Origin of the sequence: Stenotrophomonas sp. Nf1 (genome assembly GCF_003028475.1) — a bacterium.
GTDB lineage: Bacteria > Pseudomonadota > Gammaproteobacteria > Xanthomonadales > Xanthomonadaceae > Stenotrophomonas.
Genome location: NZ_PYTV01000003.1, coordinates 55,785 through 282,739 on the forward strand (window position 1 = coordinate 55,785; position 226,955 = coordinate 282,739).

The following is a 226,955-nucleotide window of genomic DNA, read 5'->3' on the forward strand; positions in this document are numbered from 1 at the left end:
ACAAGGAAGAGCGTGGCAACAAGGGCGCTGCCCTGACCACGTTCATCTCGCTGGCCGGCCGCTACATGGTGCTGATGCCGAACTCGCCCAGCGCCGGCGGTGTATCCCGTCGCATCGAGGGCGAAGACCGTGCCGCCCTGAAGGACGCGCTGGACAAGCTGAACATCCCCGACGACATGGGCGTGATCATCCGCACCGCCGGCGTCGGCCGCGATGCCGAAGAGCTGCAGTGGGATCTGGACTACCTGCTCAACGTCTGGCGCGCCATCGCCGACGCCGCGCTGAGCAAGCCGGCCCCGTTCCTGATCTACCAGGAATCGCGCCTGATCGTGCGCGCCCTGCGTGACTACCTGCGCGCCGACATCGGCGAAATCCTGGTGGACACCGAGGAGATGTACGAGCACGCCCGCGAGTTCATGCAGCAGGTGATGCCGCAGACTCTGCGCAAGCTCAAGCATTACAAGGACGACATCCCGCTGTTCAACCGCTTCCAGATCGAATCGCAGATCGAAGGCGCCTACGAGCGCAACGTGCGCCTGCCGTCGGGCGGCTCGATCGTGGTGGACCAGACCGAAGCGCTGACCGCCGTCGACGTGAACTCCTCGCGCGCCACCAAGGGCAGCGACATCGAGGACACCGCGTTCCAGACCAACCTGGAAGCGGCCGAAGAAGTGGCCCGCCAGCTGCGCCTGCGTGACCTGGGCGGCCTGGTGGTGATCGACTTCATCGACATGGCCTCCAACAAGCACCAGCGCGAGGTCGAGAACCGCCTGGCCAACGCGCTGAAGTACGACCGTGCACGCGTGCAGGTCGGCCGCATCTCGCGCTTCGGCCTGCTGGAAATGAGCCGCCAGCGCCTGCGCCCGAGCCTGGGCGAATCCAGCCAGATCGTCTGCCCGCGCTGCGACGGCCACGGCCGCATGCGCAGCGTCGAGTCGCTGTCGCTGTCGATCATCCGCGTTGCCGAAGAGCACGCGATGAAGGAAAACACCGGGCAGGTGCTGGTGCAGGCCCCGGTGGAGATCGCCAACTACCTGTTGAACGAGAAGCGCAGTGCGCTGCGCGAGATCGAGCGCCGTCACGAAGCGCCGATCGTGATCGTTGCCGACGAGCAGCTGCACACCCCGCATTACACCGTGACCCGCCTGCGCGAGAACGAGCTGGGTGAAGAGAGCAACAAGCCCAGCTACCAGCGCGGCACCCCGCGCAAGCTGCCGGTGCATGCCCTGACCAAGGGCCAGCTGAACATCCCGCCGCCGGCGGTGACCCAGGTCAAGCACACCTCGCCCGCCCCGGTGCGTGAGGAAGCAGAACCGGCCAAGGCGGCGCCGGCCCCGGTCGCCGCAGCACCGGTGGCAGCGGCCCCGAGCGGTGGCGTGATCGGCTGGCTCAAGCGCGTGTTCGGTGGCGAAGCGGCGCCTGCTCCGGCGGCGGCTGCGCCAGCAGCGCGCCAGCAGCAGGAGGGCGGCCGCAAGGACCGCAACAAGGATCGCAACAAGGACCGCAAGGACCGCCGCGACGACAATCGTGGCAACGGTGGCAATGGCAACGCGCAGCAGCAGAAGGACGGCGGCAACCGCAAGGACCGCGGCGAGCAGCGCAAGGACGGCCGCAACGGCAACAACGGCAATGCCCAGCAGCAACCGCAGCAGGGCAAGCAGAAGGAGCCGCAGCAGAAGGATGGCCAGCAGCAGCCGCAGCAGAACAAGCCGCGCAACGAGCAGCAGGGCCAGGGCCAGAACCAGCAGCAGCCGAAGCTGAAGCAGCCCAAGCAGCCGCGTCCGCAGCAGCAGGACGGCGACAAGCCGGCCGACAAGCCGCAGCGCAACGCCGCCGAGGCGCCGGTCGATGCAGTGGCCGCCGCCGCCGCAGTGGCCGCGACCGCCGTCGCCGCCAACGTGGTGACCGCGCAGGAAGGTACGGCTCCGGCCGCACCGGTGGCCGAAGTGAGCCTGGCTGACGCAGCACCGGTGGCCGACACCGCGGTCAACGCTGATGCCGACGCCGTTGCCGTGTCCGGCGACGATGCGGCAATCGACACCGCAGGCGAGCAGGCTGGCGAAGGCGCGACCCGCCGCCGTCGCGGCCGTCGCGGTGGCCGTCGTCGCCGTCGTGGTGGCGCTGAGAACGCTGCCGGCAGCGATGCCCTGGGCGATGACCAGGATGACGCTGACGACGGTGATGACAGCGACAGCACCGACCTGGTTGCCGACAGCAGCGCCGAGGCCACTCCGGTTGCCGTGGCGCAGCCGACCCGCTCGCAGCCGGAATTCGATTTCGATGACGAAGCCGAGCCGGCGACCGTTGAAGCCGAGAAGCCGGCCCGTGCTGCCGCCGCCGTGGTTGCCGCGCCGGTTGCGGTGGTGAGCAGCACCGTGGTCGACGCCGCAGCGCCGGTCGTGACCGAAGCACCGGCACCGGTCATCAAGGCCGAGCCGGCGCCGCAGCCGGTGCAGACCAGCATGCTGGACCAGATCGACGCCGCAACCCCGGCCCAGCCGGCGGCACCGATCGCTCCGGTGGCTGAAGCCAAGCCGGTTGTCGAGGAGGCCGCCGTGGTGGCCGCGCCGGCACCGGTGGTGGTCGACGCTGCGCCGGTGGTGGAAGCGGCTCCGGTCGTTGAAGCCAAGCCGGTGGTTGCCGAAGCCGCACCGATCGTGGCCGACGTCATTCCGGTGGCGGAAACCGCTCCGGTGGTGGAAGCAAAGCCGGTGGTCGACGCCGTCCCGGTGGTCGAGACCGCACCGGTCGTAGAACAGCCGGCAGCACCGGTGGCCGTCGAAGCCGCGCCGGTCGAAGCCGCCGCACCGGTGGCCGAAGCCGTGGTGACGCCGTCGATCAACCCGGCGGCCGATGGCCATGCCGATTCGGCCAGCCAGGCCGCTGATGCCCAGGCATCGGACGAAGACGAAGAAGCCGCCAAGCGCACGCCGCCGGCGAACTGATCGCTCTTTGATCGCGTAGTACGAAACGGCGGGGATCGATGATCCCCGCCGTTTCTGTTTGTGCCGCACCGTGGTGTGGTGGCCGACCTGGGTCGGCGCCGTTATTCGTGCCAACCAAGGTTGGCACCTACCAGAGCGGGGACACAGGCACCGCCGTGGTAAATGCGGACCTTGGTCGGCACCGTTGTTCGTGCCAACCCAGATTGGCACCTACCGAAGCGGGTGTTGCTCAGGGCTTGGGGGCGAACTGCAACCGGGTCCAGACGCCGTAGTGGTCCGACGCCCAGCGGCCGCTGTCGTCGGGCTGATCGAACAGGATCTTCGCTTCGCGCGCAACCATCGCGTCCTGCTGGAAGAAGATGTGGTCAATGCGCGAGGGCGCCTGGTAATAGTGCCGGTTCAAGGTGCTGACGCCGGCCAGATCGGTGTTGACGTGCACGCTGCCGTAGCTGTCGCCGTAATGGCTGCGCAGCTCACTCAGATCCCCGGCATCGACCAGCGCGTTGAAATCGCCAGCGATCACCACCGGCGCGCCGGCCGAGGTTTCGGTGATGAAACGCAGCAGGTCCTCCACCTGGGTGCGGCGGATGCGCTGGCCGTTCTCGTCGCTGCGCTCGTTCAGATGCGTGGCATAGACGTTCACCGGCGCGCCATCGACGTCGATGCGCAGGTGCGCCACCGTGCGGTAGTCGTCCAGCGGCTTCAGCAGGTGATCGCCGCGCGCCAGGATCGGGCGCCGGGTCAGCAACGCATTGCCGTAGCGCTTGGGTGCACCGACCGGATCGGTCGACACGAACACATACTGGTAGCCCAGCTGGCTGGCCAGCCATTGGGCCTGGTTGCGCACGTTGCGGCGCTGGATCACCTCCTGCAGGGCCACCGCATCGGGTTGCAGGCGCTTGAGCTCGGCCAGGATGGTGCGGCGGCGACTCGGCCAGTCTTCGCGGTCATGGTGCAGGTTGAACGTGACCATGCCCATGCCTGCTGCGCTGGCAACCTCGGTTGCCGCGGTCGTGGCGTCTGGCTCACCCGCCATCACAACGCCCGGCAATGCCAACGCAATCGCCAGCCCCAGGGCGCACACCGATGCGCGCGCCCTCGCCCCCTGCTCCCTCATGGTTACTGCCCCTTGCGTTCGGCGCGGCGCACCGCGCTCGGTACATCGATCTCGACCCGCGCCGGCAGCTGGTGCACGTGCAGCTCCCTGTTGATCCACTCGGCCGCTTCGCCGTTGATGGTCGCCTCGCCCGGATCACCGGCGTACGGCCACGGCAGCACCACGCCGCCGACCGGTGGCAGCAGGCCCGGCTGCACCTCCAGCACCAGCTGCTTGTCGCTGCGCTGCAGGCGGTAGTTGAGCTGGCCCTGCGGCGTGCGCAGGCCCTGCACGGCGATGCCCTCGCCCTGCAGCCACGACGTCGGCACGCCGGCAGCCAGCACCAGTGCATCATCCATGTCGCGGTTGTAGGCGAACATGTCCAGCGCCGAACGCACGAAGTCCGACGCCACCCAGGCATGCGGGAGGTCACCGACGAAGAACGGCTTGCGCGGCGTGCGCGAGACCACTTCTGCCCACTGGTTCCAGGCCTGCGGCGCGCGATCCCTGAAGAAGAACTCGGTGGCCTGCCAGGCACGATCGCGCCAGCCCAGGCGCACGAACGCGGCCACATTGCGCCACTCGTACGGGGTGTAGTCCTTCCATTCGCGCTTGCCGTCGCGGCGGGCCACGAACTCCTTCCAGTAACGCTCGAAGGTCGCCTCCAGCGCCTGCTGCGGCAGGCGGCCCTGCTCGCCACCCGGCGCCAGCGCGATGGTGGTGGAGGTGGCATCGAAATCGCCCAGCTCGGCCGAACCCGGCAGGTAATCGATGTGGTGCTGCTGCATCGCCGACAGCAGCGATGCCTGCAGGTCATCTCGGAACTGGTCGCGCGATTCGGCCATCTGCATCGCCTCGACCTTGCCCAGCTGGGCCGCCAGCAGCGCCGCGTCCTTGTAGCCGCGCAACGCCCAGAAGTTGTCCCAGTACGAATGCATCGGCTTGGCCGAATAACCTTCGTGGCTGATCGAGGCCGGCATCATGCCGTAGAAGGCCGGGTTGCGCGCCCGATTCTCGTCCGTGCGCTCGCTGGCGCGCAGCTGCTCCATGTAGGTGTAGGCGCCCTGCACATGCGGCCACATCAGTTCGGCGAACGTGCTGTCACCGGTATAGCGCCCATATTCGGCAATGCTGTAGATCAGCTCGCCATGGCTGTCGTTCTCCGGCACCGGATCGCTGCCACGTGCATCGACACAGCACGGCACCTTGCCATTCTCGAACTGATAGGGCGCATACCAGTTGATATAGTCACGCACCGCGTCGCTGCGGCCCATGCGCAGCAGGCCTTCGGAAATCATCGCGCCATCGCGGATCCAGCTGCGCGCATACGAACGCGTGCCCGGCTGCAGACGCGGGCCAACGCGCGAGATCAGCATGTGCGCGACGGCGGTGCGCAGGGTATCGACCAGCGCCTGGCCGGCGGCGGGCACCTGCAGCGAGACCACGCCCAGCTTCTGCCGCCACTGCTCGGCCACCTGTGCCTGCGCCTTGGCCACGTCCAGCGCCTTCGGCGCCCAGCCACCGGTCTGCGGCAGCACCACCGCCACCTCCCGGCTCTGCCCCGGCTCCAGCTTGATGGTGTACAGCAACGCACCCGACGCCATGCCGGTGCTGTCCTTCACTGCGGTGGTGGCCGGGTACTTGCCGTCGGCCAGGTGCATCGCATCGAGCTTGCCATCGAAGGTGCTGGCAAAGCGTGCGTCGGGCACCTGCAGGGGATACACGCGCGGCTCGCCGTTGATCCGCACCAGCTGATCGCCGACATCCAGCGCATCGATGCGGCTGAAGCCACCGACGGTGTTGAGGAACTGCGTGGGCGGATTGACCTGCCACGGGCGGATCGCCAGTGCCAGCGTGTATTCGTGCGCCACCTTGTCCGGGTTGCTCAACCGGTAGCGGCCGATCAGCTGCGCACGCTCCGGAGTGCCCTGCACGAAGCTGGTCACCGCCAGCCCGGCCTTTTCATGCACCCAATCGACATTGGCGATGGGCAGGTAATGGTCCTGCAGCGACTGGGTGATGGCGACCTTGGACCAGTCCAGCAGCTTGCCATCGAGGCGGATGAACGGCTCGATGCTGAAGCTGCCCTTGGCCGGCTCCAGCGCGCCGTCCTCGCTGATCAGTGCCTGTTCCTGGCCGCCGTCGAGGCCGAGCAGGGTCCAGTAGGGTTGTTCGCCCACATAGGCGCGCGGCAATGATCCGCGTGGCAGATCTGCCGCCACCGAGGACAGGAAGGCATTCGGCGTTGCGGCAAAGGCCAGCGGCTTCAGTGCGATGTCACGGATGCCGTAGCGCCAGTTCGGGCCGTCCTGCAGATCGAAGCGCACGTAGCGCGCATCGGTATCCGGCAGCGCCAGCCAGTCACGGCCGCCGGCACCGCTGGTCACCTCGCGCACGGTGCGCCAGTCGCGGCCATCTTCGGAGGTACGCACGGTGTAGCGGCGCGCTTCCAGGTTCGGCAGCCAGTCGATCACCGCACCGCCGATCTCGCGGCTCTTGTGCAGGTCCAGGCTGATGGTCTGCTGCTTGACCCCGCCGCTGATCCAGAACGTATCGCTCTTGCCGTCGATCATGCGGTCCTGCAGCGCGGTGGCGGTATCGGCAATCACCGAGGGCACCAGCGCCGAATCGTCCTGCGGCGGCAGGCCCTGCAGTGTCAGCCTGTCGAAGCACACCGTGCCACGGCCGCCGACCTTGCTGTAGATCGTGAACTCGACCGCGGCGCTGCGCGCCATCTCCCTCTCCGGCGACGGGCCCCACGCCTTGTCGATCTGGCGACGCCGGTACTCGACCGGCGTCCACGCCTTGGGGAAGCTGTAGCCGGGGCGGTTGACCCACCAGACGTTGTCGCCACTGGCATCGATCAGCTTGAACTGCAGGTCGTTGGCCGGCGAATCGCCGCGCAGCTGGAAGCCGAAACGGTAGTTGGCCGGGTATTGGATGTTCAGCGCGCGGCGGATGCCGACGTAACCGGAGACCTCATGGAAGTCGTAGTCCAGGCACAGCGCGCGGCCACCGCCGGCGCCACTGACCGGGCGCAGCGAACCGCTGACCTGGTCGGACAGCACCAGCTTCCAGGCGCCGATATCGTCGAAGTCGTCCAGCACTTTCGGTGCCGGCAGCGCCGGGGGTGCGGCGATCGCCAGGGAAGTCCACAACAGGCCCAGTCCAACGGCGATCACTCGCTTCATCCCTTGACGCTCCCCAGCAACAGACCTTGGATGTAGTACCGCTGCAGCACCAGGAACAGTGCCAGCACCGGGACCACGGTGACCACCGCGCCGGCCATCATCATTTCCACGTCCATGATGTGCTCGCGCGAGAGGGTGGCCAGCGCCACCGGCAAAGTGTAGTGCTCCTGGTCGGTCAGTACGATCAAGGGCCACATGAAATCGTTCCATGCGCCCATGAAGGTGAAGATCGCCAGGGTCACCAGCACCGGCTTGAGCATCGGCAGCACGATCTGGAAGAAGATGCGCAGCTCCCCCGCCCCGTCGATGCGCGCCGCTTCCAGCAGCTCGTCCGGAATCGAGCGCGCGTACTGGCGCACCAGGAAGATGCCGAACACGCTGGCCAGCGCCGGCACGATCACGCCGCCGAAGCTGTTGACCAGACCCAGCTGCTTCATCAGCAGGAACAGCGGCAGCATCGCCACCTGCGCCGGAATCACCAGCGCCGCCATCAACACCTGGAACAGGCGCTCGCGGCCGACGAAGTTCAGCTTGGCGAAGGCGTAGCCGGCCATGGTGTTGAGCAGCAGCGAGCCGAAGGTGATCGCCAGCGAGACCAGCAGGCTGTTGGCGAAGTTGCCGCCCATGCCGGTACGCGCGAACAGCTCATGGTAGTTGTGCGTGGTGATGCTCGAAGGCAGCAGCGGCGGCGGGAAATGGCTGGCCTCGCCCTGCGGCATGAACGAGACCGAGACCATCCACAACAGCGGCGCCAGGCTGACCAGGGCCAGCACCAGCAACGCGCCATTGATCATCCACGGGTACCAGCGAGACTGGCCGATTTCACGACTCATACCAACTGCCTCTTGCGGCCAAAGCGGAGCATCACGGTGGTCACCGCCAGGATGATCAGGAACAGCAGGAACGCCACCGCCGAGGCGCGTCCCAGGTTCCACCACTTGAAGCCTTCCTCGAACATGAAATACAGCACGCTGACGGTGCTCTGCAGTGGGTCGCCGCGGGTCATCACGTAGGGCTCGGCGAACAGCTGGAAGTAGCCGGACACGGTAATGACACCGACCACCAGCAGCACCGGCCCGAGCATCGGCAGGGTGATGTGCAGGAACTGCTTCCAGCGCGAGGCGCCGTCGATGCGCGCGGCCTCGTACAGGTCATGCGGGATCGCCTGCAGGCCGGCCAGGAAGATCACCATGTTGTAGCCGAAGTTCTTCCATACCGCGAACAGCATGATGGTCGGCATCGCCCAGTTCGGGTCACCCAGCCAGTCGATCGGGCTGATGCCCAGATGGCCCAGCCCGTAGTTCACCAGGCCGTAGCTGGTATGGAACAGGTAGCGCCAGATCACCGCCACCGCCACCAGCGTGGTCACCACCGGGGCGAACAGTGCGGTGCGGAACAGCGCCTTGAAGCGCGCCGCCGGGGCGTTGAGCAACATCGCCGCGCCCAGCGACACGCCGATCGACAACGGCACGCCGATCAACACGAAGTAGGTAGTGTTCCACAGCGACTTCCAGAACATCGGCGTCTGCAGCAGGTCGATGTAGTTGCCCAGGCCGACGAAGCGCAGGTTGCTGCTGTCGGCCAGCGCATACAGGTCGAAGTCGGTCACGCTCAGCGCCAGCGCCGAGGCCACCGGCAGGCCGAAGAACACGCCCAGCACGATCAGCGAGGGGCCGGCGAAGATCCAGCCGGCAAGCGAAGTACGTTTCATTGCGCGCTCCCGGCGGCCACGGCACTGCTGGACTGCGACGACGGTGCGCGCTGCTGCAGGCGTTGTTGTTCATGCATCCAGCGGCGCTTGGCCAGCACCTTGTCCACGCGCTGGTCGAGCTCTTCCACCGCCTTGTCCTGCGCCAGGCCACCGCGCACCACCTTCTCGGTGACGATGCGCATTTCCTGCACGATGCGCTCCCATTCGAGCACCTTCGGCGTCGGCTTGACCCGCTCCAGCTGGTCACGGAACGCCGCAGCCAGCGGATCATTGGCCAGCGACGGCGCGCTCCAGGTGCTGCGGCGCGGCGGCAGGTCGCCGATGATCGAATGGAAACGCGCCTGGATCGCCGGCCGCGACAGGAACTCGATCAGCTTCCACGACGCTTCCTTCTGCTGCGACTTGCGGAAGATCACCAGGCTGGTGCCACCGGCGATGCCGGCACCGGGGCCATCCGGGCCGGGAAGGGCCGCGGTACCCCACTGCCCTTCCAGTTCCTTCGGCTGCAGTTTCTTGAACTCACGGATGTTCCAGGGGCCGGAAATGTAGAACACGTTGAATCCGCGGAAGAACTCGTCCCAGACGTTGGAGATCTGTGTCTCGGACATCTTCGGCGCCCAACCCTGCTCGAACATGTTGGCGTAGAAGGCCAGCGTACGCCGGAAGCCCGGGCTGGCGAAGTTGCCACGGGTATCGTCGTCGCGCAGCAGCGGGTCGGGCTGCTGCAGCGCCAGCGACAGCTGCTGCTCGAACTCGTTGATCGGCATCAGCACCGCATAGCGGTTCGGGCCCTGCATGCGCTTGATCGCCGCCATCTGCTGGCCCCACTCGGCCCAGGTACGCGGCGGGTGATCGTAGCCGGCCTTGGCCAGCAGGTCCTTGCGGTAGTAGATCAGGCGCGTATCGACGTACCACGGCACGCCCACCAGCTCACCGTGAATCACGTTGGTATCCCAGATGCCCTGGAAATAGTCCTTTTCATCAACCACCGCCGAGTGATCGACAAACGGCTGCAACGGGGTCAGCGCATCGAGCTCGGCGAACTCAGGCACCCAGGTGTTGCCGAGCTGGCAGACATCGGGCAGGCCGTCGGCGGCGAACGCGGTCAGCAGTTTCTCGTGCGCTGCCGTCCACGGGATGTTCTGCACGTCCACCTTGATGCCGGGGTTCTCGGCCTCGAACTCGTGGATCAGCTCGCTGACCACCTCCGCTTCGCGGCCCATCGCCCAGAAACGCACGGTGGTGGTACCCGGCTCGGTGCGTGCGCAGCCGGCCACGGCCAGGGCGGCCAGGGCAGGCAGCGCCCAGCGGCGCAGGCGGTCGATCCAGTTCGGCACCGGGTTACTTCCCCTGCCCTGTGTTGCGGTTGGCATTGTTCTTCTGTTCCTGCGCGGCTGCCGCGCGTGATTCGGCGATACCCACCGCGCGTGCCGCCGCGGCCTTTTCGTCTTTCTGCAGTTCCAGCGGCTGGAACGAGCCTTCCGGCGCCAGCCAGCCGCCACTGAACCCGGCCCGCTCCAGACCCTTGCGGATATACGGGTTCTTCTTCATCACTTCCCAGACGAAGTCGTTGCGGTAGTTGGCGATCATGGTCAGGATCGGGCCCTGGTCGATGGCGATGTAATCGCTGGCGACCCAGCCGCGATCCGGCACCACGCGGCCGGTCTTGATCGGGATGTCGTAGTTGAAGCTGGGATTGAACGAATCCAGGAAACCGTAGCTGGAATAGATGTAGTCGCCGTAGCGCTTGTGCATCTCCAGCGTGGCCGGAATCACCTGCTCCGGTGCGAACACCACCGAGGCGATCGCGGCGGTCGGCGCGATCGTGCCGTCATCGAAGTTCTCGCGCAGGCCGGCGCCGCGCGAAGAGTAATGGCGGAACTGCCGCTGCTCGCCGCGATACTCCTGCGTGGTGTTCTGCGGGCCGTCGCTGGCGGTCAGGCCCCAGACGTTCTCGCCATAGTCCTTCCACTGCATCGGGTTGGCGATGGCGTACTCGCGCTGGGCCAGCGCGGCCGAACGGCTGTTGAGGAAATAGGTGCTGCCGCGTTCGCGCATGTACGCGTCCTGGATATCGCGGAAGTCGATCCAGACATGGCTGTACTGGTGGCCGAACAACGGGCCGAAGGACAGGTATTCCTGGCCCTGGTACACGCCCCAGTCGTTGTCGTAGGTGCGCGTCCACACCGTCCATGCGTCCGGGCTGACCGGGTGCGTGGGCGAGCCGAGGGCGAGGATGTAGACCATCATCGCCTCGTTGTAGCCCATCCAGTCATGGTCGATGAAGCCGCTTTCCGGGAACCAGCCCATCGAGATCAGCGGCGCGCGCTGCTGCAGCCACGGCCAGTCGACCTTCTTGTACAGGGTGTCGGCGATCTGCCGGATTTCCTTCTCGCGCGGGTCGTCACCGTCGTAGTAGGACTGCGCGAACAGAACGCCCATCATCAGCAGCGCGGTATCCACCGAGGACAGCTCGACCCAGCTGTCGTAGCGACGGCCCTGCTGCATGTCCAGGAAGTGGTAGTAGAAGCCCTTGTAGCCGGCCTTGCCGGTACGCTGCGGGCCCATCGGCACATCGCGGAAGAACTTCAGCGTGGTCAGGGTGCGGTCGATCGCCTGGTTGCGGCTGACCCAGCCGTTCTCGATGCCGATCGGATAGGCGGTCAGCGCGAAGCCGACCGAGGCGATGCTGGCGAACGGCCGCGACGGATAGCGGTCCGGGGTCAGGCCGTTCACTTCGTTGGTGGTGTCCCAGAAGAACTGGAAGGTGCGCCGCTCGATGTCATCAAACAGCGGCGGCAGCTCCGGCTTCATCGGCCGCGGCGGTGCATCGGCCTCGATCAGGATCACCGGTGGGCGCGGCTTGGCAGGCTCCTGCTGGGCCGGCTGGCAGGCGGCCACGCCCAGGCTCAGCGCGGCGGCGGACAACAGATGGCGTGCCTGCATGGCGCGGTTCCTCCGGTGGTCTGATCGATGGGAAAGCATACCGTCCAATGATCTGAAATCGTTTACAAGATGCGTTCTTAAAAAACCACGAAAAACGTGGTTTGACACCGCGATCATTGCCCACGCCGCTGCCCCCTGCCCGGCAGCGGCGTGGGCAATGGACCGGCACCAGGCCGGCCATTGCCGTTTTCACCGATGCCGCCAGCTAGCCGGCGGCATCGAGTCATGCATCAACGCCCGGGCTTAGAAGCGGAAGCCCACTTCGGCCTTGACCTGACGCGGCGTACCGATGATCTCGCCGGTCTCGTTGTAGCTGGCCTGCAGCTTGCCGTTGGTCTTGACGTAGTTGTAGGTGGAGAAGTTGTCGAAGTTGAACACGTTGATGATGTCAATACGCGCGTACAGCTCGGTATCGCCCGGCATCTTGAACGTCTTCGTCGCCTGCAGGTCGACCGAACGGTAGCCGAAGATCTTGCCACCCACCAGGAACTTACCGGTGGCATTGGGCACGGCCGCCTGCGGGGTCGGCAGGGTGTAGCCGCTGGCCTGCATCACCGGGTACCAGTCATTGACCGCGGTCGGCGTAGCCAGGGTGATCTTGCCACCGAAGGTGATGCCCCAGAAGCCCGCGTACGAACCGGTCACCACCAGGCGGTGGCGCGGCGCGCCGTTGGAACGGATGGTCGGGTAGTCACCAATCAGGCCGCGGTCGAAGGCGTACTTCTCGTTGATGTCGCGGTTGTGGCGCGCGGTCGTCCAGGTATAGGCGATCGAGGTGCCCCAGCCGCTTTCCTTGGTGAACGGCTTCTGCGCCGACAGCAGCACCTGGGTCGCGCGGGTCTTGATGCCCTGCTGGCCGATGATCAGGCTGCCGAAGCCCGGCACGTTGCAGCTCCAGGCCTGGCTCAGGCCCGGGTCGGTGCCGCCGCACAGGCGCGGGTCATCGAAGAACTGGCCGGTCGGGTAACGGTTGCCCAGGGTGAAGGCGAAGCCGTCGTAGCTCAGGGTGCGGGCGATGGTGGCGTCGGTCAGCCAGTCACCGATCTGGTTGCTCATGCCCAGGCTGAACTGATCCGAGTACGGGGCCTTCAGCTTGTTGTTCAGCAGGTCCACTTCCAGGCCGGCATTGCTGGTCGCGCCAACCAGCGACTGCAGGTTGCCGATGCCGTTGAGCAGGTTCGGGTTCCAGTCGTAGCAGGCGGCCTGGCCGTTGATGCAGGTGCCGGTGGCCGGGTTGCGGAAGTAGATGGTCGGCTGCGGCAGGGCCAGCTTGGTGGTTTCCAGCTGCAGGTTGTCAAACAGGTCGCGGTCGTAGGAACGGCCGGCACCACCGTGGATCACGTGCTGCTCGTCGGCGTTGATGTCATACGAGAAGCCCAGGCGCGGCTGCCAGGCATCCTTGAACGCCTTGCGGTTGTGGCCGTTGCTGATGTAGTCGCTGATGTCCAGACCGCCCAGTGCCAGCGAATCGGCGTAGGTCTGGCCGGCAGGCGCGCGCGGATCCTGCGAGTAGATGGCGTCGACCACCTGCTGCGGGGTCACGAAGTCCAGGTAGGACGGGGTCTTTTCGTAGTCCCAGCGCAGGCCGAGGTTGATCTGCAGGTGGTCATTGACCTGCCAGTCGTCCTGGATGAACACGCCGTACTGCTTGGATTTCGAACGCACTTCACCCGACACGCCCGACACGCCGGTCACCGGCTTGACGAACTGCGCCTTGTACGGAATGGAATCCGGGAAGTCCGGATCGCCCAGGCTGTAGGTGAAGGTCGGGTTGATCTGCGCCGCATCGGAGGCGTACAGGTCGATCTGCTTGTACTTCACGCCCATCTTGATGGTGTGGTCACCGGCCCACTGGATGCCATCCAGGGTCAGGTTGTCTTCGATCGACCAGCCCTTCTGGCCCTTCACCTGCGAATCCAGTGCCGAGGCGCCACCGATCTTCACCACGGTGCGGTCTTCCGGACCGTCCGGCGCGGTGTAGGTGATGCCATTGGCCAGGGTCAGCGGGGTCGGGTTGTTGAACGAATCTTCGTGGGTGACCATCAACTCGTTGTAGTAACGCTCACCGCTGTGGTTCCAGCGCAGCGCGTAACGACGGTCGGTGTTGACCACTTCACGGCCGGCTTCCGGCGAGGTCTGGCCACTGAACTGCGACTGGGTTTCGTCGCGGTCCTGGAAGGTCAGTTCGATGCGATCGTTGTCGGTCGGCTCGAAGTCGATCTTGCCGAAGATCAGGTCCTGCTGGAACGGCTGGCTGGCCGGGCCGAGGCCGGCGGCACCGGCCGGCGGCAGCAGGCCGGCAGCGCCGGTGACCGCGCCGTCCGGCGCGATGGTGACCGGCAGGTCGAAGCGCTTGGCTTCGTAGGTCACGAAGAAGTGGGCCTTGTCCTTGACGATCGGGCCGCCCAGCGCGAAGCCGTATTCCTTCTCGGCCGAGACCATCTTGTCCTTGCCGCCCTGGCGCTCGGCCGGGGTCTTGGCGCGCATGTCTTCATCGGTGTAGCGGTAGAACGCCTCACCCTTGAACTCGTTGGTACCGGACTTGGTCGCGGCGGTCACCGCGGCGCTCGACACCTGGCCGTACTCGGCCTTGTAGTTGCCGCTGATGACCTTGTATTCGCCGATGGCCAGCTGCGGGAACGGGTTGCCGGCACTGCCGGACTGGCCGGCCACGCCGCCGCCCTTGACGTAGCTCTTCTGGCCCACGCCGTCGATGTACACGTTGGTGCCGTCGGCATTGGTGGCACCGCCGCGCAGCGAGGTGTTGCCCTTGGCGTCGCGGGTGAAGATCATGCCCGGCACCGCGTCGGCGAACTCCAGGAAGTTGCGCGACACCTGCGGGGTGGTCTGGATCTGCTGCAGGCTGACGGTCTTGCCGACTTCAGAGGTGCGCACTTCCTGCAGCAGGGTCGGTGCGACGACGTTGACGGTGTCCAGGTTGGTGGCCGCGGTCGAACCCGGCGTGCTGCTGGCAGCGCCGGCGAAGTTCAGCGTGGCGGTGGAGGCCACGGTGACGGTGACCTTCTGGGTCTGGCCGTTGGCGACCACGTCGTAGGTGCCCGGATCCAGGCCCATCAGCGAGTAGCTGCCATCGGCACGCACGGTGCCGCGACGGACGGTACCGGTGGCCACGTTGGTGGCGGTGACTTCAGAACCGGCCTGGGCGCCGGCAACCTGGCCGCGCAGGCTGGCGTTGGCCGACTGCGCCATGGCGTTGGGGGCCGCAGCCAGCATCAGACAGCTGACCAGTGCGGTGCTCAGCAGCCGGCGCGCCGGCGTGCGGAAGGTGGTATGCATCATCAACTCAATCTCCGGGTGGCGGTGACCGCTCGCGCGGTCCCTGCGATCAATCAAAAAAGAAGGAACGCCTCTGGCTTCATTGGCCCGATGGCGGAGTGGTGGAATCGCGAACTATCAAGCGGGGAACCAGGGTCTGCTTGTCCCCTGTCCCATCCGTGGAGGTGCCGTCCATCAACTGCATCAGGCGCGTCATGGCCCGATCGCCGAGCTCGGCGATGCTGACCTGCATGGTGGTCAGCGACGGGTGGACGAAACGTGCCAGTGGAATGTCATCGAAACCGGCCAGGGCGACATCGGTCGGCACATGGACCCCTGCCTGCGTGAACGCATACAGGCAACCCAGGGCCATCATGTCGTTGGCGGCGAACACGGCATCGGGCAGCGCTCCGGCTGCCAGCAACTCCTGACCGGCGCGGTGGCCGGAAGCTTCGTCGAAATCACCGGGCAGCTCGATGCCTTCGGCGCCACTGCCGAATGCCGCCAGCGCGTCACGGAAGCCGCGCAGGCGCTCGCGCGCGTCGAAGTTGAGGTCCGGGCCAGAAATGAAAGCGATGCGGCGGTGACCGGCCTCCAGCAGGTGGTCGGTCATGGCCATCGCACCGGCATGGTCGTCGATGCTCAACACCGGATGTTCCTGCGTGGGCAGGTAGGTGTTGATCAACACCGTCGGCAGCGACTGCGGCAGGTTGTCGGTCAGGAAGCCCGGGCTCTCGGCATAGGGCGAGAGCACCAGCAGCCCGTCGACCCGGCCGCGCATGGCACGCAGGGCCGCGCCCTGCTGCTCCTGGTCGCCGTGGTAGCTGGACACCAACAGGTGCTGGCGGCGGTTGCGGGCGACGTTGTCGATGCCGCGCATCAGCTCGGAGAAGAATTCGCCATACAGGTCGGGCAGCACCACGCCCACCGTATTGGTGCGGCGGCTGCTCAGGCTGCGGGCGGCGGCGTGCGGGGTGTAACGCAGCCGGGCGGCCACCTCCAGCACAAGCTGGCGGACCGGTTCGGCGACATTTTCATGCCCGTTGAGCGCACGCGATACCGTGGCCACGGAGACCCGGGCTTCGCGAGCGACGTCTTTGATTGTGATAGCTGCCTTGTTCACGAAGCCGCCCTCCACGGCTTGGACCTACCAGCATTGGCGCGGAATGTAAGCGTTTCCATCTGGGCTTGTAAACAGTCCGTTAGGCGAATGTCCTGAAATGGACATGAAAACCTGTCCATCACAGGCCTTTGCGAAGACCTGCGATGACAGCGAGGGACAAGGGCTCAGCCCTGTTCTGACGGGGTGGATGCGCGGATGGACAGGGCATGGATGTCGGTGTCCATCATCGCCCCCAGTGCGGCATAGACCGCGCGGTGGCGCGCCAGCGGGCCCAGCCCGGCGAAGCGCTCGCTGACCACCCGTACGTTGAAATGGCCGCGCCCATCGCGGGCTCCGGCATGACCGGCATGGCGATGACTGTCGTCCTCGATGTCCAGCCGGGTCGGGGCCAGCGCCTGCTGCAGCGCATCACGGATCCGTTCGATCCGTCCGGCGTTCACGGCAGGACCTTGCGGAACGGCCGCACCTGCACGCGGGTGTAGACGCCCGCGGCGACGTAAGGGTCGGCATCGGCCCAGGCCTGGGCCTGTGGGAGCGACTCGAACTGGGCAATCACCACCGAGCCACTGAAGCCGGCCGGACCGGGGTCTTCGCTATCCACCGCCGGACACGGGCCGGCCAGCAGCAGGCGGCCTTCGTCGCGCAGCGCGTGCAGGCGCGCCAGGTGTTCCGGCCGGGCCTGCAGCCGCTGTGCCAGCACATCCTGGCCGTCATACCCCTCGATCACATACCACACCGGCGTTACCTCGCTTGCGTTTTCGGGTCCGCAGATTCTAGCCAATGGCCCCTGCCACCGCCCTCGGCTGGACACCTGCGCCACAAAGGCTTACCCTAGAGTCCATTGCACGTGGCTGGATGCAGCAGCTCGTCGGTTCCTGCGGCCAATGCGGCCCCGACGACCGACCTGCCGCTTCAAAACCGGATCGCCTGACCGGGCCACGTAGACGACCTCCCCGTAGTTTCGTCGCTGCCGTTCGCTGCGGCGCGTCCTGCTGTTTGATATGTGTGGAATCGCGCCGATCCCGGCGTGTCTGGTGCCCTGGGGCTCCGTGGCGTTGGCCCGGCGAACCCGGTGCCGCGACTGGTCCGTTGCAATCCTGATGTCCATTAGATGACTTCCGAACTCGCGCTCGACGCGAACCCGCCAACCCGGCCGCCCGCCCCCCAGCAGCAGGAAATGCCGCTGGCCGTGGTGCATGGGCAACCGGTCCTGCAGATCCCGCAGGACCTGTACATCCCGCCGGACGCGCTGGAAGTCATCCTGGATGCCTTTGAAGGCCCGCTGGACCTGCTGCTGTACCTGATCCGCCGGCAGAACCTGGACGTGCTGGACATTCCGGTAGCCGAGATCACCCGGCAGTACGTGGAATACATCACCGTGATGCGCGAGCTGCGTTTCGAGCTGGCGGCCGAGTACCTGGTGATGGCCGCGATCCTGGCCGAGGTGAAGTCGCGCATGCTGCTGCCGCGGCCGGTCAGCGAGGAAGGCGACGAGGCCGACCCGCGCGCCGAGCTGGTGCGCCGGCTGCAGGAGTACGAACGCTTCAAGCAGGCGGCCGAGGACATCGACGCCCTGCCCCGCCAGGACCGCGACACCACGGTGGCGCACGCCTTCATGCCCGAGCGCGCGGCGGTGAAGCTGCCGCCGCCGGTGGACCTGAAGGAAATGCTGCTGGCCCTGCACGACGTGCTCAAGCGCGCCGAGCTGTTCAGCGGCCACGCCATCAAGCGCGAGGCCCTGAGTGTCCGCCAGCGCATGGGCGAAGTGCTCGGCCGCATGGAAGATGGCAGGTTCTATCGTTTCGAGAGCCTGTTCACCGCCGAAGAAGGCAAGCTGGGCGTGCTGGTCACGTTCCTGGCGGTGCTGGAACTGGCCAAGGAACAGTTGCTGGACATCGTGCAGGAAGAGCCGCTGGCGCCGATCTACGTGAAGTCGCTGGCCGCCGGCAACACCAACGCCCCGCTGCAGTTCAGCAGCGAGTTCGACGACAACGACGCCGCCAACGAGAACGAGTGAGCGCTGCCTGCCGATGGATCAATCGCTGATCAACCGCATAGTCGAAGGTGCCCTGCTGGCCTCCAGCCAGCCGCTGACCCTGGCCCAGCTGAAGGACCTGTTCCCGGAAGAGGAACCGGCACCGCCGGGCAGCATCGAACGTGCGCTGGAGCGCCTGCGCGAAGCCTGCGCGGAGCGCGGCGTGGAACTGGTCGAGGTCGCCTCCGGCTTCCGCTACCAGGTGACCGGCGAAGTGCACAGCTGGATCAGCCGGCTGTGGACAGAACGCAAGACCCGCTACACCCGTGCCACGCTGGAAACCCTGGCGCTGATCGCCTACCGGCAACCGATCACCCGCGGCGAGATCGAACAGGTGCGCGGCGTGGCGGTCAGCAGCAACATCATCCAGGCCCTGGAAGAACGCGAATGGATCCGCGTGGTCGGCCACCGCGACGTGCCCGGCAAGCCGGCGCTGTTCGGCACCACCAAGGGCTTCCTGGACTATTTCGGCCTCAAGCGCCTGGACGAACTGCCGCCCCTGTCCGAACTGAAGGACCTGGGCGAGCTGGAACCGCAGCTGGCACTGGACCGCGATGGCCCGGCCGTTGCCGGTGCGGACGGCCCGGATGTTTCGGCCGGCGCCGACGGCGCTGCCGCCAACGATGACGCCGGCCTGGCCGGCAGTGACACCCCAGATTCCGCCGATGCAGACGCTGCCTCGGCTTCCGATGAGCAAGCACCTTCGCCCCTCGATGATGGGCACCCCGATTCCGCGCCGGGCGAGCGCGCGGTGCCAGTGAACGAACGCGAAGACAACGCCGTCGCGACGACGACCGTGGCTGTTGACCAAGCCGATTCCGAACCAGAGGCCGACCTCGAAACCGTCGGCCGGAGCAAAACTGATGAGTGACACCCCCCGTAACAAGCTCTCGCTCAAGCGCGAAGCCACCTCCGAACAGTTCAAGCTGGAAGAGCGCCTGCACAAGGTGCTGGCCCAGGCCGGCCTCGGCTCGCGCCGCGCGCTGGAACAACGCATTGCCGAGGGCCTGGTCAAGGTCAACGGCGAAGTCGCGCAGACCGGCATGTCGGTCAAGAGCGGCGACAAGATCGAGCTGGATGGCCGTGGCTTCGTCGCCACCGCGCTGGCCGAACCGTCGCGCGTGCTGGTCTACAACAAGCCGGAAGGCGAAGTGACCACCCGCGAAGATCCCGAAGGCCGCCCGACCGTATTCGAATCGCTGCCGCCGCTGAAGGGCGCGCGCTGGATCGCCATCGGCCGCCTGGACATCAACACCACCGGCCTGCTGCTGGCCACCACCGACGGTGAGCTGGCCAACGCCATGATGCACCCGTCGTTCGAGGTCGAGCGCGAGTACGTGGTGCGCGTGCGCGCCCCGGAAGGCGAGGAAAAGGTCTCCGACGCCATCGTCGACCGCCTCGCCCGTGGCGTCGCGCTGGAAGACGGCCCGGCCAAGTTCGACGAGATCGAACGCATCGGCGGCACCGATTCGCACGACTGGTTCCGCGTCGTGGTGAAGGAAGGCCGCAACCGCGAAGTGCGCCGCCTGTGGGAATCGCAGGGCTGCCAGGTCAGCCGCCTCAAGCGCACCCGCTACGGCAAGGTCAGCCTGCCGCGCGAACTGGCCCGCGGCCATTCGGTGGAACTGGGTACCGCCCAGGTCGAAGCCCTGCGTGCGCAGCTGAAGCTGGAAGAAGGCGCGCCGTCGGCACTGACCCTGCAGCCGGTGATCGGCCAGCGCCGCGCCGCCAAGACCACCGTGCGCGTGCGCGAAGGTGGCCGTGGCAATGCGTACGTCAACGGTCACAACACGGCCGACGAAGGCCGCGAACTGCGCCGCTTCGACAACGTGCGCGAAGATCGCGGCCGTGGTCGCGGTGGCAAGGGTGGCGGCTTCAAGGGCGGCCTGACGGTCAGCGGTGAAGCGGCGGCCAAGCAGTCGCAGAAGCCGTTCAAGCAGCGCGCGCCGAAGAATGATCGCTCGCTGCCGGAAGGCAACCCGGCCGCGTTCCGCACCTGGTACGTGCCGGACGGTGTCAGCACCGGCCCGAGCGGCCATCGCAATGCCGGTCCGGGCGCACGTGGCCCGGGTGCCCGTGGTCCGGGCGCGGGTGGCCAGGGCCGTCCGTACGGCAAGCCGAAGGGCCTGGGCGCAGGTGCCGGTGGCGGCCAGGGCCGTGGCGGTTTCGGCGGTGAAGGCCGTGGCGGCGCAGGCGGCCAGGGTCGTCCGGCCGGTGGCGGCAACCGCTCGCAGGGCCAGGGCAACAAGCACCCGTACGGTCATCCGGGCAACGCCCCGAGCTTCCCGTCCGACCACGCCACCCCGGGCTTCAACCCGTATGGCAGCCCGAAGCCGGCACACGGCGCCCGTCCGGGCGGTCGCGGTCCGGGTGGCGGCAACAACCGTGGCCCGGGCGGTAATCGCGGCCCCGGCGGTCCGGGTGGCAACCGTGGCCCGGGTGGCCCCGGCGGCAACCGCGGTCCGGGCGGCCCGCGCCGCAGCGGCCCGCGCGGCGGCTGATCGCTACGGCGACTGAAACGAAAAACCCCGGCGCAGGCCGGGGTTTTTCTTTGTCTGGTGCATTGATCTGCGGATAGATCCACGCCGCGCGTGGATGAAAAGCGTGCATTAGGAATTCTTTGAAAACGTGCTGTTTGTGCCATGTGTCGCCGCATGAGATCCAGCGACTTCCTATCGTGCTTGCTCCATCCATGACACACAGGAGCCACGATGGCTTGGTACACGTCCAATTCCGTATTGCAACGGGTCAACGGCAGCAATACCTGGTGGAACACCATCTACGGTCCCGCCGACAAAGTGGCAGTCTCGGGCATCTATCGTTGCCTGGGCTGCAAGTGTGAAGTCACCTGCAACAAGAACGATCCATTCCCGCCGCAGCCCAAACATGTGCACACCCCCGCACAGGGTGCCATCCGTTGGAAGCTCAGCGTGCGCACCAATACCGAAGGCACCTGACGGAAAGAAAAAGGGGACGGAGGGGATTAAGTCGTTCTTGCCACATTGCGAGTGGTCAAGGCGATAACGACTTAATCCCCTCCGTCCCCTTTTTTGGGGTCAGCGGCGGCTGATGGTGAAGGCGGTGCCATCCACGCCCAGATCCCACCCTTCGCCGGTCCCGGACAGGGCCAGCGAAATATCGCCCTTGGTCATCACCTGCGCATTGCTGGATTTCACCGCACCGGCATGCGCGCCGACCGACGCGTAAGTGCCCAGCAGCTCGTTGACGCTCACGGCGCCGGTGAAACTGCCGCGGCCATTGGTGATCTTCGACTTGCCCACCGTCAGGCCGCCACCCTTCATCTGGATGCGCACCGGCAGGCTGGCGCCGTTGCTGCAGGTGACCGTGCCGTTGCCGGAGGCAGTCTTGTAGATCAGCGACCAGCCGGACAGGTTGTAGCGCAGCTGGCAGTCGAGGTTGCCGGCGGCGTGCGCGGCCGGGGCCAGCGACGCGGCGGACAGGGCCAGCAGCAGGGCGAAGGGCTTGTTCATGGCGGGACTTCCAGATCGTTCGGACTGCTGGCGAATCTAGCAGCGCGCGCGTGCACGATGGATGCACGCGCGCGTACAGGTGCGGCCAATATTCAGCCGCCGTCCGGCTGGCTCAGGCCTGCTCGTCCAGATGGAAGGCATCGGCATCGAGCATCGCCGGGAAGCGTGCGCGGTGCGCGGCCAGCGCCTCGGCCGAAATGGTGGTGGTCACCACCTGCTCGCGCTCGCGGATCTCCACCTGCGGCTGGCCGAGGAAATCGATCACCGCGCTGTCACCGGCGTAGTGCAGCTGGTTGCCATCCACGCCCACGCGATTCACCGCCGCCACGAAGCACAGGTTCTCGATCGCACGCGCGCGCAGCAGGGTCTTCCACGCATAGGCACGCGCCGAAGGCCAGTTGGCCACGAAGATCTGCAGGTCGAAGTCCAATTGCTCGGGACGCTCGACGTTGTAGCGGTTGCGGCAGAACACCGGGAAGCGCAGGTCGTAGCAGACCTGCGGATTGATCCGCCAGCCCTTCCATTCCACGCTCAGGCGCTCGCGCCCGGCGGCATAACGCTCGTGCTCGCCGCCGTAGCGGAACAGGTGACGCTTGTCGTAGTACTGCAGCCCGCCATCGGGTGTGGCAAACAGCAGGCGGTTGTACACGCCCTCGCCATCGCGCAGCTGCACGCTGCCGATCACCGCCGCATTCAACGCCCGGGCCTGCTCGCGCACCCAGGCCACGGTCGGGCCGTCCATGCCTTCGGCCTGCGCGATGGCGTCGTTGGAGAAGCCACTGGTGAAAGTCTCCGGCAGGATCACCAGATCGGTGTTGCCGGCCAACGGCGCCAGCAGCGCGCCGTAGTAATCACGGTTGCCCGCCGGGTCGTGCCAGCGGGTGTCGCCCTGGACGAGGGAAATGCGCAGGTCCTGCATCATCACTGCTCCGCTCAAAGAAGGCGCAGGCGTTCGATCGCCGCGTCCATGGTCGCTTCATTCTTGGCAAAGCACAGGCGCACCAGGCGCTGGCCAGCCGGCGGATTCTCGTAGAACGGCGACAGCGGAATGGCGGTGACGCCCTTCTCGATGGTCAGCCACTTCACGAACTCATGGTCGGGCAGATCGCTGATGGCCGAGTAGTCGACCAGCTGGAAGTAACCTCCCGGCACCGGCAGCGGCTTCAGGCGCGTGCCGGCCAGCTGCTCGCGGAAACGATCACGCTTGGCCTGGTAGAACGCGCCCAGCTCCAGGTGGTGTTCGGGCTCGTCGCGGATCATCGCGGCGAAACCGTGCTGGGCCGGGCCGAAGCTGGTGAAGGTGTTGTACTGGTGCACCTTGCGGAACTCGGCAGTCAACGCCGGCGGCGCGATCGCGTAGCCGATCTTCCAGCCGGTGCAGTGGTAGGTCTTGCCGAAGCTGGAGATGACGAACGCGCGCTCGCGCAGTTCCGGGTAGCGCAGCGCCGATTCATGACGGCGGCCGTCATAGATGATGTGCTCGTACACCTCATCGGAGATCAGGTAGATCTGCGTGCCACGCAGCAGCTCGGTCAGCGCCTGCATGTCCTGCGCCGACAGCATCGCGCCGGACGGATTGTGCGGGGTGTTGACGATCAGCATGCGGGTGCGCGGGGTGATTGCCGCACGCACGCGATCCCAATCGACCGCGAAGGTCTGCAGATCGAGCGACACATGCACCGCCCTGGCGCCAGCCAGGTCGATCGCCGGCTCATAGCAGTCATACGCCGGGTCGAGCACGATCACTTCCTCGCCGGCACGCACCACGGCGTGGATGGCATTGAAGATGGCCTCGGTGCCGCCGCTGGTGACGGTGATCTCGCTGTCCGCGTCCACCTGTGCGCCATAGCAGTCCAGCGCCTTCTGCGCGATCGCCTGGCGCAGCGGCGCCACGCCGGTCATCGGCGGGTACTGGTTCAGACCGGCGGCCATCGCCCTGGCGGTCTCGTCGATCAGGCGCTGCGGTGCGGAAAAATCCGGGAAACCCTGGCCCAGGTTGACCGCGCCGTGTTCGGCGGCGAGCTGGGACATCACGGTGAAGATCGTGGTACCGACCTTGGGCAGCTTGGTGTTGGGTTGCATCGGCCTGGGGAGTATGGGGAGACGGATCCCTGAGTTTACGCAATCCCTGCTTCGGTAGTGCCGGCCGCTGGCCGGCAACCTCAACTGGCAGATGGCGAAATTGCCGGCCAGCGGCCGGCACTACCATCTGAATTCACCGCTACAATTGCCGCCGCACTCCGGCATGAAGACCCCTGCCCCTTGAACACCCCTGCATTGCTGGCCGCCAGTGGCCTGAGCTTCTCCCGCAATGACGAGCCGGTGTTCGGCCCGCTGGACTTCCACGTGGACGCCGGCGAAGCCCTGCTGGTGCAGGGTGGCAACGGTGCCGGCAAGACCACGCTGCTGCGCGTGCTGGCCGGCCTGGCCCGGCCCGGTGCCGGCCAGGTACGGATCGACGGCAAGCTGGCCAGCAATGCCGAGCGGGCGCGCTATGTCGCCTATCTCAGCCATCTGCCTGCGCTGAAGCCGGACCTGGATACGCTGGAGAACCTGCACTTCCTGTGCGGCCTGCATGGCCGCCGTGCGCGGCAGATGCCGGGCAACGCGCTGGCCATCGTCGGCCTGGCCGGCTACGAAGACACCCTGGTGCGTCACCTGTCCGCCGGGCAGAAGCGGCGCCTGGCGCTGGCGCGCATCTGGCTGTCGCCGGCGCCGCTGTGGCTGCTCGACGAACCCTATGCCAACCTCGACCTGGAGGGCATCACCCTGGTCAACCGGATGATCTCGGCGCACCTGCGCGCCGGTGGCGCAGCGCTGGTCACCACCCATGGCGCGTATGCCGCACCGCCGGTGCGCACCCGCCAGCTCGACCTCGGCGGTGCCGCATGATCGCGCCGGGTACCGAACCGGGCCTGTGGCAGACCGCCGGCGCCCTGCTCAAGCGCGACCTGCGCCTGCTCTGGCGCCGGCGCGGCGATGCGCTGCAGCCGCTGCTGTTCGCAGTGCTGGTGGTGGTGCTGTTCGCGCTGGCCCAGGGCCGCGAACCGAAACTGCTGAGCGCCACCGCCGGCGCCGTGCTGTGGCTGGCGGTGCTGCTGGCCGGGCAGCTGTCGCTGGATTCGCTGTTCCGTTCCGACGCCGAGGATGGCTCGCTGGAGCAATGGCTGCTGGCACCGGTGCCGCTGGCCTGGCTGGTCCTGGTGCGCGTGCTGCTGCACTGGGCCACCACCGCGCTGCCGTTGATCGTGGTGAGCCCGTTGCTGGCCGAAATGCTGCATCTGCCGCATGACCAGCTGCCGCTGTTGCTGGCATCGTTGCTGCTGGGAACGCCGTTGCTGAGCCTGATCGGTGGCGTGGTCGCCGCGCTGACCGTAGGCATCCGGCGCTCTGGTATTCTCGTGGCGTTGCTGTCGTTGCCGCTGTACGTGCCGGTGCTGGTGTTCGGCGCAGGCAGCCTGGCGGCGGCCGGACGCGGACAGGATCCGGTCGGTGCACTGCTGATGCTGGGTGCCGGCCTGCTGGTCGCGCTGGTGCTGGCACCGCTGGCCACTGCTGCTGCAATACGCATTTCTCTGAGTTGACCGAGCTGAGAGCCAATCCACCCCTGCTGGATAGCCGCCACGCATGAATCCGATTGTCCGCTGGTTCCACCAACTCGGTTCACCGCCCACGTTCGACCGTTTCGCTGCCCGCTGGTCGCGGGTGTTCTACCTCGCCGCGGTGCCGGTGCTGCTGGTCGGCATCTGGCAGGCGCTGCTGGTGGTGCCGCCGGAGGCCCGGCAGCTGGACAGCTTCCGCATCCTCTACATCCACGTGCCCAGCGCCTGGATGAGCCTGTTCGTGTTCGCGCTGATGGCGCTGTATGCCGCCATCGCACTGATCTGGCGGATCAAGGTCTGCGAGATCCTGGCCATGGCCTGCGCGCCGATGGGCGCCGGCTTCACCCTGATCACCCTGCTCACCGGCAGCATCTGGGGCAAGGGCACCTGGGGCACCTGGTGGGACTGGGACCCGCGCATGACCAGCGAGCTGGTGCTGCTGTTCCTGTACCTGGGCGTGATCGGCCTGTACCACGCCATCGAAGACCGCCGCAGCGCCGCGCGCGCAGCCGGGCTGCTGGCCATCGTCGGTGTCAGCCTGCTGCCGGTGATCCGCTACTCGGTGGACTGGTGGGGTGGCCTGCACCAGCGCCAGTCGATCAATGTATTTGGTGACTCGGCGATCAGCAGCGCGATGATCGCGCCGCTGTGGTGGATGGTGATCGGCACCAAGTTCTGGTTCGCCGGCTCGGTGCTGGCCAAGGCGCGCGCCGACAACCTCGACCGCGAGGCCGGCAAGGCCTGGGTCGGTGGCCGCGTCGATGCAGAGCGCCCGGCCCGGGAGGCCCAGCCATGACCCACCTGCCCTATGTGATCGGTGCCTACGCCGTGTTCGTGCTGGTGCTCAGCGCTGATGCCCTCGGCTCGTGGTTGCGCCTGCGCGTGGCGCGCCGCCTGGCACTGGCCCGGCAGCAACGGCAGCAGACCCGCGCCGGCAAGCAGGACGCAGCGGCCTCGCTGCCGACGGAGCTGGAACGATGACCCCGGTGCAGCGTCGCCGCCTGGTCTGGGTACTGCTGGCCCTGCTTGCCTCCGGCCTGGCCACCGCACTGGTGGCGATGGCGTTGGAGCGCAACATCGCCTATCTGTACACGCCCGCCGAAGTGCTGCGCGGCGATGTCGATGCACAGACGCGCTTCCGCTTGGGCGGCATGGTGGTGAAGGGATCCTTCAACCGCCCGGTCGGCTCGCTGGAGGCACGCTTCGAGGTGACCGACGGCGATGCACAGCTGCCCGTGACCACCTCGCGGATCCTGCCGGACATGTTCGCCGAAGGCACTGCGGTGGTCGCCAGTGGCCGCCTGCAGGACGGCGTGTTCGTCGCCGACGAAGTGCTGGCCAAACACGATGAAAAATATGTGCCGAAGGAAGTGGCCGACAAGATGGGCGACGCCCATCGCAAGCATGACGTGCCGGTAACGGCACCCGAGGTGCGTTGAGTGCTGCCCGAACTGGGTCAGATCCTGCTGTTGTGCGCGCTGCTGGCCTCGCTGCTGCAGACCGCCCTGCCGCTGGCCGGTGCACATCGCAACCATGCCGCATGGATGGCGGTGGCACGACCGGCCGCCTTCGCGCAGTTGCTGCTGCTGGCCGGTGCGTTCGCGGTGCTCACCGCCGCATTCGTGCAGCAGGACTTCTCGGTGCGCTATGTCGCCGAGAATTCCAACTCGCTGCTGCCGATGATCTACCGCTACTCGGCGGTGTGGGGGGCGCACGAAGGCTCGCTGCTGATGTGGGCGCTGGTGCTGGCACTGTGGACCGGTGCGGTGGCGCTGTTCTCGCGGCACCTGCCGGCCCCGGTGCAGGCGCGCGTGCTGGCGGTGATGGGCATCGTCAGCGTCGGCTTCCTCGCATTCCTGATCTTCACCTCCAACCCGTTCCTGCGCCTGAACCCGGCGCCGCTGGAAGGCCGCGACCTCAATCCACTGTTGCAGGACCCGGGCCTGATCATTCACCCGCCGATGCTGTACCTGGGCTACGTCGGCTTCGCGGTGCCCTTCGCCTTCGCCGTGGCCGCACTGCTGGAAGGCCGCATCGATGCGCGCTGGCTGCGCTGGACGCGGCCGTGGACCAACGTGGCCTGGGGCTTTCTGACCCTCGGCATCGCGCTGGGCAGCTGGTGGGCCTACTACGAGCTGGGCTGGGGCGGCTGGTGGTTCTGGGACCCGGTGGAGAACGCCAGCTTCATGCCCTGGCTGGTGGGTGCGGCGCTGATCCACTCGCAGGCCGTCACTGAAAAGCGCGGCACCTTCGGCAGCTGGACTCTGCTGCTGGCGATCGCCGCCTTCGCGCTGTCGCTGCTGGGTACGTTCCTGGTGCGCTCGGGCGTGCTGACCAGCGTGCATTCGTTCGCCGCCGATCCCTCGCGCGGCCTGTTCATCCTGGTCTTCCTGTCGCTGCTGGTCGGCGGCAGCCTGCTGCTGTACGCGCTGCGCGCCAGCCAGTTGAGCGTGAACGCCGACGATCCGCGCCGCGGCTTCACCGCCACCTCGCGCGATACCCTGCTGCTGGCCAACAATCTGCTGCTGGCCACGGCCTGCGCGATGGTGCTGCTGGGCACGTTGTACCCGCTGCTGGCCGATGCGCTGTCGCTGGGCAAGATCTCGGTCGGGCCGCCCTACTTCGGCAGCCTGTTCCTGCTGCTGATGGCACCGATGGTGCTGCTGCTGCCGTTCGGCCCGCTGGTGAAATGGCAGCGTGACCAGCCCTCGCGCGCCTTCGCGCTGCTGGCGCCGTGGCTGGGCCTGGCGGTGGTGCTCGGTGCATTGGCCTGGTGGCAGGCGCCGCAGAACGGCTGGAAGGCCGGCATCGGTGTGGCCGCCGCCGCCTGGGTCGGGCTCGGTACCGCGCGCTTTGTCTGGCAGCGGCTGCGCGGCAATGGCCGCTTCACCGCCGAGATGCTCGGCATGATTGTTGCCCACACCGGCATTGCGGTGTTCCTGGCCGGCGCACTGCTGGTGGAAGCCCTGAACGTGCAGCGCGAAGTGGCGCTGGCACCGGGCCAGCAGCTGGTGGTCGGCCGCTACGAGGTGCGCTTCGAGGGCGTGGACCACCGCGAAGGCCCGAACTTCATCGCCGACCGCGGTCATCTGCGGGTGTTCCGCAACGGCCATGAACAGGCCCTGCTGCATCCGGAGAAGCGCCAGTACGCCAGCGGCGGCCAGGTGATGACCGAAGCCGGCATCGATGCAGGCTTCGATGGCGATGTCTACGTGGCATTGGGCGAGCCGCTGGGCAACAATGCATGGGCGGTGCGGGTGCATATCAAGCCGTTCGTGCGCTGGATCTGGCTGGGCGCGCTGCTGATGGCCCTGGGCGGATTCATCACCGCCGCTGACCGCCGTTTCCGTCGTCCGTAGGAGTTTCCATGTCCGAGTCCCCCGCCCCGCGCCCCTCCCGCCCGCTGCCGCCGGTAGCCATCGTGATCGGCGTGCTGTTCTTCTTCGGCCTGCTCGGGCTGATGATCTACGGGGTGATGAAATCGGGCGACCCGCAGCGTGACGTGCTGCCTTCGGCACTGATCGACAAGCCCGCGCCGGCGTTCGCGCTGCCGGTGCTGCACGACCCGGACATGATCGTGCGCAGCGATGAGCTGCGCGGCGCCCCCTACCTGCTGAACGTGTGGGGCAGCTGGTGCGCGGCCTGCCGCGAGGAACACCCGGTGCTGACCCGCTTCGCCGAGAGCAAGCGCGTGCGCGTGATCGGCTACAACTGGAAGGACGACCCGACCGACGCGCTGCACTGGCTGGAACAGCTGGGCAATCCGTTCATGGTGGTGCTCAGCGATGTCGAGGGGCGTACCGCGATCGACTGGGGCGTGACCGCTGCGCCGGAGACCTTCCTGGTCGACGGCAGTGGCGTGGTGCGCTGGAAGTACAGCGGTGCGATGACCCAGCAGGTGGTCGACGAGAAGCTGATCCCGGCGCTGGAAAAGATCGAGAAGGCGCAGGGCAATGCCGGCACCACCCTGCATACGGCACCGTAAGCCGATGCGCTGGCTGCTGGTGCTGGTGCTGATGCTGATGCTGCCACTGGCCACGCTGGCCCAGCAGCCGCTGCACGACCCGCAGCCGCTGCAGTTCCGCGATGGCGCCGAAGAGCGTCGCTTCCATGACCTGGCCGCGCAGCTGCGCTGCGTGCAGTGCCAGAACCAGTCGCTGGCCGATTCCAATGCCCAGATTGCCCAGGACCTGCGCCGCGAGGTGCTGCAGCTGATGCAGCAGGGCCACGACGATGCGCAGATCAAGCAGTTCCTGGTGGCCCGCTATGGCGAGTTCGTGCTCTACCAGCCGCCGCTGCAGCCGGGCACCTGGCTGCTGTGGGGCGGCCCGTTGCTGGTACTCGGCGCTGGTGCGCTGGTGGTGCTGGGCATCGTCCGCCGCCGCGGGCGCACGGTGGCTGCCGCACCGGCCGGCAAGGGCGATGAAGGAGACGGCTGGTGAACGTGTGGCTGCCGACAATGGCCGGAGCCGTGGCAGCACTGATGGCGGTGCTGGTGCTGTGGCCGCTGCGCCGCCACGGCCGCAAAGGGTTTGTCGTGGGTGTGCTCGCGCTCGGCGTGGCCGGTGCCTGCCTGTATGTGCTGGTGGGTGATCCCCGTGCTGCGCAGCTGAAACCGGCAGCCACGGTGGCGACCTTGCACGATGGGGTGCAGGCCCTGCAGGACGCGCTGAAGCGCGATCCACAGCGTGCCGATGGCTGGGCCCTGCTGGGCCGTTCACAGGCCGAACTGGGCGATGCTCCCGCTGCGGCCGCCGCGTTCGCCCGCGCCGCAGCGCTCGCCCCCGATGATCCGGGAGTGCTGGTGGAAGCGGCGCAGGCGCGTGCCCAGGCCGACCCGGGCAAGCAGTTCGATGACACCGCTGTGGGCTGGTTGCAGCAGGCTCGATCACTGGCCCCGGACGCGGAGCGGGCCAGCTGGTTGCTGGGCATCGCCCTGCGCCAGCGTGGCCGCAATGCCGAGGCCGCCGATGTGTGGAGCAGCCTGCTGCCACGGCTGGAACCCGGTGCCGCGCAGGCGTTGCAGGCGCAGATTGCCATCGCCCGTGAGGCGGCCGGCCCGTCCGCCGAAACAACGGTTGCAGCGGCGCCGGCCTTGCTGCAGGTACGTGTGCAGTTGCCGGCCATGAAGGCGGCCGAGTGGCCGGCCAGCACCCAGGTGTTCGTGCTGGCGCGTGCCGTCGGCGGGCCGCCGATGCCGGTGGCCGCACGCAAGCTGCCACTGGCCGGCTTCCCGGCCACGGTCGGGCTGGGCGACGCCGACAGCCCGATGCCCACCGCACCGCTGTCGGCGCACCGCGAAGTGGAAGTGCTGGCGCGCATCTCGCGCAGCGGCAGCGCCAACCGCAGCGAAGATGACCTGCAGAGCGTCCCGGTGAGGGTGAGCCTGCCGCATGAAGGCGTCGTGGAGCTGCGGTTTCCGTAGCGCACCGCACGGTAGTGCCGGCCGCCGGCCGGCAACCACGCAGGCGCATCAAGGTTCATGAGGTTGCCGGCCAGCGGCCGGCACAGCCGTGTCGATCGCCAATGGAAACCAGCGTGTCGCCAGCTGCACATGCCGCCCCGCTAGAATGCCCTCATGACCGAATTCATCCCGCCCGGCACGCGTTTCCACGACCTGCCCTCGCCGTTCCCGTTCAAGCGCGGTGGCGCCCTGCACGGCGCACGTGTGGCCTTCGAAACCTGGGGAACGCTGGCCACCGATGGCAGCAACGCGATCCTGATCGTCACCGGCCTGTCGCCGGACGCGCATGCCGCCACCAATGAGGCCAACCCGGCACCGGGCTGGTGGGAAGCGATGGTCGGCCCGGGCAAGCCGATCGATACCGACCGCTGGTTTGTGGTGTGCGTCAATTCGCTGGGCAGCTGCAAAGGTTCGACCGGCCCGGCCTCGCTCAACCCCGCCACTGGCCAGCCCTACCGCCTCGATTTCCCCGAGCTGTCGATCGAAGACGGTGCCCGTGCCGCCATCGAGGTCGTGCGTGCGCTGGGCATCACCCAGCTGGCCTGCGTGGTCGGCAATTCGATGGGCGGCATGACCGCATTGGCCGTGCTGATGCTGCACCCGGGCATCGCACGCAGTCATATCAACATCTCCGGCAGTGCGCAGGCGCTGCCGTTCTCGATCGCGATCCGCTCGCTGCAACGCGAGGCGATCCGCCTCGACCCGCGCTGGAATGGCGGCCATTACGACGACGCCGAGTACCCCGAGTCCGGCATGCGCATGGCGCGCAAGCTGGGCGTGATCACCTATCGCTCCGCACTGGAATGGGACGGCCGTTTCGGTCGCGTGCGGCTGGATTCGGACCAGGCCGACGACGATCCGTTCGGCCTGGAATTCCAGGTGGAAAGCTACCTGGAAGGCCACGCGCGTCGCTTCGTGCGCTTCTTCGATCCGAACTGTTACCTGTACCTGAGCCGTTCGATGGACTGGTTCGACCTGGCCGAGTATGCCGACAGTGACGTGCTGGCCGGGCTGGCGAAGATCCGGGTGGAGAAGGCGCTGGCCATCGGCGCCAACACCGACATCCTGTTCCCGGTGCAGCAGCAGCAACAGGTCGCCGATGGCCTGCGTGCCGGTGGTGCCGAGGCGCGCTTCATCGGCCTGGAATCGCCGCAGGGCCATGATGCGTTCCTGGTCGATTTCGAGCGGTTCGGCCCGGCCGTTCGCGGCTTCCTCGACGCGCTGTAAGTGGACTGGCGGCGCAACCTGGCGCTGGCCGCGTTCGGCGCCTTGATCGCGTTGATGATCAGCGGCGTGCTGCCGCTGTGGCTGGGCGGCGGGTGCCTGCTGGTCAGTGCGGTGTCGTTCGGGCTGTACGGCCACGACAAACGCGCGGCCCAGCGAAAGCAATGGCGGATTCCCGAACGCACGCTGCAGCTGCTGGCGTTCGCCGGCGGCTGGCCTGGCGCGCTGCTCGGCCAGGCCGTATTCCGCCACAAGCACCGCAAGGCCGCATTCCAATGGGTGTTCTGGCTGTGCGTGCTGGCCAACGTGGCCTCGATCGCGGTGCTGCTGCGCGAGTTTTCGCGATAACCCTCGCGACCGGTAGTGCCGGCCGCTGGCCGGCAATTCCATATCAAGCGCCATGAGGTTGCCGGCCAGCGGCCGGCACTACCATTTACGCTTCGCGCACCAGAACGCCATCACGCATCCGGTACTGCGCATCCACCACGCCTTCGGGCAGATCATCGTGGGTGATCATCAGCAGGCTGCGGCCGTCCAGCAGCGCGGAAAGATCCTGCAACAGCGCGCGCGCCGTATCCACGTCCAGGCCTTCGGTCGGTTCGTCCAGCAGCAGGATCGGCGCATTGCGCAGCAACGCCCGCGCCAGTGCCAGGCGCCGCGCCTGGCCGGCCGACAGCGTCGCGCCGTTCTCGCCCACCCAGGTCTGCAGGCCACCGTTGTGCTCGGCCCACTCGCCCAGGCGTACCCGACGCAGCACCGCCCACAGCGCCGCGTCGCTGGCATCAGGATCGCCCAGCCGCAGATTCTCGGCCACCGTTCCGGCAAACACCGGTGCGTTCTGCGGCAGCCAGGCCAGCTGCCGATGCCATTCGGCCTGGGCGAAATCGCGCAGATCACGGCCGCCATAGGTCAACCGTCCCTGCTGCGGATCCCACAGGCGCAGCAGCAGGCTGGACAGCGTGGTCTTGCCGCAACCGCTGTCACCGCGCAGGGCAATGCGTTCGCCCGGCGCCAGGGTCAGCTGCACACCGGCCAGTACCGGCCGCGCGGCACCCGGCCACTGGAAATGCACGTCATCCCAGTGCACACGCGCCGCCTGCGGCACCGGCTTCGGCGCCTGCGGGTCCTCCACCGTCGGCGGCTGCTCGACGATGGCCTGCAGGCGATCGGCGGCGATGCGCCCGGATTGCAGCGACTGCCAGGCCAGGCCCATGCCCGCCCATAGCTCGATCAGCGCGACGGTGAGGAAGACCAGGCCGGCCGCCATTTCCGGCGCGATGCGCTGCGGTTCGGCAGCATGCAGGGCCAGTGCCAGCATGGCCACCAGCCCAAGCCCGGCGACCAGGCCGTGCAGCGTGGAACCGGAAATCAATCGCCAGCGCCGACGCCGGTCGCGCGAGGCCAGCTGCTTGGCGGCGACCCGCACCTTCAGCTGCCACGCTGCATCGGCATGCAGCGCGGCCAGATCGCCCGCGCCTTCCAGCCCCTCGAAGGCGGCGGTGCGCAGCGCGGCGCGATGTGCGGCGCGGTCGGCCTCTTCATCATCCCGGCCGCGCACGCCCAGCCACGGCACACCGAAGGCGATCAGCACCGCCAGTACCGCCAGCAGCAGCGCCGCCGATGGCAGGATCATCGCCGCCGAAACAATCGCCACCAGCGACAATCCGCCCAGCGCCAGCAGCGGACCAATGGCGCGCACCAGCAGGCCATCGACCTCACCGATGTCACCGAGCAGGCGTGCCAGCAGGTCGCCGGTACGGGTGGCGCCCAGCCGGGCCGGCGCCAGCGGCAGCGCGCGGCGGAAGAACCACACGCGCAGATCGCGGGCGATGCGCAGGGTGGCGTCGTGGCCAACCAGCTTCTCGAAGTAGCGCGACACGATCCGCGCCATGGTCAGGCCACGGATGCCCGCAGACGGAGAGAAGAAGTTGAAGCCCTGGCCGAGCCCGGCCGCACCGGCCAGCGCTGCCGCGGTGAGGAAACCACCGGACAGGCCCAGCAGTGCGGTACCGGCCAGCATCGTGGTCCACAGCAGCAGCACGGTCAGCAGCAAACGCGGCCGATGGCGCAGGAACACCGCGCGCAGCGAATCGGGCGAACGGTTCATGCGCGCACCGCCTGCGCCGGTTCGACCAGGCGACCTTCCGGCAGCAGCAGGCAGCGGTCGGCCCAGGCGATCACGGTCGGGCTGTGGGTGGCCACCACCACGCTGCGCCCGCGCGCATACGCGGCCAGGCTGCGCAGCAGTGCCGCTTCGGTATCGGCATCAAGGAAGGCGGTGGGTTCGTCCAGCAGCAGCACCTGCGGGTCGCGCAGCAGCAAGCGGGCCAGGGCGATGCGTCGTGCTTCGCCACCGGACAGGCCGAAGCCGCGCTCGCCGATCACCGTGTCCAGCCCCTGCGGCAGGCGCTGTGCGAACTGCAGCACCTGCGCAGCCTCGGCGACCGCACGCAGGCGCGCGTCGGTGGCCCCGGGATCGGCCAGCCGCAGGTTGTCGGCGATGCTGCCGTGGAACAGGTACGGGCGCTGGCTGGCATAGGCCACCTGCACCCCGGGGCGCACCTGCACCTTGCCGGCGCGCGGCGGCAACCAGCCGGCCAGCGCTTCCAGCAGCGTGCTCTTGCCACTGCCACTGGGGCCGACCAGGGCCAGCCGCTGGCCCGGCTCCAGCAGCACGTCCAGATTCCGCAGTACATCCTGCGGCGCACCCAGCGGGCGCAGCGCCAGGCCGCGCGCCTGCAGTGGCGGCAATGCGGCCTCGGCCGGCTCCACCGCCAGCGGTGCGGTCTCGTTCTCGACCAGGCTCTGCTCATCGGGCAACGACTGCAGCAGACGCTCTACTTCGGCGGCGGCGGCCAGGGCATTGGCGCGGTCATGGTAGTGCGCGGCCAGGCGCCGCAGCGGGGCGTAGAACTCTGGGGCCAGCAGCAGGCAGAACAGGCCGGCGCCGAGGCTCGGCACGCTGGCGTGCAGCGACATCATGCCCAGGTAGCTCAGGCCCAGGTACAAGGCCACCATCGCCACGCTCACCGAGGCGAAGAACTCCAGCACCGTGGAGGACAGGAAGGCAATGCGCAGCACCTTCAGGGTTCGCAGGCGCACACCCTCGGCGGCGGCTTCCACACCGGCCAGCTCCGCCTCACCACGGCCATACAGGCGCAGCAGGCCCAGTCCCTTGATGCGGTCGGCGAAATGGCCACTCATCCGCGCCAGCTCTCCCAGCTGCGCACGGCCGGCGGCCTCGGCGCCCCACCCCACCAGCATCATGAAGAACGGCACCAGTGGCGCGGTGAACAGCAGGATCAACGCCACCACCCAGTCGACCCAGGCCACTGCGGCCAGGATCAACAGCGGGACCACCACCACTTCGGTGCGTACCGGCAGGAAACCGCTGTAATAATTCTCAATCGCATCGCCATGATGCAGCATCAGTTCGCCCAGCTCGCCGGTGCGGCGCTGGCGCAGCCACAGCGGGCCATGGCCCAGCAGGCGGGCGAACACACGCTCGCGCAATGCCAGCCGTGCGGCATCGGCCACATCGCCGGCCGCCGCCTGGGTGGCGCTGCCCAACAGCGTGCGCAGCACCAGAATCAGCGCCAGCGCGCCCAGTACCGGCAGCCCCGATGCCAGCGCAGCGTGCTCCACCAGCACCTGCTGCACCAGCCAGGCGATGCTGGCGGCCTGCCCGATCAGCAACGCGCCCGACACGCTGATGCTCAACGCGGCCAGGCGCTGACGACCGCGTGCGGGCCGCGCCAGATCGGCCAGCCAGGCCGTGCGCGCGCGCCGCTGACGGGTGGTTTCAGCGTCCGGGGACAGGCTGGCGGAAGTCGTTTCGGCAGCGCTCAAGGGGTCTTCACGGTCAACGGGGGAGACACGGCATTGTAGGCGCAGGCAACAGCCCGCCCCTGCGGCCGGCGGTCGCAGTCTTCATCGGGTTCGCATACGATCCCTTCGCAGACCTGTTCATACATTGATCTGGATCAAGGCTTTCTGAAGTAGTCGGTCACATCATTCACGTCGTAGACCACCCTTCCCGCCACCTGCAACGGCACTATCCAACGAGGTAGCCAGGCCATGATTGATCAGACAGTCGTAGAACTGTCGCGGCTGCAATTCGCGCTGACCGCGATGTACCACTTCCTATTCGTACCGCTCACCCTCGGCCTGTCCTTCATGGTGGCCATCATGGAGAGCGTGTACGTGATGACCGGCAAGGAGATCTGGCGCAGGATGACCCTGTTCTGGGGCGTCCTGTTCGGCATCAACTTCGCCATGGGCGTCGCTACCGGCATCGTCATGGAATTCCAGTTCGGCATGAACTGGTCCTACTACAGCCACTACGTGGGTGACATCTTCGGTGCGCCGCTGGCCATCGAAGGCCTGATGGCCTTCTTCCTGGAAGCCACCTTCGTCGGCCTGTTCTTCTTCGGCTGGAACCGCCTGAGCAAGGTCAAGCACCTGATGGTGACCTGGCTGATGGCGCTGGGCACCAACCTGTCGGCAATCTGGATCCTGATCGCCAACGGCTGGATGCAGAACCCGACCGGTGCGGTGTTCAACCCGGAAACCATGCGCATGGAAGTGGTCGACTTCATGGCGGTGGTGTTCAACCCGGTGGCGCAGGCCAAGTTCGTGCACACCGTCAGCGCCGGCTACGTGACCGGTGCGGTGTTCGTGATGGCGATCAGCGCACTGTTCCTGCTGCGCAACAAGCACAAGGACCTGGCCCGTCGTTCGTTCGCGGTGGCCGCGGCGTTCGGCCTGCTGTCGTCGCTGTCGGTGGTCGTGCTGGGTGACGAGAGCGGTTACGCCGCCAGCGAACACCAGAAGATGAAGCTGGCCGCGATCGAAGCGATGTGGGAAACCGAGCGTGCGCCGGCCGACTTCACCGCCTTCGGCATCCCGAACCAGACGACCCACCAGAACGACTACGCGGTAAAGATCCCGTACCTGATGGGCCTGATCGCCACCCGTTCGTTGAATCAGCCGATCCCGGGCATCCTGGAACTGGTCGAGCGTGCCGAACACCGCGTGCGTGGCGGCCAGCTGGCCTACGGTGCGCTGGAACGCCTGCGTGCCAACAAGAACGACGTCGAAGCGCGCGAGATGTTCGACCGCCACTGGCAGGATCTGGGCCACGGCCTGCTGCTCAAGCGCTACCGCGATGACATCCTCAACGCCACCCCGCAGGAAATCTCGCAGGCGGCGATGGATACCGTGCCGCGCGTGATGCCGCTGTTCTGGACCTTCCGCGTGATGGCCGGCCTCGGCTTCTACCTGATCGCCTTCTTCGCACTGGCCTTCTACTACTCCTGCCGCAACAACTTCCAGGACAAGCGCTGGTTCCTCAAGGTGGCCCTGTGGACGCTGCCGGCACCGTGGATCGCCATCGAATGCGGCTGGTTCGTGGCCGAATATGGTCGCCAGCCGTGGGCGGTTGATGGCGTGCTGCCGACCTTCTATGCGGCATCGGGCCTGGCCCTGCACGAAATCGTACTGACCCTGGCCGGCTTCACCGCGATCTACACCGCGCTGATCGTGGTCGAGATCAAGCTGATGCTCAAGGCGATCCGCAAGGGTCCGGACGAGGTGCTGCCGTCGCTGCAGTCGCCCCAGCCGCATGCTTCCCACAATGCCTCGGCGCCCGCCGCCGGCCAGGCCTGAGGCAGGAGAACCACGATGGATTTCATTCTTCTGGACTACACCACGCTGCGCGTGATCTGGTGGCTGCTGCTCGGCATCCTGCTGATCGGCTTTGCCGTGATGGATGGTTTTGACCTGGGCGTTGGCACCCTGCTGCCCTTCGTCGCCCGCAACGATGCCGAGCGCCGCCTGGTGATCAACACCATCGGCCCGGTCTGGGAAGGCAACCAGGTGTGGCTGGTGCTGGGCGGTGGTGCGATCTTCGCCGCGTGGCCGCCGCTGTACGCGGTCAGCTTCTCCGGGTTCTACCTGGCGATGTTCGTGATCCTGTTCGCGCTGATCCTGCGTCCGGTCGGCTTCAAGTTCCGCAGCAAGATGCCCAGCGAACGCTGGCGCAACACCTGGGACTGGGCGCTGTTCATCGGTGGCTTCATCCCGGCGCTGATCATGGGCGTGGCGGTGGGCAATGTGCTGCTGGGCGTGCCGTTCCACTTCGATGACAGCATGCGCATCTTCTACACCGGCTCGTTCTTCGGTCTGCTGATGCCGTTCGCGCTGCTGGCCGGCCTGCTCAGCGTGTCGATGCTGGTCGCCCACGGTGCCGCCATGCTGGTGATCAAGACCGACGGCCCGGTGGCCGAACGTGCGGCCCGCTTCGGCAGCATCGCCGCGATCATCGCCTTCGTGCTGTTCGCGGTGGGCGGTGCCTGGGTGGCCTTCGGCCTGCCCGGCTACCAGATCACCTCGCAGGTGGTCACCGATGGCGCCACCAACCCGCTGCTGAAGACTGCCGAACTCGGCGCTGCCGGTGGCTGGATGCGCAACTACAGCACGATGCCGGCCACGATCCTGGCGCCGCTGCTGGGCCTGGCCGGACTGCTGGCCAGCGCGGTGCTGCTGCGAGCCCGTCGCGGCGGCCTGGCCTTCATCGCCTCCGGTGCGGCCATCGCCGGCATCATCCTGACCGTCGGCTTTGCCATCTTCCCGTTCCTGCTGCCGTCCTCGAGCCAGCCCACCTCCAGCCTGACCGTGTGGGATGCCTCGTCCAGCCACCTGACCCTGTGGATCATGCTGCTGGCCACGGCGGTGTTCCTGCCGATCATCCTCGCCTACACCACCTGGGTGTACCGCGTGCTGAAGGGCAAGACCACCAGCGAAGAGATGGGCAACAACCCGAATGCGTATTGATTGCTTGCACGTGTGCCGACCAACGGTCGGCACCTACCCGGAATGAAGGAGACTGATCATGTGGTATTTCGCCTGGATTCTCGGTGCCGGCCTCGCCTCGACGGTGGCCATCCTCAACGGCATGTGGTTCGAAGCCCGTGAGCAGAACCGCATCGAGAAGGAAAATCGTCACTGAGCGGTAAAAAAGCCTTGCCGCCTTGGCCTTCACACGGTATCTTAGGCGGCTCCTTCGGGGTGTAGCTCAGTCTGGTAGAGCGCTACGTTCGGGACGTAGAGGTCGCAGGTTCGAATCCTGTCTCCCCGACCACTCATGTGGTCGCATTGAAGCCTGGTGAAGTCGTCCAGGCTTTTTTGTTCCCTGAAGTGGCACTGCTTCGGCAGTGTGAAGAAAACAGCATTTACCCCTTGCCGCCATCGGGGTAGATCGCTAGAATAGGCGGCTCCCTTCGGGGTGTAGCTCAGTCTGGTAGAGCGCTACGTTCGGGACGTAGAGGTCGCAGGTTCGAATCCTGTCTCCCCGACCACTTCGGTGGTCACCAAGAAGCCTGGAAGACGACAGTCCTCCGGGTTTTTTTGTGCCTGGCGTTCCGGCACCCCGCCTGTGAAGCGCTGCAACGGGGCAAGGCCGCCGCCCTGCCCCGCCACACGGCCCGGCGTCAGCAGGGCCGCACGTTGAGGCCGGCGTACAGGCCCAGCGCGCGACTGGCCTGGATCAGACCCTCGATCACGCGGTCGCCCACATCCTGCTCCGGCCCACCATCCTGCCGCGCCCGCTCGGCCGCCAGCAGAATGGCATGCACGGTGCGCAGCCCGGCCAATGCGCAATCGGCATCGGCCAGGGCCATGCAACGGCCGGGATTGAGCTGGCGTTCGGGCCAAGGCCGTCCATCGGACGCGCCCCCGCTGTCGATACCACGCAACTGCGCGACGAAGGTGATGGGCTCGCCTGCCGCGTCGGCATTGGCCGGCGCATGACCGGTGGGCGGGAAAGAAGTATCAGAGGTCTTCATGGGCATTCTCCATGCAAGGAACACGGTGATGCCGCCAGACAAGGGCGGCGGGCGATACGTGGCTGCAAAAACCCGGCTGACTTAGTTCGGGCGGATGTGCTTGCGCACACCCCCACGCACCGCCCGCCATGGAACGCGAACGGAATGCCAGCCGGCGCCGCGCGAAGCGACGCCGGCTGGCAAGCGTATACAACATGTCAGCTCGGGTTTTGCAGTCCCGGCCACCCTTTTCCGGTGGCATGCGAAGGTGTAAACGCCAACGCACGATGCGCCAATGGGCAAACGCGCCACCGCAACAATTCGTACGATTCGCGACATTGTTGCATAGGGCCTGCAGACGTCCAGAACCAAGCGGCGCAAAGGCTTGGCAGGTGGTAAGCCACTAGCGTCGCTGTGCCTTGCAGCAGGATGAGAGTCGTGCGGATTACGTCATCCTGCGCGCGGCAGAAGCGTTGCGCGAGGGTGAGGGCCGGTCGTGGCTGTGCTCAGCCCTTGAAGTGCGGATCGGTCACCGGCAACAGGTCGAGGTTGGCCAGATCCCTTTCGACGCGGTGAACGCGCTCCACCTGCGTGTCATCACAGGGATCAAACACGCCGGGAACCGAGACGATCACCGTGCCCAAGCCGTCCACGGCATAGACAGCGTGCGCGTCCGGAAGCTGTGAATGGTCAACCTGAGCTGGAACGAATCCCATCCAGCCAAAGAACTGCCGATGCCCATACAGGCGCCTGTCCAACTGGTAGCAGATCAATTCGCCTTCAGGCGATCTTGCATTGACATCGGTACATGCTAGATCAGGCTGGATGACCTTGGCCGATTCGATCATCGCATCAAGCACGATTGAAGAGATTTCATTTCCAAAGGGCTCCAGCCCTTTAATCCTCAAACTGATATGCCCAAGGCCGGGGCTCAATGTGAGTACAACTACTCCGGGCTTACGCCAGTCACGATCATTGTCTACGTTGGCCAGCAACAGTGAAGCGCCAAACCCTTCGAAACCCCCAAATCTCCTGCGTGTCTTCTCGATATCCCGCTCCATGCTGTACAGCATTGCAGCTGAGTCCTCCAAGGCAAGACACCTCTCCCTCCTCCGTGAGGGCAGCGCATACCAGCGTTGCATCGAAGGGTGAAGCCTGGCCAATCTTTCCGTCAGATCTACGGCCTTGATCAGCACCTCTTCCGGCGTACGGGAGACAGCCTTTGCGTGTAGATTGATTTGAGCGCTAAGGACCATATTCGGATTCTTCAAGGCATGAGGTTCGGATCTGTCACCGGCAACAGCTCGTAGCTGGCCAGATCCATTTCGACGCGGTGCACTTTTTCCACCTGCGCGTCGTCGGCGGGATCAAACACGCCCGGCACCGAGACGATGACCGTGCCCAGGCCATCGACCGGGTGGACGGCGTGTGCGTCACGGATCTGCGCGTGGGTGATCTGTGCAGGAACGAAGCCCATCCAGCCAAAGTAGCGACGGTGTTGGTACAAGCGCCGATCAAGCTGGTACGTCACCAGACCCTTCTCGCGCGTCTGCGCTTTGACATCCGTACAGGCATAGAAGGGTTTGACTTCCTCCACCAGCCCGATCATTGCGTTCACCATCAGATCTGGCACGGCTTCACCAAATGGTTCGATCCCAACAAAACGGAATTTATGGGAGCCCGTTGTGGGATCCAAGCCGAGCACGATCAGACCTGGCATGCGCCAATCACGATCATTGTCTACGTTGGCCAGCAACAGTGAAGCGCCAAGCTCATTGAAATCCCCAAATCTTCGGCGATCCTTCTCGATATCCCGTTCCATCCTGGCGAGGATCGCACCGGTGTCCTCCAACGGTATTGATTTTTCCTTTGCGCTCGATGGCAGCGCATACCAGCGTTTCATCAACGGGTGTAGCGGCGCGAGACGTTCTGTTGCCCGAGCCGCTAAACCAAGCAACTGGTCAGGAGATCGGGACACAGGGTCCGTTCGCATGTTTGCTTGGACACTGACAATCATCAAATCTCTCCACCGAATGGTATGTGCCTGCAAAGCATTGGGTCGACGTACTCCGCTGCAATAGCTGCGGCCATCGTTCGAGGTTGCATGAAACACCACAAGAGCTTTGCTTGCCGACCTGCAATGCCGATGGCGCTGCGCTGCCTGTTCATCTGCAATCCCCAAGGCCTGAGAACTCCATGTTCCACAAACTCATATCTGGGAAGCCCTCTTTCATCAAAGAAGTGCTCAAGATCAGCTGCTGCCAGATTCGGATCCTTCGCGGTGCGCATCCACATGTCCGCGGCCGGGACGGCCCGCAAACCGCGCGTCCATGCCACATCCGCCTTCACCCAGCGCACCCGCACCGGTAGGTGGGTGATCTGCTCAGCCCTTGAGGTTGGGATCTGTCACTGGCAGCAGGTCGTAGCTGGCCAGATCCATTTCGACGCGGTGCACCTTGTCGACCTGCGCGTCGTCGGTGGGGTCGAACACGCCCGGTACAGAGACGATCACCGTCCCCAGGCCATCAACCGGATGGACCGAGTGTGCGTCGCGGATCTGCGCGTGGGTGATCTGCGCGGGCACGAAGCCCATCCAGCCAAAGAACTGACGGTGCTGATATAGACGCCGGCTGATCTGGTAGTTAACAAGTTCATTTTCGAGCGTTCTAGCCTTGACATCTGTACAAGCGAATTCTGGCTGAATCGCCTTCACCGATTCGATCAATGCATTGAGCATGACTGACGAAGCAGCTTCTCCGAAGGCCGCGATCCCTTTAATACTGAAACTATTGCGTCCTGATGTTGGGTTCAAGTCGAGCACAACCACACCGGGCTTTCGCCAATCCCGATCGTTGTCAACGTTGGCCAGCATCAATGAAGCTCCAAGCTCTTCATAGTGGCCGAAACGGCTACGACTGCTCTCAATATGGCTCCTCATTGAACCCAGCAAGGCATCGGCGTCTTGCAGGGACACATACCTATCCGCGGGACCCGAGGGCAACGCATACCAGCTCTTCAATAATGAGTGCGTCCGCGCCAGGCTTTGGGTAAGTCCCCTGGCCCTACTCAACACCTCCTCGGGTGTACGGGAGGTCGGCTTTGTGCGCAGATTGGCTTGAGCGCCCAGAATCATGCATTTCCTCCAAAGAACGGCTCGTACCTACAGAGAAGTGGATCGACAAAATCCATTGTTATCGCCGCACTCATCACCCGCGGCTGCATGAAACACCACAAAAGTTTGGCTGATGCCCCGGCGATCCCAATCGCGGCACGCTGCCTATCCATTTGCTCGCGCCATGGACCGAAGGCACTCTGCCGAACGAAGCCATACTTCACGTCTCCATGTTCATCCAGAAACTGGTCATACCTCCCCTTCGCCTCCACCACCGTGCAGTCCTTCAACCAGAACCCATCAAACTCGCAGGCGTTGAAATGCCACTCCTGCACGGTACGTGAGAACCCATCGCGCTCAAGGTAGTCAAACAACGTATCCACCGAGAACAACCGCCGATCAGGATCCGCCTTGTCGGCCACCATGAAACCAAAGCGCAGCGGTGCCGAGCGCAGGTTGGCGATGTACAGCTGATACTCGTAATTGATCAGATTGCTTTGGGTCACATAGCGCGGGGTAAGGGGCGGACCGATGAACCCCTCCTTCAGCAGGCACTCGTTGCACGCGGTCTCGTCGGGCATCTGCGAGCAGTCCACCTCCCGCGCCTTGACCTTCGGCTCAGCGCGCGCATCCGGCTTGGCTTCACCGCGCACCCGCCGCTGGATGCCATCCACCACATCGCGAATGCCATCGACCACGTCACCGGTGGTCGGCCCACCGTGGGGTTCCACCGGATGGCCGTCTTCATCCACGCCGCCGTTGCCGCCTCCCATGCCGGGCCCAAGCCAAGGCCGCGGGCCGATGATTCTGGTGCCCATCGTTACTCCTGGTGTCCTGCCAGATTCGACAGCAGATCAGCTGCTGCCAGATTCGGATCCTTCGCAGTGTGCATCCACATATCCGCGGCCGGGACGGCCCGCAAACCGCGCGTCCATGCCACATCCGCCTTCACCCAGCGCACCCGCACCGGTAGGTGGGTGATCTGCTCAGCCCTTGAGGTTGGGATCTGTCACTGGCAACAGGTCGTAGCTGGCCAGATCCATTTCGACGCGGTGCACCTTGTCGACCTGCGCGTCGTCGGTGGGGTCAAACACCCCTGGCACTGAGACAATGACCGTGCCTTGGCCATCAACCGGATGGACCGAGTGTGCGTCGCGGATCTGAGCGTGGGTGATCTGCGCGGGCACGAAGCCCATCCAGCCAAAGAACTCGCGGTGTTGATACAAGCGTCGGCTCATCTGATATGTCACAAGGCCCTTCTCGGGCGTTCTGGCTTTGACATTCGTACAGGCGAACGTCGGCCGCAATGCCTTCACCAGCTCGATCAGCACATTGAGCACTAGCAGAGACGTCGCGTCCCCAAACGGCTCAAGACCCTCAATACTGAAAGCATTAAATCCAGTTGTCGGGTCCAACTGGAGCACAACCACTCCCGGTTTACGCCAGTCGCGGTCGTTGTCGACATTCGCGAGACTCAAGGACGCGCCGAGTTCCGCACAGTCACCAAATCGCTGGCGACGCTTCTCGACATCCCGTTCCATCCGAGTCAAGAGCTCTTCCGAATCATTCAAGGAAAGAGTCTTCTCTTTCTGACTCGAGGGAAGCGCATACCACCCTTTCATTAATGGATGCATCCGCGCCAGTTTCTCAGTTATCTCCACAGCTACTCGCAGAACTTCGTGCGGAGATTTCGCGACAGGCGCTGTCCAAAGATCGGCTTGGGCTCGGATGATCATATACCACCTCCCGGAAATGGCTCATATCTGCAAATCAACGGGTCAAGCCGAGCAAATTCAATAGCTGCTGCCATTGCCCTTCCCTCCATGAAGCACCAAACAAGCCTTCCTTGAGGCTCAGCGATCGCAATCGCCGCGCGCTGCCGAATCATCTGCTCCCTCCATGGCTGAAAGACACTGGGCACCACAAACCTGTACTTCGGCTTTTCTTCTTCATCAAGAAAATGCTCATACCTCCCCTTCGCCTCCACCACCGTGCAGTCCTTCAACCAGAACCCATCAAACTCACAGGCGTTGAAATGCCATTCCTGCACGGTGCGTGAGAACCCATCGCGCTCAAGGTAGTCAAACAACGTATCCACCGAGAACAACCGCCGATCAGGATCCGCCTTGTCGGCGACCATGAAACCAAACCGCAGCGGCGCCGAGCGCAGGTTGGCGATGTACAACTGATACTCGTAATTGATCAGATTGCTTTGGGTCACATAGCGCGGGGTAAGGGGTGGACCGACGAACCCCTCCTTCAGCAGGCACTCGTTGCACGCGGTCTCGTCGGGCATCTGCGAGCAGTCCACCTCCCGCGCCTTGACCTTCGGCTCAGCGCGCGCATCCGGCTTGGCTTCACCGCGCACCCGCCGCTGGATGCCATCCACCACATCGCGAATGCCATCGACCACGTCACCGGTGGTCGGCCCACCGTAGGGTTCCACCGGATGGCCGTCTTCATCCACGCCGCCGTTGCCGCCTCCCATGCCGGGCCCAAGCCAAGGCCGCGGGCCGATGATTCTGGTGCCCATCGTTACTCCTCGTGTCCTGCCAGATTCGACAGCAGATCAGCTGCTGCCAGATTCGGATCCTTCGCAGTGCGCATCCACATATCCGCGGCCGGGACGGCCCGCAAACCGCGCGTCCATGCCACATCCGCCTTCACCCAGCGCACCAGCACCGGCAGGTGGGTGATGCGCAGCACGTAGGCGGCATGGTCATGGCTTTGCACTACCTCATCCATCAATGCGCCATCGCTCAGATGACCCACCCTGCCGGGGTACTCCTCGCGAATCTCCCGGCACAACAACGGGAAAAAGGTGGAGGGGTCAGGCAGACGCAGCAGGGCCTCCTGCTCTTCGTTGATCTCAAACATCAACCGGTCTCCGCTGCATACAGCGCGTCACGTTCCAAGGCGTAGTGCTGGCCCAGCATCTGGAAGCGCCACTGCCGCAGCGGGCCCATCAGCTGCCTGCGCTGCTGCAGCGTGAACGCCCGCTGCAAGCGCAGGAACACGCGACCATCCCAGTAGCGCAGCAGCGCCAGCTTGTCGCTGGGACGGCGCAGGTCCAGGCAGGCTTCCAGGTGCTGGAACACAGTTTCAAATCCGGCGTCGCTGCTGAGCCAGGCCACGACCGGCTTGTTCATTTCCAGCGCGCGCAACCATCCATCCACCGGGGTCTGGTGCTGCGCGGGCAACTGGATCAGCCAAGGCCCGAGGCTGGCGTGCGCCGCCTCGGGCTGGCGTGCCAACAGGGCCCGGTGCGGCAGGTCCTGCGCATACCAGGCCAGCGCCTTGGCCGTGTCGGCGTAGGCCGCTGCATCGACAATCACGTATCGGTTCATTCAGCGCCCCAGGAAGGTCGCGCCGGAGCGCGAAGCGGCCAGCAGGCACGCCTCGCACACAGGCGGCTTGCCGGCCTGCGGCAGTACCGGCAACGGGGCCGGCTCCGAGGCGGCAGCGGCGGGCCTGGCACTGTCCGCCCCGCCACCTTCGCCGCCCATGTCCGCATGGACGCGGGATTGCTTGCCGGACATCAGCGAGCAGCCGCACGAGAGCCGGTCGCCGTGGCGCGCCGCGGGCTGGCCTTCAAACGTCAGCGTGATGTCGCCGCTGACGATGGATGCCACGCACTGGTGCTTGGGGCAGGTGGCCCTGTCGCCCACCCGCGCAACGGGCATGCCCTCGATGTCGGTCGCGGGGGAGCCGGTGATGACCCTGCCACCGCCGGTGGTCGCATCACCGACCACAATCAACGTCCTTGCCACTCTGTAATCCTTCCGCCCTGGAGGTGGCCCGAACCTAGCAACGCCCCGACACCGCGCGCACTTCAACGCGGCGTCGAGCACAGCGTGCCTCCCGCATCAGCATGGGCGCAGGCTGCGCACCGCAAGGGTTTGCCTGAATTGCGGCGAATACGTGACGCACATCAGCCGCCGCCCTCCAGCGATGCAGATCGCGACAAATCGCGCCGACAGGACCGGGCCCCGCCAGCCACGTACAATGGCGCCTCCCCCACCCTGCCGCGTCGGCGTAGACCGATGCCGGCCCTGCATGCCAGCACTCCGGCGTGCGTCACCTGCAAGGACCACCGATGAGCTCCTCCCCTTCCGATTCGCCGTCGCTGCTGCACGGGCGCCTGCTCGCCTTCGCCGCGATCCTGCTGGCCGCAGTCAACCTGCGCACCGCCGTCACCTCGATCACGCCGCTGCTGGACGTGCTCGGCCAGCAGTTCGGCTTCGGCACCACCATGACCGGCGTGCTGGGCATGCTGCCGACCGCCTCGTTCGCCTTGTTCGGCGTGGCCACGCCGGCCCTGGCACGGCGCCTGGGCCTGGAGCGCACCACGCTGCTGGCGATGGTGATGGCGATGGCCGGCCTGCTGCTGCGCTCCAGCGCCGGCAATGTCGGCACGCTGCTGCTGGGTTCGGTGCTGGCGCTGGCCGGAATGGGCATCGGCAACGTGGTGGTGCCGCCGCTGGTGAAGCGCTACTTCGCCAACAAGGTCGGCACCATGAGCACGCTCTACATCAGCGTGCTGCAGCTGGGCACGATGCTGCCGGCGCTGCTGGCGGTGCCGGTGGCCAACGCGGCCGGCTGGCGCGTGTCGCTGGGCATGTGGGCACTGCTGGCGCTGGCCGCCGCGCTGCCGTGGCTGATGCTGGCCCGGCGCGCGCCGAAGCCGCAGGCCGATGTCACCGACCCCACCGCGCAGCCACATGGCAAGGTCTGGCGCACGTCGCTGGGCTGGAGCATGACGCTGATGTTCGGCATGACCTCGCTGATGACCTATTCGATGTTCACCTGGCTGCCGCGCATCGTGGTCGAGGCCGGTGGCTCGCCGGCCTTCGGCGGGGTGATGGTGGCGGTGTTCTCGGCGCTGGGCCTGCTGCCCTCGCTGGTCATTCCGTCGATGGCGGTGCGCCTGCAGAACCCGTTCCCGCTGGTGCTGATCGGCTTCTTCTCGTTCGTGATCGCCTTCACCGGCCTGCTGCTGGCACCGATGAAGGCCCCGCTGCTGTGGGCTTGCCTGCTCGGCGTCGGCCCGTCCACCTTCCCGCTGGCACTGACCCTGATCAACCTGCGCACGCGTACCCCCACCGGCTCGGCGGCGCTGTCCGGCTTCATGCAGGGCGTGGGCTACAGCTTCAGCTGCCTGGGGCCGTTCCTGGTCGGCTGGCTGCACACCGTCAGCGACGGCTGGACGCTCCCATTCAGCTTCCTGTTCGGCTGCGCCACGCTGATGCTGTGCGCCTCCTGGGTGGCCTGCAAGCCGCGCAAGCTGGAAGACCTCTGGTAAGCCGTACCGGCCGCCTTGGCCGGTCCCGTCGGCCGCTTACCCACCTTTCCGGGAAATTTGACGCGCAACTGACAATTCCGGGCGGATAGTGCCCACGAGTGCCCAACCTTGCCGCGTGTCGGCATTGGGCATGGGGGCGGCCCGGCCGCCCAGGCCACCACTCGGTGTGCGGGGGATTCTCGTTCAAGACATGACATCGCGGGTCGCTGTCCGGGTTGTACCCGTCCTGACTGGGCGGGAGTGCACGAAGGGAGTGACGCAGGGCACGGCCATCCAGAAATCTGGCATGTGATGTGCGTCACAGTTTTCACGGTTGTCTGGTCAGGAAGCCAAGGGGGTCCCCAATGGTCGTCCACCGCCGGCTGGCGCTCTGCGTCGGCCTCGCCTGCTCCGCGCTGGCCTGGGCCAGCAGTGCCGCGCCGCCGGACCGCGAGGCGGCGCTGGCCGAGATCGGCCGCTACCGTGACCAGGCCCGCTGGCTGGACGCGCTGGGCGCGATCGAACGTGCGAGCCAACAACAGCCCAATGACGACCTGCTGTTCAAACTGCGCGTCCTGACCCTGGGCGACATCGGCAATGCGTGGCGCGCCTGGGAGCTTTACCAGCAGCGGCCGCAGCTGTTCGACGATGCCCAGAAGCAACGCCTGGAGGGCGACTATCTGGCCAAGCTGGTGGTCTGGAGCCTGGCCTACAGCCGCAGCGAAGACAGCCGCCTGGAAGAGGCCGAATCCACGCTGGCGCGCATGCAGCGCTATCTTGGCGGCGAAGGCACGCCACCGGCCCAGGCCCCGCTGCGCATCCGCATGGACCGCCTGATCCTGCTCAACCGGCTGGGGCGCCATGCCCAGGTGCGCGAAGAAGCACGCGCCCTGCAGGCCGAGGGTCACACGCTGCCCGACTACGTGCTGCCTGCGGTGGGCGATTCACTGATGGGAACGCTGCAGCCGCAGGAAGCCATTCCGGTGCTGCAGGCTGCGGTGGCCGGCGACCCCACGCGCGATGCCTCGCACTCGCAACTGGCCTACGCCTACCTGGAAAGCGAGCAGCAGGAGAAAGCCATTGAGCTGTTGCAGGCGTGGCGTGACAAGGAACCGGCCTGGCGCTGGAGCAATGGCAAATCGCCGTATGCGAACTGGTCGCGCTACGAGGCCGACCTGAATCTGGCGATGGTGCGCGCCTACAGCGGCGACCTGTCCACCGCGCAGCACGACCTGGAATCGATGGTGGATATCGCGCCGGGCAACGGCGGCCTGCAGAGCGCATTGGGCAGCGTGTACATGATGCGCGGCTGGCCACGCCGGGCCCTGCAGCGGCAGCAGATGGCGCACGCGCTCGACCCGCGTGACGTGGAAGCGCGACTGGGCATGGAAGAGGCCTACGTCGCCCTGCAGCGCGATGACCTGGCCCGACCGCTGCACGACGATCTGGTCGCGCGCTACCCGACCCAGCCGGCGGTGCAGCGCATGGACCAGGCATGGCGCGTGCATCGCGGGTGGCAGGTGCAGGCATGGACCGACATCGGGCGCAGCTCCGGTGGTGGCGGCACCTCGCCCCTGGGCAACAACGATCGTCACTATGGCGTGGAAGTGCAGTCGCCGATCCTGGACGACCGCTGGCGGCTGTTTGCCTTTGCCGACCGGCGCTCGGTCGACTTCCAGGACCAGCGCATCGACCCGCTCTGGCTCGGCGCAGGTGTGCGCTACCGCTTCGGCCAGCTGGATGCGGAAGCGGCCGTGCTGCGTGCCAACGACCATGTGGGTGATACCGGCCTGCGCGCCGGCGTGGGTTGGCAGTTCAACGACTACTGGCACGCCGGCCTGGCGGCCGCGCGCAATGATCCGGAAGCATCGATGCAGGCGCGCGTTGCCGGCATCACCGCCGACAGCCTGAGCGCGCGGGTGGACTACCGGCGCAGTGAGCTGACCCACTGGATGTTCGGCGCCAGCCGTTTCCGCTACGACGACGGCAATCATCGCGAGCTGTTCAGTACCGCCCTCGAGCAGCGCCTGCTGACCCGGCCGCGCTGGCTGGTCGACGGCCTGGCCAGTGCCTACACCAGTCGCGGCAGCCGCGATGATGCGCCCTATTTCAACCCGTCACGCGACCGCATGGTCGAGATCGGGCTGCGCATCGACCAGCAACTGTGGCGGCACTACGAACGCCACTTCCGGCACCGGCTGACGGTTTCGCTGGGGGACTACTGGCAGGACGGCTTCGGCAGCGCGCTGGTGCCATCGGTGTCCTACCAGCATGAGTGGCAACTGGGGCCGGGCCGTGTGTTCGAGTACGGCGTGCGCTGGTCGCGGCCGGTCTACGACGGCCACCGCGAACGCCATCTCGGCTTCGAAGCCGCATTGCGCTGGGGAGACTGACATGGCCCGCATCCTGCGACTGATCCTGCTGCTGTTGTTCAGCACCGCACCGACCGCACTGGCACAACAGGCCGCGCATCTCGATGCGGCCGACAACGGGCTGCTGATCCTCAGCTACCACGATATCCGCGACCAGGTGGCCGCCAAGGGCGATGCCGATACCTACGCGGTAAGCACGCAGAACTTCGCCGCACACCTGGACTGGCTGGGGGCGCATGGCTACCACCCGGTGTCGCTGTCGCAGGTGATCGATGCTTCGCAGGGCCGCGCCACGCTGCCACCGCAGCCGGTGCTGCTGACCTTCGATGACGGCCTGCGCAGTGTCTACGACAAGGCGTTCCCGCTGCTGCAGGCCTATCGCTACCCGGCCCTGGTGGCGGTGATCACCGACTACATGGACATGGCGCCGGGGCGCACCATCGACTACGGCTACCGCCCGTTCGGCCACGACGATTTCCTCACCTGGGCGCAGCTGAAGCAGATGCATGACAGCGGCCTGATCGAAGTGGCCAGCCATACCGACAACCTGCACCATGGCGTGCTTGCCAATCCGCAGGGAAACTCCACTCCGGCCGTCGTGACCCGGGTCTACTCGCCTTCCACGCGCAGCTATGAGACCGAGACGCAGTACGAGCAGCGCCTGCGCGCCGACCTGACCCGCAGTGCGCAGCGGATCGAGCAGCACCTTGGCGTACGCCCCCGCGCGATCGTGTGGCCATACGCGGCCTACAACCAGCTGAGCAACGACATCGCCGAGCAGCTGGGCATGCCGGTGTCGTTCGACCTGGAGGGGCGCAGCACACCGGTCACCCGTGACCTGCACGGCCTGGCGCGTTTCCTGGTCAGCGACAACCCGACCGTGGAAGGACTGGCATTCGAACTGCGCCGCGACGCGGCACTCGATGGCATCCGCGCCCTGCAGATCGACCTGGATGATGTGTATGACCCCAACCCGGCGCAGCAGGCGCGCAACCTCGACGCACTGATCGAACGGGTCAAGCGCATCGCACCCACCCACGTCTACCTGCAGGCCTTCGCCGACGCCGACGGCAACAACACCGCCGATGCGCTGTACTTCCCCAATCGCCACATGCCGATGCGCGCGGACCTGTTCAGCCGCGTGGCCTGGCAGCTGAAATCCCGCGCAGGGGTGAAGGTGTATGCGTGGTTGCCGGTGCTGGGCTTCGAACTGCCCGACCCGGTGCAGCGCAAGGCATTGGCCATCCACAACGGCGATGCCGATGGCATGTACCGGCTGGACTTCACCAACCCGAAGGCGCGCCAGATCATGCTCGACCTCTACGAGGACCTGGCGGTCAATTCCTACTTCGAAGGCCTGCTGTTCCACGACGATGGCTACCTGCGCGACACCGAGCTGCCGTCGCTGCCGGCGGGGAGCGATGGCAGCGCGCGCACCCAGGCGCTGATCGACTTCACCCTGGCCCTGCGCGACCGCGCGCAACGCTGGCGGCCGAAACTGGCCACCGTGCGCAACCTGTATGCCGAACCGGTGCTGCGCCCGCAGAGCGAAGCCTGGTTCGCGCAACGCCTGGACCTGTTCAACAAGGCCTACGACCAGACCGCGCTGATGGCGATGCCGTGGATGGAGGGCAGCAAGCATCCGGAACGCTGGCTTGACCAGCTGCTGGCCGCCGTACGCCGCCACGATCCACAACTGCAGCACACGCTGTTCGAGCTGCAGACCGTCGACTGGCGCACGGGCCAGCCGATTCCCGCCGACCGCCTGCGCGCGCAGATCCGCCAGCTGCAGGCACAGGGTGTGCACCACTTCGCCTGGTACCCGGATGACTTCATCGCCGACCAGCCCTCCACCCACGATGCCCGTGCGGCCATGTCCGCCGGCAACTTCCCGTATCCGGAGAAGTGACGTGGACATGCATCCGTTGCTGCTGATCCTGTTCCAGTTCGCCTTCTACTACCCGATGGTGATGGCGTTCTTCTGGATGTCCGGCGGCCTGTACTACTACTACCGCCGCGAACGCCATTCGCGCCCACGCAGCGACCCACCGCTGATGGTCGATCCGCCATTTGCGACCCTGCTGATTCCCTGCCACAACGAATCGGAGAATCTTGACGACACCCTCGGCGCAGCGCTCAACCAGCGCTACCCGACCGATTACGAGGTGATCGCCATCGATGACGGCAGCAGTGACGACACCGGTGCGCGCCTGGACGCGCTGGCGGCCCAGCACCCGCGGCTGCGCGTGCTGCACCTGGACCGCAATCTGGGCAAGGCCAACGCGTTGCGCATGGGCGCGCTGGCGGCGCGTTCGGAGTACCTGGTGTGCATCGACGGCGATGCCATGCTGGAGGAACACGCACTGCACTGGATGGTCTGGCACCTGGTCAGCGGCAACCGGGTCGGCGCGGTCACCGGCAATCCGCGCATCCGCAACCGCTCCACCCTGCTGGGCCGCCTGCAGGTGGCCGAGTTCTCCTCCATCATCGGCATGATCAAGCGGGCGCAGCGCGTGTACGGGCGCATCTTCACCATTTCCGGGGTGATTGCCGGCTTCCGTCGCACCGCATTGCACCAGGTGGGCTGGTGGTCGGACGACATGGTGACCGAAGACATCGACATCAGCTGGCGCCTGCAGCGCGGGCACTGGGACATTCGTTACGAGCCCAACGCCCTGTGCTTCATCCTGATGCCGGAAACACTGAAGGGATTGTGGCGGCAGCGCCTGCGCTGGGCGCAGGGCGGCGTGGAAGTCATGCTTCGCCACGCCCGCTCTCTGCTGAACTGGCGCGAGCGCCGGATGTGGGGCGTGCTGCTGGAGTACGTACTGAGCGTGATCTGGGCCTACACGATGCTGTTCATCGTCGTGCTGTGGGTGCTGGGCAAGTTCTTCCCGATGCCGCCCCAGCTGTACATCGCCAGCCTGCTTCCCCAATGGCATGGCGTGATCCTGGCGCTGGTCTGCCTGCTGCAGTTCGCCAGCAGTCTGATCATCGACCGGCGTTACGAAACACAGATTGGACGCAACTACTTCTGGGTCATCTGGTACCCGATGGCGTACTGGCTGATCAGCCTTTCCACCACCCTGGTGGCGTTGCCGAAGACGCTGCTGCGACGCCGTCGCAAGCGCGCCACCTGGACCAGCCCTGATCGGGGAATACGATGAACGCACAGCACCCGTCCAACCGATTCGATTCGCGGATGATCCGCAAGCCACACCGCCAGCCGCGGTTCCAGCGCACAGCCTGGGGATTTGTCACCCTGGCGTTCTGGGGCTTCTACTTCTACCTGTGGGCACCCCTGGTGACGCTGGTGTCGTGGCTGGTCGGCGGCCAGATGGCATGGCAGCAGCTGTATGAGCGGCAGAACCAGTTCGACCCCTACGTGCTGGTGGCGTTGCCGGTGATGCTGTTGTGCGCCAGTGTGCTGCTGATCAGCTGGGCCGAGTACAACCGTGCGCGCTTCCGCGGGCGGGACCGGCGACTGCCGCGGCCGCTGGCCAGCCTCAACGAGGTGGCCGCGGACCTGGGCGCCAGTACCGGCCTGGCCGAGCGCCTGGCCCAGTGCAAGGCCGCGACGCTGCACATGGACGAGCACGCCCGTCCGGCCGGCATCCGCCGCGAAGTGGTGTAGCCGGACAGCCCAGTGGGTGCCGACCTTGGTCGGCGTTTGCTTTGGTAGCTGCCGACCTTGGTCGGCAGGAGACTTGTGCGCCGACCAAGGTCGGCAGCTACCAGAAGCAACCAGTGATACTGGCGCAGCCGGCGCTCAGCGGCGGGTCTGCCCGTCGCCGCGCACCACAAAGCGTTCGACGGTGAGCGCTTCCAGCCCCATCGGCCCGTACGCATGCAGGCGCGTGGTGGAAATGCCGATCTCGCTGCCGAGTCCCAGCTGGCCACCGTCGGAGAAGCGCGACGATGCATTGACCATCACCACCGCCGAGCGCAGCGCATTGACGAAGCGCTCGGCGTTGCCGCTGTCTTCAGTGGCGATCACTTCGGTATGGTCGGAGGTGTACGTACGGATGTGCGCGATGGCTGCATCCAGATCATCGACCACGCGCACCGCCAGCACCAGATCAAGGAACTCGGCAGCGTAGTCGTCTTCGGTGGCCAGCGTGCTGCCCGGCAACAGGGGCTGGGCATCCGCATCGGCACGCAGCTGCACGCCGCGCTCGCCGAGCGCCTGCGCCACGCGCGGCAGGAACGACCCGGCGATGTCACGGTGCACCAGCAACGTTTCCAGCGAATTGCAGGCCGCAGGACGACTGCACTTGCCATCCACCAGCAGATCCAGGGCCTTGCCGGCATCGGCACTGGCATCGACGAACAGGTGGCAGACGCCCTTGTAGTGCTTGATCACCGGCACCCGCGCATGCTCGGCAACGAAACGGATCAGGCCTTCGCCGCCGCGCGGAATCGCCAGGTCGATCAGTTCGTGCAGCTGCAGCAGCTCCAGCATGGCTTCGCGGCGCAGGTCGGTCAGCACGGTCACCGCCGCCGGCGGTACGCCGTTGGCCTGCAAGGCACCGGCCAGCGCGTGGGCGATGGCGGTGTTGGAATGGATCGCTTCGGAACCGCCGCGCAGGATCACGCCATTGCCGGCCTTCAGGCACAGCGCCGCCGCTTCGGCGGTCACGTTCGGGCGCGCCTCGTAGATCATCGCGATCACGCCCAACGGCACGCGCACCTTCTGCACGCGGATGCCGTTCGGACGCACGTCATCGCGGGTCACCTGACCGACCGGATTGGGCAGCCCAGCCACTTCGCGCACGGCCTCGGCCATCGCGAACAGGCGCGGCGGGTCCAGTGCCAGGCGATCGAGCATGGCACTGCCCACACCCTTGTCGCGCGCCGCCGCCAGATCGCGTGCGTTGCCAGCCAGGATCAACCCGGCGTTCACTTCCAGCGCCTGTGCCATGCCCAGCAGCAGCGCGCGCCGGGAATCACTGTCGAGGCCGGCAACCACCTGGGCCGCGTCACGGCAGGCCCGCGCCTGCGCTTGGATGTCGCTCATCGGAATATCCTTCAAACCGGTCATGGCAGCACCAGGTCGTCGCGATGGACGACACTGCCACCGTAGTTGTAGCCGAGCACGGCCTGGATGTCGCGCGAATGGCGGCCTGCGATGCGGCGCACGTCATCGGCCGCGTACTGGCTGACGCCACGGGCGATGCACACCCGCCCCTGCGGTGCGTCCCAGCACACCTGCACCATGTCGCCACGGCGGAACGTCCCCTCCGCACCGGTGATGCCGCCGGGCAGCAGCGAGGCGCCCTTCTCGCGCATCGCCTGTGCCGCACCGGCATCGATCAGGATCGCGCCTTCGGCCAGCGGTGCGTGGCGCAGCCAGTGCTTGCGGGCCGCTTCGCGGCTGCGTGCGGCATGGATGCGGGTACCGAACAGGCGATCCTGTGCCAGCGCGCGTACCACCTCGCCACTGCGGCCGTTGAACAGATAGGTTTCGATGCCGAGGCGACCGGCCTTCGCCGCCGCCTCCAGCTTGGTGCGCATGCCACCGGTGCCAGCGCGCGAGCCCGCGCCGCCGGCCATCGCCAGCACCTCATCACTCAGCTCTGCCACATCGTGCAGCGGCCGTGCGTCGGCCACGCTGCGCGGGTCGGCGCTGTACAGCCCATCGATGTCGGTAGCGATGAACAGCGCATCGGCATCGACCAGCGCGGCCACCGTCGCGGCCAGGTTGTCGTTGTCGCCGAGCTTGAGCTCGTCCACCGACACGGTGTCGTTCTCGTTGACCACCGGCAGCGCGCCCAGCCGCAACAGCTCGCTGAGTGTGGCGCGTGCATTGAGATAACGGCGGCGGTTGCGCAGGTCGTCGTGGGTCAGCAGCACCTGCGCCACCGGGCGCTCGAAGAAGCGCTGCCAGAGCCCGATCAGCTGCGCCTGGCCCAGCGCTGCCAGAGCCTGGCGTGCGGCCATCGCCGCGCCAGGCTCGTCGGCACGCGGCAGGATCGCGCGACCGGCCGCCACCGCGCCGGACGAAACGATCACCACCTCGCGCCCGGCCAGCACGTTGGCCGAGACAAACTGGGCCAGGCCCAGCGCATACCGCGGCGACAGGCCACCGCCATCGGCGGCCAGCAGGCTGCTGCCCACTTTCAGCACCGCACGCCGCCACGGCGGCAGCGCCTGTTCCGGGAACGGCGAAGCAACGTGGCTGGCATGCAGGGTCATCAGTCAGGGCCTCAGCGGGTGTTCCATTCGTGCACGGTCAGGTCGGAGGCCTGCATCGTCACCAGCGGATCGGTGGCGACGATGGCCTGCGCCTGCGCCAGGCTGTCCACGTTGCACAGCACATAGGCGCCACCACTGCCATCAGCGAAGCCGCCGGTCAGCTGCAGCTTGCCCTGCGCCTGCAACGCATCAAGGAAGTCGCGGTGCGGCTGCACGGCCGCCGCGTTGAAATCAGGCCGGCGCATGGCCAGCACCAGGTAGACGGTGCCCGCCATCAGGACAGCGCCTGCCAGCGTGCGCGCAGTTCATCCAGGCGCAGATCGGCCGCCGAGCCCGGCGACACGCGTGCGGCCAGACTGCCCTCCGGCGTGCGCCCCTGCCCTGCACTGTCGGCACCGGCCGCCGCGGCCTTGTAGGCCTCGCGGAACGGCACACCGGCCACGGCCGCTTCCACCGCCACATCGGTGGCATACATGCCCGAGTCGATGGCCGCGCGCAGTTTGTCATCGCGCCATTCCAGATTGGCCAGCAGCGCCGGCAGCAGCTCCAGCGCGGCCAGGCCACGGCCGAAACCGTGGAAGATGGCACCCTTGGACGACTGCAGGTCGCGGTGATAGCCCGACGGCAGCGACAGCAGCTGCTCGATCTCGGTGCGCGCAGCGGCCACGCTGGCGTGGGTGGCACGCATCAGCTCGATCACATCCGGGTTGCGCTTGTTGGGCATGATCGAGCTGCCGGTGGTGTACTGCGCCGGCAACGCAACAAAGCCGAACTCGGCGCTGGTGAACAGCGACAGGTCCCAGGCGATGCGGCGCAGGTCCAGCGTGGCACCACCGAGCGCTTCCAGCGCAGCCAGCTCGAACTTGCCGCGCGACAGCTGCGCATAGATCGGCGAGATCTGCATGCGCGCGAAGCCGAGCGCGGCGGTGGTGTGCTCACGGTCCAGCGGCAGGTTCACGCCGTAGCCGGCGGCCGTGCCGAGCGGATTGGCATCCACCAGTGCATGGGTGTCGCGCGCGCGGATGGCGTTGTCGATGAAGGCTTCGGCCCAACCGGCCCACCACATCCCGGCCGAGGACACCACGGCACGCTGGATGTGGGTATAACCGGGAATCGGCAGATCCTTCTCGGCCTGCGCACGGTCCAGTGCAACCTTGGCCACGTCGGTACTGACCTGCGCCACGCGCTGCAGCTTCTCTTTCAGCCACAGGCGGGTGGCCACCAGGATCTGGTCGTTGCGGCTGCGGCCGGTGTGGATCTTGCGGCCGGCATCGCCGAGGCGCTCGGTAAGGCGGGCTTCGATGGCCGAGTGACCATCTTCGTACTGCGTGTCCAGCACGAAGCGGCCGTCGCGGAAGTCCTGCGCCAGCACCTCCAGTTCGCGCAGCAGTCCAGCCAGCTCGTCGGCACTGAGGATGCCGATGTGCTGCAGGCCCTGCGCATGCGCGGCGCTGGCGGCGATGTCGTGCAGGAAGAACTCGCGGTCGAGGATCACGTCGTCGCCGGCGAGGAAGGTCTGGATCTGGGCGTCGACAGCGACGCCGGGCTTCTGCCAAAGAAGGTCTGCCATGGGGGCTCCGAAATACGTGTTCAGTGCGGGATCGACGTCAGTTCGTCGATGCCCAGCGCGAGATTGAGGTTCTGCATGGCCTGGGTGGCCGCGCCCTTGAGCAGGTTGTCCAGGGTCGCCACCACCACCACCCGCTTGCCGCCCGGGGCCAGGGTGAAGCCACCGACCTGGGCGCCATGGTGGCCGGCGATGCGGCTGACCCACGGCGCTTCGTCCACCACCTCGATCAGCGGTTCGCCGGCATAGGCCTGCTGGTAGCGTTCGACGATCTGTTCGCGGGTCTGCGCACGGTTCAGCCACAGGTTCGCGGTCAGCGTGATGCCACGGAAGTGCGGCGCGACGTGCGGCATGAACTCGACGGCCACGCCCAGCTGCACCGACACCTCGCGCTCATGCACGTGGTTGGTCAGCGCATACGGCATCAGGTTGTCGGCCAGCAGTTCAACATTGTTCTTGTCCGATGGCGTGGTGCCGGCGCCGGAGTAACCGGACACACCAAAGCACTGCGGCGGACCGGCCAGCAGGTCCAGCAGCGGATGCACCGCCAGCTGCATCGCGGTGGCATAGCAGCCCGGATTGCTGATGTGCTTCTGGCCGTTGTAGCGGCCGCGGGTCAGTTCCGGCAGGCCGTAATACCAGCTGTGGTCGAAGCGGTAATCGGCCGACAGGTCGACGATGACGGTGTCCGGCTTGGCCGCTTCCAGCGCGGCCACGAACGGGGCGGCCAGGCCATTGGGCAGGGCCAGGATCACCGCATCCACGCCCTTGGCCGCCACGGCATCGGCGTCCAGGTTCTCGTACCGCAGCTCACCCTGGAATTCCGGATGGTGATCGGCCAGGCGCTGCCCGGCGCGCTCGCGCGAGGACACAAAGGCCAGTTCCAGGCGCGGGTGCGCGGCCACCAGCTTGATCAGCTCGGCGCCGGTATGGCCGCGGGCACCGACGATGCCCAGGGTGAAAGTCGAATCGTTCATGCGTGACTGTCCAGGCGGTACTGCAGGTGGCGCTTCACGCCCTGCCATTCCGCATCGATGATGGAGAAGATGACGGTGTCGCGCGGCGTGCCGTCGGCATGCCGCTTGTGGTTGCGCAGCACGCCATCCTGCTTGGCGCCGAGACGGGCAATGGCGGTGCGCGAAGTGGCGTTGAACCAGCTGGTTTCCAGCACCACGCTGATGCAGCCCAGCACCTCGAAGGCGTGCTGCAGCAGCAACAGCTTGGCTTCGGTGTTGGCGCCGGTGCGCTGTACGCGCGGCGCGTACCAGGTGTAGCCGAGGCTGAGTCTGGGCACGCTGGCATCCAGATCGTAGAAACGGGTGCTGCCGACGATGTCACCGGCCGCATCACGGATCACGAACGGCAGCACCTTGCCTTCGGCCTGCGCCTGCAGCGCGGCCTGCACATAGGCCTCGGTGCGCTCCGGCGTCGGCACCTGGGTGTACCAGAGCTGGTCCAGCCCGCTGCCCTCCAGCGCAGCACGCAGGCCGGGCACGTGCTCATCCTGCAACGGCTGCAACGACACGTGCTGGCCACGCAGGGTGGGTACCAGGTTCCAGGCGTCCGGGTTGTTCATCGCTCAGCCCTGCAGGCTCGGCGCGCGCTGGGCGCAGTGATCGACATAGGTGCGGATGCGGTCGATGCCATCGGCGCCGTACCAGAACACCTTCCAATGGTCCTGCTTGTAGCAGCCATCGGATTCGGCGTAGTAGAAATGGTTGATCGGGTTGCCGTGGCGCGAGCGCCAGAACAGCTGCGGGGTTTCCTCCAGCATCACGTTCCACACTGCGCGGCCCAGGCCTTCGCCCTGCGCATCGTCGAGCACGGCGAACTTGTCCAGGTACACGCCTTCGGCCTCGTCGGTGAGGATCACCGCGGTGCGGTAGTTCTCGCTGACATAGGCGCGCAGCAGCCTGGTCTTCTCGAAGTAGTCCGGCACCAGGGTGCGGCCGAAGCTGGATTCGATCAGGCCCTTCAGGCGTGGCAGGTCCAGTTCGTTCCAGGCGGTGGCACGCAGTACCTTCTCGCCCTTGCGCACCAGCGTGCCCGAGCCCTTGTGGGTGAACAGTTCCTTGGCCAGGTCGGCCGGCCGGGTGATCGACACCGACGATTCCAGCGGCAGGCGATCGAGCAGATCCTTGATCTGTTCGATCTTCACCTTCATGCCGCCGTGGATCCACGGCTGCGCGATCAGGTGGTCGTACTCGGTGGACAGGTTGATCGAATCGATCACGTTGCCGGCCTCGTCCAGCAGGCCGCCGGTGCCGGTCAGGAAGATGATCTTGTACGGCTGCAGTTCCTGCACCAGCTCGTTGGCGGCGAAGTCGGCGTTGACGTTGAGGATCTGGCCGCCGGCGGTCTCGCCCAGGCTGGTGATCACCGGGATCGAGCCGGCACGCAGGCTGGCCTCGATCGGCGCCAGGTTGACCTTCTTCACTTCGCCGACCAGGCCGTAGGTATCCACGTCCAGGTACTCGGCCTCGAACACGCCACCGGTGATCGAAGTGGCGCGCGCGCCGTTCTGCTGCAGCGCCTCGACCAGGCGCAGGTTGGACTGCTGGAACACCCGGCGCACGATCGCCAGCGCTTGCGGTGAGGTCACGCGCAGGCCGTTGACGGTCTGCTTCTCGATGCCGGCCGCCGACAGCTCGGCATCCAGCTGCGGGCCGGCGCCGTGCAGCACGATCGGGGTCAGCCCGACTTCCTGCAGGAACGACAGCGAGGAGGTCAGCGCGTCGAGATCGTCGCGCAGCACCGCGCCGCCGACCTTGACCACGGCGAAGCGCTTGGCGTCCAGCTGCGAGAAGCGCTTGAGGTACTGGCTGATCTCCTTCGCGCTGGCCATGCTGGAAAGCAGGCGCACGATGGTCTGGCGGGTCTGGCGGTGGGGCTGGAGGGCAGGAGACATTTCGGTTTCGTCGGAAAGGGAAGAATCAGGCGCCGGCGGCGATGATGCGATGCACGGCGTCGGTGTAGCGCTGCAGCTGGTCCAGCGTCACGAACTCATCGGCGGTATGGGCCTGGGCGATGTCGCCCGGGCCGAACACCAGCGTGGTGTAGCCACCGGCCGAGAACAGCGAGGCCTCGGTCCAGAAGTCCACCGCGTTGCCGATCGGCAGCTCCAGCGCATCGGCCACGTCACGCGCCAGCAGGCGGCGGTTCTCGGCCTCGGCGATGTCACCGGCCGGCAGGCTGGGGCCACGGAAGGTTTCGGTGAACACGGCCGCCTGCGGTTCGGCGAAACCGGCGAAGGTGGCCAGCAGTGCGTCGATATCCATCGACGGCAGCGGGCGGAAACCGAAGCGCACTTCGGCGGCCGGCGCGATCATGTTGGCCTTGATGCCACCTTCGACGCGGCCGATGTTGAAGCGCAGGCCGGTCAGCCCGCCAAAGCGCGCCGAAGCCAGCGATTCCACATGGTCGAGCGCGCGGTTGCCCCAGCGCATCGCCTGGTGCAGCGCGCTGGCGGCGGCATCCTGCTTGCCCGAGGCATGCCCGGCACGGCCGGCGAACTGCATCAGCACCGAGCTGATGCCACGGTGCGCCAGCACCGCTTCGCTCATGGTCGGCTCGGCCACCAGCACCGCTTCGTACGGAATGCCACGGGCCAGGAACGCGGCGATGCAGCGCGGGTCGTTGGCTTCCTCGTCGCTGGAGAACAGGAACGCGGCATCGCCATCGCTGGCATTGGCCGCAGCCACCAGTGCAGCGGCCGCGCCCTTGATGTCACACACGCCCAGACCGACCACGCGGTCATCCAGGCGCCGCATCACGTGCGGGTCGGCACTCCAGTGCGGCGAGTCCGGCACCGTGTCCAGGTGCACGTTGAACAGGTACTTCGGCGTACCACGCACGGCGTACAGGCTGACCGCACCGGCACCATGGTCGATCACCTCGACGTTGAACCCGGGCAGGTTGTCGCGCAGGTAATCGAAGATGCCGCCGGTGGTGATCGCACGCGGCGGGTTGCGGGTGTCGAAGGACACCAGCGCCTGCAGGTGATCGAGCGTCTGTTCAAGCATGTGTCTGAATATCCGTAGGGTTCGAAATCGGTAGTGCCGGCCGCTGGCCGGCTCCGCAATGATCCAGCCGTGCCACGAGCCGGCCAGCGGCCGGCACCCCCGTCACAGGTCAACCGCGATTGACCTGCGCATAGACAGTGGAGCTCATGCCGAACAGCTTGATGAAGCCCTCGGCCTCTTCCACACCCCAGTCGGCCGACTGCGCGTAGGTGGCACCCTTGGTGTTGAGCAGGTGCGGCGACTTCACCGCCACTGCATCGACGCGGCCACCGCGGGTTTCCAGTACCACTTCACCGTTGACCTTGGCCTGCGAGGACTTCAGGAAGGCTTCGATGTCGGTCTTCAGCGGGTCGTGGTAGAAGCCTTCGTACACCAGCTCCACCCACTTGCGCGCCACGTCCGGCTTGAAGCGGTTCTGCTGCTTGGTCAGCACGGCATCTTCCAGCGCGCGGTGCGCGGCCAGCAGCGACACCAGGCCCGGCGCTTCGAACACGATGCGGCCCTTCAGGCCGATCACGGTGTCGCCGGTGTAGACGCCACGGCCGACGCCGTACGGGGCGAACAGCTTGTTGAGCTGGGCCAGGATCTGGTCGCCCGGCAGCGCCTTGCCGTTCAGTTCAACCGCTTCACCTTCAACGAACTTCAAGGTGACCGTCAGCGCCTGTTCCGGCCACTCGCTGCGCGGCGAGCACCAGCCACGCGCGCCCTCGCCCGGGGCTTCCCAACGGTCGATCTCGCCACCGGACATGGTCACGCCCAGCAGGTTCTCGTTGATGGTGTAGGCCTGCTGCTTGGCGCGCACGCCGAAGCCGCGCTCTTCCAGGTACTTCTGCTCGTAGGCGCGGGTCTGGGTGTGTTCCTTCTGGATCTCGCGGATTGGCGCGATGATCTGGTAGTCGCCCAGTGCCTTCACCGCCAGGTCGAAGCGGACCTGGTCGTTGCCCATGCCGGTGCAGCCGTGGGCGATGATGTTGGTGCCCAGTTCGGCGGCACGCTTCAGCGCGGCATCGACGATCAGGTAGCGGTCCGAGACCAGCAGCGGGTACTGGCCCTGGTAGCCTTCGCCGGCCCACACGAACGGCTTGACGAAGCCTTCCCAGATGGCCGGGCCGCCGTTGACGGTGACGTGGCTGGTCACACCCAGCTCGGCGGCGCGCTTCTCGATGAAATCGCGTTCTTCATCATCCACGCCGCCGGTGTCGGCGAACACGGTGTGCACGTTGTAGCCGCGCTCCTGCAGGTACGGCACGCAGAAGCTGGTATCCAGGCCGCCGGAGAAGGCGAGAACGACGTCTTTGTTGCTCATGGGGGTCAGGTCCACTTGGGGATGAGATTTCGGTAGAGCCGACCGCTGGTCGGCTGAGATGTTGGATGCACCGGTACGGGAGCAGCCGACCAACGGTCGGCCCCACCCCGTGTGTGATTCAGCGCCCGGCAACGGCGGCCATGATCGCCTTCTGCACGTGCAGTCGGTTCTCGGCTTCGTTGATGGCAATGCACTGCGGCGAATCCATCACGCCGTCGGTGGCCTTCACGTTGCGGCGCAGCGGCAGGCAGTGGCTGAACACGCCGTTGTTGGTCAGCGCCATCTTCCGCTCGTCCACGATGAAGTGCTTGAACTGGTCGCGGATCGGCTTTTCCGGCTCCCAGTTGCCGAAGAACGGCAGCGCGCCCCAGCTCTTGGCGTAGACCACATCGGCGCCCGCGTAGGCGCTGTCGATGTCATGGCTGATCTTCAGCGAACCGCCGCTCTCGGCCACGTTCTGCTCGGCCCAGCCCATGTAGCGGTCGTCGAGGATGTAGTCGGCGGTCGGGCACAGCAGGGTCACGTCCATGCCCATGCGGGTGGCGATGGTCAGCGCCGAGTTGGCCACAGCGGTATTCAGCGGCTTGGGGTGGTAGGTCCAGGTCAGCACGTACTTCTTGCCGCGCAGGTCCTGGGTGCCGAAGTGCTCCTGCAGGGCCATCACGTGCGCCAGCTCCTGGCACGGGTGGGTGATGGTCTCCATGTTGATGACCGGCACCGGCGAGTACTTGGCGAAGCTGTTGAGGACGATGTCCTGGCGGTCGTAGGCCCAATCCTGGAACTTCGGGAACGCACGCACCGCGATGATGTCGCAGTAACGGCCCAGCACCTTGGCCACCTCAGCAATGTGTTCTTCGGTATCGCCATCCATCACCGTGCCGAGATTGAACTCGATCGGCCACGCATCCTTGCCCGGCTGCAGCACCACCGCGTGGGCACCGAGCTGGGACGCACCCAGCTCGAAGCTGGTGCGGGTGCGCATGGACGGGTTGAAGAACACCAGCGCGATCGACTTGCCCTTGAGCTGGTCGCCGAGCTTGTTGCGCTTGAACAGCGCGGCCTGGGTCAGCAGCGCGTCGAGATCGCTGCGGCTCCAGTCCTGGGTGTTCAGGAAGTGCTTGGGGGACATCGGTTTTCCTTGCGTAGCGGCGCCGGGTCCGGCGCGGTGGAAGGGAAAAGCAGGAACCAAAGGTGGATCGAAAAGGTTGCAGTTGCAGCTTTCAGAACGCGTAAACGAAAAAACCCAGCCGGCGGGCTGGGTTTTTTTCGGACGAACAGCAAAAAGCTCCGGTTACCCAGCGAGGATGTGGGGTTCCGGTCGACGCGCACGCGAGGTCATGCCCGACGCCTGTCGGGCTGCGCTGCTGTCGTGCTGGAAGTCGGTGAGCTTCATGGCCGGCAATCTTTGCATGCGGCCGGAGCCGGCGCAAGGGGCAGCAGTCCCGGAATCAGGGATTGCTGGCGGTGCCCTGCTCGGGGCCGACCCACGGGGTGATCGAAACCCGGATCTTGAGCCGGTTGCCGGGGTCTTCCGGCAGCCGCGAGCGGTACTTGGTGCCCTTGTAGACGTAGTCCACGTCATAGGCGATGGGACGGCGGAATTCACGCCCCACCGGCACGATGCGGCAGTCACGGGTCAGCATCGGCCCATTGTTGGCCGGGGCCGGGGCCGGGGTCTCGGTGGCGGCCTCTTCGGTCGCCTCCTCGTCGCTGCGCTTGAACATCGAGCGCACCGAATCCCAGAAACGGCCAATCCGCCCCTTGTCCTCCACCGGCTCTTCACCGGTGACGTTGACCGGGGCCAGGGTGCGGGTCGATACCGGCTCGCAATGCTCCTCGGTACGGGTCGCGCGCAGCGTCTGGAACACCGGCTCCACGTTCAGCACCTGGGCATAGTCGAACTTCACGTTCTCCACGATCACCACCCGGTTGCGGGGCTCGGCCTCCTGCGCCAGGGCCACGGCGGGCAGCGCCGACAGGCAGGCCAGGGTCAGCAACGCGGTGGATTTCATTGGCGACGGGAGCAAGGACACGGCAATAGTGTAGGCAGTGACGAGCACAAGGGGCTGAACATTACCCGTCCACGCCGCTCCTGCCCACCCCACCCTGGGCGGGCGCGGCGTCCACCGGTGGCAACGGGCGCCCCAAAGGGGCTCGACACGTTCTAAAATCGAAGGCTTGTCCCCCAGCCACAGCCCCATGACCCTGCGCCTGCACAACAACCTGACTCGCCAGCTCGAACCGTTCACCCCGCTCGACCCGGCCTGTCCGACGCTGTATGTGTGCGGCCCGACGGTCTACAACTACGTGCACATCGGCAACGCCCGTGGCCCGGTGGTGTTCGGGGTGCTGGCCGATCTGCTGCGGCGGCGTTTCGGTGCCCTGCGCTACGCCCGCAACATCACCGACGTGGACGACAAGATCAACACGGCCGCGCGCGAACAGGGCGTGCCGATCAGCACCATCACCGACCGCTTCGCTGCGGCCTACCGTGAAGACATGGCCGCGCTGGGCGTGGCGCCGCCGGACATCGAGCCGGAAGTGACCGCGCACATGCCGCAGATCATCACCATGATCGAGCAGCTGATCGGCAGCGGCCACGCCTACGCCGCCGAGGGCCACGTGCTGTTTGCGGTGGCCAGCTTCGATGGCTACGGCAAGCTCTCGCGCCGCGATCCGGAAGAGATGCTGGCCGGCGCCCGCGTTGATGTCGCCCCGTACAAGCGCGACCCGGGCGACTTCGTGCTGTGGAAGCCCTCCACCGACGACCTGCCCGGCTGGGAATCGCCGTGGGGCCGTGGTCGTCCGGGCTGGCACATCGAGTGCTCGGCGATGGCCGCCGCGCATCTGGGCGAGACCATCGACATCCACGCCGGCGGCGTCGACCTGCAGTTCCCGCACCACGAGAACGAGATCGCGCAGAGCGAATGCGCCCACGGCGGCAGGATCTTCGCCCGCTTCTGGCTGCACAACGGCATGCTCAACTTCGGCGGCGCCAAGATGAGCAAGTCGCTGGGCAACATCGAGCGCGTGCACGACCTGGTGCGCCAGCACCCGCCCGAAGCGCTGCGCCTGGCCCTGCTGTCGGCCCATTACCGGCAGCCGCTGGACTGGACCGACGGCCTGATCGAGCAGTCGGTGCGTACCCTGGACCGCCTGTACGGCACCCTGCGCGAACTGGCGTCGATCGAGGCCGCGGCGGTCATCCCGGCCAGCGTCGAAGCGACCCTGGACGACGACCTGAACACCCCGCAGGCGCTGGCCGAAGTGGCCCGCATCGCCGCCGATGCACGCCGCGCCACCGACCCGGCCGAGCAGGCGCGCCTGAAGGGCGAGCTGTTGGGCGCGGGCCTGGCCCTGGGCCTGCTGCAGGCCGATCCGGCGCAGTGGTTCGGTACCGCAGCCGGCGACGACGGCGATGATGCCCGCATCCAGGGCCTGATCGACGAACGCGCTGCGGCCAAGAAGGCGCGTGACTTCGCTCGTGCCGACGCTATCCGCGACCAGCTGGCCGCTGAAGGCATCGTGCTGGACGACACCCCGCAGGGCGTGCGCTGGTCGCGCAAGCGCGGCTGACCTGCCCTGCCCCGTGGCCGGTCCGCCGGCCACGCCCCCACTGTAGAGACTGCTGTGATCGACTCCCCGTTCCCGCTTGAACCCACCGCCGCCGAGGCCCAGGCCGCCATCGCCGAGGAATTCGGCTTCTTCGGCGACTGGTCCGAGCGCTACCAGTACCTGATCGACCTCGGCCGCAAGCTGCCGGCCTTCCCGGAAGACTGGAAGACCGAGGAGCATCGCCTGCTGGGCTGCCAGTCGATGGTCTGGATCGTGCCCGAAGGCAACGCGCAGTCGCTGCGCTTCCACGCCATCAGCGATTCGGCCATCGTCTCCGGCCTGATCTTCCTGGCCCTGCGCGTGTACTCCGGGCGCTCGGCGCAGGAGATCGTGGCCACCGAACCAAGCTACATCCAGGACATCGGCCTGGCCCGCCACCTCTCGCCCACCCGCAGCAATGGCGTGGCGGCGATGCTGGCCTTCATCCGCGAGACCGCGCAGGCGCAGCTGCAGCGCGAACAGCCGTGAGCGAGCGTGCCACGGCCGAAGACACCGCGCTGGGCCTGCTGTCCCGGCCCGGTTTCGCCAAGCTGCTGGCCTACCGCATCTTTGCGATGCTGTCCTACCAGGTGGTTGCGGTCACCGTCGGCTGGCATATCTACGAAGTCACCCGCAATCCGTTCTCGCTGGGCCTGATCGGGCTGGCCGAGGTGCTGCCGTTCTTCTGCGTGGCGCCGTTTGCCGGCTACCTGGTCGACCATCTGCCGCGCCGCCGGCTGGGCATGGCCGCCTGTTCCGGGCTGATCGCCACCGCACTGGTGTTGACCGGCGTCGCTACAGGCGGGCTGCCCTTTGAAGGCGTGTGGCCGATCTATGCGGCCATCGCCTTGACCGGCATGGTCCGGGCATTCCTCTCGCCCATCTACAACGCGCTGTTCGCCCGCGTGCTGGCCCGCGACCAGTTCGCGCGCGGCGCCGGCCTGGGTGCGGTGGTGTTCCAGGCCGGCATGGTCGCCGGCCCGGCACTGGGCGGCGTGCTGGTCGGCTTCGGCGGCAAGGGCCTGTCGTATGCGGTGGCCACCGCCTTCGCGCTGGTGGCGATGGCCTGCCTGGCCACGCTGAAGGTCGACGAACCGGTGCACACCGGCCCGGCCGCCCCGATCTTCAAGAGCATCGCCGAAGGTGCCCGCTTTGTGGTCGGCAACCGCATCATGGTCGGCGCGATGGCGCTGGACATGTTCTCGGTGCTGCTGGGCGGCGTGGTGGCGATGCTGCCGGCGTTCCTGCACGAGATCCTGCACCACGGCCCGGAGGGGCTGGGCGTGCTGCGCGCAATGCCGGCGCTGGGTTCGGTGTGCGTGGGCCTGTGGCTGGCCCGCCATCCATTGCATCGCAATGCCGGCCGCGTGCTGCTGTGCGCGGTGGCCGGGTTCGGGCTGTGCGTGATCGGCTTCGGGCTGTCGCAGCACTTCTGGCTGTCGGCACTGATCCTGCTGTTCTACGGCGCGTTCGATGGCGTCTCGGTGGTGATCCGCTCGACCATCCTGCAGTTGGCCACGCCGGAGGAAATGCGTGGACGGGTGTCGTCGATCAACGGCATCTTCATCAGTTCGTCCAACGAACTGGGCGCGTTCTATGCCGGCACCATGGCGAAGCTGCTGGGTCTGGTGCCAGCGGTGGTACTGGGCGGATTCGCAGTGCTTAGCGTGGCCGGCATCACGGCATGGAAGAACCCGACGTTGCGGAAACTGAATCTGCGCGACCTGCAGTGATCGTGCCGGCGCTGCGGTCTCCTGATGATCGCGGCGACACGGCTTCGCGTAGAGTCGAGCTTGCTCGACTGCTTTTCTGTAGAGCCGAGCCTATGCTCGGCTGGCGCCTCTGAGAAGCAGTCGAGCATGGCTCGACTCTACAAAGGGCCAAGCCACCCCACAAAAAACCCGGCCGAGGCCGGGTTTTTCGCATGACCACACAACGATCAGGAATCAGTCGCCCTGCTGTTTCTGCAGGTGCTCCCAACGCTCCTGGGCGTCGATGGTGCGTTCGGCGGTCAGGCGCGCTTCCAGGCGCTCCAGGCCGATCTCTTCGCCCGTGTCCACGCAGTAGCCGTAGTCGCCGGCTTCCAGGCGCTTGAGGGTGCTGTCGATCTTGCCGATCAGCTTGCGGTAGCGGTCGCGGGTACGCAGTTCCAGCGAGTTCTCGGTCTCGCGGGTCGCGCGCTCGGCTTCATCGCCGATGTCACGTACTTCCTCGCGCAGGTTCTCGATGGTCTGCTTGGACTCTTCCACCAGATCGGCGCGCCAGTTCTGCAGCCGCTGGCGGAAGTACTCCTGCTGCAGCGAGCTCATGTATTCCTCTTCCGAGGACGGCTTGTAGCCGGCCGGCAGGATCGGGCGGCCGGTGGCCTCGTCGGTCTTGTACTCGACCACCTTGTACTTGCTGCGCGGGGCCGGTGCCGCCGAACGGGCGGCGACAGCGACGGCGACCTTGCCGACAGGGCGCGACACGGTCTTCGGGGCGGAATCGGATTTCACGGCGGTTTTGGCAGGCGATTTCGAAACGGGCACGGGATTCTTGGATTGCGGGGCCTTCGATGCAGCAGAAGCAGCGACCGGGGCCGGCTTGGGAGCCGGTTGGGCTGCTGCCGCTGCCACGGTCTTGGCCGGGACAGGCTTGGCCGGAGCCGGCTTGGCAGCAGGCTTCGGTGCGGACTTCACTACAGGGGCCGGGGCCGGCTTGGCGGCCGGTACGGCGACATTCTTGGCAACGTTCTTTACAGCAGCAGGCGTGGCGGTCGGTTTGGCCGCAGCGACCTTCTTCGCCGCCGGCTTGGCAACCGGCTTGGCCGCGGCCTTCTTCACCACCGCCTTCGGCGCCGGCTTGGCTGCTGCCTTCTTCACCACCGGCTTGGCGGCGGCCTTCTTCACCGGCGCGGCCTTGCTGGCAGCCTTCTTCACCACCGGCGCCTTCTTGCCGGCAGCGGCAGGTTTGGCCTTGGCGGGTGCGGCGGCCTTCTTTGCCACCGGCTTGGTCGCCTTGACCGGAGCTTTCTTCGCGGTGGCCTTCCTGGCCGCCGGTTGCGAGGACGCTGCCTTGGTCACCGCCTTGCTGGCCGGCTTCCTGGCAACGGGCTTTGCCGCCAACTTCTTCACAACAGGCTTGGCGGTTTTCTTGGCGGCCGTTGCGGCCTTCTTTGCAGTTTTTTTAGCAGCCACGAAACGCTCTTCCTTGGATTCCCCGGGGCCCGGGAAAGCGGGCCTTTATAGCCTACCCGACCCGCAGCAGCAACCTCGGCGCCCTGCTCCATTCAGTCCTGGAGCCAAGGCACCCAAAGCGCGGTCCGACGAACACGGACCGCCTTGCGCGGTACGGAACCTGGCCGGCACCCAGCGGTGCCGACAGCGGTCGCAGGCCATCGGCGACATGCGACCAACGGCCCATCCTGCACAAATGCGGCCTTCATGCCAACTGGCATAAGATGACTGGGTGATCTCGCGCCTGCTCATTGCCCTGCTGCGCTTCTACAAGCGCTTCATCAGCCCCCTGCTGGGGCCGCGCTGCCGCTTCGTGCCCAGCTGTTCTGAATACGCCATGGATGCGATCGCCCGCCACGGTCCGCTGCGCGGCAGCTGGCTGGCCGCGCGCCGGCTGGGACGCTGCCATCCGTTCCACCCCGGCGGCTTCGATCCAGTGCCCGAGTCTCCCCACGCCCCCTCTTGCCGTTGCACAGGAAAACACTGACATGTCCTCCACGCTCATCACCAATGCCCGCATGGTCAATGAAGGCCGCACCTTCGACGGCGACCTGCGCATCGAGAACGGCCGCATCGCGCAGATCGGCAGCGGGCTGGCCCCGCGCGACGGCGAACAGGTGGTGGACGCGGCCGGGCGCTGGCTGCTGCCGGGCATGATCGACGACCAGGTGCACTTCCGCGAACCGGGCCTGACCCACAAGGGCGACATCGCCAGCGAATCGGCCGCGGCCGTGGCCGGCGGCCTGACCAGCTTCATGGACATGCCCAACACCAACCCGCCGACCCTGGATTCAACCATCCTGGAAGCCAAGTACGAACTGGCGCGCGGCCGCGCCTGGGCCAACTACGGTTTCTACCACGGCGCCAGCAATGACAACCTCGACGCGATCCGCGCCCTGGACCCGAAGAAGGCGCCGGGCGTGAAGGTGTTCATGGGCGCGTCCACCGGCAACATGCTGGTGGACAACCCGGAAACGCTGGACGCGATCTTCCGCGAGTGCCCCACTCCGATCATCACGCACTGCGAAGACACGCCGATGATCGATGCCAACCTCAAGGCGTTCCAGGAGAAGTACGGCGACGCACTGACCCCGGACATGCACCCGGACATCCGTTCGCGCGAGGCCTGCATCAAGTCGACCCGTCTGGCCATGTCGCTGGCGCGCAAGCACGGCACCCGCCTGCACGTGCTGCACATCTCCACCGCCGACGAGCTGGCGCTGTTCGAGAAGGGCCCGCTGATCCGCGCCGACGGCAGCCGCAAGCAGATCACCGCCGAAACCTGCGTGCACTTCCTGCACTTCGCGCGCCCGGACTACGCGACCAAGGGCAACCTGATCAAGTGCAACCCGGCGATCAAGGAAGTGTCCGACCGCGAAGCGATCACCGCCGCGCTGGCCGACGACGTGCTGGACGTGCTGGCCACCGACCACGCCCCGCACACCTGGGAAGAGAAGCAGAAGCCCTACGCGCAGGCGCCGTCGGGCCTGCCGCTGGTGCAGTACGCGCTGGTGGCCGCGCTGGAGCGCGTGCACGAAGGCAAGCTGACCCGCGAGCAGGTGGTGCAGAAGTTCGCGCATGCGCCGGCCCAGCTGTTCGACGTGGAAGAGCGTGGCTTCCTGCGCGAAGGCTACTTCGCCGACCTGGTGCTGGTGGAAGACGTGCCGTTCACCGTCAAGCGCGAGGACGTGCTGTCCAAGTGCGGCTGGTCGCCGTTTGAAGGCACCACCTTCCGTTCGCGCGTGGCCTCGACCTGGGTCAACGGCCAGCTGGTGTGGGACGGCAGCACGCTGGTCGGCGAACCGGCCGGCCAGCGCATGACCTACGACCGCTGATGCGCGCGGCTCTCCTGACCGGGGCGCTGCTGCTGGCGGCGCCCCTGCTCTGCACATCTTCGGCAAGCGCGCAGGATGCCATCGGCAGCCTGATCGACAGCCGCGTGGTGTTTCCGTCCAGCGCATCGCAGGGCGCGCTGGTGATCGGCAAGGTGCCCGCCGGCAGCCGCGTGCAGTACGCCGGCCGCCAGCTGCGGGTGAGCAACTATGGCAGCGTGGTGTTCGGCATCGGCCGCGACGAAAAGGGCCCGTTGCGCGTGCAGGTGCAGCGCGCCGACGGCGGCAGCGAAACGGTGACCATCGCGGTGACGCCGCGCGACTGGCCGACCGAGCGGGTCAACGGCGTGCCGCCGAAGACGGTCAATCCGCCGCCCGCGATCGCCGAGCGGATCAAGCGCGAACAGGCGCAGGTGACCGCCGCGCGTGCCCGCGATGACGACCGCACCGACTTCACCCAGACCTTCATCTGGCCGGTGCAGGGCCGCATCAGCGGCCGCTTCGGCAACGCACGCGTGTACAACGGCCAGCCTGGTGCCGGCCATTCCGGCATGGACATCGCGGTGCCGACCGGCACGCCGGTGAAGGCGCCGGCGGCCGGCATCGTCACCTTCGCCGGCCCGGACCTGTACCTGACCGGCGGCACGCTGCTGCTCGACCACGGCTTCGGAGTCAGTTCCAACTTCCTGCACCTGTCGCGCATCGACGTAAAGGTCGGCGACCGTGTGGAACAGGGCCAGGTGATTGCGGCGGTCGGCGCCACCGGCCGCGCCACCGGCCCGCACCTGCACTGGGGCATGAACTGGTTCGACACCCGCATCGACCCGTTGCTGGTGCTGGAGCGCAAATAACGGTGGGTGCCGACCTTGGTCGGCACGATTCGGTAGAGTCGAGCTTGCTCGACTGTGCGCGAACCCGACATTCATCCACGCATGGCGTGGATCTACCGCAATGCAGTTTGGTAGGTGCCGACCTTGGTCGGCACGATTGCGCGCGAACCCGATATTCATCCACACATGGCGTGGATCTACCGCAATGCGATCTGGTAGGTGCCGACCTTGGTCGGCACAATCCCGCAGAGCGTGCGGACCAAGGTCCGCACCTACCGCCGGCAATGTGCTTGGGTGGGTGCCGACCTTGGTCGGCACGATTGCGCGCGAACCCGACATTCATCCACGCATGGCGTGGACCTACCGCAATGCGATCTGGTAGGTGCCGACCTTGGTCGGCACGATCCCGCAGCACGCGTGAATCCGGCATTCATCCACGCATGGCGTGGATCTACTGCAATGCGGCTTGGTCGGCACGATCCCGCAGAACGTGCGGACCCGACATTCATCCACGCATGGCGTGGATCTACCGCAATGCGGCTTGGTCGGCACGATCCCGCAGCGCGCGCGAATCGGGCATTGATCCACGCATGGCGTGGCTCTACTGCGATGCAGCTTGGTCGGCACGATCCCGCAGCGCGCGCGGACCACGGTCCGCACCTACCAGAATCGATCAACCGCGCGCGGCCCACCACACGCGCAGCAAAGTGCGCATCGGCGTCGCTTCAATCGGCTTGCCTGCGGCCCGCGCGGCCACGCGGGCACGGGCCAGGCTGGACCACACGCGCCGCGGCCGAGGGCCAGGCACGCGGGCGCCCCACCCCTTCAACAGCGACTGCGCCCAGCGCTGCGCGGCACTGCTGGAATCTTCATCCAGCACGCTGCGCGGCACACCGGCCACGCCGGCATCCTGCAAACGCTGGGCCAGGGTCTGCAGCAGCACCGCACGACCGGCGCCGGTGCGCGGCTTGTCGCTGAACAGCGCCGCTTCCACCGCTGCCACCGCATCGGCGTAGTTGGCCAGCGCGCGCTCGGCGCTGGCGGCATCGAGCGCGACGGTGCGCGCTTCGACCAGATCCGGCAGCGCGTCGGCCAGCTGCGCCCACGGCGCACGCACTGGCTCCAACAGGCGCCCCAGCGGATGACGCGAGCGCTGCGCGGCCCAGCTGCGCAGTTCCTCGCCCCACCATGCCAGCTTGGCGTCAGCCGGCAGCGGGTCACCGCCGGTGTTGAGCATGTCGTCGAATTCCTGCAGCAGCGCGAACCACGCCACCGCGAGTTCGCGTTGCGATTCGGCCACGAACGGGGCGGCCACCGACCATTCCGGCCAGCGGCTGCGCCACTTGTCGAGGAAACTTTCCAGCGCGGTACTGCTCACTACGGGGTTCCTTACGGCTGGGCCGGGGCTGCCGGCCGGGTCGGCCACAGACTGGCCAGTTGCAGAAGTCCGGCGTTCTCCACCAGCACGTCGGCCTGCCAGGCCAACGGGTCGTCGCTGTGCAGGCGGTAGCCCCACAGCGCCGCCACCGAAGGCATGGCGGCGGCCCGTGCGGCGATGATGTCGCGCTCATCGTCGCCCACGTACACGCAGTCTTCAGCAGCGATGCCGAGGGCCTGAGCGGCGTGCAGCAACGGCAAGGGGTGCGGCTTGCGTTCGGCCAGGCTATCGCCGCCCACAAGTACCGCACAGCGCTGCTGCCAGCCGTACTGCGGCACGATCAAGCGCGCCAGGTACTCCGGCTTGTTGGTGACGATGCCCCACACGGCACCGGCGGCATCCAGGGCCGCGAGCATGTCCGCCACGCCCTCGAACAACACGGCGTGCTGCCCGATCAGGGCTTCGTAGCGCTGCAGGAACTCGGGAATCAGCGCGTCACGCGCCGCCGTGTCCAGTTCGGGGAAGGCGGCCGAGACCATCGCACGCGAGCCCTTGGACACCACCGGGCGCAGCAGGGCCGGATCGATCGGCGCGCGGCCACGTTCGGCCAGCATCGCATCGCAGGTGGCAACGAAATCCGGCGCACTGTCCAGCAGGGTGCCGTCCAGGTCGAACAGCACCGCGCGCGGGAAGCCTGCGCGGCTCATTGCGGCTTGACCGCGTAGGCCAGGTAGTTGATGTCGGTGCGGCTGCTCAGCCGCGCACGGTTGCGCCACGGCTCGTAGGCCATGCCACTGACATCCACCAGCTGCACATCGGCTTCGCGCAGCCAGCGCGCCAGTTCGGCCGGCTTGATGAACTCCTGGTAGTGGTGGGTGCCCTTGGGCAGCAGCCGCGCCACGTACTCGGCACCCACGATCGCCACCGCGAAGGCGGCGGCGGTGCGGTTGATGGTGGACAGGAACAGGTGGCCGCCCGGCTTCAGCAGGCGCTTGCAGGCCTCGATGATCGCACCCGGGTCCGGCACGTGCTCCAGCATCTCCATGCAGGTGACCACATCGAAACTGCCCGGCTGCTCGGCGGCCAGATCCTCGGCGGCCTGCACCCGGTAATCGACCTTGGCACCGCTTTCCAGCGCGTGCAGGCGCGCCACCTTGACCAGTTCCGGGGCCAGGTCGATGGCCGTGACGTCGGCGCCGGCCTGGGCCAGCGCCTCGCTCAGCAGACCGCCGCCGCAGCCGATGTCGAGCACGCGCGCACCGCGCAGCGGCACACGGTCGGCCACGTACTGCAGGCGTACCGGGTTCAGCGCATGCAGTGGCTTCTGCGGGCCGTCAGCGTCCCACCAGCGGTTGGCCAGCGCGGCGAACTTGTCCAGCTCGGCCTGATCGAAATTGGAGGAAGCGTGGGGGGCGGTCATGAGAAAGTCCTTGCAGCGCCGGGGTTCAGGCGCGGATATGGCGGATGCGCTCGCGCCACTGGCGCGCGTTGGCGATGATGCCCGGCAGGTCCATGCCGACCAGCTCGCGCTGCACCAGCTTCGGCTTGCCGGCGATCCAGACATCGCTGACCTGCTGGCGGCCGGTCGCGTACACCAGCTGCGACAGCACGTTGTGCAGCGGCTGGGTTTCCAGCGCGGACAGGTCCACGCAGACCAGGTCGGCCTGCTTGCCGACTTCGATCGAGCCGATGCGCTCGCCGAAGCCCAGCGCACGCGCGCCGCCCAGCGTGGAGGCACGCAGCGTGGTGGCCGCGTCCAGCGCGGTGGCATCGTCGGCCACCGCCTTGGCCAGGATCGCCGCGGTGCGGTTCTCGCTGAACATGTCCAGGTCGTTGTTGCTGGCGCAGCCGTCGGTGCCGATCGCCAGGTTCACCCCGGCGCGCTGCAGGGCGCAGGCCGGGCAGAAGCCCGACGCCAGCTTCAGGTTCGATTCCGGGCAGTGCACCACGCTGACGCCACGCTCGGCACACAGATGGATTTCGGCATCGGTCAGCTGGGTCATGTGCACCGCGATCAGGCGGTCGTTGACCAGGCCCAGGCGATCGAGCCGCGCCAGCGGACGCTGGCCATGCAGCTTGATCGAATCGGTGATTTCCTGCGCGGTTTCATGGGTGTGCAGGTGCACCTGCATGTCCAACTGGTCGGACAGCATGCGCACGCGCTCGAAATTGGCGTCGTTGACGGTGTACGGCGCATGCGGCGCGAACGCGGTGCCGATCAGCGGGTCGGTGCGCCACTGGTCGTGCAGTTCACCGGCCTTGGCGAAGTACTCGTCGTCGGTCTTGGCCCAGGCAGTGGGAAAATCGATGATGACCGCGCCGACCAGCGCGCGGAAACCGTGCTTCTTGTAGACCGCCGCCTGTACGTCGCCGAAGAAGTAGTTCTCGTTGGCACAGGTGGTGCCACCGCGCAGCATCTCGGCGATGGCCAGGGTGGTGCCATCGGCGACGAACTCGGGGCCGATCACCGCCGCTTCCACCGGCCAGATGTGCTGCTGCAGCCAGGTCATCAGCGGCAGGTCGTCGGCGACGCCGCGCAGCAGGGTCATCGGATTGTGCGTGTGCGCGTTGACCAGGCCCGGCATCAGCGCCGCCTCGGGGCGGCTGACCACCTGTGCGGCGCGGAAACGCGCGCGGGCTTCGGCACGCGGCAGGATGGCGACGATCTCGCTGCCACGCACGGCCACGGCGTGGTCTTCCAGCACCACCGCATGCGGCTCGATCGGAACGACATAACCGGCTTCGATGAGCAGGTCGCAGGCTTCGGGGAGGTGCGGGCTATCGCTCATGCGGGCTCACTGGCTGTGGGGCGGTGGGCCTGCGATCCACCGGGGTGGATCGCGGCCATGTAGCGCCGAGCCATGCCCGGCGGCTCCTCGCATCCGCAGGGGCGGGTGCGAGGTTGCCGGCCAGCGGCCGGCACTACAGTAAGGTCGGCCTGCGGCCGGAACCTTATTTGACGCGTGCGGAGTATTCGCCCGAACGGGTGTCGACCTTGACGATCTCGTCCTGGTTGACGAACAGCGGCACGCGGACCACGGCGCCGGTTTCCAGGGTGGCCGGCTTGCCGCCGCCGCCCGAGGTGTCACCACGGACGCCCGGATCGGTCTCGGTGATCTTCAGTTCGACGAAGTTCGGCGGCTGCACGAAGATCGGCGAACCGTTGAACAGGGTGACGATGCAGGACTCTTCGCCCTTCAGCCACTTCTCGGCGCCGCCCATGCCGGCCTTGTCGGCCTGCACCTGCTCGAAGGTTTCCGGGTCCATGAAATGCCAGTACTCGCCGTCGCTGTACATGTAGTTCATGTTGGTGTCGACCACGTCGGCCACTTCCACGTCATCGGTGGCCTTCATGGTCATTTCCACGGTGCGGCCCGACTTGATGAAGCGATAGCGCACGCGCGTGAAGGCCTGGCCCTTGCCCGGCTTGATGAACTCGGTCTCGGAGATGACGGCCGGTTCATTGTTGACCAGGATCTTCATCCCGTTCTTGACATCGTTCATGCCCGCAGTGGCCATGCTCAAGCTCCTCAAATGGCGAAACCGCCGCGCGTGCGGCGAGCCGGATAGAATGGAAAGCCCACCGAAGGCCGGTGGGCGACAGTTTTTCTGCCCCCATGATAACCGCAGGCCCCCTCTCCATGCAGCTTTCCGCCTTCCCCCGGCCCCAGTCTCCGGGCGCTCCCGCGCGCTGGCAGCAGCTCTGGCGCCAGGCGCTGCGCGACCCGCAGGCCCTGCTGGCCCGGCTGGAGCTGGACCCGGCTGCGCTGGGCGTCTCGGAAGCGGCCATGGCCCAGTTCGCGCTGCGCGTGCCCGAAGGCTTCGTGGCCCGCATGCGCAGGGGCGACCCGGCCGACCCGCTGCTGCGCCAGGTATTGCCGATCGACGCGGAAATGCGCCCCGCACCCGGGTTCAGCTTCGATGCGGTGGGCGATGGCGCAGCCAAGAAGGCCACCGGGGTCATCCAGAAGTACCGCGGGCGGGCCCTGCTGGTGGCCACCGGCAGCTGCGCGATCAATTGCCGTTACTGCTTCCGCCGCCACTTCGACTATGGCGCCGAGAACGCCGCCAAAGGCGGCTGGCAGGAGGCGGTGGCGGCCATCGCAGCCGACCCGGACATCGACGAAGTGATCCTGTCCGGCGGCGATCCCCTGTCGCTGGCCACGCACAAGCTGGTCGAGCTGACCGACGCGCTGCGCGCGATTCCGCACCTGCGCCGGCTGCGCATCCACACCCGCCTGCCGATCGTGCTGCCCGAGCGCGTGGACGAGGAGCTGCTGGCCTGGCTGGGCAGCCTGCCGTGGCCGCTGGCGATCGTGGTCCATGCCAACCACGCCAATGAGTTCGACGCCAGCGTGGACACCGCGATGGCACGCCTGCGCGGCACCGGCGCACAGCTGCTGAACCAGGCGGTGTTGCTGCGCGGGGTCAATGACAGCGTGCAGGCGCTGCAGGACCTGAGCGAGCGCAGCTTTGCCGCCGGCGTGCTGCCCTACTATCTGCACCAGCTGGACCGGGTCGAGGGCGTGGCCCACTTCGAAGTGGACGACACCCAGGCCAAGGCACTGATCGCCGGCCTGACCGCACGCCTGTCCGGCTACCTGGTTCCCAAGCTGGTGCGCGAACTGCCGGGCGACCCGAGCAAGCGCCCGGTGTAAGGGCACGGCCGGGGTCGGATCCCTTTTCCTGCGGAGAAGGGATCTGGCCCCAGGACAACGGCTGCAGGTCAGAGCCCCGATTCGATCATCCGCACCACTTCGGTGGCGGTCACCGGGTGGCTCAACCAGTAGCCCTGGCCAAGATCGCAGCCGCGCTGGGCGAGAAGTTCGAACTGCGCCTGCTGCTCGATGCCTTCGGCCACCACCGTGATCCCCAGCGCATGGGCCATGGCGATGATCGCCGTGGTCAAGGCCAGATCGTCCGGGTCGCGCTGCATGTCGGCGACGAAACTCTTGTCGATCTTCACCCCGTCCACGGGCACCTGGCGCAGGTGGCTCAGGCCGGAGAAGCCGGTACCGAAGTCGTCCAGCCAGACTTTCACGCCGGTGCGATGCAGCTTGTCCAGCAGCTGCGCGGCCACCATCTCGTCGCCGATCACGGCGGTTTCGGTCAGCTCCAGATGCAGGCGCGAGGCCGGCAGCCCAGACTCGTGCAGACACTGCGCCACCAGTGCCGGCAGCTCCCCACCGCGCAGCTGGCGGGGCGAGACGTTGACCGAGACGAACAGGTCATCACCGCCTGCCCCACGCGGCCATTGCGAGGCTTCCATGCAAGCCGCGCGCAGCACCTTCGGGCCGATGATCTCGATCAATCCGCTCTGCTCGGCCACTTCGATGAAGACCGACGGCGGAATCGTTCCCAGCGTCGGATGCTGCCAGCGCAGCAGCACTTCCACGCCGACCATGCGGCGGTCACGCATGCGGAAGATCGGCTGGTAGGCCAGCCGCAGCTCACCGCGCTCCCATGCGCCACGCAGCTCCTGCTCCATGTGCACGCGGCGTTCGACCGCATGATCCATCGCACGGCTGTAGTAGCGATAGCAGTTCTTGCCGGCCATCTTCGCCTGGTACATCGCGATATCGCCGTTCTTCAGCAGCGTGGTCGCATCGGCGGCGTCATCGGGGAACAGGGTCACGCCGATCGAGGTGCCCAGGAACAGCTCCCTGCCCTGCACCACCAGTGGTTTGCCCAACTCGCGCACCAGCACTTCGGCCAGCAGCCGGGCGTTGGCGGCCACGTCACCGTCACCCACCAGGATCACGAACTCGTCGCCACCGAACCGCGCCAGCAGGGCCTCATCGCCGCCGGCCTCGGTGACGGCGCGGCCGATGCGCTGCGCGAACTGCAGCAGCGCCTCGTCGCCGGCCTCGTGGCCGAGCGTGTCATTGACCCGTTTGAAATCATCGATGTCGGCAAACAGCAGGCCCAGCCGATGGTTGGAGGCACGCGCGGCCATCAGGCGATGGTCCAGTGCCTCGCGGAACGCCAGCCGGTTGGTCAGCCCGGTCAGGGCATCGGTATAGGCCATGTGCCGCACTTCGCGGTCGTGGCGGGCAATCGCATCGCGCATGCGGGCAAACCCGCGCACCAGCTCGCCGACTTCATCATCGCGGGTGTTCTCGGCCAGCGGTGCCTGGTAGTCACCGGCTTCGATGCGCCGCGCGGCGGCGGCCAGGTCACGGATCGGCGCGACCAGGGTGCGCTGCACGTACAGGATCACCACCACGCCGATCACCACCAGCAGGCCCAGCATCAGCAGCAGCCAGCCCAGGTGACGGCTGCCGACCTGCTGCAGGCGTTCGCCCAGGGTGGCATTGGCGGCCTGTTCGCGCTGCTGCACTTCATCGAGCGCCATGCCGACGCGAACCCCACCGATGCGCTGGCTGCCGACCATGATCGGCATGGTGTTGTCGAGCACTTTCGGCGATTCCTGCACCACCAGCGCCCGCGCTGCCGCCGCCTTGGGCGCCAGCGGATCGGCCATCGGCTGGCCGAATCCGGAAACCTCTACCGAACCGTCATGCACCAGCCGGCCGCGCTCGTCGAATACCAGCACGTAGCGCACCACCGGCTGCCGCGCGGTGCTGCGCACCAGCGCGCCGACCTGGTCCAGGTCACGGTAATACAGCGGGTTGGCCAGCGCGTCGGACAGCTCGCGCGCCACCGCTTCACCACGGCTGCGCACGCTGCGGTCGAACAATTCATGGATGACGCCCCCACTGAGGGTACGCACCTCGCTCTGCATCGCCGCCTGGCGTCCCAGCAGCACGGCCAGAATCGCCACCACCACGACCATCGCCCCGCCCATCGCGAGCAGGAACCTGGCCTGCATTCCCGAGCCGAGCCACTTCATTCCACTTCCATCCGCACGCGCGTCAATCCTTGTTTCAATTCATCCAACCGCTGCTGCGCATGCGCATCGACGCGGTGGAACCCAGAAGTGCCGAAAAACCGATGCAACGCCCCCTGCGCCCGTGGGTCGCTGGCCGCCTGCAGCAGCACCTGCTGCAGACGATCACGCACCTGCGGATCGAGGTCGGCGCGCACCATCTCCACCGCCCGCGGGTAGGGCTCGGTACGCTGCAGTTCGCGGAAATCGCGCCGGAATGCCGCCGGCACCCGCCGCTCGTCGTCCCAGTCGACACTGCTCACCGCCCCCGCTTCGACCAGCCCTTTGTGCACGAACGTGGCGATGTTCAATTCGCTGCGCGCGAACACATAGCCCACGCTGTTGCGCCCCGGCGTGTCCCATTCCCCGGCCAGGATCTGCGGCGACAACCCTTCCTGCAGCAGAGTCATCACCGGCACCAGGTAGGCACTGGTGGACGCGGTGTTCTGCAGTGCCAGACGATGGCCGCGCAGATCCTCCATGTTCTGGATCGGACTGTCGCGGCGGACGAAGAACACCGTCTGGTACTGGCGCACGCCGTTGCGTTCGGTCAGCAGCAGCGGCCGTGCACCGCTGCGCTGGCCCAGCGCCATCGCCGTGCCGGACGTTTCCGTGACCCAGTCCACCCGCCCCCGCCGTAGATAGCTGGCCATCTGCTGCGGATCCCGCGCCATCAGGATCCTCCCCTCCCTGATGCCGACGTCGTGCATGTGCGCCACCACATAGTCCAGCAACGGCTGCAGCTGCTCGTAGTGGGCCTTGGGATCATCACTGATCCGGCCCAACACCAGCACCGGATCCGGTGCCGCATGCAGCGACCCGGCCAGCAGGAACATGGCCAGGCCCAGCAGTCCCCTCTGCACTGCCTTTCGCAGACCCGACACAGGTTTCATCCCCCCAGGGTATCCGGACAGACTACCCGAAAAAATGAGACCGTCGTCAGTCGTCGCTGCTGCCGGCACGGGCCAGCCGGGCCATGCGCTGGGTATCGGCCAGGATGCCGCGCAGCAGGCGCACTTCCTGCTCGCTCGGCTGATTGCGCAGGAACAAGCGGCGCAGCTTGCGCATCGCCGACTCCGGGGCACGCCCCTTGTGGAAATCGATCTCGTCCAGGGTGTCGCCCAGCTGGGCAAAGAAGCTCTCCATCTGCTCGTGGCTGGCCGGCTGCTCGCGGAAGCCCGGCTCGGTCTCCGCCACCGGCTGCGCGCCGAGCAGCTGCATGCGCGTTTCGTAGGCCAGCACCTGCACGGCAGCGGCCAGGTTGAGCGAACTGAACGCCGGATCGGACGGGATGTGCACCGCGGCATGGCACAGCTGCAGCTCTTCGTTGGTCAACCCGGTCCGTTCGCGGCCGAACACCAGCGCCACCTCGGCGCCCTCGCCAGCCCGGGCCACCGCGCGGGCAGCGGCGTCGGCCGGCAGGTACTCCTCCAGCTGCACGCGACGGGCGCGGGCGGTGCAGCCCAGCACCAGGGTGCAGTCGGCCACGGCTTCGGCCAGGGTGGCGACCACCGGGGCGTCACCCAGCACATCCTCGGCGCCGGCCGAACGCCGGAAGGCCTCCTCATCCAGCGGCTTTTCGGGGGCAACCAGCACCAGGCGGGCCAGCCCCATGGTTTTCAGGGCGCGGGCGGCAGCCCCCATGTTGCCGGGGTGCTGGGTGCCAACCAGGACGAAACGGAGGCGGGTGGCGGCAGGAAACTGGGACATGAACAGGGAAAAGGTCGAGCTGGACGATGACCAATGGTAAACTGTGCGGCCGGCCACTGCGCCGGACCCGCTCTTTTCCCCCGCCAGTCCTTCTCTTCTGCCTTTCCGGGAGCCCACGCCATGCAGAAACCCGCCGTCACCGTCATGGTCAAGGCCGCCCGCCTCGCCGGCAACGTCCTGTTGCGCAACATCAACAAGCTCGAGGCGCTCAATGTGGTGCAGAAGGGCCGGATGGACTACGCCAGCGAAGTGGATGCGGACGCGGAAAAGGTCATCGTCAAGGAACTCAAGCGCGCCTACCCGGACTACGGCATCTTCGGTGAAGAAGGTGGCGTGCAGGGCGAGCGTCGCCAGATGTGGGTCATCGACCCGCTGGATGGCACCAGCAACTACCTGCGCGGCGTGCCGCACTACTGCGTGTCGATCGCGCTGGTGGAGAACGGCGAGCCGACCGATGCGGTGATCTTCGACCCGCTGCGCAATGAACTGTTCACCGCCAGCCGCGGCGCCGGCGCGGTGCTGAACGATCGCCGCATCCGCGTGGCCGACCGCAAGGACCTGGACGGCACCATGATCCACACCGGCTTCGCCCCGCGCGAGCGCAACCGTGCCAGCGCCCAGCTGAAAGCCGTCGACGCCCTGCTGGTGCACGGCGAGGACATCCGCCGCACCGGTTCGGCCGCGCTGGACCTGGCCTACGTGGCCTGTGGCCGCGCTGATGCCTACTTCGAAGCTGGCGTGAAGGCCTGGGACATCGCGGCCGGCCTGCTGCTGGTGCGCGAAGCCGGCGGCAAGGTCTGCGACTTCAAGGGCGCCACCCTGGGCCGCATGGACAACCGCGGTCCGGAGACCCACCAGATCGTGGCCGGCAACCTGAAGGTGGCCGAGTCGCTGCAGAAGGTGCTGGTCAATACCGGTTACGCCGCCGAGTTCGACGCGAAGTTCTGAGCTTCCGCGTAACGCGATTCACGGGAACGGCACCTGCGAAGGTGCCGTTTTCGTTTGCGCGCCCGCACGTGGGTGGCGCCGGGCCATGCCCGGCGGATCGTTTCCGCGCCTGCGGAGGGGTGTCACTTTCTTTGCTCGTGCACCGCGTTGCAGGAGCAGCGCGGAACGGCGCAGCCGGCCCGCAGGGTGGCGCACATGGATGTGCGCCATCAAGAAAGTAACCAAAGAAACACGCCGCCAGGGCGCGAGCCGATGCTACGCATCGGTACCCTGCGCTCCTCGGTCCGTCGAGGGACGGCGCGGGAACTCGCTGCGCTCAGACACCCGCACCTCTTCGCCCTCGCCGGACCTGCGGTGCTCGGCTCGCTCAAGGCGGACCCAAGGTCAAATGCCACAGCTGCACCCGGTAGATCCACGCCATGCGTGGATAGCGTTTCTTTGGTTACTTTCTTTGCGCGCAAAGAAAGTGACACCCCTCCGCGGTCGCGGAAACGATCCCCACGCATCGCCTGGCGCGCCAATGCGTGCGCGCGCAAACAAAAACGCCCGGCGCGAGGCCGGGCGTTCCTGCACCACCTTGGAGGCAGAGGCTTACGCCACCGTAGAAGCACGCAGCGCAGCGATGCGCTCTTCCAGCGGCGGATGGCTCATGAACAGCTTCTTCGCGGTCGAGCCGGCAATACCGAACGCGGCAATCTGCGTCGGCAGCGTGCTCTGGCCGTGGTTCAGCTGCAGGCGCTCCAGCGCGGCGATCATCTTCTGGCGGCCGGCCAGCGAGGCACCACCGGCGTCGGCACGGAACTCGCGGTGGCGCGAGAACCACATCGAGATCATCGTGGCGAACAGGCCGAACACCATCTCCAGCACGAACACGATGATGAAGTAGGCGAAGCCACGGCCACCGCCTTCGCGGTTGCCCGACAGCGCGCTGTCGATGATGCCGCCGACCACGCGGGCCAGCACGATCACGAAGGTGTTCAGCACGCCCTGCAGCAGCGCCATGGTGATCATGTCACCGTTGGCGACGTGGGCGATCTCGTGGCCCAGCACCGCTTCGGCTTCGTCTTCGCTCATGTTGTGCAGCAGGCCGGTGGACACCGCCACCAGCGCGTTGTTGCGGTTGGCGCCGGTGGCAAAGGCATTGATCTCCGGGCCTTCATACACCGCCACTTCCGGCATGCCGATGCCGGCCGCCTTGGCCTGGCGCTCGACGGTGGCCAGCAGCCAGCGCTCGGTCTGGTTGCGCGGCTCGGTGATCACCACCGCGCCGGTGGAACGCTTGGCCATCCACTTGGACAGCAGCAGCGAGATGAAGGAACCACCAAAGCCGAAGATGCCGGCCATGACCAGCAGGCCGCTCATCGAACGGGAGTCCACGCCCAGGATGGACATCACGATGCCGGCGAGAATCAGCACCGCAAGGTTGGTGGCCAGGAACAGGGCAATGCGGGTAAACATGGGAGAATCCGGCTCTAAAAGGGTCGATATCGACCAATTTGCGGTGCAGTCAGCTTGAATTCAAGCGCCAACCTGACCGACGATTCAGCCAGCATGACCTCACCCACTCCCTGCGGCCGCTTCGCGCCCTCGCCGACCGGCCTGCTCCACCCTGGTTCCCTGCTCGCCGCCTTCGGCAGCTGGCTGCTGGCCCGCCATCACGGCGGCCTGTGGCGGCTGCGCATCGAGGATGTCGATCCGCCACGCACCGTGCCCGGTGCGGCCGAGTCGCAGCTGCAGGCGCTGGCTGCGTTCGGGCTGACCCATGATGGCCCGATCCTCTGGCAGAGCGCCCGCGGCGCGGCCTATCAGGCGGCCCTGGACGTGCTGCTGGCCAGCGATCTCGCTTTCGTCTGCCACTGCAGCCGCAGCGAACTGGCCGCCAGTGGCGGCATCCACCACCGCTGCGTCGCACGGCAGCCGCGACCGGATCCTGCCGTCCGCTTTCGCGTGCTGCCCGGCAGCGTCGTGCACTTCGCCGATGGCCTGCGCGGGCCGCAACAGCAGGATGTGCACGCCGAGGTCGGCGACTTCGTGCTGCGCCGTGCCGATGGCTGCTGGGCCTACCAGCTGGCGGTGGTGGTCGATGACGCCGCACAGGGCGTGACCGAAGTGGTGCGCGGCGCCGACCTGCTCGATTCCACCGCGCGGCAGATCCTGCTGCAACAGGCATTGGGGCTGGCCGTGCCACGCTACTGGCATCTGCCGCTGCTGCTGGATGCGCCGGGTCACAAACTGTCCAAGTCGCTGGCCGCGCTGCCGGTGGACACCCGGCGCCCGCTGCCGGTGCTGCGCCAGCTCTGGCAGCTGCTCGGTCAGGCGCCCGCCGCGCTGGATCCGGCCCAGGACCTGGACGCGCTGCTGGCCCGCGCGCAACAGGCCTTCGACCCGACACGGTTGCCGCGCGCCGACATCCTGTTGCCGCCCGGCGCACTTTCCGCGCCGATGTTGCAGAATCCCCCTTCCCCCACCTGATATCCGGACAGCACTCCATGACATCTCGCGTCGCACTGGTCACCGGCGGAACCGGCGGCATCGGTACCGCCATCTGCCAACGCCTGGCCGACCAGGGCCACCGGGTCGCCACCAACTACCGCGACGAAGCCAAGGCACGCGCCTGGCAGCAGGCCATGACCGCGCGTGGCTACCGCGTGGCGATCTTCCCGGGCGATGTCTCCGATCCGGACAGCGCCGAAGCGCTGGTGCGCGCCGTGGAAGCCGAGCTGGGGCCGGTCGAGATCCTGGTCAACAACGCCGGCATCACCCGTGACACCACCTTCCATCGCATGCGCGCCGACCAGTGGCACGATGTGATCAACACCAATCTCAACTCGGTGTTCAATGTCACCCGCCCGGTGATTGAAGGCATGCGTCGCCGCGGCTGGGGCCGGGTCATCCAGATCAGCTCGATCAACGGCCTGAAGGGCCAGTACGGCCAGGCCAACTACGCAGCGGCCAAGGCCGGCATGCACGGCTTCACCATCTCGCTGGCCCGCGAGAACGCCGGCTTCGGTATCACCGTCAACACCATTTCGCCCGGCTACGTGGCGACGGACATGGTGATGGCCGTGCCCGAAGAGGTGCGCGCCAAGATCATCGCCGACATCCCCACCGGGCGGCTGGGCAAGCCGGAGGAGATCGCCTACGGGGTGTCCTTCCTGGTGGCCGACGAGGCTTCGTGGATCACCGGCAGCAACCTGGACATCAACGGCGGCCACCACATGGGCTGGTAAGCCGCGCAGGGGCCTGATGCGGCGTACGCCGGCGGCCCCTGCCGATGGTCATGCTGCGCAACACGCAAACCCTTGTTGCGCAACATGATCGCCCCTGAAAGCCAAGCCTGGCGGGGGCTGAGGCGGTTGCAACCGCTGCTGCACTGCGCCATGCTGCGCATCTACTGTGACGAGTGACCGCTTCAATGGCTGCGACCCGCATCATCAAGAAGTATCCGAACCGCCGTCTCTACGACACCGAGATTTCCAGCTACATCACCATCGAGGACGTGCGCCAGCTGATCCTGGACGGTGAAGACTTCGAAGTCCGCGACGCCAAGAGCGGCGACGACCTCACCCGTTCGGTCCTGCTGCAGATCATCGCCGACCAGGAACAGGACGGCGAACCGATGCTCTCCACCCAGCTGCTGAGCCAGTTGATCCGCTTCTATGGCGATTCGCTGCAGGGCTTCATGGGCAATTACCTGGAGCGCAGCATGCAGGTCTTCCTCGACCAGCAGCAGCAGTTCCGCCAGCAGATGGGCAACCTGCTGGGGCAGACCCCGTGGGCGATGATGAACCAGCTGACCGAACGCAATCTGGAGCTGTGGCAGGAATTCCAGCGCAGCATGGGCACCGGTTTCGGCGGCCCGCGCCCGGGCGGCACCGGAACGGGCACTGGCACCGGTACCGGCAACAAGCCGAACGAACCGGGAACCGGCACCGGCGGCAAGACCCGCCGCTGAGCCGCGGTCCGGGCGGGAACGAAAACGGCGCGCCACTGGCGCGCCGTTCTGTTTTGTGGCTCAGCGGCAAGGCGTCAACGTTTCGCCTTGCACCCGGTGCACACGCGCTCGACCTTGTAGCCCTTGGCCTTCAGCTTCTCGACCACGCCATCGCTGCCCAGCAGGTGCAGCGTGCCCACCACCACCAGCGTGCCGCCCTGCCCGGCCTGCAGGTACGGCACCAACCTGGGCACCCATGCGTCGTTGCGCCCGGTGTTGATGCGCTGGTACAGCTGCGGATACTGCTGGCGCATCTCCGCTGCCATCTTCGTCCACAGCAGACGCTCATCGCCGCGGCGCCACGCATCGTGCAGCTGGCGTGCCTGCTCGTCGGCCTTGCCGGCCTGGTCCAGCGCCTCGGCCAGCATCTGCCGCTGCTCCTGCAGCGTCATGCCATCGAGCATGCCGATCTGCGTGTCGATGTCCTCCAGCCCTGCGGTCTTGCGGCCGGTCTTCTGCGCGCGCTCCATGAAATGCCGGTCCAGCCCCAGCGCCGGGTCCAGTCCCAGCTTCTGCATCTGGCCCACTGAAATGCTCAGGCCGACAAACCAGGGCTTCATGCCCTGCAGCTGCGCCAACGGCAGCTTGTTCTCGCTCGCGAAAGCCTGCAGCTTCTGCCAGGTCGCAGCATCCAGGTCACGCTTGAGCTCGCTGCCATCGGTGCGGGTCGCGGCCTGCACCATGCGGCTGGCCAGCTGTGGCGACTGCATGTCTTCCGGTGACAACTCGAACACCACCCGCTGCGAGGCCTCGAACGCCTGCTCGACATCGGCCGACAACGGATAGTCCTGCGGCTTCAGCAGATGGAACGACCCCAGCAGGTACAGGCGCGCATCGCCCGGGCCGGTGACTTTCCACAGCAGCGGCACCGGCGGCCTGGCAGCAGTTGCGGTTGCGGCAGGGGTGGCCGGGCCGTCACGGGCCGGGGCCAGCGGCGCGATCGCGCAGGCCGCCAGCAACAAGGTGGCGCGGAACAGGTGTCTGATCGGCATGGTCAGCCTTCTCCTTCAGGCAGGTGGTAGGCCTTCTCGCCCGCTTCGACGCGCAGGTCGAGTCGGTTTTCCGGCGGCGCCAGCGGACAGGTCGCGTAGGCGGTGAACGCGCATGGCGGGTTGTAGGCGTGGTTGAAATCGATACGCACCGTACCGTCGGCCGCGGGCGCGTCGGTATCCAGGTAACGACCGGCCGGATAACTGCCGCGGCCGCTGGTGCGGTCAGCAAAGATCAGGAACAGCGGTTGGCCAGGTGCGCCGATCGCCTCCAGGCGCCAGCGGCGCCCATCACGCTCGAATTCGACGGCGCCGGCATTGGGCATCTGCGTGGTCAAGCCGGTGATGTCGACGATGGGCAGGGTCTTGCCCGCCGGATGCGCGATGAAGCGCGCCTGCACCTGCCAGTCAGCGCCACCGGGCCAGTACTGCAGGCCGGCGAAATCGCGGCGCGCAGGTGCGTCGGCATGCTTCACCCGCAGTGCATCGCGCGGACCACGGCGGATGATGCTGAGCTGGCCCTTGCCGCCATCGAAGGCGAGCAGGGTCGGCTGCGGATCCTTGTCGGTGTCGACCCGGATGCGTCCGCGCACCGGTTGCCCGTCATGGCTGACCTCGGCGCCCGCTTCCGGCGTGAACCACCACTGGCTGCCTTCCCGGCGCAACAAACCCAGCTTATCCGGACCCACCGCCAGGCGGATGCCATTGGTGGCCCCGCTACCGACGAAATGCGATTTGTTCTGCAGCCAATGCAGCCCCACCAGCGCCGTCCAGCCATCGGCCCGGGTCAGGTCCTGATAGCGCGCCACGCGCCACTGCTGCTGCGCGGCGGCAAACGCCGGATCCTCCACCGCCGCCGGTGCCGGTGGTGTCGCCGGGCTGCAGGCGGCCAACATCCAGGCGACCAGCAGGCCACTCATTGCCCAGTTACGCATCGATGCTCCCCTCAACGTCCGCGCAGGAACCAGCGGTCGATCTCCGCCAGCGAAAAACGGGCCCAGGTCGGTCGACCGTGGTTGCACTGGCCGGACCGCTCGGTGATTTCCATGTCGCGCAGCAGCGCGTTCATTTCCGGCACGGTCAGGCGCCGGTTGGCGCGCACTGCGCCGTGGCAGGCCATCGTCGACAGCAGTTCGTCGCGCGCGCTGGCCACGCGCCGGCTCTGGCCGTGTTCGCGCAGATCGGTCAGTACATCGCGCAGCAACCCTTCCGGCTCGGCATGGGCCAGCAGTGCTGGAAGGCTGCGCACGTGCAGCGCACCCGGGCCGGCACGGGTCACTTCGAAGCCCAGCGCGGCCAGCGTTTCGGCTTCACTCTCCGCCGTGTCGGCCTCGCGTTCGCCCACCGCCAGCGTGATCGGCACCAGCAGCGGCTGCGACTGCAGGCCGATGCCATCGTGCGCATTCTTCAGGCGCTCATAGCCGATGCGCTCGTGCGCGGCATGCATGTCCACCACGATCAGGCCTTCGGCGTTCTCGGCCAGGATGTAGATGCCGTGCAGCTGCGCGATCGCATAGCCGAGCGGTGGTACGCCGGCGTCTGCACTGGTGACCGGTAGGCCGTTCTCGGTCGGCATCGGCGGCAGCGGCGCTGCGCGCTCGGCACCGGCCGGGGTGGCGTACAGCGCGGCGTAGGCCGCTGGCGCATCGGCCACCTGCAGCCCAAGGGGCTGCTGCGGGCGCCAGCCGGAAAAACCACCACCACTGCCGCCTGAGCCAGCACCAGGCGCAGGCCCACGCACCAGCCCGAAACCCGACGCGCCCGCGCTCGATGCAATCGATGCAGCGGCGGCATCCACCGGATGCACCGGGCCCGCACCGATCTCCTGGACCGACATGCCGGCGCGGGTATCCGCCAGCGCGTCCTTCAATGTGCGGTAGACGAAATCGTGCACCAGCCGCGAATCGCGGAAACGCACCTCATGCTTGGCCGGGTGCACATTGACGTCGACGCGGGTCGGGTCCAGCTCCAGGAACAGCACGTAGGCCGGCTGGCGGCCGTGGTACAGCACATCGCCGTACGCCATCTTCACCGCATGGGCGACGCTGCGATCACGCACCGAGCGGCCGTTGACGTACAGGTACTGCTGGTCCGCGCTGGCCCGCGAGTAATGTGGCTGGGCGATCCAGCCATGCAGGCGCAGACCCGCGCCGCTATGGTCCACGCGCACGGCCTGGTTGGCGAAGTCCTCGCCCAGCGTCTCGGCCAGCCGCGCATCGGAATACAGATCGCCCGGCTTGTAGCGGCGCGAGGCCTTGCCGTTGTGCGACACGCGCAGCTCGACGTCCGGTCGCGCCAGTGCCAATGACCGCAGCCATTCTTCGATGTGACCCAGCTCGGTGCGTTCGGCGCGCAGGAACTTGCGTCGCGCCGGCACGTTGTAGAACAGCTCGCGCACTTCCACCGTGGTACCCGGCGCATGCGCGCGCGGGGTGACCTCACCGATCTTGCCGCCTTCGATCTGCAGCGCCGAGCCGTGTTCGTCATGCGCGCGGCGCGAGGCCAGGGTGAAGCGGCTGACCGAAGCGATCGACGGCAGCGCTTCACCGCGGAACCCCAGTGTCGCCACCGATTCCAGATCGTCCAGGTCGGCAATCTTGCTGGTGGCGTGGCGCGATACCGCCAGCGGCAACTGCTCCGGTGCGATGCCACTGCCATTGTCACGGATGCGGATCAGGCGCACACCGCCCTCTTCCAGATCGATGTCGACGCGGCTGGCGCCGGCATCGATCGCATTCTCGACCAGTTCCTTCACCACCGACGCAGGACGCTCGACCACTTCGCCAGCGGCGATCTGGTTGATCAGAATTTCCGGCAAGGGCCGGATCGGGCGCGGGCCGGGCGCGCTCATGGCAGGCAATGGGCAGCAGACGTCATGGGGGGATGATAGCGGAGGCGCCGCGGGTAGAGTCGACTGTCAGTCGACTGCTCCTGGCCGGGCAGCGAAAAACCCCGCGCTGCGCGCGTAGTCGACTAACAGTCGACTCTACAGAAAGCAGGAACCCGCCTTCGGCGGGTTATTTGCTGCCGCCGGCCATGGTCCCGGCGGCGTCGATCTCGGCCTGCGCGCGCGCCGCGTACAGCGTTCCCGGCGGCGGCTGCCGGCTGAAGAAGGTGTGCACGCCATCGAGCACGGCACCAGCGATCTTGCGCTGGTAGGCCGGGTCGATCAGGCGGCGTTCTTCATCCGGGTTGGAGATGAACGCGGTTTCCACCAGCATCGCCGGCATGTCCGAGGTGCGCAGCACCGCGAAGTTGGCACGTTCGATGTTCGGCTTGTGGTTGTTGCCGATCCGCTTCAGGCCACCCAGCACATGCCCGGCCGCGTCTTCGGAGGCCTTCATGTAGCCGCTCTGGGCCAGGTCCAGCAGCACGTTGGCCAAGGTGCCTTCGGTCTGCTGCAGGCGCACGCCACCGACCAGATCGGCCGCATTTTCCTTGTCCGCCAGCCAGCGTGCGCGCTGCGAGGACGCGCCCTTGGTCGACAGCACATACACCGACGAACCGGTTGCCGAGCGGTTTTCGGCGGCATCGGCGTGGATCGAGATGAAGATGTCGGCCTTGTTCGCACGCGCCTTCTGCGCACGCATCGGCAGCGGGATGAAGACGTCGCTGTCGCGGGTCAGGTAGGCCTTCAGGCCGGGCGTGGCGTTGACCTGGCGGGCCAGTTCGCGGGCCACCGCCAGGGTGACATCCTTCTCACGCTTGCCGGTCGGGCCGATCGCGCCCGGGTCCTGGCCACCGTGGCCGGGATCGATCGCCACCACCAGATGGCGCATGCCCGGCTGCATGCGGATGCGCGAGGCATCGCTGGGCATCGCCGGTCGTGGTGCTTCAACCGGCGCCGCTGGCGCCGGCGTGGGAACGGTGGCCGGCGGCGTGCTCACCACGGCGGCGGTGCGCTGGCCGGCGAGGATCGCGGCCGGCGAAGACGAAGGGGTACTGCTGGCCGTGGTCCCTGCCGCGGCGACCTGGACCGGCGCGGTGGACGGCGCCGGCGTCGGCGCGGCGGGCGCTGCAGCCGTGGCACTGGCCTGCTGCTGCACCTGAGCAGTCAACAGCGCGGTGGCGCGTGCCGCATCGGTACGCGACTGCGCACTTTCGGCCGCGCTCGGGGGCGGTGCGGTGGTCGGCGCCGGCGGTGTCGGTGCCGGACGCTGGGCGGCCACGGCCGGGCCATCGCCCGGCCACTCGATCACCAGCTTGGATTCATTGCCCTCGCGCTGCATCTGCGGGCGGAACGGCGCCACCGATTCTGCAAGGTCAAACACCACGCGGAACGTTCCCGGCACCGGCTGTCCGGTGCGCACGGCCGTAACCACGCCCTGTGCAGCCGGCATCTTCAGGTTGCGGATCGCGCTGGAGTCGGGGAAATCGACCACCAGACGGTTCGGACCGGCCAGCGACAGGGTCTTGTAGCCGCCGCTGCCGACCAGCGAGATCTCGGCGCGGGTGCCGGTGGCACCGGTGTTCAGCAGGACCTGGCGGACTTCACCGGCCCACGCACTGACGCTCGCCAGACCCAGTCCGACGGCGGCACAGATGGCGATGAGACGGTTCCCCGGGCGCATGACTCAGGATTCAATCACCGCGCTGAACGGAATGCAACACCTTTTTCCTTAATAATCCGTAACCTGCCGGTGTTTGTTCTCGTCAGCCGACAGAAATGGCCTGCAAGTCGCCCCCGTGCGGGAGCCGTTGCAGCCATTCACGACCGCTGTCGCTCGTAGCGGTGAGACGGGCACGACGGCCCTGCCCCTCGATCTCCAGCGCCACCACCAGGTCGGTCGGCGGCAGCGCACCGGCACCGCGCTCGGGCCATTCGACCAGCCACAGCACCGCGCTGCCCTCGTCCAGGCCGAGGAAATCCAGCTCACCGGCCTGACCGATCCGGTACAGGTCCAGGTGCCAGGCCTCGCCGCCGCTCGCCAGCGGATAACGCTCGACCAAGGTGTAGGTGGGGCTGCGGATCGCGCCCTGCACGCCCAGCGCGCGCAGCAGGGCACGGGCGGTGGTGGACTTGCCGGCACCGAGGTCACCGCGCAGTTCGACCAGCGCCTGCGGCGGCCGGCTGGCCGCCAACCACTGCCCCAGCCGTTCGGTGGCGTCGCTGTCGGCAAGGAAGAAGTCAATCATGGGAAGTGTTCCGGGTTGGCCAGTCGCCGCAGCGGCGCCAGCAGGTCGGTGGGAAGCAGGCCGCGCGCGCCTTCGGCCGCAGCGGCATCGCCGGCCAGTGCGTGCAGCAGCGCGCCGGCGGCGGCGGCATCGAACGCGCACAGGCCCTGCGCACGCAGGCTGGCAATGATGCCGGTGAGCAGGTCGCCCATGCCACCGACGGCCATGCCGGGGTTGCCGGCGGCGATCAGTCGCGGCAGCTGCGCGGGCGCGGCCACGATGCTGCCCGCGCCCTTCAATACCACCACGGCGTGGAAGCGCTCGGCCAGCGCCTGCGCGCTGGCATAGCGGTCGGCCTGGATGTCGGCGCTGCTGCAGCCCAGCAGACGCGCAGCCTCGCCCGGATGCGGGGTGAGAATGGCCTCGGGCAGCGCGCGCGGATCCTGCGCCAGCAGGTTCAGCGCGTCGGCGTCGATCACCAGCGGCTTGCCACAGGCCAGCGCCCGCGCAGACAGCGCCCGCGCCCATTCGTCCTGGCCCAGCCCAGGGCCGATCGCCACCACCCTGGCCCTGTCCAGCAGTGCAGGCAGCGCATCGCCGTCTTCCAGTGCGTGGCTCATCGCCTCGGGCAGGCGCGCCAGCAACGGTGCCACGTGATCGCGACGGCTGCCGACGCTGACCAGCCCGGCACCTGCGCGCAGCGCGGCGGCGGCGGCCAGCATCACCGCACCGCCGCTGCCATGGTTGCCGCCAATGCACAGCACGTGGCCGGATTCCCCCTTGTGGGTATTGGCCCGGCGCGGTGGCAACAGCGCCGGCAGACGCTCCCGCGTCCAGCGCTGCGCGCTGGCGGCAATGCCGTCCCAGGCGGCATCAGGCAGCTCCAGCGGCGCCAACCGGCGCTGGCCCACGTGTTCCAGTGCATCGCCGGTGTACAGGCCACGGTGGCAGGCAATGAACTGCAGTGTGACCTCGGCCTTCACCGCTACGCCCGGCACGCGACCGCTATCGGCGTCGACGCCACTGGGCACGTCCAGCGCCAGTACCGGTGCCGTTGTGTTGTTGAGCGCCTCGATCAGCGCCCGGGCCTCGCCCGCCGGCGCCCGGTCCAGGCCAAGCCCGAACAACGCGTCCACATACACCTCGGCCGCCGGCAGCTGGCCGTCGAACGCGACGACGCAGCCTCCTGCCGCGGCAAAGTCCGCCGCAGCCTGGCGGGCCAGCGCCGTGGCCGGCGCCTTGCCGGGCAGCGTGACCACCTGCACCGGGCGCCCCGACCGCAGCGCATGGGTGGCCAGCACGTAGCCGTCGCCACCGTTGTTGCCGGCGCCGGCCAGCACGCACAGCGCGCGGGCCTCGGGCCACTGCTGCAGCAGGCATTGCCAGCCGGCCAGGCCGGCCTGTGCCATCAGGCCCCAGCCACCGTCACCGGCCAACGCCGAGGCGCGCGCATCGAGCGTGCGCGCGGCGGCAGTGTCGAACAGAAGAGAAAGATCGGGCATGCCGGGATTTTATACTGGTGCACATGTCCCCCGTCCCCGCCCCTGTCGATCCGGCCCAGGCCGTACTGCGCATCCGCGAACTGGCCCGCGCGCATGGCTTCCAGCGCTGCGGCATCGCCGGCATCGAGCTGGGCGAGGATGAGGCGCACCTGGCCGACTGGCTGGGCCAGGGCCTGTACGGCACGATGGACTGGATGGCGCGCCACGGCACGCTGCGCGCGCGACCGGCCGAACTGCTGCCGGGCACGGTGCGGGTGATCTCGGTCGGCATGGATTACAGCCACAAGGACGATACCGAAGCGTGGGCCACCCTGGCCGACCCGGGCCGCGCCTATGTGGCGCGCTACGCACTGGGCCGCGACTATCACAAGCTGATGCGCAACCGCCTGCAGAAGCTGGCCACGCAGATCAACGATGAAGTGGCGCCGCTGGGCTACCGCGTCTTCGTCGATTCGGCACCGGTGCTGGAACGTGCGCTGGCGCGCAATGCCGGGCTCGGCTGGATCGGCAAGCACACCTGCCTGATCGATCGGCACGGTGGCTCGTGGTTCTTCATCGGCGAGATCTATATCGATATCCCGCTGCCGATCGACATGCCGGCCACCGCGCACTGCGGTACCTGCACGCGCTGCATCGATGTCTGCCCCACCCGCGCAATCACCGGCCCGCAACGACTGGACGCGCGGCGTTGCATTTCCTACCTGACCATCGAGCATGACGGCGCCATTCCCGAGGACATGCGGCCATTGATGGGCAACCGCATCTACGGATGTGACGACTGCCAGCTGGTCTGCCCCTGGAACAAGTTCGCCAAGCGCACCGACGAAGCCGATTTCCGCGCGCGCAACAACCTCGACACTGCGCGCCTGGACCAGCTGTTCGGCTGGGACGAAGCCGAGTTCCTGCGCCGCACCGAAGGCAGCCCGATCCGCCGCAGCGGGCATGAGCGCTGGCTGCGCAACATCGCGGTGGCGCTGGGCAATGCGCCGGCCTCGGCCGAGGCGCTGGCCGCGCTGCACACCCGGATCGACGATCCCTCGCCGCTGGTGCGCGAACACGTGCAGTGGGCGCTGGCCCAGCACGCCCCGCGCTGACGTGCGATCCTGAGCGCCCGTTCCACCTGCCGCACGCCGTTCCCATGCAGCCACGCAACAACGACATCCTCACCCCCAGCCAGCTCAACACCCTGGCCCGCGACCTGCTGGAAGGCAGCTTCCCGGCGATCTGGGTGGAGGCCGAGCTCGGCAGCGTGGCGCGACCTGCCTCCGGCCACCTGTACTTCACCCTGAAGGATACGCGCGCCCAGCTGCGCGCGGCGATGTTCCGGATGAAGGCGCAGTACCTGAAATTCGTGCCGCGCGAAGGCATGCGCGTGCTGGTGCGTGGCAAGGTGACCCTGTACGACGCACGCGGCGAGTACCAGATGGTGCTCGACCACATGGAGGAAGCCGGCGAAGGCGCGCTGCGCCGCGCGTTCGAAGAGCTGAAGGCACGCCTGGAGGCCGAAGGCCTGTTCGACCCGGCACGCAAGCGGCCGCTGCCGGCCCATGTGCAGCGCCTGGCGGTGATCACCTCGCCCACCGGTGCCGCCGTGCGCGACGTGCTGAGCGTGCTCGGCCGCCGTTTCCCGCTGCTGGAAGTGGATCTGCTGCCGACCCTGGTCCAGGGCAGCACGGCGGCGGCGCAGATCACCCGTCTGCTGCAGGCCGCCGATGCCAGCGGCCGCTACGACGTGATCCTGCTGACCCGCGGTGGCGGTTCACTGGAAGACCTGTGGGCGTTCAATGACGAAGCCCTTGCCCGTGCGATCGCCGCCAGCCGCACTCCGGTGGTGTCGGCGGTGGGCCACGAGACCGACTTCAGCCTGAGTGATTTCGCCGCCGACCTGCGCGCTCCGACACCGTCGGTGGCGGCCGAACTGCTGGTACCGGACCAGCGCGAACTGGCCCTGCGCCTGCGCCGCACCGCCGCGCGCATGGTGCAACTGCAACGGCATGCGATGCAGCAGGCGATGCAGCGCGCCGATCGCGCCCTGCTGCGCCTGAACGCCCAGAGCCCGCAGGCACGGCTGGAGCTGCTGCGTCGGCGTCAACTGGAGCTGGGCCGGCGCCTGCATGCGGCGTTCAACCAGCAGCAGGAGCGTCGCGCAGCCCGGCTGCGGCACGCGGTGGCCGTGCTGCGCGGCCATCACCCGCAGCGCCAGCTCGACGCGATGCAGCAGCGCCTGGCGGCCCTGCGCGGGCGTCCGCAGGCCGCAATGCAGCGGCGGCTGGAGCGCGATGCACTGCGTCTGCGCGGGGTAGCGCGCTCGCTGGAAGCGGTCAGCCCGCTGGCGACCGTGGCGCGTGGCTACAGCATCCTCACCCGCAGCGACGACGGTACGCTGGTGCGGAAGGTCGATCAGGTACGGTCCGGCGACGCCCTGCAGGCGCGCGTTGGCGACGGCGTGATCGACGTGCAGGTCAAGTAAGCGGCTGTCCGGCAGGGCTGCGCCCTGCATCTGCGGAGGGCCGGCAGGGCTGCGCCCTGCATCTGCGGTAGTGCCGGCCGCTGGCCGGCAACCTCAACGGCAACAGCCGAAGCAACAGCCAGAGCAGCTCTGGATTGCCGATGACCTGGCGGGGCGGTAAAGGTCGGTAGATCCACGCCATGCGTGGATGACTCTCTTTCAGATCTCGAATCAATTCGGGGTCAGATCCGTTTTCCTGCGGAAAACGGATCTGACCCCACGCGCCATTCCGGCAGCCCGCAGGTGCAGGGCTGCAAGCCCTGCCGCCCCCCGCTACTTTGCCTGCTCGCAGAACTTCTGCCGGTACTCGAGCGCCTTCGGCATCAACGCCTGCAGATTCTGGATGCGGGTACCGGGATTGGGATGGGTGGAGGCGAACTCCGGCGGCGACTGGCCGCCACCGGCCTGACCCATCCGCTGCCACAGCGGTACCGCTTCACGCGGATCAAAGCACGCCGCCGCCGCCAGCATCAGGCCTACTTCGTCGGCCTGCGTCTCGTGGCTGCGTGCATACGGCAACAGGTAACCGTAGCCCATCGCCGACATCATCATCTGTTGCTGCTGCGCATCCATGCCGCTGGCGGCGCCGGCCACCTGCCCGATCTGGGTCAGCTTCTGCTGCGCCATGCGCTGCGCACCGTGGCGCAACAGCGCATGGGCGATTTCGTGGCCCATCACCACCGCCATCGCATCGCGGGTGCGCGCCACCGGCACCAGCCCGGTGTAGACCGCCATCTTGCCGCCCGGCAGGCAGAACGCATTGGCCTGCTCGGACGGAATCACGTTCACTTCCCACTGGAAATCACGCGCGAAGTGCGCCGGCTGCACGCCGTGTTCCTGCGCCAGCGCGGTCTCCACCACATCCACCTTGGCAATCAGTCGCTGCGCGATGTCACGCACGTCGCGCGCAATCGGCGCGTTCGGATCCATCGGCGGTTCCTGCGAAAGGATCTGCTGGTACGCCTGCAGGCCCAGCGCGGTCTCCTGCCGCGCATCCAGGCTGCTGTCGATCATGACCTTTTCGCCGGTATAGGGATCCACCGTGCGGTTGGAAAACCAGTAGAACGCGGCATAACCGGCGGCCAGCAGCAGCACCCACCAGCGGATGTTGCCGAACAGGCCGCGCCGTTGCGGGCCCTGTGGCGAGCGGGAAAAGGGATCGTTGCGCATCGGGCGGTCTTCCTGCTGGCCCCGCCGGCCGGCGGGTACGGCGCAATCTTAGTGCGCCGACGCCAGCAGCAGGTGAAGCCGCGCGCCGATCAGATACCGCGCACCAGGCGGAAACCGATGCGCGCGTTGGTCGTATCCGAATCCTGCGACTGCCGCCAGGCGGCACGGGTCTGCTCGGGCGCGTTGGCCCAGTTGCCGCCACGGATCACCCGCGCACGGCACCCCGGGTTGAACCAGGCCACACCATCGGACGGCGCACGCCGGTAACTGGCATGCCAGCAATCGGCCACCCATTCGCTCAGGTTGCCCGCCATGTCATGCAGGCCGAAGGCATTGGCCTGGAAGCTGGCCACCGGCGCCGGCCCCCACCAGCCATCACCGTAGCCGATGAAGGCGTTGTGCCAGTGCCGGCCGGAGGGCGACACATCCTTGCTGCCGGTGAAGTTGCCGCTGCCGGGAGGCGGTGTACCGGCATCTCCCCACGGGTAACGGCCACTGCTGCCCGCACGCAGTGCGTACTCGAACTCAGCCTCGCTCGGCAGCCGGTAGCTGCGTCCGGTCTGCTCGGACAGCCACGCTGCGTAGTTCTCGGCATCACGCACACTGACGTGCATCACCGGCGAGTTGCCCAGCGCGCGGCCGCCGTCGTAGTCCGAGCGCCAATCCACGCCACTGCGCCGGATGAAGTTGCCACTGCGCTCGTCATACACCACTGAATGACCACGGCGGGTGGCCCGGGGCCGCGCGTTGGTGGCCTTTACATAGCGCTCGAAGTCGCCGACGGTGACTTCGGTGATCGCCATCGCGAAGCCTCGGTCAAAGCGTACGTAATGCGAAGGTCGCTCCGAGTCGGCCGAGCCCGGCTCGGCGTCGCCGGCGCCCATCTGGAATCCGCCATGGGGCACCACCACCATCTGCGGGCCGCGCCCGCCATCGCGCATCGCATCACTGAACACCTGGCCCGGGCGGAAGCTGCCGTAGTGCGTGGCCAGGTCGATGCGCTCGCGCAGCTGGGCCACCGCTGCATCACCGGGCAGGCCGATGCGCAGCGCCTCGGCCAGCTTCTCCCGCGCCGGTTTCAGGCCCTGTGGCGTGGCCAGCTCGCGCAGGCCGTCGTCGCGCAGCCGCAGCAGCGTGTCCGAGCGGATCTGCTCGATGCGTTCGAACGCATCGGCAATGGTCGGCGACGAGTCACGGACCTTGCTCGCCTCGGCCAGCCAGCTGCCGGCGCTGGCGAAATCGCGGGCACGCGCGGCATCCTCGGCGCGGCGGATCAGGCCACTTTCGGCCGCCGCCAGCCCCTGCCTGGCCCGGCTGTTGTGTTCATCCAGTGCCAGCGCCTCGCGGAAGTTGCCGATCGCACCGTCCCCTTCCTCGCCGATCCGGTCCGAGCGCAGGTCCTCTTCGCCCGCGCGGTTGTAGGCCACCACGCGCTGGGCCCGTTCCACCCGCCCCTGCAGGGCGCGCACCTTTTCGTCATTGGGCGCCAGCGTCAGCAGCACCAGCGCCTGGCGGCTGGCCTCGGCCAGTGCCTCGCGCTGCTTCAGCGGACGCACCAGCAGCTGGTCGGCCTGCTGCTGCAGGCGCTGGCGTGCACGCTGCAGGCCCTGCCGCGCCTGGCGGTCATCCGGGTCTTCCTCCTGCACCGCCAGCCACAGCGGAATGGCTGCGTCGGCATCCTCGTAGAGCCGCCCCTGGGTGAACGCCTGCTCCGCCGCACGGCGCAGCTGGGCCAGGCTGCGCCCTTGCCGGTCCACGCGCGGCGGCGTCCACTGTTGAACATCCTCTGCGGCGTCCTCGCCGGCAATGGTCACGCTGCCCGGCCCCGGCGGCGGTGGCGTGTCGGTGACGCTCGCCTGGGCCGGGCGCGCATCGTCGCCGGCGGCCCGCTCAGCCGTCGTCGGCGGCGACGGCGTGCAGCCAGCCAGGGCCATGGCCAGGGCGGTGCACAGCACGGGCGACAACGAAAAACGCAAGCAGAGCCTCCTTCGGCACGGGCGCGGACCGACGTTAGGCTATTCTCCCCTGCCTGAGCAAACCCGAGTAGTAGGCCCCCGACCCGTGGCAACCTGGATCACCACCCCCGCCGAGCTGGACACGTACTTCCAGCAGCGCCCGGCCCGCATCGGCCTGGACACCGAATTCATCCGTGAACGCACCTTCTGGCCGCAGCTGGCGCTGGTACAGATGGCCGTCGGCCAGGACATCCTGCTGATCGACCCGCTGATTCCCGGCATGACCGACGCACTGGTGCCGTGGCTGGCCGATGAATCGATCACCAAGGTGATGCACAGTGCCAGCGAGGATCTGGTCGCGTTCAAGTGGGCCTGCGGCGTGCTGCCGCGCCCCCTGTTCGACACCCAGATCGGCGCCGCACTGGCCGGCATCGGCGGTGGCATGGGCTACCAGAAGCTGGTGGCGGAAATCACCGGTGTGACCCTGGCCAAGGGCGAGACCCGTTCGGACTGGATGCGCCGGCCGCTGTCCGAGTCGCAGCTGCAATATGCCGCCGACGATGTCGAGCACCTGTTCGCCCTGCATGACGCGATCGATGCCAGGCTGCAGGCGCTGGGGCGCCAGCAGTGGCTGCATGACGATGGCGAGCGCCTGCTGGCCAGTGTCGCCAATGATGAGGATCGCTGGCCGCATCTGGCGATGCGCTCGGCGCAGTTCCTCGATGCCGCCGCACAGCGTCGCCTGCTGCGCCTGCTGCGCTGGCGCGACGTGCAGGCGCGCAACAGCGACCGGCCGCGCAGCTGGATCCTGGACAACGAACTGGCCGCCACCCTCGCACGTACGCCGCCGGCCGATGCGGACGCGCTGGGCAAGCTGTTCGAGCAGTTCCCGAAAGCACCCCGCAAGCTCACCGGTGCCGTGTGGCAGGCCCTGCAGACAGCGTTGGCTGACGAGGCCGACGCACCGCTTGCGCTGCCAGCCAACGACAGCAACAAGCAGGCCCTGAAGAAGCTGCAGGATGCGGTCGCCGAACGCAGCCGCGATCTGGGCCTGCCCGATGGCGTGCTGGCTTCGCGAAAGCATCTGGAGAGTTATCTGGAACGCCGCCAGTGGCCCGCCGCGCTGGCCGGCTGGCGCCAGCAGGAACTGGAATCACGGCTGCAGGCGCTGTTGCCACCACGCTGATTTCGGCAGGCGTCGGGCACATCCGGCGCCTGCGCAGTGGAAATGAGCCCCTGCCACGCTTGCCGGCGTCGGCACGGGCCTGTCCAATAGCGGCCCCGCCATGTTGGATTGCATCAGATGACAAACGGAATTGCGAAGGACGGCCTCTCTGTGGAGGATCTGGCCTGGCGCGCCCAGGCGCGCAGCGCACTGCAGGCGCAGGACTATGCCGCGCTGGATGCTCTGCTGGCGCCCCACGAGCAGGTCTGGCTGGACGGCGTGCGACCCTTGCCCGGTATCCGCTGGCGCCTGCGCAACCTGCATGATGCAGAACTGAGCCTGGATGAGCGCCTGCAGCAGGCGCAGCAGTGGGTCGCCGCGGCCCCGCACAGCTACTACGCGCACCTGCGCCTGGGCGCCTGCTGGGAGTCCGCCGCAGGCGCGCTGCGCAGCGCCGACGTCGCCGCGCTGGTGGAGGACAGCCAGTGGCTGGCCGCACGCCTGGCCCGCGACCATGCGGTGCACGCCTACCTGCAGGCGATTCCGTTGTCACCCCGCCCGGCGCTGGCGCTGGATGGCATCAAGCGCATCACCAGCTACCTGCGTGAACCGAACTGGTTGCTTGCACTGCAGGCCGGCCAGCCGGCCGAATCCGATGAGCAGGTGCTGGCCGAGCGCTATCCGCAGGCGTGGCCGCAGGCAGTGCAGATGCTGTCGCGCTTCGGCGCGCCGCTGCAGACCCTGCCCAGCGCGCTGCCCGCGCTGCTGCAGGAGCGCGACCAGGACGATTTCGACGCACCGTTGGCGTACTGGATGCACCTGGTGCTGCAGCAACGTCCCAACGACCAGAGCACCCTGGAAGACACCCTGTACTACCTGTACCCGCGCTGGGGTGGCAGCCACGAGGCGATGGAGGACTTCATCGAAGGCAGCTGGTGCCGTGGCCTGGGACTGGCGCAGCGCAACGCGTTGCGCTGGTGCAAGGAACAGGACTGGCTGGGCGAGCTGCCGCACCGCGACGATGCCGATGCCGTGGCTGCGCACGAGCGTGCCTATGCGCAGATCCTCGACGGGCACCTGGAGCGCTTCGTACGTGCGGAGGTACTGATCCAGCGCGCCGCGCTCCGCTTCCACCTCGGCCGCATCGAGGAGATCGAAGACCAGGTGTACTGGGACGCCGGCTGCATGCAGGCGGTGCTGGAGGACCTTCAGCAGGCCTGGGCGCTGGATCGTGACATGGTGCTGCACGGCGGCTTCAGCGGCCTTGAGGCCTGCACCTGGTTCGCCCATGTCGACGGCGCCGAAGCCCTGTTCGCACAGGTGGTGGACTACGCCGCCCGCGAAGGCGATTCGGCGCTCGGCCTGCTCTGGGCCGCCACCGCCATCGAGCATGGACTGCTGGGCCAGGCCGCCGATCCGGCACGTGCGCAGCCCCTGCTGCAGCGCGCCCTGAAGATTGCGGCGGAACAGAAGACCTCCACGGTCACCTTTGCGTCCAACCTGTTCTGCGATGTCTCGCAGGATGCGGGCCTGTCGCTGCTGCAGCGCATGGCCGACGCTGGCGATGCCGGTGCGATGGCCGCGCTGTGCGACCTGTACAAGGGCCGGCTGGGCGGCCGCGAGCAGCCGGATTTCGTTGATGCGCAGAAGGCCCTGTACTGGCAGGAACGCGCGGTGGAAGGCGGTGACCTGATCGCCACCTACAACCTGGGCGTGCGCCTGGTTGCCGCCGGTGGCGCTGACAACGAAGCGCGTGCACGCGAGCTGTACCTGCGCTGCCTGCGCGAAGCCGAGGCCGGTGAACGCGTGTGGGGCCCGACCTGCCGCAACCTGGCCTGCCTGGCGTTCGATGGCCAGAACGACGCGCACAAGCGCGAAGCAGTCGAACGTGCCTTGATTCCGCTGTGGTGGCGTGGTGAGGACGACGACAAACTGTGGGCCGCCGGCTACCTGGCCGACGTCTACCACTTCGGCAACGGCGTGCCGGCCAACGCCTTCCTGGCCCTGACCTGGCTGCAGCGCGCCAGCGAGATCGATAGCGGGTACGTGGACGTGGTGCGCATGGGACCACTGATCAGCGGCGAAGGGCGCTGGTTCGGTGCCAGCCGTGCGCGTAAGCAGCAGGCGCAGGACCGCCAACAGGTGGACAGCGCCACCTGGGCCCTGACCTTCGGCCAGCGCAGCCAGGACAGCGACCTCACTGCCGTCTGAGGTAACAGGGAAGCGCGGCCCGGACTTCCGGGCCGCGCCCGCATCACACGTAGCCGCGCGACTTCAGCAGCGCCCAGCGTTCGGGCGCCAGTGCCCGTCGCAGGCCCGGCAACGGATCGACACTGCCGGTGTTGTCGGCCACCGCCACCACGAAATCATCGGTGGTCCGCAGCTGCCCCCGCTGTTCCGGCGCATCCAGCCAGGCGGCCACGTTCTTCAGCACCTGCATCGCCGACGCCGAACTCTGCCGCAGCGCCATGTACTGGGTGTGGCGGGTGCACGCTTGAACCAGCGCGGGCGCATCGAACCAGCGCTCGCACGGCCCGACCTGCGCTTGGCGGATCTCATCCGGTGCCCACAGGTAATAGGCCACCTCCTCATCCTGCGCCAGCACCTGCTCGCGGTAGGACTGCCGGCCCCAGACCAGGAACGGCGGCCAGGCCGCCGGCAGGTCTTCCTCGGTGAAGCACAGCAGCAGGCAGTACAGCGGCTCTTCCTGCGGGATGCGTGGCAAGGCATCGGCGAGTGCCTCCTGCAACAGCTGCTGCACCTCGGCGCTGACCGTCGCCAGCGTTTCTCCCTTCCTGGGCCGCAGATAGAGCAGCTGCGCGTCGCCCTTGCGGCGCTTCCTGCTGTCCAGATATTCCAGCGTCATCTGCTGCAACTGGCCGTCTTCGTCATAGTCATGCAGGCGCTGGCACCACCAGGTGCGTCGGCCCCCACCGCGGTTCTCGATCAGCACCCGCAGCAGGCGCTCGCCTTCCCACTCGTAGTGTTCGGTGAAGCCACGACCGTCGGTGGCCAGCTGCAGTTGCTGCAGGCGTCCACCGGGTTCGTGGAACTGCATGATCGAGCCGAGACTGCCGGAGTTGTGGAACGAGAACTGTTGTCGAACCTCCGGCAGATGCAGCCAGACCGACATGCTCCCATTGGGCTCGCACTCAAGGATGATCCGTCCTTGCGCATCGAACCCATGGTGGACATGCCGGGCGGGATCGGCCTTGGCATCGGTGATCCAGCGCGGCACCGGCCCGCCGTGCTCTTCGCGCATGAACGGCACCACGAAGGCCATCGAGTGGCTCGCCCAACGCCAGGACACCACCTGCTCCCGGCAGCGCGCCTGCAGCGCTGCACCGGCGCTGGATTCGGAATAGGTCTGGTACAGCGCGTCGAGCATGGTCGAGATCCTTTCAACACAGCGCAGGACCTTAGCATGGCGCACGAAGAACGGCGCTCCAGGAGCGCCGTTCTCGAAACGCGGACGACTGGCTTTACCAGTTCATGTTCAGCGAGACACCCACGGTGCGCGGCTCGTTGTAGACCGCGGCCATGTAGTTCTCGATCACACCCTTGAGGTTCTTCTCGTTGGTGATGTTGCGCGCGAACAGCGCCACTTCGTAGGCACCGTAGTTGCCCGAGTAGCCGATCTTCAGGCCGCCTTCGAAATCACCCTTGGAGTTGAATTCCTTGCTGTCGTACAGCACGAAGCTGGTGTAACCCTGCTTGTTCCAGTCGGTGGACACGAACATGGTGCCGGCATCGCTGACCGGGAAGTCGTAGCGGGCAGCCAGGTTGACGTTGTACTTCGGTGCGTTCGGCAGCGGATTGCCGTCGATCTGCGCGAAGGTGTTGGCACCGACCTTGATGGTCGGGTCATTGACCGTGCACACCACCTGGCCGTTGAGGCCGCAGACCTGCGCATACACGCGCTTGTCCTTGATCTCGCTGTGCAGCAGGCTGACACCGGCGCTCAGGGTCAGGTTCGGGATCGGGCGCAGTTCCATGTCGGCTTCAAAGCCGTAGGCCTTGGCCTTGTCGGCGTTGAACAGCACGCCGTTGCCGTCCGAATCGTTGCCGTTGAGCTGGATGTCGTTGACGGTGTAGGTGAACGCGGTGGCGTTCAGGCGCAGGCGGTTGTCCCACAGGCTGCTCTTCACGCCCGCTTCCCAGGACAGGATGGTCTCGGAATCGGCGGTGGTGAAGTCGGCATTGAACACCGCCGAACGGCCCTGGATGGTGGGGCCACGGAAGCCGCGCGCGACCTTCGCATAGACGCTCACGTCCGGGCTGATCTGATACATCGCGCTCAGATCCCAGCTCGGGGTGGTGTCGGACATCTTGACGTCGGTGCGGCCCTTGTAGGTGACCACGCCGGCAGCGGTATCGGCGGTCTTCAGCAGGCGGGTGTGCTTCTCGTCCTTGGTCTGGCGCAGGCCTGCGGTGACGGTGAACTTGTCGGTGAAGGCGTAGCTCAGCTGGCCGAAACCGGCCCACGAGGTGTTCTTGTTGCGCAGGCGCACCCAGTTGTTCGGGTTGCGGGCCGCGCCCTGCAGGAACCAGGCGCGCTGGTAGAAATCGGTGGTGTCGCTGCCATTGAAGTAGAACGCACCGGCCTGCCACTGCAGCGCGCTGTCGTCATGGCTGGCCAGGCGGAATTCCTGGGTCCACTGGTCCAGATCGCGGATGCGACCCATCGACTGGCCGTAGCCGTTGGGCACACCGTTGACCGGGAAGTTCACCGCAGCGCCGCCGTCGGTATCACCACGGCTGTAGCCGGAGGTGGTCTCGTAGGCAGTGATCGAGGTGAAGTCGATCGCGCCGAAGTCGTAGCGCGCCTTCACCGAGCCGCCGTAGGTCTTGTAGGCCTGCGGGTTGTTGTCGGCTTCGTCGTAGGCCACCTTGTCGCGCGCCACGTCGGTCTTGTTCGAGCCCTTGGTCAGCGCACTGCGCAGGAACAGGGTCGAGGTGCCTTCGTAATCGCGGGCATGGGCCGAGGCCAGGATCGAGAACTGGTCGCTCGGGGTCAGCAGCAGCTGTGCGCGCACGTTGCGGTCATCGAAGCCGCCCATGGCATTCTTCCTCGGGCTGACCGTGCCATCGGCGCTCGGGCCGGTGTAGGTGTTGTCGACGTAGTCATCGCGGTGCTGGTACAGCGCCGACACGCGGAACGAGGCGACGTCGTTGATCGGGCCGCCGAAACCGCCGTCGATCGACACGCTGTTGTAGGTCGCATAGCTGGCGCTGACGCGGCCGGTGTAGTCCTGGGTCGGCTTCAGCGTGTCGAACTTGACGATGCCGGCGGTGGTGTTGCGGCCGAACAGCGAGCCCTGCGGGCCGCGCAGCACTTCCACCTGGTCCACGTCATAGACCGGGTTGGACTTCAGCACCACGTGTTCCAGCACCACGTCATCCTGGATGATCGACACCGGCTGCGAGGCACCCAGGTAGAAGTCGATGTTGCCCAGGCCACGGATGTAGAAGCGCGGGAAGATGCGGCCGGTGGTGGTTTCCGCATACAGGCTCGGCACGCGGCCAGACAGCGCCAGCAGGGTGTCATCGCCACCGGCAGTGAAGTCGCGCATGCGCTCGCCCTGCACCACACCCACCGAGACCGGCACTTCCTGCAGGTTCTGCTCGCGGTGCTCGGCGGTCACGGTGATCGTGTCCAGCCCGGTGGGGGTCGGCGCGCTGTCCTGCGCGGCGGCACCGAAGCTGCCGACCAGAGCCAGGCCGGCACAGGCCAGGGCCAGCGGGTGGCGGCGGAAGGAAACGGAGGAAGACGACGTACCCGACAGGCGGCGGGAATCGGTATGGGAGGGCATGCAATGCTCTGAGGAGGCGTCCGTGCGGCCTGCGCGAGCCGGGCGGCAAAAAGGAGGAAAACTGCGCAAGCGGCCATTATCCCCCAAATTGTTACGATTTCGTTGCGCGACGCCCAGCGCGGGCGAAACAAGCGGTTTCGGCACAGTCAGCCAGCACCGCTTGGGGTCAGATCCGTTTTCCAACGGAAAACGGATCTGACCCCGTATCTCAGGCCAGTGGGCTCAGCGCCACATCCACCATCGCCAGCAGGCGTTCGCGGCTGATGCCATCGCGGGCCTGCACCGAGATGCCGTGCAACACCGTGGCGAAGTGATCGCCCAGCGCCTGCACCGCCGCGTCGTCGGCCAGCTCGCCCTCGGCCTGCGCCTGCTGCAGCCGCGCGATGATCGCCGCGGTGCGCTGGCGACGATGGCTGGCCAGCCAATCGCGCACACCTTCGCCATCGGGCGACACGCTGCTGGCCGAAGACACCACCAGGCAGCCGTGCGGACGCCCGCGCCGGGTGTAGGTGAGTACCGCCTCGCGCAGCATCGAACCGATCGCCTCACGCAGCGACGCCTGTTCCAGCGCGCGCGGTGCGAAGCCACCCTCGCCCTCTTCGTACAGCGCCACGGCCTCGCGGAACAGCTGCTCCTTGCTGCCGAACGCGGCATAGATGCGCGCCGAGGCGATGCCCAGCGTTTCCACCAGCGCCGACATCGAGGTGCCCTCATAGCCATGCTGCCAGAACAGCAGCATCGCCTTGCGCAACGCCTGGTCCCTGTCGAATTCGCGCGGTCGCCCTGCCATCTGTGCTGCCTGCTCCAGTGAGGCGCGCAGTGTAACGCGGGTGTTGACCGTCACGAGAGTCGCGCCTATTCTTTGTCGACCGACAAACAATTGGAGCAACACATGCAAACCCTCAAGGGCCCCAGCCTGCACCTGGCACAGTTCGCCGGCGACCAGGCTCCGTTCAACAGCCTCGCCGGCATCGCCGCCTGGGCCGCCGGCCACGGCTTCAAGGCGCTGCAGATTCCTGCGTGGGATGCGCGCCTGTTCGACCTGGCCACCGCCGCCGACAGCCAGGACTACTGCGACGACATCCGTGGCACCCTGGCCGAGCACGGCCTGCAGGTCAGCGAACTGACCACCCACATCCTCGGCCAGCTGGTGGCGGTGCATCCGGCCTACGATGAACTCTGCGATGGCTTCGCGCCGGAGGCGCTGCGCGGCAATCCGCAGGCCCGCAGCGAGTGGGCGCAGCAGCAACTGCACCTGGCCGCCCGCGCCTCGCGCCGACTCGGCCTGCAGGACATGGGCACTTTCTCCGGCTCGTTCGCCTGGCCGTACCTGTTCCCGTTCCCGCAGCGCCCGCCGGGCCTGATCGATGCCGCCTTCGATGAACTGGCCCGTCGCTGGCGGCCGATCCTCGATACCTGCGAGGACAACGGCGTCAACCTCTGCTACGAGATCCACCCCAGCGAAGACCTGCATGACGGCACCAGCTTCGAGCGCTTCTACGAGCGCGTCGGCCAGCACGAGCGCTGCCGCATCCTGTTCGATCCCAGCCACTTCGTGCTGCAGCAGCTGGATTACCTGCAGTACCTGGACATCTACCACCCGCTGATCCGCATGTTCCATGTCAAGGATGCGGAGTTCCGTCCCAGCGGCCGCCAGGGCATCTACGGCGGCTATGCCGACTGGACCGAACGCGCGGGCCGCTTCCGCTCGCTCGGCGATGGCCAGGTCGATTTCAAGTCGATCTTCTCCAAGCTGGCCCAGTACGACTACCAGGGCTGGGCGACGCTGGAATGGGAGTGCTGCCTGAAGGACCAGGAAGCCGGCGCGCGCGAAGGCGCTGCGTTCATCCGCGACCACATCATTCCGGTCACCGACAAGATCTTCGACGATTTCGCCGGTGCGCCGATCAGCACCGCACAGATGCAGCACATGCTCGGCATCGCCTGAGCCCCCACGGAGCATTCCCCATGACCACGTCCCTTACCGCTGGCGCTGCCGGCGACAACGCCCTGCGCCACCACTACCTGCGCATCGACGGCCAGCGCGTGCATTGCGTATCCGCCGGCCACGGTGAGCCGGTGCTGCTGATTCCCGGTTGGCCACAGACCTGGTACGCCTGGCGCCACGTACTCCACGCCCTGGCCGAGGCCGGCTTCGAAGCGATCGCGGTCGATCCGCCGGGCATCGGCGAGTCCGACCGCCCGGCCCATGGCTATGACACCGGCAGCGCCGCTGCGGTGCTGCACCAGACCATGCTGGCGCTGGGCCATGCGCGCTACCAGGTGGTTGGCCATGACATCGGCATGTGGATCGCCTATGCACTGGCCAGTGACCAGCCGCAGGCGGTGCGCCAGCTGGCCGTCACCGAGGCGGTGATTCCAGGCCTCGCACCGGAACCGGGCATCTTCGCCGCACCGGCCGACAACATCTTCCTCTGGCACTTCATGTTCAACCAGGTCGCCGACCTGCCCGAGGCACTGATCAGCGGCCGCGAGCGCGCCTACCTGGAATTCATGTTCGATCGCTGGTCGTACCGCCGCGATGCGGTGGCCGCCGACACCTATATCGCCGCCTACAGCCGCCCCGGCGCACTGCGCGCTGGCTTCGCCTGGTACCGCGCGATTCCGGAAACCATCCGCCAGAACAAGGAACGTGCGCAGCGCCGCCTGGCGATGCCGGTGCTGGCCATCGGTGCCGAGCACGCCACCGCCGATGCGCCGATGCTGACCCTGCAACCGCATGCCGACAACGTGCGCGGCAGCATCGTGCCCGGCTGCGGCCACTTCATCATGGAAGAAGCCCCGCAGGCGTTCCTGGAGCAGCTGCTGCCGTTCCTGCGGGAGGCGCGCCATGCAGCTTGAACCCGCGCTGCAGCAGTTCGTCGATGCCATCGCGGCCCATCCGCTGCCGGAGGACCTGCGCGAGCTGCGTGCGATCAGCGCAACGGCGCTGCCGCAGTTGCAGGGTGCGCCGCAGCGGGTGGCACAGGTGGTCGAGTACAGCGTGACGGCGCGCGACGGCCACGCGTTGGAAGTGCGCCTGTACACACCGGAGGGGCTGCCCGAAGGACCGGCACCGGCCCTGTTGTTCGCTCACGGCGGCGGCTGGTTCCAGTGCTCGCTGGCGGTCTACGACGGCCCGTGCCGGGCTTTGGCCAATGCCAGTGGCTGCGTGGTTGCCGCGGTCGGCTACCGGCTGGCGCCGGAGCACCCGTTCCCGGTACCGCTGCACGACGTTGCCGACGCCTGGTCGTGGCTTCAGGCCAACACCGAACGCCTTGGGCTGGACCCGCAGAGGTTGGCAATTGGCGGTGACAGTGCAGGCGGCAATCTGGCCGCCGCCTGCTGCCTGCTGCTGCGCGATCTCGGCCTGCCGCAGCCGCGCCACCAGCTGCTGCTGTACCCGGCACTGGATGCCGGCATGGGCAGCGACTCCTATCGCGAGTACGCCAGTGGCTACTACCTCAGCGCCGAGCTGATGCAGCGCTGCTGGCAGGCCTATCTCGGTGATCCGGCCGCACCGCCGGCATTGGCCTCGCCGGCCCATGCAACGGATCTGCACGGACTGGCGCCGGCCTCGGTACTCAGCTGCGAACACGACCCGCTGCGTGACGAGGCCGAACAGTACGCGCTGCGGCTGCAGGCGGCAGGAATCGACTGCACGCTGGAGCCGCTGCCCGGGATGGTCCACGCCTGCATCCATCTGCACACGGTCAGTGCCTCCACCGACGTGGCAGTCCAGCGCGCCGGCGCCCTGCTGCGCCAAGCCCTGTCCTGAACCGGTCCGGGACGGTGGCGGGCGCTGTGCAGCCGCCGTCCCGGACCGGCGCTTGGCAAGCCCGGCAGGCAGCGCTACACTGAAAGCCTGCCGTGGGGCCATAGCTCAGCTGGGAGAGCGCGTCGTTCGCAATGACGAGGTCAGGAGTTCGATCCTCCTTGGCTCCACCACTTTTAAGAAGAACCCGCAGATCCTCGCGATCTGCGGGTTTTTTCTTTTCCGGGTGCTGGCTCAGGCAGGCTCCTGGCCGCCATCCTTGCGTTGCGGGCTGCGCGAATGCGCATCGCGCACCTGTTGATCGCGCTGCCCCGGCCGCTGCCTGGCCACATCGTCCTGCTTTCTGTCCTGGCGGCTTTCCTCGCTGCCCTGCCGGATCTCGCCCTGGGATGGGGTGTTCTTCTTGTCGTTCATCGTTTCTGCTCGAAACCGCTCGGGCCTGCAGCGTGGCGCAGTACAGGTAACGCGGCGGTCGGGGTAATGCAGTCACGATGTGCACGCATGCACTCACCCGACTTGTCTACGTCATTGCGGCATGCACACAATCGGCATCCGACTTCCGCACAAGGATGCGCCATGTCCCGCTTGTTGCTGTTGACATTCCTGCTGCTTACCGCCGGCTGCGCCCATCGCATGGGCGACCGGCCATCTACCGCGGCCGGCTACATCGGCAACGACCAGGCAGTGCGCGCAGCGCAGGATGATCCCGCAAGCGGCATCTCAGGCACCTTCGCACTGGCGGTACAGGCGTACGGCACGGAGAACGGCCACATCTACCTGAACAGTGAGCGCGACTACCGGCATCCGCTCAACATCACCCTCGACATCAATGCTGCCCTGCGCCCGCAGCTGGAAGCGCATCTTGGCCTGGAGCTGGAACAGCTGCTGGGCCGGCACCTGCTGGTAAGCGGAACGGCGAAGCGGGTGCGCATCGCCTTCTTCGATTCGGCCGGCCGCCAGAGCAGGAAGTATTACTACCAGACCCACATCGCAGTGAACGATGTCGACCAGCTGCGGTTGGCTCCCTGAACCGGCCATCGGCTCTGCCGGACCCTGTATCCGCAGTAGCACTCAGGTCCGCGTGATCGACACCCCACCCTCCACCCGCATCGCGGTTCCGGTCACGAAGCTGCTTTCATCGCTGGCCAGGAACAGCGCCGCATTGGCGATCTCCTCAGGCTCGGCCATCCGCTTCAGTGCATGCAGCGAACGCACGAAATCACGCGCATCGCCAGTCGGCGCGGCCTGGCGCCCCATTTCGGTATCGGTGCCGCCGGGCAGCAGCACGTTGCTGCGCACGCCCCGCGCGCCATATTCGGCAGCGATCACCTGGCTCAGGCCGATCAACCCGGCCTTGCTCGACGCATAGGCCGCCATGCCCGGGAAGCCCACGGTGTGGCCGACGAAGGTGCCGACGAACACCAGTGAACCCCCGCCGCGCGCCAGCAATGCCGGCAACTGTGCGCGTGCAGCATGGAAGGCCGCATCGAGGTTGGTCGCCATCACCTCGCGCCACGCATCCACCGGGAACTCCGCCGCCGGCGCCGCCGGGCCGAGCATGCCGGCATTGTTGAGCGCGATGTCCAGGCCACCGAATGACTGATGGGCCAGCTCCACCAGCGCCGCAGCCGTGCCCGGATCAGCCACGTCGGCGGCATGCACCACCACCTCGCCACCGGCGGCGCGGATCTGTGCGGCCAGTTCGTGCAGCGGCTGTGGCCGCCGCGCGTTGACTACGAGCTTTGCCCCTTCGGCGGCAAAGCGCAGCGCGCTGGCACGGCCGATGCCGGCGCTGGCACCGGTGATGAGGGCGATCTTGTTGTTCAGGCGCATCGTCATTGTCCGGGTGATGAAGTGACCGCCACGATGCCGCGCTGCGGCCGCCGCGACACTCCGTTTCCGGGCCCTTTGCGCAGGTGCAGGAAACGGAGTTTTCCCGGGCGCGGGGCGTGCCAGAATCCGGCCATGGACAGCACTGCCTCTTCCCCCCTTGATGCCCGCATCGAACGCGTCTGCCGCCACCTGCAGGCCAGTCCTGAAGAACCCTCGCTGCAGGAACTGGCCGACCTCGCCGGCTGCAGCCCGACCCGGCTGCATCGCCTGTTCAAGCAGGCCACCGGGCTGACCCCGAAGCAGTACGCCGCCGCCCTGCGTGCCGACCGCCTGCGCACCGGACTGCAGCAGACAGAGCGCATCACCGATGCCTTCCACGATGCCGGTTTCGGTTCCAGCGGGCGCTTCTACGAGAACGCGCCGCGGCTGCTGGGCATGACCCCGAAGCAGTGGCGAGCCGGCGGCCAAGGTGAGGTCATCCACTTCGCCATCGCGGAAAGTTCGCTGGGCAGCGTGCTGGTGGCCAACAGCGCAACCGGTGTCGTCGCGATCCTGCTTGGCGATGATCCGGAAGTGCTGCTGCAGTCGCTGCAGCAACGCTTCCGCAAGGCCGAACTGATCGGTGCCGACAGCGGCTATGAGCAGCTGGTGGCACAGGTAGTAGGCCTGGTCGAAGATCCATCGCGGGGCGCCACCCTGCCGCTGGACATCCGCGGCACCGCCTTCCAGCAGCGGGTGTGGCAGGCCCTGCAGCAGATTCCACGCGGGCAGACCGCCTCGTATGCGGACATCGCCGAGCGTATCGGCGCCCCGCGCTCAAGCCGTGCGGTGGCACGGGCGTGTGCGAGCAATCCGCTGGCGGTTGCGGTGCCCTGCCATCGCGTGGTGCGCCGCGACGGCGACCTGTCCGGCTACGCCTGGGGCGTGGCCCGCAAGCGTGAACTGCTGCGCCGGGAAAAAGCCCCGACTGCCTGAAGTGGGTGCCGACCTTGGTCGGCACACCCAGCTCCCGGTAGGTGCCGACCTTGGTCGGCACAACGCCAAGCACTCAATCCAGCTTCACCACCAGCTTGCCGAAGTTGCGCCCCTTCAGCAGGCCGAAGAAGGCCTCCGGCGCATTCGCCAGCCCCTCCACCACGTCCTCGCGGTACTGGATGCGGCCCTCACGCAGCCACTGCGGCATCTCGCGTTCGAAGTCCGGCCACAGATGATTGAAGTCGTGCACGATGAAACCGCGCACGGTCAGGCGCTGGCGCAGGATCTGGCTGAACAACGCCGGCAAACGGTCCGGGCCAGGCTGTTCGACGCCACGGTCGTTGTAGGTGGCGATGGTGCCGCACACCGGAATGCGCGCGAAGTCGTTGAGCAATGGCAGCACCGCATCCAGTACATGGCCGCCCACATTCTCGAAGTAGACATCGATGCCGTTGGGCACGGCGCTGCGCAACTGTGAGGCGAAATCGTCCGCGCGATGATCCAGCGCCACGTCCACGCCCAGCGTCTGCAGATAGGCACGCTTGGCCTCGCCGCCGGCGATGGCGACCACGCGCGCGCCCTGCAGCTTGGCCAACTGGGCCACGGTCGCGCCGACCGGACCGCTTGCGGCAGCCACCACCAGCGTCTCGCCCGGCTGCAACCGGGCGATTTCATGCAGGCTGGAATAGGCGGTGAATCCCGGCATGCCGTACACGCCCAACGCCGTGCTCAGCGGCAGCCCGGCCGGATCCAGCCGCCGCCCCAGCGCGTTGGCCGGCAGCACCGCATGGGTCTGCCAACCACCCGCGGCCAGCACCAGATCTCCCACCGACACGTCATCGGCCTTCGACTGCAGCACCTCGGCCACGGTCTGGCCTTCCATCACCGCGCCCACCGCCACCGGCGCCGCATACGAAGGACCTTCGTCCATGCGACCACGCATGTAGGGATCCAGCGACAGGTAGCGGTTGCGCAGCAGCACCTCGCCATCGGCCAGCGGCGGCAACGGCGCCTGCTCCAGGCGGAAGTTGGCCGCCGTCGGCGCGCCCTGCGGACGCGAGGCCAGCACGATGCGGGAGGTGGTCGGGGAATCGGACATGGCGATCGGCTCTGCTGTTGCCAGCATCAGGAAAGGAACGCCGACACTACGCCGCCGCCTGCCCGGCCGGTGGCCGCGAAAACAGCGTTCCATGCCCCGCCCCGGCGGCGTCGGCGCGTATCCCTTGCCATTGCCGCTTTGCCCATCACCGTGGGTCGCTGATTTCCGCCGTCGGCGATGATCCGTGAATCGATATTCAGGCGCTCCTGCCCTGCCACGCGACGGAGGATCAAGCACTTGCGGGTGCGCAGACGGCAATGTGAAGAATTCTTGGCAAAACCCTTGCCGAAGACAACCGACCTCCGTAATATACGCCTCCTCGGCAGCGACCTCGCTGCAACGAAACATGTGGCCGAGTAGCTCAGTTGGTAGAGCAGGGGATTGAAAATCCCCGTGTCGGCGGTTCGATTCCGTCTTCGGCCACCACTTTCGAAGGCCTGCAGAAATGCGGGTCTTTTTTTTCCGGAAACCGCATTCACCGCGGTCGCCACACAATTTGGCCGAGTAGCTCAGTTGGTAGAGCAGGGGATTGAAAATCCCCGTGTCGGCGGTTCGATTCCGTCTTCGGCCACCATCTTCAAGGACCTGCAGAAATGCGGGTCTTTTTTTTTGCCCGCGCTTTGCCCTCCACGCATGGCAAGGGTGCACGCCACCGCTTGACGAAACATTTACACCGGCACCGGCTGCGGCACCTACGCTCCAGACTCCTGCCCGGAGTCCGCTGATGCACCTGCGCCCCACCCTGCTCGCCTGCCTGCTGCTGGCCACCTCGCCGGTGATCGCCGCCGAACCGGTGCGTGCGGTCGAGACCCTGGACATCGATCGCTACGCCGGCCAGTGGCATGAGATCGCACACCTGCCGGTGTCGTTCCAGAAGCGCTGCACGGGTGAGATCACCGCCAATTACGGATTGCGCCGCGATGGCCGCATCACCGTCACCAACGCCTGCCGCGCCGACGACGGCCAGCGCCTGGTGGCCGAGGGCGTGGCCCGCCCGGTCGCCGGGCATGCCGGCCAGTTGCAGGTGCGCTTCGCTCCGGACTGGTTGAGCTGGGTGCCACTGGTCTGGGCCGACTACTGGGTGCTGGCGCTGGACCCGGACTACCAATGGGCCCTGGTGGGCGAACCCGGCCGCCGATACCTGTGGATCCTCGCGCGCCTGCCCGAGATGGACCGCGCCCTGTTCGAGCAGTTGAAGGCCAAAGCCGAGGCAATGGGATACGACCTTGGCCCGCTGCGGGTCATGGCCCCGCTGCGTGACGCGCCGGCCGATTGAACCGCGCCACAACCGGCGCATCCGGCGTGCCTGATCCGGCGCCGCGCACGCCCGGCCGCCACCTTCACACGCTACCCTCTGCGACAGGTCGCCAGCGGCGATCCACACAACCATACGCCGTAGTATGCTTAACCCAACGCACCCCCTTCAGAGGACTTGCGCCCATGCTCCACCGTGTCCGTACCGCCTTGATCATCCTGTGCACCCTCGCCCTTGTTGCCTGCAACAACGGCATCGTCAAGCGTGTGTCCGAACCGGCGGCCAGCCTGCAGCAGCTCACCGTACGCGCCGACGGCAACTGGACGGTGGCGCTGCGCCTGCAGAACTACAGCTCCATGCCGATGACCTTCGATGACGTCTCGCTGGCGCTGACCGTTGGCGATGCAGCGGCCGGCACCCTGCAGGCCAGGCCGGCCATCTCCATCGGCGGCACCTCCGCCGACGTGATCACTGTCGAGCTGGTGCCCAGCTCGGCCGCACGCCTGGTGGTGGCCGACGCACTGGCCGGCAACCGCACCCTCGCCTATGGCCTGAAGGGTTCGGTGGCGGCCACGCCGCAGGAAAAGAAGCAGCGCAGCTTCGATATCAGCAGCCGCAGCACGCTCAACCAGGCGCCAGGCCTGCCCGGCGTGCTGCGCTGATTCCGCTTACCGATTTCCGCTGCGGCGCCACGCGCCGCTCCCCCTGTCCCTGATCAATTCGAGACGTACCGATGAGCAGCTACACCGCCCCGCTTTCCGATCTCCGTTTCGCCCTGCACGACGTGCTCAAGGTCGAACCCCTGTTCGCCCGCCTGGGCTTCACCGACGCCACCGCCGACGTGGTCGATGCCGTACTGGAAGAAGCCGGCCGCTTCAGCGCCACCGTACTGGCCCCGCTCAACAGCGTTGGCGATGAGATCGGCTGCGTGCTCGACCAGGCCAGCGGTGAAGTGACCACCCCGCCCGGCTTCAAGCAGGCCTACGACCAGTTCGTCGACGGCGGCTGGACCGGCCTGACCGCTTCGCCGGAACTGGGCGGCCAAGGCCTGCCGCATACCCTGGGCGTGCCGCTCAACGAAATGATCAACGCCGCCAACCTGGCCTGGGGCAACTTCCCGCTGCTCTCGCACGGCGCCATCGAAGCGCTGAAGCAGCACGGCGAGGCCTGGCAGCACGAGGCGTTCCTGAAGCCGCTGATCGAAGGCCGCTGGACCGGCACCATGTGCCTGACCGAGCCGCACTGCGGCACCGACCTGGGCCTGCTCAAGACCAAGGCCGAACCGAACGCCGATGGCAGCTATTCGATCACCGGCACCAAGATCTTCATCACCGCCGGCGAGCACGACCTGACCGGCAACATCGTGCACCTGGTGCTGGCCAAGCTGCCCGACGCGCCGCCGGGCGCCAAGGGCATCTCGCTGTTCGTCACCCCCAAGTTCAAGGTCGACCGCGACGGCAACGTCGGCGAGCGCAATGCGCTCCGCTGCGGCTCGATCGAGCACAAGATGGGCATCAAGGGCTCGGTCACCTGCGTGATGAACTTCGACGGTGCGCAGGGTTATCTGGTCGGCCAGCCGCACAAGGGCCTGCAGGCGATGTTCACCATGATGAACACCGCACGCCTCGGCGTTGGCCTGCAGGGCATCGGCCTGTCCGAGCGCGCCTACCAGAACGCGCTGAAGTACAGCCGTGAGCGCCTGCAGTCGCGCGCCCTGAGCGGCGCCAAGTTCCCGGACAAGCCGGCCGACCCGATCCTGGTCCACCCGGATGTGCGGCGCATGCTGCTGACGGTGAAGTCGCTGGTCGAGGGCAGCCGCCTGTTGGCCCTGCACGCGGCCACCCTGATCGACGTCGCCCACCACGCCGAGGACGCCGCCGAGCGCGAACGCGCCGATACGCTGGTGAGCTTCCTGACCCCGATCTCCAAGGCCTGCCAGACCGAATGGGGCATCGAGAACACCTACAACGCCCTGCAATGCTTCGGTGGCCACGGCTACATCCGCGAGCACGGCATGGAACAGCTGGCGCGCGATGCCCGCATCACCACCCTGTATGAAGGCACCACCGGCATCCAGGCACTGGACCTGATCGGCCGCAAGACCGCCTCCAGCCAGGGCGCCGGCCTGAAGCTGATGCTGGCCGAGATCGAAGCCTTCGCCAAGGAACACGAAGGCAACGAAGCGCTGGCCGAGTTCATCGGCCCGCTGCGCGCCAAGGCCGCCGAATGGGGCAAGCTGACCCTGGACGTGCTGCAGCGCGCGGCCGCCAACCCGGACGAACTGGGTGCGGCCAGCTACGACTACCTGTTCTATTCGGGGTACGTGGTGCTGGCCTACTGGTGGGCCCGCAGCGTGGCCGCCGCCGATGCCAGCGCGCACGGCGCCGCCTTCGCCCAGGGCAAGCGCGAGACCGCACGCTTCTACTTCGCCCGCGTGTTGCCGCGCACGCTCAGCCACGCCGCCGCCATCCAGGCCGGCGCGGCCCCGCTGATGGCGATGGACGACGAGCGTTTCGGCGCCTGAGCCGGGCTGCCGCCCGGCACCCGCGGTAGTGCCGGCCGCTGGCCGGCAACCTCAATAGCAACAGCGGCATCCCGGTGGATGGCGTGGCGGTGTGGGCTGGCAGGACACGCCGTAAACCCCGCTCCGCGGTCCGGCCCAGCCGCTAGCGGCGGGGCGTTCGGGCGCTCGCGAAGCAGTGCTTCGCAAGCAAAGCGCCCTCACCCATCGGGGCTCGATGGCGCCTTGCTCGTGTGCGCTGTCCTGCGCACACGGCAAGACCGGGGTTGGGGCGTCCTGCCCAACCCGCCCGAGGCATGCCTCGGGCCCATGGCGCCAACGGTCCTGCCAACCCACACCGCCACGCCTCTGACAGTTCCCCGCGATCTGCGGTAGATCCACGCCATGCGTGGATGGAAACCCCTGAAATCCATCTGGAGAAGAGCCCCCTTTTGTTAAAGGGGGCGCGCCAACGGCGCGGGGATTAGGAAGAATGCGCGGACCTGAATTGTTGCGTTCTGGGTGTCGCCCAGGTGGCGATACCCAAAACGCAACAATTCAGGTATAAGCTGTTCTCCCGATGGAGACAGACACTACACGCTTGGGTCTGATCGAAGCCGGAGCTCCGTTTTCTGCTCCGGGCGCCGAAGCATCGCCCAACGCCACGACGCTGCATCGACCCGGTTCCGTCCGGCTGCTCTCGCTGGATGCCCACGGACGCGTACTGGACTGGATCACCTGGCAGGACGCCGCCTGCCTCTACGCCCGCGAAGCGGTGGCCTGGACGCTCGGCGATCCCTGTCTGCACATCCACGGCGGCACCAACCGCTTCAGCGGCCTGCAGAGCGGGCTGGACCTGCACCCGATCATCGCCGCGCGCGGCCACGCCCGCTCCCGCGCGATCGACCCCACGCCGAACCTGACCAATCCGGCCCTGTTCGCCCGCGACGCCCATCTGTGCATGTACTGCGGCCAGCAGTTCAACCGCCCCACGCTCACCCGCGATCATGTCATGCCGCTGTCCAAGGGCGGCCTGGATTGCTGGGAAAACGTGGTCACCGCCTGCTTCCACTGCAATTCGCGCAAGAGCGACCGCACCCCGCAGCAGGCCGGCATGCCGCTGCTGGCGGTGCCTTACCGGCCCAGCTGGATCGAGCATCTGATCCTGTCCAATCGCAACATCCTGGCCGACCAGATGGCCTTCCTGAAGGCGCAATTGCCGAAGCGCTCGAAACTGAGCACCTGAATCGCCGGAAATGCAACCCTCACCGTCCTGTCACGGGCGGCGGCGTTTGCTTGCCCCACCCCCGTTTGAGGGCGAAAATGGGCGTTCAGAACAAGTGCGAACATGATGATCGACTCTGCCCGCTATCCCCGCCTCGCGCGCATCCAGACCCCGGATGACCTGCGCACGTTCGACGAATCCGAAATGAGGGCGGTCGCTGACGAACTGCGTGCCTACCTCATCGAATCGGTGGGCAAGAGCGGCGGCCATTTCGCCGCCGGCCTGGGCGTGATCGAACTCACCGTGGCCCTGCACTACCTGTACCAGACCCCGCACGACCAGCTGGTCTGGGACGTCGGTCACCAGACCTACCCGCACAAGATCCTTACGGGTCGCCGCGACGAGATCCACACCGTCAAGCAGAAGGACGGCGTGGCGCCGTTCCCCAAGCGCGAGGAAAGCGAGTACGACACCTTTGGCGTCGGCCACTCTTCGACCTCGATCTCGGCCGCGCTCGGCATGGCCATTGCCCGCCAGTCCGAAGGCGACGACCGCAAGGTGGTGGCGGTGATCGGAGACGGCGCGATGACCGCCGGCATGGCCTTCGAAGCGCTGATGCACGCCGGCGGCATGGATCCGGAGCCGAACCTGCTGGTGATCCTCAACGACAACAACATGTCGATCTCCGAGGCGGTCGGCGGGCTGACCAAGATGCTCGGCCGCGCCACCGGCAGCCGCACGCTCAACGCGCTGCGCGAAGGCGGCAAGAAGATCCTCGGCGACAAGAAGAACAACCCCGCGCGCTTCGTCAAGCGCTGGGAAGAACACTGGAAGGGCATGTTCGTGCCGTCCACGATGTTCGAGGAAATGGGCTTCCATTACACCGGCCCGATCGACGGCCACGACATGCCCGCCCTGCTGTCCACGCTGAAGACGCTGCGCGCCTCCAAGGGGCCCAAGCTGCTGCACGTGATGACCACCAAGGGCAAGGGCTACGAGCCGGCCGAGGGCGACCAGATCGGTTACCACGCCGTCGGCCCGTTCGACCCGGACAAGGGCCTGGTGGCCAAGGCCGGCGCCAAGAAGCCGACCTACACCGATGTATTCAGTGACTGGCTGTGCGATGCCGCTGCGGCCGAGCCGCGCCTGTACGGCATCACCCCGGCGATGCGCGAGGGCTCCGGCCTGGTGCGTTTCAGCAAGGAGTACCCGCAGCGCTATTTCGACGTGGCGATCGCCGAGCAGCATGCGGTCACCCTCGCCGCCGGCATGGCGACCCAGGGCGGCAAGCCGGTGGTGGCGATCTACTCCACCTTCCTGCAGCGCGCCTACGACCAGCTGGTGCACGACGTGGCGATCCAGGATCTGGACGTGCTGTTCGCGATCGACCGCGCCGGCGTGGTTGGCCCGGACGGTGCGACCCATGCCGGCAACCTGGACCTGAGCTTCCTGCGCTGCGTGCCGAACCTGGTGGTGATGGCGCCGTCCAACGAAGCCGAATGCCGGCAGATGCTCAGCACCGGCCTGCAGCACCCGGGCCCGGCGGCAGTGCGCTACCCGCGCGGCAGTGGCACCGGCGTGGATGCCGGCAGCGACCTGTCCACCCTGCCGATCGGCAAGGGCGAGCTGCGCCTGCAGGGCAGCCGTATCGCCCTGCTCGCCTTTGGCAGCACCGTGGCCGCCGCCGAACAGGTCGGCCGCGAGCTGGGCCTGAGCGTGGTCAACATGCGTTTCATCAAGCCACTGGACCGCGAACTGGTGCTGGCCATGGCGGCCCAGCACGAGGGCCTGGTGACGATCGAGGACAACGTGGTCGCCGGTGGCGCCGGTTCCGGCGTCGGCGAACTGCTCAATGCTGAAGGCGTGCTGCGCCCGATCCTGCATCTGGGCCTGCCCGACAGCTACCAGCACCATGCCAGCCGCGAAGACCTGCTGGCCGAAGCCGGCATCGATGCCGCGGGCATCCGCGCGGCGGTGCTCAAGCGCTGGCCGCAGCTGGCCTCGGGTACGCCGCCGCTCAGCGCGGCAAGCTGATGGAAGCAGCCACGCCCGGCGTGGCTCTACGGGCATCCCGGTACATCCACGCCACGCGTGGATGGCGGCGTCAACCGTAACTGACCGCTTCCACGTACGCGCCGCTGGCCTCCACGCGCACTGCGGCGCGCTGCCCGGTGTCGACAAAATGCAGGCGCGCCAGGGTCTCGGCGAAATCATAGGCGCGGGCGCCGTCGCGGAATTCGATCGGCTCCGGCCGGTCCGGATGCAGCACGCGCCACTGGCGCTGTTCGCATTGCAGGCGGATCAACATGCAGCTCACTCCTTGAGGCAGCGTATCGACGGCGACGGGTTGACCGGGCCGGCTGCGCGCGCGGCACCGTAAGCAATCAGGGCGCACACCGGCACCCTGGCTGCAGACGATACGGCGTTCAAAATGAGATCTGTATCAGATTTCTCTGATTTTGCCGCAGCAGTTCCAGAAGACTCAGTTCACCTGGAACTGGGCCCGGCAGCCATCGCTGACCCAGATGCCGCGACGGTCCCAACCCCAGGTCTGGCCTTCAATGCAGGCACTGCGTGAATCCTGGCGGATCAGGCGGACGCCACGGCGGATGCGCGCGTCGCAGTACTCCTGGCGATGGCCATTGGAATGGCAGGCGATCACCTCCCCGCCGCCGCCCCAACCGTTGCCGTTGCCGTTGCCCCAACCGCCGCCACGGCGATACTCACCCACAAACTCGGCGCGGCAGCCCTGGGTCACCCACACCCCGTTGCGCGACTGCCCCCAGGTTTCACCTTCCACGCACGGCGAACCGGACAACTGGCGGATCAAGCGTGCCCGGCCCTGCAGGCGGCACTCGTTGCTGCGGTTCTTGATCGACTCGCAACGAACAATGCCACCGCCATCGCGGCTGCCATAGCGATCGTCGTCATAGCCATAACCGTAGCTCTGCGCCTGCGCGCCGCCCGCAGCCGCGAGCATCGGCAGCAATGCGCAGGCCAGGGTGCGCCAGGTGAGTGCGTTGCCCATCGAGATCTCCAGATGAATACGATGGCGCAAGCATCCGGGATTCGCGTCGCGGCGCACAGAGGGGCAGGAAGCTGCGGTTCTTTCCCCATTCAAACACCACAACCGTGGCTGACTGGGCCACGGCCGGCGTGTCAGTCCCCGATGTGCAGGGCGTCCACGGCGTTGCCGAGCGCCTCCACCCGTACCGTGCTGGGCTGGCCGGTGCGCCGGTGATGTTCCAGGGCCAGCGCGGCGGCGGCGTCGAACGCGTCGGCGCCGTGCGCATAGCCAATGGCGTCGTGCGCCTGGGGATGCAGTACGGACCAGTGCCGTGCCTTGCATTGGACAGTAATCACCATGTTCCGGCTCCTTCGCGACAGGGATGCAGTGGCAGGCACAAGGGCGTCCCTGCCGATACCCCGTCAGGCTAGCGAGCACGTCGGGAAGGGCCTATAGGATTTGTACGAAAACGCCTTCATTGCGGGTCGGTGCCTACATTCCTCACATCCCTGAGTCTGTTTAGCCCGTTCATTTCGTGATCCTTGTCACGGAGTCAGCCTGGCTTCACACTATCGTCACTAACAGGGGCCCCTTCCACATGCGCACCTTCTTCTCGCAGCAGCGTTCGACGTTGCTGAAGTTCTATTTCGTGGCCAGCTACGTGGTGCTGATCGAAGAACTGATCCGCGCCACGGTGTTCTAGGCGCTTGCCCGGTTCCGGGCAGCAGCGCAGACTGCTGCTTTGGACACGGACTCCCCCATGAAAGCGCTCCTCCTGATGCCCGCAGTGCTGCTGTTGGCCGCCTGCGCCAGCTCGGACAGGCCGGCGGCCACCACCGATACCGGTACCGCCCGCCCGGCGCCCGGCAGTGACCGCGATGCACATGGCTGCATCGGCTCGGCCGGATACCAGTGGTGCCAGCACAGCCAGCGCTGCGAGCGTCCCTGGGAACTGGCGCAGGCCCAGGGCCTGGCCAATTCCGCCGAGGCGATCGACGCCTATTGCGCCAAGCCGGCCAGCCCGCCGCAGACCTGAGACCGACCACGCATGGCTGAACTGAGTCCGCTGCCCGCGCTTGCGCGCGGCCGCTACCGCCACTTCAAGGGCGGCGAATATGAAGTCATCGATCTGGTGCGCAGCAGCGAGACACTGCAACCGATGGTGCTCTATCGGGCCCTGTACGGCGAAGGCGGCCTATGGGTGCGCCCCTACTCGATGTTCGTCGAGCAGGTGCCCGGCCAGCACGGCCCGCAGCCCCGCTTCGCCCGCATCGACGACTGAGCCCCGCGCTGACCGAGACTGGCAACGGTAGCCAGGCGCTGCTGCGCTACAATCGTACCGTCCAGTCGGTTTCTTCCTGTATGCCCCCATCCGCGTCCCCGCCCCCTCCCCGTTCGCGGCGCAAGGCGCCTGAGAGCGTGCGCCAGTCGCTGTTGCACGCCACCGTTGCGATGATCGGCCAGCATGGCCTGGCCGCCCTGACCGTACAGGACGTCGCGCGCGCGGCCGGGGTCAGCAAGGGCGCGCTGTTCCACCACTTCAGCAGCAAGCAGGCCCTGGTCGATGAGGCCATTGACGGGCTCATCGGCGAATTCGAGGCACGCGTGCGGGCCCTGCTGCCGGCAGGATCGTCGGGCTACGGCCGCTTCAGCCGCGCCTATGTCCAGGCCAACTTCGAACACCTGCTGCAGCAGGAACAGGACAACGATATCGGCCTCACCCTGGGCAACCTGCTCGAACCGGCCCTGCTGGTGCGCTGGCGCGACTGGAAGCGGGCCATGCTGGTCGAATTCCCCGACGAAGCCGATGACCCCCGGCTGTACGCTGCGCGCTGCGTCGCCGATGGCTATTGGGCCACCGCCTATGGGCGTCCACTGGACGCGCAGGAACACGCCAATGCGCTGGCGATGGCCGAGCAGGCGCTGAAGCTGTGTGATCCGTTGTAGCCCGGAGCCCGTGATGAATCCCTACCTGTACCTCGCCGCCGCCATCGTCCTGGAAGTGATTGCCACATCGCTGCTGAAGGCGTCTGAAGGCATGAGCCGGCTGTGGCCGACGCTGGGCGCACTGGTCGGCTATGGCCTGTGCTTCTACCTGTTGTCGGTGACCATGAAGTCCATCCCGACCGGCGTCGCCTATGCGATCTGGTCCGGCGTGGGCATCGTCCTGATCTCGCTGATCGGGCTGCTGGTCTTCAAGCAGCGCCTGGATGCGCCCGCCCTGATCGGCATCGGCCTGATCTGCGCCGGGGTGCTGGTGATCAATCTGTTCTCACGCAGCAGCGCACACTGAGCGCGCTGCTGCGTGAACCACGCTAGCTGACTTTCTTCGCCACGCTCATGCCCAGCAGGAACAGCACCACGGCGATGATGATGCCGGCCCAGAACAGGAACTTGGCAATGCCCACGGCCGCGCCGGCAATGCCGCCAAAGCCCAGCACGCCGGCGATGACACCGATGATGGCGAAGATGATGGCCCACTTGATCATGTCGATCCTTTCCCCGCAGGGAATGCAAACGGTGAGATCAGGCTAGGCTGACGCCGATGCGGCACCCGTGAACGGGCCGCGTGTGCGATGTGAATCAGCGCGGCCGGAAGCGCAGCAGGGCTACGGCAAACGCCAGGAACACGCTGCCTACCAGCCGTTCGAACCAGCGCCGCGCGAACGGCCGGGCCAGCCAGCGGCGCAGGCCATGTCCGCCGGCTGCGTACATCACGTACCAGAACAGTTCGCAGGCCGCGAAGGTCGCCACCAGCACGCTGTACTGCACAGCCTGGCTGCGCGAGGGGTCGACGAACTGCGGCAGGAACGCGGTGGCGAACAACAGCAGCTTGGGATTGCTCAGGCCGACCCACAGCCCGCCGCGCAGGACGGTCCACGCCCCATGTACCGGCGCCAGCGCCGGCGCCTCGTCGCTGGCCACCGGCGGCGCTGGCCGGAAACTGTCGTGCCAGGCCTTGATGCCCAGCCACGCCAGGTAGGCCACGCCCAGATAGCGCAGCACCTCGAACAGCATCGGCGAGGAGTGCAGCAGCGCGCTCAATCCCGCCGCGGAGGCCGCCAGCACCAGCAGCATCGCCAGCAGGCAGCCGGCCATGGCCGGAACGCTGCCGCGGAAACCCAGCCCGACACTGCGCCCGAGGATGTGCAGCATGTTCGGCCCGGGCGTGCCGCACAGGACGAAAACCGTGGCCAGGAACCACCACCAGGTATGCAGCGCCATGTCCGGCATCCACCTCGGAAGAGCGCACCAGCATAGAGCCCGCGGCCGCATTGCGGCACACACAGCGGCGCACCGATACGATGGTTACAGATGCTCGATGACCGCATGGACAGCGCCATCTGTGCTGCAATGGCCTGCCCTGGCATGGAGCAGTGCATGAAGACCCTGGGCCTGATCGGCGGCATGAGCTGGGAGAGCTCGGCGCAGTACTACCGGCTCATCAACGAGGCGGTGCGCGATCGCCTCGGCGGCGCGCATTCGGCGCAGCTGCTGCTGTGGTCGGTGGACTTCGCCGGCATCAAGCAGCTGCAGCACGAGGGCGACTGGGATGCCCTGGGCACCCATATGGTGGACGCCGCGCAGCGGCTGCAGGCCGGCGGCGCCGAACTGCTGCTGATCTGCACCAACACCATGCACGCACTGGCCGATCGCATCGAGTCGGCGTGCCCGTTGCCGCTGCTGCATATCGCCGACCCGACCGCAACGGCGATCATCAAGGCGGGCGCGCGCAGGGTCGGCCTGCTCGGCACCGCCTTCACCATGGAACAGGACTTCTACCGCGGCAGGCTGGAACAACGCTTCGGGCTGGAGGTGCTGGTCCCGGACGCGGCCGACAGGCGCTGCGTGCACGACATCATCTACCAGGAGCTGATCCTCGGCGTGGTCAGCGAGGCATCGCGGCGGCGCTACGCCGAGGTCATCGCGCGGCTGACCGCGCGCGGGGCCGAAGCGATCATCCTCGGCTGCACCGAGATCATGCTGCTGGTGCGCCCCGAAGACAGCGCGGTGCCCCTGTTCGACACCACCACCCTGCACGCGATCGCAGCGGTGGACGCGGCGCTGGGGTGATCCGGACCGGCGTCAGCCCTCGCCCTGCACTTCCAGCGCGGTGATCAGCCAATCGACCACCGCCTGCGAATCACACAGGAAGAAGATGGCGTCGCCCGAACGTGCCTCGGTCAGCAGGCGATAGACGGTGATCGCCACCGCCGACTGGTTGGCGATGAACACTTCCGGGCTGCGCGGCCCTTCGCTGTGCCCTGCTACTGCCTGCAGCGCCTTGCGCGCGGCCACCGTGGTGGCCGGGTCCGCGCTGCGGGTCAGTTCCGGCCCGCGCAGGCCCCAGGCAACAAACACATGCTTGCCCTTGAACGTGGTGTCCAGGACCTGCACCGGCCCAGCATCGGTGCTCGCCGAACGATGAATGACGGTACTGCTGATCAACGCAACCCCCTGTGGTCGTCGTGGTCCGCGCATCGTCTCCCGCAGGCCGCGCGCACGCCAGTGACGACAGCCACAGGCTGCGCCGCCAGGCGTGGCAGACATGTAAGAAGGTGTAAGCCGATGCGATCGGATGTGCAGCGATGATACGGGATGTAAGCCTCTGCATGGGCCCGTGCGCACTACTAAATCCCGCATGAGCCCTCGCTGCAACGATCCGTTCCGGCGGCCCCGGCCTGGTCCATTCTTGCGGCCCGTTCCCCTGCCGAGACTGCTCATGACCCATCGCCTGCTGCTGCCGATCGCCCTCTCCACCCTGACCCTGCTGCTGGCCGCCACCCCGGTGGCAGCCCGGGATTACGACAGCGATCACATTTCGCCGTTGCGCTGCGAATCGCAGTTCAACAAGCCCCAGCAGTGCCCCATCGAAGGCCGCATGCGCCTGGCCAGGCAGCTGTCGGTCACCCGTTGCGTGGAGGACCAGAACTGGGGGCAGAGCCGCCGCATGCTCTGGGTCGACGACGGCTGTCGTGCCGAGTTCGTGGCCGACGGACGCGGACGTTGGCCGGGCCACGGCCGGGACCGCGACGATGACGGCGAACGCCTGGTCTGCGAGTCATACGAACAAAAGGACAAGGAATGCCGCATCCGCGTGCGTCACGAGGTACGCCTGGTCAAGCAGAAGTCGGTGACGCCCTGCATCGAGGACCGCAACTGGGGCTGGGACCGCCGCGGGGTGTGGGTCAGCGACGGCTGCCGCGCCGAATTCCGGGTGTACTGAGCGGCGGCCACGTGTTGGCCGCGGCGGATGGGCGAACGCGGCCGGCGCACTCGATAGACTGGGCCCGACCCGCCCAGGAGCCGACGATGCCGCCACCCGATGCCTCCCCGACGATGCTGCGTCTGCGCGACGCGGTGCCGCGCGATCTGCCCGCACTGGTCGCGCTCGACAGCGTCGCGGCCGGCGATCCGCAACGCGCGCGGCAGATTGCCGGCTGGCTGGCGAGCGCCGCCGTGTACGTGGCGGAACGGGACGATGTGGTGGCCGGCTATCTGGTCATCCACCGCCACTTCTTCGGCGAAGCCTTCATCGAGATGCTGATGGTGGCGCACGCGCAGCGCCGCCGGGGCATCGGGGCCGCCCTGCTGCGCCACGCAAGCGCACTGCAGGGACAGCGCAAGCTGTTTACTTCAACCAATGCCTCCAACACCGGCATGCAACGCCTGCTCAACGCCTCCGGCTTCATCGGCAGCGGCATCGTGCACGGTCTGGACGAAGGCGATCCGGAACTGATCTACCGCTTTGCCGGCAGCTGATCCAGACAGGCGGTCACCCTGGCGTCCAGCAGATCCATCAACTCCGGATCCATGCAGCGGTAGTCATCGGGGATATCGAGGCAATGCAGGCGCTTGTGCTCCAGCAGGCGCGCGTAGGTGGCCTGCAGGCGATGCTGGTGCTTGGCCTCCATCACGAAGATGACATCGGCCCAGCGGATGTCCGCCGGGCCGATGGGGCGTCGTGCATGTGGGCTGGTGCCGGCCGACAGCGCGGTGAATCCGGGCCGCCGTTGCCACATGGCTTCGGCGGTCGGGCTGCGCAACTGGTTGCGGCTGCAGACGAACAGCAGCTTGATCATTCCTGTTCCTGCAGTTGGCGGGCGCTGAGGACCGGATAGACGAAGCCCAGCTGGCGTGCGCGCGCGAGTTTGGCACCGCGCGTGTACAGCAGCTTCCAGTTCTTTTCGGGCTTGTAGCTGTACGCCGTCGTGGCGCGGTCGCCACCGCGGTTGCAGGCCTGGCTGCGACGCCAGGCACGGTTTCTTGCAGATTCCATTGTGTGTTCTCGTGAGTACCGGGTTCAGCAGCCGCGGTAGTACGAGTGGCGCGCAGCATACACCGCGCGCACAAAAAAGCCCACGCATCGCTGCGCAGGCTCTTTGATTCATCACAGTGGTCGGGACGGCCGGATTCGAACCGACGACCCTCTGCCCCCCAGGCAGATGCGCTACCAGGCTGCGCTACGCCCCGACTGATGCTGCGATGTGCCCGCCAGTGCGGCGGGCCGTGAAGTATAGCGGATTACGATGGAAATGGGATCAGCGACGCAACAACTGCAGCACTTCTTCCAGCTCCATGCGCACCTGCTTGATGATCTGGTTGCTCAGCGCCGATTCCTCGCGGGCATCGGGACCGTCCAGACGCAGGCGTGCACCACCGATGGTGTAGCCCTGTTCGTACAGCAGGCTGCGGATCTGCCGCACCATCAGCACGTCGTGGCGCTGGTAGTAGCGACGGTTGCCTCGGCGCTTGGCCGGCTCAAGGCTGGGGAACTCGGTTTCCCAGTAGCGCAGGACGTGCGGCTTGACGTCGCACAGCTCGCTGACCTCACCGATGGTGAAGTAGCGCTTGGCCGGTATCGGCGGTAGTTCGCGGTTACTGCCCGGATCCAGCATAAGCTTCCACCCGCTCCTTGAGCTTCTGGCCCGGACGGAAGGTCACCACCGTACGGGCGGAAATCGGAATTTCCTCGCCGGTCTTGGGGTTGCGACCCGGGCGCTGGTTCTTGCGCCGCAGATCGAAATTACCGAAGCCCGACAGCTTCACCTGACGTCCCTGTTCCAATGCTTCACGCAGCACATCGAAAAACGCGTCGACGAATTCCTTGGCTTCCCGCTTGTTCAGACCGACTTCGTCGAACAGCTTTTCCGCCATCTCCGCCTTGGTCAATGCCATTGCCTGCTACCCCCGAGTGCTGCCCGCTCAGCCGCGGATCCGGGCGTGGTGTTCACGCTCGATGGCAGTGACCGCCTCGGCCACCACCGCATCCACGTCGCGGTCCGTCAGAGTGCGCGACTTGTCCTGCAAAATCAAGCCCATAGCGAGACTCTTGAATCCCGGCTCGACGCCCTGGCCGACATAGCGGTCGAACAGGTTCAGCTCGCGCAGCAGCGGCCCGGCGGCCTGGCGGACGGTGGCGGCCAGATCGGCCCAGGCCACCTGTTCAGGCACCAGGAACGCCAGGTCGCGGCGCACCGCCGGGAAGCGCGACAGCTCGCCGGCACGCGGCAGGCGGCGGGCGGTCAACGGCTCCAGGTCCAGCTCGAAGGCGTACACGTCGGCTTCGATGTCCATCGCCTTGGCCAGGCGCGGGTGGACCTGGCCGATCCAGCCGATCGCCACGCCATCGCGCAACACCTCGGCCGAACGCGCCGGGTGGCCGTAGGCACGCGCCGACGGGCGGAACTCCAGCTGCGCACCACTGGCAGCCGCCAGCGACTCCAGATCGCCCTTCAGGTCATGGAAATCGACCTTGCGGGTCGGCAGGCCCCATTGCACCGCCTGCGCATCGCCGCAGACCGCAGCGGCCACGCGCGGGGTTTCCAGCGGTGCCGGTTGGCCTTCTCCGGCCTGCTGGGCGAACACCCGACCGATCTCGAACAGGCGAACACGGCCGAGCTGGCGGGCGGCATTGCGGCCCAGCGTGGCGACCAGGCCCGGCAGCAGCGACGGGCGCATCACCGCCAGTTCGGCCGACAATGGGTTGGCCAGCGGCACCAGCCCGTCACGCAGCTGCCACTGGGTCAGCAGCGCGTCGTCGACGAAGGCGAAGTTGACGGTTTCCTGCTGGTCGCGGGCGATCAGCTGGCGGCGCACGCTCAGCGCGTCCAGCTGGGTCTCGCTCGGCATCGCAACGCGGGCGGCACCGCCCGGCAGCGTGGTCGGAATCTGCTCGTAACCGTGGATACGGGCCAGCTCTTCGATCAGGTCTTCTTCAATGGCGATGTCGAAGCGGCGGCTCGGCGCGGCCACCTGCCAGCCCTCGGCAGTGGCGGCCACGTCCATGCCCAGCGCGCGCAGGATGCGCTCGACTTCGGCATCGTCGATGGTGATGCCGAGCACCCGGGTGATGCGCGCGCGGCGCAGCACGATCGTTGCCGGCTGCGGCAGATCGGCCTCACGCACGGCTTCGGTAACCGGCGCCGGGGTGCCACCGGCCAGATCCAGCACCAGGCGGGTGGCGTACTCGATCGCGGTACGCGGCAGCGCCGGATCGACACCACGCTCGAAGCGGTGGCCGGCATCGGTGTGCAGGCCCAGCTTGCGGCCGCGGCCCATGATCGCGGCCGGCGCGAAGTGCGCGGCCTCCAGGAACACGGCGGTGGTGGCATCGGTGACGCGGGTGTCGAAGCCCCCCATCAGGCCGGCCAGGCCGACCGCGCGATCGGCATCGGTGACCACCAGGAAGCTGTCGTCCAGCGTGGCATCACGGCCGTCCAGCAGCTTCAGGGTCTCGCCCGCGCGCGAACGGCGCACCGCGATGCTGCCCTGCAGGGTGCCCAGGTCATAGGCATGCATCGGCTGGCCCAGCTCGAGCATCACGTACTGGGTGATGTCGACCAGCAGCGAGACCGGGCGCACGCCACTGCGGCGCAGGCGCTCGGCCATCCACAGGGGCGTCGTGGCGGCGGCGTTGACGCCTTCGATGACACGGCCCAGGTAGCGCGGCGCTTCGGCGCCGGCATCGAGCTGGATCGACAGCTCACGGCTGCCGACCGGCGCAATGGCATCGGCGGCAAAATCCAGCACTTCGCTGCGGGTCGCAGCGGCGACGTCGTAGGCGATGCCACGCAGGCTGAAGCAGTCGGCGCGGTTCGGGGTCAGCTTGATCTCGATGCTGGCGTCCGGCAGTCCCAGGTAATCGACCAGGGTCTGGCCGACCGGCGCATCGTCCGGCAGTTCCAGCAGGCCGGATGCATCGTTGTCCAGGCCCAGCTCCTTGGCCGAGCACAGCATGCCGTTCGACTCGACGCCGCGCAGCTTGGCCGGCTTGATCTTCAGCTCGCCGATCTGCGCACCGACCATCGCCAGCGGCGCAACCAGGCCCGGGCGCGCATTCGGCGCACCGCAGACGATCTGCAGCAGCTCGCCCTGCCCGGCATCGACCTTGCACACCTGCAGGCGATCGGCTTCGGGGTGGCGCACCGCTTCGACGATGCGTGCCACGACCACGTGATCGAGGCCGTCGCCGAGCGCGGTCACGTCTTCCACTTCCAGGCCGATGGCGGTCAGCACCGCGCTCAGCTCATCGCGCGAGGCGGAGGTCGGGACGTGGCTGCGCAGCCAGTTTTCGGAGAATTTCATGGTGTCACCCTGGTGGGAGGCGCGCCTCCCGTTGCGGTTTTGTGGTCGCCCAGCGCATGCGCAAGGAGGCGTCCATCCAGAAAAGCAGCCGAGCATGGCTCGGCTCTACACGATTGCGGCTTACGCGAACTGTTTCAGGAACCGCACATCGTTCTCGAAGAACGCGCGCAGATCGTTGACGCCGTAGCGCAGCATCGCAAAGCGCTCCACGCCCATGCCGAAGGCAAAGCCGGTGTAGCGCTCCGGATCGATGCCGACGTTGCGCAGCACGTTCGGATGCACCATGCCGCAGCCGAGCACTTCCAGCCAGCGGGTGCTGCCATCGGGCTGCTGCCAGGCGATGTCCACTTCCGCGCCCGGTTCGACGAACGGGAAGTAGCTGGGACGGAAGCGCATCTCGAAATCGCGCTCGAAGAACGCGCGCACGAACTCGGCCAGCGTGCCCTTCAGGTCGGCGAAGGTCGAATGCTCGTCCACCAGCAGGCCTTCGACCTGATGGAACATCGGCGAATGGGTCTGGTCGCTGTCGCTGCGGTACACCTTGCCGGCGGCGATCATGCGCAGCGGCGGCGCGTGGTCGCCCATGTAGCGCACCTGCACACCGGAGGTATGCGTGCGCAGCAGGCGGCCGTCGCCGAAGTAGAAGGTGTCGTGCATCGCGCGCGCCGGATGGTGCGGCGGGAAGTTCAGCGCTTCGAAGTTGTGCCAGTCATCCTCGATCTCCGGCCCTTCCGACAGCTCGTAGCCCAGCCGGCCGAAGATGCCGGTGATGCGCTCCAGGGTGCGGGTGATCGGGTGCAGGCCGGCGCGCTCGCCGTTGCGGCCCGGCAGGGTGATGTCGATGGCTTCGGCGGCCAGGCGCGCATCCAGCGCCGCGTCTTCCAGTAGCGCCTTGCGCTCGCCCAGCGCGCGGGTCAGCGCGTCGCGGGCCTGGTTGATCGCTTCACCGGCGGCCTTGCGCTCGTCGGCCGGCAGGGCGCCGAGCTGCTTGAGCTGCGAGGTGATGCTGCCACTCTTGCCAAGCAGGGCCACGCGCAGCTGTTCCAGCACGTCGGGGCTCTGTGCGGCGGCCACATCGGCCAGCGCCTGGGTGGTGAGGGATTGGATGTCGCTCATGGGGGGCCGGAACTCCAGTCGATCTGCCATCGCGATGCGCGAAGGGCCGACCCCTGTCGCCACCGCCGTCCCCGCGCTGCCGCTGTGGCCACGCCGGGACCCAAAAAAGAATGGGGAAGGACTTGCGCCCTTCCCCATGCATTGCCTTGACCTGACACCGTTCCGCAGAACGGTTACGGCATCGGGAAGGACTTATGCCGCCAGCGCGCCCTTGGCCTTTTCGGCCAGCGCGGCAAAACCGGCTGCGTCGTGCACGGCGATGTCAGCCAGGACCTTGCGATCCAGGGTGATGCCGGCCTTCAGCAGACCGTTCATGAAGCGGCTGTAGCTCATGCCGTTGATGCGGGCAGCCGCGTTGATGCGGGTGATCCACAGCGAACGGAAGTTGCGCTTCTTCTGCTTACGGCCGATGTAGGCGTACTGCTGTGCCTTGATGACCGCCTGCTTGGCAACGCGGAAGACCTTGCGGCGAGCGTTGTAGTAACCCTTCGCCAGGGTCAGGATTTTCTTGTGGCGGCGACGCGCCTGTACGCCACGCTTAACTCGTGCCATTTTTCAGTTCCTCAGAGGTAAGGGAGCATGCGGTCCAGACGGCCTGCGTCTTCTGCACGGACATGGCCCGTCTGACGCAGATTACGCTTACGCTTGGTCGCTTTCTTCGTGAGGATGTGGCTACGGTTGGCGTGGCCGCACTTGTACTTGCCCGAGGCGGTCTTGCGGAAACGCTTGGCCGCTGCCCGGTTGGTCTTGATCTTGGGCATTGCAATGTCCTTGATGGGGGTGACCCTGGTTTCTGACTGATCTGGCGGCGGCCTGGGCCGCTCTTTCCGTCCTGCCATGATCGGCGTACGACCCGTCCTGGGTGGGTCGAGCCGGGCATGATACAGGCAAAACCGCCCTGCCACCAGCCCCTGCAACCCTTTACCGGCAATTCACCGGCCTGCTGCAAAAGCAAAGGGACGCCAACGGCGCCCCTTTACCCTGAACCATTCAGCCAGGCGCCCCGGAAGGCGGCCCGTCAGGCCTCAGGTCTTCTTCTTCGGCGCGATCATCATGACCATCTGACGCCCTTCCAGGCGCGGACGGGATTCAATGACGATGTCCTCACCCAGATCGGTCTCGATCCGGTTGGCCATTTCACGGCCCAGTTCCTGGTGGCTCATTTCACGGCCACGGAAGCGGATGTTGACCTTGATCTTGTCACCATCCTCAAGGAACCCACGCATCTTGCGCAGCTTGATCTGGTAGTCGCCCTCGTCCGTGACCGGACGGAACTTCACTTCCTTGATCTCGACCTGCTTGGTCTTCTTCTTGGCCTCGCTGGCCTTCTTCTGCGCTTCGAACTTGAACTTGCCGAAGTCCATGATCTTGCAGACCGGCGGATCGGCCTGCGGCTGGATTTCGACCAGGTCCAGGCCTTCATCTTCGGCCATGGACAGCGCTTCGTCGCGCGACAACACGCCGATCATTTCTCCGTCACTGCCGATCACGCGGACGCGCGGCACACGGATTTCCTGATTCTTGCGGTTCTGTTTGTTGTCAGGGGTGCTGATATTACGTTCTCCCAAGGGTATCGAACCGGTCCGGGTGCCTGTGCCCCCGGACCGGACCTTTGCTTACGCGCCCTCGGCCTGGAGCCGCTCGATGAAGGCCTGCAGGCTCATGCTGCCCAGGTCTTCGCCAGAACGCGTACGCACCGCCACAGCCCCATTTTCCTTCTCGCGGTCACCGATGACCAGCAGGTAGGGCACGCGCTGCAACGTATGCTCGCGGATTTTATAGCCGATCTTCTCGTTACGCAAATCCGAGCTGACGCGGAAGCCTTGCTCCGCAAGGGTTTTGGTCACGCCCGCGACGTACTCGGCCTGGGCGTCGGTGATATTGGCCACCACCACCTGGGTCGGCGCCAGCCAGGCCGGGAACTGGCCGGCGTGGTGCTCGATCAGGATGCCCAGGAAGCGCTCCATCGAGCCGACGATGGCCCGGTGCAGCATGACCGGGTGCTTCTTCTGGCTGTTCTCGTCCACGTACTCGGCGCCGAGGCGGCCGGGCATCATGAAGTCGACCTGCATCGTGCCCAGCTGCCAGGTACGGCCGATGGCGTCCTTCAGGTGATACTCGATCTTCGGGCCGTAGAAGGCGCCCTCGCCCGGCAGCTCCTGCCATTCCACGCCGCAGGCGGTCAGCGCCGAGCGCAGCGCGCCCTCGGCCTTGTCCCAGGTGGCATCGTCACCCAGGCGCGATTCCGGACGCAGCGCGATCTTGATCTGGATATCGTCGAAGCCGAAGTGCTGGTACACCGCCAGCGCCTGCTGGTGGAACGCGGTCACTTCCGATTCGATCTGGTTTTCGGTGCAGAACACATGGCCGTCGTCCTGGGTGAAACCGCGCACGCGCAGGATGCCGTGCAGCGCGCCGGACGGCTCGTTGCGGTGGCAGGAACCGAACTCACCGTAGCGGATCGGCAGATCGCGATAGCTGTGCAGGCCCTGGTTGAACACCTGGATGTGGCCCGGGCAGTTCATCGGCTTGACCGCGTAGGTGCGCTTTTCCGACTCGGTGAAGAACATGTTGTCCTGGTAGTTGTCCCAGTGGCCGGACTTCTTCCACAGGCTCACGTCCAGGATCTGCGGGCAGCGCACTTCGCCATAGCCGCTGTTGCGGTAGACCTTGCGCATGTACTGCTCGACCACCTGCCACAGCGCCCAGCCCTTGGGGTGCCAGAACACCAGGCCCGGCGCTTCTTCCTGCAGGTGGAACAGGTCCTGCTGCTTGCCGATGCGGCGGTGGTCGCGCATTTCGGCTTCTTCGATGCGCTTGATGTAGGCCTCAAGCTGCTTCTTGTCGGCCCAGGCGGTGCCGTAGATGCGCTGCAGCTGTTCGTTCTGCGCGTCGCCACGCCAGTACGCGCCGGAGATGCGGGTCAGCTTGAAGGCCTTCAGGAAGCGCGTGTTCGGCACGTGCGGGCCGCGGCACATGTCAACGTATTCCTGGTGGTAATACATGCCCATGGCCTGGATGTCGGCGGACATGTCCTCGATCAGGCGCAGTTTGTAGTCCTCGCCACGGGCCTTGAAGATCTCGATCACTTCGGCGCGCGGGGTCATCTTCTTGATGACGTCGTAGTCCTGGGCGATCAGCTCACCCATGCGCTTCTCGATCGCGGCCATGTCGTCCGGGGTGAACGGGCGCTCGGAGTAGATGTCGTAGTAGAAGCCCTCGGCGATCACCGGGCCGATCACCATCTTCACGTCCGGGTACAGCTGCTTGACGGCGTGGCCGACCAGGTGGGCGCAGGAGTGGCGGATGATCTCCACGCCCTCCTCGTCCTTGGCGGTGATGATGCGCAGGCTGGCATCGTGGTCGATGACGTCGCTGGCATCGACCAGTACGCCATCCACAGCGCCGGCGATGGTGGCCTTGGCCAGGCCGGCGCCGATCGACTGGGCGACGTCCATGACGCTGACGGGGTTTTCGAATTCGCGGCGGCTGCCGTCGGGAAGGGTAATGTTGATCATCGCAGTAGCTTCGTGCGGGGCCCGCCGGGCGGGCTGGAAAGCGGTCCCGGGCCGGAGCCCGGGCAATAAAAAAGCGCCGCGAGGGCGCCTGGAACACAGGGCCTTCGGGGGCAGGTCAACAGCGGGCGGTGGTAGTGCTCATGTCACACGCTCGGCCGGCGCTGGGCGCGGGCCACCTTGTTCCAGTCAGGGTTCTGCGCTGATCTTAAACCAGCGGGCGGGAAAGCCCAAGGGCCACCGTACGGCCCGCTGAATGAGCGTCGCTGGCGGCGTGAAAACGCAATGATTACCATGTCCGCGCGGCCCGCCCTGTGCCAGCCTGCCCGCTTTCCCCCAGGACCTCGTGATGCGCCACCCGCTCCGACCGGCTCCCGCCGGCCCCGCCCGTGCCCCGCGTTCGCCCGCCCGTAGCTGCGCCGGCCACCCGCGATGATCACCGTCGGCCTTTCCACGCTCGGCTTCTGCAGCCTGGGCATGCTGTCGGCGATGTTCTCGGCACTGTCCTTCTATGCCGCCTCGCCGCACTGCCGCTGGCCGCGCCTGCGCCGTGCCGGCCGCCTTGGCCGCCAGATCGGCCTGGTTGCCGCCGCCGCCGCATTGTGGCTGTGGATGGCCGAGCTCGGCTTTGCCGCCGGGCTGGTGGCGATGCTGTGTACCTGGATGCTGTCGGCCATGCTGTTGCCGACGCTGGCGGCCTGGCACCGCCCCGGCGCGGAGTCGCCCTGATGTGGGCGCGTGCCTTCGCCGGCCTCGTCGCCGGCTTCTTCCTGGCCGCCGCGGTGACCGGGCTGGTCACCTGGCTGCCTCCCGGCCCCTGGCAGAACGCCCTGGTTCCGAGCCTGATCGCCTTCGTGCCGCTGTGGATGCTGGCGGCCCTGTGGGCGTTCAGTTTCCGCAGCGCACTACGCGCCTGGCTGGTGCTGGCCGGCAGCGCAACGGCCGGCTTCGCCGTGCTCGGGCTGCTGCGCCTGGCCGGTGCCGTGCAATGAGACCGACCGCATGAAGTTCAGCTCGCAGACCCTGCGCACCTTCACCACCCTGCACACCTGGGTCGGCCTTGTGGCCGGCTTCGGCCTGTTCGTGGCGTTCTACGCCGGCGCACTGACCCTGTTCCATCATGACCTGCCGCTGTGGCAGACGCCTGGCGCTGCGACCGCACTGCCCGCTGGCCTGGACGACGCGCAGTACCTGCTGGAGGACGTGCTGGCCACGCATCCGGAAGCGCGCCGCCACGTCGGGATGACCTTCCCCGGCGCCGAGCACCCGCAACCGCTGGCCTACTGGCAGGCCGACGACGGCAGCTGGCGCTACGCGTGGCCGGGCCAGATCAGCGGCAGCCCGACGCCCCCGCAGAGTGGGCTGGCCGAACTGGTCAACGAACTTCACTACAGTCTCGGCCTGCCGGTGGCCGGCATCTATGTGATGGGCATTGTCAGCCTGCTGTACGGCATGGCGCTGCTCAGTGGCCTGGTGATCCATCTGCCCAAGCTGCTCGGCGATCTGTTCGCGCTGCGCCCCGGCCGCAACCTGAAGCAGATGTGGCAGGACGCGCACAACGTGATCGGCGTGCTCAGCCTGCCCTTCCACCTGATGTTCGCCGTTACCGGCGCCCTGCTCTGCCTGGTCTTCGTGCAGATGGCCCTGCTCAATCCACTGATCTACGACGGCAAGGTGCTGGCGGCGGCGCCCGCGGCGATGGACACCGCGCCGGTGCGCGAGGCCACCGGCATTCCGGCGCCGCCGGGCAGCCTGCGCGTGCTGCATGCGCGCGCCCTGGAGGTTGCCCGTGCGCAGGGTGTGGCCAGCTTCGAGCCGGCCTACCTGAAACTGGCCAATGCCGGCGACGCCCATGCCACCATCGAGATCACCGGTGAATCCACCGGCACGCTCGGGCCGCTGGGTTCGGTGGCGCTGGACGTGGCCACCGGCAATGTCCTGGCCACCCAGCTGCCGGGCCACCGTGATGCCAATCACGCCACGCTCAGTGCCGCCTACGCACTGCATTTCGGCGAGTTCGGCAATGGCGTGGTGGTCTGGCTGTACTTCCTGCTCGGCCTGGGCGGTGCCTTCCTGTTCTATTCGGGCAATCTGCTGTGGATCGAATCCCGCCGCAAGCGGCGCCAGCCGCAGCAACCGCGCGCCGGGGTGAACATGGCCCGGGCCACGGTGGGGGTCTGCATCGGCCTGTGCGTGGCGATCTCAGTCGCGTTTGGCACCGCGCTGGTGCTGGAACGGTGGGCACCGTCGGTCGTCGACCACGGCATCCGCTGGGCCTGCTTCGGCAGCTGGGCGGTCTGTGCGCTGTGGGCCGCGCTGCGGCGCCCGGCGCAGGCCGCGCGCGAGCTGCTGTGGGCGGCGGCGATCAGTACCGCACTGGTGCCGATCCTGCATGGAGCACTCAGTGGTGACTGGTTGTGGCGTGCCGCCACGCACGGCCAGTGGCCGCTGTTCTGGGTCGATGCGATCGCACTGGCGATGGCGTTCGGCTTCGCCCGCCTGGCCGTGGCCAGCCAGCGCCGCGCACGCAACGGCGATCCGAACAGCGTCTGGGCTGATTGAGTAGCGTCGAGCCTGCTCGACGGTTGTGGCGTTCGCGCGAAGATCCGCCGGGCATGGCCCGGCGCTACCGATACACACACCGCGCCAAGTAGCGTCGAGCTTGCTCGACGGTTGTGGCATTCGCGCGGAGATCCGCCGGGCGTGGCCCGGCGCTACCGATACACACCGCGCCGACAGCCGTCGAGCAAGCTCGACGCTACGACAGCGCGGTCATCGCTCAATCGCCGATGCGATCGCAACGGCGATCCGAACTGATTGAGTAGCGTCGAGCTTGCTCGACGGTTGTGGCCTTCTCGCGGAGATCCGCCGGGCACGGCCCGGCGCTACCGACACACACCGCGCCAACGGCCGTCGAGCAAGCTCGACGCTACGAGAGCGCGGTCATCGCTCAATCGCCGATACGATCGCAACGGCGATCCGAACTGATTGAGTAGCGTCGAGCTTGCTCGACGGTTGTGGCATTCGCGCGGAGATCCGCCGGGCATCGCCCGGCGCTACCGATATGCACCGCGCCAACAGCCGTCGAGCAAGCTCGACGCTACGACAGCGCGGTCATCGCTCAATCGCCAATGCGATCGCAACGGCGATCCGAACTGATTGAGTAGCGTCGAGCTTGCTCGACGGTTGTGGCGTTCTCGCAGAGATCCGCCGGGCATGGCCCGGCGCTACCGATACACACCGCGCCAACAGCCGTCGAGCAAGCTCGACGCTACTACGGCGCGGTCACGGCTCAATCGCCGATGCGTGCCTTCTGCCACGGGCCCAGCATGGCGTTGAGCAGGCTGGCCTGTTCGTCGTCGCCGGTCAGCTCCCACATGAAGACCCCGGCCACGCCCTGCTCGCGGGCGAACTGCGCGCGCAGGCCGATCGAACGCGGGTCCTCATAGCTGATGAAGACCTTCTGTTCGCTGTTGTACAGCCAGGGGCTCTGCGCCTGCGGCTGCCAATGCTTCGTCCAGCCGGGCTGGTCGAGATAGCGCGCCTTGATCACCCGCCAGTCGCCAGCATCGGCCGGCGCGCTGTAGGGCTGGTACAGGCCATCGGCAGCGTTGCCGGTCACCTTGAAGCCGCGCCCATAGAACGGCACGCCCAGCACCAGCTTGTCGGCCGGCACACCGTGCTGGCGGTAGTACTGCACCGCGCCGGCCACGTTGTTCCAGCGTCGCAGCTCCGGCGCCAACGGGTCAGCCGCCACCTCATGCAGCGGCGCGTTGAACGTTGACACTGCCGAGAAGCCGGTGCCCATGTCGTAGCTCATCAGGTTGATGAAATCGAACACCTTGGCCAGCGCCGGCAGGTCGTAGCTGGCGGCCGGATCGTACGGGCCATCGGTCTGCAGGCGGCCGGCGGCCAATGCGGCGGTCAGCAGCATCGGCTGTTGCACCTTGCGCCCGTGCGCATCGAGCGCCACGCGGAACGCCTGCGCCAGCCGGGTCAGATTGGCGCGATCCTGCGGGCGGTGCGCCAGCTCCTTCGGCCCGCCACTGACCGGGAATTCCCAGTCGATGTCCACGCCATCGAAGCTGCCGGCGTGGCGATCAAAGAACAGCGCCATGCACGAATCGACCAGGCGCTTGCGGCTGCCCTCGGTCAGTGCCGCATCGGAGAACCCGCCGGCACCCCAGCCACCGATCGAGATCAGCGTGCGCAGGTGCGGATGCGCTTTCTTGAGTTCGGCCAGCGCGGCGAAGTTCTTCGGCGCTTCCGCACCGATCGTGCAGCGCCCGTCCTCGATGGTGGAGAACGCGTAGAACAGGTGGGTCAGGCGCTCGGCCGGAATGCTCGACACCGGGTAGCGCTCGGCCGAGCCCCCGGGGTAGTACGCACCGAAGATCGGCGGTTGCGCCGGCGCGCCCTGCGCAGCAATGGGCAAGGCACCGGCAATCAGCACGGCAAGGACGGCCACGGTCTGGCGGAACATGCGATCTCCTGGTTCGAAGGCGCCGTCACGTTAGCAAACCAATGCGCCTGCAGGACCGATGTCGTGGCATGTCGTCCACTGGACAGGCGCGATCTGCCGGGTGACGACAATCCAGCAGTCACACCACGGCCATCATGCAGTGCAGCAGGACACGTGCCGACGCAGCAGCACCGGGATGTTTGCATCCGCTGAGTGACGCCGAGCCGGTGACGCACCGTAGCGTCGAGCTTGCTCGACTGATGGAAGCAGAAGCAGTCGAGCAAGCTCGACGCTACGAAGAGCGGACGTCGAGCAAGCTCGACGCTACGAAGAACGGACATCGAGCAAGCTCGACGCTACGAAGAGCGGATGTCGAGCAAGCTCGACGCTACGAAGAGCGGATGTCGAGCAAGCTCGACGCTACGAAGAGCGGATGTCGAGCAAGCTCGACGCTACGAAGAACGGACGTCGAGCAAGCTCGACGCTACGAAGAACGGACATCGAGCAAGCTCGACGCTACGAAAAAGAAAAAGCGGGCCGAAGCCCGCTTTTTCACCTGCGAAGTGTGAGGACCAACGGTCCTCACCTACCGTCATCGACCGGAGGTCGATTACTCGGCGCTGGCGCCTTCGCCTTCTTCCACGGCCTTCATCGACAGGCGGATACGGCCCTGCTTGTCGACTTCCAGCACCTTGACCTTGACCACATCGCCTTCCTTCAGCTTGTCGCCGACCTTCTCGACGCGCTCGCTGGAGATCTGCGAGACGTGGACCAGACCGTCCTTGCCCGGCAGGATGGTGACGAACGCACCGAAGTCCATGATCTTGGCGACCTTGCCTTCGTAGATGCGGCCCGGCTCGACGTCCGAGGTGATCTGCTCGATGCGGGCCTTGGCGGCCTGGGCAGCGATAGCGTTGACCGAGGCGATGACGATGGTGCCGTCATCCTGGATGTCGATCTGGGTGCCGGTTTCCTTGGTGATGGCCTGGATGGTCGAACCACCCTTGCCGATCACTTCGCGGATCTTGTCCGGGTGGATCTTGATGGTCAGCAGGCGCGGCGCGTAGTCCGACAGCTCTTCGCGCGGCGCGGTCAGGCCGTGGGCCATTTCGCCCAGGATGTGCAGACGGCCAGCCTTGGCCTGCTGCAGGGCCTGCTTCATGATCTCTTCGGTGATGCCTTCGATCTTGATGTCCATCTGCAGGGCGGAGATGCCCTCAGCGGTACCGGCGACCTTGAAGTCCATGTCGCCCAGGTGATCTTCATCACCCAGGATGTCGGACAGGACGACGAAGCGATCGCCTTCCTTGACCAGACCCATGGCGATACCGGCCACCGGGGCCTTCACCGGCACGCCGGCGTCCATCAGGGCCAGCGACGAACCGCAGACCGAAGCCATCGACGAGGAACCGTTCGACTCGGTGATTTCCGAGACGACGCGGATGGTGTACGGGAAGGCTTCCAGCGACGGCATGACAGCCAGCACGCCGCGCTTGGCCAGGCGACCGTGGCCGATTTCGCGGCGCTTCGGGCCCATCATGCGGCCGCACTCGCCCACCGAGAACGGAGGGAAGTTGTAGTGGAACAGGAAGTTTTCCTTGTACTCACCGGCAACGGCGTCGATGACCTGGCCGTCACGGGCGGTGCCCAGGGTGATGGTCACGATGGCCTGGGTTTCGCCGCGGGTGAACAGCGAGGAACCGTGGGTACGCGGCAGCACGCCGGTCTTGACCGCGATCGGGCGGACGGTGTCCAGCGCACGGCCGTCGATGCGGACCTTGGTGTCCAGCACCGAGTCACGCATGGTGCGGTATTCCAGCTCGCCGAATTCCTTCGACAGCTCGGCCGGGTTCCAGCCCTCGGCAGCCACGCGGCCAGCCAGGGTTTCGACCACGTCCTTCTTGATCGCCGAGATGGCGTCGCGGCGCTGCAGCTTGTCGCGCACCTGGAAGGCTTCGCCCAGGCGCGGGCCGATGGCTTCCTTCAGGGCGGAGATCAGCGCGTCGTTCTTGGCCGGGGCTTCCCAGGTCGACGGCTTGGTGCCGGCTTCGACGGTCAGCTCGTTGATCGCGTTGATGACCTTCTGCATTTCGCGGTGACCGAAGGTCACGGCGCCCAGCATCACCTCTTCGGACAGCAGCGCGGCTTCGGATTCAACCATCAGCACGGCGTTGGAGGTACCGGCCACGACCAGTTCCAGCTGCGAGTCAGCCAGTTCGCTGACGGTCGGGTTCAGGATGTACTCGCCGTTCTTGTAACCGACCTTGGCAGCGCCGATCGGGCCCATGAACGGGGTGCCGGCCAGGGCCAGGGCCGCCGAGGCGCCGATCAGGGCCGGAATGTCACCGTCCACGTCCGGGTTCAGCGACATCACCGTGGCGATGATCTGCACTTCGTTCTTGTAGTCTTCCGGGAACAGCGGGCGGATCGGACGGTCGATCAGACGCGAGATCAGGGTTTCCTTCTCGGTCGCACGGCCTTCACGCTTGAAGAAACCACCCGGGATACGGCCGCCGGCGTAGAACTTTTCCTGATAATCGACGGTCAGCGGGAAGAAGTCCTGGCCTTCGCGCGCGCTCTTGGCGGCGACGGCGGTGACCAGCAGTACGGTGTCGTCCATCTTGACGATGACGGCGCCGCTGGCCTGACGGGCGACTTCGCCGGTCTCAAGCGTGACGGTGTGCTTGCCGTACTGGAAGGTTTTGGTGATTTTTGCCACGGAGGGTGTCCTTGGGGATGCTGTCTGCGAATTTGGACCGTCGGCGACCCTTGCCGCCAGCGGGTGGCCGGATCGTTCCGGCCTGAATCGGGGATTGCGGTGCTACAAAACAAAACCGCGGCGCATCGCTGCGCCGCGGGGGATTCGTTGCTTAGCGACGCAGGCCAAGCTTTTCGATCAGGGCCTTGTAACGCTCGACGTCCTTCTTCTTCAGGTAGTCGAGCAGGCTGCGACGGCGGTTGACCATCTGCAGCAGGCCGCGGCGGCTGTGGTGGTCCTTCTTGTGGGTCTTGAAGTGGCCGGTCAGCAGCTCGATGCGGGCGGTCAGCAGGGCCACCTGGACTTCCGGGGAGCCGGTGTCAGCCGAGCTGCGCTTGTTGTCTTCAATGACCTTCTGGGTGTCGATCGACATTTTCTTTTTTCTCTGTGATGCGTGGCCGGCAGGAACGCGCTTCGCGCACCGCCAGGCTCGCCGTGGACTACAAGGATGAAACCTGCGTGGAGCAGGTTGCCGGAAAACGGCCGCGAAATTGTAACGGCCAGGGGCTTCCGGGACAAGGACCGGGGCTGAACCGGCCTGCCCCGGTCAGAGGTTGAAACGGCGCTGCGGGGCCAGCAGCCCGCTGTCATCAACCTGCCCGAGCCCCTGGACAGCATCGTCCGGACCGAACACGGCCACCAGGCCCTGCGGCCAGGACAGGTCGCGCTGGCGCTGACCGACGCAGAAGCGATGCGCCTGCTCAGCATCGAGGTCGACCCGCGGGTATTCGGCCAGCCCGGCGGCCAGCGGCAGCAGCAACGCGTCCATGCCGGCCTCGTCACCGGCCTCGACCATCGCCCGCAGCTGGTCCAGGGTGACCATGGCCGGCTCACGGAACGGTTCCACCCAGAGCCGGCGCAGCGCGCTGATGTGGGCGCCACAGCCCAGGGCCTCGCCCAGGTCGCGGGCCAGGCTGCGGATGTAGGTGCCCGAGCCGCAGGTCACGCGCAGGCGCAGCCGTTCCGGCTGCTGCTCCAGCACCTCGATGGCGTGCACCTGCACCTCGCGCTCGGGTGCCTGGATGACATCACCGCGCCGAGCCTTCACATACAGCGGTTCACCGCCCTGCTTGAGCGCCGAATAGATCGGCGCACGCTGCAGGATGGTGCCGGTCAGCGGCGCCAGCGCGGCCTGCAGGGCGTCGGCACTGATGGCAGGCACCGTGCGCTGCAGCAGCACCTGGCCTTCGGCATCATCGGTATCGGTGGTCTGGCCGAGCACGATCTCGGCGTCGTAGGCCTTGGCCGAACCGAGCAGCAGGCCGGCGATCTTGGTGGCTTCACCGAAGCACAGCGGCAGCAGCCCGGTGGCCAGCGGGTCGAGGCTACCGGTATGGCCGCCCTTCTCGGCGCGGAACAGGCGACGGGCCACCTGCAGGGCGGCGTTGGAGCTCATGCCGGTCGACTTGTCGAGCAGCAGGATGCCATCCAGGCGGCGGAACTGAATTCGGGTCATGACAGGATGTTGTAGAGCCGAGCCACGCTCGGCTTCCGCAGCGGTGTGCGAGAGCAAAAGCAGCCGAGCATGGCTCGGCCCTTCAAGAAGCTTATTCTTCGTCGCCTTCGCGACGCTTCTCCGCAGCCAGCGTATCGGGCAGGTCGCGCAGGATGTTGTCGATGTGCTCACCACGGTCGACCGAGTCGTCGTAGTGGAAATGCAGCTCCGGCACGTGGCGCAGCTTCATCGCCCGGGCCAGGTCCATGCGCAGCCGGTAGCCCAGCTCCTTCAGGCCGGCAACCGCCTCGGCCGAGCGCTCGGGCATCAGCGCGGTGACGAACACCTTGGCGTGGGCCATGTCGCGGGTGATTTCCACGTCGGACACGCTCACCGAGGGCAACCCATGCTCGCGCACGGCGTTGTGCACCAGGGTGCCGAGTTCGCGGCGCAGCTGGGCGGAGACACGGTCGGTTCGATGGAAAGTCTTGGGCACGAGGAGCTCTTGGTTCAGTTGTCGCCCGACCAACGGTCGGGCGCTACCTTTGATTCGATTGTCGCCCGACCAACGGTCGGGCGCTACAGGTACATGGTGGGGCCCGACCGTTGGTCGGGCCACATCACATTACAGGGTGCGCGGCACTTCGATACGCTCGAAGCACTCGATCTGGTCACCCGGCTTGACGTCGTTGTAGGCCTTCACCGCGATACCGCATTCGGTACCGTTGCGGACTTCCTCGACGTTCTCCTTGAAGCGGCGCAGCGATTCCAGTTCGCCTTCGAAGATCACCACGCTGTCGCGCAGCACGCGGATCGGCTTGTTGCGCTTGACCACGCCCTCGATGACCATCGAGCCGGCCACGGCGCCCAGCTTGGAGCTGCGGAACACGTCGCGGACCTCGGCAATACCGATGATCTCTTCGCGGATCTCCACGCCCAGCAGACCGGAGGCCACCTGCTTCACCTGGTCGATCACGTCATAGATGATCGAGAAGTAACGCAGGTCCACGCCGTTGGATTCGATGATGCGACGGGCCGAAGCATCCGCACGCACGTTGAAGCCGATGACGGTGGCCTTCGAAGCGGCCGCCGAATTGGCGTCCGACTCGGTGATGCCGCCCACGCCGGAGTGGATCACGTTGATGCGGATGTCTTCGTTGGACAGCGCGACCAGTGCCTGGCTCAGGGCCTGCACCGAACCCTGCACGTCGGCCTTGATGACCAGGTTGAGGACCTGCTGGCCCTCGCCCTTGCCCAGGGTCGCCATGATGTCTTCCATGCGGCTGCCAGCAGTAGCGACCAGACGCGATTCACGGCGCTTGGTCTCACGCTGCTGGGCAACGTCCTTGGCCAGGCGCTCGTCCTCGACGACCACGAAGTCGTCACCGGCTTCCGGCACGCCGGACAGGCCCAGGACCTGCACCGGGATGGACGGGCCGGCGAATTCCGGCTGCTTGCCGGTTTCGTCGAACAGCGCACGCACGCGGCCGTACTGGATGCCGCACACCAGGTAGTCGCCCTTCTTCAGGCGGCCCTGCTGCACCAGCACGGTAGCGACCGGGCCGCGGCCCTTGTCCAGCGACGATTCGATCACCACGCCCGAGGCGCGGCCTTCGTCGACGGCCTTCAGTTCCAGCAGTTCGGCCTGCACCGACACCGCGTCCAGCAGGTCGTCGATGCCCAGGCCGGTCTTGGCCGAGATCTCCACCATCTGGATGTCACCACCGAAGTCTTCGGCCACGACCTGCTCGGACAGCAGCTCGTTCTTGACCCGCATCGGGTCGGCGCCGGACTTGTCGATCTTGTTGATGGCCACGATCAGCGGCACACCCGCCGAACGCGCGTGCTGGATCGCTTCCTTGGTCTGCGGCATGACGCCGTCATCGGCCGCCACCACCAGCACCACGATGTCGGTCAGCTTGGCGCCGCGCGCACGCATCGAGGTGAACGCTGCGTGGCCCGGGGTATCCAGGAAGCTGATCACGCCCTTCGGCGTATCCACGTGGTACGCACCGATGTGCTGGGTGATGCCGCCGGCTTCGCCGGTGGCGACCTTGGTGCGACGGATGTAATCCAGCAGCGAGGTCTTGCCGTGGTCGACGTGGCCCATGATGGTGACCACCGGCGGACGCTGCACGGCTTCGCCCTGGTTTTCACCGGTCGAGGCCAGCAGTGCGTCTTCGGCGTCGTTGTCATTGGCACGGATCGCCTTGTGACCGAGCTCTTCGGTCACCAGCGCAGCGGTGTCGTGGTCGATGGACTGGGTGATGGTGGCCATCACGCCCATCTTGAACAGCGCCTTCACCACCTCGCCGCCCTTCAGCGCGAGCTTCTGCGCCAGGTCGGCCACGGTGATGGTTTCGCCGATCGCCACTTCACGCACCACCGGTGCGGTCGGACGCTCGAACGCGTGCGGGCCGGCATTGTTGCCACCCCGCGACATGTCGCGACGGCCACCGGCCTGGTTGCGGCCACCCGGACGACCCCGGGTGTTGCTGTTGTTGCTGTTGCCACGACGCGCACGATCGGCAGCCGACAGATGCATCTGGCCGGCGAAACGGTCGCCCGGGCCACGCTCGTTGCGCGGCGCGCTGCGGTTGTTGCGGTCATCGTTGCGCGGCGGCGGCGGTGCACCACGCGGCGCTGCCGGAGCGGCGGCCGGGGTACGCGGCGGGCGCGGCGCGGTTTCATCGATCGGAGCACGCTTGGGCTTGCTGGCCGCCAGCGCCTCGGCCGCCTTGGCGGCAGCCGCAGCTTCTTCGGCAGCCTTCTTCTCGGCCTCTGCGCGCTCCTTGGCCGCAACCTCTTCCTCACGGGCACGGACGATGGCTTCGTCGCGCAGACGATCCTTCTCGGCCAGGGCCTGCTGTTCGGCGAGGTTGCGGGCACGCGACTCTTCCAGCTTGCGCAGGATGTCGGCGCGCTCTTCGTCCGGAGTCATGGCGCGAGCACCATCCTTGACGTAGGTGCGCTTCTGGCGCACCTCGACATTCACGGTCGTCTTGCTGCGACCGGAATTGACCGTCACTTCCTGCTGCTTCCGGCGGTTGAGCGTGATCTTCTTTGCAGACTGATCGGTCTCTTCCGGGGCCTGCTCGGGCTTGCCGTGCGAACGACGAAGGAAGCCCAGGAGCTTCACCTTCTCGGAGCTGGTCACGACCTGGTCGGGACCGCTGAACTTCATGCCGGCACCGGCCAGCTGTTCCAGCAGTTTTTCGACCGGCGTGTTGACCAGTTCGGCAAGCTTGCGGATGGTGGTTTGCTGCGACATTCGGATCCTATGATCTTGTGGGCGCCCCCCCGCATCTGGAGGTGGCGCGGATTCTACGCCCTGAGCGGCTCAGGGCCCTGTTCATTGCCGGCTCATTCGCCGCGTTCCAGTCGGGCGATCTCCTCGGCACGCGCGGCCAGGATCAGCGCCGCGGCGCGCTCCTGGTCCAGCCCTTCGATGCCGAAGTCCATGACCTCGTCAGCGGCCAGGTCGGAAAGCTCCTCGCTGGTACGCACGCCGTGGCCGGCCAGCGCATACGCGGTGGCTTCGTCCATGCCCTTCAGGGACAGCAGGTCCTGCGCCGGCTGGCCGTCTTCAAGGCCTTCTTCGACTGCCAGGGCCTCATTGAGCAGCGCATCGCGGGCACGAGCGCGCAGCTCTTCGACGATGTCTTCGTCGAAACCTTCCACGGCCAGCAGCTCGCCGACCGGGACATAAGCGATTTCCTCGACGGTGCCGAAGCCTTCGCTGACCAGGATGCCGGCGATTTCCTCGTCCACTTCCAGCTTGTCCATGAACAGCTGGCGGGCCGACGCCTGCTCGGCTTCCGACTTGGCAGTGACCTGGTCCTGGGTCATCACGTTGAGCTGCCAGCCGGTCAGGCGGCTGGCCAGGCGCACGTTCTGGCCGCCCTTGCCGATGGCCTGGGCCAGGCGGTCTTCAGCAACGGCCAGGTCCATCGAGTGCTTGTCTTCATCGACGATGATCGACTGCACTTCGGCCGGCGCCATCGCGTTGATGACGAAGTTGGCCGGGTTGTCGTTCCACAGCACGATGTCCACGCGCTCGCCATTGAGCTCGTTGGACACCGCCTGCACGCGCGAACCGCGCATGCCGATGCAGGCACCGATCGGATCGGTACGCTGGTCGTGGGCCAGCACGGCGATCTTGGCGCGGTCGCCCGGATCGCGGGCACAGGCCTTGATTTCCACCAGGCCCTGGCCGACTTCCGGCACTTCCAGCTTGAACAGCTCGATCATGAATTCCGGGGCGGCGCGGCTGATGAACAGCTGCGGGCCACGCGGCTCCGAGCGCACTTCGGCCAGGTAGCCGCGCACGCGGTCACCGGCGCGCAGCACGTCGCGCGGAATGCCCTTGTCCTTCGGAATGAAGCCTTCGGCGTTGCCACCGAGGTCGACGTAGATGTTGCCGCGCTCGGCGCGCTTGACCACACCGGTGATCAGCTCGCCGACGCGATCCTTCCACGCATCCACGACCTGCTGGCGCTCGGCTTCGCGCACGCGCTGGACGATGACCTGCTTGGCGGCCTGGGCGGCGATGCGGCCGAAGTCAGGGTTCTCGATCTGCTCTTCGATGTAGTCGCCGACGTCCACGCCTTCGGCTTCATCGACGGCGTCCATCAGGCGGATCTGGCGGTCCGGCGATTCCATGACCACGTCATCGGCCACCACTTCCCAGCGGCGGTAGGTTTCGTAGCTGCCATCCTTGTGGTCGATGACCACGCGGGTCAGCACTTCCTCGTCGGGATAGCGCTTCTTCGCTGCCGAGGCCAGGGCGGCCTCGATGGCATCGAAGATCACTTCACGCGGCACGCCCTTCTCGTTGGCGACTGCGTCGACTACCAGCAACAGTTCCTTGCTCATTGGCTCACTCCGCGCGCGGCTTCTTTGCCGCCGGCTCGTTGGAAGAAGAATTCGGGTTCGGCTTCGGACGCTTCGGTGCCGGACCGGTCGGCTTGCTCGGGGCCAGCCCCAGCGCCACCCAGTCGGGCATGATCCGTGCCTTGTCGATGTTGTCGGCCGACACCACCACTTCGGTTTTGTCGACGATGAAGGTGATCGTACCTGCGGCTTCGTCGGTCGCTTCGATGCGGCCCTGCAGACGACGACGATTGTCCTGCGGCAGCTTCAGCGTGACCTTGGCCGATTCACCCTGGTGGCGGGCGAACTGCTCCAGGTTGAACAGCGGGCGGTCCACGCCCGGCGAAGACACTTCCAGCGTGTAGTTGCCGCTGATCGGGTCTTCGACGTCCAGCTGCGCCGAGACTTCGCGGCTGACCCGCTCGCAGTCGTCGACATTGATGATGCGCTCGGGCTGTTCAGCCAGCGGCACGTCGATGTAAAGGCGCAGGGTCGCACCGCCGGGGGCCGGCAGATACTCAACGCCCAGCAGCTCCAGGCCCAGCGACACAACGGTCGGGGCGAGCAGATTCGCGATGTCGGTTGCCTTGTCGCTCACAGCCTGCCTTGATCTCTTGGTTGGGTGCCGGCCTTGGCCGGCGTGAAAACATGACGCCCCGGAAACGACAAAGGGCCCGCTGGGCCCCTTTTCCGGAAAGACTCCGGTGACTGGATTCCGGTTGCAACCTGCATTGCCTGCCGGTTGCGGCCCTCCTTCCGGGTCCGGACTCCCGCCGGGAGGCCGCCTTCAGGGGTAGTGCTAGGCCGCTGATGATAGCGGCTGCACCGCACTGGTGCAAGGTGCGGGGCCTGGGGTCAGATCCCTTTTCCCGTGGAAAAGGGATCTGACCCCAATCGGACGGAAACGACGCGGACCCCAAAGAAAAACGCCTTCGAAGCAGGACTTCGAAGGCGATCTCTTTACTTGGTAGCGGGGGCAGGATTTGAACCTGCGACCTTCGGGTTATGAGCCCGACGAGCTGCCAGACTGCTCCACCCCGCATCAGAAGCGGAATTATGAGTGATGGCTTCAAAACATGCAAGCTTTCCCTCATTCATCAAGCCGGTTGGCGCCGGTTCGATGTTGGTAGCGGGGGCAGGATTTGAACCTGCGACCTTCGGGTTATGAGCCCGACGAGCTGCCAGACTGCTCCACCCCGCACCGGAAGTGTTTGAACTGCTGCCCTGCTCTTTCGAGGAGGGCTACCGCAACGATGTTCTGGCTGAACCGCTGCAGTGACAACTCAGGCTGCGCATATTACACGAATCGCGCAGCTTTGTGTCAACTTTTATGCAAGATGCGCAAATGCCTGCTGGCACCAGACCATGATCGGGTTCCAGGCGATGCCCAGCGCCAGCAGCGCCAGTGCGTTCACGCCCAGCACCAGGCCCAGCACGCGGTCGTTGCTGCGCGGCATGGCCTCGCCCACCGGCTCATCGAAGTACATGACCTTGATGACGCGCAGGTAGTAGAAGCAGCCGACCACGGCACACAGCACGCCGAGGATGGCCAGCCACAGCAGGCCACCGTTGACGGCCGCGCCCAGCACCGCCAGCTTGGTCCAGAAGCCCAGGAACGGCGGGATGCCGGCCAGCGACGCCATGATGCACAGCACCAGGCCGGCCATCCACGGGTTGCGGGCATTCAGGCCCTTGAAGTCTTCGATGTTCTCGGCTTCAAAGCCGGCACGCGACAGCGCGATGATCGCGCCGAAGGCGGCGGTGGACATGATGGCGTAGGCCAGTGCGTAGAACAGCGCTGCCGCATAGCCCTGCGCGCCGCCACCGGCGATGCCCATCAGCAGGAAGCCGATGTGAGAGACGGTGGAGAACGCCAGCATGCGCTTGAGGTTGCTCTGCGCGATGGCCATCAGGTTGCCGATCACCAGCGAGACCGCGGCCAGGCCGGCAATCATCAGCTGCAGTTCGGTCGACAGCGGGCCCACGCCCATCTCCAGCAGGCGGTAGGCCATGCCGAACGCGGCCAGCTTCGGGGCCGAGCTGATGAACAGCGCGATCGGCGCCGGCGCACCCTGGTACACGTCGGGCAGCCACATGTGGAACGGCGCGGCACCGAGCTTGAAGGCGACGCCGGCGATCATGAACACCGCACCGGTGATCAGCAGCACGCGCTCTTCCGAGTGCGGGATGGCATCACGGATGACGTCCAGGTGCAGGCTGCCGGTGGCGCCATAGATCAGCGACATGCCATACAGCAGCAGTCCCGAGGCCAGCGAACCGAGCACGATGTACTTCATCGCCGCTTCCGAGGCCAGGCCGCTGTCGCGGTTGCTGGCGACCAGGGCGTAGGAGCACAGCGCCAGCAGTTCCAGGCCCAGGTAGACCATCAGCAGGCTGCCGGCCGAGACCAGGATCATCATGCCGGCGGTGCCGAACAGGATCAGCACCGGGATCTCGCCCTGGAACAGGTTGCGGTCACGCAGGTAGCGCCAGCCATAGACCAGGGTCAGGCCGCTGAGCAGCACGATCCCGGTCTTCATCACGTCCGCGGCGGTATCGCGCACGAACATGCCATGGAAGACTTCGCCCTGCCCGCCCACGCCGGTGGCCAGCATGAACAGCACCACGGCCAGCGCAGCGAGCGAGAACAGGTGGGTGACGATCTTGTTCCGGTTGCTGACGAACAGGTCGAGGATCATCAGGGCGAAGGCGCTGCCGATCAGCACCAGCTCGGGAGCGAGCGGTGGCAGGTCGGCGGCGGTCAATGGCAGCAGCGGCGAGGTGGTCATCATCAAATCCTGGAATTACAGCAGCTTGCTGGATGCGATCTGCATCGCCAGCTTCGCGATCGAGGGCTCCATCAGGTCGGTCAGCGGCTTGGGGTAGATGCCCAGGGCCAGCACGCCGACGGCGAACACGCCCAGCACCAGCCATTCGCGGCCGTTGATGTCCTTCAGTTCGGCAACATGGCTGTTGGCCACTTCGCCGAAGAAGATGCGCTTGTACAGCCACAGGGTGTAGGCCGCGCCGATGATCAGCGTGGTGGCCGCACCCAGCGCGATCCACGGATTACGCTGGAACGCCGACAGGATGACCATGAACTCACCGACGAAACCGCTGGTGCCCGGCAGGCCGGCATTGGCCATGAAGAACAGCATGGCGAAGGTGGCGAACCACGGCATCACGTTGACCACGCCGCCGTAATCGGCGATGCGGCGGCTGTGCATGCGGTCGTACAGCACGCCGACGCAGGAGAACATCGCGCCGGACACGAAGCCGTGCGAGATCATCTGCACCATGGCGCCCTGCAGGCCCAGGCGGGCCGCATCGGCGTTGCCGGCTTCACGCACCAGCCACAGGGCGATGAAGGTGCCCAGGGTGACAAAGCCCATGTGCGCGATCGACGAATAGGCGATCAGCTTCTTCATGTCGTCCTGCACCAGGGCGACCAGGCCGACGTAGATCACTGCGATCAGCGACAGCGCGATCACCAGCCATGCCCATTCCTGCGATGCGTCCGGGACGATCGGCAGGTTGAAGCGCAGGAAACCGTAGCCACCGATCTTCAGCGCGATGGCGGCCAGGATCACCGAACCGGCGGTCGGCGCTTCCACGTGCGCGTCCGGCAGCCAGGTGTGGACCGGGAACATCGGCACCTTGACCGCGAAGGCGATCAGGAAGGCGAAGAAGATCCAGGTCTGCTCCTTGGCCGACAGCGGCAGTGCATACAGGTCGGCCAGCTGGAAGCTGCCGCCCTTCATGTACAGGTAGATCAGCGCCACCAGCATCAGCACCGAGCCGAGGAAGGTGTACAGGAAGAACTTCAGCGCAGCGTAGATGCGGCGCGGGCCGCCCCAGACACCGATGATCAGGAACATCGGGATCAGCATCGCTTCGAAGAACACGTAGAACAGCATCGCGTCCGTCGCGGCGAAGATGCCGACGGTGACGCCTTCCAGGATCAGGAAGGCGGCCACGTACTGGTTCACGCGCTTGTCGATGGCGCTCCAGGCGCCGATCAGGGCAAGCACGCTGACCAGCGTGGTCAGCAGGATCAGCGCGATGGCAATGCCGTCCGCGCCCAGGTTGTAGCCGATCTTGTACGCCGGGATCCAGGCATGGGTCTCGACAAACTGCAGACCGTCGATGCCCGCGTTGTAGCCGCTCAGCAGCGAGAGGCTGGCAACGAAGGTGAGCACCGCCACGCCCAGCGACGCCCAGCGGGCGGTCTGCGCATCACGGATCGCAAGGATCAGGGCGCCACCGATGATCGGCAGCCAGATGAGGACACTGAGTAGAGGCCAGTTCGACACGTCTTCTTATTCCGTACAGGTCATCAACGCAGGTAATGCATCAGCACGCCCAGCAGGGCAATCAGGCCGATGATCATCGCGAAGGCGTAGTGATAGAGGAAACCGGATTGGGTACGACGCAGCACGCCGGCTGCGACGTCCACAACACGTGCCGAGAGATTGACCACGCCGTCGACGATGTTGCTGTCGATCCAGCGCGAGACCTTGCCCAGCTTGACGCTGCCGCCGGCAAAGCCATCGATCCACAGCTTGTCGAAGCCGTACTTGTTTTCCAGCACCGAAACGATCGGGGCGAAGGTCTTGCGCGCCTTGCCCGACAGGTCCGGCTTCCACAGGTAGAACAGTGCAGCCAGCAGGAAGCCCGCAACGGTCAGGAAGAACGCAGGCGCCATCATGCCGTGCAGCGCGAAGGCGACCGGGCCGTGGAACTCTTCACCCAGGAAGCCGATGGTGTTCTTGGCCGGATCGTAGAAATCGACGATGCCGGTGAAGAACGTATGCGCCTGGCCCTTGATCGCGTCGTGCGCGTGGTGGCCGGCCCAGTCGGTGCCGTACAGCATCGGACCGATGCTGAAGAAGCCGATGGCGATCGACGGGATGGCCAGCAGGATCAGCGGCAGGGTCACCACCCACGGGGTTTCGTGCGGCTCATGCGGACCATGGCCATGGCCGTGGTCGTCGTGGTGCGCATCACCGTGGTGGGCGTCGGCGGCGTGGTGATCGTCATGACCGTGGCCATGGGCATGATCATCATGCGCGTCGCGGAAGCGTTCCTTGCCATGGAAGGTCAGGAACAGCAGGCGGAAGCTGTAGAAGCTGGTGACGATCACGCCACCCAGCACTGCCCAGTAGCCGTAAGTGGCCACCCAGTTGTTGGACAGGTGCGCGTGCAGCTCGGCCGCCTCGATGATGGTGTCCTTCGAGTAGAAGCCGGAGAAGAACGGCGTACCGACCAGCGCCAGGGTACCGATCCACATGGTGATGAAGGTGATCGGCATGTACTTGCGCAGGCCGCCCATCTTGCGCATGTCCTGCTCGTGGTGCATCGCGATGATGACCGAGCCGGCGCCCAGGAACAGCAGGGCCTTGAAGAAGGCGTGGGTCATCAGGTGGAACACGGCGGCCGAATAGGCCGACACGCCCAGCGCGACGGTCATGTAGCCCAGCTGCGACAGCGTGGAGTACGCGACCACGCGCTTGATGTCGTTCTGCACGATGCCGATCAGGCCGGTGAAGAACGCGGTGGTGGCACCGATGAACAGCACGAAGTTCAGCGCGGTCTGCGACAGCTCGAACAGCGGCGACATGCGGGTGACCATGAAGATACCGGCGGTCACCATGGTCGCGGCGTGGATCAGTGCCGAGATCGGGGTCGGGCCTTCCATCGAGTCCGGCAGCCACACGTGCAGCGGGACCTGGGCCGACTTGCCCATGGCGCCGATGAACAGGCAGATGCAGATGACGGTGGCGATCGACCAGATCACCGGCTCGTTGAGCAGCTGCATGCCCAGGATCGTGCCGTCCCAGATCTGCAGCTGGGCGCGCGGGTCAGCCAGCATGCCGGCCTGCGAGAACACCTGCGAGTAATCCAGGGTGCCGAACACCCACAGCACGCCGGCGATGCCCAGCAGGAAGCCGAAGTCACCGACGCGGTTGACCAGGAACGCCTTCATGTTGGCGAAGATCGCGGTCGGGCGCTTGAACCAGAAGCCGATCAGCAGGTACGACACCAGGCCCACCGCTTCCCAGCCGAAGAACAGCTGCAGGAAGTTGTTGCTCATCACCAGGGTGAGCATCGAGAAGGTGAACAGCGAGATGTAGCTGAAGAACCGCTGGTAGCCCGGGTCGTCCTGCATGTAGCCGATGGTGTAGATGTGGACCAGCAGCGACACGAAGGTCACCACCACCATCATCATCGCGGTCAGCTTGTCGACCATGAAGCCGACGTGGGCCGAGTACTGGCCAACCTCGAAGAACGTGTAGATGTTCTGGTTGAACGGCTGCGCGCCGCCCCACATCAGCTGGTAGAACGTGTACATCGACAGGCCGCAGGCAACTGCGACGCCGAGGATGGTGAGGGTCTGCGCGCCGAAGCGCTTGACCTGGCGACCGAACAGGCCGGCGATGATGCTGCCGAACAGCGGTGCAAGCACCACTGCGATCAACAGACTCTTGGAGAGAGTGATTTCCATCTGTGGATCAGCCCTTCAACGAATCGACTTCGCCGACATTGATCGTGCGGCGGGTGCGGAACAGGGTCACCAGGATCGCCAGGCCGATGGCGGCTTCCGCGGCGGCGACGGTCAGGATGAAGAACACGAACAGCTGGCCGGACGGGTCGCCCAGCTGGCGCGAGAAACCGACGAAGTTGATGTTCACCGACAGCAGCATCAGCTCGATCGACATCAGCAGGACGATGACGTTCTTCCGATTGAGGAAGATGCCGGCCAGGCTGATGGCGAACAGCACCGCGCCCAGCGCGAGGATATGGCCCAGCGTGATCATGCCTTGGTCTCCTCTTCGCCTGCGGCAGGCGTGTTGTTGCTGTGGACCACCGGCTGTTCGGCATCCATCTTGACCATGCGCAGGCGCTGTTCGGCCTTGACCATGGTCTGCTCGCCCGGGTTCTGGCTCTTCACGCCGGTGCGGCGACGCAGGGTCAGCATCACGGCGGCAACCACGGCCACGGTCAGGATGACGGCGGCGAACTCGAACGGCAGCAGGTATTCGGTGAACAGCGTGCGCGCCAGCCAGGTGATGTTGGAGCTGTCGGCAGCGATCGCGGCGGCGTTGTCGGCCGGGAACGGGTTGACCGCCCTGCCCTTCACGCCGATCAGGATCAGCATCTGCACCAGCATCGCCACGGCCACGATCAGGCCGACCGGCAGGTAGCGCACCCAGCCTTCACGCATCTTGGTCGGATCGATGTCCAGCATCATCACCACGAACAGGAACAGCACCATCACCGCGCCGACGTAGACCAGCACCAGCGCCACGCCGAGGAACTCGGCGCCCACCAGCAGCCACACGCAGGCGATGGAGAAGAAGGTCAGCACCAGGCACAGCACGGCGTGAACCGGGTTGCGCACGCTGATCACCGCACCGGCCGAAACCGTTGCCGCGATGGCGAACACCCAGAAAGCGATATTTACCCAATCCATCTCTCGACCTCAGCGGTAAGCGGCGTCGGCGGCACGACGCTCGGCGATCTCGTTTTCGAGACGATCGCCAAGGGCCAGCAGCTGCGGCTTGGTAACGATGTTTTCGCCACGGTTCTCGAAGTGGTACTCGAGGATGTGGGTTTCGACGATCGAGTCCACCGGGCAGCTTTCCTCACAGAAGCCGCAGAAGATGCACTTGAACAGGTCGATGTCGTAGCGGGTGGTACGGCGGGTGCCGTCCTCGCGCTTGGCCGAGTCGATGGTGATGGCCAGTGCCGGGCACACCGCTTCGCACAGCTTGCAGGCGATGCAGCGCTCTTCGCCGTTGGGGTAACGGCGCAGCGCGTGCAGGCCACGGAAGCGCGGCGACTGCGGGAACTTCTCCATCGGGTACATCATCGTGTACTTCGGCTTGAAGCTGTACTTCAGCGTCAGCCAAAGACCGGCCAGCAGTTCGAGCAGCAGCAGGCTCTTGAAGTAATGGGTAATCCTGTTCATCACTTAGACGCCCTTTTGAATCACGCCGAAGAACACCATGACGGCGGTAACCGCGATCCACAGAATGGCCAGCGGGATGAAGACCTTCCAGCCCAGGCGCATGATCTGGTCATAGCGGAAGCGCGGGAAGCTGGCACGGAACCAGATGTAGGCACTGGCGAAGAAGAACACCTTGACGAACAGCCACGGTGCACCGCCCTTCCAGATCCAGTCGACCAGCGGCGAGACATCACCGAAGTTGACCCAGCCCTGGACCGGGCTCAGCCAGCCGCCGAGGAAGAAGATCGAGATCAGGAAGCTGATCAGGATCATGTTCGCGTATTCGGCCAGGAAGAACAGCGCGAACGCACCGCCCGAGTACTCGACCATGTGGCCGGCCACGATTTCCGATTCGCCTTCCACCACGTCGAACGGCGCGCGGTTGGTTTCAGCCACGCCCGACACCCAGTAGATGACGAACAGCGGGAACAGCGGCAGCAGGAACCAGTCGAAGAAACCGGAGCTGCCGGCCTGCGCCATCACGATGTTGCTCAGGTTCAGGCTGCCGGCGGCGATCATCACGCCGACCAGGGCGAAGCCCATGGCGATTTCGTAGCTGATCATCTGCGCCGAGGCGCGCATCGCACCCAGGAACGCGTACTTCGAGTTGGAGGCCCAACCGGCCAGGATGATGCCGTAGATGCCCAGCGAGGTCATCGCCAGCAGGTACAGCAGGCCGGCGTTGGCATTGGACAGCACGATCTGCGAATCGAAGGGCACCACCGACCAGGCCGCGAAGGCCGGCGCCAGGGTGATCAGCGGCGCCAGCAGGTAGATCGCCTTGTTGGCGCTGCTCGGCTGGACCACTTCCTTGAACAGCAGCTTGAAGACGTCGGCGAAGGCCTGGAAGATGCCCATGCCTACGTACATCGGGCCGTGGCGGACGTGCATCCAGCCGATCAGCTTGCGTTCCCAGACCACGTAGAAGGCCACCGAGACGATCACCGGCACGGTGATCACCAGGATCTTCAGGATGATCCAGATCAGCGCGCCGATGTCACCGAGGCCAAGCAGCCACTGGTGCAGCGGGTCGACCGCGTTCAACAGCAATTCGTTCATGCAGCCACCACCGATACGCGAGCGGCACCCAGCGGCGCGGTCGCGCCGTGGCCCGATTCAATCCAGACCGAACCCGCAGCGACGCGGGCGTCGACCACCACCGGCAGGGTGGCCTTGCCGGCATCGGTGCCGACCTTGGCCATCTGCCCTTCCTGCAGCTGCAGGCGAGCGGCATCGTCAGCGTTGAGCACGATGCGCGGGGCGTTGTTGAGCGGATGCGACTGCAGTGCCGGCGCGCGACGGACCACCGCATCGGTGCGGTAGATCGCGGCGGTCGAAGCCACTTCCAGGCCTTCGCCGGCAACGGCCGGCTGCGCAGAGGCAGCCACGGCGACCGACACCGGGGCCAGGCTGGCGCGCAGGCCGGCCAGGTCGATGAAGTCGAAACCGGCCACGGCCATCTCACCGCCCAGCGCACGCAGCACGCGCCAGCCCTCACGGGCCTCGCCCGGCAGCTTGCCGCCGGCACGCGCCGACTGCTCGCGACCATCGAGGTTGGTCAGGGTGGCGTCGATTTCCGGCAGCGCACCGATCGGCAGGATCACGTCGGCAACATCGCGGGTCGAGGTGCAGGCGAACTGGCTGAAGGCCACCACCTGGGCACCAGCCAGCGCCTTGCGCGCGGCCGGGGCATCGGCGAAGTCCAGGCCCGGCTCCAGGCCGTACACCACGTAGGCCTGGCGCGGCTGCGCCAGCATCGCGGCCACGTCCTTGCCGGCCGGCAGCACGCCGGCGCGGGTCAGGCCCACGGCATTGGCGCCCTGCGGGATGCGGCACAGCTTGGCACCGGTAGCGGCGGCGAAGTCACGCGCAGCAGCGCGGATCGCGGCAGCCTGCGGGTGGTTCTCGGCGATGCCACCGACGATCAGCACGGTGTTGTTGCCACCCTGCACTGCCGAACGCAGCTCGGCGTTGGCCAGCGCGTCGACGAACTTCGACGGCGCGACGATCTGCTTGCCGGCAATGCTGAAAGCGAAGTCGAAGTCCACCGGGTTGACGACGTGGATCCTGGCGCCGTTGGTGGTCTGCGCCTTGCGCAGGCGGGCGTGCAGCAGCGGCAATTCGTGGCGGATGTTGCTGCCCAGAATCACGATGCGGTCGGCGCCTTCGATTTCGGCCAGCGGCAGGCCGAACACTTCGGCGGTTGCGGCGTCGGAGAAATCGCGGTTGTTGATGCGGTGGTCGATGTTGCTCGAACCCAGGCCCTTGGCCAGGCGGGCCAGCAGCGCGCCTTCCTCGTTGGAGGTGGACGGATGCACCAGCACGCCCAGGTTGTCGCCCTGGTTGGCCTTGAGGATCTCGGCGGCCGCGGCCAGGCCTTCGGCCCAGCTCACTTCCTTCCACTCGCCATTGACCTTGCGCAGCGGCTTGACCGCACGGTCTTCGCTGTACAGGCCCTGGTGCGAGTAGCGGTCACGGTCGGACAGCCAGCACTCGTTGACGGCTTCGTTGTCGCGCGGCACGGTGCGCAGCACTTCGCCACGACGCACGTGCAGGAACAGGTTCGAACCCATCGCGTCGTGGTAGCCCAGCGATTCACGCGCGGTCAGTTCCCACGGGCGGGCGCGGAACTGGAACACCTTGTTGGTCAGCGCACCGACCGGGCAGACGTCGACGACGTTGCCGGACAGTTCGGTGGTCAGCGGCTTGCCGTCGTAGGTACCGATCTGCAGATTCTCGCCGCGGTACATGCCACCCAGTTCATAGGTGCCTGCCACGTCGGCGGTGAAGCGCACGCAGCGGGTGCACTGGATGCAGCGGGTCATCTCGGTGGCGACCAGCGGACCCATGTCTTCGTCGGGCACCACGCGCTTGCGCTCGTTGAAGCGGCTGACCGAACGGCCATAGCCCAGCGACACGTCCTGCAGCTCGCACTCGCCGCCCTGATCGCAGATCGGGCAGTCCAGCGGGTGGTTGATGAGCAGGAACTCCATCACCGAACGCTGGAACTTGAGCGCCTTCTCGCTGCGGGTGGCGACCTTCATGCCGTCCATCACCGGGGTGGCGCAGGCCGGCGCCGGCTTCGGCGACTTCTCCACGTCCACCAGGCACATGCGGCAGTTGGCGGCGATCGGCAGCTTCTCGTGGTAGCAGAAGCGCGGAATGGAGATGCCGGCCTTGTCGGCGGCCTGGATGATCATCGAGCCCTTGGGCACGACCAGCGACTTGCCATCGATCTCGATGGTGACGTGATCGGGTGGGACGCTCGGATTCCCACCCGGATTATTGGGTTGCGCGCTCATGCAGCGGCTGCCTCCACCTTCTTGCCGTCAACCATCGAATGACCGTTGACGATGTAGTACTCGAACTCGTCCCAGAACTGGCGCAGGAAGCCCTGGATGGGCCATGCAGCCGCTTCGCCGAACGCACAGATGGTGTGGCCTTCGATCTGGCCGGCCACCGCCTTCAGCTGGTGCAGGTCTTCCATCGTGGCCTTGCCGGCGACGATGCGCTCCAGCACGCGGTGCATCCAGCCGGTGCCTTCACGGCACGGGGTGCACTGGCCGCAGGACTCCTTGTGGAAGAACTGGCTGATGCGGCAGGCGAACTTGACACAGCAGACGCTGTCATCGAGCACCACGACGGCACCCGAACCCAGGCCCGAGCCCAGTGCGCGGATGGTGTCGTAGTCCATCGGCAGGCCCTTCAGCTCGGCCGCAGTCAGCACCGGCATCGACACGCCGCCCGGAATCGCGCCCTTCAGGGTGCGGCCCGGACGCAGGCCACCGGCCATTTCCAGCAGGTCGTCGAAGGTGGTGCCCAGCGGCACTTCGAAGTTGCCGCCGTTCTGCACGCAGCCGGACACCGAGAAGCACTTCGGGCCGCCGTTGGCGGTCAGGCTCAGGCCCTTGAACCACTCCGGACCGTTGCGGATGATCGCCGGCACCGAACCGTAGGTTTCGGTGTTGTTGATCGTCGACGGCTTGCCGTACAGGCCGAAGTTGGCCGGGAACGGCGGCTTGTAGCGCGGCTGGCCCTTCTTGCCTTCCAGCGATTCCATCAGTGCGGTTTCTTCGCCGCAGATGTACGCGCCGGCGCCCAGCGCACCGTAGATGTCGATGTCCACGCCCGAGCCCATCACGTTCTTGCCCAGCCAGCCGTTTGCATAGGCGTCGGCCAGGGCCTGTTCGAAGTGCTCGAACGGCTCGTGGTGGAACTCACCGCGCAGGTAGTTGTAGCCCACGGTCGAACCGGTGGCGTAGCAGGCGATCGCCATGCCTTCCACCACCGAATGCGGGTTGTAGCGCAGGATGTCGCGATCCTTGCAGGTGCCCGGCTCGGATTCGTCCGAGTTGCAGAGGATGTACTTCTGCATGTTGCCCTTGGGCATGAAGGACCACTTCAGGCCGGTCGGGAAGCCAGCGCCACCGCGGCCGCGCAGGCCCGAGGCCTTGACCATCTCGATGACCTGCTCCGGCGGGATCTTCTCTTCGAGGATCTTGCGCAGGGCGGCGTAGCCACCGGTCTTGAGGTAGCTTTCGTACGACCACGGGGTGTCGTAATGCAGGGTGGTGTAGACCACCTGGTGCGGCAGCGGCGCGGGGCCGACCGGACCCTTGGATTCGTGGTGATGTGCCATGCCCTTACTCCAGCCCGTCCAGCAGCTCGTCGACCTTTTCCAGGGTCAGACGCTCATGGTAGTGACCGTTGATGACCATCATCGGCGCGCCACCACAGCCAGCCAGGCACTCTTCCTCGCGCTTGAGGTAGACGCGGCCGTCCGGGGTCGATTCACCGTGCTTGATGCCCAGCTTCTTCTCGCAATGACGCACGATGTCTTCGGCGCCATTGAGCCAGCAGCTGATGTTGGTGCAGATGGCCACGTTGTTGCGGCCCACCTTCTCGGTCTCGAACATCGAGTAGAAGCTGGCCACTTCGTAGGCCCACACCGGCGGCAGGTCCAGGTACTTGGCCACGCCGGCGATCAGTTCGTCGGTCAGCCAGCCCTCGTTCTGCTCCTGGGCCGCATGCAGGCCCTGCAGCACGGCAGAGCGCTTGCGGTCCGGCGGGAACTTGGACAGCCAGTGATCGATGTGAGCGCGGGTCTTGTCGCTCAGCACCACCATCGGGTCGACGTCGCGCGCCGCCTCGAAATTACCTGTCGCCTTCATCGGCCGACCTCAGCGAAATGCATAACGTGAAATTGCAGAAACTGCGGCGCCGGCTTGCGCCGGCTGCCTGCAGCGGGCGTTGGCGTGGCGGACGGCATTACCGGTCAACCTCGCCGAACACCAGATCGTAGGTACCGATCATGGCCACCACGTCGGCCAGCATGTGGCCGCGCACGATCGAATCGATCGAGGACAGGTGGGCAAAGCCCGGTGCACGCAGGTGCACGCGGAACGGCTTGTTGGCGCCATCGGAGACCAGGTAGCAGCCGAACTCGCCCTTCGGGGCTTCCACCGCCGAGTAGGTCTCGCCGGCCGGCACGCAGTAGCCTTCGCTGAACAGCTTGAAGTGGTGGATCAGCGCTTCCATGTCGTCCTTCATGTCCTCGCGCTTGGGCGGAGCGACCTTGAAGTTCTTCACCATCACCGGGCCCGGGTTGGCCTTCAGCCACGCCACGCACTGCTTGATGATGCGGTTGGATTCGCGCATTTCGGCAACGCGGACCAGGTAACGGTCGTAGCAGTCGCCTTCCTTGCCCAGCGGGATGTCGAAATCGACGGCATCGTACTTGGCGTACGGACGCTTCTTGCGCAGGTCCCAGGCAACGCCCGAGCCGCGCAGCATCACGCCGGTCATGCCCCACTGGTGGGCCAGTTCCGGGCTGACCACGCCGATGCCGACCGTACGCTGCTTCCAGATACGGTTGTCGGTCAGCAGGGTTTCGTATTCATCAATGCGCTTGGGGAACTCGACGGTGAAGTTCTCCAGGAAGTCCAGCAGCGAGCCTTCGCGCGAAGCATTCAGCTGCTTCAGCGCCTTGCCCTTGTGCCAGCGCGATTCCTTGTACTTCGGCATGTGGTCCGGCAGGTCGCGGTAGACACCGCCCGGACGGTAGTACGCCGCGTGCATGCGCGCGCCGGAGACCGCTTCATAGCAGTCCATCAGCTCTTCGCGCTCGCGGAAGGCGTACAGCATCACCGCCATCGCACCCAGGTCGAGTGCGTTGGAGCCCAGCCACATCAGGTGGTTGAGGATGCGGGTGATTTCGTCGTACATGGTGCGGATGTACTGCGCACGCTCCGGCGCTTCGATACCCATCAGGGTCTCGATCGCGCGCACGTAGGCGTGCTCGTTGCACATCATCGACACGTAATCCAGGCGATCCATGTAGCCGATCGACTGGTTGAACGGCTTGGATTCGGCCAGCTTCTCGGTACCACGGTGCAGCAGACCCACGTGCGGGTCGGCGCGCATGATGGTTTCGCCATCCATTTCCAGGATCAGGCGCAGCACACCGTGCGCGGCCGGATGCTGCGGGCCGAAATTCATGGTGTAGTTGCGGATTTCCTGCCGTGCTTCGGCCGGATTGCTCGCGAACGCTTCGCGGGCCTGGTGGAACTCGCTCACTTCACTGCCTCCTGCGCGCGCTCACCTTCTGCGGTCTGCAGACGGGCGTCGTCACGGATCACGCGCGGCACGCCGACACGCGGCTCCACCGAGGTGACCGGTTCGTAGATCACGCGCTTCTTTTCTTCGTCGTAGCGGACTTCGACATTGCCGATCAGCGGGAAGTCCTTGCGGAACGGATGGCCGACGAAACCGTAGTCGGTCAGGATCCGGCGCAGGTCCGGGTGGCCTTCGAAGATCACGCCGTACAGGTCGAACGCTTCGCGCTCGAACCAGTTCAGGCCCGGCCAGATGCCGGTCAGCGAGGACACCACCGGCAGTGCTTCGTCAGGGGCGAAGCAGCGCAGGTGCATCATCAGGTTGTGCTGGTACGAACGCAGCTGGGCGACCACGGCGAAACGCTGGGTCGGCATGTGCTGCGGGCGGGCGCCGTCGGCACCGTTTTCCTCGGTGGGGAATTCACCCCACGCGAAACGGCCCTGGGCCTTGCCTTCGACACCGCGGCTGAAGCCCTGCGAGGACACGTCAGCGGTGTCCCATTCGTCGGAGCCATAGCCGAGGTAATCGACGCCGCAGAGATCCACGGCCTGTTCGAAACCAAACTCGTCACGCAGCGCCAGGGCGGTGGCGTGCCACTCGGCGGCAGGCACTTCCAGCGTCACTTCGCCGCGGGGTTCGACCACGATGACCTTCGCACCTGCGAAACGTGCGGAGAGTCGGTCGATGAAGGATGCTTGCTCTGCCATGGGGGCTTGGCGCGCTCTTGTCAGGTGAAGGGGTCAGCGGGCGATGGTCTGTGTACGCCAGATCTTCTTCTGCAGCTGCAGGATCCCGTACACCAGCGCCTCGGCGGTCGGCGGGCAGCCCGGGACGTAGACGTCCACCGGCACCACGCGATCACAGCCGCGCACGACAGAATAGGAGTAGTGGTAATAGCCACCGCCGTTGGCGCAGCTACCCATGGAGATGACCCACTTCGGGTCCGGCATCTGGTCGTAGACCTTGCGCAGCGCCGGGGCCATCTTGTTGACCAGGGTACCGGCCACGATCATCACGTCGGACTGACGCGGCGACGGGCGGAACACCACGCCGTAGCGGTCAAGGTCCAGGCGCGCGGCGCCGGCGTGCATCATCTCGACCGCGCAGCAGGCCAGACCGAAGGTCATCGGCCACATCGAGCCGGTGCGTGCCCAGTTCAGCAGTGCGTCGACGCTGGTGGTGACAAAGCCCTTTTCCAGCAGCGGGTTGTCGCCTTCCGGCCGCAGGATGTCATCAACCCGGCCTTCCGGCGTGGGGTTGTTCATGAGGCCATCGAGAGTCTGAATCACTCCCATTCCAGCGCTCCCTTCTTCCAGACGTAAATGAAACCGAGGAACAGCATGCCGACGAACAGGCCCATGGTGACCAGCGAACGGGCACCGAGCTCCATGAAGACCTGGGTCCACGGCACGATGAAGATGATTTCCAGGTCGAAGACGATGAACTGGATCGCGATCAGGTAGTAGCGCACGTCGAACTTCATGCGCGCGTCTTCGAAGGCTTCGAAGCCGCACTCGTACGGCGACAGCTTTTCCAGATCGGGGCGGCGGGGACCGAGGAATCGGCCTACCAGCATCAGCGTAATGCCGATACCGGTGGCAACGATCAGAAACAGCAGAGAAGGCAAATATTCGGCCAGCACAGCGATTCTCTCTTGCCTCTGCCGCCGCGCCTGCAGGCGCTTTGGCATGGGGGAGTGGACGGGAATGCGCCTGGCGCCTTGCGCGCCAGACCAACCCGCTTTACTTACAAATGGTGCCCAAGAGGGGACTCGAACCCCTACGACTTGCGTCGCTACCACCTCAAGGTAGTGCGTCTACCAATTCCGCCACCTGGGCAAACGATCACATCAGACTATCTTCCCGATGCGCCGCGTATTGTAACCGGCTTCAGTGTTTCTGGGAGCCTTCCGAAGGCTTTTCTTCACCAGAAACCGAAGATTCCGCCTGAGCCGGCACATTCGCGGCCGGAACCGGGGCGGCCGGGACCGTATCGGCCTTCGGAACGGCCGGCAGTTCGCCCGCCGGAGCCGCCGGAGCGGTCGCCGCCGGGGCGGACATCAGGCCCAGGTCCTGGTCGGCCGCCGGGCGGCTGCCGTGACCGGCGTACCAGGCCATGAAGAGGCTGATGCCGAAGAACACGACAGCCAGCCACTTGGTCGACTTGGACAGGAAGTTCGAGGCGCCACGCGCACCGAACACCGTCCCCGAGGCGCCGGCACCAAAGCCCGAACCCGCCGCCGCACCCGAGCCACGCTGCATCAGGATCAGCGCGATCATGGCCACAGCGACCAGCACGTAGACGACATTGAGGATCAACATCAGCATTGGAAACCGCCCTCGGACAATACTTCTAGGATTAGTTCGCGGCCGCCGCCCGTGCGATGACCAGGAAGTCCGCGGCCACCAGGGAGGCGCCGCCGACCAGCCCACCATCGACATCCGGCTGCGCGAACAGTTCCCCGGCATTGTCGGGCTTCACGCTACCGCCGTAAACAATGGGCAGTGAATCAGCGATTCTAGCATCGAAGCGCGCGACTTCGCCACGGATGAACGCGTGCACCTGCTGCGCCTGCTCCTTGCTGGCGGTACGGCCGGTACCGATGGCCCAGACCGGCTCGTAGGCGACCACGGCCTGGGCGAAACCGGCCGCGCCGGTCAGCTCCAGCACCGGGGCCAGCTGGCTGGCGATGACCGCTTCGGTCTGCCCGGCCTCGCGCTGCTCCAGGGTTTCGCCCACGCACAGCACCGGCACCAGCCCGGCGTGCAGGGCCGCGGCGAACTTGCGCGCGACCAGCTCACTGCTCTCATGGTGGTACTGGCGGCGCTCGGAATGGCCGACCAGGCCATAGCGGGCACCAACCTCATGCAGCATGGCAGCGCAGACCTCACCGGTATAAGCGCCCTTCTCGTTGCTGCTCACGTCCTGGGCGCCGAACACCAGGCCGGTGTCGCCGAAGTCCTCGACCAGTTCCCCCAGGTACGGCAGCGGCGGCAGGATCACCACGTCCACCCCGTCCAGCGGCAGCCCTGCGGCCACCTGCCCCAGCAGTTCATTGGCGAATTGACGGCTGCCATGCAGCTTCCAGTTTCCGGCGACGATCTTGCGGCGCATGAGCGGGTGGCTCCTGTGTGAAGTCAGCCGAGCATGATACCCGTTACGGCAAAAATCCGTTTCCGTGTAAGCGGTTACATGCATTTTCAGCCAACGCCGCAGCCCCTCGTGGTGGGTGGCCTGGGTGGGCCTGGCCGGGGTCAGATCCCTTTTCCGCAGGAAAAGGGATCTGACCCCTACCCTGTCGAATTCGGAGCTGCCGGCCAGCGGCCGGCACTACCTGTAATGAAAAAGCCGCCTTTCGGCGGCCTTTTCATTACTTCAGCTTGATCTCGCGCAGGCGTTCCTCGAGGAAGCCATGGGCAGTGATCGCTTCCGGGTAGCGGCTCGGGTTCTCGGCGGTGATGCACGAGGGCAGCACGTCGATCAGGAAGTCCGGGTTCGGGTGCAGGAAGAACGGCACCGAGTAGCGCGGCTGGCGCGCCAGCTCGCCCGGGGGATTGACCACGCGGTGGATGGTCGACGGGTACACATGGTTGGTCAGGCGCTGCAGCATGTCGCCGATGTTGACCACGATGGTGTCCGCGTCCGAGGTGAACGGCACCCACTGGCCATCATGCGACTGCACTTCCAGGCCGGCGGCGCTGGCGCCGACCAGCAGGGTGATGAAGTTGATGTCGCCATGGGCACCGGCACGCACGTTCGGGATGTCGTCGGTGGTGATCGGCGGATAGTGGATCGGGCGCAGGATCGAGTTGCCGAAGTTGGTCTTGTCGGCAAAGAAGTTTTCCGGCAGGCCGATATGCAGGGCCAGCGCCGACAGCACGCGCGAGCCCAGGTTGTCCAGCGCCTGGTACAGGCCATAGCCGCGCTCACGGAAACCCTCGACCTCGGTCGGCCACAGGTTTGGTGCCATCACGTCGCGGTACTTGGAGTCGTCGGCGATCTCACGACCGATGTGCCAGAACTCCTTCAGGTCGAAGTGCTTGGAGCCCTTGGCGGTTTCCACGCCGAACGGGGTGTAGCCGCGGGCACCACCGCTGCCGGCCACGTGGTACTTGCGCTTGACCTCTTCCGGCAGCGCGAAGAAGGCCTTGAAGACGTCGTAGGCCGCGTCGATGTCGGCCTGCGGGATGCCGTGGTTGCGGATGCCCGCGAATCCCCATTGGCGGTAGGCCGCGCCCAGCTCGGCCACGAAGGCCTCGCGGTCGCTGTCGAAACGGGTGATGTCGAGGGTGGGGATCTGGCTCACAGCGGTTCCTGGCTTGTCGTTGGTCTGGGCGGGCCGCGCATTCACGGCCCACCTGAACATTGTGACAGATCGCCCGGGGTACGCCACCCGATACGAAGAAACAAACCGATACAATGCGCCACCCGCGCGCGGATTAACGATTCCGTCACAACCGGGACTCTCCTTTCATCCCGCGCCCCTGCCCCGATCGTCCATGCACACTGCCGCCCCTTCTGCCGATGTTCCGCTGCTGCCCAGTGCCGCCCGCCGCTGGCATCGCCTGGCCTGGTGGTCGCTGTTCGTGGCGGGCAATGCGGTGCTCGCCGCGGCGATCGCGCTGGGCAATGTGCCTCTGCGCGACAACCCCGGCGGCGCTGCCGGCCTGGCCTATCTGGCCATCGCCCTGCCCGGCCACCTGCTGGCCTTCGGTGCCCTGGCCGGCCTGCTGCCCCTGCTGCTCGGCCTGTGGCCACGCAGCGCGCGCATCCTGAGTGTCAGCGCCGTGCTGTTGCAGGGCCTGTGGCTGTGCCTGCTGCTGGTCGACGCCAAGGTGTTCACCCTGTACCGCTTCCACCTCAATGCCATGGTGGTGAACATGGTGTTCGGTGGCGCGCTGCAGGACCAGGTGGCTCTGTCGTGGAAGACCTGGCTGCAGGTCGGCCTGCTGGTCGCCGCAGTTTTCAGCGCCGAGGGCCTGCTGGCCTGGGCCTGCTGGAAACTGCTGCCTGCCGCTCCGCGCCGGCGCCGCGTGCTGCAGGCGTGGGCGATGGTTGCGCTGCTGATGGGCGGCGGCCAGGTCGCCACCGCCTATTACGATGCCCGCGGCGACCGCGACGTGATCGCGCAGTGGAACTACCTGCCGTGGGCACAGCCGATCACCGCCAAGAGTTTCATGCGCCACCTGGGCGTAGTCAGTGAGCAGCAGGCCGGCCTGCCCGACCCGCGCCATGCACAGCTGCAGTACCCGCTGCATCCGCTGCGCTGCCAGAGCACGCAGCGCCCGAACGTGTTGATGGTGGTGCTCGAGTCCCTGCGCCAGGATGCACTCACCGCACAGGTGATGCCCAATACCACGGCATTGGCACAGGACGCGCGCGTCTACGACCACCATTTCAGTACCGGCAACGCCACCCGCTACGGCCTGTTCGGGTTGCTCTACGGCCTGCCCGGGGGCTATTGGCCCAGCATGCTTGACGAGCAGCGCGGCTCGCAGTTGTTCCGGGTGCTGGGCCAGCAGGGCTATGACCTGCATCTGTATGGCAGTGCGCCGCTGTACAGCCCTGAGTTCGACCGTACCGCATTCGCCGATGTGCGAGACCAGCTGCACCAGGGCCCGTCGCAACTGAAATCCGATGGCCGCGATCGCGCGATTGTCAGCGCGTTGCAGCAGGACATCCGAACCAGCCAGGCGGCACAGCGCCCCTGGTTCGGCTTCGTGTTCCTCGACTCCACGCACGCGCCGTACCACATGCCGGCGGACTATCGCCCCCTGGCCACGCCGATGGCTGGCGACATCGACTTCCTGGCCTTCGGCCCCGACCACGACCCGACCCCGGAACTCAACCGCTACCGCACCGCCGTGCACTACGCCGACAGCCTGATCGGCACGCTGCTGGACGACCTGCGCGCACAGGGGCTGGAGCAGAACACGATCGTGCTGGTCACCGGCGACCACGCCGAGGAGTTCAACGATCTGCAGCTGAACTACTGGGGCCACAACGGCAACTTCTCCGACTTCCAGCTGCAGGTGCCGTTCGTACTGCATTGGCCTGGACAGGACGCCGGCCGGCAGGCCCGCACCAGCTCGCACGAAGACTGGGTTCCCACGTTGATGCGCCACGCACTGGGCTGCGAGAACCCGCTGGGCGACTACAGCACCGGCCAGGACCTGCTGGCCGAGCCGCAGGGCCCGCGCGCACTGGTGGTCGAAAGCTGGTCGCAACGCGCGGTCCGCTACGGCGATGCCATCTACGTGTTCGACAAGTTCGGCAATGCCACCGCCCTGGACCGGCACTACCGCCCGCTGCCACAGCAGAGCCCCGATGCCACCGCGGTGCGCGCTGCATGGGAAGCGTTGACCCGCTTCCGCAACCGCTGACCCTCAAGGATCGATTCCGCATGAACCGTCCGCTGCGCATCCTGCACACCGAAGCCGCCAAGGGAATGGGCGGGCAGGAGATCTATATTTTCCGCCACATGCAGGTGATGCGCGCGCGCGGCCACCAGGTGTCGCTGCTGTGCCAGCCCGATGCCCGCCTGGCCGCGCTGGCGCGCGACGATGGCTTCACCGTGCACACCCTGCGCATGGGCGGCCTGGGGCGCCTGCTGAGGGGCATCTGGTCGGTGTCGCGGCTGGTCCGGCGCGAGCGCTATGACGTGGTCAATACCACCAGCCGCCGCGATGCGCTGATCGCCGCTGCCGGCGCACGGCTGGGCGGCACGCCGTTGGTGGTGCGCTCGCGCCACCTGATGAGCCCGGTCAATTCGCTGCTCACCTATACCGGCCTGCCACACCGGGTGCTGACCGTGAGCAGCTTCGTCAAGCAGCTGCTGGCCGACCGCGGCATCCCCACCGAACGCATCGGCATCGTGCCGCCGATCGCGGTACCGCCGCGCTGGAGCGATATCCGCAAGGATGATCCCTGGCAATGCCTGCAGGACGTGCGCGCCGAAGTGCGTGCCGAGCTCGGCTTCGGTGCGCAGGACATCGTGGTGGGCTGCGTGGCGGTGCTGCGTGAGCCCAAGGGCCATGTCGATCTGCTGCAGGCGATGGTGCCGCTGTGCCGGACCCACCCCAACCTGCATCTGGTGGTGATCGGCGATGGCCAGACCGTGATGGAACGGCTGCAGGCGCTGCGCGACGAGCACGGGCTGCAGCAGCAGGTCCACCTGCTGGGCTACCGCGACGGGGCCTGCCGGTTGATGGCCGGCTTCGACATCTTCGCTCTGGCCTCGCACAAGGAGGCCGCCGGAACCGTGTTCCTGGAAGCGGCCTATGTCGGCGTGCCGATCGTGGCGACGCGGGTCGGTGGTGTTCCGGAAATGGTGGTCGATGGCAGCAATGCGATCCTCACCCGGCTGGGTGACGGCGCCGCCCTCACCGGTGCGTTGCGCCTGCTCGTGGATGATCCGGAACGGCGCCGGCAGATGGGCCGCGCCGGCTGGGAATGGATGCGCAGCGCCCACCGCTTCACTCCCGCCGGCCACGGCGAGACCACCGAGTACTATTACCACCAGTGGCTGAAGGAGCTGGGACATGGCTGATGCGCGAACCGTACCGGTGCTGATGCACCATCACGTCAGCCCCTCGCCGGGCATGATCACCGTGTCACCGGAGAACTTCGAGAGCCAGATCGCGTGGCTGGCCCGCAATGGCTGGACGTCGCTGACCCTGGACCAGTACGCCGGTTTTCTTGCGGGCAGGCCGGTGCCGCGCAGATCGATCGTGATCACCTTCGACGATGGCTATCTGGACAACTGGGTGTATGCGCATCCGATCCTGCAGAAGTACGGCATGCACGCGGTGGTGTTCGTGGTCACCGGCTGGATGGGCGAAGGCCCCGAGCGCCCGCACGCCGGCATCGCCGGCGCGGCACTGCCGGCCACGCCGGACCATCGCGGCTGCGAAGCGGCCATCTACGAGCACAAGCGCAGCGATGAGGTGATGATGCGGTGGAGCGAGGCGCGCGCGGCGATCGCCGCCGGCACCTTCGAAGTGCATTGCCACACCCACACCCATACCCGCTGGCTGCGCCGCGACGACCTGGACCGCGCGCAGCGCCGCGCGGGCCTCAGCCACGACCTGGCGATCTCGCGCGAGGTGCTGCGCGACAAGCTCGGCGAGGTATCGGACACGCTGTGCTGGCCCTATGGTGATTTCGACCAGGACCACATCGAGGTCGCGCGCGAGCACGGCTTCCGCTACCTGCACACCACCCATCCGTTTGGACGCAACGTGGTCGGCGGTGATCCGGAGCGGATCTACCGCTTTGCGATCCGCAACCGGCCGGCCAGCTGGTTGCGCAAGCGCATCGCGCAGAGCTACAACCCGCTGCTCGCACCGCTGTTCAATGGCTTCAAGGCGCGCCAGAAGAAGATGGTGCCGGGGCCGTAACAACGGCTTCAGAAGAAGCGCCCGTACACGACCTGCACGATCTCGCCGTTGCGGGTGTTGATCAGCAGCGCGTCCGGCCCATAGCGCACCCATTCAAGCCCCACCGGCGGCACGTCCAGGCCGAACAGCCAGAAGTCGTTGAGGATGTAGTCGCCCTCCCAGTACGGGCGCGGCAGGATCTGGCCATAGTGCCAGCGCTGATAGGCGTAGCCGACCGGCGGATGGTAGGGACCGATGCGGAAGGCGTGGTCGGCGCGGAAGTTGTGCCGGTAGTCCTCGCGGTACGCCGGCCGGGCAGCGCCCAGTTCACGCGGGCGCTCCATCCGCGGGTAGCCCCACGGTGCGCGCATCGGCTCTTCGCGCGGCGCGGACATGTGCGGTCCGCCTTCAGGGCGGCGTTGCGCGCTGGCAACAGAAACGCCAGCCAGCAACGGCAGCACCAGCAGCGCACCTGCCAGCAGGCAGCGGCTGTAGCGCAGTGAGGTGTTCATGGTCGTGGTCCTTGCAGCGAAGGAAGAACAATGGAGCGTGATCCGCTCCGACCAGGTCCTCTTCTGCGCAGGCATCGGGCAGAAGCAGGAATCCTGATGCCCGGAATACGCCGCACTTCGTTCACGCCACGTCAGAAAGCGCATACGCTGCGCTGAACGCGATTGCCGGTCGCGGTGGGTTCAGCCAACGGCACCGGAAAGCGACATGGCCGCTGTCGCGGCCATGTCGGGGTTTCCTCTGCGCTGTGCCGACCGGATCGGCCGTCTCAGCCGGCAGCGTCGCGCACGGCGGCCGACAAGCGATCCAGCGTGTCCTGCATCAGCGTTGCATCGTCGGCCTCGACCGTGACCCGCACCACCGGCTCGGTGCCGGACGGGCGCAGGAACGCACGGCCGCGACCGGCCACTGCCTGCTGCGCGTCGGCCAGTGCCGACTGCACGCGTTCGGCCTGCACGGTGGCCTTGGCCGATACATTGCCCAGGCGCACGTTGACCGTCTTCTGTGGCACCCGCAGCAGCCCCTTCAGGGCCTGCCGCAGGGTCTGCCCGCTGTTGCGCAGCGCCACCAGCACCTGCAGGGCACTGATGATGCCGTCGCCGGTGGTGGCCCGGTCCAGGCACAGCAGGTGGCCGGAGGCTTCGCCGCCGAGCACGCCACCGCCTTCCACCAGCGCCTGGTGCACATGACGGTCACCGACGTTGCTGCGCAGGAAGGGAATCTGCAGGTCGGCGAAGGCCTTTTCCACGCCGTAGTTGCTCATCAGCGTGCCCACCACCGGTCCATGCAGGCGCCCTTCGGCTTTCCACGCACGCGCCAGGATGTACAGCAGATCATCGCCATCGACCGGGTTGCCCTGGTCGTCGGCCATCAACACCCGATCGCCGTCGCCGTCGAAGGCGATGCCAAGATCGGCGCGGGTCTCGCGCACCTTGGCCGCCAGGTTGTCGATGTGGGTGGATCCCACACCTGCATTGATGTTGACGCCGTTGGGCTCGGCACCGATGCCGATCACTTCGGCGCCCAGTTCGCGGAACAGCAGCGGCGCGATCTGGTAGGTGGCGCCATGCGCACAGTCGAGCACCAGACGCACGCCGCGCAGGTCGAACGTACGCGGCACACTGGCCTTGCAGAACTCGATGTAGCGGCCCACCGCCTCACGGGCACGCGAGGCCTTGCCCAGCTTCTCCGATTCGGCGGTGGTGAAGGCGATGTCCAGCGCCGCCTCCAGCGCCAGCTCGGTGGCATCGTCCAGCTTTTCGCCCTGGGCGGAGAAGAACTTGATGCCGTTGTCGTAGTGCGGGTTGTGCGAGGCGCTGATGACGATGCCGGCATCCACCCCCAGCGTGCGGGTCAGGAACGCCACCGCCGGGGTCGGCATCGGGCCCAGCAGCTGCACATCAACGCCCGCAGCGACCAGACCGGCTTCCAGCGCCGCTTCGAACATGTAACCGGAGATGCGGGTGTCCTTGCCGATGATCACAATCGGCCGGCGCCCGTCCTGGCCGCGCTGGGCGACCAGAACGCGGCCGAGCGCATTGCCCAGGCGCAGCACGAAGTCGGCCGAGATCACCCCCTGCCCGACCCGCCCACGGATGCCATCAGTACCGAAGTACTTGCGGCCTCCCATCAAGCCACCTCCGGCGCCGGCTGACGGCCGAGCATGGCCAGCAGATCGGACAGCCGGTCGCGCAGTTCACGACGGTCGCAGATCTGGTCGATGGCACCGTGCTCGAGCAGGAACTCCGAGCGCTGGAACCCTTCCGGCAGCTTCTCGCGCACCGTCTGCTCGATCACGCGCGGGCCGGCGAAGCCGATCAGCGCCTGCGGCTCGGCGATGTTGATGTCGCCCAGCATCGCGAACGAGGCCGACACGCCACCGGTGGTCGGGTGGGTCAGCACCGAGATGTACGGCAGCCCGGCTTCACGCAGCTTGCCCAGCGCAGCCGAGGTCTTGGCCATCTGCATCAGCGAGAACAGGCCTTCCTGCATGCGCGCACCACCGCTCTGCGAGAAGCAGACGTAGGGTGCGCCGATCTCGACAGCGGTTTCCGCGGCCAGCGCGAAGCGCTCACCGACCACCGACCCCATCGAGCCACCCATGAAGGCGAAATCGAACGACGACGCCACCAGCGCACGGCCCTTGAGCAGGCCGCGCATGGCGATCAGTGCGTCGTACTCGCCGGTGTTCTTCTGCGCGATCTTGATGCGCTCGCTGTACTTCTTCTGGTCCTTGAACTTGAGCAGGTCGGTCGGCCCCAGGCGCGCACCGATCTCGGTGGTGCTGTCGGCGTCGAACAACGCCGCCAGCCGCGCACGCGCGCGGATCGCCATGTGGTGGCCGCACTTCGGGCAGACCTCCAGGTTCTCTTCCAGTTCCGGCCGGTACAGCGCACTGCCGCAGTTGCTGCACTTTTCCCACAGGCCCTCGGGGACGCTGCGCTTCTTGCTGGGGGTGTTGTCGGTGCGGATGCCGGACGGCATCAACTTGCTGAGCCAACTCATGCGGGAGGACACTTCCGTTCAGGGCGGCCCGGGGGCCGCAAAGGCGGACAGTCTAGCTCCGCTTCCCCCGCCCGTGCACCCCTTGCCGGGCTTCGGGCTGGCGGAAAAAACCATGCTGGGACGTACGTTTAGCGCGGCAACGCCGTGCGGGGCACGACCCTCAGGCATCCAGGGCCCCGCCGGTCGTGCCGGCCGCTGGCCGGCAACCCGTAGCGCGTGGGCGGGCCAGGCGTATGCCGGCCAGCGGCCGGCACGACCGTCAGGTGTCCAGCGCCTGCCGCAGCGGGGCCAGGAAGGCCCGTGCGCGCTGCGCCGCGTCTTCGGCTGAACCGGCTTCGGCCAGCGCCGCGACCAGGGCACTGCCGACCACCACACCGTCCGCCTGCCGCGCCATCGCCGCGGCGCTGGCGGCATCCTTGATGCCGAAGCCGGCCACCACCGGCACCGAAGCGCGCTGGCGCAGGGCCTGCAGGCGTGCACCGGCCGCATCGCTGTCCAACCGCTCCGACGCGCCGGTCACACCGGCAAAGCTCACGTAATAGAGGTAACCACGGGCCAGCGCCAGCAGCTTGTCGGCGCGCGCTTCGCTGGTGGTCGGCGAGGCCAGCAGCACCAGCGCCAGGCCGGCGGCATCGAACGCCTGCTGCGCTTCGCCGGCTTCTTCCGGCGGCAGGTCGACCAGCAGCACGCCGTCCACGCCCGCTGCCACCGCGGCCTGGGCGAATGCGGCATAGCCATGGATCTCCACCGGGTTCAGGTAGCCCATCAGCACCACCGGGGTCTGTGTGTCGCGCTCGCGGAACTGCGCCACCGCCTGCAACACATAACGACTGCCTGCACCGCGTGCCAGCGCGCGTTCGGAGCTGCGCTGGATGGTCGGGCCATCGGCCATCGGGTCGGAGAACGGCACCCCCAGTTCGATCACATCGGCACCGGCCTCGACCAGTGCATGCATGACCGGCACAGTCGCTTCCAGCGAGGGATCACCGGCGGTGACAAAGGGAATCAGCGCCTTGCGGCCAGCGGCACGCAGGCGGGCGAAACAGGCATCGATACGCTCAACGGACATGTCAGGTACATCCTTCAATCAGGTCAACGGCGCCGCTGGCGCCCCAGTACATTCTCGATACAACGCCATCGACGATCTCCACGCGGATCGCCAGGTCCGAACCGGGGTCCTGCCAGAGCAGGCTCTCTCCGGCTTCCGGGTCGTCGCCATAAGGCTGGGCGGTCACACCGGACGGCAGCAGCTGCAGTGCCTGCGCGCGGGGCATGTCCAGGCGCAGGCCGAACGGACCCGGCTGCACCACCACCTGCCCGGAATCATCGATCGGAGCCAGGTCGAAACGAACCACGTCGCCGTCCTGCACCATCATCGCCACGCCTTCCGGCAGCGTGCCGCGCTCGTAATATTCGCAGCGCCCCTGCGTGGCCTCGTGCAGCCCGGCCGAATGCCAGGCGCCCTCCGCTTCGACTTCGCTGAACCGCTGGCCGATCAGCACCTCACCGGCATGGTCCAGGGCCACCGAGACCACCGCCGGTGCGCTGTCCTCATCGACCTGCGGGGTGACCTCCGACGCAGGCGCGTCATCGATCGGGCGATGCGCCATGTCGTCGTTGCTGGCCGGGCGCTGCGCCGGCGCAATCGCCGCCGGTGCGGCTGGCGCAGGTGCCAGCACCGGCGGATCGGGCGGTGTGCAGCCCCCCAACCCCACCACCAGCACCAGCGCGCCGCCGTGGCGCAGCATCGGATTCACAGCACCAGGCCTTCGCGCGCGGCGATGGTGTGCACGTCCTTGTCGCCACGGCCGGACAGGTTGCACAGCACGATCTGGTCGCGCGGACGCTCACGCGCCAGCTTGATCGCCTGCGCCAGTGCATGGCTCGATTCCAGTGCCGGCAGGATGCCTTCGGTGTGCGCCAGCAGGTGGAAGGCCTGCAATGCTTCCTCATCGGTGATGCCGAGGTAGCGCGCACGGCCGGTATCGGCCAGGAAAGCGTGTTCGGGGCCGACGCCGGGGTAATCCAGGCCCGCCGAGACCGAGTGGGTCTCGATGATCTGGCCATCGTCATCGCACAGCACGTAGGTGCGGTTGCCGTGCAGCACGCCAGGACGGCCGGCGGCGATCGACGCGGCGTGGCGACCGGTGTGGATGCCGTCGCCGGCTGCCTCGGCGCCCACGATCTCGACCTGGCGGTCGTTGAGGAAGGCATGGAACAGGCCGATGGCATTGCTGCCGCCGCCGACGCAGGCGGTGATCGCATCGGGCAGACGGCCATACTCGGCCAGCATCTGCTCGCGCGCTTCGCGGCCGACGATGGCGTTGAAGTCGCGCACCATGCGCGGGTACGGGTCCGGGCCGGCCACGGTGCCGATGATGTAGAAGGTGTCCTGCACGTTGGTCACCCAGTCGCGCATCGCTTCGTTGAGCGCGTCCTTCAGGGTGGCCGAACCGGAGGTAACCGGCACCACCGTCGCACCGAGCAGCTTCATGCGATAGACGTTGATCTTCTGCCGCTCGATATCGGTGGCGCCCATGTACACCACGCACTCCAGGCCCAGCCGTGCGGCCACCGTGGCACTGGCCACGCCATGCTGGCCGGCGCCGGTCTCGGCGATGATGCGCTTCTTGCCCATCCGCGCCGCCAGCAGCGCCTGGCCGATGGTGTTGTTGATCTTGTGCGCGCCGGTGTGGTTCAGGTCTTCGCGCTTGAGCAGGATCTGCGCGCCGCCGACATGGTCGCTCAGGCGCTGGGCGTGGTAGATCGGGCTCGGCCGGCCCACGTAGTGGGCCAGGTCGCGGTCGTAGGCCTGCTGGAAGGCGGGGTCCTGGCGGGCCTGGTCATAGGCCTGGGCCAGTTCCTGCAGCGGGCCGACCAGGGTTTCGGCGACAAAGCTGCCGCCGTAGCGGCCGAAGTGACCCTGGGCATCCGGGAAGGCATGGAAGTCGGCAATGGGGGAAGCTGACATGGAAGCGACCGCTGGTTCGAGACAGGTGGATACTCTAGCGCACGGGTCGTGACCGGAAAATGGATATTATCTGGCGTATCCCGTCAGGAAATCTCACATGAGCAGCTCATCGCTTCCACCGCTCAACGCGCTGCGGGCGTTCGAGGCCACTGCCCGCCTGGGCGGTGTCGGCCGTGCCGCGCAGGACCTTCACGTCACCCACGGTGCGGTCAGCCGGCAGCTGAAGCTGCTGGAGGACCACCTGGGCCTGGCGCTGTTCCAGCGCGCCGGCCGTGGCCTGCGCCTGACAGCCGCAGGCACCCAACTGCACACCGCGTGCGCTGAGGCGTTCGGTCGCATCGAAGACTGCGTGGGTGAACTGCGGCGGCCTGCAGCGTCGCCGGCGCTGGTGTTGGGGTGCAGTGGCAGCGTGCTGGCACGCTGGATGATCCCGCGCCTGCCTGCGCTGCAGGCGGCCCTGCCCGGCGTGCGCCTGCAATGGTCGGCGCTGGACGGCAGCTTCACCGAGGCGCAGGCGGCGCTGGATGCGGTGCTGCTGTTGGCACAGGGGCCGTGGCCGCGCGGTTGGCAGGTGCGTGAGCTGGCACCAGAGCGGGTGGGCGTGGTGGTCGCGCCCTCCCATTCGGCCGCGCATCGCCTGCGCAACGGGCCGCCCTCGGTACTGCTGCAGGAGACGCTGCTGCACACCCGCTCACGGCCGCAGGCGTGGCCGGCATGGGCGCAGGCGCATGATCTGGATGCGTCGAAGCTGCAGCTGGGCACCGCCTTCGATCACCTCTACTACCTGCTGGAAGCGGCGGTGGCCGGGCTGGGCCCGGCCATTGCGCCCGAGCCACTGGTGGCCCAGGACCTGGCGGCGGGCCGGCTGGTGGCCCCATGGGGCTTCACCGCTACCGGTGGCTTCTGGGTGCTGGCCCGGCCCGATGGCCCCTCGGATGCGCGGGTCGATGCCCTGGCCGATTGGCTGGTGCAGCAGCTGTAGCGTCAAGCTTGCTCGACTGCTCCAGATCGTAGCGTCGAGCTTGCTCGACTGCCTTCGCTTCAGTCGAGCAAGCTCGACTCTACCCGCGCAACGACGCGGCAATCCGCGCGCGCGGTGACTAAACCGTACCGATTGCCACCCAACGCTGCGCCAATCACTCCAGAACCGTGCAGTCCGCGCGGCGCACTTCCTCGACGAAGGTGCGCATCTTGTAGCCATCCTTGATGCCCGGCTCCAGCTCGATGCCGCTGGAGACGTCCACGCCCCACGGCAGCGTGGCCAGCACGGCATCGTAGACGTTGTCGGGGTTCAACCCGCCGGCCAGCAGGAACGGCCGGTGCAGCCCGGTCGGGATGCGACCCCAGTCGAAGGCCACGCCAGTCCCGCCACCGCCGCCCGGGGCATGGCTGTCGAACAGGAAACCGGCCGCGCTGGGATAGCGCAGCTGCAGGGTGCGCGCGTTGACCTCCTCGCGCCCGCCCATGGCAATGGCCTTCAGGTAGGGCATGTTGAAGCTGCGGCAGAAGCTCTCGTCTTCCTCGCCATGGAACTGCAGCAGGGTCGGCCGCACCGTGCGCAGTACCTCGCGCACCTCTTCCTTGCTGTTGTTGCGGAACAGGGCCACCACATCGACCATCGGCGCGATCGCCTGGCGCATCGCGCGCGCCTCGGCCGGGGCGACCCGGCGGCTGCTTTCACGGGCGAAGATGAAACCCACCGCGTCCACGCCCAGCTCACCGGCCAGGCGGACGTCGCCGGCACGGGTCATGCCACAGAACTTGATGCGCGTACGGTAGTAGGAGCGGCTCATAGCGTGACCTCGGCGGGCAGATGCCAGTTGTCGGGGTACAGAGGCCCAAGGAACACCAGGCCCTGTGGCGGTGCGGTGGGACCGGCTACGGTACGGTCGCGCCCGGCCAGCAGTTCGGCAATCCAGTCCACCGGTTTCTCGCCGCTGCCCACCAGGATCAACGAACCGACGATATTGCGGACCATGTGATGAAGGAATGCATTGCCCTGCACGGCCACCTCGATCACCTCGCCGTGGCGGCTGACCTGCAGCGACTGCAGCTCGCGGCGCGCGTGCAGCGCCTGGCACTGCACGGAGCGGAACGCGCTGAAGTCGTTCTCACCGAGCAGGGCCTGCCCGGCGGCGTGCATCAGGGTTTCGTCCAGCGCCCGGCGCTCCCAGCTCAGGGTCTGCCGTTCCAGCGCCGGCCGCACCTCGCGGTTGAGCAGGCGGTAGCGGTAGCGCCGCGCACGCGCCGAGAAGCGGGCGTGGAAATCGTCGGCCACCGGCACGCACCAGCGCACCGCGATCGAACGCGGCAGGCGGGTGGTGGTGCCCAGCATCCAGGCACGTGGATCACGCACCACCCCGGTATCGAAATGCACGACCTGGCATTGGCCGTGCACACCGGCATCGGTGCGACCGGCGCAGACCACCTGCACCGGCGCATCGGCCACCGAAGACAGGGCCTGTTCAAGGCTGGCCTGCACGCTGGGGCCACCTTCTCCCAGGTTCTGCCACCCCCTGAAATCGCTGCCGTCGTACTCGACGCCGAGCGCGTAACGCATGTGCTACCTCGATGTTGCAGATGGGACGGCGCTCAGGCCGGATCGCGTTCCGACCAGACCGCCAGTTCGTTGCCACCTGGCTCGACGAACTGGAAGCGGCTGCCCCCCGGGAAGGAAAACACCGCGCGCACGATCTCGCCGCCGGCGGCGCTCACTGCGGCCTGCACCGGCAGCAGCTGGTCGGCGTACAGCACCAGCAGCGGCGCGCCGCTTTCACTGGCCTGCGCAGGCTGGCCGCGGAAGAACCCGCCCTGCAGGCGGCCATCGTCGAAGGCGGTGTAGTCGCTGCCATAGTCGACGAACGACCAGCCAAACACCTTCTCGAAGAAGGCACGGCTGGCCGCCGGATCGCGGGAGGCGAATTCAACGTAGTCGATGCGGCGCTCGCGGCTCATGGCAGGGTCCTTGTTGGCGGAATCGGTCACGGCAGACGGGCCAGCAGTTCGCGGGCCTGGTTCTGGCAGTGCAGGTCGCCGCCTTCGGCCACTTCCTGCAGCAGCATGCGCGCGGTCTGCGCATCGCCCAGGTCGAGATAGGCGATGGCCAGCTCCAGCCGCTCCTGGCCGGCGCGTGGCGGCCAGCCGGCATCACTGCCCGGTGCGGCGGCGTCTTCGTGCGCGCCCCCGGCCGGCAGGTCATGCAGCGCCGCGCTGGAATGCGCGTTGTCCTGCGCCTCGGCCGGCAGGTCGAACACGCCGCGGAACTGCGGCTGCTGTTCGGCCTGCAGCGCGTAGTCCGGTACCGCCACCTCGACGGGGGCCGCCGGCGCGTCCGGTTCATCCAGCACGGACGCAACCGGCATCCCGTCGTCCTGCGCGGCCACGGGCTCGTCCCAGCGTGGCAGATCGGTCACCGCCGCAGGCAGTTCCACCACCTCGTCATCGCGCAGCGTCTGCGCCTGCCATTCGGCCGGGGCAGCGGTGCCGGCGACCGGTTCGCCGCCCACCTCGTCCTGCACCTCGGCCTCGGTCGCCCAGGCCGGCATCGCCGGCTCGTGGCGGCCTCCGTCGGCCACCGCCGACGACCAGGAGGACTGCTCGGCCAGCGTATCCAGCGCTGCACCGGCCGGTACCGCTGCGGCCAGACCGGCGGCATCGTCTTCTTCGCGCAGCGGCGGCAGCGGCGACGGTTTGCGACGGCGCAACAGCCAGGCTGCGGCGGCCGCCAGCAGCAGCACCGGCAGGCCCAGCCAGTACCACGGGGTGGCCGCGTCACGCGACTCCGGCGCCTGTGCCAGCCGCTGCTGTGCGGCGGCCAGGTCGTTGTCCTTCATCGCGATCAGCGATTGCTGTTGTTCCTTCAGTTTTTCCAGATCGGCCACACGCTGCTTCAGCTCACCAATCTCGGCATCGCGGGTGGCGATGTCCTCGCGGGCCTGGCGCAGTTGTTCGTTGCCCAGCATGTCACCCTCGCTGCCGGCACCGGTGCCGGTGGTTGTGCCCGCGTGCGCGGCGTCGGAGGCCAGCGCCGGGGCGATTTCAAGTCGTGCCCCGTTGGCCGCAGCCGGGGAGGAAGCGTCTGCTGTGGTTGCCTTGGCAACCGGTGCGACAGTGCCGGCGGGCTGCGGCACGGTACGTGCCTGGCGCCACTGCGCGGTGTGCTCGCGCACCAGCGCGGCGGCCTCGCCTGCATCGATCGCGGCCACCGCATCGGTACCGGGCATGCGCAGCACCGCGCCCTGCTTGAGCAGATTCACGTTGCCACGGATGAAAGCCTCCGGGTTGGCACGCAGCAGGGCGATCATCGCGCGGTCGCGGCTGACCTGGCTGCCGCGCGCGACCGTGGCGGCGATCTGCGACAGCGTCTGGCCGCGCTGCACGGTGAGGCTGCCATCGGCCGCAATCGATGCCGATGCCGGTGCCGGTGCCGAGCGCGACACTGCCGGCGCCGCCGGGCCGGCCGCTGCACGGGCCGGTTCGGTCTGGGTAGCCGGCGTGGGGGCTGGCTCACGGGCGATGGTGTTGGACAGGGTCCCTGCCGGGGCCACAATCTCCGGTTCGGCAACGGCCAGCGCACTGGCCGGCGCGTCAACCAGCGCGGAATACTCGCGCACCAGCCGGCCCTGGCCCCAGTCGGCCTCGATCAGGAAACTCAACGACGGGGTCTCGACCGGCGCCTGCGAAGTCACCCGCACCACCGCCCTGCCCTGCGCATTGCGGGTCAGCTCGAACTGCAGCTCGCTGACCAGCCCGCTGGGCCGCTGCAGGCCGACACGTTCGAAGGTGACCGGCGAGGCCAGCGCCACGCGCAGGTTCTCCAGCTCGGACGGGTCGGCCGAGACCACCGGGATCTCGGCCAGCAATGGCTGGCCGGGCTTGGACAGGACACGGATGTCGCCCAGACCGAGGGCGAGCGCCGAACTGCTGGCCAGGGCCAGCAGCGCAGCGGAAAGATAGGTGAGCGGACGCTTCGCGCCCTTGGCCCGTTTATTCATGGGCGACACTATAAAGCGTGCGGACCGGGGTCCGCACCCACCGATGGCGAGCCTTCGGTAGTGCCGGCCGCTGGCCGGCAGACACGCACGTCCACGCATCGCGGCAATGCCGGCCAGCGGCCGGCACTACCGCAGCGATCAGCGCGCTTCGGCGGCGACCAGCTCGGCCAGCTGCACGGCGTTCAATGCCGCGCCCTTGCGCACATTGTCCGACACGATCCACAGGTTCAGCCCGCGCGGGTGCGACAGGTCCTCACGGATACGGCCGACATACACCGCGTCGGTGCCCGAGGCATGGGTGACCGGGGTCGGGTAACCACCGGCTTCGTGGCGATCGACCACTTCGATGCCCGGCGACTGCTCCAGCAGCGCGCGCGCCTCGGCCACGGTGACCTTGTCACGGGTCTCGATGGCCACCGACTCGGAATGGCCGTAGAACACCGGCACGCGCACGGCGGTCGGGTTCACCAGGATGCTGTCGTCGCCGAGGATCTTGCGGGTTTCCCACACCAGCTTCATCTCTTCCTTGGTGAAGCCGTTGTCCTGGAAGTCGTCGATATGCGGGATGAGGTTGAAGGCGATCTGCACCGGGAAGCGCTGCGGATCGATCTCCTGGAAGCTCAGCAGCTGGCCGGTCTGCTTGCCCAGTTCCTCCAGCGCCGAACGGCCGCCGCCGGACACCGACTGGTAGGTGGAGACGTTGATGCGCTCGATGCCGTACTTGCGGTGCAGCGGCGCCAGCGCCACCAGCATCTGCATGGTCGAGCAGTTGGGGTTGGCGATGATGCCGCGCGGGCGGTTGCCGATCTGGTCCGGGTTGACCTCGGACACCACCAGCGGCACGTCATCGTCGTAACGGAAGGCCGAGGAATTGTCGATCACCACCGCACCGGCGGCGGCGAACTTCGGCGCGTATTCCTTGGACACGCTGCCACCGGCCGAGAACAGGGCGATCTGGACACCACTCGGATCGAACGTCGCCAGGTCCTGGATCTTGACCTTCTGGCCATTGAACTCGACTTCGCCACCGGCCGAACGCTCCGAAGCGAGCAGGCTCAGGGTGCCGACCGGGAAATCACGTTCGGCCAGGATGGCCAGCATGGTCTCGCCGACCGCACCGGTGGCGCCGACGATGGCGACGTGGAAACTGCGCTGTGCATTGCTCATGGGGGGAACTCTCACGAAAACGGGAATGGGAAAATCGTGCACGACAGCTGGGTTCGGGGAACCTCCTCAAGCGGGACGCGCGGAGGTTCCCTATCGTTTGCCGGTTTTTTTGCCCAGGGTCACGCGCGCAGCCAGGGCCGCGTCCGCGTTGATCGCGCTCGGCATATGCGCCGCGTCACCGGCCAGACCGAGGCCGGCCAGCAGGTTGTCCACGGCCAGCTGCACCATCGCCGTACGCGTGGCCAGCGAGGCGCTGCCGATATGCGGGGTCAGCACCACGTTGCGCAGCGCCAGCAGTTCCGGGCGTACCGTCGGTTCACCCTCGTAGACGTCCAGGCCGGCGGCGGCCAGACGGCCGTTGGCCAGCGCATCGGCCAGCGCCAGCTCGTCGACGATGCCACCGCGGGCGATGTTCACCAGCGTGGCCGAAGGCTTCATCTTCGCCAGCGCCGCCGCATCGATGATGTGATGCGAGGCCGGGGTATACGGCAGCACGGTGAGCAGGTGGTCGGACTGTGCCAGCAGCGTGTCCAGGTCCACGTAGGATGCGCCGAGCGCGGCCTCGGTCTCGGCCGGCAGGTGCGAACGGTTGTGGTACAGGACCTTCATGCCGAAACCGTGCGCACCACGGCGGGCGATGCCCTGGCCGATGCGGCCCATGCCGAGAATGCCCAGCGTGCTGCCGTGGATGTCGGCGCCGAGCATGGTCTGGAACGACCACTGCTGCCACTGCCCTTGGCGCAGCCAGCGCTCGGATTCGGTGATGCGGCGCGCGGTGGCCATCAGCAGCGCGAAACCAAGATCGGCCGTGGTCTCGGTCAACACGTCCGGCGTGTTGCTGGCAAGGATGCCGGCTGCGCTGAGCGCATCGACATCCAGATTGTTATAGCCGACGCCGACATTGGCGATCACCTGCAGCTGCGCAGCGTCGGCCACCTGGGCCGCGCCGATGCGCTCGTTGAGGGTGATGATCGCGCCATCGGCGCCGGCCAGCTGTTCGGCGATCTGCGCAGGCGACCAGGCGGTAACGGTGTCGGTGACGCGCAGCTGCACGCGATCGCACAGCGGCGCGATGGCCGCGTCGATCAGCGGCTGGCTCACCCACACCGTCGGCCGCGTGTCAGCCATCGATGCGCCCGGGAATGCGCGGTGTGATCGTGCCGACGTCACCGCACTGCGCGCGATGGCGCAGTGCCTGGTCCATCAGCACCAGCGCCATCATCGCCTCGGCGATGGGGGTGGCGCGGATGCCGACGCAGGGGTCGTGACGGCCGGTGGTGACCACCTCGACCACGTTGCCGGCGGTATCCAGCGATGGGCCCGGCAGGCGCAGGCTGGAGGTCGGCTTCAGGACGATCGAGGCGACCACCGGCTGGCCGGTGGAAATGCCGCCGAGGATGCCGCCGGCATGATTGCTGGCAAAGCCCTGCGGGGTCAGCAGATCGCGGTGCTCGGTGCCCTTCTGCGCAGCGCTGGCAAAGCCATCGCCGATCTCCACGCCCTTCACTGCATTGATGCTCATCAGCGCGGCAGCGAGGTCGCCATCGAGCTTGCCGTAAATCGGTTCGCCCCAGCCCGGCGGCACGTTGTCGGCCACCACGTCCACGCGCGCACCGACCGAGTCACCGGACTTGCGCAGCGCATCCATGTACGCCTCCAGCTGCGGCACCTGTTCGGCGTGCGGCCAGAAGAACGGGTTGTCTTCCACCGCCGACCAGTCGAAACCGGCCGGACGGATCTCGCCCAGCTGTGACAGGTAGCCGCGCACGGTGACGCCGAAGCGTTCTGCCAGCCACTTCTTGGCGACCACGCCGGCGGCCACGCGCATGGTGGTTTCGCGCGCCGAAGAGCGGCCACCACCGCGCGGATCACGGATGCCGTACTTGTGCCAGTAGCTGTAGTCGGCATGACCCGGACGGAACTGCTGGCCGATGTTGGCGTAGTCCTTGCTGCGCTGGTCGGTGTTGCGGATCAGCAGCGCGATCGGGGTGCCGGTGGTCAGCCCCTCGTACACGCCGGACAGGATCTCGACCTCGTCGGCCTCGCGCCGCGCCGAGGTGTGCCGGCTCTTGCCGGTGGCACGGCGCTGCAGGTCGTGGGCGAATTCGGCCGCGTCCAGCGCCAGCCCCGGCGGGCAGCCATCGATCACGCAGCCGATGGCCGGCCCGTGCGACTCGCCGAACGTGGTGACGGTGAACAGCTTGCCGAACGAATTGGAGCTCACGGGCGCTGCGCCGCCAGTTCGGTGATGCGCGCGCTGTGCGCGATCAGCTCGCGGCACTCCACTGCGAAGATGCCCATCTGGCCGACCTTGAATTCGATCCAGGAGAAGTCGACTTCCGGCAGCAGCTTGATCAGGTGCTGTTCGGATTCGCCCACTTCGCAGATCAGCAGGCCGTCTTCGCTCAGGTGCAGCGGGGCGTCGCGCAGGATCTTCAGCACCAGGTCCAGGCCGTCATCACCGGCACGCAGGCCCATTTCCGGCTCGTAGGAGTATTCCTGCGGCAGGGCATCGGTCTCGTCGTTGGTGACGTAGGGCGGGTTGGTGACGATCAGCTCGTAGTGGCGACCGGTCAGACCGCTGAACAGGTCGGACTTGATCAGGCTGACGTTGTGCGCCTGCAGGCGCTCCTTGTTCTCTTCGGCCAGCGACAGCGCGTCATCACTCAGGTCCACGCCGTCCACTTCCCAGTTCGGGTAGTAGTGGCCCATGGCGATGGCGATGCAGCCCGAGCCGGTGCACAGGTCCAGCGCGCGGTGCACATCGCGGCCGGCCAGCCACGGCTCGAAGCCGCACTCGATCAGCTCGGCGATCGGCGAACGCGGCACCAGGGCGCGCGCATCGCTCTTGAAGCTGAGGCCGGCAAACCAGGCCTCACCAGTCAGGTAGGCGGCCGGGATGCGCTCGTCGATGCGGCGCCGGAACAGCTCCAGCACGCGCAGCTTCTCGGCCTGCAGCAGGCGCGCCTGGCCGTAGGCCGGACCGAGGTCGTGCGGCAGGTGCAGGCTGTGCAGCACCAGCTGGGTGGCCTCGTCCAGGGCGTTGTCGTAGCTGTGGCCGAAGGTCAGCCCGGCTTCATTGAAACGGCTGGTGCCGTAGCGGATCAGATCGATGATCGTGTGGAGTTCGGCGGCCGTTTCAGCGGTCATGGCGGTACTGCGGGCAAAGTGGCCCCTGATTATAGGGGCTGGCGTCGGCGCCGGCATCCGTTGCTGAGGAAACGATCAGGCCGCAGCCGGTATAGTGGAGCCCATTTCGCGCGGGGGCCCCCATGTTCAATCGCAACGCCGGCATCATCCTGCTGATCGCCCTGGCGGCAGGCCTGGGCCTGCTGGCCGCCCAGCAGGTGTTCGCGCCGAAGCCGCCGGCCAACGCCCCGGCCACCGAAGCGATCACGCTGTACCCGCAGCCGCGTGCGCTGCCCGACTTCAACCTGGCCCAGTCCGATGGCACGCGCCTGATTCCGGGCGAACTGAAGGGCCATTGGACCCTGGTGTTCCTGGGCTTCACCTTCTGCCCGGACGTCTGCCCGACCACCCTGGCCGAACTGGCCGGCGCACAGAACCAGTGGGAAGCCCTGCCTGACACGCTGCGCCCGCGCGTGCTGTTCATCTCGGTCGACCCGGACCGCGACAGCGCCACCCGCCTGGGCGAGTACGTGCACGGCTTCCACAAGGACACCCTGGCCGCCACCGCCGACATTCCTTCGCTGGAGCGCTTTGCCACCTCGCTGGGCTTCGTGTTCCAGAAAGTGCCGGGCAAGCACTTCGACGAGAACCCCGAGGATTACACCGTCGAGCACTCGGCCAGCCTGGCCGTGCTCGACCCGCAGGGCCGCCTGGCCGGCCTGGTGCGCCCCCCGTTCAATGCGCCGGCGATCGCCCGCGACCTGCAGAAGCTGACCGAGAAAACCGCCCCATGAGCCTCACCACCGCCCTGACGTACGCCCTGCCCCATCGCCTGCTGTCCTCGATGGCGCGCTCGCTGGCGTACTCGGACGATCCGCGCGTGTCGCGCTGGCTGATCGACACGGTCACCCGCAAGTTCAACGTCAACCTGGACGAAGCGGCCAACCCGGACCCGCGCAGCTACCCGACCTTCAACCAGTTCTTCACCCGTGCGCTGAAGCCGGGCGCGCGGGTGGCCGAAGCCGATCCGCGCAGCCTGGTGATGCCGGCCGACGGCCGCATCAGCCAGCTGGGGAAGATCGAGGCCGGCCGCATTTTCCAGGCCAAGGGCCAATCGTTCACCGCCGCCGAGCTGCTGGGCAGCGACGAGGACGCCAAGCCGTACAACGATGGCCTGTACGCCACGGTGTACCTGTCGCCGCGCGACTACCACCGCGTGCACATGCCGTGGACCGGCACCCTGCGCGAGACCGTGCACGTGCCGGGCCGTCTGTTCAGCGTGGGCCCGGCGGCAGTGAACGGCGTGCCCCGCCTGTTCGCCCGCAACGAGCGCCTGGTCTGCCATTTCGACACCAGCTTCGGCCCGATGGTGAGCGTGATGGTGGGGGCGCTGCTGGTGTCGGGCGTGGAAACGGTCTGGAGTGGCGAAGAGATTCCCGCTTACGGCGACCGCATCACCCGCAAGGATTACCGCGGCCAGGGCATCGTGCTGGAGCGCTTCGCCGAGATGGCTCGCTTCAACTACGGCTCGACCGTAATCGTGCTGCTGCCGCCGGGCGTGGCCGAGTTCGCCCCGCAGCTGGGCGCCGAAAGCCCGGTGCAGCTGGGTCAGGCGCTGGCGAAGCTGCGCTGACCTGGCTCTTGCCGGGGCACGGAATGCCGGCCAGCGGCCGGCACTACCGGGTTCGTAGAGTCGAGCTTGCTCGACTGCCGACGTAGACAGCCGAGCATGGGCTCGGCTCTACAGAAATCGATCCGTTACTGCAGGGCCGGGGCCGGGCCGACGTCCATGCCGTCGTAGTCCTCTACGCCATGTTCGACGGCCAGCGCCGCGAATTCCTGGTTGCGGCGGTCCAGCGAGGCCTCGTCGTGGATCTCCACGCGCTCCACATGCAGCACGTGGAACGGCGCGTCACCTTCTTCCGGTTCCTGCTCGAACAGGTCAACGAAGCTGTAGCCCTGGGCCCGCAGGTGCTCGGCCAGGGCCTGCAGCGGCGCTGCGCTGGAGTGGACGAAGAAGTACCCCCACAGCAATGGGCCGTTGATGTCCCAATCGGTGTTTTCGCGGAGGTTGGCGAACAGGTTGCGGGTGGCTTCAAGGTCCATGCGGGTTCCAGAGGTCGGGGGAATTACTTGTCACAGCCCTGCAGCTTCAGCGTCTGGCCGTGGCGCAGGCTGTAGGCCGGCGCCTTGAGGCCATTGGCGCGGGCCAGGGTCGGCACGTCGCACTGGAACCTGGCGGCGATGGCGCCCAGGGTCTCGCCCCTGCCCACCTTGTGGCTGCGCACCGGCTTCGGGCGTGCGGCCGGGCGCGGCGTCGCCACCGTGGCCACCGGCGTGGTCGGCACGCTGGTCGACGCTGCGGCATCGGCCACCGGCACCACGCCGCCCACCGCCACGCTGCCGGTGTAGCTGGCTGCGGTCGGGCGCACGATCGCCGCGTTCAGATCGGCGGTGATCAGGGTCCGCGCCAGATCGGCGCGCGGGCCGCTGACGCAGTTGCGCTGGTACAGGCCGGCGATGCGGGTGGTGGCATTGATCAGCGTGCCGGCCGGAATCCAGCCGTCGGCCTCATAACGCGGGTTGAGGTTGCGCAGTGCGCGCATGTAGCCATCGCGGGTGCCGTGGCTGCCCAGGCAGATGGTCAGTTCGTAGATGGTGGTGGATTTGGCCAGGCGCAGCGTGGCCGGCTGCGCACTGATCTTCGGGAACTCCACGCCGTACTGCTGCGGGTGCAGGAAGATCCAGGCCGCGGCGATCACCATCGGCACATAGTCCTTGGTCTCGCCCGGGAACTGGTTGTAGACGCTGTCGGTCCAGAAGCTCTGGCCACCGCTCTGCTTGAACACGCGCGCGGCACGGCCTTCGCCACCGTTGTAGGCGGCCACCGACATTTCCACGTTGTTGTTCAGTTCGCGCAGGCGTTCGTTGAGGTAGCTGGCGCTGGCCTCGGCGGCGCTGCGTGCATCAAAGCGCGTATCGAAGCCGGTGCCGTCCGGGCCCAGTCCGAAGCGGCGACCGGTGGCCGGCATGAACTGCATCAGGCCCGCCGCGCCGGCGCGCGAAGACGCGTGCACGCGGCCGTTGGATTCCTTGGCCATGATGCCGAACAGCAGCGCTTCGGGCAGGCCGCGCTTTTCCCATTCCGGCCACATCACCGCGCGCAGGTTCTGGTAGTTCTCGTAGCTGGTCAGCAGCGCCGGGCGCATGTCGGTCAGCCAGCGGCGGATGCCAGCCTGCACCGCCGGGTTGTATTCGACCATGGTGTCGAAGGCGTGCCGCTTGTCGTTCAACAGGGCTGCGGCGCGGGCCGCCTCGGGCACATCGGCGGTGAGCGGGCCGATATGGTCGGGGTCGGCTTCCAGGCGGTCACCGCCCTCGTCGGCCACGTCATCGCCGGCTGCGGCGTCGGCGTCGTGCTTGAGCAGGCGCTTGTAGCTGGCCAGCAGGGTGCCCATCTGGCATCCCTTCTGCTTCACGCAGTCGTTGAGGACATCTTCCATGTCCTCCAGCGCGGCGTCGGCCTCGTTGCTGCCCTTGGGGTCGGCGTTGGCAACCCGCAGCAGAGCGTCGCTGTAGCGCTTCTCGGCGGCGGCCATGCGCTGCTGCAGCGCATCCACCTTCACCTTGTCCCGGGCCGAAACCCGCTGTGCATGGGCGTCGGGTGCCAGGGAAACCAGGCCGGCCAGGGCCAGCAGCGGCCAACCACGGGAAATCAGGACAGGAACGGGCATTGATGGCACTGTGTGCGAAACAGGCAGGCAGAGTAGCGGCGCCGCCAAGGTCCGGGCAAGCGGACCTTCGGACCGTCACCGCCGGCGGTTAACATTGGGCTATTCACCACAAGGGCTGGACCATGGATCCGATTCTGCTCGGCAAAGGCATCACCGACGATGTGGCCGTCACCCTGCTGCCGAAACTCGGCAACCGTCACGGCCTGGTGGCCGGCGCCACCGGTACCGGCAAGACGGTGACCCTGATGACCCTGGCCGAAGGCTTCTCGCGGCTGGGCGTGCCGGTGTTCCTGGCCGATGTAAAGGGTGATGTGTCGGGCCTGGCCGTGCCGGGTACCGGCGCCGAGAACCTGCTCAAGCGCGCCGCCGAGATCGGCGTGGCCGACTATGCGCCGGCCGCCAGCCCCGCCATCTTCTGGGACCTGTACGGCAAGCTCGGCCACCCGGTGCGCACCACCGTGAGCGAAATGGGGCCAACCCTGCTCTCGCGCATCCTGGAACTGAATGACACCCAGGCCGGCGTGCTCGACATCGTGTTCAAGCTGGCCGACGACCGTGGCCTGCTGCTGCTGGACATGGACGACCTGCGTGCGCTGCTCGGCCTGGTCGCCGAGGAGCGCAAGGACATCTCCACCGAATACGGGCTGGTCAGCGCGCAGTCGATCGCGGCGATCCAGCGCGCAGTGCTGCGCCTGGCGCAGGATGGTGGCGAGAATTTCTTCGGCGAGCCGGCGCTGGAACTGGCCGACATCATGCGGGTCAACCACGATGGGCGCGGCGTGATCGGCATCCTCGCCGCCGACCAGCTGGTGCTCAAGCCCAAGCTGTATTCGACCTTCCTGCTGTGGCTGCTGTCGGAACTGTTCGAACAGCTGCCGGAAGTGGGCGACCTGGACAAGCCGAAGCTGGTCTTCATCTTCGACGAGGCCCACCTGCTGTTCGATGACGCACCCGCCTCGCTGGTGCAGCGCATCGAGCAGGTGGTGCGGTTGATCCGCTCCAAGGGCGTGGGCGTGTACTTCTGCTCGCAGTTCCCCGACGACGTGCCCGGCAACATTCTTGGCCAGCTCGGCAACCGCGTGCAGCATGCATTGCGAGCCTTCACGCCGCGCGACCAGAAGGCGGTGAAGACCGCCGCAGAGACCTTCGTGCCGAATCCGAAACTGGATGTGGCCAAGGTGCTGAGCCAGCTCGGTACCGGCGAGGCACTGGTCTCCACGCTGCAGGACAAGGGCGTGCCGATGCCGGTGCAGCAGACGATGATCGCGCCGCCGCGCTGCCGGATGGGGCCGATCACCGAGGCCGAACGTGCGCAGGTACGCGCCGGCAGCCCGGTCGGCAGCCGCTACGACACCGCGATCAACCGCGAATCGGCCGCCGAACTGCTGGCCCAGCGCGCACAGAAGACGGTCGAGCAGGCGCAGGCCCCGGCCGCCCGCAGCCGCGAGCAGGACGATGCGCAGGAAGGCGGATTCGGCCAGTCGATCAAGGATGCGATCTTCGGCACCAAGCGCCGCCAGGGCATGATCGAGACCATGGCCAAGCAGACCACGCGTACCGTCGGCACCAAACTGGGCAACCAGATCGTGCGCGGCATCCTCGGCGGCATCTTCGGCGGCAAGCGCTGAGATCGCTTCATGGGGTCAGAGCCCTTTCCGTGGGAAAGGGATCTGACCCCGGGGTCGGATTCCTTCCGCAAGGAAGGGCTCCGACCCCATCGTTCCCCTGAAAAGAAGTCTTACCGCATGTCCCGTTGGCGTCCCCCCGCAGAGAAAAGCACCGCCCTGATCACCGCCTCCGGGCATGCACGCCTGAAGGCCGAGCTGGATGAGCTCTGGCGGGTGCGCCGTCCAGAAGTGGTCAAGGCGCTGGCCGCCGCTGCCGCGGAAGGCGATCGTTCCGAGAACGCCGAATACACCTACCGCAAAAAGCAGCTGGGCGAGATCGACCGCCGCGTGCGCTACCTGACCAAACGGCTGGAATCGCTGCGCGTGGTCGATACCACGCCGACCGACCCGCAGGCGGTGTTCTTCGGTGCATGGGTGGAACTGGAGAACGTGGACAGCGGTGACACCACGCGCTACCGCATTGTCGGCCCGGACGAGACTGACGCGGGGCTGGGCTGGATCAGCATCGATTCGCCGCTGGCGCGGGCGCTGCTGAAAAAGCGCCTGGATGACGAGTTCTCGGTGGAGCTGCCCGGCGGGCAGTTCACCTTCGCCGTGATCGGCGTGGAATACGAGCCGTTGTAGCGTCGAGCTTGCTCGACTGCGTCGCCGTTGTAGAGCCGAGCCCACGCTCGGGTGCACCTGCCACCAGTCGAGCAAGCTCGACGCTACGCATCAGGCCAGTCGAGCAAGCTCGACGCTACAAAGGCGGCGGGTAATGGCGCCCCGCGCGCAGCGGGCGGAAGTAATCGGTGCTGGCATGGAAGGCGGGGTCCTGCCCCTCGTGCCAGCCCGGGATGCCGGCCAGCGGCAGCGGTCGCAGCTGCAACGGATCGGTCAGCACCCGACCCTCGCAGATGGCCGCAGCAACTTCGGCGATACAGGCATCGTCATCGTCGCCCTGCACCACCACGCATTTGCCGACCAGCAGGCGGCCCGGCAGCAACGCCTGTTCCATCAGCGCATGACCGAACACCGCCGCGACGGCCACAACGCCGCTTCGCCAGTGCATCGGTTCAAACAGCGTTGGCCAGTCGTGCGCATCCCATGCCGCCAGCACTCTCTCATCGCGCACCCGCACGATCACGCCGCTTTCGTCGAACTGGGTCAACGCGGCCTGGGCGCGATTGCGCTGGCCCGCCGGCATGGCCTCGATATGCAGGCACTGTTGCACATTGAGCACATGCTTGAGCTGCCGATGGCGTGCCCACACCAGCGCATTGAACAGGTCATGCCAGTTGTCGGCGCGGGTGGCAATGCATCCCTGTGCGATGCGCGTCTCGTAGTGCAGGCCGTCGGCCAGCAACGCGGCATCCTGTTCGACAAAGCGCTTGCCGGGCAGCGAGAGTCGCGCATCAAGCGCCGCGATGGAGGGCCATGCCGCACCGTCCAGCAGGTCACGGAAGTCCTGCAAGCCGGCAAACAGCGGGTGCGCGAACACCCGTGGATCGACCGCCGCGCGCGGCGGCGGTACGAAGCGCCGAGGACCGCCGCCGTCGCCGGTGGCGGTCGGCGCCGTGGTCACAGCACCTTGATGTCGAACGCCGGACGCGCGGCGGCGGCCAGTGCGTCGCCGTACAGGTCGTGCTCGTCGCTCTCGGTGATTTCCACGTCGACGAACTCGCCCACCCGCAGCGGAACCTGATCGGCGTTCTGGATGTGCACCAGACCGTCGATCTCCGGCGCATCGGCCTTGGAGCGGGCCACCGCGATGTCACCCTCGATGGCATCGACCAGGCACTGCTGCACGGTGCCGACCTTGGCTTCCAGGCGCGCGGCGGAAATCTGCGCCTGCTTTTCCATGAAACGGGCCAGGCGTTCCTGCTTCACTTCTTCCGGCACGGCGTCGGGCAGGTCGTTGGCGGTGGCACCCTCGACCGGCGAGTAGGCAAATGCGCCGACGCGGTCCAGCTGTGCTTCGTCCAGGAACGACAGCAGCTCCTCGAACTCGGCCTCGGTCTCGCCGGGGAAGCCGACGATGAAGGTCGAACGCACGGTGATGTCCGGCGCGATGCGGCGCCAGTTCTGCACGCGCTCGAGGGTTTTCTCGACCGCGCCGGGGCGCTTCATCAGACGCAGGATGCGCGGGCTGGCGTGCTGGAACGGAATGTCCAGGTACGGCAGGATGCGGTTCTCGGCCATCAGCGGCACCACCTCGTCCACGTGCGGGTACGGGTAGACGTAGTGCATGCGCACCCACGCATCGAGTTCGGACAGGCCTTCGCACAGCGCCTTCAGGCGGGTCTGGTAGGCCTTGTTGCGCCACATCTTCTCGGCGTACTTCACGTCCACACCATAGGCCGAGGTGTCCTGCGAGACCACCAGCAGCTCACGCACGCCGCCGCGCACCAGGCGCTCGGCTTCACGCAGCACCTCATCGACCGGGCGCGAGACCAGCTTGCCGCGCATCGAGGGGATGATGCAGAAGCTGCACTTGTGGTTGCAGCCTTCGGAAATCTTCAGGTAGGCGTAGTGACGCGGGGTCAGCTTGATGCCGTAGTCGGGCACCAGGTCCACGAACGGATCGTGCTTGGGCGGCAGCGCTTCGTGCACCGCTTCCATCACGCTCTGGTAATCCTGCGGGCCGGATACCGCCAGCACGTTCGGGTACGCCTCGCGGATCTGCTCCGGGCGCTTGCCCAGGCAGCCGGTGACGATCACCTTGCCGTTCTGGTTCATCGCCTCGCCGATGGCGTCCAGCGACTCGGTCACCGCCGAATCGATGAAGCCGCAGGTGTTGACCACCACCACGTCGGCCGAATCGTAGGACGGGACGATGTCATAGCCCTCCGAGCGAAGCTGGGTAAGGATGCGCTCGGAATCGACAAGGGCCTTCGGGCAGCCAAGGCTGACGAAGCCGACTTTGGGGTTCAGCTGGGACATGGAATCGCGGGACTCTGGGGGCCTGGGCCCCTGCCGGCATGGCAGGGGGTCCTGGGGGCCGGGGCCTGAAAGGGCGCCAGTATACCGGGGTTGGGGCCGCGCCCTGAATCGCCAGCCGCCCGATGCTGCACAGCCGCTGACACCGCGCTAACCCGCGCAGCACCGACAATGCAGTCCTGTCCCCTGCAATTGAGGTAGATGACGATGGCCGAGTGGATCACCCTGGATACGCACCATGGCCCGGTGCGGGCCTGGCAGGCCCTGCCGGAGGGCACCCCGCGCGGCGGCCTGGTGGTGGTGCAGGAAATCTTCGGCGCCAACCCGCATATCCGCGGCGTGGCCGAGCGTTTCGCTGCCGAAGGCTACGCGGTGCTCGCCCCCTCGTTCTTCGATCTGGTCGATGGCGCCGATGCCAATCCGGACGCCCTGCCCTATGACGCCGACGGCGTGAAACAGGGCCTGGAACGGGTGGCAGCGCTGGGCATGGAGAAGGCACTGGAAGTGGTCCGCGCGGCAGCCACCCGCCTGGCCCCCTACGGCAAGGTCGGCACCGTCGGCTACTGCTGGGGTGGCACGGTGGCTATGCTGTCGGCACTGCGCCTGGGCCTGCCCTCGGTCAGCTACTACGGCGCCCGCAACGTCCAGTTCCTCGATGAGACGCCGAAGGCGCCGGTGATCTTCCACTTCGGCGCGCAGGACAGGAGCATCCCGCCGGAGGCCATCCAGGCCCACCGCGAAAAGCTGCCGCAGATGGCCACCTACGTCTATCCGGCCGACCATGCCTTCAACCGGGAGGTCGGACATGCGTATGATCCAGACAGCGCCGCCCTGGCGCTGCAACGCACCCTGGACTTCTTCTCGGAGCATCTTGGATGAGCGAATTCGAACTCGATTCACGCCTGGCCACCGATAGCGTGCTGGTGGCCGAAGGACCGTTGTCGCAAGTGCGGCTGATGAACGACGAACGATTCCCCTGGCTGGTGCTGGTACCGCGCCTGGCGGGGGTGACCGAGTGGATCGAGCTGGACGGCGAGCAGCAGGACAAGCTGCGCACCGAGCTCAACCGCGCCTGCAAGGCCCTGAAGGGTGCCGATGGGGTGGAGAAGATCAACATCGGTGCGCTGGGCAACATCGTGCGCCAGCTGCATTTCCATGTGATTGGCCGCCACGACGGGGATCCGGCCTGGCCGGGCCCGGTGTGGGGCAGCGGTCCGGCGCATCGCTACGAGCCGGCCGCGCTGGACCAGCATGTCGCCTACTGGAAGGAACGGCTAGGATATCAGCCCCAGTCCTGAGCCCTTGCCGACCCGATGCGATTCAACCTCGTTGCCGCCATTCTGCTGATCCTGATCGGACTGTTCATGCTCGCCAGCAATCTGGGCTGGACGCACCTGAACCTGTCCCGGCTGCTGATGACCTGGTGGCCGGTGGCCCTGGTGGGTGTCGGCATCGCGATGCTGTTCGGTCGCGGCAAATAAGGTAGCGCCGGGCCATGCCCGGCGAACGCACCGCGTGACCCATGCGAAAACGCCGGGCATTGCCCGGCGTTTTCGTCACGCGACGACGCGGGCGCTCAGGTCCGCGGCAGGGTCACGCCGGTCTGGCCCTGGTACTTGCCACCGCGGTCACGGTAGGAGGTCTCGCAGACGTCATCGGCAGCGGCCTGGAAGAACAGCATCTGCGCCACGCCTTCGTTGGCATAGATGCGCGCCGGCAGCGGCGTGGTGTTGCTGAACTCCAGGGTGACGTGGCCTTCCCATTCCGGCTCCAGCGGCGTCACGTTGACGATGATGCCACAGCGCGCGTAGGTGCTCTTGCCCAGGCACACCACCAGGGTGTCGCGCGGGATGCGGAAGTATTCGACGGTGCGCGCCAGCGCGAAGCTGTTGGGCGGAATGATGCATTCATCGCCGACGATATCGACGAAGCTGCCCGGGTCGAAATGCTTGGGATCAACGATGGTGGAGTTGATGTTGGTGAACACCTTGAACTCGCGCGAGCAACGCACGTCGTAGCCGTAGCTGGAGGTGCCGTAGCTGACGATGCGCTCGCCGTTGGCCTGCTTGACCTGCCCGGCCTCGAACGGCTCGATCATGCCGTGCTGTTCGGACATGCGGCGGATCCAACGGTCACTCTTGATGCTCATGCTTTGTCCTGGGGGTACGAGGGGGCGCGAGGATTCTAGCAGGGGGCCGACGCCTGCCGGCGGCCCCTGCCCGGGCACTTACAGCAGCGAGGACAGGATCGGGATCGAGGCCCGCGGACGCTTACCGACTTCCTCGACCAGGCGCTGCGCGGCGTGGCGGTAGGCCTGGGCCGGGACCGAATCCGGCTGCGCGACGGTGATCGGGGTGCCCGCATCGCCCTGCTCGCGGATGCCGATCTGCAGCGGCAGCGAGCCGAGCAGCGGCACGCCGTACTGGGCGGCCATGCGCTCGCCACCACCCTCGCCGAACAGGTGTTCGACATGCCCGCAGCTGCTGCAGGTGTGTACCGCCATGTTCTCGACGATACCCAGCACCGGCACCTCGACCTTCTCGAACATCTTCAGCGCCTTCTTCGCATCCAGCGTGGCGATGTCCTGCGGCGTGGTGACGATCACCGCCCCGGCCAGCGGAATCTTCTGGGTCAGGGTCAGCTGGATGTCACCGGTACCCGGCGGCAGGTCGATCAGCAGGAAATCCAGGTCGTCCCACAGGGTGTCGTTGAACAGCTGGGTCATCGCCGAGGTGGCCATCGGCCCGCGCCAGATCATCGGCGTGTCTTCCTCGATCAGGTAGCCGATGGACATGGTGTCCACGCCGAATGCGCGCAGTGGCTCGATGCTCTTGTTGTCCGGGCTCTCCGGGCGGCCGGACAGGCCCAGCATGGCCGGCACGCTGGGGCCGTAGATATCGGCGTCGAGCACGCCGACGCGGGCCCCCAGCTGCTGCAGTGCCACGGCCAGATTGACCGCCGTGGTGGATTTGCCGACGCCACCCTTGCCCGAGCCCACCGCGATGACGTTGCGGATGCGGGCATGCGGCGTCAGTCCCTTCTGGACCTGGCTGGCATGGGGACGGCGGGGAGAACTGTTCACAACGGGCACCGGCGGGATCGGAAGGAGTAACCCCGCATCATACAAGCTGGATGCAACCTGACTGAAATTCAGGATTGCGACAGATTCGTCCACGGATTGTTAAGTTCATGTTACGTTCGCCGCGCACTGTTTCCAGGCCTCGGGGCTGGTTGTCCAGCCCGCGCGACGGCGTATGCGCAGTGCCGTTTTTGTTTTTGCTCTTATTGGAACTACATGAAACACTTCAGCAATACCGCACGTCGCAGTACGCTCTCCGTCGCCCTGATTTCCGCCCTGATGGCCGCCGCACCGGCCATGGCCCAGGACAAGGCGACCAACCTGGACAAGATCACCGTCACCGGTTCGCTGATTCCGCAGACCCAGGTTGAAACCCAGACCCCGGTGATGTCCATCACCGCCGAAGACATCCAGACCCGCGGCTTCAGCAGTGTTGCTGAAGTGCTGCAGCAGTCCTCGCTGACCACCGGCGGCCTGCAGGGCGGCCAGACCTCGGGTGCCTTCACCCAGGGCGCCGAAGCGGCCGGCATGTTCGGCCTGAACCCGGGCTACACCAAGTACCTGATCAACGGCCGCCCGATGCTTTCGTATCCGGCGCTGTACAACGGCAGCGAGTCGTTCAACAACATCAGCGGCATTCCGATCGACATCGTCGAGCGCATCGAAGTGCTGCCGGGCGGCCAGTCCTCGCTGTACGGCTCGGACGCGATCGCCGGCGTGGTCAACATCATCCTGAAGGAGCGCATGGACGGCGGCACGATGACCGTCCGTGGCGGCACCTACACCGAAGGTGGTGGTGGCAACATCCGCTTCAGCGCCGCCAAGGGCTTCAACGCGTTCGACGACCGCTTCCACGCGCTGGTCAACGTGCAGATCGAAAACGGCAGCCCGATCTGGGGCTACCAGCGTGACATCACCAGGCAGAACAACCCGGTCGGCTACACCGCACAGGTGCCGTCGAACGACTTCGCCGTCATCACCAACGCCGACAACAAGCTGCTGATGATGGACCCCAGCCGCTGCGCCAACGTGGCCGGCCTGTATGACGGCACCACCACCGTCGGCAAGCGCGCCTCGGGCGAATCGTGCGGTTCGGTGTACAGCGCCGGCTACAAGACCCTGAAGAACGGCAAGAACAGTGGCCAGTTCTACTCGTCGATGACCTTCGACGTGAACGACAACTTCCAGCTGTTCGCCGACGTGCTGTACAGCAAGGAAAAGACCGAATTCACCACCGGCTCGAGCGCCCTGTGGTGGGGCACCAAGTCGGTGATGGGCGGCTTCTACGACCAGGGCCTGGGCAAGGTGGTGAACCTGCAGCGCGCCTTCGCACCGGAAGAAATCGGCCCGGGCCACTACAACAACATCCTCAATTCCGATGAAAGCCGTTCCTACCAGGTCACCCTGGGGGGCAAGGGCATGGTCGGCGACTGGGATTACAGCGCCAGCTTCACCCGTGGCGAGTACCGCCTGGACCAGAACCGCTTCGCACGCTGGAAGGACAGGATCGAAGGCTTCTTCGGCGACACCGTGCTGGGCCCGCGCCTGGGCACCACCGCCGATGGTTTCGGCATCTACAACCCGAACTACGCCGCGTTCTACTCGCCGATCACCCCGGACCAGTTCGCCAGCTTCACCGGCTACGGCACCCACCGCAGCAAGACCTGGCAGAACCTGGGCCGCGTGCAGGTGACCAATGGTTCGCTGTTCTCGCTGCCGGGCGGCGACGCCGGCCTGGCCGTGGTGCTGGAAGGCGGCAGTGAAGGCTGGGACTACTCGCCGGACCAGGCCTTCATCGATGGCAACGCCTGGGGCGCGAGCGCCGTGGCCGGTGCCGGCCACCGCAGCAACTACGCGGTGACCAGCGAACTGCGCATGCCGGTGTTCGAGTCGCTGACCATCAGCGCCTCCGGCCGCTATGACGCGTTCAAGATCGCCGACAAGACCGTGGACAAGGCCACCTACAGCCTGGGCCTGGAATACCGTCCGATCGAAAGCCTGCTGCTGCGCGGCAAGTACGGCACCGCGTTCCGCGCGCCGACCCTGTCCGATGCCTTCCAGGGCATGAGCGGTTCGTTCGCCTCCGGCCAGAACGACTACTACCGCTGCAGCCAGCTGAACTACGCGCTGCATGACGACGCCTGCTCGTTCTACAAGACCACCTCGGTGTACAGTGAAAAGTCCGGCAACCCGGACCTGAAGCCGATCACCGCCGACGTGTGGAGCGCAGGCGTGGTGTGGGCCCCGGTGAGCAACTTCTCGCTGTCGGTGGACTACTACAACTGGAAGATCAAGAACGAGGTCAAGACCCTGAGCACCGACCAGCTGCTGCTGGCCGAGTACCAGTGCCGCAATGGCCTGCCGAACAACACCTCGGCCAGCTGCCAGAACGTGACCGACTGGGTGAGCCGTGACGCCGCCGGCAACCTCACCCGCGTGTACACGCCCAAGCTCAACGTCGCCAGCCAGAACCTGCAGGCGGTGACCGTCGGTGCCAAGTACCAGCAGGACATCGGCCGCTTCGGCTCGCTGATGTTCTCGGGCAACTACACCAACATGCTCAAGCGTGAAGTGGAGCCGCTGCCCGGCGCCAAGAAGCTGGACCTGCTGAGCGATCCGTACAACATGTGGTACTACGACAACTTCGCCAAGGTCCGCGGCGATGTGTCGGTGGCCTGGGCGATCTCCAGGTTCACCACCACCGTGTACGCCAACTACGTCGGCAGCACCCCGAACTACCTGGCCTACACCGGCCGCAGCTATGACTACGTCCACTCCTCCGGCGCCAAGGCCGGCAAGTGGGGCTCGTACACCACCTACAACATGAGCCTGAACTACCAGGCGCAGGACGATCTGACCCTGTCGCTGATGGTCAACAACGTGTTCAACAAGCTGCCCGAGGGCCAGCGCTACAACTACCCGGGCAACGAATCGACCCCGTTCAACAGCGGCTTCTACAGCGTGTACGGCCGCCAGATCTCGGCCCAGGTCAAGTACGACTTCTGATCCCGTCGTTTTCCGGACTTCGTGTCCGGGCCAGGCCCCGCTTAGGCGGGGCCTTTTTTTTGCCTGCGATCTGGCAACGCACACTCATTCAGAATCCAGACACATTTGAATCGCTTCGACACAATGCAATACAGATCAACGAGATAGGCAGATTGTGACGTACTTTGTCGCAGTCAGGACGGCGCGTGACGCACATGTTCATGACTGCATGATGAACGCTTGACAGCCTTGGTTAATGTGATGTTAATCTCAAGTCATCGGCGCGTGAAGCCGGTACCGGCGCCGGGCGGCGACATGCTGCCGACACCGGTCAAGGGGCACACGGAGACGTCGACAAGGACCAGTCCCGGTGTACGACGCAATCATTCGATTCAAGGGGATTTCAGATGATCAATCGCAAGTCGCTCAGCAAGCATCCGCTGAGCTTCGCCCTCGCCTCTGCCGTGCTGCTCGCCGCAGCCGCCCCGGCGGTCGCACAGAACACCACCAGCACCACCACCCAGACCGCGGAAGAGACCGCCAAGTCCAGGGCCACCAATCTGGACACGGTGACCGTCACCGGCTCGCGCATCGGCCGCGACGTGTTCAATTCGGTTTCGCCGGTGCAGGTGATCACCCGTGAGGAAACCACCCTGGCCGGCTTCCAGTCGACCGCGGGCGTCCTGCAGAGCACGGCGATTACCGCCGGTTCCGCTCAGATCAACAACGCGTACGGTGGCTATGTCACCAACGGCGGCCCGGGCGCCAACACCGTCGGCCTGCGCGGCCTCGGCCCGACCCGCACCCTGATCCTGATGAATGGCCGCCGCGTCGCTCCGGCCGGCTCGCGCGGCTCGGTCGGCGCTGCCGACCTGAACGTGCTGCCCAATGCCATGGTCGATCGCGTTGAAGTGCTGAAGGACGGCGCATCGTCGATCTACGGCTCCGACGCCGTCGCCGGCGTGATCAACATCATCACCCGCAACAAGGTTGACGGCGTGACCGTCGAAGCCCGCCACACGGCGACCGAAGGCGGCGGCGGCGAAGAGCGCCGTTACTCCGTTGTGTTCGGCAGCACCGGCGAGCGCGGCCACTTCTCCGGTTCGTACGAGTACTACAACCGTGACGAACTGACCCTCGGCGACCGCGACTGGTCCAGCTGCAACACCGACTACCGCAAGCGCGCGGGTGGCCAGGGCGCCTGGGGTGACGGCGACTACATCGACCCGCTGACCGGCAAGCCGAAGTGCTATCCGATCACCGGTACCGGCTCCAACGGCGTGACCATCAACACCATCGGCACCAACGTCCTGGCCGGTGTTCCGGCGCAGGGCGCGACGGGCACCACCTTCGACCGCTGGCGCCCGAACTCCTCGGTCACCTCCGGCCTGGTCGGCTTCGAGGGCGTTGGCCGCGGCTCCGCGCTGAACAACAACATCCGCGACACCTTCGATCCGCGCACGCTGAACCGCTCGATGATCTCCGGCGCCAAGACCCACACCCTGTTCCTGCAGGGCGGCCTGGACGTCAATGCCCTGGGCAATGCCGAAGCCTACTTCGAACTGCTCGGCAGCCGCCGTGAGTCGGAGCAGACCGGCTACCGCCAGCTGTCGCTGGACTACCTGCGCGGCAGCCCGTTGATCCCGTCCAACCTGCAGGCCTCCAACTTCGGCGGCGGCGTCGGCGTGCGTGCCTTCATCGGTTACGGCAACGACAAGAGCAGCCAGACCGTCGACTTCTTCAAGGGCACCGCCGGCCTGCGCGGCGAGCTGAGCTCGACCTGGAACTATGACTTCTACCTCAGCCACGCCCGTTCGGACGCGGACTACACCCAGCAGTCGTTCCTGACCGACCGCCTGCGCCAGAGCCTGAACGTGGTCTCCGACGGTGCCGGCGGCTTCCGCTGCGTCGACCCCAGCAATGGCTGCGTTGCCGCCCCGGCCCTGACCAGCGCAGTGGTCGCCGGCAAGTTGCCGCAGGCATGGAAGGACTACGTGTTCGTGCCGGTGACCGGCAACACGCTGTACACCGAAACCACCGCCAACTTCTCCGTTGACGGTCCGCTGTTTACCCTGCCGCATGGCGATGTGCGCGCCGCGTTCGGTGCCGAATGGCGTCGTGCCAAGATCGATGACACCCCGTCGATCCATTCGATCAACAACAACCTGTACAACCTGACCTCGTCCACCCCGACCCGCGGTACGGACTCGGTGCGTGAAGTGTTCGGCGAAATCGAAGTACCGGTCCTGTCGGGCGTCACCGCGGCCGAAGAGCTGACCTTCAATGCCTCGGCCCGCTGGACCGATTACCGCTCCTACGGTTCGGACGAAACCTACAAGCTGGGTGGCCTGTGGACCCCGGTCAAGTGGCTGTCGGTGCGTGCCTCCTACGGTACGTCCTACCGCGCACCGGCGCTGTTCGAACAGTTCCTGGGTGCCACCAGCGGCTTCCTCAGCAACCAGATCGACCCCTGCAACAACTGGGGCGCTGATCCGGGCACCCCGCTGGCGGCCAACTGCGCATCCGAAGGCCTGTCTCCGGACCACTACGCCACCCAGTCCGTGGCGGTCATCAACGGCGGCGGTGCGGCAGCGGGCCTGAAGGCGGAAACCTCGAAGAACTTCACCGCCGGCATCGTGCTGCAACCGGAACTGCCGGGCTGGTTCGGTGACATCTCCTTCGCCGCCGACTACTTCAACATCGAAGTGGAAAATGGCGTGTCGCGCGCCGGTGGCGCCAACATCCTGGACCTGTGCTACAACAACCCGAGCTTCCGTGCAGGTGGTGGCTTCTGCCGCCTGGTCGACCCGCGCAACCCGGTCAACAAGGCACTGACCGTGTATGACAGCTATGTCAACCTGGCAGTGGACAAGGTCCGTGGCTACGACTTCACCCTGCGCTACACCCGCGACGTGGGCCCGGGCACCCTGCGTGCCAACGTCCAGGTAACCCACTTCACCGAACAGTCCAACAAGCTGTTCGCTGATGACGCGCTGCAGGACTACAACGGCATGCTGAACACCCCGGCTTACACCGGCACGCTGGACCTGGTCTACAGCTGGAACAAGTGGCGCGCCCGTTACGGCCTGGAGTGGGTCGACTCGATGGATAGCTACGACTACTACAACCTGGATCCGGCCACCTCGGTGTACAAGTTCGCTGTGCCGAGCTACTTCACCCACTCGCTGTCGGCCGAATACACCGGTGACAAGTGGTCGGTGACGGCCGGCGTCCGCAACCTGCGCAACGAAGAGCCGCCGATGATCTCCTCCGGTGCCTACAACCGTGTCGGTAACGCTCCGCTGTACAGTGGCTACGACTATGTCGGCCGCACGTACTTCGTGAACGTCTCCAAGAGCTTCTGATAGTGCGCCAGAGCCGCCGCCCGCAAGGGCGGCGGCTTTTTTGCGCCCGGACCTGCAACCAGGAACAGCCCATGAAGAACATCGTCTCCGCCAGCGCACTGATGTTGACCCTCGCGCTGGCCGTCGTGGCACCGGTATCGGCAGCGCCGACCGTCCCCACCATCGAGCAGCTGGCCGCTTTTCCGCAGCTGTCCAGCCTCTCCATCTCGCCCGACGGCAAGCACATCGCCGGCCTGCAGGCCCAGGGCGAAGATCGTGTGATCCTGGTCTGGAACACCGACAACCTCGGCGCTGCACCGACCGTCATCGGATCCGGCCGCATGAAGTTCCAGGGCGTGTCCTTCATCAAGAACGGGCTGCTCGCCGTCAGCCTCTGGCAGCCCTACGATCTGCGCACCGACCGGGTGACCAAGACCTTCATCAGCAAGTTCTTCATCACCGATATTGAAGGCAAGAACTGGAAGGAGCCGATCACCCCTGCTCGTGCCAGCAGCCATGCGCAGGAACTGGAGCAGGCGCTTTCCAGCTCAAGTGTGCTCGATACGCTACCCAACGATCCGGACCACATCCTGGTCATCAATGGTTCGGGCAGCAATGCCGGCGACGTATACAAGGTGAACGTACGTGACTTCACCACCCAGCGCATCCAGAAGACCGAAGAACGGGTGGCCGGTTACATCACCGACCTCAACAGTGAACTGCGTGCCCGCCTGCGCCAGGACGTGGACGGTACCGGCGCCTATGTGGCGACCGAGTTCCGCAATCCCTCAACCAATGCGTGGGAAGAGCATTTCCGTTCCTATGTGAAGAACCGTGACATCAACCAGGTGGTCGGTTTCGCCGACGATGCCAACATTGCCTTCATCCAGAGCAATGTCGGCCGCGACAAGACCGTCATCTATGAATATGACATCGCCGCGCGCAAGCAGAAGGAAGTGCTGTTCGAGCACAAGTTCTTCAACGCCGGCGATGTGCGGGTCAACCATTACAAAGGCGTGGACAACATCCCGTTCGGCGCGCTGCTCGGCGTGGGCTACAGCGGCCCGCGCGGCAACGAGGTGGAATGGACCAACGGATCCTTCAAGGCATTGATGGCCGGCCTGCGCCAGGCCTTGGCGATCAACGCCAGCGAGGTGACGCTGGTCGACCCGGCCACCAGCCAGAGCGCCACTGTGGAGCTGGACAACGGCCAGGCGGTGCGGGTCGTCGATTACAGCGCCGATATGAAGACCGTCATCGTGGTCACCTCCGGGCCGTCCAATCCGCCCGAATACCACCTGCTGCACAACGGCAAGCTGACCCTGCTGGCCAAGACCTACCCGCAGATCCAGCCTGCCGCACTGGGCCAGACCCGGCTGGTCTATTACAAGGCACGCGACGGGCTGGATATTCCTGCCTTCCTCACCACGCCCAGCACCGAGCTGTGCGGTGCTGGCCCCTGGAAGGCGGTCGTGCATCCGCACGGCGGGCCATGGGCGCGCGATGGCATGGACTTCGATGGCTCGATGTGGGTCCCGCTGATGGCATCGCGCTGCATGGCGGTGCTGCGTCCGCAGTTCCGCGGCTCGGCCGACTGGGGCCGCAAGCTGTGGATGGCCGGTGACGCCGAGTGGGGCCAGAAGATGCAGGATGACAAGGACGACGGCGCGCAGTGGATGATCGACCAGAAGATCGCCCGCCCCGGCCACATCGCCATGTTCGGCTTCTCCTATGGCGGCTACTCGGCGTTTGCCGCCTCGGTGCGCCCCAACGGCCTGTACAAATGTGCCATTGCCGGTGCCGGCGTCTCGGACATCAAGAAGATCTGGTCGCGCTTCTATACCAACCCGTTCTTCCGCCAGGCCCAGGCCCCCACCGTGGCCGGCCTGAATCCGGTGGACAAGGCTGGCGAGATGAAGATCCCGTTGATGGTCTACCACGGCGATCGCGACCGCACGGTGCCGATCGAACAGTCCGAGTGGTTCGTGAACAAGGCGAAGGGTTCCGGCCAGCCGGTCGAGTTCCACGCCATCGCCGACTATGCCCACGGGCCGGCCTGGACGCGCCGGATCATGGCCGACCAGTTGCAGCTGATCGACGACTACCTGGGCAAGGGCTGCGGCGGCGGCGGCCTGTAAGCGTTACCGGCCCACAGCAGGGGCGCCCTTGCACGTTCTGGCCCTTGCGCCCGGGCATGACCTTCGACACCCTTGCAGCGCAGGCCGGCGGCGTATCGTTCGGCCCACGGCCGTACCTGCGGCTCTTTCCTGACTCACTCGGCCTGGAGGCCAACAATAGTGATGACGCGCACTCCCAAGATCGTCCTGCTCAGCCTGGCCGTGTCGGCCGTGCTGGCCGGCTGCGGCAAGAACGAAACCCCGGCCAAGGATGCCGCGGCCCCCGCCCCGGCCACCGCCGAAGCCACCGTTTACAAGCTGGATGAGAGCAAGCTGCCGGCCTACAACGCCTTCCAGCCCAGCGACCTGGATACCACCAAGGACGCCTGCACCGCCTTCGGCGACTACGTCAACAGCAAGTGGCTGGCCGCCAATGAGATCCCGGGCGACCGCACCAGCTGGGGCGCGTTCACCATCCTCGACGAGCGTTCGGTGGCCGTGCAGCACCAGCTGGCCGAGCAGGTCGCACAGGTGAAGAACCCGAACCACATCGAGAAGATCGTCGGCGACCTGTGGGCCACCGGCATGGACGAAGCCAAGATCAATGCCCAGGGCATCGAGCCGCTGAAGGCCGACCTGAGCGCGATCGACGGCCTGCAGGACAAGGCGGCCATTGCCAACTACCTGCGCAGCAGCGCCGCCAAGGGTGACAACGTCCTGTTCGGCTTCGGCGCTGAAGCCGACTTCAAGAACTCGGCGGTGAACCTGGCCTACGCCAGCCAGGGTGGCCTGGGCCTGCCGGACACCACCTATTACACCGACGCCAAGAATGCCGACAAGCTGAAGGCCTACCAGGCGCACGTGGCCAAGGTGCTGGAACTGTCCGGCGTCGCCGCCGCCGATGCGGCCAAGCAGGCCGAGGACGTGGTCAAGTTCGAAACCCGCCTGGCCAAGGCATCGAAGTCGCGCGTGGAGCTGTCGCGCAACGTCGAGCTGTTCTACAACCCGGTCACCCTGGCCGACGCCGACAAGCTGACCCCGAACTTCAGCTGGACCGAGTTCTTCAAGTCGCAGGGCGTGGCCGCGCCGGAGAAGTTCTCGCTGGCCATGCCGGCCTTCCATGAAGAAGTGAGCAAGGCGCTGGGCGACACCGATCCGTCGGTGTGGCGCGCCTACCTGCGCTTCCACACCGTGGACAGCGCCTCGCCGTACCTGGCCGATGCCTTCGTGCAGGAGAACTACGAGTTCTACGGCAAGACCCTCAACGGTCAGAAGGAACAGAAGCCGCGCTGGAAGCGCGTGCTGGGCACCATCGAGAACGATGCCGGTGAAGCCTTCGGCCAGCTGTATGTGAAGGTGGCCTTCTCGCCGGAAGCCAAGGCGAAGATGGAAGAGCTGGTGAAGAACCTGGCCGCGTCGCTGAAGGAACGCATCCAGGGCCTGAGCTGGATGAGCGAGGAAACCAAGGCCAAGGCCATCGCCAAGTGGGAAACCTTCACCCCCAAGATCGGCTACCCGGACAAGTGGCGTGACTGGTCGGGCCTGCAGACCCAGCGCGACAGCTTCCTGGGCAACGTGCGCGCGGCCAACGAGTTCAACTACAAGTTCAACCTGTCCAAGATCGGCAAGCCGGTGGACAAGACCGAGTGGGGCATGACCCCGCAGACGGTCAACGCCTACTACAACCCGCTGCAGAACGAGATCGTGTTCCCGGCCGCCATCCTGCAGCCGCCGTTCTTCGACCCGAAGGCCGACGACGCGCTGAACTACGGCGGCATCGGTGCGGTGATCGGCCACGAGATGACCCACGGTTACGACGACCAGGGCGCACGCTTCGGGCCGACCGGCAACCTGGAAGACTGGTGGAGCCCGGCCGACAAGAAGAACTTCGAAGGCCTGACCGGCAAGCTGGTCAAGCAGTTCGACCAGTACAAGGTTGACGGCCAGGCGGTGAACGGCCACCTGACCCTGGGCGAGAACATCGCCGACCTGGGCGGCCTGGCCACCGCCTACGACGCCCTGCAGAAAGCCAGCGCCGGCAAGGAAGACACCAAGGTTGACGGCTTCACCCGCGACCAGCGCTTCTTCTTCAACTGGGCCACCGTGTGGCGTACCAAGTACACCCCGGAAAACGCCAAGGTGCGCCTGGCCACCGACCCGCACGCCCCGGCGCAGTTCCGCGCCATGGGTGCGCCGTCGAACCTGCCGACCTTCGCCGCAGCGTTCCAGTGCAAGGCCGGTGCGCCGATGGTCCGTGCTGGCGATCAGCAGGTGGTGATCTGGTAAGCCCCGGCTGACGCTGCGGCAGACCTGCAAAGGCCCGGGGATTCCCGGGCCTTTGTTTTTTTGCCGAACCTGCCATCCACGCATGGCGTGGATCTACTGATCCCGGCGCTCTCCGGTAGCTGCCGACCTTGGTCGGCGAGAGCAGCGTGATGCGTGCATGCCGCGTCCATGCCCGGCTTGCTATAGTGCGCGCGCCCTCAATCCATCACGGATTCGTTCTACATGCCCAACTTCCGTCCGCTTGCCATCGCCCTGGGCATCAGCCTGGCGACCCTGGTCCCGAGCCATGATGCGTTCGCCGCCGCCAAGAAGAAGGCCGCGCGTGCCCCGGCCGTCAGCGCCCAGTGCAGCGATTTCTATGCGGCCACCAATGCGGGCTGGCTCAAGGCCAACCCGGCGCCGCAGGTCGGTGCCACCACCGCGCTGGGCCAGCTGGTCGAGCGCAGCCGCCAACAGCAGCGTGAACTGCTGGACGCCTCGATGAAGGCGCCGCAGGGCAACGTGCAGAAGCTGCTGGGCGACTTCTGGGCCAGCGGCCTGGACGAAGCCGCCGTGGAAGCAGACGGCTCCAATCCGATCGCGCCGCTGCTGACCCGCATCAACGCCATCAAGAAGGCCAAGGATGTTCCGGCCTCGATCGCCGCGCTGCACCAGGTCGGCATTCCCGTGGCCTTCAACTTCGGTCCGGACGTGGACCTGAAGGCACTGGACCGCCACATCGGTTACTTCATGCAGGGCGGCATGGGCCTGCCCGATCCGGCGTTCTACACCCGTACCGACGCCGATACCGTGGCGTTGATGGGCCGCTACCGCAACTACGTCAAGCAGATCCTGGCGCTGACCGGCACCCCGGCTGCCAAGCTGGATGCCGAATCGCAGGCGGTGATCGCGCTGGAAACCGAACTGGCGCGCAATGCGCAGTCGCTGGCCGGCATCAACAATCCGTTCAACAACTACGCGCCGATCTCCACCAAGGATCTGAACAGCCGCTACCGCAACCTGCAGCTGGATGCCTTCCTGAAGGCGCAGGGCGTGGACGACGATCTGGTCTCGCTGGCCGACCCGCAGCTGTTCAAGCAGCTTGACGGCATGGTCACCAAGCTCAAGCCGGACCAGTGGAAGGCCTACCTGCGCTGGCGCGTGGGCGATTCGATGGCACCGTACCTGTCCAAGGCCTACCGCGACGCCGAGTTTGAATTCCGTGGCCGCGTGCTGCGCGGCGAAACGCTGCCGCCGCAGCGCTGGGAAAGCGTGCTCGATGCGATCAACGTGGCCGCCGGCCCGATGGTCGGCCGCGAGTATGCCGCGCGTTACCTGTCGGCCGAAGACCGCCGCCAGGCGGCATGGATCGTCGACAAGGTGCGCGAGGTGCAGATCGAGGCGGTCAAGAACAGCAGCTGGATGAGCGCCGAGGCCAAGACCGAAGCGCAGGCCAAGCTGGCCGCGCTGAAGATCGAGATCGGCACGCCGCTGCGTGACCTCGACTACACGGTGCAGCCGATGGGCCGCGGCTCGTTCGGCGGCAACATGCTGATCGCCTCGACCTGGCGCCACCGAGAGGAGATGCGCCGCATCGGCAAGGGCAACGCCGACCGCCGCTGGGACGTGTTGCCGCAGCAGCCGTCGCTGGCCTATGACCTGGCGCAGAACCGCCTGATCGTCACCGCTGCGATCCTGCAGGGTCCGGTGTTCAACGCCAAGGCCGACGCGGCCGACAAGTTCGGCAGCTTCGGTGGCCTGGTCGGCCATGAGCTGACCCGCGCGATCGATGCCAAGGGCGCGCTGGTCGATGCCAAGGGTGAACTGCGCAGCTGGTGGACCCCGGCCGACAAGACCGCCTGGACCCTGCTCGGCAACCGCGTGGCCGCCCAGTACGGCGCCTACGAATTCCCCGGCGTGAAGGGTGCCAAGGTCAACGGCACGCTGACCCAGGAAGAGAACCTGGCCGACATCGCCGGCCTGGAACTGGCCTGGGCGGCGTACACCGCGCAGGAACCGAAGGCCAAGCAGGCACAGCAGCAGGGCTTCTTCCGTGCCTGGTCGGCGCTGTGGGCACAGCAGCTGTCGCCGAACGAAGCCGTGCGCCGCCTGACCGCCGACATCCGTGCACCTGGCGTGTGGCGCAGCAACGGCACGCTGGCCAACCTGCCCGCGTTCGGGGCCACCTTCAGCTGCAAGGCCGGCCAGCCGATGCAGCGCAGCGAGGCCGAGCAGATCAAGGTCTGGCGTTGAGCCAGGGCTGACGCAGCACAGCAAAGGGCGCCTTCGGGCGCCCTTTTTTTTGCGGGTGCAGCACGATCCCGGGTTAACACCGGGCATGTTATCGCTGCGGCCTCGTCCATCGTGGAGCCCCGACATGGCACACAAGAACACGATCTGCGTCTGGTACGACAGCGGCGCACTCGAGGCCGCTACCTTCTATGCCAGCATCCTGCCCGACAGCGCGGTGACCGCCGTGCATCACGCCCCCGGTGACTACCCGGACGGCAAGGAAGGCAATGTGCTGACGGTTGAATTCAGCGTCTGCGGCATTCCCTGCGTCGGCCTCAATGGCGGTACTGCGTTCAAGCACAGCGAAGCCTTCTCCTTCCAGATCCAGACTGAAGACCAGGCCGAGACCGACCGCCTGTGGAATGCCATCGTCGGCAACGGCGGCCAGGAGAGCCAGTGCGGCTGGTGCAAGGACCGCTGGGGCATTTCCTGGCAGATCAGCCCACGCATGCTGATCGAAGCGGTGACCAGCAAGGACAAGGCACTGGCCAAGCGCGCCTTCAACGCGATGATGCCGATGAAGAAGATCGACATCGCGACCATCGAAGCGGCAATCAGAAAAGGGGACGGAGGGAATTAAGTCGTTTCTCCCCATCCCCGGTGCATCAATGCAGAATGCGACTTAATCCCCTCCGTCCCCTTTTTGCGAGGTGCAGATGTCCTGGGATGCGATCATCATCGGTGGCGGTCACAACGGGCTGGTCTGCGCGGCCTATCTGGCGAAGGCCGGGAAGCAGGTGCTGGTGCTGGAACGGCGCAGCGTGCTCGGCGGAGCGGCGGTCACCGAGGAGTTCCATCCCGGCTTCCGCAATTCGGTGGCGTCGTACACGGTGTCGCTGCTGCAGCCGAAGGTGATCGACGATCTGCAGCTGCATGCGCATGGGCTGCGCATCGTTGCGCGGCCGGCCAACAACTTTCTGCCATTGCCCGATGGGCGCTACCTGTTGTCGGCACCGGGCCGTACCCAGGCCGAGGTGGCGAAGTTTTCCCAACGCGATGCACAGGTGCTGCCCGCCTACGAGGCGCGCCTGGAGAACTTCGCCGACGTGCTGCGTGCGTGGGCCCTGCGCGCGCCGCCGGATCTGGGCATGGCGGGTGGTTGGCGCGCCCTGCCTGCGTTGTGGCAGATGGGAAAGCTCGGCCGCGAACTGGCGGCACTCGATGCTTCACTGCGACAGGAACTGCTGGACCTGTTCACGCTGTCGGCGGCCGAGTACCTGGACCGCTGGTTCGAAAGCGAGCCGATCAAGGCCTTGTTCGGCTTCGATGGCATCGTCGGCAACTACGCCAGCCCCTACTCGCCGGGCAGTGCCTACGTGCTGCTGCATCATGTGTTCGGTCAGTGCAATGGCGTGAAAGGCGCGTGGGGCCACGCGATCGGTGGCATGGGCGCGATCAGCCAGGCGATCGCGGCCGCTGCACGTCAGGCCGGCGCCGAGCTGCGCGTGGATGCCGATGTGCGGCGAGTGCATGTCGAGCAGGGCCGCGCGGTGGGCGTGGAACTGGGCAACGGCGAAACACTCCGCGCACACGCGGTGATCGCCAACGTCAACCCGAAACTGCTGTACGAGCAGCTGCTGGAACCGGCGCAGGTACCGCAAGCAACCCGCGAGCGGATGACGCACTGGCGCTGTGGTTCGGGCACGTTCCGGATGAACGTGGCGCTGTCGCGGCTGCCGGACTTCCGCGCCCTGCCCGGCCCGGGCGAGCATCTCAGTGCCGGCATCATCCTGGCCCCCAGCCTGGACTACATGGACCGCGCCTGGCTGGACGCACGACGCGACGGCTGGTCACGCGAGCCCATCGTGGAGATGCTGATTCCCAGTACGCTGGATGATTCGTTGGCGCCGCCCGGGCAGCATGTGGCCAGCCTGTTCTGCCAGCACGTGGCGCCGGTCCTTTCCGAGGGTCGGCACTGGGATGACCACAAGGACAGCGTGGCCGACCTGATGATCGCCACCGTCGAACGTCATGCGCCTGGCTTCGCCGACAGCGTGCTGGGCCGCCAGGTGTTGTCACCACTGGATCTGGAACGCACCTTCGGCCTGATCGGCGGCGACATCTTCCACGGCGCGCTCAGTGCCAACCAGCTGTTCTCGGCACGGCCGATGGTCGGCCAGGCCGGCTACCGTGGTGCCCTGCCCGGCCTGTACCTGTGCGGTTCGGGCACCCATCCCGGCGGTGGCGTTACCGGTGCGCCGGGGCACAATGCCGCGCAGGTGGTATTGCGGGATCTGTGAGGGTGTGCCGTTTGCTCTGGTAGATGCCAACCTTGGTTGGCACCTACCGATCTTTGTGCCAACCAAGGTTGGCACCTACCCGCGCGGGAGAAGGTGTGCCGACCAACGGTTGGCACCTACCCGCGTGAAGCGAGGCGCATCGCGCCTCACTTCACGCTGCGCAGATGGTTCGGGCGATTCGGCGGGCCCGGCGGGCGCCGCTTGTTGAACGGTGGCTGCCCGCGCCAGTAGCGGATCAGCAGCCAGCCAAACAGCATGCCGCCCAGATGCGCGAAGTGCGCCACGCCTGGCTGCCAGCCGGTCATGCCCAGCACCAGTTCGCCCACACCGAACAGGATCACGAAGGTCCGCGCCTTCATCGGAATCGGCGGGAACAGCAGCATCACCCGCTGGTTCGGGAACAGCATGCCGTAGGCCAGCAACAGGCCGAACACGCCGCCGGAAGCACCCAGCACCGTGGCCGGATTCTCCAGCAGGGTACCGACCAGCAGCTGGCAGACGCCTGCACCGGCAACACACACCAGGTAGTACAGCAGGAAGCGCTTCTCGCCCCAGGTCTGTTCCAGCGGCGCGCCGAACATGAAGACCGCCAGCATGTTGAAGAACAGATGGCCGAAGCTGCCATGCAGGAAGCCATAGGTCAGCAGCTGCCACGGCTGGAAGTTGCCGCCGGGCGAGAACGCATCGAAGCCCTGCTGCAGCGGTTGCAGCATGAACGGCTCGAAGGTCTGCATGCCGAGCAGGAACGGCTGCTGCAGCAGGAACAGGATCGCGTTGGCGATCAACAGGGCCTTGGTGACGGTTGGCAGTCGCGGGAACATGGGAGCACCGGCATGAAACGGCCTCCATCATAGCCGCAGCACCGCATCTTGTTGGCGACCGGCAGGCGCAGCCTGTTCAGTCGCCCGCCACGCTCAGCCGGGGCCCCACACCGCGGCATCCAGCGCTGCGGCCGGATCGGTCGCCGCCATCCGCACCCGCCCGTTCTCCACCACCACGCCCTCGGCACGCAACCGCTGTGACTGCTCGCGCCAGCCGGCCGATCCCTCCGCCATCGCGATGCGCCCATCCGAGCGCAGCACACGGTGCCAGGGCAGGTCCGGGTCGTCGTTCTGGCCGAGAATGCGCGCGGTCAACCGCGCCCGCCCGGGCAAGCCGGCACGCATCGCCACCTGGCCATAGCCCAGCACCTGCCCCGGCGGAATCGCGCGGATCACCGCCAGGATGCGTGCACGCGCCTGCTCCGGCGTCAGCGCCGCAGGCGGGTCACCAGCAGTACGCCGATCAGCACCAGCACGGTGCCGGCGATCTGCGCCGGCCCCATCGGTTCGTCGAGCAGCCATAGGCTCATCACGATGGTGGAAACAGGGCCCAGCATACCGACCTGCGCGGCCAGCGACGAACCCACGCGTTGCACCGCCAGCATGATCGCCAGCACCGGCAGCACCGTGCACACGGTGGCGTTGAGCAGCGACAGCCACTGCACCGCTGCCGGTGCCTGCCACAGCAACGGCAGCGGATGGGTCACCGCGAAATGCAGCAGCACCAGCACGCTGGCCACACAGCTGGCATAGGCGGTCAGCCGCACCGCACCGATGCGCGCCACCACCTGCCCACTACCAAACAGGTACAGCGCGTAGCTGAGCGCACTGCCCAGCACCAGCAGGCTGCCGACGATGATCTGCCCGCCCTCGCGCTGCAGATCGTGGCCGAAGGCCAGCAGCACGCCGAGGTAGCTCAGCACCAGCGCGCCGATCTGCCAGCGCCCCGGCCGCTGCCGTGCCAGCAGCACGTTGATCAGCAGCACCAGGGTCGGGTTCAGGTACAGGATCAACCGTTCCAGGGTCACGCTGATGTACTGCAGGCCCTGGAAGTCGAGCAGGCTGGACAGGTAATAGCCGGTGAACCCGAGCCACAACACGCGGGCGCGGTCGGCCCAGGACAGCGGCTCGGCCCGGCGCGCGGCCCACAGGGCCATGAGCACGAACAAGGGCAGCGCCATCAGCATGCGCAGCGCAAGCAGCATGGTGGCATCAACACCATGACGCAGGCCGAGCTTGACGATGATGGCCTTGCCGGAGGCGGCGATCGCGCCGATCGCGGCCAGGCCGATGCCGCCCAGCGCGATGCGTGGGGATGTGGTGGCGATACGGGAAGCGGAGCTGGACATCAGGACGGCGGCGGGCCGCACAGGGCGGCCAGGGAAGAGGTGGGGGCCGTCATTGTCGCATGGGTGCGCCCGGCGCCCCGTAGAGTCGAGCTTGCTCGACTGCCTTCACAGCGCAGTCGAGCAAGCTCGACTCTACAGAAAACGGCAGCCGAGCATGGCTCGGCTCTACAACAGCCCGGCTCAGCGCATCAGCACCACTTCCTCGGCCGAGGTCGGGTGGATCGCCACGGTGTCGTCGAACTGCGCCTTGGTCGCGCCCATCTTCACCGCAACGGCAAACCCCTGCAGGATTTCATCGGCCGCTTCGCCCAGCAGGTGAATGCCCACCACCCGTTCTTCCGGGCCGGCACAGACCATCTTGAACAGGCTGCGCTGGGTGCCGTTGGCCAGTGCCTGCAGCATCGGCCGGAAGCGGCTGTGGTACACGCTCACCTGCTCGAAGCGCGCACGCGCCTCTTCCTCGCTCATGCCCACCGCGCCCAGCGGCGGGTGCGAGAACACCACACTGGCCACGTTCTCGTAATCCATCTTCGATTGCGGGCGGCCACCGAACAGACGGTCCATCAACCGCCGCGATGCGGCCACCGCCACCGGCGTAAGCCCGACCTTGCCGGCAATGTCACCCACGGCGTGCACGCTCGGCACGCTCGTGGTCTGCCATTCGTCCACCTCCACCTGCTGGTGCTCGCCGATGCCGATGCCCAGCGCTTCCAGGCCCAGGTCACGGCTGTTGCCACGGCGGCCGGTGGCGAAGAACACCGCATCGAACACGCTTTCGAGCGGTCCGTCATGGCCGAACGCACGCACACGCTCGCCGTCGCGCTGCAGTTCACGCAGTCGGTAATCGAAATGGATGCGTACGCCCTGCTGTTTCAGGTTCTCCGCCAACTGATCGGTCAACTCGTAGTCGAAGCGCTCCAGCAGCCGCTTGCCGCGCACCAGCAGGCTCACCTTGCTGCCCAGGGCTTGCAGCAGCCCGGCCAGTTCCACCGCGATGTAACCGCCGCCGATGATCGCCACCTCGGCCGGTGCCGCACGCAGATCGAAGAAGTCATCGGAGACCAGGCCCAGCTCGGCGCCCGGAATGTCCGGGCGCAGCGGGTGCGCGCCGGTAGCAATCAGGATGTGCTCGGCGCTGTAGCGCACGCCATCGCTGCAGGCCACGGTATGCGCGTCGAGCAGATGGCCACGCGCCGGAATGCGCACCACGCCGGTTTCATCCAGTCGCTTGTGGTAGCTGGTGTGGATGTTGCTGATGTAGGCCTGGCGGTGGATCACCAGTTCCTTCCACGACAGTGCCGGGCGCGCCGGCACATCGAAGCCCATCGCACTGGCCAGGCCGATGCGCTCGTGCAGGTCGGCCGCCAGCCACATCGCCTTCTTCGGCACGCAGCCGACATTGACGCAGGTGCCGCCCAGCTCACCGGGTTCCAGCATCGCCACCCGCTTGCCATGCTGCGCGGCGCGGATCGCACCGGCCAGGCCGGCGGAACCGCCGCCAAGGACGATCAGATCGTAATCATAGGGTGCAGTGCTCATCGGAATCGCTCGGGTCGGTAAGGGGCGGGATCGATCGCGGGTGTGCGGCCGCAGACCAGATCGGCAATCAATTGGCCGGTGCCAGCGCTCATGCTGATGCCGAGCATGCCATGCCCGGCTGCAAGCCAGACGTGAGGATGCGCGGGCGCGCGGCCGATCATCGGCACGTCGTCCACGCTCATCGGCCGCCAGCCACACCACTGTTCCTGCAGCTGCGCGCCGCGCGGCGTGCGCAGGTAGTGGTCGGCGGCGTGCTGCAACGCCTGCAGGCGCGTCGCACGCAGCTGCGGGTCAGCACCGGCGAACTCCATGGTGCCGCCCAGCCGCAGCGCGTCGCGCCAGGCAATCACGAAGACGGAATGGTCTTTCAGCACCGCCGGGCGCAACGGCACCTGCGATGGGCGCGACCAGGTCAGCGAATAGCCCTTGCCGGGCTGGATCGGCACGCGCAGGTCCAGCTGCCGCGCCCAGTGGCGCGACCACGGCCCGGTGGCCAGCACCAGCTCGCGCGCCGACAGGTGCTGGCCACCGGCCTGCACGCGTACACCGTGCGCATCACCGCTGAAACCCTGCACGTCCTGCTGTTCGTCGATCACCACGCCCTGCGCGCGCAGCACGCGTGCCAGTTCGGCGGTGTAGCGGTCCGGTCGCAGCTGTGCATCACCGGGGAAGTGGATCGCACCGGCAAGCCGATCATGGAACGCCGGATTGTCGCGCGCGTAATCGGCGCCACCAATGCAGCGCGTGGCAATGCCCTGCGCGTTCAATGCCTCGCACTCGGCCGCGTACTGGTCGAAGTTGCGCGCATCACCGAACACGTAGTCCAGACCGCGCGCCTCGAATTCGCAGTCCAGCGCATGCGTCTTCACCCACTGCGCCAGGCGCAGCCGCGAATCATTCAACAGTGCGCCGCGTGCCCGCGTGGACTGCAGCCAGTCCCGCGCGTTGCAGCGCGCACCGAACTGCAGCAGCCAGCGCCACAGTGTTGGATCCAGCCGCGTGCGCACATACAGCGGTGCGCGCGGATCGAGCATCCAGCGCAGCGCACGCCTCGGAACACCGGGGGCCGCCAGCGGTGGCGCATGGCTGGGCGTGATGGTGCCGCAGTTGCCATGCGAGGTCGCGCCACCGATGCGCCCCCGTTCGATCACCCGCACCTGCCGGCCCTGCGCGCGCAGCGCGAGCGCGGTGGCCAGGCCGATGGCACCGGCGCCCACCACGATCACATCCTCGCGCGCGCCTCGCATCGATCAGCCCTGCCCGGCTCCGCGCCGCATCGGCGGCCACTGCCGGTACGTCATCGCGCGCCACAGCCATTCCATCGGGCCGAAACGGAAGCGCCGTAGCCAGGCGTGCGAAACGCCCACCTGCACCGCGAACAGCGCCAGCGCGAACAACAGCTGCACGCTGCGCGGCATCTGCCCGAACGCGCCCAGGCCGTAGTGATAGAACAGCCAGGTGCACAGCAGCGACTGGCCCAGGTAGTGGGTCAACGCCATGCGTCCCACCGGCGCCAGCCACGCCAGCCGCGCGCGCCAGTGCACGATCCAGGCCAGGTAGCCCAGGCACATCGGCAGACCGCCCACCGTCACCAGGGCCATCGCGGCGGTGACCGGCAGGTCATAGGCACCCGGTGCCAGATACGGCTTCCAGACAACCCCCAGCAGCGTGATCACCAGACCGAGCGGCAGCGCCACCCAGCGCAACACCGCGTACAGCCGCACGAAGCGCTCCGGCGTGGCCAGTGCGCCGCTGCCGGCAAACCAGCTGCCGATCAGGAACATGCCCAGCACTTCCGGGCCCGTAATCAGCAGCGCCCCCATCGACGATCCGAACTCGCCCAGGCGCTGCGCGTTGGCCTGCATCCAGCTGCCCTGCCCGTACACCAGGCGCTGCTGGGCGATCTCCTGCTGCGCGTCGGCGAGCATCTTCTGCAGGTCCTCCACCGGGGCCATCGACACCATCGCCCCGACCAGCAGCATCATCGCCACGCCGGCCAGATAGACGATCACGCCCATCCACGGCAGCCAGCTGCGCGGCGCCTCGCGGCAGGCCAGCAGCGGCAGCGAGACCAGCGCGTACAGCACCAGGATGTCACCGGACCAGACCAGCAGCGCATGGCACAGGCCGATCAGCAGCAGGCCGGCGCTGCGGCGCAGGTAGAACGGGGTGAACGCGCGCCCGGCCACCTCGGCGCGCTGCGCCATCACCGCGAAGCCGGCGCCGAACAGCAGCGAGAACAGGGTGAAGAACTTGCCCTGCACGAACACATAGACGAACGCATCGGCCCAGTAGTCCAGGCCCTGCCAGTGCGTGTCGATACCGGTGAAGGCCAGGTCCAGCGGTCCGCTGAAGGCCTCGATGTTCATCAGCAGGATGCCCAGCAGCGCGGCACCGCGCAGCACATCCAGCACCGCGATGCGTTCGCTGGAAGCCAGCGGTTGCAGGGAAGGAGAAGCGGCGTTCACGGGGCGTCCGTCGGGCAGGTCCGCCATTATGCCGCCGGCCCATGCGCCATGGATGGCCGCGCCGTGTTCCAGAAACGCAACGGCCCGCCGAAGCGGGCCGTTGCTGCCATCACGATCGCGCGGCGATCAGTGCTGGTGACCGCCGTCGCCGTGGACGTGGCCGTGATCGATCTCTTCCTTGCCGGCTTCGCGCACGTCGACGATTTCAACGTCGAAGTGCAGGTCCTTGCCGGCCATCGGATGGTTCAGGTCCACGTCGACCACGCTCATGCCGACCTTCTGCACGGTCACCGCACGCGGGCCGAAGTTGGTCTGCAGCACGACCTGCTGGCCCGGGGCCAGCTTGGTGTTGCCGAAGTGCTTCTTCGGCACGCGCTGGGACAGGCCCTCGCGACGCTCACCGTAGGCATCGGCGGCCTTGACGTCGACGCTGAAGGTCGCGCCGGCTTCCTTGTCCATCATGGCGTTTTCCAGGCCCGGAATGATGTTGCCGTGGCCGATCAGGATCGCCAGCGGCTCGCCGCGGTCCTTGGACGACTCGATCGGCTCCTGGCCGGCTTCGGAAACGGTGTAGTGGAAGCGGACAACGCGGTCTTTTTCGATCTTCATGCGCAACTCTGTCTGGATCTGCCGGAGGCAGGCGGGTTGGGGCGGGTTGTGGCCCGGCGGGGACGCCGCCATCATGACGGCCAATCCAAGGTGGCGCATTATCCGGAGATCATGCACATCACGCCAGTTTCGTCCGGCCCGCGCCGGTTGCTCGCCCCGGCCCTGCTGCTGGCCCTGCCCCTGTTGCTGACCGCCTGCGGCGGCGGCAAGGCCACCCGCCCTGCTCCGCCACCGCCAACCGCGCACTGGCCGAAGACCGTGCCGGACAACCCCGAGGCGGCCAATTCGGTGCTGATGCGCGCCATCAGCCTGGTCGGCACGCCCTACCGCTATGGCGGCAACACCCCCGATTCGGGCTTCGACTGCAGCGGCCTGGTGGCCTACGTCTACCGCGAGATGCTGGACCTGAAGCTGCCACGCACCTCCCGTGACCTGGCCGCGGTACAGGGCCCGAAGATCGACCCGCAGCGCCTGGCCACCGGTGATCTGGTGTTCTTCGGCAGCCGCGGCAACGTCACCCATGTCGGCATCTACGTGGGTGAAGGACGTTTCGTGCACGCCCCGAGCACCGGCGGCACGGTCCGGCTCGATTCGCTCAGCGGGCCCTACTGGAAGGACCACTACACGGGGGCGAAACGCGTTCTTCGCTAAGATGAACAGGCGATATGTTCAAAACTGTGACGCTCATCACTCGTAAACTAACGGATTACTAACGGAATTTTTAACTTATCCGCGCTTTTACAGGGCATGATGCCCCATCGTTTTTTTCCTGTGACCGACGCGTGACGACTGACGACCTGAAAAGCGAAGGCCAGACTTCCGTATCTTCACGTGGTGCCCGCCCGCTGTTGCTTGGCCTGGCACTGTGCCTGACCAGCCTTCCGGCCTGGTCGCAGACCGCTCCGAACCGCTCCTCCGATGTGACCCCGGCCCCGGTGGCCGAGAGCACCACCCGACCGGCCGCCAAGGCCGAGGCTGCCGCTCCGCAGCGCAGCCGCGTCGATGCCGCCGCCAGCGCCACGCTGGCCGCCCTGCTGCCGCACCTGGCCGCCAACGACACCATTCCGCTGATGGACCGCTCGGCCGTGGTGGCCGGCGATCTCAGCCGCCTGCTCGCCAACTACGACACCAGCAGCGCCGCCAATGGCAGCGTTGTCGGCACCGCCGCCGACAATGGCAAGGTGCAGTCGCTGCTGCGCCGCGCGATGACCTTGCTGGGCACCCCGTACCGTTGGGGTGGCAGCAACCCGGACAGCGGCTTCGACTGCAGCGGCCTGGTCGGCTACGTGTTCCGCTCGGCGCTGGGCATTGAGCTGCCGCGCGTGTCGCGCGAGATGGCCCACGACGACAACGCCGAACTGATCAACGACCGCACCGCGCTGGCCGCGGGCGACCTGGTGTTCTTCGGCCGCAAGGGCCGCGTTGACCATGTCGGCATCTATGTCGGTGATGGCCGCTTCCTGCACGCACCGAGCTCGGGCAAGGACGTCCGCGTGGACACCCTGCTCAGTGGCTACTGGGGCAACAAGTTCATGCAGGCCCGCCGGGTCGACCTCTGACCTGCTGGCGCCACCGCGCCGCCTGAGAGACGAAAAGCCGCTGCCCTGCAGCGGCTTTTTTGTTTGCGCCCCCGGTGGGTGCCGACCCTGGTCGGCACAGCGCCATCTGCCCGGGTGGGTGCCGACCCTGGTCGGCGCAGCGCCATCTGCCCCGGGTGGGTGCCGACCGTTGGTCGGCACAGCGCCATCTGCCCCGGTGGGTGCCGACCGTTGGTCGGCACGGCCGCCATGCATGGATGGCGTGGATCTACCGGCACAAAACAAAAGGCCCGCCGGTCAGGGCGGGCCTTCCATCACCACCACGCAACCTCAGCCGCGCGGCGGCGTCGGGTCGGGGTCATCCACGCCGACATTGCTGGACGGGTTGTCATACACCGCCTGGTCGAGCAGCCCGGTCTCCTTGGCCACGATCACCGGCACCAGCATCTGGCCCGTCACGTTCGTCATCGTGCGCATCATGTCCAGGATGCGGTCGATGGCATACAGGTAACCGATGGTCTCCAGCGGCAGGTTGGCCGCGCTCAGCACCACCGTGGCCATGATCACGGCGGTGCCGGGTACGCCGGCGGTACCGAAGCTGCCCAGCACCGAAGCAATCAGCACCACCACGTACTGTTCCGGGGTCAGCGGCACGCCGCTGTACTGCGCGATGAACACCGCGCACAGGGCCGGATAGATCGCACCGCAGCCGTCCATCTTGATGCTGGCACCCAGCGGCACCGCGAACGAGCCGTAGTCCTTGTTCACCCCCAGGTTGTGGGTGATCGAACGCAGCGCCACCGGCATCGCCGCAAAGCTGGACGAGCTGACGAACGCCACCTGCATGCCCGGCGCGGCGCCACGGAAGAACTTCAGTGGGTTCAGGCCGTGCGCCATCAACAGTGCGCTGTAGACCACCACGATGTGCAGCGCGCAGGCCACGTACAGCGCCAGCACGAAATGCCCCAGCGGCAGCAGCTTCTCGAAACCGTAGCTGCCGACCAGCCCAGCGATCAGGCCGAAGGTACCGATCGGGGTGACTTCCAGCACGAAGCGGGTCACCTGGATCATGATGTCGCTCATCTGGCCGACCAGCTTGCGCGCCTCGGTCACCTTCTCGCCCAGCTTGACGATGGCAAAGCCCACCAGGCCGGCGAAGAAGATCACCGGCAGGATCGAGCCGCGGCCGGCCGCCAGCACGGTCTCACCAGCGGCATTGACCTTGGTGCCGATGCCGGACAGCGCGTAGAAGACATTGGCGGGCACCACATCCAGCAGCACCTGCACCACGCTGGGCACTTCGCGCGGCACGTAGTTGCTGGCCATCGACAACTGAAGTCCACCCGCACCCGGCTGCAGCACGGTGCCCACGGCCAGGCCGACGCACACCGCCAGCGCGGCGGTGATCACGAACCACAGGAAGGTGCGGCCACTGAGCGCGGCGACCGACTTCTGGCCATGCAGCGAAGAAATCGCGTTGATGACCGCGAAGAACACCAACGGTACGGCGATCATCTTGATCAGGGTGACATACAGCTCACCGAGCGGGCCAAACCACGTTTCCGCGGCCGGGCCGAGCGCCCAGCCGGCCAGCGCGCCGAGCACGAAGCCACCGACCACGCGCTGCCAGAATGGAATCCGCAGCCAGGCAGAGACCAGCTTCATAGGCAATCCAGAGGGGAAGGAAGGGATGCTGGCACGATAGCCCAACCTGGCCCGCGGAACGACCGCCCGGCCGGCAAATCAGTGTGTCATCGGCGTGCCTTGCAGGGCCGGGCATAATGAACGTCCCGTTACAGTTTGTGAGATCCCAGCGTCCATGCGCCGTTCCGTCTCCCTGTTGGCCGCCTGCGCCACCACCCTGCTGCTCGGCGCCTGCGCCAGCACTACCCCCGCCTCTGCCCCGGCCGGCCTGAAGGTCGCCGTCGACCCGGTCGCGCACC

The 226,955-nt window shown here is 66.8% G+C and carries 211 protein-coding genes and 9 tRNA genes (2 of these 220 cut by a window edge); 86 read left to right on the top strand and 134 right to left on the bottom strand.

The annotated features are described in order from the left end of the window. A protein-coding gene (gene rne, locus C9412_RS06765) for a ribonuclease E (protein ID WP_107230937.1) crosses the window boundary here: on the top strand, nt 1–2,945 show its 3' portion. It extends 310 nt beyond the left edge of the window; only the last 2,945 of its 3,255 coding nucleotides appear in the window; the start codon falls outside the window, past its left edge; it ends in the stop codon at nt 2,943–2,945. A 229-nt stretch (nt 2,946–3,174) separates the two neighbouring features. Here rne and C9412_RS06770 read toward each other — a convergent pair whose 3' ends face one another. From C9412_RS06770 to C9412_RS06815, 10 genes are all read right to left on the bottom strand, one after another. After that, nucleotides 3,175–4,062 (bottom strand): endonuclease/exonuclease/phosphatase family protein, encoded by an 888-nt coding sequence (locus C9412_RS06770; protein ID WP_107230938.1) that lies wholly within the window; start codon nt 4,060–4,062, stop codon nt 3,175–3,177. Between the two features lie 2 nt (nt 4,063–4,064). Beyond that, on the bottom strand, nt 4,065–7,232 hold the full coding sequence (locus C9412_RS06775; protein ID WP_107230939.1) for a discoidin domain-containing protein: 3,168 nt from the start codon (nt 7,230–7,232) through the stop codon (nt 4,065–4,067). Then, nucleotides 7,229–8,065, bottom strand: coding sequence for a carbohydrate ABC transporter permease (locus C9412_RS06780; protein ID WP_057495576.1), 837 nt, complete (start codon nt 8,063–8,065; stop codon nt 7,229–7,231). Before C9412_RS06780 ends, C9412_RS06775 begins: the two co-directional genes overlap by 4 nt. Further along, complete coding sequence (locus C9412_RS06785; RefSeq protein ID WP_005410323.1) at nt 8,062–8,943, bottom strand: sugar ABC transporter permease; 882 nt, start codon at nt 8,941–8,943, stop codon at nt 8,062–8,064. Before C9412_RS06785 ends, C9412_RS06780 begins: the two co-directional genes overlap by 4 nt. Next, complete coding sequence (locus tag C9412_RS06790; RefSeq protein WP_107230940.1) at nt 8,940–10,280, bottom strand: sugar ABC transporter substrate-binding protein; 1,341 nt, start codon at nt 10,278–10,280, stop codon at nt 8,940–8,942. The genes C9412_RS06785 and C9412_RS06790 overlap by 4 nt, the downstream gene beginning before the upstream one ends. Nucleotides 10,281–10,284: 4 nt before the next feature. Then, the gene (locus C9412_RS06795) at nt 10,285–11,889 is read right to left on the bottom strand and encodes a glucoamylase family protein (protein ID WP_107230941.1); all 1,605 of its coding nucleotides are present in this window, start codon (nt 11,887–11,889) and stop codon (nt 10,285–10,287) included. A 243-nt stretch (nt 11,890–12,132) separates the two neighbouring features. Beyond that, nucleotides 12,133–15,189, bottom strand: a complete 3,057-nt coding sequence (locus C9412_RS06800; RefSeq protein WP_107230942.1) for a TonB-dependent receptor — start codon at nt 15,187–15,189, stop codon at nt 12,133–12,135. Nucleotides 15,190–15,265: 76 nt separating this feature from the next. Then, nucleotides 15,266–16,303, bottom strand: coding sequence for a LacI family DNA-binding transcriptional regulator (locus C9412_RS06805; protein WP_107230943.1), 1,038 nt, complete (start codon nt 16,301–16,303; stop codon nt 15,266–15,268). 149 nt (nt 16,304–16,452) lie between these two features. Next, nucleotides 16,453–16,728 carry a BolA family protein gene (locus C9412_RS06810; RefSeq protein WP_107230944.1) on the bottom strand — a complete coding sequence of 92 codons (276 nt, stop codon included), beginning with the start codon at nt 16,726–16,728 and terminating at the stop codon, nt 16,453–16,455. Next, on the bottom strand, nt 16,725–17,024 hold the full coding sequence (locus C9412_RS06815; RefSeq protein ID WP_014037825.1) for a YciI family protein: 300 nt from the start codon (nt 17,022–17,024) through the stop codon (nt 16,725–16,727). Before C9412_RS06815 ends, C9412_RS06810 begins: the two co-directional genes overlap by 4 nt. Before the next feature lie 375 nt (nt 17,025–17,399). Here C9412_RS06815 and C9412_RS06820 point away from each other — a divergent pair, with 375 nt between their 5' ends. The 4 genes from C9412_RS06820 to C9412_RS06835 all read left to right on the top strand — a co-directional run bounded on the left by C9412_RS06820 (nt 17,400) and on the right by C9412_RS06835 (nt 21,280). Then, on the top strand, nt 17,400–18,305 hold the full coding sequence (locus C9412_RS06820) for a ScpA family protein (RefSeq protein ID WP_107230945.1): 906 nt from the start codon (nt 17,400–17,402) through the stop codon (nt 18,303–18,305). A 13-nt stretch (nt 18,306–18,318) separates the two neighbouring features. Further along, the gene (scpB, locus tag C9412_RS06825; RefSeq protein ID WP_107230946.1) at nt 18,319–19,194 is read left to right on the top strand and encodes an SMC-Scp complex subunit ScpB; all 876 of its coding nucleotides are present in this window, start codon (nt 18,319–18,321) and stop codon (nt 19,192–19,194) included. Next, nucleotides 19,187–20,824 (top strand): pseudouridine synthase, encoded by a 1,638-nt coding sequence (locus tag C9412_RS06830; RefSeq protein WP_107230947.1) that lies wholly within the window; start codon nt 19,187–19,189, stop codon nt 20,822–20,824. The genes scpB and C9412_RS06830 overlap by 8 nt, the downstream gene beginning before the upstream one ends. Nucleotides 20,825–21,034: 210 nt before the next feature. Then, nucleotides 21,035–21,280 carry a protein L gene (locus tag C9412_RS06835; protein ID WP_107230948.1) on the top strand — a complete coding sequence of 82 codons (246 nt, stop codon included), beginning with the start codon at nt 21,035–21,037 and terminating at the stop codon, nt 21,278–21,280. A gap of 99 nt (nt 21,281–21,379) precedes the next feature. On the opposite strand, the gene C9412_RS06840 is transcribed toward C9412_RS06835, so the two are convergent. The 3 genes from C9412_RS06840 to C9412_RS06850 all read right to left on the bottom strand — a co-directional run bounded on the left by C9412_RS06840 (nt 21,380) and on the right by C9412_RS06850 (nt 23,896). Further along, nucleotides 21,380–21,814 carry a hypothetical protein gene (locus C9412_RS06840; RefSeq protein ID WP_107230949.1) on the bottom strand — a complete coding sequence of 145 codons (435 nt, stop codon included), beginning with the start codon at nt 21,812–21,814 and terminating at the stop codon, nt 21,380–21,382. A gap of 112 nt (nt 21,815–21,926) precedes the next feature. Then, a complete protein-coding gene (locus tag C9412_RS06845) occupies nt 21,927–22,733 on the bottom strand; it encodes an amidohydrolase (protein ID WP_107231254.1) in 807 nt (268 codons plus the stop codon). Between the two features lie 14 nt (nt 22,734–22,747). Beyond that, complete coding sequence (locus C9412_RS06850) at nt 22,748–23,896, bottom strand: pyridoxal phosphate-dependent aminotransferase (protein WP_107230950.1); 1,149 nt, start codon at nt 23,894–23,896, stop codon at nt 22,748–22,750. 180 nt (nt 23,897–24,076) lie between these two features. On the opposite strand from C9412_RS06850, the gene ccmA reads away from it, so the two are divergent. From ccmA to C9412_RS06905, 11 genes are all read left to right on the top strand, one after another. After that, the gene (gene ccmA, locus C9412_RS06855) at nt 24,077–24,706 is read left to right on the top strand and encodes a heme ABC exporter ATP-binding protein CcmA (RefSeq protein WP_107230951.1); all 630 of its coding nucleotides are present in this window, start codon (nt 24,077–24,079) and stop codon (nt 24,704–24,706) included. Next, complete coding sequence (gene ccmB / locus C9412_RS06860) at nt 24,703–25,398, top strand: heme exporter protein CcmB (protein ID WP_107230952.1); 696 nt, start codon at nt 24,703–24,705, stop codon at nt 25,396–25,398. Before ccmA ends, ccmB begins: the two co-directional genes overlap by 4 nt. 43 nt (nt 25,399–25,441) lie before the next feature. Beyond that, entirely contained in the window at nt 25,442–26,212 is a 771-nt protein-coding gene (gene ccmC / locus C9412_RS06865; RefSeq protein ID WP_107230953.1) for a heme ABC transporter permease CcmC, read from the top strand. Next, entirely contained in the window at nt 26,209–26,397 is a 189-nt protein-coding gene (locus C9412_RS06870) for a heme exporter protein CcmD (RefSeq protein ID WP_107230954.1), read from the top strand. The genes ccmC and C9412_RS06870 overlap by 4 nt, the downstream gene beginning before the upstream one ends. Further along, entirely contained in the window at nt 26,394–26,855 is a 462-nt protein-coding gene (ccmE, locus tag C9412_RS06875; protein ID WP_107230955.1) for a cytochrome c maturation protein CcmE, read from the top strand. The genes C9412_RS06870 and ccmE overlap by 4 nt, the downstream gene beginning before the upstream one ends. After that, nucleotides 26,856–28,775 carry a heme lyase CcmF/NrfE family subunit gene (locus tag C9412_RS06880; RefSeq protein ID WP_107230956.1) on the top strand — a complete coding sequence of 640 codons (1,920 nt, stop codon included), beginning with the start codon at nt 26,856–26,858 and terminating at the stop codon, nt 28,773–28,775. A gap of 8 nt (nt 28,776–28,783) precedes the next feature. Next, nucleotides 28,784–29,401: a DsbE family thiol:disulfide interchange protein gene (locus tag C9412_RS06885; RefSeq protein ID WP_107230957.1), complete on the top strand. Its 618-nt coding sequence runs from the start codon at nt 28,784–28,786 to the stop codon at nt 29,399–29,401. Between the two features lie 4 nt (nt 29,402–29,405). Further along, on the top strand, nt 29,406–29,858 hold the full coding sequence (locus C9412_RS06890) for a cytochrome c-type biogenesis protein (protein ID WP_107230958.1): 453 nt from the start codon (nt 29,406–29,408) through the stop codon (nt 29,856–29,858). Further along, nucleotides 29,852–30,841, top strand: coding sequence for a tetratricopeptide repeat protein (locus C9412_RS06895; RefSeq protein ID WP_107230959.1), 990 nt, complete (start codon nt 29,852–29,854; stop codon nt 30,839–30,841). Before C9412_RS06890 ends, C9412_RS06895 begins: the two co-directional genes overlap by 7 nt. 153 nt (nt 30,842–30,994) lie before the next feature. Beyond that, entirely contained in the window at nt 30,995–32,107 is a 1,113-nt protein-coding gene (locus tag C9412_RS06900; RefSeq protein WP_107230960.1) for a homoserine O-acetyltransferase, read from the top strand. After that, on the top strand, nt 32,108–32,452 hold the full coding sequence (locus C9412_RS06905; protein ID WP_107230961.1) for a DUF1294 domain-containing protein: 345 nt from the start codon (nt 32,108–32,110) through the stop codon (nt 32,450–32,452). Nucleotides 32,453–32,537: 85 nt separating this feature from the next. On the opposite strand, the gene cydC is transcribed toward C9412_RS06905, so the two are convergent. Both cydC and cydD read right to left on the bottom strand, forming a co-directional pair. Then, the gene (gene cydC, locus C9412_RS06910) at nt 32,538–34,211 is read right to left on the bottom strand and encodes a thiol reductant ABC exporter subunit CydC (RefSeq protein WP_107230962.1); all 1,674 of its coding nucleotides are present in this window, start codon (nt 34,209–34,211) and stop codon (nt 32,538–32,540) included. Beyond that, nucleotides 34,208–35,953: a thiol reductant ABC exporter subunit CydD gene (cydD, locus tag C9412_RS06915; protein WP_107230963.1), complete on the bottom strand. Its 1,746-nt coding sequence runs from the start codon at nt 35,951–35,953 to the stop codon at nt 34,208–34,210. Before cydD ends, cydC begins: the two co-directional genes overlap by 4 nt. Nucleotides 35,954–36,181: 228 nt before the next feature. Between cydD and C9412_RS06920 the strand changes: the two genes are divergently transcribed. The 5 genes from C9412_RS06920 to C9412_RS06940 all read left to right on the top strand — a co-directional run bounded on the left by C9412_RS06920 (nt 36,182) and on the right by C9412_RS06940 (nt 39,462). Continuing rightward, nucleotides 36,182–37,771, top strand: coding sequence for a cytochrome ubiquinol oxidase subunit I (locus tag C9412_RS06920; RefSeq protein ID WP_107230964.1), 1,590 nt, complete (start codon nt 36,182–36,184; stop codon nt 37,769–37,771). A gap of 15 nt (nt 37,772–37,786) precedes the next feature. Beyond that, nucleotides 37,787–38,938 (top strand): cytochrome d ubiquinol oxidase subunit II, encoded by a 1,152-nt coding sequence (gene cydB, locus C9412_RS06925; RefSeq protein ID WP_107230965.1) that lies wholly within the window; start codon nt 37,787–37,789, stop codon nt 38,936–38,938. Nucleotides 38,939–38,996: 58 nt separating this feature from the next. After that, complete coding sequence (gene cydX, locus C9412_RS06930) at nt 38,997–39,113, top strand: cytochrome bd-I oxidase subunit CydX (RefSeq protein ID WP_008268311.1); 117 nt, start codon at nt 38,997–38,999, stop codon at nt 39,111–39,113. Nucleotides 39,114–39,168: 55 nt separating this feature from the next. Next, a tRNA-Pro gene (locus C9412_RS06935) sits at nt 39,169–39,245 on the top strand. Nucleotides 39,246–39,385: 140 nt separating this feature from the next. Beyond that, nucleotides 39,386–39,462, top strand: a tRNA-Pro gene (locus C9412_RS06940). A 132-nt stretch (nt 39,463–39,594) separates the two neighbouring features. Here the strand turns inward: C9412_RS06940 and C9412_RS06945 are convergent. The 11 genes from C9412_RS06945 to C9412_RS06995 form a co-directional block, all read right to left on the bottom strand. Continuing rightward, nucleotides 39,595–39,948, bottom strand: coding sequence for a hypothetical protein (locus tag C9412_RS06945; RefSeq protein ID WP_107230966.1), 354 nt, complete (start codon nt 39,946–39,948; stop codon nt 39,595–39,597). 485 nt (nt 39,949–40,433) lie between these two features. Beyond that, nucleotides 40,434–41,198, bottom strand: a complete 765-nt coding sequence (locus C9412_RS06950; protein ID WP_146160163.1) for an Imm52 family immunity protein — start codon at nt 41,196–41,198, stop codon at nt 40,434–40,436. Further along, nucleotides 41,195–41,944: an Imm52 family immunity protein gene (locus C9412_RS06955; protein WP_107230968.1), complete on the bottom strand. Its 750-nt coding sequence runs from the start codon at nt 41,942–41,944 to the stop codon at nt 41,195–41,197. The genes C9412_RS06950 and C9412_RS06955 overlap by 4 nt, the downstream gene beginning before the upstream one ends. Further along, nucleotides 41,944–42,216: a hypothetical protein gene (locus C9412_RS06960; protein ID WP_146160162.1), complete on the bottom strand. Its 273-nt coding sequence runs from the start codon at nt 42,214–42,216 to the stop codon at nt 41,944–41,946. The genes C9412_RS06955 and C9412_RS06960 overlap by 1 nt, the downstream gene beginning before the upstream one ends. Nucleotides 42,217–42,310: 94 nt before the next feature. Beyond that, nucleotides 42,311–42,901 (bottom strand): Imm52 family immunity protein, encoded by a 591-nt coding sequence (locus tag C9412_RS06965; RefSeq protein ID WP_181358712.1) that lies wholly within the window; start codon nt 42,899–42,901, stop codon nt 42,311–42,313. Nucleotides 42,902–43,056: 155 nt separating this feature from the next. Beyond that, a complete protein-coding gene (locus C9412_RS06970) occupies nt 43,057–43,857 on the bottom strand; it encodes a restriction endonuclease fold toxin 5 domain-containing protein (RefSeq protein WP_258190079.1) in 801 nt (266 codons plus the stop codon). A gap of 168 nt (nt 43,858–44,025) precedes the next feature. Beyond that, entirely contained in the window at nt 44,026–44,775 is a 750-nt protein-coding gene (locus tag C9412_RS06975) for an Imm52 family immunity protein (RefSeq protein ID WP_107230971.1), read from the bottom strand. Then, entirely contained in the window at nt 44,772–45,572 is an 801-nt protein-coding gene (locus C9412_RS06980) for a restriction endonuclease fold toxin 5 domain-containing protein (protein ID WP_258190080.1), read from the bottom strand. The genes C9412_RS06975 and C9412_RS06980 overlap by 4 nt, the downstream gene beginning before the upstream one ends. Nucleotides 45,573–45,574: 2 nt before the next feature. Further along, nucleotides 45,575–45,916, bottom strand: coding sequence for a hypothetical protein (locus C9412_RS06985; protein ID WP_107230972.1), 342 nt, complete (start codon nt 45,914–45,916; stop codon nt 45,575–45,577). Further along, a complete protein-coding gene (locus C9412_RS06990; RefSeq protein WP_107230973.1) occupies nt 45,916–46,386 on the bottom strand; it encodes a DUF4123 domain-containing protein in 471 nt (156 codons plus the stop codon). The genes C9412_RS06985 and C9412_RS06990 overlap by 1 nt, the downstream gene beginning before the upstream one ends. Beyond that, nucleotides 46,387–46,809, bottom strand: a complete 423-nt coding sequence (locus C9412_RS06995) for a PAAR domain-containing protein (protein WP_107230974.1) — start codon at nt 46,807–46,809, stop codon at nt 46,387–46,389. It abuts the gene before it with no gap. A gap of 326 nt (nt 46,810–47,135) precedes the next feature. Here C9412_RS06995 and C9412_RS07000 point away from each other — a divergent pair, with 326 nt between their 5' ends. The 5 genes from C9412_RS07000 to pgaD all read left to right on the top strand — a co-directional run bounded on the left by C9412_RS07000 (nt 47,136) and on the right by pgaD (nt 54,326). Then, nucleotides 47,136–48,341, top strand: a complete 1,206-nt coding sequence (locus tag C9412_RS07000; protein ID WP_107230975.1) for an MFS transporter — start codon at nt 47,136–47,138, stop codon at nt 48,339–48,341. 344 nt (nt 48,342–48,685) lie between these two features. Next, complete coding sequence (gene pgaA, locus C9412_RS07005) at nt 48,686–50,713, top strand: poly-beta-1,6 N-acetyl-D-glucosamine export porin PgaA (RefSeq protein ID WP_107230976.1); 2,028 nt, start codon at nt 48,686–48,688, stop codon at nt 50,711–50,713. Between the two features lies 1 nt (nt 50,714). Next, nucleotides 50,715–52,601 carry a poly-beta-1,6-N-acetyl-D-glucosamine N-deacetylase PgaB gene (pgaB, locus tag C9412_RS07010; RefSeq protein WP_107230977.1) on the top strand — a complete coding sequence of 629 codons (1,887 nt, stop codon included), beginning with the start codon at nt 50,715–50,717 and terminating at the stop codon, nt 52,599–52,601. 7 nt (nt 52,602–52,608) lie between these two features. Then, nucleotides 52,609–53,859 carry a poly-beta-1,6-N-acetyl-D-glucosamine synthase gene (gene pgaC / locus C9412_RS07015; protein WP_181358716.1) on the top strand — a complete coding sequence of 417 codons (1,251 nt, stop codon included), beginning with the start codon at nt 52,609–52,611 and terminating at the stop codon, nt 53,857–53,859. After that, a complete protein-coding gene (pgaD, locus tag C9412_RS07020) occupies nt 53,856–54,326 on the top strand; it encodes a poly-beta-1,6-N-acetyl-D-glucosamine biosynthesis protein PgaD (RefSeq protein WP_107230979.1) in 471 nt (156 codons plus the stop codon). Before pgaC ends, pgaD begins: the two co-directional genes overlap by 4 nt. Nucleotides 54,327–54,461: 135 nt before the next feature. On the opposite strand, the gene C9412_RS07025 is transcribed toward pgaD, so the two are convergent. The 11 genes from C9412_RS07025 to C9412_RS07075 all read right to left on the bottom strand — a co-directional run bounded on the left by C9412_RS07025 (nt 54,462) and on the right by C9412_RS07075 (nt 65,794). After that, the gene (locus C9412_RS07025) at nt 54,462–55,733 is read right to left on the bottom strand and encodes a glutamate-5-semialdehyde dehydrogenase (protein WP_107230980.1); all 1,272 of its coding nucleotides are present in this window, start codon (nt 55,731–55,733) and stop codon (nt 54,462–54,464) included. Then, on the bottom strand, nt 55,730–56,887 hold the full coding sequence (proB, locus tag C9412_RS07030) for a glutamate 5-kinase (protein ID WP_107230981.1): 1,158 nt from the start codon (nt 56,885–56,887) through the stop codon (nt 55,730–55,732). The genes C9412_RS07025 and proB overlap by 4 nt, the downstream gene beginning before the upstream one ends. A gap of 11 nt (nt 56,888–56,898) precedes the next feature. Continuing rightward, nucleotides 56,899–57,162, bottom strand: coding sequence for a YciI family protein (locus C9412_RS07035; RefSeq protein ID WP_103281852.1), 264 nt, complete (start codon nt 57,160–57,162; stop codon nt 56,899–56,901). After that, nucleotides 57,162–58,457 (bottom strand): argininosuccinate lyase, encoded by a 1,296-nt coding sequence (argH, locus tag C9412_RS07040; protein ID WP_107230982.1) that lies wholly within the window; start codon nt 58,455–58,457, stop codon nt 57,162–57,164. Before argH ends, C9412_RS07035 begins: the two co-directional genes overlap by 1 nt. A 20-nt stretch (nt 58,458–58,477) precedes the next feature. Then, entirely contained in the window at nt 58,478–59,431 is a 954-nt protein-coding gene (gene argC, locus C9412_RS07045; RefSeq protein WP_107230983.1) for an N-acetyl-gamma-glutamyl-phosphate reductase, read from the bottom strand. Beyond that, nucleotides 59,428–60,030, bottom strand: a complete 603-nt coding sequence (locus C9412_RS07050; protein WP_107230984.1) for a GNAT family protein — start codon at nt 60,028–60,030, stop codon at nt 59,428–59,430. The genes argC and C9412_RS07050 overlap by 4 nt, the downstream gene beginning before the upstream one ends. A gap of 3 nt (nt 60,031–60,033) precedes the next feature. Beyond that, nucleotides 60,034–61,362, bottom strand: a complete 1,329-nt coding sequence (locus C9412_RS07055; RefSeq protein ID WP_107230985.1) for an acetylglutamate kinase — start codon at nt 61,360–61,362, stop codon at nt 60,034–60,036. Nucleotides 61,363–61,387: 25 nt separating this feature from the next. Next, nucleotides 61,388–62,476 carry an acetylornithine deacetylase gene (locus C9412_RS07060; RefSeq protein ID WP_107230986.1) on the bottom strand — a complete coding sequence of 363 codons (1,089 nt, stop codon included), beginning with the start codon at nt 62,474–62,476 and terminating at the stop codon, nt 61,388–61,390. A 109-nt stretch (nt 62,477–62,585) separates the two neighbouring features. Next, nucleotides 62,586–63,782 (bottom strand): argininosuccinate synthase, encoded by a 1,197-nt coding sequence (locus tag C9412_RS07065; RefSeq protein WP_053450318.1) that lies wholly within the window; start codon nt 63,780–63,782, stop codon nt 62,586–62,588. Between the two features lie 118 nt (nt 63,783–63,900). After that, a complete protein-coding gene (locus C9412_RS07070; RefSeq protein WP_107230987.1) occupies nt 63,901–64,911 on the bottom strand; it encodes an N-acetylornithine carbamoyltransferase in 1,011 nt (336 codons plus the stop codon). 319 nt (nt 64,912–65,230) lie between these two features. Next, nucleotides 65,231–65,794 carry a hypothetical protein gene (locus C9412_RS07075; protein WP_107230988.1) on the bottom strand — a complete coding sequence of 188 codons (564 nt, stop codon included), beginning with the start codon at nt 65,792–65,794 and terminating at the stop codon, nt 65,231–65,233. A gap of 187 nt (nt 65,795–65,981) precedes the next feature. Between C9412_RS07075 and cysS the strand changes: the two genes are divergently transcribed. The 3 genes from cysS to C9412_RS07090 are packed head-to-tail and all read left to right on the top strand — an operon-like array spanning nt 65,982 to nt 69,109. Beyond that, entirely contained in the window at nt 65,982–67,358 is a 1,377-nt protein-coding gene (cysS, locus tag C9412_RS07080; protein ID WP_107230989.1) for a cysteine--tRNA ligase, read from the top strand. A gap of 54 nt (nt 67,359–67,412) precedes the next feature. Then, entirely contained in the window at nt 67,413–67,865 is a 453-nt protein-coding gene (locus C9412_RS07085) for a SufE family protein (RefSeq protein WP_107230990.1), read from the top strand. Further along, the gene (locus C9412_RS07090; protein WP_107230991.1) at nt 67,862–69,109 is read left to right on the top strand and encodes an MFS transporter; all 1,248 of its coding nucleotides are present in this window, start codon (nt 67,862–67,864) and stop codon (nt 69,107–69,109) included. The genes C9412_RS07085 and C9412_RS07090 overlap by 4 nt, the downstream gene beginning before the upstream one ends. Nucleotides 69,110–69,322: 213 nt before the next feature. Here the strand turns inward: C9412_RS07090 and dksA are convergent, their stop codons facing one another. Next, a complete protein-coding gene (dksA, locus tag C9412_RS07095; protein ID WP_107230992.1) occupies nt 69,323–70,552 on the bottom strand; it encodes an RNA polymerase-binding protein DksA in 1,230 nt (409 codons plus the stop codon). A gap of 271 nt (nt 70,553–70,823) precedes the next feature. On the opposite strand from dksA, the gene yidD reads away from it, so the two are divergent. The 3 genes from yidD to C9412_RS07110 are packed head-to-tail and all read left to right on the top strand — an operon-like array spanning nt 70,824 to nt 73,274. Next, nucleotides 70,824–71,078, top strand: a complete 255-nt coding sequence (yidD, locus tag C9412_RS07100) for a membrane protein insertion efficiency factor YidD (protein ID WP_107230993.1) — start codon at nt 70,824–70,826, stop codon at nt 71,076–71,078. 1 nt (nt 71,079) lies between these two features. Beyond that, nucleotides 71,080–72,426 (top strand): dihydroorotase, encoded by a 1,347-nt coding sequence (locus C9412_RS07105; protein WP_107230994.1) that lies wholly within the window; start codon nt 71,080–71,082, stop codon nt 72,424–72,426. After that, nucleotides 72,426–73,274 (top strand): M23 family metallopeptidase, encoded by an 849-nt coding sequence (locus tag C9412_RS07110; RefSeq protein WP_181358711.1) that lies wholly within the window; start codon nt 72,426–72,428, stop codon nt 73,272–73,274. Before C9412_RS07105 ends, C9412_RS07110 begins: the two co-directional genes overlap by 1 nt. A gap of 652 nt (nt 73,275–73,926) precedes the next feature. Here the strand turns inward: C9412_RS07110 and C9412_RS07115 are convergent. The 5 genes from C9412_RS07115 to efp all read right to left on the bottom strand — a co-directional run bounded on the left by C9412_RS07115 (nt 73,927) and on the right by efp (nt 78,150). Beyond that, nucleotides 73,927–74,631, bottom strand: coding sequence for a squalene/phytoene synthase family protein (locus C9412_RS07115; protein ID WP_107230995.1), 705 nt, complete (start codon nt 74,629–74,631; stop codon nt 73,927–73,929). A gap of 11 nt (nt 74,632–74,642) precedes the next feature. Then, nucleotides 74,643–75,338, bottom strand: coding sequence for a phosphoglycolate phosphatase (locus C9412_RS07120; protein WP_107230996.1), 696 nt, complete (start codon nt 75,336–75,338; stop codon nt 74,643–74,645). After that, entirely contained in the window at nt 75,335–76,051 is a 717-nt protein-coding gene (ubiG, locus tag C9412_RS07125; protein ID WP_107230997.1) for a bifunctional 2-polyprenyl-6-hydroxyphenol methylase/3-demethylubiquinol 3-O-methyltransferase UbiG, read from the bottom strand. Before ubiG ends, C9412_RS07120 begins: the two co-directional genes overlap by 4 nt. Nucleotides 76,052–76,076: 25 nt before the next feature. Continuing rightward, nucleotides 76,077–77,420 (bottom strand): TRZ/ATZ family hydrolase, encoded by a 1,344-nt coding sequence (locus tag C9412_RS07130; RefSeq protein ID WP_099551878.1) that lies wholly within the window; start codon nt 77,418–77,420, stop codon nt 76,077–76,079. 163 nt (nt 77,421–77,583) lie between these two features. Further along, nucleotides 77,584–78,150, bottom strand: coding sequence for an elongation factor P (gene efp / locus C9412_RS07135; protein WP_107230998.1), 567 nt, complete (start codon nt 78,148–78,150; stop codon nt 77,584–77,586). Nucleotides 78,151–78,248: 98 nt separating this feature from the next. On the opposite strand from efp, the gene epmB reads away from it, so the two are divergent. Then, on the top strand, nt 78,249–79,289 hold the full coding sequence (gene epmB / locus C9412_RS07140) for an EF-P beta-lysylation protein EpmB (RefSeq protein WP_107230999.1): 1,041 nt from the start codon (nt 78,249–78,251) through the stop codon (nt 79,287–79,289). Between the two features lie 68 nt (nt 79,290–79,357). Here the strand turns inward: epmB and C9412_RS07145 are convergent, their stop codons facing one another. From C9412_RS07145 to C9412_RS07155, 3 genes are read right to left on the bottom strand one after another with little or no spacing between them, the layout of a single operon-like run. Beyond that, nucleotides 79,358–81,484 carry an EAL domain-containing protein gene (locus tag C9412_RS07145; RefSeq protein WP_107231000.1) on the bottom strand — a complete coding sequence of 709 codons (2,127 nt, stop codon included), beginning with the start codon at nt 81,482–81,484 and terminating at the stop codon, nt 79,358–79,360. After that, entirely contained in the window at nt 81,481–82,413 is a 933-nt protein-coding gene (locus C9412_RS07150; RefSeq protein WP_107231001.1) for a phosphate/phosphite/phosphonate ABC transporter substrate-binding protein, read from the bottom strand. Before C9412_RS07150 ends, C9412_RS07145 begins: the two co-directional genes overlap by 4 nt. Before the next feature lie 46 nt (nt 82,414–82,459). Next, nucleotides 82,460–83,230, bottom strand: coding sequence for an RNA methyltransferase (locus tag C9412_RS07155; protein WP_107231002.1), 771 nt, complete (start codon nt 83,228–83,230; stop codon nt 82,460–82,462). Between the two features lie 120 nt (nt 83,231–83,350). On the opposite strand from C9412_RS07155, the gene C9412_RS07160 reads away from it, so the two are divergent. Continuing rightward, nucleotides 83,351–84,178 (top strand): inositol monophosphatase family protein, encoded by an 828-nt coding sequence (locus tag C9412_RS07160; protein WP_107231003.1) that lies wholly within the window; start codon nt 83,351–83,353, stop codon nt 84,176–84,178. 591 nt (nt 84,179–84,769) lie between these two features. Here the strand turns inward: C9412_RS07160 and htpX are convergent. Continuing rightward, nucleotides 84,770–85,636, bottom strand: a complete 867-nt coding sequence (htpX, locus tag C9412_RS07165) for a protease HtpX (RefSeq protein ID WP_057495513.1) — start codon at nt 85,634–85,636, stop codon at nt 84,770–84,772. 93 nt (nt 85,637–85,729) lie between these two features. Between htpX and gluQRS the strand changes: the two genes are divergently transcribed. From gluQRS to phaR, 3 genes are all read left to right on the top strand, one after another. After that, nucleotides 85,730–86,650 carry a tRNA glutamyl-Q(34) synthetase GluQRS gene (gene gluQRS / locus C9412_RS07170; RefSeq protein WP_107231004.1) on the top strand — a complete coding sequence of 307 codons (921 nt, stop codon included), beginning with the start codon at nt 85,730–85,732 and terminating at the stop codon, nt 86,648–86,650. Between the two features lie 17 nt (nt 86,651–86,667). After that, nucleotides 86,668–87,408 carry a beta-ketoacyl-ACP reductase gene (locus C9412_RS07175; RefSeq protein ID WP_107231005.1) on the top strand — a complete coding sequence of 247 codons (741 nt, stop codon included), beginning with the start codon at nt 86,668–86,670 and terminating at the stop codon, nt 87,406–87,408. A gap of 185 nt (nt 87,409–87,593) precedes the next feature. Continuing rightward, nucleotides 87,594–88,133, top strand: a complete 540-nt coding sequence (phaR, locus tag C9412_RS07180; protein ID WP_107231006.1) for a polyhydroxyalkanoate synthesis repressor PhaR — start codon at nt 87,594–87,596, stop codon at nt 88,131–88,133. A gap of 74 nt (nt 88,134–88,207) precedes the next feature. Here the strand turns inward: phaR and C9412_RS07185 are convergent, their stop codons facing one another. The 6 genes from C9412_RS07185 to C9412_RS07210 form a co-directional block, all read right to left on the bottom strand. Further along, nucleotides 88,208–89,164 (bottom strand): TraB/GumN family protein, encoded by a 957-nt coding sequence (locus C9412_RS07185; RefSeq protein WP_107231007.1) that lies wholly within the window; start codon nt 89,162–89,164, stop codon nt 88,208–88,210. Between the two features lie 2 nt (nt 89,165–89,166). Then, nucleotides 89,167–90,081 (bottom strand): DUF1684 domain-containing protein, encoded by a 915-nt coding sequence (locus C9412_RS07190; protein ID WP_107231008.1) that lies wholly within the window; start codon nt 90,079–90,081, stop codon nt 89,167–89,169. Nucleotides 90,082–90,107: 26 nt separating this feature from the next. Next, a complete protein-coding gene (gene mutL, locus C9412_RS07195) occupies nt 90,108–92,012 on the bottom strand; it encodes a DNA mismatch repair endonuclease MutL (protein ID WP_107231009.1) in 1,905 nt (634 codons plus the stop codon). A 166-nt stretch (nt 92,013–92,178) separates the two neighbouring features. Next, nucleotides 92,179–93,732: an N-acetylmuramoyl-L-alanine amidase gene (locus C9412_RS07200; protein WP_107231010.1), complete on the bottom strand. Its 1,554-nt coding sequence runs from the start codon at nt 93,730–93,732 to the stop codon at nt 92,179–92,181. 82 nt (nt 93,733–93,814) lie between these two features. Beyond that, nucleotides 93,815–94,297, bottom strand: a complete 483-nt coding sequence (gene tsaE / locus C9412_RS07205; protein WP_107231011.1) for a tRNA (adenosine(37)-N6)-threonylcarbamoyltransferase complex ATPase subunit type 1 TsaE — start codon at nt 94,295–94,297, stop codon at nt 93,815–93,817. Continuing rightward, a complete protein-coding gene (locus C9412_RS07210; protein WP_107231012.1) occupies nt 94,294–95,778 on the bottom strand; it encodes an NAD(P)H-hydrate dehydratase in 1,485 nt (494 codons plus the stop codon). The genes tsaE and C9412_RS07210 overlap by 4 nt, the downstream gene beginning before the upstream one ends. Nucleotides 95,779–95,801: 23 nt before the next feature. On the opposite strand from C9412_RS07210, the gene queG reads away from it, so the two are divergent. Together queG and xseA are read left to right on the top strand one after the other, a co-directional pair. Further along, nucleotides 95,802–96,872, top strand: coding sequence for a tRNA epoxyqueuosine(34) reductase QueG (gene queG, locus C9412_RS07215; protein ID WP_107231013.1), 1,071 nt, complete (start codon nt 95,802–95,804; stop codon nt 96,870–96,872). 44 nt (nt 96,873–96,916) lie between these two features. Beyond that, complete coding sequence (gene xseA, locus C9412_RS07220) at nt 96,917–98,248, top strand: exodeoxyribonuclease VII large subunit (protein WP_107231014.1); 1,332 nt, start codon at nt 96,917–96,919, stop codon at nt 98,246–98,248. A gap of 312 nt (nt 98,249–98,560) precedes the next feature. On the opposite strand, the gene C9412_RS07225 is transcribed toward xseA, so the two are convergent. Together C9412_RS07225 and C9412_RS07230 are read right to left on the bottom strand one after the other, a co-directional pair. Next, entirely contained in the window at nt 98,561–99,457 is an 897-nt protein-coding gene (locus tag C9412_RS07225) for a M48 family metallopeptidase (RefSeq protein ID WP_107231015.1), read from the bottom strand. Nucleotides 99,458–99,546: 89 nt separating this feature from the next. Beyond that, the gene (locus C9412_RS07230; protein WP_107231016.1) at nt 99,547–101,433 is read right to left on the bottom strand and encodes a formylglycine-generating enzyme family protein; all 1,887 of its coding nucleotides are present in this window, start codon (nt 101,431–101,433) and stop codon (nt 99,547–99,549) included. An 85-nt stretch (nt 101,434–101,518) separates the two neighbouring features. On the opposite strand from C9412_RS07230, the gene rnd reads away from it, so the two are divergent. Continuing rightward, nucleotides 101,519–102,598, top strand: coding sequence for a ribonuclease D (gene rnd / locus C9412_RS07235; protein ID WP_107231017.1), 1,080 nt, complete (start codon nt 101,519–101,521; stop codon nt 102,596–102,598). Between the two features lie 117 nt (nt 102,599–102,715). Then, a complete protein-coding gene (locus tag C9412_RS07240; RefSeq protein WP_107231018.1) occupies nt 102,716–104,788 on the top strand; it encodes a DUF4034 domain-containing protein in 2,073 nt (690 codons plus the stop codon). A gap of 43 nt (nt 104,789–104,831) precedes the next feature. On the opposite strand, the gene C9412_RS07245 is transcribed toward C9412_RS07240, so the two are convergent. The 3 genes from C9412_RS07245 to C9412_RS07255 form a co-directional block, all read right to left on the bottom strand. Then, nucleotides 104,832–105,965 (bottom strand): hypothetical protein, encoded by a 1,134-nt coding sequence (locus C9412_RS07245; RefSeq protein WP_107231019.1) that lies wholly within the window; start codon nt 105,963–105,965, stop codon nt 104,832–104,834. 94 nt (nt 105,966–106,059) lie between these two features. Next, entirely contained in the window at nt 106,060–108,390 is a 2,331-nt protein-coding gene (locus C9412_RS07250; protein ID WP_107231020.1) for a TonB-dependent receptor, read from the bottom strand. A 208-nt stretch (nt 108,391–108,598) separates the two neighbouring features. Continuing rightward, entirely contained in the window at nt 108,599–109,180 is a 582-nt protein-coding gene (locus C9412_RS07255; RefSeq protein WP_107231021.1) for a TetR/AcrR family transcriptional regulator, read from the bottom strand. A gap of 102 nt (nt 109,181–109,282) precedes the next feature. On the opposite strand from C9412_RS07255, the gene C9412_RS07260 reads away from it, so the two are divergent. The 4 genes from C9412_RS07260 to C9412_RS07275 all read left to right on the top strand — a co-directional run bounded on the left by C9412_RS07260 (nt 109,283) and on the right by C9412_RS07275 (nt 112,338). After that, nucleotides 109,283–110,338: a sugar phosphate isomerase/epimerase family protein gene (locus C9412_RS07260; protein WP_107231022.1), complete on the top strand. Its 1,056-nt coding sequence runs from the start codon at nt 109,283–109,285 to the stop codon at nt 110,336–110,338. A 20-nt stretch (nt 110,339–110,358) separates the two neighbouring features. Then, nucleotides 110,359–111,252 carry an alpha/beta hydrolase gene (locus tag C9412_RS07265; RefSeq protein ID WP_107231023.1) on the top strand — a complete coding sequence of 298 codons (894 nt, stop codon included), beginning with the start codon at nt 110,359–110,361 and terminating at the stop codon, nt 111,250–111,252. Beyond that, the gene (locus tag C9412_RS07270) at nt 111,242–112,168 is read left to right on the top strand and encodes an alpha/beta hydrolase (protein WP_107231024.1); all 927 of its coding nucleotides are present in this window, start codon (nt 111,242–111,244) and stop codon (nt 112,166–112,168) included. Before C9412_RS07265 ends, C9412_RS07270 begins: the two co-directional genes overlap by 11 nt. 94 nt (nt 112,169–112,262) lie before the next feature. Then, nucleotides 112,263–112,338: transfer RNA gene (locus C9412_RS07275), tRNA-Ala, on the top strand. A gap of 61 nt (nt 112,339–112,399) precedes the next feature. Here C9412_RS07275 and C9412_RS07280 read toward each other — a convergent pair. Then, a complete protein-coding gene (locus tag C9412_RS07280) occupies nt 112,400–112,579 on the bottom strand; it encodes a hypothetical protein (RefSeq protein ID WP_107231025.1) in 180 nt (59 codons plus the stop codon). A gap of 162 nt (nt 112,580–112,741) precedes the next feature. On the opposite strand from C9412_RS07280, the gene C9412_RS07285 reads away from it, so the two are divergent. Continuing rightward, entirely contained in the window at nt 112,742–113,194 is a 453-nt protein-coding gene (locus C9412_RS07285; RefSeq protein ID WP_107231026.1) for a hypothetical protein, read from the top strand. Between the two features lie 42 nt (nt 113,195–113,236). Here C9412_RS07285 and C9412_RS07290 read toward each other — a convergent pair whose 3' ends face one another. Beyond that, nucleotides 113,237–113,998 carry an SDR family oxidoreductase gene (locus C9412_RS07290; RefSeq protein ID WP_107231027.1) on the bottom strand — a complete coding sequence of 254 codons (762 nt, stop codon included), beginning with the start codon at nt 113,996–113,998 and terminating at the stop codon, nt 113,237–113,239. 132 nt (nt 113,999–114,130) lie between these two features. Here C9412_RS07290 and C9412_RS07295 point away from each other — a divergent pair, with 132 nt between their 5' ends. Beyond that, nucleotides 114,131–114,973, top strand: a complete 843-nt coding sequence (locus tag C9412_RS07295; protein ID WP_107231028.1) for a methylated-DNA--[protein]-cysteine S-methyltransferase — start codon at nt 114,131–114,133, stop codon at nt 114,971–114,973. Nucleotides 114,974–115,046: 73 nt separating this feature from the next. Here C9412_RS07295 and C9412_RS07300 read toward each other — a convergent pair whose 3' ends face one another. Next, nucleotides 115,047–116,072 (bottom strand): NADP-dependent oxidoreductase, encoded by a 1,026-nt coding sequence (locus C9412_RS07300; RefSeq protein ID WP_181358710.1) that lies wholly within the window; start codon nt 116,070–116,072, stop codon nt 115,047–115,049. Nucleotides 116,073–116,422: 350 nt separating this feature from the next. On the opposite strand from C9412_RS07300, the gene C9412_RS07305 reads away from it, so the two are divergent. The 7 genes from C9412_RS07305 to dxs all read left to right on the top strand — a co-directional run bounded on the left by C9412_RS07305 (nt 116,423) and on the right by dxs (nt 123,086). Next, nucleotides 116,423–116,498: transfer RNA gene (locus C9412_RS07305), tRNA-Phe, on the top strand. A gap of 72 nt (nt 116,499–116,570) precedes the next feature. Next, a tRNA-Phe gene (locus C9412_RS07310) sits at nt 116,571–116,646 on the top strand. Nucleotides 116,647–116,796: 150 nt separating this feature from the next. Beyond that, the gene (locus C9412_RS07315; RefSeq protein ID WP_107231030.1) at nt 116,797–117,348 is read left to right on the top strand and encodes a lipocalin family protein; all 552 of its coding nucleotides are present in this window, start codon (nt 116,797–116,799) and stop codon (nt 117,346–117,348) included. Nucleotides 117,349–117,512: 164 nt separating this feature from the next. Further along, a complete protein-coding gene (locus C9412_RS07320) occupies nt 117,513–117,989 on the top strand; it encodes an LEA type 2 family protein (RefSeq protein WP_107231031.1) in 477 nt (158 codons plus the stop codon). A gap of 71 nt (nt 117,990–118,060) precedes the next feature. Then, a complete protein-coding gene (locus C9412_RS07325; RefSeq protein ID WP_107231032.1) occupies nt 118,061–119,851 on the top strand; it encodes an acyl-CoA dehydrogenase C-terminal domain-containing protein in 1,791 nt (596 codons plus the stop codon). A gap of 556 nt (nt 119,852–120,407) precedes the next feature. Further along, complete coding sequence (locus C9412_RS07330) at nt 120,408–121,073, top strand: HNH endonuclease (RefSeq protein ID WP_107231033.1); 666 nt, start codon at nt 120,408–120,410, stop codon at nt 121,071–121,073. 105 nt (nt 121,074–121,178) lie between these two features. After that, complete coding sequence (gene dxs / locus C9412_RS07335) at nt 121,179–123,086, top strand: 1-deoxy-D-xylulose-5-phosphate synthase (protein ID WP_107231258.1); 1,908 nt, start codon at nt 121,179–121,181, stop codon at nt 123,084–123,086. A gap of 70 nt (nt 123,087–123,156) precedes the next feature. On the opposite strand, the gene C9412_RS07340 is transcribed toward dxs, so the two are convergent. The 3 genes from C9412_RS07340 to C9412_RS07350 form a co-directional block, all read right to left on the bottom strand. Then, complete coding sequence (locus tag C9412_RS07340; protein ID WP_107231034.1) at nt 123,157–123,360, bottom strand: hypothetical protein; 204 nt, start codon at nt 123,358–123,360, stop codon at nt 123,157–123,159. A 174-nt stretch (nt 123,361–123,534) separates the two neighbouring features. Beyond that, nucleotides 123,535–124,080 (bottom strand): DUF3011 domain-containing protein, encoded by a 546-nt coding sequence (locus C9412_RS07345; RefSeq protein WP_107231035.1) that lies wholly within the window; start codon nt 124,078–124,080, stop codon nt 123,535–123,537. A 131-nt stretch (nt 124,081–124,211) separates the two neighbouring features. Further along, a complete protein-coding gene (locus C9412_RS07350; RefSeq protein WP_107231036.1) occupies nt 124,212–124,418 on the bottom strand; it encodes a hypothetical protein in 207 nt (68 codons plus the stop codon). A gap of 401 nt (nt 124,419–124,819) precedes the next feature. Between C9412_RS07350 and C9412_RS07355 the strand changes: the two genes are divergently transcribed. From C9412_RS07355 to C9412_RS07370, 4 genes are all read left to right on the top strand, one after another. Next, nucleotides 124,820–125,095, top strand: a complete 276-nt coding sequence (locus C9412_RS07355; RefSeq protein WP_107231037.1) for a hypothetical protein — start codon at nt 124,820–124,822, stop codon at nt 125,093–125,095. Nucleotides 125,096–125,107: 12 nt separating this feature from the next. After that, entirely contained in the window at nt 125,108–125,341 is a 234-nt protein-coding gene (locus C9412_RS07360; protein WP_107231038.1) for a DUF1653 domain-containing protein, read from the top strand. An 80-nt stretch (nt 125,342–125,421) separates the two neighbouring features. Next, the gene (locus C9412_RS07365; RefSeq protein ID WP_107231039.1) at nt 125,422–126,006 is read left to right on the top strand and encodes a TetR/AcrR family transcriptional regulator; all 585 of its coding nucleotides are present in this window, start codon (nt 125,422–125,424) and stop codon (nt 126,004–126,006) included. Between the two features lie 13 nt (nt 126,007–126,019). Further along, nucleotides 126,020–126,352, top strand: a complete 333-nt coding sequence (locus tag C9412_RS07370) for an SMR family transporter (protein ID WP_107231040.1) — start codon at nt 126,020–126,022, stop codon at nt 126,350–126,352. Between the two features lie 22 nt (nt 126,353–126,374). Here C9412_RS07370 and C9412_RS07375 read toward each other — a convergent pair whose 3' ends face one another. Beyond that, entirely contained in the window at nt 126,375–126,548 is a 174-nt protein-coding gene (locus C9412_RS07375) for a DUF1328 domain-containing protein (RefSeq protein ID WP_107231041.1), read from the bottom strand. 94 nt (nt 126,549–126,642) lie between these two features. Then, nucleotides 126,643–127,284: a LysE family translocator gene (locus C9412_RS07380; RefSeq protein ID WP_107231042.1), complete on the bottom strand. Its 642-nt coding sequence runs from the start codon at nt 127,282–127,284 to the stop codon at nt 126,643–126,645. A gap of 156 nt (nt 127,285–127,440) precedes the next feature. Here C9412_RS07380 and C9412_RS07385 point away from each other — a divergent pair, with 156 nt between their 5' ends. Continuing rightward, nucleotides 127,441–128,133 carry an aspartate/glutamate racemase family protein gene (locus tag C9412_RS07385; protein ID WP_107231043.1) on the top strand — a complete coding sequence of 231 codons (693 nt, stop codon included), beginning with the start codon at nt 127,441–127,443 and terminating at the stop codon, nt 128,131–128,133. A 12-nt stretch (nt 128,134–128,145) separates the two neighbouring features. On the opposite strand, the gene C9412_RS07390 is transcribed toward C9412_RS07385, so the two are convergent. Then, complete coding sequence (locus C9412_RS07390) at nt 128,146–128,541, bottom strand: hypothetical protein (RefSeq protein WP_107231044.1); 396 nt, start codon at nt 128,539–128,541, stop codon at nt 128,146–128,148. A gap of 241 nt (nt 128,542–128,782) precedes the next feature. Here C9412_RS07390 and C9412_RS07395 point away from each other — a divergent pair, with 241 nt between their 5' ends. Together C9412_RS07395 and C9412_RS07400 are read left to right on the top strand one after the other, a co-directional pair. Next, entirely contained in the window at nt 128,783–129,286 is a 504-nt protein-coding gene (locus tag C9412_RS07395; RefSeq protein WP_107231045.1) for a DUF3011 domain-containing protein, read from the top strand. An 86-nt stretch (nt 129,287–129,372) separates the two neighbouring features. Beyond that, the gene (locus tag C9412_RS07400) at nt 129,373–129,822 is read left to right on the top strand and encodes a GNAT family N-acetyltransferase (protein ID WP_107231046.1); all 450 of its coding nucleotides are present in this window, start codon (nt 129,373–129,375) and stop codon (nt 129,820–129,822) included. Here C9412_RS07400 and C9412_RS07405 read toward each other — a convergent pair. From C9412_RS07405 to thrS, 11 genes are all read right to left on the bottom strand, one after another. Then, nucleotides 129,801–130,142, bottom strand: coding sequence for a phosphotyrosine protein phosphatase (locus C9412_RS07405; protein WP_107231047.1), 342 nt, complete (start codon nt 130,140–130,142; stop codon nt 129,801–129,803). The two genes, C9412_RS07400 and C9412_RS07405, sit on opposite strands and share 22 nt — an antisense overlap. Continuing rightward, entirely contained in the window at nt 130,139–130,339 is a 201-nt protein-coding gene (locus C9412_RS07410) for a hypothetical protein (RefSeq protein ID WP_107231048.1), read from the bottom strand. The genes C9412_RS07405 and C9412_RS07410 overlap by 4 nt, the downstream gene beginning before the upstream one ends. Before the next feature lie 117 nt (nt 130,340–130,456). Continuing rightward, nucleotides 130,457–130,533: transfer RNA gene (locus C9412_RS07415), tRNA-Pro, on the bottom strand. A 68-nt stretch (nt 130,534–130,601) separates the two neighbouring features. Further along, the gene (locus tag C9412_RS07420; protein WP_005410431.1) at nt 130,602–130,958 is read right to left on the bottom strand and encodes a MerR family transcriptional regulator; all 357 of its coding nucleotides are present in this window, start codon (nt 130,956–130,958) and stop codon (nt 130,602–130,604) included. After that, nucleotides 130,939–131,238: an integration host factor subunit alpha gene (locus tag C9412_RS07425; protein ID WP_005410432.1), complete on the bottom strand. Its 300-nt coding sequence runs from the start codon at nt 131,236–131,238 to the stop codon at nt 130,939–130,941. Before C9412_RS07425 ends, C9412_RS07420 begins: the two co-directional genes overlap by 20 nt. 27 nt (nt 131,239–131,265) lie before the next feature. After that, entirely contained in the window at nt 131,266–133,647 is a 2,382-nt protein-coding gene (gene pheT, locus C9412_RS07430; protein ID WP_107231049.1) for a phenylalanine--tRNA ligase subunit beta, read from the bottom strand. Nucleotides 133,648–133,767: 120 nt separating this feature from the next. Beyond that, nucleotides 133,768–134,763 (bottom strand): phenylalanine--tRNA ligase subunit alpha, encoded by a 996-nt coding sequence (locus C9412_RS07435; protein WP_072169124.1) that lies wholly within the window; start codon nt 134,761–134,763, stop codon nt 133,768–133,770. A 192-nt stretch (nt 134,764–134,955) separates the two neighbouring features. Beyond that, nucleotides 134,956–135,315, bottom strand: coding sequence for a 50S ribosomal protein L20 (gene rplT / locus C9412_RS07440; protein WP_017157120.1), 360 nt, complete (start codon nt 135,313–135,315; stop codon nt 134,956–134,958). A gap of 11 nt (nt 135,316–135,326) precedes the next feature. Then, entirely contained in the window at nt 135,327–135,524 is a 198-nt protein-coding gene (gene rpmI, locus C9412_RS07445) for a 50S ribosomal protein L35 (RefSeq protein ID WP_005410436.1), read from the bottom strand. 264 nt (nt 135,525–135,788) lie between these two features. Next, nucleotides 135,789–136,316, bottom strand: a complete 528-nt coding sequence (infC, locus tag C9412_RS07450) for a translation initiation factor IF-3 (RefSeq protein WP_074725076.1) — start codon at nt 136,314–136,316, stop codon at nt 135,789–135,791. A 63-nt stretch (nt 136,317–136,379) separates the two neighbouring features. Further along, on the bottom strand, nt 136,380–138,281 hold the full coding sequence (gene thrS / locus C9412_RS07455) for a threonine--tRNA ligase (protein WP_107231050.1): 1,902 nt from the start codon (nt 138,279–138,281) through the stop codon (nt 136,380–136,382). 429 nt (nt 138,282–138,710) lie between these two features. On the opposite strand from thrS, the gene C9412_RS07460 reads away from it, so the two are divergent. Genes C9412_RS07460 through C9412_RS07470 form a run of 3 tightly spaced genes read left to right on the top strand, consistent with a single transcriptional unit; the run spans nt 138,711 to nt 140,840 of the window. Next, nucleotides 138,711–139,007 (top strand): hypothetical protein, encoded by a 297-nt coding sequence (locus C9412_RS07460; RefSeq protein WP_107231051.1) that lies wholly within the window; start codon nt 138,711–138,713, stop codon nt 139,005–139,007. After that, nucleotides 139,007–139,270: a hypothetical protein gene (locus C9412_RS07465; RefSeq protein WP_107231052.1), complete on the top strand. Its 264-nt coding sequence runs from the start codon at nt 139,007–139,009 to the stop codon at nt 139,268–139,270. The genes C9412_RS07460 and C9412_RS07465 overlap by 1 nt, the downstream gene beginning before the upstream one ends. Nucleotides 139,271–139,280: 10 nt before the next feature. Further along, the gene (locus C9412_RS07470; protein ID WP_107231053.1) at nt 139,281–140,840 is read left to right on the top strand and encodes a PepSY-associated TM helix domain-containing protein; all 1,560 of its coding nucleotides are present in this window, start codon (nt 139,281–139,283) and stop codon (nt 140,838–140,840) included. 730 nt (nt 140,841–141,570) lie between these two features. Here C9412_RS07470 and C9412_RS07475 read toward each other — a convergent pair. Next, nucleotides 141,571–142,761 carry a glycoside hydrolase family 18 protein gene (locus C9412_RS07475; RefSeq protein WP_107231054.1) on the bottom strand — a complete coding sequence of 397 codons (1,191 nt, stop codon included), beginning with the start codon at nt 142,759–142,761 and terminating at the stop codon, nt 141,571–141,573. A 239-nt stretch (nt 142,762–143,000) separates the two neighbouring features. Here C9412_RS07475 and C9412_RS20515 point away from each other — a divergent pair, with 239 nt between their 5' ends. After that, entirely contained in the window at nt 143,001–143,309 is a 309-nt protein-coding gene (locus C9412_RS20515) for a hypothetical protein (RefSeq protein WP_146161737.1), read from the top strand. Between the two features lie 41 nt (nt 143,310–143,350). Here the strand turns inward: C9412_RS20515 and pnp are convergent, their stop codons facing one another. From pnp to C9412_RS07610, 27 genes are all read right to left on the bottom strand, one after another. Next, entirely contained in the window at nt 143,351–145,459 is a 2,109-nt protein-coding gene (gene pnp, locus C9412_RS07480) for a polyribonucleotide nucleotidyltransferase (protein WP_107231055.1), read from the bottom strand. A 151-nt stretch (nt 145,460–145,610) separates the two neighbouring features. Further along, nucleotides 145,611–145,871, bottom strand: coding sequence for a 30S ribosomal protein S15 (gene rpsO, locus C9412_RS07485; RefSeq protein WP_005410445.1), 261 nt, complete (start codon nt 145,869–145,871; stop codon nt 145,611–145,613). A 174-nt stretch (nt 145,872–146,045) separates the two neighbouring features. After that, a complete protein-coding gene (truB, locus tag C9412_RS07490; protein WP_107231056.1) occupies nt 146,046–146,954 on the bottom strand; it encodes a tRNA pseudouridine(55) synthase TruB in 909 nt (302 codons plus the stop codon). A 91-nt stretch (nt 146,955–147,045) separates the two neighbouring features. Beyond that, entirely contained in the window at nt 147,046–147,429 is a 384-nt protein-coding gene (rbfA, locus tag C9412_RS07495) for a 30S ribosome-binding factor RbfA (protein ID WP_107231057.1), read from the bottom strand. Between the two features lie 129 nt (nt 147,430–147,558). Further along, entirely contained in the window at nt 147,559–150,204 is a 2,646-nt protein-coding gene (gene infB / locus C9412_RS07500; protein WP_107231058.1) for a translation initiation factor IF-2, read from the bottom strand. Between the two features lie 92 nt (nt 150,205–150,296). Next, on the bottom strand, nt 150,297–151,808 hold the full coding sequence (gene nusA, locus C9412_RS07505) for a transcription termination factor NusA (protein ID WP_107231059.1): 1,512 nt from the start codon (nt 151,806–151,808) through the stop codon (nt 150,297–150,299). A 4-nt stretch (nt 151,809–151,812) separates the two neighbouring features. Then, nucleotides 151,813–152,403, bottom strand: a complete 591-nt coding sequence (gene rimP, locus C9412_RS07510; RefSeq protein WP_107231060.1) for a ribosome maturation factor RimP — start codon at nt 152,401–152,403, stop codon at nt 151,813–151,815. A 367-nt stretch (nt 152,404–152,770) separates the two neighbouring features. Further along, nucleotides 152,771–152,847 (bottom strand) — tRNA-Met (locus C9412_RS07515). Between the two features lie 82 nt (nt 152,848–152,929). Beyond that, a tRNA-Met gene (locus tag C9412_RS07520) sits at nt 152,930–153,006 on the bottom strand. A gap of 127 nt (nt 153,007–153,133) precedes the next feature. Continuing rightward, entirely contained in the window at nt 153,134–154,594 is a 1,461-nt protein-coding gene (gene nuoN, locus C9412_RS07525) for an NADH-quinone oxidoreductase subunit NuoN (protein WP_107231061.1), read from the bottom strand. A 15-nt stretch (nt 154,595–154,609) separates the two neighbouring features. Beyond that, the gene (locus tag C9412_RS07530; protein WP_107231062.1) at nt 154,610–156,118 is read right to left on the bottom strand and encodes an NADH-quinone oxidoreductase subunit M; all 1,509 of its coding nucleotides are present in this window, start codon (nt 156,116–156,118) and stop codon (nt 154,610–154,612) included. Between the two features lie 23 nt (nt 156,119–156,141). Next, nucleotides 156,142–158,310 (bottom strand): NADH-quinone oxidoreductase subunit L, encoded by a 2,169-nt coding sequence (gene nuoL, locus C9412_RS07535; protein ID WP_107231063.1) that lies wholly within the window; start codon nt 158,308–158,310, stop codon nt 156,142–156,144. Nucleotides 158,311–158,317: 7 nt separating this feature from the next. Next, nucleotides 158,318–158,623, bottom strand: a complete 306-nt coding sequence (nuoK, locus tag C9412_RS07540; RefSeq protein ID WP_005417921.1) for an NADH-quinone oxidoreductase subunit NuoK — start codon at nt 158,621–158,623, stop codon at nt 158,318–158,320. Further along, nucleotides 158,620–159,279 (bottom strand): NADH-quinone oxidoreductase subunit J, encoded by a 660-nt coding sequence (locus tag C9412_RS07545; RefSeq protein WP_107231064.1) that lies wholly within the window; start codon nt 159,277–159,279, stop codon nt 158,620–158,622. The genes nuoK and C9412_RS07545 overlap by 4 nt, the downstream gene beginning before the upstream one ends. A gap of 9 nt (nt 159,280–159,288) precedes the next feature. Beyond that, nucleotides 159,289–159,777 (bottom strand): NADH-quinone oxidoreductase subunit NuoI, encoded by a 489-nt coding sequence (nuoI, locus tag C9412_RS07550; RefSeq protein ID WP_005410456.1) that lies wholly within the window; start codon nt 159,775–159,777, stop codon nt 159,289–159,291. A gap of 3 nt (nt 159,778–159,780) precedes the next feature. Then, nucleotides 159,781–160,875, bottom strand: a complete 1,095-nt coding sequence (gene nuoH, locus C9412_RS07555) for an NADH-quinone oxidoreductase subunit NuoH (protein WP_107231065.1) — start codon at nt 160,873–160,875, stop codon at nt 159,781–159,783. Further along, nucleotides 160,872–163,118, bottom strand: coding sequence for an NADH-quinone oxidoreductase subunit NuoG (gene nuoG / locus C9412_RS07560; RefSeq protein ID WP_107231066.1), 2,247 nt, complete (start codon nt 163,116–163,118; stop codon nt 160,872–160,874). Before nuoG ends, nuoH begins: the two co-directional genes overlap by 4 nt. Continuing rightward, nucleotides 163,115–164,455: an NADH-quinone oxidoreductase subunit NuoF gene (gene nuoF / locus C9412_RS07565; RefSeq protein WP_006458704.1), complete on the bottom strand. Its 1,341-nt coding sequence runs from the start codon at nt 164,453–164,455 to the stop codon at nt 163,115–163,117. The genes nuoG and nuoF overlap by 4 nt, the downstream gene beginning before the upstream one ends. 4 nt (nt 164,456–164,459) lie before the next feature. After that, entirely contained in the window at nt 164,460–164,987 is a 528-nt protein-coding gene (gene nuoE / locus C9412_RS07570) for an NADH-quinone oxidoreductase subunit NuoE (protein ID WP_006381132.1), read from the bottom strand. 97 nt (nt 164,988–165,084) lie between these two features. Continuing rightward, nucleotides 165,085–166,392, bottom strand: coding sequence for an NADH-quinone oxidoreductase subunit D (locus C9412_RS07575; protein ID WP_049429534.1), 1,308 nt, complete (start codon nt 166,390–166,392; stop codon nt 165,085–165,087). Beyond that, on the bottom strand, nt 166,389–167,138 hold the full coding sequence (locus C9412_RS07580; RefSeq protein ID WP_005410462.1) for an NADH-quinone oxidoreductase subunit C: 750 nt from the start codon (nt 167,136–167,138) through the stop codon (nt 166,389–166,391). The genes C9412_RS07575 and C9412_RS07580 overlap by 4 nt, the downstream gene beginning before the upstream one ends. A 33-nt stretch (nt 167,139–167,171) precedes the next feature. After that, on the bottom strand, nt 167,172–167,726 hold the full coding sequence (locus C9412_RS07585) for an NADH-quinone oxidoreductase subunit B (RefSeq protein WP_005410463.1): 555 nt from the start codon (nt 167,724–167,726) through the stop codon (nt 167,172–167,174). Continuing rightward, the gene (locus tag C9412_RS07590) at nt 167,717–168,073 is read right to left on the bottom strand and encodes an NADH-quinone oxidoreductase subunit A (protein ID WP_005414075.1); all 357 of its coding nucleotides are present in this window, start codon (nt 168,071–168,073) and stop codon (nt 167,717–167,719) included. Before C9412_RS07590 ends, C9412_RS07585 begins: the two co-directional genes overlap by 10 nt. Before the next feature lie 111 nt (nt 168,074–168,184). After that, nucleotides 168,185–168,269 (bottom strand) — tRNA-Leu (locus tag C9412_RS07595). Nucleotides 168,270–168,320: 51 nt separating this feature from the next. After that, entirely contained in the window at nt 168,321–168,758 is a 438-nt protein-coding gene (gene secG / locus C9412_RS07600) for a preprotein translocase subunit SecG (RefSeq protein ID WP_107231067.1), read from the bottom strand. 31 nt (nt 168,759–168,789) lie between these two features. Next, nucleotides 168,790–169,545, bottom strand: coding sequence for a triose-phosphate isomerase (gene tpiA, locus C9412_RS07605; protein ID WP_107231068.1), 756 nt, complete (start codon nt 169,543–169,545; stop codon nt 168,790–168,792). Between the two features lie 256 nt (nt 169,546–169,801). Next, nucleotides 169,802–170,737: a 2-oxoglutarate and iron-dependent oxygenase domain-containing protein gene (locus tag C9412_RS07610; protein ID WP_107231069.1), complete on the bottom strand. Its 936-nt coding sequence runs from the start codon at nt 170,735–170,737 to the stop codon at nt 169,802–169,804. 193 nt (nt 170,738–170,930) lie between these two features. On the opposite strand from C9412_RS07610, the gene C9412_RS07615 reads away from it, so the two are divergent. The 3 genes from C9412_RS07615 to C9412_RS07625 are packed head-to-tail and all read left to right on the top strand — an operon-like array spanning nt 170,931 to nt 174,830. Then, nucleotides 170,931–172,814 carry a sulfatase-like hydrolase/transferase gene (locus tag C9412_RS07615; protein ID WP_107231070.1) on the top strand — a complete coding sequence of 628 codons (1,884 nt, stop codon included), beginning with the start codon at nt 170,931–170,933 and terminating at the stop codon, nt 172,812–172,814. A gap of 20 nt (nt 172,815–172,834) precedes the next feature. Continuing rightward, nucleotides 172,835–173,980 carry a glycosyltransferase family 4 protein gene (locus C9412_RS07620; protein ID WP_107231071.1) on the top strand — a complete coding sequence of 382 codons (1,146 nt, stop codon included), beginning with the start codon at nt 172,835–172,837 and terminating at the stop codon, nt 173,978–173,980. Then, the gene (locus C9412_RS07625) at nt 173,973–174,830 is read left to right on the top strand and encodes a polysaccharide deacetylase family protein (protein WP_107231072.1); all 858 of its coding nucleotides are present in this window, start codon (nt 173,973–173,975) and stop codon (nt 174,828–174,830) included. The genes C9412_RS07620 and C9412_RS07625 overlap by 8 nt, the downstream gene beginning before the upstream one ends. 8 nt (nt 174,831–174,838) lie before the next feature. Here the strand turns inward: C9412_RS07625 and C9412_RS07630 are convergent, their stop codons facing one another. The 6 genes from C9412_RS07630 to trpB all read right to left on the bottom strand — a co-directional run bounded on the left by C9412_RS07630 (nt 174,839) and on the right by trpB (nt 180,795). Beyond that, nucleotides 174,839–175,321: an RcnB family protein gene (locus tag C9412_RS07630; RefSeq protein WP_107231073.1), complete on the bottom strand. Its 483-nt coding sequence runs from the start codon at nt 175,319–175,321 to the stop codon at nt 174,839–174,841. Between the two features lie 266 nt (nt 175,322–175,587). Then, nucleotides 175,588–176,949, bottom strand: coding sequence for a phosphoglucosamine mutase (gene glmM / locus C9412_RS07635; RefSeq protein WP_107231074.1), 1,362 nt, complete (start codon nt 176,947–176,949; stop codon nt 175,588–175,590). Beyond that, entirely contained in the window at nt 176,949–177,824 is an 876-nt protein-coding gene (gene accD / locus C9412_RS07640; RefSeq protein ID WP_005417947.1) for an acetyl-CoA carboxylase, carboxyltransferase subunit beta, read from the bottom strand. The genes glmM and accD overlap by 1 nt, the downstream gene beginning before the upstream one ends. A 259-nt stretch (nt 177,825–178,083) precedes the next feature. Then, a complete protein-coding gene (gene trpA, locus C9412_RS07645) occupies nt 178,084–178,893 on the bottom strand; it encodes a tryptophan synthase subunit alpha (RefSeq protein ID WP_107231075.1) in 810 nt (269 codons plus the stop codon). A 1-nt stretch (nt 178,894) separates the two neighbouring features. Continuing rightward, nucleotides 178,895–179,581, bottom strand: a complete 687-nt coding sequence (locus C9412_RS07650) for a hypothetical protein (RefSeq protein ID WP_107231076.1) — start codon at nt 179,579–179,581, stop codon at nt 178,895–178,897. Beyond that, the gene (trpB, locus tag C9412_RS07655) at nt 179,578–180,795 is read right to left on the bottom strand and encodes a tryptophan synthase subunit beta (RefSeq protein WP_107231077.1); all 1,218 of its coding nucleotides are present in this window, start codon (nt 180,793–180,795) and stop codon (nt 179,578–179,580) included. Before trpB ends, C9412_RS07650 begins: the two co-directional genes overlap by 4 nt. Before the next feature lie 97 nt (nt 180,796–180,892). On the opposite strand from trpB, the gene C9412_RS07660 reads away from it, so the two are divergent. After that, complete coding sequence (locus tag C9412_RS07660) at nt 180,893–181,777, top strand: LysR family transcriptional regulator (RefSeq protein ID WP_107231078.1); 885 nt, start codon at nt 180,893–180,895, stop codon at nt 181,775–181,777. A gap of 154 nt (nt 181,778–181,931) precedes the next feature. On the opposite strand, the gene C9412_RS07665 is transcribed toward C9412_RS07660, so the two are convergent. The 8 genes from C9412_RS07665 to prmB all read right to left on the bottom strand — a co-directional run bounded on the left by C9412_RS07665 (nt 181,932) and on the right by prmB (nt 190,106). Beyond that, the gene (locus C9412_RS07665; RefSeq protein WP_006458876.1) at nt 181,932–182,588 is read right to left on the bottom strand and encodes a phosphoribosylanthranilate isomerase; all 657 of its coding nucleotides are present in this window, start codon (nt 182,586–182,588) and stop codon (nt 181,932–181,934) included. After that, nucleotides 182,585–183,355, bottom strand: a complete 771-nt coding sequence (truA, locus tag C9412_RS07670) for a tRNA pseudouridine(38-40) synthase TruA (protein WP_107231079.1) — start codon at nt 183,353–183,355, stop codon at nt 182,585–182,587. Before truA ends, C9412_RS07665 begins: the two co-directional genes overlap by 4 nt. A 32-nt stretch (nt 183,356–183,387) precedes the next feature. Continuing rightward, the gene (locus C9412_RS07675) at nt 183,388–183,750 is read right to left on the bottom strand and encodes a VOC family protein (protein ID WP_107231080.1); all 363 of its coding nucleotides are present in this window, start codon (nt 183,748–183,750) and stop codon (nt 183,388–183,390) included. A 26-nt stretch (nt 183,751–183,776) separates the two neighbouring features. Continuing rightward, nucleotides 183,777–185,789, bottom strand: coding sequence for a FimV/HubP family polar landmark protein (locus C9412_RS07680; RefSeq protein ID WP_107231081.1), 2,013 nt, complete (start codon nt 185,787–185,789; stop codon nt 183,777–183,779). 138 nt (nt 185,790–185,927) lie between these two features. Next, nucleotides 185,928–186,956, bottom strand: coding sequence for an aspartate-semialdehyde dehydrogenase (locus tag C9412_RS07685; RefSeq protein WP_107231082.1), 1,029 nt, complete (start codon nt 186,954–186,956; stop codon nt 185,928–185,930). A gap of 90 nt (nt 186,957–187,046) precedes the next feature. Beyond that, nucleotides 187,047–188,084: a D-glycerate dehydrogenase gene (locus tag C9412_RS07690; RefSeq protein WP_107231083.1), complete on the bottom strand. Its 1,038-nt coding sequence runs from the start codon at nt 188,082–188,084 to the stop codon at nt 187,047–187,049. Beyond that, entirely contained in the window at nt 188,077–189,180 is a 1,104-nt protein-coding gene (gene aroC / locus C9412_RS07695; protein ID WP_107231084.1) for a chorismate synthase, read from the bottom strand. Before aroC ends, C9412_RS07690 begins: the two co-directional genes overlap by 8 nt. Beyond that, nucleotides 189,177–190,106 (bottom strand): 50S ribosomal protein L3 N(5)-glutamine methyltransferase, encoded by a 930-nt coding sequence (gene prmB, locus C9412_RS07700; RefSeq protein ID WP_107231085.1) that lies wholly within the window; start codon nt 190,104–190,106, stop codon nt 189,177–189,179. Before prmB ends, aroC begins: the two co-directional genes overlap by 4 nt. A gap of 122 nt (nt 190,107–190,228) precedes the next feature. Here prmB and C9412_RS07705 point away from each other — a divergent pair, with 122 nt between their 5' ends. Then, on the top strand, nt 190,229–190,879 hold the full coding sequence (locus C9412_RS07705; RefSeq protein WP_107231086.1) for an SCO family protein: 651 nt from the start codon (nt 190,229–190,231) through the stop codon (nt 190,877–190,879). After that, nucleotides 190,876–191,718 (top strand): archaetidylserine decarboxylase, encoded by an 843-nt coding sequence (gene asd, locus C9412_RS07710; protein ID WP_107231087.1) that lies wholly within the window; start codon nt 190,876–190,878, stop codon nt 191,716–191,718. Before C9412_RS07705 ends, asd begins: the two co-directional genes overlap by 4 nt. A gap of 125 nt (nt 191,719–191,843) precedes the next feature. On the opposite strand, the gene C9412_RS07715 is transcribed toward asd, so the two are convergent. Beyond that, nucleotides 191,844–192,191 (bottom strand): ribonuclease E inhibitor RraB, encoded by a 348-nt coding sequence (locus tag C9412_RS07715; RefSeq protein ID WP_107231088.1) that lies wholly within the window; start codon nt 192,189–192,191, stop codon nt 191,844–191,846. A 23-nt stretch (nt 192,192–192,214) separates the two neighbouring features. Next, nucleotides 192,215–193,819, bottom strand: coding sequence for a transglycosylase SLT domain-containing protein (locus C9412_RS07720; RefSeq protein ID WP_107231089.1), 1,605 nt, complete (start codon nt 193,817–193,819; stop codon nt 192,215–192,217). A 122-nt stretch (nt 193,820–193,941) separates the two neighbouring features. Between C9412_RS07720 and C9412_RS07725 the strand changes: the two genes are divergently transcribed. Next, a complete protein-coding gene (locus C9412_RS07725; protein ID WP_107231090.1) occupies nt 193,942–195,447 on the top strand; it encodes a helicase HerA-like domain-containing protein in 1,506 nt (501 codons plus the stop codon). Between the two features lie 117 nt (nt 195,448–195,564). After that, nucleotides 195,565–196,071: a transcription elongation factor GreB gene (gene greB, locus C9412_RS07730; RefSeq protein ID WP_107231091.1), complete on the top strand. Its 507-nt coding sequence runs from the start codon at nt 195,565–195,567 to the stop codon at nt 196,069–196,071. Between the two features lie 115 nt (nt 196,072–196,186). Here the strand turns inward: greB and C9412_RS07735 are convergent, their stop codons facing one another. Continuing rightward, a complete protein-coding gene (locus C9412_RS07735) occupies nt 196,187–197,011 on the bottom strand; it encodes a DUF3025 domain-containing protein (protein WP_107231092.1) in 825 nt (274 codons plus the stop codon). Beyond that, a complete protein-coding gene (gene rimO / locus C9412_RS07740) occupies nt 197,008–198,369 on the bottom strand; it encodes a 30S ribosomal protein S12 methylthiotransferase RimO (protein WP_107231093.1) in 1,362 nt (453 codons plus the stop codon). The genes C9412_RS07735 and rimO overlap by 4 nt, the downstream gene beginning before the upstream one ends. A gap of 204 nt (nt 198,370–198,573) precedes the next feature. On the opposite strand from rimO, the gene C9412_RS07745 reads away from it, so the two are divergent. The 3 genes from C9412_RS07745 to C9412_RS20685 are packed head-to-tail and all read left to right on the top strand — an operon-like array spanning nt 198,574 to nt 199,847. Further along, on the top strand, nt 198,574–199,245 hold the full coding sequence (locus C9412_RS07745; RefSeq protein ID WP_107231094.1) for a dienelactone hydrolase family protein: 672 nt from the start codon (nt 198,574–198,576) through the stop codon (nt 199,243–199,245). Then, complete coding sequence (locus C9412_RS07750; RefSeq protein ID WP_107231095.1) at nt 199,242–199,664, top strand: HIT family protein; 423 nt, start codon at nt 199,242–199,244, stop codon at nt 199,662–199,664. Before C9412_RS07745 ends, C9412_RS07750 begins: the two co-directional genes overlap by 4 nt. Before the next feature lie 15 nt (nt 199,665–199,679). Further along, the gene (locus C9412_RS20685; protein ID WP_181358735.1) at nt 199,680–199,847 is read left to right on the top strand and encodes a DUF5668 domain-containing protein; all 168 of its coding nucleotides are present in this window, start codon (nt 199,680–199,682) and stop codon (nt 199,845–199,847) included. A 95-nt stretch (nt 199,848–199,942) separates the two neighbouring features. Here the strand turns inward: C9412_RS20685 and dcd are convergent, their stop codons facing one another. Both dcd and apbC read right to left on the bottom strand, forming a co-directional pair. Then, nucleotides 199,943–200,515, bottom strand: coding sequence for a dCTP deaminase (dcd, locus tag C9412_RS07755; RefSeq protein ID WP_012511735.1), 573 nt, complete (start codon nt 200,513–200,515; stop codon nt 199,943–199,945). Nucleotides 200,516–200,593: 78 nt separating this feature from the next. After that, the gene (gene apbC, locus C9412_RS07760) at nt 200,594–201,448 is read right to left on the bottom strand and encodes an iron-sulfur cluster carrier protein ApbC (protein WP_107231096.1); all 855 of its coding nucleotides are present in this window, start codon (nt 201,446–201,448) and stop codon (nt 200,594–200,596) included. 213 nt (nt 201,449–201,661) lie between these two features. Between apbC and C9412_RS07765 the strand changes: the two genes are divergently transcribed. The 7 genes from C9412_RS07765 to C9412_RS07795 all read left to right on the top strand — a co-directional run bounded on the left by C9412_RS07765 (nt 201,662) and on the right by C9412_RS07795 (nt 216,688). After that, nucleotides 201,662–204,451 carry a TonB-dependent receptor gene (locus tag C9412_RS07765; protein ID WP_107231097.1) on the top strand — a complete coding sequence of 930 codons (2,790 nt, stop codon included), beginning with the start codon at nt 201,662–201,664 and terminating at the stop codon, nt 204,449–204,451. 386 nt (nt 204,452–204,837) lie between these two features. After that, entirely contained in the window at nt 204,838–207,795 is a 2,958-nt protein-coding gene (locus C9412_RS07770; RefSeq protein ID WP_107231098.1) for a TonB-dependent receptor, read from the top strand. 71 nt (nt 207,796–207,866) lie between these two features. Continuing rightward, on the top strand, nt 207,867–209,912 hold the full coding sequence (locus tag C9412_RS07775; protein WP_258190105.1) for a prolyl oligopeptidase family serine peptidase: 2,046 nt from the start codon (nt 207,867–207,869) through the stop codon (nt 209,910–209,912). 162 nt (nt 209,913–210,074) lie between these two features. Beyond that, nucleotides 210,075–212,177 carry a M13-type metalloendopeptidase gene (locus C9412_RS07780; RefSeq protein ID WP_107231099.1) on the top strand — a complete coding sequence of 701 codons (2,103 nt, stop codon included), beginning with the start codon at nt 210,075–210,077 and terminating at the stop codon, nt 212,175–212,177. A 222-nt stretch (nt 212,178–212,399) separates the two neighbouring features. Then, nucleotides 212,400–214,409, top strand: coding sequence for a M13 family metallopeptidase (locus C9412_RS07785; RefSeq protein ID WP_107231100.1), 2,010 nt, complete (start codon nt 212,400–212,402; stop codon nt 214,407–214,409). 124 nt (nt 214,410–214,533) lie between these two features. After that, nucleotides 214,534–215,028, top strand: coding sequence for a VOC family protein (locus tag C9412_RS07790; RefSeq protein ID WP_107231101.1), 495 nt, complete (start codon nt 214,534–214,536; stop codon nt 215,026–215,028). Between the two features lie 76 nt (nt 215,029–215,104). Then, a complete protein-coding gene (locus C9412_RS07795) occupies nt 215,105–216,688 on the top strand; it encodes an NAD(P)/FAD-dependent oxidoreductase (protein WP_107231260.1) in 1,584 nt (527 codons plus the stop codon). 146 nt (nt 216,689–216,834) lie between these two features. On the opposite strand, the gene C9412_RS07800 is transcribed toward C9412_RS07795, so the two are convergent. The 7 genes from C9412_RS07800 to C9412_RS07830 form a co-directional block, all read right to left on the bottom strand. Further along, a complete protein-coding gene (locus C9412_RS07800) occupies nt 216,835–217,509 on the bottom strand; it encodes a rhomboid family intramembrane serine protease (protein ID WP_008267505.1) in 675 nt (224 codons plus the stop codon). Nucleotides 217,510–217,602: 93 nt separating this feature from the next. Then, a complete protein-coding gene (locus C9412_RS07805) occupies nt 217,603–217,941 on the bottom strand; it encodes an MGMT family protein (protein WP_249844968.1) in 339 nt (112 codons plus the stop codon). Further along, nucleotides 217,938–218,858 (bottom strand): DMT family transporter, encoded by a 921-nt coding sequence (locus C9412_RS07810; RefSeq protein ID WP_107231261.1) that lies wholly within the window; start codon nt 218,856–218,858, stop codon nt 217,938–217,940. Before C9412_RS07810 ends, C9412_RS07805 begins: the two co-directional genes overlap by 4 nt. A 180-nt stretch (nt 218,859–219,038) precedes the next feature. Beyond that, on the bottom strand, nt 219,039–220,397 hold the full coding sequence (gene gorA / locus C9412_RS07815) for a glutathione-disulfide reductase (protein WP_107231102.1): 1,359 nt from the start codon (nt 220,395–220,397) through the stop codon (nt 219,039–219,041). Further along, nucleotides 220,394–221,644: an FAD-dependent oxidoreductase gene (locus tag C9412_RS07820; RefSeq protein ID WP_107231103.1), complete on the bottom strand. Its 1,251-nt coding sequence runs from the start codon at nt 221,642–221,644 to the stop codon at nt 220,394–220,396. The genes gorA and C9412_RS07820 overlap by 4 nt, the downstream gene beginning before the upstream one ends. Before the next feature lie 3 nt (nt 221,645–221,647). Beyond that, nucleotides 221,648–222,892 carry a DUF418 domain-containing protein gene (locus C9412_RS07825; RefSeq protein ID WP_107231104.1) on the bottom strand — a complete coding sequence of 415 codons (1,245 nt, stop codon included), beginning with the start codon at nt 222,890–222,892 and terminating at the stop codon, nt 221,648–221,650. 99 nt (nt 222,893–222,991) lie between these two features. Then, the gene (locus C9412_RS07830) at nt 222,992–223,474 is read right to left on the bottom strand and encodes a peptidylprolyl isomerase (protein WP_107231105.1); all 483 of its coding nucleotides are present in this window, start codon (nt 223,472–223,474) and stop codon (nt 222,992–222,994) included. A 111-nt stretch (nt 223,475–223,585) separates the two neighbouring features. On the opposite strand from C9412_RS07830, the gene C9412_RS07835 reads away from it, so the two are divergent. Next, on the top strand, nt 223,586–224,125 hold the full coding sequence (locus tag C9412_RS07835; protein WP_107231263.1) for a C40 family peptidase: 540 nt from the start codon (nt 223,586–223,588) through the stop codon (nt 224,123–224,125). Nucleotides 224,126–224,322: 197 nt separating this feature from the next. Next, complete coding sequence (locus C9412_RS07840; protein ID WP_258190118.1) at nt 224,323–225,033, top strand: C40 family peptidase; 711 nt, start codon at nt 224,323–224,325, stop codon at nt 225,031–225,033. A gap of 309 nt (nt 225,034–225,342) precedes the next feature. Here C9412_RS07840 and C9412_RS07845 read toward each other — a convergent pair whose 3' ends face one another. Continuing rightward, a complete protein-coding gene (locus tag C9412_RS07845; protein ID WP_107231107.1) occupies nt 225,343–226,677 on the bottom strand; it encodes a dicarboxylate/amino acid:cation symporter in 1,335 nt (444 codons plus the stop codon). A 154-nt stretch (nt 226,678–226,831) separates the two neighbouring features. Here C9412_RS07845 and C9412_RS07850 point away from each other — a divergent pair, with 154 nt between their 5' ends. Next, nucleotides 226,832–226,955: the beginning of an alkaline phosphatase gene (locus C9412_RS07850; RefSeq protein ID WP_107231108.1), read on the top strand. It continues 1,583 nt past the right edge of the window; 124 of the gene's 1,707 nt are visible here — the first part of the coding sequence; it begins with the start codon at nt 226,832–226,834; its stop codon lies off the right edge, out of view.

Excerpts from the sequence above, each read along its gene's own strand:
- C9412_RS06770 (WP_107230938.1), bottom strand. The coding sequence starts at position 4,062 with ATGAGGGAGCAGGGGGCGAGGGCGCGCGCATCGGTGTGCGCCCTGGGG.
- C9412_RS06775 (WP_107230939.1), bottom strand. The coding sequence starts at position 7,232 with ATGAAGCGAGTGATCGCCGTTGGACTGGGCCTGTTGTGGACTTCCCTG.
- C9412_RS06780 (WP_057495576.1), bottom strand. The coding sequence starts at position 8,065 with ATGAGTCGTGAAATCGGCCAGTCTCGCTGGTACCCGTGGATGATCAAT.
- C9412_RS06785 (WP_005410323.1), bottom strand. The coding sequence starts at position 8,943 with ATGAAACGTACTTCGCTTGCCGGCTGGATCTTCGCCGGCCCCTCGCTG.
- C9412_RS06795 (WP_107230941.1), bottom strand. The coding sequence starts at position 11,889 with ATGCAGGCACGCCATCTGTTGTCCGCCGCCGCGCTGAGCCTGGGCGTG.
- C9412_RS06800 (WP_107230942.1), bottom strand. The coding sequence starts at position 15,189 with ATGATGCATACCACCTTCCGCACGCCGGCGCGCCGGCTGCTGAGCACC.
- C9412_RS06820 (WP_107230945.1), top strand. The coding sequence starts at position 17,400 with ATGACTTCCGAACTCGCGCTCGACGCGAACCCGCCAACCCGGCCGCCC.
- scpB (WP_107230946.1), top strand. The coding sequence starts at position 18,319 with ATGGATCAATCGCTGATCAACCGCATAGTCGAAGGTGCCCTGCTGGCC.
- C9412_RS06830 (WP_107230947.1), top strand. The coding sequence starts at position 19,187 with ATGAGTGACACCCCCCGTAACAAGCTCTCGCTCAAGCGCGAAGCCACC.
- C9412_RS06835 (WP_107230948.1), top strand. The coding sequence starts at position 21,035 with ATGGCTTGGTACACGTCCAATTCCGTATTGCAACGGGTCAACGGCAGC.
- C9412_RS06840 (WP_107230949.1), bottom strand. The coding sequence starts at position 21,814 with ATGAACAAGCCCTTCGCCCTGCTGCTGGCCCTGTCCGCCGCGTCGCTG.
- C9412_RS06845 (WP_107231254.1), bottom strand. The coding sequence starts at position 22,733 with ATGCAGGACCTGCGCATTTCCCTCGTCCAGGGCGACACCCGCTGGCAC.
- C9412_RS06850 (WP_107230950.1), bottom strand. The coding sequence starts at position 23,896 with ATGCAACCCAACACCAAGCTGCCCAAGGTCGGTACCACGATCTTCACC.
- ccmB (WP_107230952.1), top strand. The coding sequence starts at position 24,703 with ATGATCGCGCCGGGTACCGAACCGGGCCTGTGGCAGACCGCCGGCGCC.
- ccmC (WP_107230953.1), top strand. The coding sequence starts at position 25,442 with ATGAATCCGATTGTCCGCTGGTTCCACCAACTCGGTTCACCGCCCACG.
- C9412_RS06870 (WP_107230954.1), top strand. The coding sequence starts at position 26,209 with ATGACCCACCTGCCCTATGTGATCGGTGCCTACGCCGTGTTCGTGCTG.
- ccmE (WP_107230955.1), top strand. The coding sequence starts at position 26,394 with ATGACCCCGGTGCAGCGTCGCCGCCTGGTCTGGGTACTGCTGGCCCTG.
- C9412_RS06885 (WP_107230957.1), top strand. The coding sequence starts at position 28,784 with ATGTCCGAGTCCCCCGCCCCGCGCCCCTCCCGCCCGCTGCCGCCGGTA.
- C9412_RS06890 (WP_107230958.1), top strand. The coding sequence starts at position 29,406 with ATGCGCTGGCTGCTGGTGCTGGTGCTGATGCTGATGCTGCCACTGGCC.
- C9412_RS06900 (WP_107230960.1), top strand. The coding sequence starts at position 30,995 with ATGACCGAATTCATCCCGCCCGGCACGCGTTTCCACGACCTGCCCTCG.
- cydC (WP_107230962.1), bottom strand. The coding sequence starts at position 34,211 with ATGAACCGTTCGCCCGATTCGCTGCGCGCGGTGTTCCTGCGCCATCGG.
- C9412_RS06920 (WP_107230964.1), top strand. The coding sequence starts at position 36,182 with ATGATTGATCAGACAGTCGTAGAACTGTCGCGGCTGCAATTCGCGCTG.
- cydB (WP_107230965.1), top strand. The coding sequence starts at position 37,787 with ATGGATTTCATTCTTCTGGACTACACCACGCTGCGCGTGATCTGGTGG.
- cydX (WP_008268311.1), top strand. The coding sequence starts at position 38,997 with ATGTGGTATTTCGCCTGGATTCTCGGTGCCGGCCTCGCCTCGACGGTG.
- C9412_RS06945 (WP_107230966.1), bottom strand. The coding sequence starts at position 39,948 with ATGAAGACCTCTGATACTTCTTTCCCGCCCACCGGTCATGCGCCGGCC.
- C9412_RS06955 (WP_107230968.1), bottom strand. The coding sequence starts at position 41,944 with ATGATTGTCAGTGTCCAAGCAAACATGCGAACGGACCCTGTGTCCCGA.
- C9412_RS06960 (WP_146160162.1), bottom strand. The coding sequence starts at position 42,216 with ATGCGCACCGCGAAGGATCCGAATCTGGCAGCAGCTGATCTTGAGCAC.
- C9412_RS06970 (WP_258190079.1), bottom strand. The coding sequence starts at position 43,857 with ATGGGCACCAGAATCATCGGCCCGCGGCCTTGGCTTGGGCCCGGCATG.
- C9412_RS06975 (WP_107230971.1), bottom strand. The coding sequence starts at position 44,775 with ATGATCATCCGAGCCCAAGCCGATCTTTGGACAGCGCCTGTCGCGAAA.
- C9412_RS06980 (WP_258190080.1), bottom strand. The coding sequence starts at position 45,572 with ATGGGCACCAGAATCATCGGCCCGCGGCCTTGGCTTGGGCCCGGCATG.
- C9412_RS06985 (WP_107230972.1), bottom strand. The coding sequence starts at position 45,916 with ATGTTTGAGATCAACGAAGAGCAGGAGGCCCTGCTGCGTCTGCCTGAC.
- C9412_RS06990 (WP_107230973.1), bottom strand. The coding sequence starts at position 46,386 with ATGAACCGATACGTGATTGTCGATGCAGCGGCCTACGCCGACACGGCC.
- C9412_RS07000 (WP_107230975.1), top strand. The coding sequence starts at position 47,136 with ATGAGCTCCTCCCCTTCCGATTCGCCGTCGCTGCTGCACGGGCGCCTG.
- pgaA (WP_107230976.1), top strand. The coding sequence starts at position 48,686 with ATGGTCGTCCACCGCCGGCTGGCGCTCTGCGTCGGCCTCGCCTGCTCC.
- pgaB (WP_107230977.1), top strand. The coding sequence starts at position 50,715 with ATGGCCCGCATCCTGCGACTGATCCTGCTGCTGTTGTTCAGCACCGCA.
- pgaC (WP_181358716.1), top strand. The coding sequence starts at position 52,609 with ATGCATCCGTTGCTGCTGATCCTGTTCCAGTTCGCCTTCTACTACCCG.
- pgaD (WP_107230979.1), top strand. The coding sequence starts at position 53,856 with ATGAACGCACAGCACCCGTCCAACCGATTCGATTCGCGGATGATCCGC.
- C9412_RS07025 (WP_107230980.1), bottom strand. The coding sequence starts at position 55,733 with ATGACCGGTTTGAAGGATATTCCGATGAGCGACATCCAAGCGCAGGCG.
- proB (WP_107230981.1), bottom strand. The coding sequence starts at position 56,887 with ATGACCCTGCATGCCAGCCACGTTGCTTCGCCGTTCCCGGAACAGGCG.
- C9412_RS07035 (WP_103281852.1), bottom strand. The coding sequence starts at position 57,162 with ATGGCGGGCACCGTCTACCTGGTGCTGGCCATGCGCCGGCCTGATTTC.
- argH (WP_107230982.1), bottom strand. The coding sequence starts at position 58,457 with ATGGCAGACCTTCTTTGGCAGAAGCCCGGCGTCGCTGTCGACGCCCAG.
- argC (WP_107230983.1), bottom strand. The coding sequence starts at position 59,431 with ATGAACGATTCGACTTTCACCCTGGGCATCGTCGGTGCCCGCGGCCAT.
- C9412_RS07050 (WP_107230984.1), bottom strand. The coding sequence starts at position 60,030 with ATGAACAACCCGGACGCCTGGAACCTGGTACCCACCCTGCGTGGCCAG.
- C9412_RS07055 (WP_107230985.1), bottom strand. The coding sequence starts at position 61,362 with ATGTCTCCTGCCCTCCAGCCCCACCGCCAGACCCGCCAGACCATCGTG.
- C9412_RS07060 (WP_107230986.1), bottom strand. The coding sequence starts at position 62,476 with ATGCTTGAACAGACGCTCGATCACCTGCAGGCGCTGGTGTCCTTCGAC.
- C9412_RS07065 (WP_053450318.1), bottom strand. The coding sequence starts at position 63,782 with ATGAGCAACAAAGACGTCGTTCTCGCCTTCTCCGGCGGCCTGGATACC.
- C9412_RS07070 (WP_107230987.1), bottom strand. The coding sequence starts at position 64,911 with ATGTCCCCCAAGCACTTCCTGAACACCCAGGACTGGAGCCGCAGCGAT.
- C9412_RS07075 (WP_107230988.1), bottom strand. The coding sequence starts at position 65,794 with ATGAAATCCACCGCGTTGCTGACCCTGGCCTGCCTGTCGGCGCTGCCC.
- cysS (WP_107230989.1), top strand. The coding sequence starts at position 65,982 with ATGACCCTGCGCCTGCACAACAACCTGACTCGCCAGCTCGAACCGTTC.
- C9412_RS07105 (WP_107230994.1), top strand. The coding sequence starts at position 71,080 with ATGTCCTCCACGCTCATCACCAATGCCCGCATGGTCAATGAAGGCCGC.
- C9412_RS07110 (WP_181358711.1), top strand. The coding sequence starts at position 72,426 with ATGCGCGCGGCTCTCCTGACCGGGGCGCTGCTGCTGGCGGCGCCCCTG.
- C9412_RS07120 (WP_107230996.1), bottom strand. The coding sequence starts at position 75,338 with ATGAGCCGCGCAGGCTTCCCGCGCGCGGTGCTGTTCGACCTGGACGGC.
- ubiG (WP_107230997.1), bottom strand. The coding sequence starts at position 76,051 with ATGACCGCCCCCCACGCTTCCTCCAATTTCGATCAGGCCGAGCTGGAC.
- C9412_RS07130 (WP_099551878.1), bottom strand. The coding sequence starts at position 77,420 with ATGAGCGATAGCCCGCACCTCCCCGAAGCCTGCGACCTGCTCATCGAA.
- efp (WP_107230998.1), bottom strand. The coding sequence starts at position 78,150 with ATGGCCACTGCGGGCATGAACGATGTCAAGAACGGGATGAAGATCCTG.
- epmB (WP_107230999.1), top strand. The coding sequence starts at position 78,249 with ATGATAACCGCAGGCCCCCTCTCCATGCAGCTTTCCGCCTTCCCCCGG.
- C9412_RS07145 (WP_107231000.1), bottom strand. The coding sequence starts at position 81,484 with ATGAAGTGGCTCGGCTCGGGAATGCAGGCCAGGTTCCTGCTCGCGATG.
- C9412_RS07150 (WP_107231001.1), bottom strand. The coding sequence starts at position 82,413 with ATGAAACCTGTGTCGGGTCTGCGAAAGGCAGTGCAGAGGGGACTGCTG.
- C9412_RS07155 (WP_107231002.1), bottom strand. The coding sequence starts at position 83,230 with ATGTCCCAGTTTCCTGCCGCCACCCGCCTCCGTTTCGTCCTGGTTGGC.
- C9412_RS07160 (WP_107231003.1), top strand. The coding sequence starts at position 83,351 with ATGCAGAAACCCGCCGTCACCGTCATGGTCAAGGCCGCCCGCCTCGCC.
- htpX (WP_057495513.1), bottom strand. The coding sequence starts at position 85,636 with ATGTTTACCCGCATTGCCCTGTTCCTGGCCACCAACCTTGCGGTGCTG.
- gluQRS (WP_107231004.1), top strand. The coding sequence starts at position 85,730 with ATGACCTCACCCACTCCCTGCGGCCGCTTCGCGCCCTCGCCGACCGGC.
- C9412_RS07175 (WP_107231005.1), top strand. The coding sequence starts at position 86,668 with ATGACATCTCGCGTCGCACTGGTCACCGGCGGAACCGGCGGCATCGGT.
- phaR (WP_107231006.1), top strand. The coding sequence starts at position 87,594 with ATGGCTGCGACCCGCATCATCAAGAAGTATCCGAACCGCCGTCTCTAC.
- C9412_RS07185 (WP_107231007.1), bottom strand. The coding sequence starts at position 89,164 with ATGCCGATCAGACACCTGTTCCGCGCCACCTTGTTGCTGGCGGCCTGC.
- C9412_RS07190 (WP_107231008.1), bottom strand. The coding sequence starts at position 90,081 with ATGAGTGGCCTGCTGGTCGCCTGGATGTTGGCCGCCTGCAGCCCGGCG.
- mutL (WP_107231009.1), bottom strand. The coding sequence starts at position 92,012 with ATGAGCGCGCCCGGCCCGCGCCCGATCCGGCCCTTGCCGGAAATTCTG.
- C9412_RS07200 (WP_107231010.1), bottom strand. The coding sequence starts at position 93,732 with ATGCGCCCGGGGAACCGTCTCATCGCCATCTGTGCCGCCGTCGGACTG.
- tsaE (WP_107231011.1), bottom strand. The coding sequence starts at position 94,297 with ATGATTGACTTCTTCCTTGCCGACAGCGACGCCACCGAACGGCTGGGG.
- C9412_RS07210 (WP_107231012.1), bottom strand. The coding sequence starts at position 95,778 with ATGCCCGATCTTTCTCTTCTGTTCGACACTGCCGCCGCGCGCACGCTC.
- queG (WP_107231013.1), top strand. The coding sequence starts at position 95,802 with ATGTCCCCCGTCCCCGCCCCTGTCGATCCGGCCCAGGCCGTACTGCGC.
- xseA (WP_107231014.1), top strand. The coding sequence starts at position 96,917 with ATGCAGCCACGCAACAACGACATCCTCACCCCCAGCCAGCTCAACACC.
- C9412_RS07225 (WP_107231015.1), bottom strand. The coding sequence starts at position 99,457 with ATGCGCAACGATCCCTTTTCCCGCTCGCCACAGGGCCCGCAACGGCGC.
- C9412_RS07240 (WP_107231018.1), top strand. The coding sequence starts at position 102,716 with ATGACAAACGGAATTGCGAAGGACGGCCTCTCTGTGGAGGATCTGGCC.
- C9412_RS07245 (WP_107231019.1), bottom strand. The coding sequence starts at position 105,965 with ATGCTCGACGCGCTGTACCAGACCTATTCCGAATCCAGCGCCGGTGCA.
- C9412_RS07250 (WP_107231020.1), bottom strand. The coding sequence starts at position 108,390 with ATGCCCTCCCATACCGATTCCCGCCGCCTGTCGGGTACGTCGTCTTCC.
- C9412_RS07255 (WP_107231021.1), bottom strand. The coding sequence starts at position 109,180 with ATGGCAGGGCGACCGCGCGAATTCGACAGGGACCAGGCGTTGCGCAAG.
- C9412_RS07260 (WP_107231022.1), top strand. The coding sequence starts at position 109,283 with ATGCAAACCCTCAAGGGCCCCAGCCTGCACCTGGCACAGTTCGCCGGC.
- C9412_RS07265 (WP_107231023.1), top strand. The coding sequence starts at position 110,359 with ATGACCACGTCCCTTACCGCTGGCGCTGCCGGCGACAACGCCCTGCGC.
- C9412_RS07270 (WP_107231024.1), top strand. The coding sequence starts at position 111,242 with ATGCAGCTTGAACCCGCGCTGCAGCAGTTCGTCGATGCCATCGCGGCC.
- C9412_RS07280 (WP_107231025.1), bottom strand. The coding sequence starts at position 112,579 with ATGAACGACAAGAAGAACACCCCATCCCAGGGCGAGATCCGGCAGGGC.
- C9412_RS07285 (WP_107231026.1), top strand. The coding sequence starts at position 112,742 with ATGTCCCGCTTGTTGCTGTTGACATTCCTGCTGCTTACCGCCGGCTGC.
- C9412_RS07290 (WP_107231027.1), bottom strand. The coding sequence starts at position 113,998 with ATGCGCCTGAACAACAAGATCGCCCTCATCACCGGTGCCAGCGCCGGC.
- C9412_RS07295 (WP_107231028.1), top strand. The coding sequence starts at position 114,131 with ATGGACAGCACTGCCTCTTCCCCCCTTGATGCCCGCATCGAACGCGTC.
- C9412_RS07300 (WP_181358710.1), bottom strand. The coding sequence starts at position 116,072 with ATGTCCGATTCCCCGACCACCTCCCGCATCGTGCTGGCCTCGCGTCCG.
- C9412_RS07315 (WP_107231030.1), top strand. The coding sequence starts at position 116,797 with ATGCACCTGCGCCCCACCCTGCTCGCCTGCCTGCTGCTGGCCACCTCG.
- C9412_RS07320 (WP_107231031.1), top strand. The coding sequence starts at position 117,513 with ATGCTCCACCGTGTCCGTACCGCCTTGATCATCCTGTGCACCCTCGCC.
- C9412_RS07325 (WP_107231032.1), top strand. The coding sequence starts at position 118,061 with ATGAGCAGCTACACCGCCCCGCTTTCCGATCTCCGTTTCGCCCTGCAC.
- C9412_RS07330 (WP_107231033.1), top strand. The coding sequence starts at position 120,408 with ATGGAGACAGACACTACACGCTTGGGTCTGATCGAAGCCGGAGCTCCG.
- dxs (WP_107231258.1), top strand. The coding sequence starts at position 121,179 with ATGATCGACTCTGCCCGCTATCCCCGCCTCGCGCGCATCCAGACCCCG.
- C9412_RS07340 (WP_107231034.1), bottom strand. The coding sequence starts at position 123,360 with ATGTTGATCCGCCTGCAATGCGAACAGCGCCAGTGGCGCGTGCTGCAT.
- C9412_RS07345 (WP_107231035.1), bottom strand. The coding sequence starts at position 124,080 with ATGGGCAACGCACTCACCTGGCGCACCCTGGCCTGCGCATTGCTGCCG.
- C9412_RS07350 (WP_107231036.1), bottom strand. The coding sequence starts at position 124,418 with ATGGTGATTACTGTCCAATGCAAGGCACGGCACTGGTCCGTACTGCAT.
- C9412_RS07355 (WP_107231037.1), top strand. The coding sequence starts at position 124,820 with ATGAAAGCGCTCCTCCTGATGCCCGCAGTGCTGCTGTTGGCCGCCTGC.
- C9412_RS07360 (WP_107231038.1), top strand. The coding sequence starts at position 125,108 with ATGGCTGAACTGAGTCCGCTGCCCGCGCTTGCGCGCGGCCGCTACCGC.
- C9412_RS07365 (WP_107231039.1), top strand. The coding sequence starts at position 125,422 with ATGCCCCCATCCGCGTCCCCGCCCCCTCCCCGTTCGCGGCGCAAGGCG.
- C9412_RS07370 (WP_107231040.1), top strand. The coding sequence starts at position 126,020 with ATGAATCCCTACCTGTACCTCGCCGCCGCCATCGTCCTGGAAGTGATT.
- C9412_RS07375 (WP_107231041.1), bottom strand. The coding sequence starts at position 126,548 with ATGATCAAGTGGGCCATCATCTTCGCCATCATCGGTGTCATCGCCGGC.
- C9412_RS07380 (WP_107231042.1), bottom strand. The coding sequence starts at position 127,284 with ATGGCGCTGCATACCTGGTGGTGGTTCCTGGCCACGGTTTTCGTCCTG.
- C9412_RS07385 (WP_107231043.1), top strand. The coding sequence starts at position 127,441 with ATGAAGACCCTGGGCCTGATCGGCGGCATGAGCTGGGAGAGCTCGGCG.
- C9412_RS07390 (WP_107231044.1), bottom strand. The coding sequence starts at position 128,541 with ATGCGCGGACCACGACGACCACAGGGGGTTGCGTTGATCAGCAGTACC.
- C9412_RS07395 (WP_107231045.1), top strand. The coding sequence starts at position 128,783 with ATGACCCATCGCCTGCTGCTGCCGATCGCCCTCTCCACCCTGACCCTG.
- C9412_RS07400 (WP_107231046.1), top strand. The coding sequence starts at position 129,373 with ATGCCGCCACCCGATGCCTCCCCGACGATGCTGCGTCTGCGCGACGCG.
- C9412_RS07405 (WP_107231047.1), bottom strand. The coding sequence starts at position 130,142 with ATGATCAAGCTGCTGTTCGTCTGCAGCCGCAACCAGTTGCGCAGCCCG.
- C9412_RS07410 (WP_107231048.1), bottom strand. The coding sequence starts at position 130,339 with ATGGAATCTGCAAGAAACCGTGCCTGGCGTCGCAGCCAGGCCTGCAAC.
- C9412_RS07420 (WP_005410431.1), bottom strand. The coding sequence starts at position 130,958 with ATGCTGGATCCGGGCAGTAACCGCGAACTACCGCCGATACCGGCCAAG.
- C9412_RS07425 (WP_005410432.1), bottom strand. The coding sequence starts at position 131,238 with ATGGCATTGACCAAGGCGGAGATGGCGGAAAAGCTGTTCGACGAAGTC.
- pheT (WP_107231049.1), bottom strand. The coding sequence starts at position 133,647 with ATGAAATTCTCCGAAAACTGGCTGCGCAGCCACGTCCCGACCTCCGCC.
- C9412_RS07435 (WP_072169124.1), bottom strand. The coding sequence starts at position 134,763 with ATGAGCGACATCCAATCCCTCACCACCCAGGCGCTGGCCGATGTGGCC.
- rplT (WP_017157120.1), bottom strand. The coding sequence starts at position 135,315 with ATGGCACGAGTTAAGCGTGGCGTACAGGCGCGTCGCCGCCACAAGAAA.
- rpmI (WP_005410436.1), bottom strand. The coding sequence starts at position 135,524 with ATGCCCAAGATCAAGACCAACCGGGCAGCGGCCAAGCGTTTCCGCAAG.
- thrS (WP_107231050.1), bottom strand. The coding sequence starts at position 138,281 with ATGATCAACATTACCCTTCCCGACGGCAGCCGCCGCGAATTCGAAAAC.
- C9412_RS07460 (WP_107231051.1), top strand. The coding sequence starts at position 138,711 with ATGATCACCGTCGGCCTTTCCACGCTCGGCTTCTGCAGCCTGGGCATG.
- C9412_RS07465 (WP_107231052.1), top strand. The coding sequence starts at position 139,007 with ATGTGGGCGCGTGCCTTCGCCGGCCTCGTCGCCGGCTTCTTCCTGGCC.
- C9412_RS07470 (WP_107231053.1), top strand. The coding sequence starts at position 139,281 with ATGAAGTTCAGCTCGCAGACCCTGCGCACCTTCACCACCCTGCACACC.
- C9412_RS07475 (WP_107231054.1), bottom strand. The coding sequence starts at position 142,761 with ATGTTCCGCCAGACCGTGGCCGTCCTTGCCGTGCTGATTGCCGGTGCC.
- C9412_RS20515 (WP_146161737.1), top strand. The coding sequence starts at position 143,001 with ATGGAAGCAGAAGCAGTCGAGCAAGCTCGACGCTACGAAGAGCGGACG.
- rpsO (WP_005410445.1), bottom strand. The coding sequence starts at position 145,871 with ATGTCGATCGACACCCAGAAGGTCATTGAAGACAACAAGCGCAGCTCG.
- truB (WP_107231056.1), bottom strand. The coding sequence starts at position 146,954 with ATGACCCGAATTCAGTTCCGCCGCCTGGATGGCATCCTGCTGCTCGAC.
- infB (WP_107231058.1), bottom strand. The coding sequence starts at position 150,204 with ATGTCGCAGCAAACCACCATCCGCAAGCTTGCCGAACTGGTCAACACG.
- nusA (WP_107231059.1), bottom strand. The coding sequence starts at position 151,808 with ATGAGCAAGGAACTGTTGCTGGTAGTCGACGCAGTCGCCAACGAGAAG.
- nuoN (WP_107231061.1), bottom strand. The coding sequence starts at position 154,594 with ATGACCACCTCGCCGCTGCTGCCATTGACCGCCGCCGACCTGCCACCG.
- nuoL (WP_107231063.1), bottom strand. The coding sequence starts at position 158,310 with ATGGAAATCACTCTCTCCAAGAGTCTGTTGATCGCAGTGGTGCTTGCA.
- nuoK (WP_005417921.1), bottom strand. The coding sequence starts at position 158,623 with ATGATCACGCTGGGCCATATCCTCGCGCTGGGCGCGGTGCTGTTCGCC.
- C9412_RS07545 (WP_107231064.1), bottom strand. The coding sequence starts at position 159,279 with ATGGATTGGGTAAATATCGCTTTCTGGGTGTTCGCCATCGCGGCAACG.
- nuoI (WP_005410456.1), bottom strand. The coding sequence starts at position 159,777 with ATGAACAGGATTACCCATTACTTCAAGAGCCTGCTGCTGCTCGAACTG.
- nuoH (WP_107231065.1), bottom strand. The coding sequence starts at position 160,875 with ATGAACGAATTGCTGTTGAACGCGGTCGACCCGCTGCACCAGTGGCTG.
- nuoG (WP_107231066.1), bottom strand. The coding sequence starts at position 163,118 with ATGAGCGCGCAACCCAATAATCCGGGTGGGAATCCGAGCGTCCCACCC.
- nuoF (WP_006458704.1), bottom strand. The coding sequence starts at position 164,455 with ATGGCACATCACCACGAATCCAAGGGTCCGGTCGGCCCCGCGCCGCTG.
- nuoE (WP_006381132.1), bottom strand. The coding sequence starts at position 164,987 with ATGAAGGCGACAGGTAATTTCGAGGCGGCGCGCGACGTCGACCCGATG.
- C9412_RS07580 (WP_005410462.1), bottom strand. The coding sequence starts at position 167,138 with ATGGCAGAGCAAGCATCCTTCATCGACCGACTCTCCGCACGTTTCGCA.
- C9412_RS07585 (WP_005410463.1), bottom strand. The coding sequence starts at position 167,726 with ATGGGAGTGATTCAGACTCTCGATGGCCTCATGAACAACCCCACGCCG.
- secG (WP_107231067.1), bottom strand. The coding sequence starts at position 168,758 with ATGCTGATGTTGATCCTCAATGTCGTCTACGTGCTGGTCGCTGTGGCC.
- tpiA (WP_107231068.1), bottom strand. The coding sequence starts at position 169,545 with ATGCGCCGCAAGATCGTCGCCGGAAACTGGAAGCTGCATGGCAGCCGT.
- C9412_RS07615 (WP_107231070.1), top strand. The coding sequence starts at position 170,931 with ATGCACACTGCCGCCCCTTCTGCCGATGTTCCGCTGCTGCCCAGTGCC.
- C9412_RS07620 (WP_107231071.1), top strand. The coding sequence starts at position 172,835 with ATGAACCGTCCGCTGCGCATCCTGCACACCGAAGCCGCCAAGGGAATG.
- C9412_RS07625 (WP_107231072.1), top strand. The coding sequence starts at position 173,973 with ATGGCTGATGCGCGAACCGTACCGGTGCTGATGCACCATCACGTCAGC.
- C9412_RS07630 (WP_107231073.1), bottom strand. The coding sequence starts at position 175,321 with ATGAACACCTCACTGCGCTACAGCCGCTGCCTGCTGGCAGGTGCGCTG.
- glmM (WP_107231074.1), bottom strand. The coding sequence starts at position 176,949 with ATGGGAGGCCGCAAGTACTTCGGTACTGATGGCATCCGTGGGCGGGTC.
- accD (WP_005417947.1), bottom strand. The coding sequence starts at position 177,824 with ATGAGTTGGCTCAGCAAGTTGATGCCGTCCGGCATCCGCACCGACAAC.
- trpA (WP_107231075.1), bottom strand. The coding sequence starts at position 178,893 with ATGTCCGTTGAGCGTATCGATGCCTGTTTCGCCCGCCTGCGTGCCGCT.
- trpB (WP_107231077.1), bottom strand. The coding sequence starts at position 180,795 with ATGTCAGCTTCCCCCATTGCCGACTTCCATGCCTTCCCGGATGCCCAG.
- C9412_RS07660 (WP_107231078.1), top strand. The coding sequence starts at position 180,893 with ATGAGCAGCTCATCGCTTCCACCGCTCAACGCGCTGCGGGCGTTCGAG.
- C9412_RS07665 (WP_006458876.1), bottom strand. The coding sequence starts at position 182,588 with ATGAGCCGCTCCTACTACCGTACGCGCATCAAGTTCTGTGGCATGACC.
- truA (WP_107231079.1), bottom strand. The coding sequence starts at position 183,355 with ATGCGTTACGCGCTCGGCGTCGAGTACGACGGCAGCGATTTCAGGGGG.
- C9412_RS07675 (WP_107231080.1), bottom strand. The coding sequence starts at position 183,750 with ATGAGCCGCGAGCGCCGCATCGACTACGTTGAATTCGCCTCCCGCGAT.
- C9412_RS07680 (WP_107231081.1), bottom strand. The coding sequence starts at position 185,789 with ATGAATAAACGGGCCAAGGGCGCGAAGCGTCCGCTCACCTATCTTTCC.
- C9412_RS07685 (WP_107231082.1), bottom strand. The coding sequence starts at position 186,956 with ATGAGCAATGCACAGCGCAGTTTCCACGTCGCCATCGTCGGCGCCACC.
- C9412_RS07690 (WP_107231083.1), bottom strand. The coding sequence starts at position 188,084 with ATGGCTGACACGCGGCCGACGGTGTGGGTGAGCCAGCCGCTGATCGAC.
- prmB (WP_107231085.1), bottom strand. The coding sequence starts at position 190,106 with ATGACCGCTGAAACGGCCGCCGAACTCCACACGATCATCGATCTGATC.
- C9412_RS07705 (WP_107231086.1), top strand. The coding sequence starts at position 190,229 with ATGTTCAATCGCAACGCCGGCATCATCCTGCTGATCGCCCTGGCGGCA.
- asd (WP_107231087.1), top strand. The coding sequence starts at position 190,876 with ATGAGCCTCACCACCGCCCTGACGTACGCCCTGCCCCATCGCCTGCTG.
- C9412_RS07715 (WP_107231088.1), bottom strand. The coding sequence starts at position 192,191 with ATGGACCTTGAAGCCACCCGCAACCTGTTCGCCAACCTCCGCGAAAAC.
- C9412_RS07720 (WP_107231089.1), bottom strand. The coding sequence starts at position 193,819 with ATGCCCGTTCCTGTCCTGATTTCCCGTGGTTGGCCGCTGCTGGCCCTG.
- C9412_RS07725 (WP_107231090.1), top strand. The coding sequence starts at position 193,942 with ATGGATCCGATTCTGCTCGGCAAAGGCATCACCGACGATGTGGCCGTC.
- greB (WP_107231091.1), top strand. The coding sequence starts at position 195,565 with ATGTCCCGTTGGCGTCCCCCCGCAGAGAAAAGCACCGCCCTGATCACC.
- rimO (WP_107231093.1), bottom strand. The coding sequence starts at position 198,369 with ATGTCCCAGCTGAACCCCAAAGTCGGCTTCGTCAGCCTTGGCTGCCCG.
- C9412_RS07745 (WP_107231094.1), top strand. The coding sequence starts at position 198,574 with ATGGCCGAGTGGATCACCCTGGATACGCACCATGGCCCGGTGCGGGCC.
- C9412_RS07750 (WP_107231095.1), top strand. The coding sequence starts at position 199,242 with ATGAGCGAATTCGAACTCGATTCACGCCTGGCCACCGATAGCGTGCTG.
- C9412_RS20685 (WP_181358735.1), top strand. The coding sequence starts at position 199,680 with ATGCGATTCAACCTCGTTGCCGCCATTCTGCTGATCCTGATCGGACTG.
- dcd (WP_012511735.1), bottom strand. The coding sequence starts at position 200,515 with ATGAGCATCAAGAGTGACCGTTGGATCCGCCGCATGTCCGAACAGCAC.
- C9412_RS07765 (WP_107231097.1), top strand. The coding sequence starts at position 201,662 with ATGAAACACTTCAGCAATACCGCACGTCGCAGTACGCTCTCCGTCGCC.
- C9412_RS07770 (WP_107231098.1), top strand. The coding sequence starts at position 204,838 with ATGATCAATCGCAAGTCGCTCAGCAAGCATCCGCTGAGCTTCGCCCTC.
- C9412_RS07775 (WP_258190105.1), top strand. The coding sequence starts at position 207,867 with ATGAAGAACATCGTCTCCGCCAGCGCACTGATGTTGACCCTCGCGCTG.
- C9412_RS07780 (WP_107231099.1), top strand. The coding sequence starts at position 210,075 with ATGACGCGCACTCCCAAGATCGTCCTGCTCAGCCTGGCCGTGTCGGCC.
- C9412_RS07785 (WP_107231100.1), top strand. The coding sequence starts at position 212,400 with ATGCCCAACTTCCGTCCGCTTGCCATCGCCCTGGGCATCAGCCTGGCG.
- C9412_RS07790 (WP_107231101.1), top strand. The coding sequence starts at position 214,534 with ATGGCACACAAGAACACGATCTGCGTCTGGTACGACAGCGGCGCACTC.
- C9412_RS07795 (WP_107231260.1), top strand. The coding sequence starts at position 215,105 with ATGTCCTGGGATGCGATCATCATCGGTGGCGGTCACAACGGGCTGGTC.
- C9412_RS07800 (WP_008267505.1), bottom strand. The coding sequence starts at position 217,509 with ATGTTCCCGCGACTGCCAACCGTCACCAAGGCCCTGTTGATCGCCAAC.
- C9412_RS07810 (WP_107231261.1), bottom strand. The coding sequence starts at position 218,858 with ATGTCCAGCTCCGCTTCCCGTATCGCCACCACATCCCCACGCATCGCG.
- gorA (WP_107231102.1), bottom strand. The coding sequence starts at position 220,397 with ATGAGCACTGCACCCTATGATTACGATCTGATCGTCCTTGGCGGCGGT.
- C9412_RS07820 (WP_107231103.1), bottom strand. The coding sequence starts at position 221,644 with ATGCGAGGCGCGCGCGAGGATGTGATCGTGGTGGGCGCCGGTGCCATC.
- C9412_RS07825 (WP_107231104.1), bottom strand. The coding sequence starts at position 222,892 with ATGGCGGACCTGCCCGACGGACGCCCCGTGAACGCCGCTTCTCCTTCC.
- C9412_RS07830 (WP_107231105.1), bottom strand. The coding sequence starts at position 223,474 with ATGAAGATCGAAAAAGACCGCGTTGTCCGCTTCCACTACACCGTTTCC.
- C9412_RS07835 (WP_107231263.1), top strand. The coding sequence starts at position 223,586 with ATGCACATCACGCCAGTTTCGTCCGGCCCGCGCCGGTTGCTCGCCCCG.
- C9412_RS07845 (WP_107231107.1), bottom strand. The coding sequence starts at position 226,677 with ATGAAGCTGGTCTCTGCCTGGCTGCGGATTCCATTCTGGCAGCGCGTG.